General features: G+C 47.8%; 213 protein-coding genes, 14 tRNA genes, 1 other RNA gene, 2 pseudogenes and 1 other annotated feature (2 of these 231 cut by a window edge). Of the genes and pseudogenes, 198 read left to right on the forward strand and 32 right to left on the reverse strand.

Translation table 11 applies throughout. From position 1 onward, the window contains the following. Positions 1–2,853, forward strand: the 3' portion of a protein-coding gene (locus DW931_RS06205) for a hypothetical protein (protein WP_118481815.1). It extends 108 nt beyond the left edge of the window; the window shows 2,853 of its 2,961 coding nt (coding positions 109–2,961); its start codon lies beyond the left edge, outside the window; its stop codon occupies positions 2,851–2,853. A gap of 159 nt (positions 2,854–3,012) precedes the next feature. On the opposite strand, the gene DW931_RS06210 is transcribed toward DW931_RS06205, so the two are convergent. Beyond that, entirely contained in the window at positions 3,013–3,837 is an 825-nt protein-coding gene (locus DW931_RS06210; RefSeq protein WP_118481814.1) for an EFR1 family ferrodoxin, read from the reverse strand. Between the two features lie 321 nt (positions 3,838–4,158). Here DW931_RS06210 and DW931_RS06215 point away from each other — a divergent pair, with 321 nt between their 5' ends. The 22 genes from DW931_RS06215 (at position 4,159) to hgdB (ending at position 22,390) form a co-directional block, all read left to right on the forward strand. After that, complete coding sequence (locus DW931_RS06215; RefSeq protein ID WP_118626924.1) at positions 4,159–5,373, forward strand: L-aspartate oxidase; 1,215 nt, start codon at positions 4,159–4,161, stop codon at positions 5,371–5,373. Next, entirely contained in the window at positions 5,339–6,190 is an 852-nt protein-coding gene (gene nadC, locus DW931_RS06220) for a carboxylating nicotinate-nucleotide diphosphorylase (RefSeq protein WP_118481813.1), read from the forward strand. The genes DW931_RS06215 and nadC overlap by 35 nt, the downstream gene beginning before the upstream one ends. A 47-nt stretch (positions 6,191–6,237) precedes the next feature. Next, positions 6,238–6,777, forward strand: coding sequence for a transcription repressor NadR (locus tag DW931_RS06225; RefSeq protein WP_333489813.1), 540 nt, complete (start codon positions 6,238–6,240; stop codon positions 6,775–6,777). A gap of 45 nt (positions 6,778–6,822) precedes the next feature. Next, the gene (locus tag DW931_RS16070; protein WP_207664441.1) at positions 6,823–6,960 is read left to right on the forward strand and encodes a hypothetical protein; all 138 of its coding nucleotides are present in this window, start codon (positions 6,823–6,825) and stop codon (positions 6,958–6,960) included. 4 nt (positions 6,961–6,964) lie between these two features. Next, positions 6,965–7,038 (forward strand) — tRNA-Arg (locus tag DW931_RS06230). Between the two features lie 27 nt (positions 7,039–7,065). Then, positions 7,066–7,139 (forward strand) — tRNA-His (locus tag DW931_RS06235). 26 nt (positions 7,140–7,165) lie between these two features. Next, a tRNA-Gln gene (locus tag DW931_RS06240) sits at positions 7,166–7,237 on the forward strand. A gap of 8 nt (positions 7,238–7,245) precedes the next feature. Then, positions 7,246–7,318 (forward strand) — tRNA-Lys (locus tag DW931_RS06245). Positions 7,319–7,456: 138 nt separating this feature from the next. Next, positions 7,457–8,305: a YitT family protein gene (locus DW931_RS06250; protein ID WP_117796384.1), complete on the forward strand. Its 849-nt coding sequence runs from the start codon at positions 7,457–7,459 to the stop codon at positions 8,303–8,305. Positions 8,306–8,527: 222 nt separating this feature from the next. Continuing rightward, positions 8,528–9,097, forward strand: a complete 570-nt coding sequence (locus DW931_RS06255) for a DUF3793 family protein (RefSeq protein ID WP_118481812.1) — start codon at positions 8,528–8,530, stop codon at positions 9,095–9,097. A gap of 41 nt (positions 9,098–9,138) precedes the next feature. Continuing rightward, positions 9,139–9,567 (forward strand): flavodoxin, encoded by a 429-nt coding sequence (locus DW931_RS06260; protein WP_118481811.1) that lies wholly within the window; start codon positions 9,139–9,141, stop codon positions 9,565–9,567. 259 nt (positions 9,568–9,826) lie between these two features. Continuing rightward, the gene (locus DW931_RS06265; RefSeq protein ID WP_118481810.1) at positions 9,827–11,527 is read left to right on the forward strand and encodes a glutamine--tRNA ligase/YqeY domain fusion protein; all 1,701 of its coding nucleotides are present in this window, start codon (positions 9,827–9,829) and stop codon (positions 11,525–11,527) included. A 466-nt stretch (positions 11,528–11,993) separates the two neighbouring features. Continuing rightward, positions 11,994–12,290: an OadG family protein gene (locus DW931_RS06270; protein ID WP_118481809.1), complete on the forward strand. Its 297-nt coding sequence runs from the start codon at positions 11,994–11,996 to the stop codon at positions 12,288–12,290. Between the two features lie 46 nt (positions 12,291–12,336). Next, on the forward strand, positions 12,337–12,765 hold the full coding sequence (locus DW931_RS06275) for an acetyl-CoA carboxylase biotin carboxyl carrier protein subunit (protein WP_117796386.1): 429 nt from the start codon (positions 12,337–12,339) through the stop codon (positions 12,763–12,765). 183 nt (positions 12,766–12,948) lie between these two features. After that, positions 12,949–13,395, forward strand: a complete 447-nt coding sequence (locus tag DW931_RS06280; protein WP_117796387.1) for a biotin/lipoyl-containing protein — start codon at positions 12,949–12,951, stop codon at positions 13,393–13,395. A gap of 11 nt (positions 13,396–13,406) precedes the next feature. After that, the gene (locus DW931_RS06285; RefSeq protein WP_117796388.1) at positions 13,407–14,546 is read left to right on the forward strand and encodes a sodium ion-translocating decarboxylase subunit beta; all 1,140 of its coding nucleotides are present in this window, start codon (positions 13,407–13,409) and stop codon (positions 14,544–14,546) included. A 141-nt stretch (positions 14,547–14,687) separates the two neighbouring features. Next, the gene (locus DW931_RS06290) at positions 14,688–15,788 is read left to right on the forward strand and encodes a CoA-transferase (RefSeq protein ID WP_022359951.1); all 1,101 of its coding nucleotides are present in this window, start codon (positions 14,688–14,690) and stop codon (positions 15,786–15,788) included. Positions 15,789–15,809: 21 nt separating this feature from the next. Beyond that, positions 15,810–16,619, forward strand: coding sequence for a glutaconate CoA-transferase subunit B (gene gctB / locus DW931_RS06295; protein ID WP_107000305.1), 810 nt, complete (start codon positions 15,810–15,812; stop codon positions 16,617–16,619). Between the two features lie 145 nt (positions 16,620–16,764). Beyond that, positions 16,765–18,531 carry a carboxyl transferase domain-containing protein gene (locus DW931_RS06300; protein ID WP_107000304.1) on the forward strand — a complete coding sequence of 589 codons (1,767 nt, stop codon included), beginning with the start codon at positions 16,765–16,767 and terminating at the stop codon, positions 18,529–18,531. A 436-nt stretch (positions 18,532–18,967) separates the two neighbouring features. After that, positions 18,968–19,762: a (R)-2-hydroxyglutaryl-CoA dehydratase activase HgdC gene (gene hgdC, locus DW931_RS06305; RefSeq protein WP_107000303.1), complete on the forward strand. Its 795-nt coding sequence runs from the start codon at positions 18,968–18,970 to the stop codon at positions 19,760–19,762. A 34-nt stretch (positions 19,763–19,796) separates the two neighbouring features. After that, positions 19,797–21,236, forward strand: coding sequence for a (R)-2-hydroxyglutaryl-CoA dehydratase subunit alpha (gene hgdA / locus DW931_RS06310; RefSeq protein WP_107000302.1), 1,440 nt, complete (start codon positions 19,797–19,799; stop codon positions 21,234–21,236). 2 nt (positions 21,237–21,238) lie between these two features. Next, positions 21,239–22,390: a (R)-2-hydroxyglutaryl-CoA dehydratase subunit beta gene (gene hgdB / locus DW931_RS06315; protein ID WP_107000301.1), complete on the forward strand. Its 1,152-nt coding sequence runs from the start codon at positions 21,239–21,241 to the stop codon at positions 22,388–22,390. A gap of 102 nt (positions 22,391–22,492) precedes the next feature. Here hgdB and DW931_RS06320 read toward each other — a convergent pair whose 3' ends face one another. From DW931_RS06320 to DW931_RS06330, 3 genes are read right to left on the reverse strand one after another with little or no spacing between them, the layout of a single operon-like run. Continuing rightward, the gene (locus DW931_RS06320; protein ID WP_118481807.1) at positions 22,493–23,170 is read right to left on the reverse strand and encodes a choline-binding protein; all 678 of its coding nucleotides are present in this window, start codon (positions 23,168–23,170) and stop codon (positions 22,493–22,495) included. A 15-nt stretch (positions 23,171–23,185) separates the two neighbouring features. Beyond that, positions 23,186–23,950 carry an IclR family transcriptional regulator gene (locus DW931_RS06325; RefSeq protein ID WP_117796391.1) on the reverse strand — a complete coding sequence of 255 codons (765 nt, stop codon included), beginning with the start codon at positions 23,948–23,950 and terminating at the stop codon, positions 23,186–23,188. Positions 23,951–23,968: 18 nt separating this feature from the next. Next, a complete protein-coding gene (locus tag DW931_RS06330; RefSeq protein WP_107000298.1) occupies positions 23,969–24,427 on the reverse strand; it encodes a hypothetical protein in 459 nt (152 codons plus the stop codon). 240 nt (positions 24,428–24,667) lie between these two features. Here DW931_RS06330 and DW931_RS06335 point away from each other — a divergent pair, with 240 nt between their 5' ends. The 30 genes from DW931_RS06335 to DW931_RS06480 all read left to right on the forward strand — a co-directional run bounded on the left by DW931_RS06335 (position 24,668) and on the right by DW931_RS06480 (position 59,870). Continuing rightward, a complete protein-coding gene (locus DW931_RS06335) occupies positions 24,668–26,782 on the forward strand; it encodes a diguanylate cyclase (protein ID WP_333490942.1) in 2,115 nt (704 codons plus the stop codon). Positions 26,783–26,794: 12 nt separating this feature from the next. After that, a complete protein-coding gene (locus DW931_RS06340) occupies positions 26,795–27,151 on the forward strand; it encodes an Hpt domain-containing protein (protein ID WP_107000297.1) in 357 nt (118 codons plus the stop codon). Positions 27,152–27,335: 184 nt separating this feature from the next. After that, a complete protein-coding gene (locus tag DW931_RS06345) occupies positions 27,336–27,620 on the forward strand; it encodes a co-chaperone GroES (protein ID WP_022359940.1) in 285 nt (94 codons plus the stop codon). A gap of 74 nt (positions 27,621–27,694) precedes the next feature. Further along, entirely contained in the window at positions 27,695–29,320 is a 1,626-nt protein-coding gene (groL, locus tag DW931_RS06350; protein ID WP_022359939.1) for a chaperonin GroEL, read from the forward strand. Between the two features lie 381 nt (positions 29,321–29,701). Beyond that, the gene (guaB, locus tag DW931_RS06355; protein ID WP_022359938.1) at positions 29,702–31,156 is read left to right on the forward strand and encodes an IMP dehydrogenase; all 1,455 of its coding nucleotides are present in this window, start codon (positions 29,702–29,704) and stop codon (positions 31,154–31,156) included. Positions 31,157–31,585: 429 nt separating this feature from the next. Next, complete coding sequence (gene nusB, locus DW931_RS06360) at positions 31,586–32,029, forward strand: transcription antitermination factor NusB (RefSeq protein ID WP_107000295.1); 444 nt, start codon at positions 31,586–31,588, stop codon at positions 32,027–32,029. Positions 32,030–32,032: 3 nt separating this feature from the next. Continuing rightward, on the forward strand, positions 32,033–33,244 hold the full coding sequence (gene xseA / locus DW931_RS06365) for an exodeoxyribonuclease VII large subunit (RefSeq protein WP_022359936.1): 1,212 nt from the start codon (positions 32,033–32,035) through the stop codon (positions 33,242–33,244). A gap of 109 nt (positions 33,245–33,353) precedes the next feature. Beyond that, entirely contained in the window at positions 33,354–33,563 is a 210-nt protein-coding gene (gene xseB, locus DW931_RS06370; protein ID WP_107000293.1) for an exodeoxyribonuclease VII small subunit, read from the forward strand. 5 nt (positions 33,564–33,568) lie between these two features. After that, entirely contained in the window at positions 33,569–34,459 is an 891-nt protein-coding gene (locus DW931_RS06375) for a polyprenyl synthetase family protein (RefSeq protein ID WP_117796477.1), read from the forward strand. Positions 34,460–34,520: 61 nt separating this feature from the next. Then, positions 34,521–36,401, forward strand: coding sequence for a 1-deoxy-D-xylulose-5-phosphate synthase (dxs, locus tag DW931_RS06380; RefSeq protein ID WP_118481806.1), 1,881 nt, complete (start codon positions 34,521–34,523; stop codon positions 36,399–36,401). A gap of 42 nt (positions 36,402–36,443) precedes the next feature. After that, complete coding sequence (locus DW931_RS06385; RefSeq protein WP_107000291.1) at positions 36,444–37,292, forward strand: TlyA family RNA methyltransferase; 849 nt, start codon at positions 36,444–36,446, stop codon at positions 37,290–37,292. Further along, the gene (locus tag DW931_RS06390) at positions 37,289–38,158 is read left to right on the forward strand and encodes an NAD(+)/NADH kinase (protein ID WP_118481805.1); all 870 of its coding nucleotides are present in this window, start codon (positions 37,289–37,291) and stop codon (positions 38,156–38,158) included. Before DW931_RS06385 ends, DW931_RS06390 begins: the two co-directional genes overlap by 4 nt. A 14-nt stretch (positions 38,159–38,172) precedes the next feature. Beyond that, positions 38,173–38,622, forward strand: coding sequence for an arginine repressor (gene argR, locus DW931_RS06395; RefSeq protein WP_022359930.1), 450 nt, complete (start codon positions 38,173–38,175; stop codon positions 38,620–38,622). 59 nt (positions 38,623–38,681) lie between these two features. Then, positions 38,682–40,349, forward strand: a complete 1,668-nt coding sequence (gene recN, locus DW931_RS06400) for a DNA repair protein RecN (protein WP_118626925.1) — start codon at positions 38,682–38,684, stop codon at positions 40,347–40,349. Positions 40,350–40,554: 205 nt separating this feature from the next. Continuing rightward, positions 40,555–41,451: a Fic family protein gene (locus tag DW931_RS06405; RefSeq protein WP_243015192.1), complete on the forward strand. Its 897-nt coding sequence runs from the start codon at positions 40,555–40,557 to the stop codon at positions 41,449–41,451. Positions 41,452–41,538: 87 nt separating this feature from the next. Beyond that, on the forward strand, positions 41,539–41,847 hold the full coding sequence (locus DW931_RS06410) for a hypothetical protein (protein ID WP_243015191.1): 309 nt from the start codon (positions 41,539–41,541) through the stop codon (positions 41,845–41,847). 130 nt (positions 41,848–41,977) lie between these two features. Beyond that, positions 41,978–43,315 carry an MATE family efflux transporter gene (locus DW931_RS06415; RefSeq protein WP_347559433.1) on the forward strand — a complete coding sequence of 446 codons (1,338 nt, stop codon included), beginning with the start codon at positions 41,978–41,980 and terminating at the stop codon, positions 43,313–43,315. 8 nt (positions 43,316–43,323) lie between these two features. Beyond that, on the forward strand, positions 43,324–44,340 hold the full coding sequence (locus DW931_RS06420; protein ID WP_118481803.1) for an alpha-hydroxy-acid oxidizing protein: 1,017 nt from the start codon (positions 43,324–43,326) through the stop codon (positions 44,338–44,340). A gap of 49 nt (positions 44,341–44,389) precedes the next feature. Next, a complete protein-coding gene (locus tag DW931_RS06425; protein WP_118626927.1) occupies positions 44,390–45,577 on the forward strand; it encodes a phosphopentomutase in 1,188 nt (395 codons plus the stop codon). 43 nt (positions 45,578–45,620) lie between these two features. Next, complete coding sequence (gene udp, locus DW931_RS06430; RefSeq protein ID WP_118481801.1) at positions 45,621–46,403, forward strand: uridine phosphorylase; 783 nt, start codon at positions 45,621–45,623, stop codon at positions 46,401–46,403. Continuing rightward, positions 46,396–46,818 carry a cytidine deaminase gene (gene cdd, locus DW931_RS06435; RefSeq protein WP_022359924.1) on the forward strand — a complete coding sequence of 141 codons (423 nt, stop codon included), beginning with the start codon at positions 46,396–46,398 and terminating at the stop codon, positions 46,816–46,818. Before udp ends, cdd begins: the two co-directional genes overlap by 8 nt. A 231-nt stretch (positions 46,819–47,049) precedes the next feature. Continuing rightward, positions 47,050–49,026: an RsiV family protein gene (locus tag DW931_RS06440; protein WP_118626928.1), complete on the forward strand. Its 1,977-nt coding sequence runs from the start codon at positions 47,050–47,052 to the stop codon at positions 49,024–49,026. 139 nt (positions 49,027–49,165) lie between these two features. Continuing rightward, positions 49,166–49,492, forward strand: a complete 327-nt coding sequence (locus DW931_RS06445; RefSeq protein WP_107000176.1) for a cupin domain-containing protein — start codon at positions 49,166–49,168, stop codon at positions 49,490–49,492. Positions 49,493–49,678: 186 nt separating this feature from the next. Further along, positions 49,679–50,863, forward strand: a complete 1,185-nt coding sequence (locus DW931_RS06450; protein ID WP_118481798.1) for an exonuclease SbcCD subunit D — start codon at positions 49,679–49,681, stop codon at positions 50,861–50,863. Next, a complete protein-coding gene (locus DW931_RS06455; RefSeq protein WP_118481797.1) occupies positions 50,860–53,661 on the forward strand; it encodes an SMC family ATPase in 2,802 nt (933 codons plus the stop codon). Before DW931_RS06450 ends, DW931_RS06455 begins: the two co-directional genes overlap by 4 nt. Positions 53,662–53,711: 50 nt before the next feature. Next, the gene (locus tag DW931_RS06460; RefSeq protein WP_118467990.1) at positions 53,712–54,569 is read left to right on the forward strand and encodes a glycerophosphodiester phosphodiesterase family protein; all 858 of its coding nucleotides are present in this window, start codon (positions 53,712–53,714) and stop codon (positions 54,567–54,569) included. 110 nt (positions 54,570–54,679) lie between these two features. After that, positions 54,680–56,254, forward strand: a complete 1,575-nt coding sequence (locus tag DW931_RS06465; protein WP_117796409.1) for an ABC transporter substrate-binding protein — start codon at positions 54,680–54,682, stop codon at positions 56,252–56,254. A gap of 137 nt (positions 56,255–56,391) precedes the next feature. Further along, the gene (locus tag DW931_RS06470; RefSeq protein ID WP_022359791.1) at positions 56,392–57,342 is read left to right on the forward strand and encodes an ABC transporter permease; all 951 of its coding nucleotides are present in this window, start codon (positions 56,392–56,394) and stop codon (positions 57,340–57,342) included. A gap of 11 nt (positions 57,343–57,353) precedes the next feature. Further along, entirely contained in the window at positions 57,354–58,151 is a 798-nt protein-coding gene (locus DW931_RS06475) for an ABC transporter permease (protein ID WP_107000170.1), read from the forward strand. A gap of 12 nt (positions 58,152–58,163) precedes the next feature. Continuing rightward, complete coding sequence (locus DW931_RS06480; RefSeq protein ID WP_118481796.1) at positions 58,164–59,870, forward strand: ABC transporter ATP-binding protein; 1,707 nt, start codon at positions 58,164–58,166, stop codon at positions 59,868–59,870. A gap of 96 nt (positions 59,871–59,966) precedes the next feature. On the opposite strand, the gene DW931_RS06485 is transcribed toward DW931_RS06480, so the two are convergent. Then, on the reverse strand, positions 59,967–60,671 hold the full coding sequence (locus DW931_RS06485; RefSeq protein ID WP_107000168.1) for a hypothetical protein: 705 nt from the start codon (positions 60,669–60,671) through the stop codon (positions 59,967–59,969). Positions 60,672–60,957: 286 nt separating this feature from the next. Between DW931_RS06485 and DW931_RS06490 the strand changes: the two genes are divergently transcribed. Together DW931_RS06490 and hslO are read left to right on the forward strand one after the other, a co-directional pair. Then, entirely contained in the window at positions 60,958–61,713 is a 756-nt protein-coding gene (locus tag DW931_RS06490) for a class I SAM-dependent methyltransferase (protein WP_118481793.1), read from the forward strand. A 3-nt stretch (positions 61,714–61,716) separates the two neighbouring features. After that, positions 61,717–62,634 carry an Hsp33 family molecular chaperone HslO gene (hslO, locus tag DW931_RS06495; protein ID WP_022359796.1) on the forward strand — a complete coding sequence of 306 codons (918 nt, stop codon included), beginning with the start codon at positions 61,717–61,719 and terminating at the stop codon, positions 62,632–62,634. Between the two features lie 234 nt (positions 62,635–62,868). Here the strand turns inward: hslO and DW931_RS06500 are convergent, their stop codons facing one another. After that, the gene (locus DW931_RS06500) at positions 62,869–63,069 is read right to left on the reverse strand and encodes a cold shock domain-containing protein (RefSeq protein WP_022359797.1); all 201 of its coding nucleotides are present in this window, start codon (positions 63,067–63,069) and stop codon (positions 62,869–62,871) included. A gap of 289 nt (positions 63,070–63,358) precedes the next feature. Between DW931_RS06500 and DW931_RS06505 the strand changes: the two genes are divergently transcribed. Further along, a complete protein-coding gene (locus DW931_RS06505) occupies positions 63,359–63,979 on the forward strand; it encodes a DUF5662 family protein (RefSeq protein WP_242995775.1) in 621 nt (206 codons plus the stop codon). 1 nt (position 63,980) lies between these two features. Here DW931_RS06505 and DW931_RS06510 read toward each other — a convergent pair whose 3' ends face one another. Next, complete coding sequence (locus DW931_RS06510; protein ID WP_118481792.1) at positions 63,981–65,090, reverse strand: ribonuclease H-like domain-containing protein; 1,110 nt, start codon at positions 65,088–65,090, stop codon at positions 63,981–63,983. A 327-nt stretch (positions 65,091–65,417) separates the two neighbouring features. On the opposite strand from DW931_RS06510, the pseudogene tnpA reads away from it, so the two are divergent. From tnpA to DW931_RS06615, 20 genes and pseudogenes are all read left to right on the forward strand, one after another. Continuing rightward, positions 65,418–65,846 (forward strand): annotated as a pseudogene (gene tnpA, locus DW931_RS06515) (IS200/IS605 family transposase). Continuing rightward, positions 65,809–66,927 (forward strand): RNA-guided endonuclease TnpB family protein, encoded by a 1,119-nt coding sequence (locus DW931_RS06520; protein ID WP_118481791.1) that lies wholly within the window; start codon positions 65,809–65,811, stop codon positions 66,925–66,927. Before tnpA ends, DW931_RS06520 begins: the two are co-directional and overlap by 38 nt. Before the next feature lie 339 nt (positions 66,928–67,266). Continuing rightward, positions 67,267–67,386: a hypothetical protein gene (locus tag DW931_RS06525; RefSeq protein ID WP_117796415.1), complete on the forward strand. Its 120-nt coding sequence runs from the start codon at positions 67,267–67,269 to the stop codon at positions 67,384–67,386. 280 nt (positions 67,387–67,666) lie between these two features. Next, positions 67,667–69,634 (forward strand): NAD(+) synthase, encoded by a 1,968-nt coding sequence (locus DW931_RS06530; protein ID WP_182429117.1) that lies wholly within the window; start codon positions 67,667–67,669, stop codon positions 69,632–69,634. Further along, complete coding sequence (locus tag DW931_RS06535) at positions 69,631–70,425, forward strand: RNA methyltransferase (RefSeq protein WP_118626929.1); 795 nt, start codon at positions 69,631–69,633, stop codon at positions 70,423–70,425. Before DW931_RS06530 ends, DW931_RS06535 begins: the two co-directional genes overlap by 4 nt. A 219-nt stretch (positions 70,426–70,644) precedes the next feature. Further along, on the forward strand, positions 70,645–71,082 hold the full coding sequence (locus tag DW931_RS06540) for an NfeD family protein (RefSeq protein ID WP_118481789.1): 438 nt from the start codon (positions 70,645–70,647) through the stop codon (positions 71,080–71,082). A gap of 5 nt (positions 71,083–71,087) precedes the next feature. Next, positions 71,088–72,026, forward strand: a complete 939-nt coding sequence (locus DW931_RS06545; RefSeq protein ID WP_022359803.1) for an SPFH domain-containing protein — start codon at positions 71,088–71,090, stop codon at positions 72,024–72,026. 237 nt (positions 72,027–72,263) lie between these two features. Continuing rightward, a complete protein-coding gene (locus DW931_RS06550; RefSeq protein ID WP_118481788.1) occupies positions 72,264–72,572 on the forward strand; it encodes a DUF6637 family protein in 309 nt (102 codons plus the stop codon). A 5-nt stretch (positions 72,573–72,577) separates the two neighbouring features. Beyond that, complete coding sequence (locus DW931_RS06555; protein ID WP_118293273.1) at positions 72,578–73,558, forward strand: biotin--[acetyl-CoA-carboxylase] ligase; 981 nt, start codon at positions 72,578–72,580, stop codon at positions 73,556–73,558. Further along, positions 73,551–74,729, forward strand: a complete 1,179-nt coding sequence (locus DW931_RS06560) for an A/G-specific adenine glycosylase (protein WP_118481787.1) — start codon at positions 73,551–73,553, stop codon at positions 74,727–74,729. Before DW931_RS06555 ends, DW931_RS06560 begins: the two co-directional genes overlap by 8 nt. 38 nt (positions 74,730–74,767) lie before the next feature. Next, a complete protein-coding gene (locus DW931_RS06565) occupies positions 74,768–75,688 on the forward strand; it encodes a YegS/Rv2252/BmrU family lipid kinase (protein WP_107000161.1) in 921 nt (306 codons plus the stop codon). A 304-nt stretch (positions 75,689–75,992) separates the two neighbouring features. Beyond that, complete coding sequence (rpoD, locus tag DW931_RS06570; RefSeq protein WP_022359808.1) at positions 75,993–77,120, forward strand: RNA polymerase sigma factor RpoD; 1,128 nt, start codon at positions 75,993–75,995, stop codon at positions 77,118–77,120. Positions 77,121–77,382: 262 nt separating this feature from the next. After that, positions 77,383–78,075: an epoxyqueuosine reductase QueH gene (locus DW931_RS06575; protein WP_118481786.1), complete on the forward strand. Its 693-nt coding sequence runs from the start codon at positions 77,383–77,385 to the stop codon at positions 78,073–78,075. 268 nt (positions 78,076–78,343) lie between these two features. Then, a complete protein-coding gene (locus tag DW931_RS06580; protein WP_107000160.1) occupies positions 78,344–79,027 on the forward strand; it encodes an HAD family hydrolase in 684 nt (227 codons plus the stop codon). A gap of 130 nt (positions 79,028–79,157) precedes the next feature. Then, entirely contained in the window at positions 79,158–80,414 is a 1,257-nt protein-coding gene (locus DW931_RS06585; RefSeq protein WP_118481785.1) for a metal ABC transporter substrate-binding protein, read from the forward strand. Positions 80,415–80,503: 89 nt separating this feature from the next. Further along, positions 80,504–81,205, forward strand: a pseudogene (locus DW931_RS06590) (ABC transporter ATP-binding protein); the annotation flags it as partial. A gap of 147 nt (positions 81,206–81,352) precedes the next feature. Next, entirely contained in the window at positions 81,353–82,180 is an 828-nt protein-coding gene (locus DW931_RS06595) for a metal ABC transporter permease (protein ID WP_107000157.1), read from the forward strand. Between the two features lie 404 nt (positions 82,181–82,584). Then, entirely contained in the window at positions 82,585–83,934 is a 1,350-nt protein-coding gene (locus tag DW931_RS06605; protein ID WP_347559434.1) for an MATE family efflux transporter, read from the forward strand. Between the two features lie 244 nt (positions 83,935–84,178). Beyond that, positions 84,179–85,375 carry a CobW family GTP-binding protein gene (locus DW931_RS06610; protein WP_118626930.1) on the forward strand — a complete coding sequence of 399 codons (1,197 nt, stop codon included), beginning with the start codon at positions 84,179–84,181 and terminating at the stop codon, positions 85,373–85,375. A gap of 18 nt (positions 85,376–85,393) precedes the next feature. Next, complete coding sequence (locus DW931_RS06615) at positions 85,394–86,329, forward strand: GTP-binding protein (RefSeq protein WP_022359817.1); 936 nt, start codon at positions 85,394–85,396, stop codon at positions 86,327–86,329. A 201-nt stretch (positions 86,330–86,530) separates the two neighbouring features. Here DW931_RS06615 and DW931_RS06620 read toward each other — a convergent pair whose 3' ends face one another. Continuing rightward, positions 86,531–88,015, reverse strand: coding sequence for a polysaccharide deacetylase family protein (locus DW931_RS06620; protein ID WP_347559435.1), 1,485 nt, complete (start codon positions 88,013–88,015; stop codon positions 86,531–86,533). Positions 88,016–88,214: 199 nt separating this feature from the next. Here DW931_RS06620 and DW931_RS06625 point away from each other — a divergent pair, with 199 nt between their 5' ends. Continuing rightward, positions 88,215–89,681 (forward strand): D-alanyl-D-alanine carboxypeptidase family protein, encoded by a 1,467-nt coding sequence (locus tag DW931_RS06625; protein ID WP_243015188.1) that lies wholly within the window; start codon positions 88,215–88,217, stop codon positions 89,679–89,681. 192 nt (positions 89,682–89,873) lie between these two features. On the opposite strand, the gene DW931_RS06630 is transcribed toward DW931_RS06625, so the two are convergent. Together DW931_RS06630 and brnQ are read right to left on the reverse strand one after the other, a co-directional pair. Next, positions 89,874–90,890: an ABC transporter substrate-binding protein gene (locus DW931_RS06630; RefSeq protein WP_118481783.1), complete on the reverse strand. Its 1,017-nt coding sequence runs from the start codon at positions 90,888–90,890 to the stop codon at positions 89,874–89,876. A 28-nt stretch (positions 90,891–90,918) separates the two neighbouring features. After that, positions 90,919–92,304: a branched-chain amino acid transport system II carrier protein gene (gene brnQ / locus DW931_RS06635; RefSeq protein WP_118468018.1), complete on the reverse strand. Its 1,386-nt coding sequence runs from the start codon at positions 92,302–92,304 to the stop codon at positions 90,919–90,921. Positions 92,305–92,579: 275 nt separating this feature from the next. Here brnQ and DW931_RS06640 point away from each other — a divergent pair, with 275 nt between their 5' ends. From DW931_RS06640 to DW931_RS06680, 9 genes are all read left to right on the forward strand, one after another. After that, entirely contained in the window at positions 92,580–93,482 is a 903-nt protein-coding gene (locus DW931_RS06640; RefSeq protein ID WP_118293263.1) for a LysR family transcriptional regulator, read from the forward strand. A 192-nt stretch (positions 93,483–93,674) separates the two neighbouring features. Beyond that, on the forward strand, positions 93,675–95,090 hold the full coding sequence (locus DW931_RS06645; protein WP_118468020.1) for a Wadjet anti-phage system protein JetA family protein: 1,416 nt from the start codon (positions 93,675–93,677) through the stop codon (positions 95,088–95,090). 3 nt (positions 95,091–95,093) lie between these two features. Continuing rightward, positions 95,094–95,780, forward strand: coding sequence for a DUF4194 domain-containing protein (locus DW931_RS06650; protein WP_117796428.1), 687 nt, complete (start codon positions 95,094–95,096; stop codon positions 95,778–95,780). Beyond that, positions 95,755–99,015, forward strand: coding sequence for an SbcC/MukB-like Walker B domain-containing protein (locus DW931_RS06655; RefSeq protein ID WP_118468022.1), 3,261 nt, complete (start codon positions 95,755–95,757; stop codon positions 99,013–99,015). Before DW931_RS06650 ends, DW931_RS06655 begins: the two co-directional genes overlap by 26 nt. 16 nt (positions 99,016–99,031) lie before the next feature. Next, positions 99,032–100,309: a Wadjet anti-phage system protein JetD domain-containing protein gene (locus tag DW931_RS06660; RefSeq protein WP_118468024.1), complete on the forward strand. Its 1,278-nt coding sequence runs from the start codon at positions 99,032–99,034 to the stop codon at positions 100,307–100,309. A gap of 246 nt (positions 100,310–100,555) precedes the next feature. Next, complete coding sequence (locus tag DW931_RS06665) at positions 100,556–101,260, forward strand: FCD domain-containing protein (protein ID WP_118468026.1); 705 nt, start codon at positions 100,556–100,558, stop codon at positions 101,258–101,260. A gap of 203 nt (positions 101,261–101,463) precedes the next feature. Then, on the forward strand, positions 101,464–102,252 hold the full coding sequence (locus tag DW931_RS06670; protein WP_118468028.1) for an electron transfer flavoprotein subunit beta/FixA family protein: 789 nt from the start codon (positions 101,464–101,466) through the stop codon (positions 102,250–102,252). 11 nt (positions 102,253–102,263) lie between these two features. After that, positions 102,264–103,451, forward strand: a complete 1,188-nt coding sequence (locus DW931_RS06675) for an electron transfer flavoprotein subunit alpha/FixB family protein (protein ID WP_118468030.1) — start codon at positions 102,264–102,266, stop codon at positions 103,449–103,451. Positions 103,452–103,479: 28 nt separating this feature from the next. Next, positions 103,480–104,886 (forward strand): FAD-linked oxidase C-terminal domain-containing protein, encoded by a 1,407-nt coding sequence (locus tag DW931_RS06680; RefSeq protein WP_118293256.1) that lies wholly within the window; start codon positions 103,480–103,482, stop codon positions 104,884–104,886. A gap of 212 nt (positions 104,887–105,098) precedes the next feature. On the opposite strand, the gene DW931_RS06685 is transcribed toward DW931_RS06680, so the two are convergent. Continuing rightward, complete coding sequence (locus tag DW931_RS06685) at positions 105,099–105,701, reverse strand: YcxB family protein (protein WP_182426634.1); 603 nt, start codon at positions 105,699–105,701, stop codon at positions 105,099–105,101. 454 nt (positions 105,702–106,155) lie between these two features. Between DW931_RS06685 and dctP the strand changes: the two genes are divergently transcribed. The 15 genes from dctP to nadA all read left to right on the forward strand — a co-directional run bounded on the left by dctP (position 106,156) and on the right by nadA (position 122,176). Then, positions 106,156–107,232 (forward strand): TRAP transporter substrate-binding protein DctP, encoded by a 1,077-nt coding sequence (dctP, locus tag DW931_RS06690; protein ID WP_107000141.1) that lies wholly within the window; start codon positions 106,156–106,158, stop codon positions 107,230–107,232. Positions 107,233–107,629: 397 nt separating this feature from the next. After that, complete coding sequence (locus tag DW931_RS06695) at positions 107,630–108,130, forward strand: TRAP transporter small permease (RefSeq protein ID WP_107000140.1); 501 nt, start codon at positions 107,630–107,632, stop codon at positions 108,128–108,130. Then, positions 108,130–109,440 (forward strand): TRAP transporter large permease, encoded by a 1,311-nt coding sequence (locus DW931_RS06700; RefSeq protein WP_181357154.1) that lies wholly within the window; start codon positions 108,130–108,132, stop codon positions 109,438–109,440. The genes DW931_RS06695 and DW931_RS06700 overlap by 1 nt, the downstream gene beginning before the upstream one ends. A 198-nt stretch (positions 109,441–109,638) precedes the next feature. Continuing rightward, positions 109,639–110,340, forward strand: coding sequence for an MgtC/SapB family protein (locus DW931_RS06705; protein ID WP_107000139.1), 702 nt, complete (start codon positions 109,639–109,641; stop codon positions 110,338–110,340). 125 nt (positions 110,341–110,465) lie between these two features. Then, positions 110,466–111,905 carry an NAD(P)/FAD-dependent oxidoreductase gene (locus DW931_RS06710; RefSeq protein ID WP_118482028.1) on the forward strand — a complete coding sequence of 480 codons (1,440 nt, stop codon included), beginning with the start codon at positions 110,466–110,468 and terminating at the stop codon, positions 111,903–111,905. Positions 111,906–111,907: 2 nt separating this feature from the next. Next, positions 111,908–113,173: an FAD-dependent oxidoreductase gene (locus DW931_RS06715; protein ID WP_022359839.1), complete on the forward strand. Its 1,266-nt coding sequence runs from the start codon at positions 111,908–111,910 to the stop codon at positions 113,171–113,173. Then, on the forward strand, positions 113,173–113,535 hold the full coding sequence (locus tag DW931_RS06720; RefSeq protein ID WP_117796435.1) for a DUF1667 domain-containing protein: 363 nt from the start codon (positions 113,173–113,175) through the stop codon (positions 113,533–113,535). Before DW931_RS06715 ends, DW931_RS06720 begins: the two co-directional genes overlap by 1 nt. Positions 113,536–113,755: 220 nt before the next feature. Next, a complete protein-coding gene (locus DW931_RS06725; protein WP_118468035.1) occupies positions 113,756–114,568 on the forward strand; it encodes an HAD-IIA family hydrolase in 813 nt (270 codons plus the stop codon). Position 114,569: 1 nt separating this feature from the next. Then, positions 114,570–115,130, forward strand: coding sequence for a glycerol-3-phosphate responsive antiterminator (locus tag DW931_RS06730; RefSeq protein ID WP_107000135.1), 561 nt, complete (start codon positions 114,570–114,572; stop codon positions 115,128–115,130). Between the two features lie 388 nt (positions 115,131–115,518). Beyond that, positions 115,519–117,123: a phosphoenolpyruvate carboxykinase (ATP) gene (gene pckA, locus DW931_RS06735; RefSeq protein ID WP_118468037.1), complete on the forward strand. Its 1,605-nt coding sequence runs from the start codon at positions 115,519–115,521 to the stop codon at positions 117,121–117,123. 429 nt (positions 117,124–117,552) lie between these two features. Further along, positions 117,553–119,097, forward strand: coding sequence for a DNA methylase (locus DW931_RS06740; protein ID WP_118468039.1), 1,545 nt, complete (start codon positions 117,553–117,555; stop codon positions 119,095–119,097). Further along, entirely contained in the window at positions 119,098–119,646 is a 549-nt protein-coding gene (locus DW931_RS06745) for a hypothetical protein (protein ID WP_118468041.1), read from the forward strand. An 8-nt stretch (positions 119,647–119,654) separates the two neighbouring features. Continuing rightward, positions 119,655–119,894 carry a hypothetical protein gene (locus DW931_RS06750; protein ID WP_147353101.1) on the forward strand — a complete coding sequence of 80 codons (240 nt, stop codon included), beginning with the start codon at positions 119,655–119,657 and terminating at the stop codon, positions 119,892–119,894. 171 nt (positions 119,895–120,065) lie between these two features. Then, positions 120,066–120,797: a hypothetical protein gene (locus tag DW931_RS06755; RefSeq protein ID WP_117796440.1), complete on the forward strand. Its 732-nt coding sequence runs from the start codon at positions 120,066–120,068 to the stop codon at positions 120,795–120,797. Positions 120,798–121,264: 467 nt separating this feature from the next. Beyond that, positions 121,265–122,176: a quinolinate synthase NadA gene (gene nadA, locus DW931_RS06760; protein WP_117796479.1), complete on the forward strand. Its 912-nt coding sequence runs from the start codon at positions 121,265–121,267 to the stop codon at positions 122,174–122,176. Between the two features lie 123 nt (positions 122,177–122,299). Here the strand turns inward: nadA and DW931_RS06765 are convergent, their stop codons facing one another. Continuing rightward, positions 122,300–122,806 carry a flavin reductase gene (locus DW931_RS06765; RefSeq protein WP_107000129.1) on the reverse strand — a complete coding sequence of 169 codons (507 nt, stop codon included), beginning with the start codon at positions 122,804–122,806 and terminating at the stop codon, positions 122,300–122,302. Positions 122,807–123,237: 431 nt separating this feature from the next. Here DW931_RS06765 and DW931_RS06770 point away from each other — a divergent pair, with 431 nt between their 5' ends. The 18 genes from DW931_RS06770 to DW931_RS06855 all read left to right on the forward strand — a co-directional run bounded on the left by DW931_RS06770 (position 123,238) and on the right by DW931_RS06855 (position 143,957). Then, positions 123,238–123,513 (forward strand): transcriptional repressor, encoded by a 276-nt coding sequence (locus tag DW931_RS06770; protein ID WP_107000128.1) that lies wholly within the window; start codon positions 123,238–123,240, stop codon positions 123,511–123,513. Positions 123,514–123,690: 177 nt separating this feature from the next. Continuing rightward, complete coding sequence (locus DW931_RS06775) at positions 123,691–124,005, forward strand: DUF6110 family protein (RefSeq protein ID WP_022359851.1); 315 nt, start codon at positions 123,691–123,693, stop codon at positions 124,003–124,005. A gap of 105 nt (positions 124,006–124,110) precedes the next feature. Continuing rightward, entirely contained in the window at positions 124,111–126,210 is a 2,100-nt protein-coding gene (locus DW931_RS06780) for a heavy metal translocating P-type ATPase (RefSeq protein ID WP_118468044.1), read from the forward strand. Positions 126,211–126,537: 327 nt separating this feature from the next. Then, a complete protein-coding gene (locus DW931_RS06785) occupies positions 126,538–127,479 on the forward strand; it encodes an aminotransferase class IV (protein ID WP_118468046.1) in 942 nt (313 codons plus the stop codon). A 127-nt stretch (positions 127,480–127,606) separates the two neighbouring features. Next, positions 127,607–129,016, forward strand: coding sequence for a Na+/H+ antiporter NhaC (nhaC, locus tag DW931_RS06790; protein ID WP_118468048.1), 1,410 nt, complete (start codon positions 127,607–127,609; stop codon positions 129,014–129,016). 121 nt (positions 129,017–129,137) lie between these two features. After that, positions 129,138–130,475: a Na+/H+ antiporter NhaC family protein gene (locus tag DW931_RS06795; protein ID WP_243022806.1), complete on the forward strand. Its 1,338-nt coding sequence runs from the start codon at positions 129,138–129,140 to the stop codon at positions 130,473–130,475. 53 nt (positions 130,476–130,528) lie between these two features. Then, positions 130,529–131,227, forward strand: a complete 699-nt coding sequence (locus DW931_RS06800) for a FadR/GntR family transcriptional regulator (RefSeq protein ID WP_118482029.1) — start codon at positions 130,529–130,531, stop codon at positions 131,225–131,227. A 39-nt stretch (positions 131,228–131,266) separates the two neighbouring features. Beyond that, positions 131,267–132,034 (forward strand): prolipoprotein diacylglyceryl transferase, encoded by a 768-nt coding sequence (locus tag DW931_RS06805; RefSeq protein ID WP_117796442.1) that lies wholly within the window; start codon positions 131,267–131,269, stop codon positions 132,032–132,034. Positions 132,035–132,693: 659 nt separating this feature from the next. Continuing rightward, positions 132,694–133,461, forward strand: a complete 768-nt coding sequence (gene speD / locus DW931_RS06810) for an adenosylmethionine decarboxylase (protein WP_118482030.1) — start codon at positions 132,694–132,696, stop codon at positions 133,459–133,461. An 81-nt stretch (positions 133,462–133,542) separates the two neighbouring features. Continuing rightward, positions 133,543–135,120, forward strand: a complete 1,578-nt coding sequence (locus tag DW931_RS06815; RefSeq protein ID WP_270224102.1) for an aminotransferase class I/II-fold pyridoxal phosphate-dependent enzyme — start codon at positions 133,543–133,545, stop codon at positions 135,118–135,120. Positions 135,121–135,148: 28 nt separating this feature from the next. Next, positions 135,149–136,009, forward strand: coding sequence for a polyamine aminopropyltransferase (speE, locus tag DW931_RS06820; RefSeq protein ID WP_118482031.1), 861 nt, complete (start codon positions 135,149–135,151; stop codon positions 136,007–136,009). Continuing rightward, entirely contained in the window at positions 135,990–136,865 is an 876-nt protein-coding gene (gene speB, locus DW931_RS06825) for an agmatinase (RefSeq protein WP_118626931.1), read from the forward strand. The genes speE and speB overlap by 20 nt, the downstream gene beginning before the upstream one ends. A 206-nt stretch (positions 136,866–137,071) precedes the next feature. Further along, positions 137,072–138,274, forward strand: a complete 1,203-nt coding sequence (locus tag DW931_RS06830) for a saccharopine dehydrogenase family protein (protein WP_022360539.1) — start codon at positions 137,072–137,074, stop codon at positions 138,272–138,274. Positions 138,275–138,380: 106 nt separating this feature from the next. After that, entirely contained in the window at positions 138,381–139,553 is a 1,173-nt protein-coding gene (nspC, locus tag DW931_RS06835) for a carboxynorspermidine decarboxylase (protein ID WP_118482032.1), read from the forward strand. A 169-nt stretch (positions 139,554–139,722) separates the two neighbouring features. Next, positions 139,723–140,721, forward strand: coding sequence for an NAD(+) diphosphatase (gene nudC / locus DW931_RS06840; protein ID WP_118472026.1), 999 nt, complete (start codon positions 139,723–139,725; stop codon positions 140,719–140,721). A gap of 260 nt (positions 140,722–140,981) precedes the next feature. Next, entirely contained in the window at positions 140,982–141,482 is a 501-nt protein-coding gene (gene ilvN / locus DW931_RS06845) for an acetolactate synthase small subunit (RefSeq protein WP_022360536.1), read from the forward strand. A gap of 136 nt (positions 141,483–141,618) precedes the next feature. Further along, positions 141,619–142,641: a ketol-acid reductoisomerase gene (gene ilvC, locus DW931_RS06850; protein ID WP_118482033.1), complete on the forward strand. Its 1,023-nt coding sequence runs from the start codon at positions 141,619–141,621 to the stop codon at positions 142,639–142,641. 125 nt (positions 142,642–142,766) lie between these two features. Then, a complete protein-coding gene (locus DW931_RS06855; protein ID WP_118626932.1) occupies positions 142,767–143,957 on the forward strand; it encodes an acyltransferase family protein in 1,191 nt (396 codons plus the stop codon). Between the two features lie 245 nt (positions 143,958–144,202). Here DW931_RS06855 and DW931_RS06860 read toward each other — a convergent pair whose 3' ends face one another. Next, complete coding sequence (locus DW931_RS06860; protein WP_118472024.1) at positions 144,203–145,087, reverse strand: LysR family transcriptional regulator; 885 nt, start codon at positions 145,085–145,087, stop codon at positions 144,203–144,205. Between the two features lie 338 nt (positions 145,088–145,425). Between DW931_RS06860 and leuC the strand changes: the two genes are divergently transcribed. The 8 genes from leuC (at position 145,426) to DW931_RS06900 (ending at position 154,280) form a co-directional block, all read left to right on the forward strand. Beyond that, complete coding sequence (gene leuC, locus DW931_RS06865; RefSeq protein ID WP_118482036.1) at positions 145,426–146,691, forward strand: 3-isopropylmalate dehydratase large subunit; 1,266 nt, start codon at positions 145,426–145,428, stop codon at positions 146,689–146,691. Positions 146,692–146,874: 183 nt separating this feature from the next. Further along, positions 146,875–147,360, forward strand: a complete 486-nt coding sequence (leuD, locus tag DW931_RS06870; protein ID WP_022359393.1) for a 3-isopropylmalate dehydratase small subunit — start codon at positions 146,875–146,877, stop codon at positions 147,358–147,360. Positions 147,361–147,400: 40 nt separating this feature from the next. After that, on the forward strand, positions 147,401–147,868 hold the full coding sequence (gene ybaK / locus DW931_RS06875; protein ID WP_022359394.1) for a Cys-tRNA(Pro) deacylase: 468 nt from the start codon (positions 147,401–147,403) through the stop codon (positions 147,866–147,868). Positions 147,869–148,447: 579 nt separating this feature from the next. Next, positions 148,448–149,269 carry a cell wall hydrolase gene (locus DW931_RS06880; RefSeq protein WP_118293250.1) on the forward strand — a complete coding sequence of 274 codons (822 nt, stop codon included), beginning with the start codon at positions 148,448–148,450 and terminating at the stop codon, positions 149,267–149,269. A gap of 299 nt (positions 149,270–149,568) precedes the next feature. Beyond that, the gene (locus tag DW931_RS06885) at positions 149,569–150,231 is read left to right on the forward strand and encodes an HAD family hydrolase (protein WP_118482037.1); all 663 of its coding nucleotides are present in this window, start codon (positions 149,569–149,571) and stop codon (positions 150,229–150,231) included. 137 nt (positions 150,232–150,368) lie between these two features. Next, a non-coding RNA gene (ssrS, locus tag DW931_RS06890) (6S RNA) lies at positions 150,369–150,549 on the forward strand. 120 nt (positions 150,550–150,669) lie between these two features. Continuing rightward, a complete protein-coding gene (locus tag DW931_RS06895) occupies positions 150,670–151,926 on the forward strand; it encodes an AI-2E family transporter (RefSeq protein ID WP_107000114.1) in 1,257 nt (418 codons plus the stop codon). A gap of 47 nt (positions 151,927–151,973) precedes the next feature. Next, a complete protein-coding gene (locus tag DW931_RS06900; protein ID WP_242995777.1) occupies positions 151,974–154,280 on the forward strand; it encodes a SpoIID/LytB domain-containing protein in 2,307 nt (768 codons plus the stop codon). A 203-nt stretch (positions 154,281–154,483) separates the two neighbouring features. Here DW931_RS06900 and DW931_RS06905 read toward each other — a convergent pair whose 3' ends face one another. Both DW931_RS06905 and DW931_RS06910 read right to left on the reverse strand, forming a co-directional pair. Further along, entirely contained in the window at positions 154,484–155,800 is a 1,317-nt protein-coding gene (locus DW931_RS06905; RefSeq protein WP_118626933.1) for a 6-phosphofructokinase, read from the reverse strand. Positions 155,801–156,324: 524 nt separating this feature from the next. Then, the gene (locus DW931_RS06910; RefSeq protein ID WP_022358438.1) at positions 156,325–156,777 is read right to left on the reverse strand and encodes an NUDIX hydrolase; all 453 of its coding nucleotides are present in this window, start codon (positions 156,775–156,777) and stop codon (positions 156,325–156,327) included. Positions 156,778–157,135: 358 nt separating this feature from the next. Here DW931_RS06910 and DW931_RS06915 point away from each other — a divergent pair, with 358 nt between their 5' ends. Next, positions 157,136–158,677: a carboxypeptidase M32 gene (locus DW931_RS06915; protein WP_118482038.1), complete on the forward strand. Its 1,542-nt coding sequence runs from the start codon at positions 157,136–157,138 to the stop codon at positions 158,675–158,677. Here DW931_RS06915 and DW931_RS06920 read toward each other — a convergent pair. After that, positions 158,613–159,602: a site-specific integrase gene (locus DW931_RS06920; RefSeq protein ID WP_118626934.1), complete on the reverse strand. Its 990-nt coding sequence runs from the start codon at positions 159,600–159,602 to the stop codon at positions 158,613–158,615. The two genes, DW931_RS06915 and DW931_RS06920, sit on opposite strands and share 65 nt — an antisense overlap. A 388-nt stretch (positions 159,603–159,990) precedes the next feature. On the opposite strand from DW931_RS06920, the gene glmS reads away from it, so the two are divergent. Next, complete coding sequence (gene glmS / locus DW931_RS06925) at positions 159,991–161,832, forward strand: glutamine--fructose-6-phosphate transaminase (isomerizing) (protein WP_118482040.1); 1,842 nt, start codon at positions 159,991–159,993, stop codon at positions 161,830–161,832. A gap of 119 nt (positions 161,833–161,951) precedes the next feature. Here glmS and DW931_RS06930 read toward each other — a convergent pair whose 3' ends face one another. Together DW931_RS06930 and DW931_RS06935 are read right to left on the reverse strand one after the other, a co-directional pair. Beyond that, positions 161,952–162,491 carry a DUF4364 family protein gene (locus DW931_RS06930; protein WP_107000108.1) on the reverse strand — a complete coding sequence of 180 codons (540 nt, stop codon included), beginning with the start codon at positions 162,489–162,491 and terminating at the stop codon, positions 161,952–161,954. An 87-nt stretch (positions 162,492–162,578) separates the two neighbouring features. Beyond that, the gene (locus tag DW931_RS06935; protein ID WP_118482041.1) at positions 162,579–163,733 is read right to left on the reverse strand and encodes an NADP-dependent malic enzyme; all 1,155 of its coding nucleotides are present in this window, start codon (positions 163,731–163,733) and stop codon (positions 162,579–162,581) included. A 400-nt stretch (positions 163,734–164,133) separates the two neighbouring features. Between DW931_RS06935 and DW931_RS06940 the strand changes: the two genes are divergently transcribed. The 11 genes from DW931_RS06940 to DW931_RS06990 all read left to right on the forward strand — a co-directional run bounded on the left by DW931_RS06940 (position 164,134) and on the right by DW931_RS06990 (position 176,586). After that, complete coding sequence (locus DW931_RS06940) at positions 164,134–165,384, forward strand: argininosuccinate synthase (protein WP_022358444.1); 1,251 nt, start codon at positions 164,134–164,136, stop codon at positions 165,382–165,384. Positions 165,385–165,513: 129 nt separating this feature from the next. After that, complete coding sequence (gene argH / locus DW931_RS06945) at positions 165,514–166,905, forward strand: argininosuccinate lyase (RefSeq protein ID WP_022358445.1); 1,392 nt, start codon at positions 165,514–165,516, stop codon at positions 166,903–166,905. Positions 166,906–166,927: 22 nt separating this feature from the next. Continuing rightward, entirely contained in the window at positions 166,928–167,866 is a 939-nt protein-coding gene (gene argC, locus DW931_RS06950) for an N-acetyl-gamma-glutamyl-phosphate reductase (RefSeq protein ID WP_118482042.1), read from the forward strand. Positions 167,867–167,994: 128 nt separating this feature from the next. Beyond that, on the forward strand, positions 167,995–169,203 hold the full coding sequence (gene argJ / locus DW931_RS06955; RefSeq protein WP_118482043.1) for a bifunctional ornithine acetyltransferase/N-acetylglutamate synthase: 1,209 nt from the start codon (positions 167,995–167,997) through the stop codon (positions 169,201–169,203). A 17-nt stretch (positions 169,204–169,220) separates the two neighbouring features. After that, the gene (gene argB, locus DW931_RS06960; protein WP_233430166.1) at positions 169,221–170,069 is read left to right on the forward strand and encodes an acetylglutamate kinase; all 849 of its coding nucleotides are present in this window, start codon (positions 169,221–169,223) and stop codon (positions 170,067–170,069) included. 31 nt (positions 170,070–170,100) lie between these two features. After that, positions 170,101–171,279 (forward strand): aspartate aminotransferase family protein, encoded by a 1,179-nt coding sequence (locus DW931_RS06965; protein ID WP_118482044.1) that lies wholly within the window; start codon positions 170,101–170,103, stop codon positions 171,277–171,279. Between the two features lie 2 nt (positions 171,280–171,281). Next, complete coding sequence (gene argF, locus DW931_RS06970; RefSeq protein ID WP_022358782.1) at positions 171,282–172,184, forward strand: ornithine carbamoyltransferase; 903 nt, start codon at positions 171,282–171,284, stop codon at positions 172,182–172,184. A 347-nt stretch (positions 172,185–172,531) separates the two neighbouring features. Next, on the forward strand, positions 172,532–172,951 hold the full coding sequence (locus DW931_RS06975) for a C-GCAxxG-C-C family protein (protein WP_118482045.1): 420 nt from the start codon (positions 172,532–172,534) through the stop codon (positions 172,949–172,951). Positions 172,952–173,243: 292 nt separating this feature from the next. After that, positions 173,244–173,581: a binding site (T-box leader), on the forward strand. 85 nt (positions 173,582–173,666) lie between these two features. Next, entirely contained in the window at positions 173,667–174,746 is a 1,080-nt protein-coding gene (locus tag DW931_RS06980) for an ABC transporter substrate-binding protein (protein WP_243015265.1), read from the forward strand. A gap of 92 nt (positions 174,747–174,838) precedes the next feature. Next, complete coding sequence (locus DW931_RS06985; protein ID WP_118482046.1) at positions 174,839–175,744, forward strand: ABC transporter permease; 906 nt, start codon at positions 174,839–174,841, stop codon at positions 175,742–175,744. Positions 175,745–175,791: 47 nt separating this feature from the next. Next, positions 175,792–176,586, forward strand: coding sequence for an ATP-binding cassette domain-containing protein (locus tag DW931_RS06990; RefSeq protein WP_117796464.1), 795 nt, complete (start codon positions 175,792–175,794; stop codon positions 176,584–176,586). Positions 176,587–176,680: 94 nt separating this feature from the next. Here DW931_RS06990 and DW931_RS06995 read toward each other — a convergent pair whose 3' ends face one another. After that, positions 176,681–177,559 carry an MBL fold metallo-hydrolase gene (locus DW931_RS06995; RefSeq protein ID WP_022358555.1) on the reverse strand — a complete coding sequence of 293 codons (879 nt, stop codon included), beginning with the start codon at positions 177,557–177,559 and terminating at the stop codon, positions 176,681–176,683. Positions 177,560–177,714: 155 nt separating this feature from the next. Then, a complete protein-coding gene (gene nhaC, locus DW931_RS07000) occupies positions 177,715–179,103 on the reverse strand; it encodes a Na+/H+ antiporter NhaC (RefSeq protein ID WP_107000099.1) in 1,389 nt (462 codons plus the stop codon). Between the two features lie 475 nt (positions 179,104–179,578). Between nhaC (DW931_RS07000) and DW931_RS07005 the strand changes: the two genes are divergently transcribed. After that, positions 179,579–180,916, forward strand: a complete 1,338-nt coding sequence (locus DW931_RS07005; protein ID WP_118482047.1) for an MATE family efflux transporter — start codon at positions 179,579–179,581, stop codon at positions 180,914–180,916. 133 nt (positions 180,917–181,049) lie between these two features. Further along, positions 181,050–181,679, forward strand: a complete 630-nt coding sequence (gene sigK / locus DW931_RS07010) for an RNA polymerase sporulation sigma factor SigK (RefSeq protein WP_022358454.1) — start codon at positions 181,050–181,052, stop codon at positions 181,677–181,679. A gap of 118 nt (positions 181,680–181,797) precedes the next feature. On the opposite strand, the gene galE is transcribed toward sigK, so the two are convergent. Further along, positions 181,798–182,823, reverse strand: coding sequence for a UDP-glucose 4-epimerase GalE (galE, locus tag DW931_RS07015; protein WP_118482048.1), 1,026 nt, complete (start codon positions 182,821–182,823; stop codon positions 181,798–181,800). Between the two features lie 361 nt (positions 182,824–183,184). Here galE and DW931_RS07025 point away from each other — a divergent pair, with 361 nt between their 5' ends. From DW931_RS07025 to DW931_RS07085, 13 genes are all read left to right on the forward strand, one after another. Next, a complete protein-coding gene (locus DW931_RS07025) occupies positions 183,185–184,807 on the forward strand; it encodes a putative DNA modification/repair radical SAM protein (protein ID WP_118482050.1) in 1,623 nt (540 codons plus the stop codon). A 20-nt stretch (positions 184,808–184,827) separates the two neighbouring features. Next, positions 184,828–185,625 (forward strand): TIGR03915 family putative DNA repair protein, encoded by a 798-nt coding sequence (locus DW931_RS07030; RefSeq protein ID WP_118626935.1) that lies wholly within the window; start codon positions 184,828–184,830, stop codon positions 185,623–185,625. Positions 185,626–185,954: 329 nt separating this feature from the next. Then, positions 185,955–186,248 carry a hypothetical protein gene (locus DW931_RS07035; protein WP_118482051.1) on the forward strand — a complete coding sequence of 98 codons (294 nt, stop codon included), beginning with the start codon at positions 185,955–185,957 and terminating at the stop codon, positions 186,246–186,248. 183 nt (positions 186,249–186,431) lie between these two features. Next, positions 186,432–186,824, forward strand: coding sequence for a GntR family transcriptional regulator (locus DW931_RS07040; protein ID WP_107000076.1), 393 nt, complete (start codon positions 186,432–186,434; stop codon positions 186,822–186,824). Then, a complete protein-coding gene (locus tag DW931_RS07045; protein ID WP_022358565.1) occupies positions 186,811–187,710 on the forward strand; it encodes an ABC transporter ATP-binding protein in 900 nt (299 codons plus the stop codon). Before DW931_RS07040 ends, DW931_RS07045 begins: the two co-directional genes overlap by 14 nt. A 4-nt stretch (positions 187,711–187,714) precedes the next feature. Beyond that, positions 187,715–190,102, forward strand: coding sequence for a DUF6449 domain-containing protein (locus tag DW931_RS07050; RefSeq protein WP_207664442.1), 2,388 nt, complete (start codon positions 187,715–187,717; stop codon positions 190,100–190,102). Between the two features lie 249 nt (positions 190,103–190,351). Beyond that, on the forward strand, positions 190,352–190,927 hold the full coding sequence (locus tag DW931_RS07055) for a zinc ribbon domain-containing protein (RefSeq protein ID WP_118482053.1): 576 nt from the start codon (positions 190,352–190,354) through the stop codon (positions 190,925–190,927). 3 nt (positions 190,928–190,930) lie between these two features. Continuing rightward, positions 190,931–191,437, forward strand: a complete 507-nt coding sequence (locus DW931_RS07060; RefSeq protein ID WP_022358562.1) for a small multi-drug export protein — start codon at positions 190,931–190,933, stop codon at positions 191,435–191,437. A gap of 213 nt (positions 191,438–191,650) precedes the next feature. Continuing rightward, positions 191,651–194,323 (forward strand): heavy metal translocating P-type ATPase, encoded by a 2,673-nt coding sequence (locus tag DW931_RS07065; RefSeq protein WP_118626936.1) that lies wholly within the window; start codon positions 191,651–191,653, stop codon positions 194,321–194,323. Between the two features lie 73 nt (positions 194,324–194,396). After that, on the forward strand, positions 194,397–194,732 hold the full coding sequence (locus tag DW931_RS07070) for a metal-sensing transcriptional repressor (RefSeq protein WP_022358560.1): 336 nt from the start codon (positions 194,397–194,399) through the stop codon (positions 194,730–194,732). 130 nt (positions 194,733–194,862) lie between these two features. Beyond that, a tRNA-Pro gene (locus tag DW931_RS07075) sits at positions 194,863–194,936 on the forward strand. A gap of 18 nt (positions 194,937–194,954) precedes the next feature. After that, positions 194,955–195,026: transfer RNA gene (locus DW931_RS07080), tRNA-Glu, on the forward strand. Between the two features lie 45 nt (positions 195,027–195,071). Further along, a tRNA-Thr gene (locus DW931_RS07085) sits at positions 195,072–195,144 on the forward strand. Between the two features lie 117 nt (positions 195,145–195,261). On the opposite strand, the gene DW931_RS07090 is transcribed toward DW931_RS07085, so the two are convergent. From DW931_RS07090 to DW931_RS07120, 6 genes are all read right to left on the reverse strand, one after another. Next, positions 195,262–196,575 (reverse strand): site-specific integrase, encoded by a 1,314-nt coding sequence (locus DW931_RS07090; protein WP_118482056.1) that lies wholly within the window; start codon positions 196,573–196,575, stop codon positions 195,262–195,264. Between the two features lie 174 nt (positions 196,576–196,749). After that, positions 196,750–197,181 carry a dUTP diphosphatase gene (locus tag DW931_RS07095; protein ID WP_118482057.1) on the reverse strand — a complete coding sequence of 144 codons (432 nt, stop codon included), beginning with the start codon at positions 197,179–197,181 and terminating at the stop codon, positions 196,750–196,752. A 38-nt stretch (positions 197,182–197,219) separates the two neighbouring features. Further along, on the reverse strand, positions 197,220–197,843 hold the full coding sequence (locus DW931_RS07100) for an ORF6N domain-containing protein (RefSeq protein WP_182429138.1): 624 nt from the start codon (positions 197,841–197,843) through the stop codon (positions 197,220–197,222). Continuing rightward, entirely contained in the window at positions 197,836–199,023 is a 1,188-nt protein-coding gene (locus tag DW931_RS07105; RefSeq protein WP_118482059.1) for a hypothetical protein, read from the reverse strand. Before DW931_RS07105 ends, DW931_RS07100 begins: the two co-directional genes overlap by 8 nt. Positions 199,024–199,385: 362 nt before the next feature. Next, on the reverse strand, positions 199,386–200,174 hold the full coding sequence (locus tag DW931_RS07115) for a BRO family protein (RefSeq protein WP_118482061.1): 789 nt from the start codon (positions 200,172–200,174) through the stop codon (positions 199,386–199,388). A 60-nt stretch (positions 200,175–200,234) separates the two neighbouring features. Further along, positions 200,235–200,516: a hypothetical protein gene (locus DW931_RS07120; RefSeq protein ID WP_118482062.1), complete on the reverse strand. Its 282-nt coding sequence runs from the start codon at positions 200,514–200,516 to the stop codon at positions 200,235–200,237. Between the two features lie 234 nt (positions 200,517–200,750). Between DW931_RS07120 and DW931_RS07125 the strand changes: the two genes are divergently transcribed. The 9 genes from DW931_RS07125 (at position 200,751) to DW931_RS16075 (ending at position 205,468) form a co-directional block, all read left to right on the forward strand. Next, positions 200,751–200,957 carry a hypothetical protein gene (locus DW931_RS07125; RefSeq protein WP_118482063.1) on the forward strand — a complete coding sequence of 69 codons (207 nt, stop codon included), beginning with the start codon at positions 200,751–200,753 and terminating at the stop codon, positions 200,955–200,957. Further along, complete coding sequence (locus DW931_RS07130; protein WP_118482064.1) at positions 200,947–201,216, forward strand: hypothetical protein; 270 nt, start codon at positions 200,947–200,949, stop codon at positions 201,214–201,216. Before DW931_RS07125 ends, DW931_RS07130 begins: the two co-directional genes overlap by 11 nt. A 90-nt stretch (positions 201,217–201,306) precedes the next feature. Beyond that, on the forward strand, positions 201,307–201,843 hold the full coding sequence (locus tag DW931_RS07135; RefSeq protein ID WP_207664444.1) for a hypothetical protein: 537 nt from the start codon (positions 201,307–201,309) through the stop codon (positions 201,841–201,843). A 219-nt stretch (positions 201,844–202,062) separates the two neighbouring features. After that, positions 202,063–202,524, forward strand: a complete 462-nt coding sequence (locus tag DW931_RS07140; RefSeq protein WP_118482066.1) for a hypothetical protein — start codon at positions 202,063–202,065, stop codon at positions 202,522–202,524. Between the two features lie 121 nt (positions 202,525–202,645). Then, positions 202,646–202,891: a hypothetical protein gene (locus DW931_RS07145; RefSeq protein WP_118482067.1), complete on the forward strand. Its 246-nt coding sequence runs from the start codon at positions 202,646–202,648 to the stop codon at positions 202,889–202,891. Further along, positions 202,884–203,669 (forward strand): antA/AntB antirepressor family protein, encoded by a 786-nt coding sequence (locus DW931_RS07150; RefSeq protein ID WP_118482068.1) that lies wholly within the window; start codon positions 202,884–202,886, stop codon positions 203,667–203,669. Before DW931_RS07145 ends, DW931_RS07150 begins: the two co-directional genes overlap by 8 nt. 189 nt (positions 203,670–203,858) lie before the next feature. Next, the gene (locus DW931_RS07155) at positions 203,859–204,290 is read left to right on the forward strand and encodes a type II toxin-antitoxin system antitoxin SocA domain-containing protein (protein WP_118482069.1); all 432 of its coding nucleotides are present in this window, start codon (positions 203,859–203,861) and stop codon (positions 204,288–204,290) included. Next, positions 204,277–204,744, forward strand: coding sequence for a hypothetical protein (locus DW931_RS07160; protein ID WP_118482070.1), 468 nt, complete (start codon positions 204,277–204,279; stop codon positions 204,742–204,744). The genes DW931_RS07155 and DW931_RS07160 overlap by 14 nt, the downstream gene beginning before the upstream one ends. Positions 204,745–205,210: 466 nt before the next feature. Further along, positions 205,211–205,468 carry a hypothetical protein gene (locus DW931_RS16075; protein WP_147353618.1) on the forward strand — a complete coding sequence of 86 codons (258 nt, stop codon included), beginning with the start codon at positions 205,211–205,213 and terminating at the stop codon, positions 205,466–205,468. Positions 205,469–205,744: 276 nt separating this feature from the next. Here the strand turns inward: DW931_RS16075 and DW931_RS15885 are convergent, their stop codons facing one another. The 5 genes from DW931_RS15885 to DW931_RS15890 form a co-directional block, all read right to left on the reverse strand. After that, positions 205,745–205,909 carry a hypothetical protein gene (locus tag DW931_RS15885; RefSeq protein WP_182429139.1) on the reverse strand — a complete coding sequence of 55 codons (165 nt, stop codon included), beginning with the start codon at positions 205,907–205,909 and terminating at the stop codon, positions 205,745–205,747. A gap of 98 nt (positions 205,910–206,007) precedes the next feature. After that, complete coding sequence (locus DW931_RS07165; RefSeq protein ID WP_118482071.1) at positions 206,008–206,367, reverse strand: hypothetical protein; 360 nt, start codon at positions 206,365–206,367, stop codon at positions 206,008–206,010. A 185-nt stretch (positions 206,368–206,552) separates the two neighbouring features. Beyond that, positions 206,553–206,831, reverse strand: coding sequence for a hypothetical protein (locus DW931_RS07170; RefSeq protein ID WP_118482072.1), 279 nt, complete (start codon positions 206,829–206,831; stop codon positions 206,553–206,555). Between the two features lie 63 nt (positions 206,832–206,894). Beyond that, positions 206,895–207,167 (reverse strand): hypothetical protein, encoded by a 273-nt coding sequence (locus DW931_RS07175; RefSeq protein ID WP_118482073.1) that lies wholly within the window; start codon positions 207,165–207,167, stop codon positions 206,895–206,897. A gap of 994 nt (positions 207,168–208,161) precedes the next feature. After that, on the reverse strand, positions 208,162–208,335 hold the full coding sequence (locus tag DW931_RS15890) for a hypothetical protein (protein ID WP_182429140.1): 174 nt from the start codon (positions 208,333–208,335) through the stop codon (positions 208,162–208,164). A 171-nt stretch (positions 208,336–208,506) separates the two neighbouring features. Between DW931_RS15890 and DW931_RS07190 the strand changes: the two genes are divergently transcribed. The 34 genes from DW931_RS07190 to DW931_RS15765 all read left to right on the forward strand — a co-directional run. After that, a complete protein-coding gene (locus DW931_RS07190) occupies positions 208,507–208,752 on the forward strand; it encodes a helix-turn-helix transcriptional regulator (protein WP_118482076.1) in 246 nt (81 codons plus the stop codon). A 99-nt stretch (positions 208,753–208,851) separates the two neighbouring features. Next, positions 208,852–208,998 (forward strand): hypothetical protein, encoded by a 147-nt coding sequence (locus DW931_RS15895; RefSeq protein ID WP_207664445.1) that lies wholly within the window; start codon positions 208,852–208,854, stop codon positions 208,996–208,998. A 74-nt stretch (positions 208,999–209,072) separates the two neighbouring features. Next, positions 209,073–209,267, forward strand: coding sequence for a hypothetical protein (locus DW931_RS07195; protein ID WP_118482077.1), 195 nt, complete (start codon positions 209,073–209,075; stop codon positions 209,265–209,267). Positions 209,268–211,159: 1,892 nt separating this feature from the next. Continuing rightward, positions 211,160–211,828 (forward strand): hypothetical protein, encoded by a 669-nt coding sequence (locus DW931_RS07200; RefSeq protein WP_118626937.1) that lies wholly within the window; start codon positions 211,160–211,162, stop codon positions 211,826–211,828. Positions 211,829–212,918: 1,090 nt separating this feature from the next. Continuing rightward, on the forward strand, positions 212,919–213,515 hold the full coding sequence (locus tag DW931_RS07210) for a recombinase family protein (protein ID WP_118482418.1): 597 nt from the start codon (positions 212,919–212,921) through the stop codon (positions 213,513–213,515). Continuing rightward, entirely contained in the window at positions 213,508–213,972 is a 465-nt protein-coding gene (locus DW931_RS07215; RefSeq protein WP_118482419.1) for a hypothetical protein, read from the forward strand. The genes DW931_RS07210 and DW931_RS07215 overlap by 8 nt, the downstream gene beginning before the upstream one ends. Positions 213,973–214,011: 39 nt before the next feature. Beyond that, positions 214,012–214,127, forward strand: a tRNA-Pro gene (locus DW931_RS15900). 5 nt (positions 214,128–214,132) lie between these two features. Then, positions 214,133–214,250: transfer RNA gene (locus DW931_RS15905), tRNA-OTHER, on the forward strand. Positions 214,251–214,718: 468 nt separating this feature from the next. After that, positions 214,719–216,206, forward strand: coding sequence for a DUF2828 family protein (locus DW931_RS07220; RefSeq protein ID WP_243015354.1), 1,488 nt, complete (start codon positions 214,719–214,721; stop codon positions 216,204–216,206). 2 nt (positions 216,207–216,208) lie between these two features. Next, on the forward strand, positions 216,209–216,844 hold the full coding sequence (locus DW931_RS07225; RefSeq protein WP_118626938.1) for a hypothetical protein: 636 nt from the start codon (positions 216,209–216,211) through the stop codon (positions 216,842–216,844). Between the two features lie 60 nt (positions 216,845–216,904). Continuing rightward, positions 216,905–217,084, forward strand: a complete 180-nt coding sequence (locus DW931_RS07230; protein WP_118482421.1) for a hypothetical protein — start codon at positions 216,905–216,907, stop codon at positions 217,082–217,084. A gap of 173 nt (positions 217,085–217,257) precedes the next feature. Next, positions 217,258–217,329 (forward strand) — tRNA-Gln (locus tag DW931_RS07235). Between the two features lie 234 nt (positions 217,330–217,563). Beyond that, positions 217,564–217,637: transfer RNA gene (locus DW931_RS07240), tRNA-Lys, on the forward strand. Between the two features lie 16 nt (positions 217,638–217,653). Beyond that, positions 217,654–217,734 (forward strand) — tRNA-Leu (locus DW931_RS07245). Positions 217,735–217,766: 32 nt separating this feature from the next. Continuing rightward, positions 217,767–218,042 carry an HU family DNA-binding protein gene (locus DW931_RS07250; protein WP_118482422.1) on the forward strand — a complete coding sequence of 92 codons (276 nt, stop codon included), beginning with the start codon at positions 217,767–217,769 and terminating at the stop codon, positions 218,040–218,042. Between the two features lie 14 nt (positions 218,043–218,056). Continuing rightward, positions 218,057–218,129, forward strand: a tRNA-Thr gene (locus DW931_RS07255). A gap of 138 nt (positions 218,130–218,267) precedes the next feature. Continuing rightward, a tRNA-Ile gene (locus DW931_RS07260) sits at positions 218,268–218,341 on the forward strand. Between the two features lie 326 nt (positions 218,342–218,667). Beyond that, the gene (locus DW931_RS07265; protein ID WP_147353620.1) at positions 218,668–218,904 is read left to right on the forward strand and encodes a hypothetical protein; all 237 of its coding nucleotides are present in this window, start codon (positions 218,668–218,670) and stop codon (positions 218,902–218,904) included. 34 nt (positions 218,905–218,938) lie between these two features. Continuing rightward, positions 218,939–219,130 (forward strand): cysteine-rich KTR domain-containing protein, encoded by a 192-nt coding sequence (locus DW931_RS16465; protein WP_347559248.1) that lies wholly within the window; start codon positions 218,939–218,941, stop codon positions 219,128–219,130. Between the two features lie 587 nt (positions 219,131–219,717). Beyond that, positions 219,718–222,459, forward strand: coding sequence for an LAGLIDADG family homing endonuclease (locus tag DW931_RS16205; RefSeq protein ID WP_243034119.1), 2,742 nt, complete (start codon positions 219,718–219,720; stop codon positions 222,457–222,459). A gap of 8 nt (positions 222,460–222,467) precedes the next feature. Next, positions 222,468–222,881, forward strand: coding sequence for a hypothetical protein (locus DW931_RS07295; RefSeq protein ID WP_118482427.1), 414 nt, complete (start codon positions 222,468–222,470; stop codon positions 222,879–222,881). A gap of 110 nt (positions 222,882–222,991) precedes the next feature. Further along, entirely contained in the window at positions 222,992–224,548 is a 1,557-nt protein-coding gene (locus tag DW931_RS07300; RefSeq protein ID WP_118482428.1) for a phage portal protein, read from the forward strand. Between the two features lie 14 nt (positions 224,549–224,562). Further along, entirely contained in the window at positions 224,563–225,198 is a 636-nt protein-coding gene (locus tag DW931_RS07305) for a hypothetical protein (protein ID WP_118482429.1), read from the forward strand. Positions 225,199–225,343: 145 nt separating this feature from the next. Continuing rightward, on the forward strand, positions 225,344–226,024 hold the full coding sequence (locus DW931_RS07310) for a hypothetical protein (protein ID WP_118482430.1): 681 nt from the start codon (positions 225,344–225,346) through the stop codon (positions 226,022–226,024). A 21-nt stretch (positions 226,025–226,045) separates the two neighbouring features. Next, entirely contained in the window at positions 226,046–226,462 is a 417-nt protein-coding gene (locus DW931_RS07315) for a hypothetical protein (RefSeq protein ID WP_118482431.1), read from the forward strand. Positions 226,463–226,523: 61 nt separating this feature from the next. Continuing rightward, positions 226,524–227,594 carry a major capsid protein gene (locus DW931_RS07320; protein WP_118482432.1) on the forward strand — a complete coding sequence of 357 codons (1,071 nt, stop codon included), beginning with the start codon at positions 226,524–226,526 and terminating at the stop codon, positions 227,592–227,594. An 11-nt stretch (positions 227,595–227,605) separates the two neighbouring features. Beyond that, positions 227,606–227,776: a hypothetical protein gene (locus DW931_RS15915; RefSeq protein WP_182429171.1), complete on the forward strand. Its 171-nt coding sequence runs from the start codon at positions 227,606–227,608 to the stop codon at positions 227,774–227,776. A 17-nt stretch (positions 227,777–227,793) separates the two neighbouring features. Further along, positions 227,794–228,138 (forward strand): phage head-tail connector protein, encoded by a 345-nt coding sequence (locus DW931_RS07325; RefSeq protein WP_118482433.1) that lies wholly within the window; start codon positions 227,794–227,796, stop codon positions 228,136–228,138. Positions 228,139–228,247: 109 nt separating this feature from the next. Further along, positions 228,248–228,562, forward strand: a complete 315-nt coding sequence (locus tag DW931_RS07330; RefSeq protein WP_118482434.1) for a hypothetical protein — start codon at positions 228,248–228,250, stop codon at positions 228,560–228,562. A gap of 26 nt (positions 228,563–228,588) precedes the next feature. Then, the gene (locus DW931_RS07335; protein WP_118482435.1) at positions 228,589–228,819 is read left to right on the forward strand and encodes a hypothetical protein; all 231 of its coding nucleotides are present in this window, start codon (positions 228,589–228,591) and stop codon (positions 228,817–228,819) included. Positions 228,820–228,921: 102 nt separating this feature from the next. After that, a complete protein-coding gene (locus DW931_RS07340; RefSeq protein ID WP_147353621.1) occupies positions 228,922–229,404 on the forward strand; it encodes a hypothetical protein in 483 nt (160 codons plus the stop codon). Beyond that, complete coding sequence (locus DW931_RS07345; RefSeq protein WP_118482437.1) at positions 229,401–229,640, forward strand: hypothetical protein; 240 nt, start codon at positions 229,401–229,403, stop codon at positions 229,638–229,640. Before DW931_RS07340 ends, DW931_RS07345 begins: the two co-directional genes overlap by 4 nt. A gap of 73 nt (positions 229,641–229,713) precedes the next feature. Further along, a complete protein-coding gene (locus DW931_RS07350) occupies positions 229,714–230,520 on the forward strand; it encodes a hypothetical protein (RefSeq protein ID WP_118482438.1) in 807 nt (268 codons plus the stop codon). A gap of 70 nt (positions 230,521–230,590) precedes the next feature. Further along, positions 230,591–230,686, forward strand: the beginning of a protein-coding gene (locus tag DW931_RS15765) for a hypothetical protein (protein ID WP_147353578.1). The gene runs 324 nt beyond the window's last position; 96 of the gene's 420 nt are visible here — the first part of the coding sequence; the start codon lies at positions 230,591–230,593; its stop codon lies beyond the right edge, outside the window.

Here is a 230,686-nt window from a genome sequence, read left to right on the forward strand (position 1 = left end):
GGTACGGCGACTGCTTATGCGGATGATGCGGCAGTTGTCAAAGAAAGTGTGGACACAGCGGGAACGCAGGAGAAAGTCGATCTGGATAAGTGGATGGAGAAAGAAGTATTTGGTACTGGAAAACAGGCAGAGAATATTGCTGGGAAAGATACTGTTGGAGTGCAGGATGGTTCTACGGTAGCGGATGTTTCTGGAGATGAGGGCTCAGATGGAGCTGGTGAAGGAAATGAAGCCGGAACTGTGGGTTCTGTGAATGAAAATGGAAACAGCCAGACAGGGAAAGAAAACGGTCAGAATCCGTCGGGTGAACAGACGGATAATCCATACGATTCGATCGAACGCCCATCTCAGTCTGACACGGTAGAAATTATTCCGGGTGCGCCGTCCGACTCGAATAAGAACGAATCGGATGCCAATTCCGGTACAGGCTCTGCAGGTTCGGCGTCGGGAGCAGCCGGAGATTCTAATTCTCAGAATGGACAGGAAAATGTGGATAATTCCGGAAACCAGACGGGCGGCAGCCAGGAGACAGAGGTAAAACCTGTTTTACCGGAAGAGAAGGATTATGAATATTTTTATGATAAAGAAACTGGAAAATTTAAGGTAACCTTTAATATCAAAGAAGATGCCAAGGGTGACCAGACGATTGAGCTGAGCAAGGTGATGGAAGAGATCAATGCGGCTGGAAAGAAGCAGTTTGAACAGTGGTTCCAGACTAAAGAAGGTGCGGACGAGCTGGAAAATGCACAGTATTACGGACAAAATACGATCCGTCAGGTTTTCAATGGAGTTGAATATAGCTATAATATAAAAAATGGAACAGTCTGTCCGTATGAGGAACCGGGATGTACAATGGTATTTGATGTTTATATTACCAACGGTTCCAAACATACATATGTGTATAAAAATAACAGCTTTATCGTATCGACACCGGACATGAGCAATCAGGATCAGACAGGAGTCGTTGGATTTGAAGGACAGGAACTGCCGGATGATTATACGAAGGGATTTCTTTCTCCCAAGTATGATATAAAGAATTCCAGCACAACAGGAGTTATTGAAAATCTGATTGATGAGGCATTGAAAGACACGCAGTCTCAGCGCCAGTACGGAATTGATAAGGACGGAAATTTAACGACATCCTATATCAAATTAACGAAAGACGATATTAATGTTGGAGATCCGGTTTATAAGATTGGAAAAAAATATTATCTGTATTCAGAAAAATATGATTGCTATTATTGCGATTTTAATAGTGCACAGGTGGAAGAAAAACCAAAAGGTTCTGGAAAGTATTTTGTAAGCTCAATTCCGTCCAGTGGAAAAAACAATTATGCGATCAAGGCGGATGGAAGTAAATATTATGCTCCGTGGGTGCGTGGCGGTGAGATTGATGCAATCCGGGCATCAAAATATAAAATTCAGGATGCCTTGAATCAATATCTTTCTAAAAATAACACAACACTAGAAAAAGAAGTTCTTAAATACTACAACGAGAAAGGAGGAACTTCCTACACGACGATCGAGGAACTGCTTTCTAAGAATGAAGCAGCGGCAAATGAACTAACGCGAGCGGGAGAGAGCGGAAATTCTTCCTTGGCTTCTCTGGATCCGATGCTGATTCACTCCAGCAGCCAGTATGATAATTTTTATCAGAATATTTTCAGCTTCAATGTCGGCAGCCAGGAGGATATGAAAAAATTCCTGGAAAATGAAAATCTGGGTCACGGTCATGGTCATGGAAATTGGGCGACGGATGGGTGTGAGATGACGATCGGCGATTATATGGCGGATAAGTTAAATGAAACGGATGGTGCATGGGATAAGGCAAATGCCTATTTTAACGCATTGCTAAAGTCCGGTTTGATGGCGGAAGAAGCTACCTGGGTTGCATTTACCATGGCAACCAATATCGATGGCGAACGTTCAGATAACAATTATCAGAATACCGCCTGGAACTGGTACAGTTCCATGGTTCTCAAACAGCAGGATGGCACTTTCAACCTGACCAAGGTAGATACGGATGGCAGCCAGCTCGGAGATGACGAGGGCGAGGGGCAGACTTCGTTCTATCTCTGGTATATAGACAGCAAGACGGAGACAGATGAACAGGGAAATCAGAAGACAACGGATGTGACAAAATACTGTGTTTATGTGGATCCGGCCTACGAAACGGTAGAAAATGAAGATGGGACGAAGAGCCAGAAACTGGTAAAAGATGGATATTATGGATGGGTTGAGTACGATCCGGACAACAAAGAGTTAAATTATACCGTCTCGACGACCAACGGAACCCTGAATATTGATTATGCACTTTTAGAGGGAGTGGTCTATTACCTTCAGGAAAAGGCGGCGCCAGATGGATATAAGGTGGATTCCAATATTTATGTGATCTGCGATGAAGAATCGTATCAGCAGATGACAGCCGAAAAAGGGGTAAGCAGTGTGATTAACCCGGCCACCGGCGTGGAGAGCGCTGTGGTTTATATGGGCGCAATCAAAGGCGGCGAAACCCTGAAAGTAAACTTTGTCAACGGAAAGACAGCTCCGAAGCCAGATCCAACCCCGGATCATGGGGGTGGCGGAAGCCACGGCGGTCATGGAGGCGGCGGTTCCAGTTCTGGCGGAAAGAAGACAACCTCTGCGGGACCGGGGACAGTCACCGAAGAACCGGTGCTTCCGGAACAGCCGGCGGAAGTGCCGATTGAAAACATTCCTGCACAGGGACTTCCGAAGACAGGAGAGGACGGAGTAAACACATCGGCTCTGATGCTGACACTCGGACTGATCGCATCTGCTTATGTATGGATGAGCGGCAGACGGGAGGAAGAAGAAAAGAACCGTAAAAACTAAAAGAAAACGGTGATGATAAAGACGCAGAAACGTTGTAAATAGGTATAAATCAAACAGATATAAATCAAACAGATATAAATCAAACGGCAGCTGCTAAACAGGTGGATACAGTAAGTATCTCTTCCTGTTTGGCAGCTGCCGTTTGTCAAAATATATTTTTTAAATAAAATACTCCGCCTCACTCCTGCGCGTATAGTTCTGCTCCAGCATCGCGACGTGGGACAGAAAGGCCTCATTGTCGAAGTATTTGGCGCCAGCCGGGCAGATCTTGATGCACGCCTGACATTTAATGCAGATACCGGTGCAGGTGTCTGGTGCATCTGCCGGGATAGAGCCCATCGGACAGACCGTTGCACAGATGCCGCAGCCAGTACATTTTTCCGGATCGGTGACTGGTTTGGCTTTCAGGAAGACAGCCGGTTTTCCGTCGGTGCCGAGCGGGGTGTAATATGGTCCGACCGGATCATCGCCGCGCACGGCAATCGGAGCCGGGATTTCGGTCAGGGAAGCGATCTTTTCGGCTGCTTTGATGCCGAATGCATGGATCTGTGCGAGATCATCTGCATCTGGACGTCCGGTTGCCAGCTTGTCGCTGAATACGTGCTCGGTCGGGATACCGGCACCTGCGATGGTGTGGAAGCCGTGCGCCTCTAATTCATTGCGAAGCTCGATGAGCCCATTGTCGAAGTTGCGGTTTCCGAAGACAGCCACCGGAATGGCGAGCGCGCCATTTCCCTCAAAATGGGTCTGTACAAATGGGAGCATCTTGTTCGGGATGCGTCCCGCGTAGACCGGGGTGCCGATGACGAGCAGATCGTCTGCCCCGTATGTATGAACTTTTTCGCGGCTTTCCGGCAGCGTGAAATCATAGGAATCCATCGGGACGCCGAGTGTGTCAGCGATCGCCTGCGCCAGCGTGGTAACAACTTTTTTCGCGTTGCCGGTCGGGCTGAAATAGACTGCGTGTACGTGAGTGATTTTCATGAAAATACCTTCTCTTCGTATGCTTAAATTTAATTCGGTAAAATACCTTATTATAGTAGGTATTTTAATGGATTTATGGTAGGCTGTCAATGAAACATGAGTTTTTGTAGAATTACCAAAATATCATTACATATGTCTTGTCACATGAAATAATATGTGCTATACTGATGCGGATGCACAAATAAAGTTTTGGATTGAAAGAGAACTTTGTTTGCGATAGGGGCATAGAGTGGCAGATAGTATTCTGCGATTTGAAGGCTGAACTATCTGCAGGATAAAAAGATAAGTGCAAACTTATGGTATAGAAAGGAAGGCAACAAAATGGTCCGGGAGGAAAATTATGATGTGGTCATCGTCGGGTGTGGCGTAGGCGGTCTGTACACCGCTTTAAATCTGCCGTCGGAAGACCGGATCTTAATGATTTGCAAGGAAGATATAGAGAGCTGTGATTCCATGCTGGCGCAGGGAGGTATCTGCGTGCTGCGGGATGAGACGGATTATGATGCGTATTTTGAGGACACGATGCGCGCGGGACACTACGAGAACCGCAAGGAGAGTGTGGATATCATGATCCGCTCCAGCCGGGATGTGATAAATAATCTGCTGAAATTAGGCGTAGGGTTTGACAAAAATCCAGATGGCAGTTTAAAATATACAAAGGAGGGCGCGCATTCGCAGCCGCGTATCTGTTTCCATGAGGACATCACGGGAAAAGAGATCACGACGACTCTGCAGACGCGTGTAAAAGAACTTCCGAATGTAGAAATCCGGGAATATACTGTTATGACGGATATTTTGGTAGAAAAGGGCATCTGCATCGGTATTCTGGCAAAGAATGCAGACGGCGATATTTTAAAGATTCATGCGAAAGACACGGTTCTGGCGACCGGCGGTATCGGCGGGCTTTACAAGCATTCGACGAACTTCCCGAGCCTGACAGGTGATGGGCTGGATGTAGCAAAGAAACACGGCGTGCGTCTGGAACATCTCGATTATGTCCAGATTCATCCGACCAGCCTGTACAGCAAGAAGCCGGGACGCAGCTTCCTGATTTCAGAATCGACCCGCGGCGAGGGGGCAGTTCTGTTAAATGGAAAGGGCGAGCGCTTTGTCGATGAGCTTCTGCCGCGTGATGTGGTGACGCAGGCGATCGAGAAGGAGATGGAAAAAGAGGGCAGCGATCATGTATGGCTGTCGTTTAAGGCAGTTCCGGAGGAGACGATCCGGAACCATTTTCCGCACATTTATGAGGAGTGCTTAAAAGAGGGCTACGATATCACGAAGGAACCGGCTCCGGTCGTACCGGCGCAGCATTATTTTATGGGCGGTATCTATGTCGATCATTTCTCCGAGACGACGATGGACCACCTGTATGCGGTTGGTGAGACGAGCTGCAACGGCGTACACGGAAAGAACCGGCTTGCCAGCAACAGTCTGCTGGAAAGCCTTGTATTTGCAGAGAGAGCGGCAGGCAAGATCGCCGGACGGGAGGACGAAGAGTATGAATCCAATTACGATGCAGCTTGTTGCGGATGAGTATATCCGCATGGCGTTAAAGGAAGATATCAACAGTGAGGACGTTTCGACGAACGCGGTCATGCCGGAATACCGCAAGGGCGAGGTACAGCTCTTAGCCAAGGCAGACGGTATTATTGCCGGTTTACAGGTGTTTGAGCGCGTGTTTAAACTTCTGGACGAGGCGACCGAGACAAAATTTGAGGTAAAAGACGGGGATACCGTCACAAAAGGGCAGTTTTTAGGCGTGATTACCGGCGATATCCGGGTGCTTCTTTCCGGCGAGCGGACGGCGCTCAACTATTTACAGCGGATGAGCGGCATTGCGACCTATACGAATCAGGTGGCGAAGCTCTTAGAAGGAACGAAGACGACGCTTTTAGATACGCGTAAGACGACCCCGTGTATGCGTATATTTGAAAAATATGCGGTCAAGGTTGGCGGCGGCAGCAACCACCGTTACAACTTATCGGACGGCGTGATGCTCAAGGATAACCATATCGACGCAGCCGGCGGAGTTAAGGCGGCGGTTGAGGCGGCGAAGAAATATGCCCCATTTGTCCGCAAGATCGAGGTGGAGACGGAAAATCTCGATATGGTGCGCGAGGCAGTGGAAGCGGGCGCTGATATTATCATGCTGGACAATATGACCCCGGACGAGATGGCGGAGGCGCTCCGCATCATCGACGGACGCGCCGAGACGGAGTGTTCCGGAAATATGACGAAGGAAAATATCGCAACGATCACGAAATTAGGCGTAGATTATGTGTCCAGCGGCGCGCTGACGCACTCGGCACCAATTCTGGATCTGAGCCTCAAACATCTGCGGGCATTATAAAAATTTAAAAACTAAGAAAGGACAGGGAAAACAGGATGGAAACAACGATGACAGGAGTACAGCGGAGAAAGAAAATACTGGAAATGCTGGGACAGTCATCCACACCGCTTTCCGGCGGGGCGCTGGGGCGGGCAGTCGGCGTGAGCCGTCAGGTGGTGGTGCAGGATATCGCGCTTCTGCGTACCGAGGGACACCCTGTCCTTGCGACTGCCCGCGGTTATGTGCTGGAGGTGCCGCACCAGACGGAACGCCTCTTTAAAATGTGCCATACGACCGAGCAGACGCGCGAAGAGCTGAATACGATTGTTGATCTGGGCGGCGAGGTGCTGGATGTCATGGTCAACCACCGCATCTATGGAAAGGTATCGGCGCCGTTAAATATCCGCAGCCGCCGCGATGTTGAGGCATTTGTGGAAAATATCCGGACTGGGCGATCCACGCCGCTTTTAAACGTGACATCGGGCTATCATTTCCATCACGTGGCTGCCGATCAGGAGGAGATTCTTGACGAGATCGAGGCAGCGCTGCGGGAAAAGGGATTTCTGGCGGACTTCCTGTCATACGAGCAGGAAGAGGTGGAAAAATAGGGGGAAAGTCAAAAGAAATGAATTTTTGAAATTATTTTAAAAAATATGAAATTTCCTGTTGACATTCTTTTTCAAATGTTATATACTATCTTTGCTGTCGATGAGACAGATAAGCAGTTGGCTGAGAGGTCAGGTGCGGGAATGGTTACAGTGCCGGATAAAACGGTCAGAATCGCAAAATGAATATGAGTCTGTAGCTCAGCTGGATAGAGCAACGGCCTTCTAAGCCGTGGGTCGGGGGTTCGAATCCCTTCAGGCTCGTCGAATCTGTTTCGACAGATTCCTATGGTGGATATAGCGCAGTTGGTTAGCGCGCCAGATTGTGGCTCTGGAGGCCTAGGGTTCGAATCCCTATATCCACCTTCCTTTTAAAAGGATCTTTTGCTGATGGGCTATCGCCAAGCGGTAAGGCACAGGACTTTGACTCCTGCATTCGTTGGTCCGAATCCAACTAGCCCAGTTAAATATGGGGTATTAGCTCAGTCGGTAGAGCACTTGACTTTTAATCAAGTTGTCCGGGGTTCGAATCCCCGATGCCTCATTACGAAGACACATTGCAGACGCGATGTGTCTTTTTGTGTAATGGGAAATTCCTTGGAAGTCTCTATCACACAAAAAGGCGCTAACGTGCCAATGATGCGCGCTCGCGCGAAATTGTAATATGAGGAGGTTTTAAGTTATGGCAAAAAAGTCCATGCGCGTAATCGGGGAGTACACAATGATCACAGCGGCGACCTTTGTCGTGGCGGCAGCCGTCTATTTCTTTCTGATTCCGAGCGGTGTATCGGTGGGAAGTATTTCCGGTCTGGCGATGCTTTTGGGAAATGTGATACCGCTGCCGATTTCAGTGCTGACCTTTATTTTAAATGCGGCGCTTTTGGTGGTGGGCTTTCTTTTTATCGGACGCGAGTTCGGCGTCAAGACGGTGTATACGTCACTGATTCTGCCGGTTTTTCTGTGGGTGTTTGAGCAGGTTTTCCCGGATTTTGTGTCGCTCAACCAGGATGCGATGATGGATACGGTCTGCTATATCTTTGTTGTCAGCGTTGGTCTGGCTCTTTTGTTCTGGATGAATGCCTCGTCGGGCGGTCTGGACATCGTGGCAAAGCTCTTAAACAAATATTTCCATATGGAGCTGGGAAAAGCGATGGCGCTTCCAGGCATGTGTGTGGCGCTCTCATCCGTGTTTTTCAGCGATAAAAAACTGGTGGTGCTGGGCATTCTGGGTACATACTTAAACGGAATTGTGCTGGATCATTTTATTTTCGGTCTGAATCTGAAAAAGAGAGTTTGCATTATCTCGGAAAAAGAAGAAGAGATACGCCAGTTTATCCTGCATACGCTTCACAGCGGCGCGACGATCTATCAGGGATTCGGCGCGTTTGACAATGAGCCGAAGACGGAAATTATCACGATCGTAGATAAAAACGAATATGCACAGCTCATGCCGTATATATTAAAAACAGATCCGAAGGCATTTGTGACGGTGTATACGGTGAATGAGATTATTTATCGTCCCAAAAGATAGAAAATGATGTTACTGATAAAAAAACTCAGTAAGCAAAAATGAACAAAATTTGCTTGACGTGGTAAGTGATTCATGATATAGTCTCATTGAAGTTAGATAAGACTAACCTGTGAAAAGGAAAATAGAAGGCAGAAAAAGCCTTTTATTTTTTAAAAGATAGTTAGCCATATCTAACTAAAGGTAGATATGGCTAACTAAGAGAAGCAGTCAGGAGGCAGGAAGATGGAACGATTGTTTGAAGAAGTATTCGTAGAGGTGTGTGCGCCGACTCTTCGTGGCATCAAACCGTCGAACTTGTTCCGCTATCAGCCGCAGAACCGTGATAAACTCCTGGAAGCGCTTGATTTCTGGAACCGGGAACTGGAACCGTCGGGGCTTCAGGTGCGGGTGCTTAAAGAGTGCAGCCGGACGGGCGCGTTTCTGATTCTGGTGTACCGCGAGGAATGGCTTCGCTTTATTCTGGGTAAAATATCTGTACAGCACTTTTTAAAAAAGTCTGGTTACCAGATGCAGAAGACGGTCGATGGCTTTTTGAAGCAGCTTTCCAACCGGCTTTGTCTGGAACATGATTTTCCACATGAGATTGGCATTTTCCTGGGGTATCCGCTTGAGGATGTTGTTGGATTCATTGAAAATCAGGGAAAAAATTATACCTGCAGCGGTTACTGGAAGACGTATGGCGACCCGCAGGAAGCAAAACGGCGGTTTGATTCATACCGGGAATGCACGGAAGTGTGCCGGGAGAAATACCGTCAGGGGACACCGATTATTCAGCTTGTAAAAGCCGCATAATAAATCTAAGTAAGTAAATTATTCACAAGGAGGAAATAAAAATGAGCAAGGTAGCAATTGTATACTGGAGCGGAACGGGAAACACAGAGGCTATGGCAAATTACGTAGCAGAGGGCGTTAAGAAAGCGGGTGGCGAGGCTGATTTATTTACTTCCGCAGAGTTTGGCGCTGACAAAGCTGGCGAGTATGACAGAATCGCATTTGGCTGCCCGTCTATGGGGGCTGAACAGTTAGAGGAGTCTGAGTTCCAGCCGATGTTCGACGAGGTTAGCCCGGTTCTCTCTGGCAAAAAGATTGCATTATTCGGTTCTTACGGATGGGGCGACGGCGAGTGGATGCGTACCTGGGAGAGCGACTGCATGACTCTGGGCGTAACCATGGCTTGCGAGCCGGTAATCTGCAACGCAACGCCGGACGAGACAGCAGGTGCTGAGTGCGAGGCACTGGGCGAGGCTCTTGCAAACGCATAAGTAGAATTGCATAAAAACACATATATAATAAGAAGAAGTAGAATTACCTGCGAATGCAGGACATCTTAAATTGCCATAATAAAGATGCTTAAAAATTGAAAATCAGAAAAGGAAGTGTCCTCCCGCGGCGCTTCCTTTTTTGTGGGCAAATATCCCCTTTTCGAAAACTCCAAAATGTGATATGATAAAAAATAAAACTGTTTGATTTGACTCAAACAACAGTATCAATTTACGAAAAGAAACAACGGAGGGAATGTATATGGAAGAAAATAAAAAACCATTGGCAGAGGGAGAGGAGAAGGAAGAGACTGTCTCCAAGAACTTTATCGAGCGCGAGATTGACAAAGATCTGGCAGAAGGCGTTTACGATCATGTCCAGACGAGATTTCCTCCGGAACCGAACGGATATCTTCATATTGGACACGCTAAATCGATTATTCTGAACTCTGGACTGGCAAAAGAATACAACGGAAAATTCAATCTCCGTTTTGATGACACCAACCCGACGAAGGAGAAGACGGAGTTTGTTGAGTCGATCATCGAGGATGTAAAATGGCTGGGCGCTGATTTTGAGGACCGCCTGTTTTTTGCATCCAACTATTTCCAGCAGATGTATGAGTGTGCAGTTCTTCTTATTAAAAAGGGAAAAGCATTCGTCTGCGATCTGACAGCTGATCAGATCCGCGAGTACCGCGGTGATTTTAACAATCCTGGTAAGGAAAGCCCATACCGCAACCGCAGCATCGAGGAGAACTTACAGCTCTTTGAGGAGATGAAAGAAGGCAAATATGCGGATGGCGAAAAGGTACTGCGTGCGAAAATTGATATGGCATCCCCAAACATCAATATGCGTGATCCGGTTATTTATCGTGTAGCCCATATGCATCATCACAACACCGGGGACAAATGGTGCATTTACCCGATGTACGATTTCGCTCATCCGATTGAGGATGCGATTGAGCACATCACGCATTCGATTTGTACGCTGGAATTTGAGGATCACAGACCGCTCTATGACTGGGTCGTAAGAGAGTGCGAGTTTGAGAACCCGCCGCGCCAGATTGAGTTTGCGAAGATGTATCTGACCAACGTCATTACCGGAAAACGTTATATCAAGAAACTGGTAGAAGATAAGATTGTAGATGGCTGGGATGACCCGCGTCTGGTAACCATCGCAGCGCTGCGCCGCAGAGGTTACACGCCGGAATCCATCCGCCGCTTTGTAGAGCTGGCAGGTGTTTCCAAAGCAGATAATTCCATCGACAGTGCAATGTTAGAGTACTGCCTGCGCGAGGATCTGAAATTAAAGAAGTCCCGTGTGATGGCAATTCTTGACCCGGTCAAGCTTGTTATCGACAACTATCCGGAAGGACAGATCGAGGAGCTGGATGCACCAAATAATATGGAGAACGAGGAACTTGGTTCCAGAAAGATTCCATTTGGCAGAGAACTTTACATCGAACGCGAGGACTTTATGGAAGAACCACCGAAGAAATACTTCCGTCTCTTCCCGGGCAATGAGGTCCGCCTGATGAACGCGTACTTTGTTACCTGCACCGGATTCGAGAAAGATGCAGACGGTAATGTAACGGTTGTTCACTGTACCTACGATCCAGAGACGAAGAGTGGTTCCGGCTTCAATGCAAGAAAGGTAAAAGGTACGATTCACTGGGTAGCAGCACAGACTGCACTGAAAGCAGAAGTACGTCTCTATGAGAACCTGGTAGACGAGGAAAAGGGCAAACTCAATGCAGATGGAACGCTGAACTTAAATCCGAATTCCCTGCGCGTTCTGAAAGAGTGTTACTTAGAGCCGGGTCTGAAAGAGGCAAAAGCATTTGAGAGCTTTCAGTTCGTCCGCAATGGATACTTCTGCGTGGACTGCCGCGACAGCGAGCCGGGCAAACCGGTTTTCAACCGGATTGTTTCGCTGAAGAGCTCTTTCAAGCTTCCGAAATAAATCGAGAACAACTCTTGAAAATGTATAAAAAAATACAGAAAAAAGCGGCTTTGTTCTGATGAAAAAAGGAGAGAACGGGACTTTCAGAATACATTTTAGAATATGAGCAAAATGCTTGAGAGGTCTTGGCGATTCTTCCGGGGGTTATTAAGAAAAATGTAGAAAAATGTAGTAATAACCTATAAAAAGCAGGTTGTTTTTGCTAATAAAACACCCTGCTTTTTGTGCATAATTTATGAAAGGCTTGGTTGACAATCAGGGGGGTTACTGTTATAATTTAAGTAAAGTGAGCTGATCATGTCAATCTGTGGCTTCACTTGTTACAGTTAAGGGGAAAAGCCCCTTATAAATTGCTTTCAAAAATGGAATGCATTCCACAATACGGAATCTTACTGGTGGAATTTTATAAGTATAATTTTTCACAAAGAAAGCAGAACCTAAAATAAATAAGGAGGTGCAATGCACAATGTGGACTGAACCAACTATGCCTTTCGGGCAGTCAGTTATCGTTTCTCTGCTGGGTCTTTCGGTAGTTTTCCTGGCTCTGATCTGTCTGGCTCTGGCAATTATGGTAATTTCCAAGATTCTCCGCTCCGTTGTTTCTGATGGTGCTAAGGCCCCGGCCGCAGCACAGAAAGCAGCATCGGCTGTGTCGGATGAAGCTGATAAGGAATTACTTGCCGTGCTGATGGCAACGATCGGGGATGACCTCGGATTGCCGACAGACAAGTTTAAGATCTTGAGCGTGACAGAAGTTAAGTAATGAGAAACAGGAATGAAAGGAAATCGAAAGGAAGGTTAGAGCAGTTATGAAGTATACGGCTACCCTCAATGGAAAACAGTACGAAGTAGAACTTGAAAGAATCGATGCATACGAGCCAATGCCGCGTTACGGCGAGGCTCCGGCAGCAGCACCGGCTCCAGCAGCAGCACCGGCAGCACCGGCAGCTCCAGCACCGGCGCCTGCACCAGCAGCACCGGCTCCTGCACCAGCAGCAGCTCCGGCGGCAGCACCGGCAGCAGGTGCAACTACCGTAGAGGCTCCGATGCCAGGTAAAATCCTGAACATCAAAGTATCTGCAGGACAGGCAGTTAAGTTTGGTGAGACCGTCATCGTGATGGAAGCTATGAAGATGGAAACTGAAATCGTTGCTCCGGCAGACGGTACAGTAGCACAGATTCTTGTCAAAGCAGGCGACGCCGTTGACACAGGTGCAGCACTGGTTACCCTGAACTAATAGACGATACTATGATAAATAGCAACTGTTTACAAAAAGGAATTTTCGGAACTGAAAATTCTGTATGATACAGTTCAGGCAACAGATTTTGCCGATTTGGAATACAAAGCATCGGCAAAATCCCATTACTGGGCACACATGTGTGAACAGTAATGATAAACATTCGAAAGGACGTAAAGAATTATGAAATATGTTGCTACGATCAATGGAAAGAAATACGAAGTTGAAGTAGAAAAATTAGAAGCTTACAAATCTCTGGATCGTAATGGTGTAGCAGCTCCGGCAGCTCCGGTTCTTCCGGCATCCGCACCGGTACAGAGACCGGCAGCACCGGCTCCGGCTCCAGTTGCAGCAGCACCGGCTCCAGCTCCGGCACCGGCAGCGGCTCCGGCTCCGAAGGCAGCAGCTCCGGCGGGCGCAACTACCGTAGAAGCTCCAATGCCAGGTAAAATCCTGAACATCAAGGTATCTGAAGGACAGGCAGTTAAATTTGGCGAAGTAGTAGTTATTATGGAAGCCATGAAAATGGAGACTGAGATCGTTGCTCCGGCAGACGGTACAGTCAGCAAGATCCTTGTTAAGGCTGGCGATTCTGTTGATACAGGAGCTGCTCTGGTTGCTCTGAACTAGGAGGTTAGGTAATGAACTTTTTTGAAATATTAAAAGAGCTTCTTGCACAGTCGGGTTTCGCAGCATTGACCTGGAGAAGCTGTGTAATGATTCTCATTGCTTTTGTATTATTATACCTGGCAATTAAAAAGCAGTTCGAGCCGCTTCTTCTGCTTCCGATTGCATTTGGTATGTTCCTGGCAAACCTGCCGTTGGCTGACCTGATGAAGGAAAGCGAGCCGTGGTATACCGCAGGTGTTCTGCGTATCATCTACGGCGGTGTTAAGTCCAGTTTGTTCCCGTGTCTGATCTTCATGGCAGTAGGTGCCATGACAGACTTTGGTCCGCTGATTGCAAACCCGGTGAGCCTTCTGCTTGGTGCAGCTGCTCAGTTCGGTATCTACATTGCATTCATGCTGGCTAACGCAACTGGTCTGTTTACAGTAGGTGAGGCAGCTGCTATCGGTATCATCGGTGGTGCAGACGGTCCGACCGCTATCTATGTAGCTAACAACCTGGCACCGGATCTGGTTGCTCCGATCGCCGTTGCCGCTTACTCCTACATGGCGCTGATTCCGCTGATTCAGCCGCCGATCATGAAGCTTCTTACCACTAAGAAAGAGCGTTCCATCGTTATGAAGCAGCTCCGTAAGGTAAGCAAGGTTGAGAAGATCGTATTCCCGGTATTCGTAGTACTGTTCTGCTCCCTGCTTCTTCCGTCCGTAGCTCCGCTGCTTGGTATGCTGATGCTTGGTAACCTGCTTCGTGAATCTGGTGTTACAGAGCGTCTTTCTGATACAGCTCAGAACGCACTGTGCAACATCGTAACTATCATGCTTGGTACTACCGTAGGTGCGACCGCAAACGGCGAGATCTTCCTGCGTGTTCAGACCATCGCTATCGTTTGCATGGGTCTTCTTGCATTCGCATTCGCTACCATCGGAGGTGTTCTCCTTGGTAAGGTGCTGTGCGCTGTAACCGGCGGCAAGATCAACCCGTTAATCGGTTCCGCTGGTGTATCTGCTGTACCGATGGCTGCCCGCGTTTCTCAGACAGTTGGTGCAAAAGAGAATCCGACCAACTTCCTTCTGATGCACGCTATGGGACCAAACGTAGCAGGTGTTATCGGTTCTGCCGTAGCAGCAGGTTTCTTCATGCTGATTTTCGGTTAATCGAATATTGATTTTTGGCTGTTGCAGCCGGGATCTGGCTGCATCTGGCCTGCGAAAGACCGCAGCGCCGGAAGTACCGGATCCCGTTTTTACTTATTTATATAGGTAGTTATAGAAAATTTTTTTAAAGGAGGCTTTATTGTGGCTAATAAAGTAATGTCTTTACACGATGCCGTAGAAAAGTATGTATGTGACAACGATGTACTTTGTCTCGGCGGATTTACAACAAACCGTAAACCGTATGCAGCAGTTTACGAGATCCTTCGTCAGGGTAAAACTGGTTTTGTAGGCTGGTCTGGCCCGGCAGGTGGTGACTGGGATGCGTTAATCGGTGAGGGCCGTGTGAGAGCCTACATCAACTGCTATACTGCAAACTCTGGTTACACCAACGTAGCTCGTCGTTTCCGTGCAGCTATCGAGAAGGGTGAGCTTACATATGAGGATTATTCTCAGGACGTTCTGATGCTTCAGCTTCATGCTGCATCTCTGGGTCTTCCGTACCTGCCGGTACGTATGATGCAGGGCTCCGGACTTGTTAAGTTCTGGGGTATCAGCGAAGAGAAGAGAAGAACCATGGAAGGTGTTGACAACCTGAAATGCGTAGAGATCGAGAACCCGCTTGAGCCAGGCGAGAAGCTGCTGGCTGTTCCGGTTCCGAAGCTTGACTGCGCTATCATCCATGTTCAGCAGGCATCTCCGGATGGAACCTGTATCATCGATGGTGATGAGTTCCATGACGTAGATATCGCTGTAGCTGCAAAACGTTGTATCGTTACCTGCGAGGAGATCGTAAGTGATGAGTATATCCGTCGTGACCCAACCAAGACAAGAATCTTTGGTGAGTGTGTAGACGCCGTTGTTCGTGCACCGTACGGTGCTTGGCCGGCACAGTGCTACGGCTATTATGATGATGATGATAAGGGCTTGAAAGAGTACGACAAGGCTTCCAAGTACCTTGACGCTGAGGATGCTAAGGCACAGCTTCAGAAGGCTGCAGACAAAGCTGCTAAGGCTGCTGCTGCTAAGCCGGAAGATGAGAAGCTTGCAAAAGCTGCAGAAGTTGCTGCACAGGCTGCAAAAGATGCTGCTGACGGCACCAAGATTCCGGAGACCTTCAAGGATTACCTTCAGAAGTATGTATATGGATGCAAGGATCAGGATGATCTGCTCAACGTACTGGGCGGCGCTCGCCTCATGAACCTTAAGAATGAGCCGCATCTTGGCTATTCTACCAGACATTAATTGAGGGAGGGAAAATCTAAAATGGCTGATTATACAAAGTATACAAAGCAGGAAATGCAGGCTTACGCCATCGCAAAAAATATTAAAGAAAATCAGATCGTTATCGTTGGTACCGGTCTTCCGTTAATCGGTGCATCCCTGGCAAAACGTGTTGTTTGCCCGAGCTGCCATCCGATCGTAGAGAGTGGTCTTATGGATTGTTCTCCGATCGAGGTTCCGCGTTCTGTAGGTGACAACCGTTTCATGGCTCACTGTGCAGTACAGTGGCCAAACGTTCGTTTCGTAGGTTTCGAGGCTAATGAGTGGTTACATGATGCTGATCGTATGATCGCATTCATCGGTGGCGCTCAGATCGACCCGTACGGAAACGTTAACTCTACCTGTATCTTTGGTAAGGGTGATTATGTTAAACCTACCACACGTTTCACCGGTTCTGGCGGTGCAAACGGAATCGCTACCTTCTGCAACACCATCATCATGATGCAGCATCAGAAGAGAAGATTCATGGAGCATGTTGACTACATCACAAGCTGTGGCTGGATGGACGGCCCTGGCGGACGTGAGAGAGCAGGTCTTCCGGGCAACCGTGGACCGCAGATGGTAGTTACCGATCTTGGTATCATGAAATTCGACGAAGAAACCAAGAGAATGTACCTGGCTTACTACTATCCATTCTCCTCTCCGGAAATGGTTCAGGAGAACACTGGTTTCGAGATCGATACCTCCAGAGCTCAGCTGATGGAAGGTCCGGATCCGGAGATCATCCGCGTTATTCGTGAAGAGATCGACCCAGGTCAGGCATTCATCAAAGTTCCGAAGGAGACTAAGTAATTAGCCTTCCATAGGGAATCAAGACAGATATCATTTCTGTCGATTAATTAGTTACTGATTGCAGGCGGGACAGGAGACGAACTGTCCCGCAAGCAATTCATTTATAACCATTTTTATTTTTTATTTTATAAGGAGAAAAGAAGACATGAATATGTATTCAATGCCAGGATATTTCCAGAATATGCCTACTGTTGGTAAAGCTCTGGTTAATCCGAATCCGGAAAACGAGCAGGAACTGAAGGCTGTTGAGAACGACATCCATGAGTCCATTAAGCAGGCTCTTGATGCTGGTATCACAACCGAAGAGAAGTTAAACGCACGTGGACAGCTTTCTGCTACACAGCGTATCAACGCCCTGATCGATCCAGGTACATGGTGCCCGTTAAACAGCCTTTACAATCCGGAAGACAACCGTTTCCAGACAACTAACGTTCTGAATGGTCTTGGCCGTGTAAATGGCAAATGGGTTTACATCATCGCTTCTGATAACAAGAAGATGGCTGGTGCTTGGGTTCCGGGACAGGCAGATAACCTGCTCCGTGCTGCAGATACCGCTAAGATGCTGCATCTGCCGTTAGTATACCTGTTAAACTGCTCAGGCGTTGAGTTCCCGAATCAGGACAAAGTATACCCGAACCGTCGTGGTGGTGGTACACCGTTCTTCCGCAACGCTGAGTTAAACCAGCTTGGTGTTCCGGTTATCGTAGGTATCTACGGAACCAACCCGGCAGGTGGTGGTTACCACAGCATTTCCCCGACTATCCTGATCGCTCATAAAGATGCGAACATGGCAGTTGGTGGCGCTGGTATCCTTTCCGGTATGAACCCGAAGGGTTACATCGATGAGGAAGCAGCAGAGCAGATCGTTAACGCTCAGATCGAGAACAGCAAACATCACGTTCCGGCTCCGGGTTCCGTGCCGATCCACTATGATGAGACCGGATTCTTCCGTGAAGTTTACGAGGATGATTTAGGCGTTATCGAGGGAATCAAGAAGTACATCAACTACCTTCCGTGCTTCAACCTGGAGTTCTTCCGTGTTGACAGCCCGAAGGCTCCGCAGCTTCCGGCTGAGGATCTGTACAGCATCATCCCGATGAACCAGAAACGTCCGTACGACATCTACGATGTAATCGGCCGTCTGTTCGATAACAGTGAGTTCTTCGAGTACAAGAAAGGCTACGGTCCGGAGATCGTTGCTGGTCTTGCAAAAGTTAACGGTCTTCTGGTTGGTGTTATCGCTAACGTACAGGGCTTACTCATGAACTATCCGGAGTACAAACAGGGTTCTGTAGGTATCGGTGGTAAGCTGTACCGTCAGGGTCTGATTAAGATGAACGAGTTCGTTACTCTGTGTGCTCGTGATAAGACACCGGTTATCTGGCTGCAGGATACCACAGGTATCGATGTAGGCGATGACGCTGAGAAGGCAGAGCTGCTTGGTTTAGGTCAGTCCCTGATCTACTCTATCGAGAATGCTAAGCTTCCGTCTCTGGAGGTTACTCTTCGTAAGGCAAGTGCTGCTGCTCACTACGTTCTGGGTGGTCCGCAGGGCAACAACACCAACGTATTCTCTATCGGTACAGGTGCTTGCGAGTACTACGTAATGCCGGGTGAGACCGCTGCAAACGCTATGTACTCCAGAAAGCTTGTTAAAGCTAAAAAAGCTGGCGAGCCGCTTCAGCCGATCATCGACAAGATGAACGCTATGATCCAGATGTACACAGACAAATCTCGTCCGAAATATTGTACAAAACAGGGTATGGTTGATGAGATCGTAGATCTGACCGATCTTCGTCCGTACATCCAGGCATTTACCGAGGCTTATTATCAGAATGCTCAGGCTATCTGCCCGATGCATCAGATGCTGGCTCCGAGATCTACTCGTGAGTTCATCAACTACGGTAAATAATTATCAAATTAAAACGGCATTGTGATAGGTGCCGCTAAGATAACATTTTAAAAAGAGAAGGCGCGTAAGTACGCGGCTGACAGTGATAGTGTAAATAGTGATAAGTAACAAATTGATAGTGTGAATAGTGTGAGGCTCTGGCGAAGCGGCTTGTCTGTATGACTGTAAATGAACCGTTTTGCCGGATGCTTGCAGATAAATCGGGCAAAGGAACTGGAACCTTTGCTCGATTTATTGGTATACTCAGGCAGATAAGTAATAAGTAATAGTTTTGTTAAGAATTATTTTATAACATTTTCAAGATTTTACAGCGACTTTTAGTTGATTTTGTGGTATTATGATGGGTGGAGACGATGTGATAGCACGGATCTGCCAAAACATCGTTGAAACAAAAATCAGGCATAGAAAGTCAGTATTGAAAGGAAAAAGATACATCATGAGCGAAATTTTCACTTTAGGTATCGACGTAGGCTCTACAGCTTCCAAATGTATCATCCTGAAGGATGGCAAGGAGATCGTAGGTAAGTCTCTGATTGACGTTGGAGCAGGTACCAGCGGTCCAAGCCGTGCCATCGAGGCAGTTCTGGAAGATGCAGGCCTCAAGAAAGAAGATATGGCATTCACACTGGCTACCGGTTATGGACGTACATCTCTGATGGACGGAATTGCCGATAAGCAGATGAGTGAGCTGTCATGTCATGCAAAGGGCGCTTATTTCCTTTTCCCGAAGGTTCATACCGTAATTGACATCGGCGGTCAGGACGTGAAGGTTCTTCGCGTTGAGGACGGTGTCATGACAAACTTCCAGATGAACGATAAGTGTGCAGCCGGAACCGGAAGATTCCTGGATGTTATGGCTCGCGTTCTCGAAGTTGAGGTAAGTGATCTAGGCCGTCTTGGCGCTATGTCCAAGAAGCAGGTAGGAATCAGTTCCACCTGTACGGTTTTTGCAGAGAGTGAGGTTATAAGCCAGTTGTCGATGGGAACGGATAAATGTGATATCATTGCCGGTATTCATCGTTCAGTGGCTCATCGTGTCACGGGTCTTGCCCACCGAATCGGTGTAGTGCCGGATGTCGTTATGACAGGCGGTGTGGCTCAGAACCAGGGCGTAGTAGATGCGCTTGAGGCTGAGCTTGGCGTAAAGATTTGTACATCCCCGCTGACACAGTATAACGGCGCGCTTGGCGCAGCCCTGATGGCATATCAGGTAGCCAGCCGTCAGAAGTAACTAAGTTAATTTTTAAGAATGGAGGATAATTATTATGGCAAAACAAGTTAGTCCTGGTGTTCTTGCGCTTCGTAAAGTCGTAGATGACGTACACAAAGAGGCGCGTGAGGCCAAAGCAAGAGGCGAGTTAGTTGGATGGTCTTCTTCCAAATTCCCGTGTGAGCTTGCAGCAGCATTTGATTTACACGTTATGTATCCGGAGAACCAGGCAGCTGGTATCGCAGCTAACCGTTACGGTGAGCTGATGTGCCAGGCAGCTGAGGATCTTGGATATGACAACGATATCTGCGGTTACGCTCGTATCAGCCTTGCATATGCAGCTGGTGTACGTGTATCCCGTAAGTATGATCCGGAGACTGGTGAATACATCATCGATCCGAGCACAGGTAAACCATTAAAAGATGCTGACGGCAACGTAGTGATGGGTGAAGACGGAAAACCGAAGAAGGATCCGAAGACTCAGACTCCGTATCTGCAGCTGGACAACCTGCTTGAGATTGAAAAACTCCCGGATGGTCCGGAAAAAGAGAAACGTCTTGAGGCTATTTCTCCGATTCGTCAGATGCGTATTCCGCAGCCGGATTTCGTTCTTTGCTGCAACAACATCTGTAACTGTATGACAAAATGGTATGAGAACATCGCTCGTATGTGTAACATTCCGCTGATCATGATCGATATCCCGTACAACAATACAGTAGAAGTTCATGATGAGAATGTTAAATACGTTCGCGCTCAGTTCGACAAAGCGATCAAACAGCTGGAAGAGCTGACAGGCAAGAAGTTCGACGAGAAGAAGTTCGAGCAGGCTTGTGCAAACGCTAACCGTACCGCTAAGGCTTGGCTGAAAGTCTGTGATTTCCTGCAGTACAAACCGGCTCCATACAGTGGATTTGACCTGTTCAACCACATGGCAGACGTTGTAACTGCACGTGCTACTGTAGCTGCTGGTGATGCTTTTGAATTACTTGCAAAAGACCTGGAAGAGACAGTTAAGAAGGGTGAGACCACAACTCCGTTCCCGGAGAAATACCGTGTTATGTTCGAGGGTATTCCGTGCTGGCCGAAACTGCCGGCTCTGTTCAAACCGCTGAAGACCCACGGTGTAAACGTTACTGCCGTTGTATATGCTCCGGCATTTGGTTTCGTTTACAACAACATCGATGAGATGGCTCGTGCTTACTACAAAGCTCCGAACTCTGTCTGCATCGAGCAGGGTGTTGACTGGCGTGAAGGCATCTGCCGTGATAACAAGGTAGATGGCGTTCTGGTTCACTACAACAGAAGCTGTAAACCGTGGAGTGGTTACATGGCTGAGATGCAGCGTCGCTTTACTGCTGACCTGGGTATCCCGTGTGCTGGTTTCGACGGCGATCAGGCTGACCCGCGTAACTTCAATGCTGCTCAGTACGAGACTCGTGTAGAGGGTCTGGTTGAGGCAATGGAAGCAAATAAGCAGGCAAAGGAGGCTAAATAACCATGAGTGTTAACGCATTATTAGAAGAATTTAAGGTAAAAGCTGCAACTCCGAAGCAGCAGCTTGCTGAATATAAAGCTCAGGGCAAAAAAGTAGTTGGTGTTCTTCCTTACTACGCTCCGGAAGAGCTTGTATATGCCGCTGGTATCGTTCCGATGGGTATGTGGGGTTCCAACACTAAGACCATCAGCCGTGCAAAAGAGTACTGCGCTACTTTCTACTGCACCATCGCTCAGTTAGCTCTGGAGATGCTGCTGGATGGAACTATGGATCAGTTAGACGGTATTATCACACCTACTATCTGTGATACTCTTCGTCCGATGAGCCAGAACTTCCGTGTAGCTATGGGCGACAAGATGAAAGTTATCTTCTTAGCTCATCCGCAGAACCGTTTCGAAGAGTTTGGTCTTCAGTTCTGTATCGATCAGTACAACCATGTAAAAGCTGATCTGGAAGAGATCGCTGGAAGAAAGATTACTGATTCTGACATCCAGGATGCTATCGTTGTATACAACAAGAGCCGTGCAGCTCGCCGTGAGTTCGTAAAACTGGCTAACGAGCACTGTGATGTTATCACACCAACCAAACGTTCCGCAGTTCTGAAGGCATTCTACTTCATGGAGAAGCCGGAATACACTGCAAAGCTGAACGAGCTGAACGCAGAGCTGGCTAAACTTCCTGTCTGTGACTGGAAGGGAACCAAGGTTGTTACCTCCGGTATTATCTGTGATAATCCGAAGCTGCTTTCTATCTTCGAAGAGAACAACATCGCTATCGCTGCAGATGATGTAGCACATGAGACACGTTCCTTCCGTGTAGACGCTCCGGAAGACGAGCTGGATCCGGTTAGAGCACTGGCTAAACAGTTCGCTAACATCGATTACGAAGTACTTCTGTACGATCCGGAATCTGACAAGAACCGTCGTGGTGAGTTCGTAGCTAACATGGTTAAAGAGAGCGGCGCTCAGGGTCTGGTACTGTTTATGCAGCAGTTCTGTGATCCGGAGGAGATGGAGTATCCATACCTGAAGAAAGCTCTGAACGATGCAGGCGTTCCGCACATCAAACTGGGTATCGACCAGCAGATGAGAGACTTCGGTCAGGCAAGCACTGCTATTCAGGCATTCGCTGACGTTCTTGCACTTCAGAAATAATAGAAGATTCGTTTGGGAAACTGAATGATGAGATAGAAACGCCCCCGCAGGAGATTTTCTTGCGGGGGCGTTTGTTTGGTGCGCCTTGCGGCATACATTTATTTATTCCTTAGTGGAGTCAGAAGAACTATTATTTGCAATTTGCTCATCCGTCACAGATCCCTGGCGGTAGCCGCTGCCTGGTTCCTGTTTGGAGTCTTTCTTTGGAGCATCCGGCTTTTTGTCTCCGGAAGTAGAAGAGGTTTCTTTGGACGGACCGGAGCTTCTGGAATTGCTGTGGCTGCCGGAGCTTCCGTTGGAACTGCTGCTATCATCGCTGGAAGAATCTTCGGATGAGCCGGTGCTGGAGTCAGAGCTTCCGGAATCTGGCGTCCTGCTGGAGCTGGTGGCTGTTTTTTTCGTCTTTTTGGAGGAGCTGTTCTGGAAATCGTCCCAGCTTTCGTTATCGAATTCATCGGAAGCCGCGGTCTGGCGGCTCTGAGCGATGCCGTTTACCGTCCAGGCGCCGTCTGCGTTTACAGTGTAGCCGTCCGGCGTCGTGGTGGAGGTTAGAAGCCAGCCTTCGGCGTCGAAATAGTAGCATTCGCTGACGCCGTCCTGGTTGCCGTCGATCCAGCGCCAGCCATTTGCCGCCCAGGTGTTGTCACCGTTGTCGTACCACCAGCGGGCAGCATTGTCACCAGCTCCATTTTTCCAGCTTCCTGCCATCGCCGGGAAAGCGGCGGAGAGGGAGAGAAGACCGGTTGTTAAGCCTGCTAAAAATAAGCGTTTATTAATCATAAAGTGAAATCTCCTTTATTTCTCCTGCTTAAATGTATGTCCCATATAATAGGACAATTCTGCCGCACTGTGGCGGACCTGATCCTGCAGGTGCAGAAGATGTGTGTCATCTTCAATACGGGAATACGGTGCGATGATTCCGACCGAAGCGGAAATGCGTCCGTCAATACCGTAAATGGGAGCACCGATCCCGACTGCATCCGGGACGTATTCGCCGTGGGAAACGGCAATGCCCTTCTCACGGATGGTGCGGAGTTCTTCGGCCAATTCTGCGGGATCCGCCTTTGGAAATGCCTCAGGACGGTTTAAGCGTGTGTCCAGATAGCGGCGGATGTATTCGTCGCTCTGGAAAGCCAGAAGCGCTTTGCGGATCGCACCGCAGTGCAGATCCATCTCATAGCCAAATTCTTCGACGACCTTGAGGTGGTTCGGACCGTCCGTTTTGTCAAGTACCAGTCCCTTGTCGCCAACCTGGATGATCAGATAGGAATCCTCACGGGTACAGTAGGAGAGGTTCTTGAGAATCGGAAGCGCCGCATCCTGAATCCGCACATTGTCAGCCGCCGCCCGACCGAGAGAGATGAGGGCGGGACCAAGCTGGTAGGTGTGCGCGTGTTCATCGCGGATCACGTATTTTTTTTCACAAAATGTCTGCAAAATCCGGTGGATTGTGCTGGGCGGAAGCCCGGTTGATTCGGAAAGTTCTGCGATGGAATATTTGTGGTTGGCTTCTTTTAAAAGTTCCAGAAGTTCCATCGCGCGGAGAAGACTTTGTATCATGCAAAGAATCCTCCTGTGTTATTCTGTGATTTCCTCAACCGTCACGGTTGTGCTGTCATCCGGGGCTGCGTCGGAATCTTCTTTCTCGGAAGAAGATTCGCCGTCCTCGGAAACCGGAGCATCTGCGCGGACGGTTTCTGTTTTGACTGGTTCTTCGGAAGAGACATCTGCATCAGCCGGAGCTTTTTCGCTTTCCTCAGAATGTTCAGAAGTTTCCTCTGGAGTCTCAGCCGGAGCTTCCTTTTTCTCCGGATTTAAGGAAACATAGCTGCGTTCGGAGGCAGCTGTATCAGAAGCCTTGGAAGCTTCTTTATCGCCGGCATCGTCAAAATCATCGAAATCATCTTCAAAGTCGTGGAAATCCTCATCCAGTTCCTTGTGGAATGATTTATACTGTAAGACGTAAGAAACACCAGCTGCTGCAGCGCCGACGATAGCTGCCAGTGTCAGTAATTTACCAAAATGTTTTTTTGCCATGGTTGATACTCCTCTCTATACGATTCAATATCCTTATTGTAATACGAAACGCCTAAAAAATAAAGGGAATCTTTTGTGAACAACGGGAAGTGTGTGAATCACGTGTTACGGGGTACGTATGCGTGAACAGTAACACAGGGGCGGTAATTATGTACAGGAAGCATGAGAAAAATGCTTGTTGTCATACCGGAAATCATGTAGAATAAAATTATATATTTGCTAGGTGGTGATAAAAATAAAATGATGAATTTGAATACAAAGATGACGGCGCAGGAATTGGAACAAATGATTGCACAGATGGAAAGGATATTTACGGTTGTACGTATTTTAGATAAAGATCTACTCCATAAGATGGACGTGAGGAACGGGGAACTCCGATCCGAGGACTGCAAATGCTATTCGTTCTGGGAAAAAGGAAAGAATTGTGAGAATTGTGCGGCACAGCGCGCGCTTGCGATGAAGGGACAGTGCATGAAGCTTGAATTTATCGGTCTGAAGATGTATCAGGTCATCGCGAAGTATCTGGAGGTGGATGGAGTTCCCTGTGTGGTGGAGATGATTTCCTGTCTGGATGATGAGACACTTCTTGACGCAGAGGGAAGAGAAGCACTCGTTAAGAAATTTGCACACTACAGGCGCGAGCTGTATGCGGATGCACTGACGAGGAGCTACAGCCGGAGATATTTTGAAGATCAGTTAAAAGAGCAGCGGATGGATGCCGGTATCGCGATGCTCGATCTGGATGATTTTAAGACCTACAATGATATATATGGGCATGTGGCGGGCGATAAAGTGCTGGTGACGGTGTCGGCGGCGATTATAAGCTGTATCCGTAAGACGGACCGCTTGGTGCGTTATGGCGGGGATGAATTCCTGCTTGTGATGCCGGGCATCAGTCTGGAGGCATTTGTTGAGAAGCTGCATCGGATACAGGATCTGATCTGCAACATGAGTGTTGAAGGATATCCGCAACTGAAATTGTCAGTCAGCATCGGCGGTACGCTGACGAACGGGGAGACAGTCGGGAAGGCGATGTGCCGGGCGGACGAATTTATGTATCAGGCGAAGACCTCCAAGAACATGATTGTGACTGAGAAAGATGGACAGTGGACACCGGAGGAGATCGTGGTAGCCGGGCGGCGCAATGCGAGTCGTTACCGCATTTTGATCGTGGACGATTCGGAGATGAACCGTATGATTCTCTCAGAAATGCTGAAAGGCGAATTCGAGATTCTGGAGGCAGAAAATGGTTCAGCATGTCTCGACATGCTGAACCGTTATGAGACGAAGATTTCCCTGATTCTTCTCGATATCGTCATGCCGGGGATGAACGGCTTCGGGGTTCTGGAATACATGAACCGCAACAACCTGATCGGGGATATCCCGGTTATCATGATTTCGGGCGAAGATTCGGGCGAGGTTATCAAGCAGGCGTATGAGTGGGGAGTTTCTGATTATATCAAGCGCCCGTTCGATATGGAGGTTGTACACCGGCGTGTCTTAAATACGATCAAATTGTATGCGAAACAGCGCCGCCTGGTGGCAATGGTGACGAACCAGGTTTTTGAGAAAGAGAAGAATAGCCGGATGCTGATCAGTGTTCTGAGCGAGATCGTGGAATTTCGAAATGGCGAGAGCGGTATGCACGTACTCAATATTAATATATTGACGACGATGATTCTGGAACAGCTCGTCAAGAAGACGGACAAATATCCCTTGTCCTGGTCGAACCGGATGCTGATCAGCACGGCATCATCCCTGCATGACATCGGAAAGATCGGAATTGACGAGAAGATTTTGAATAAACCGGGTCGTCTGACGCCGGAGGAGCGTAAGATCATGGAAAAACATACAGTGATCGGTGCGGACATGCTTGCGAATCTTCAGATGTATGAGGATGAGCCGCTGATGAAAGTGGCGTACCAGATCTGCCGTTGGCACCATGAGCGCTATGATGGAAAAGGATATCCAGATGGTCTAAAAGGGGAGGAGATCCCGATCTCAGCGCAGGTGGTGGCGCTGGCGGATGTGTATGATGCGCTGACAAGTGAGCGCGTCTATAAAAAGGCTTATTCTCATGAGGAGGCGGTGCAGATGATCTGCAACGGAGAGTGTGGTACATTTAACCCGCTCCTGCTTGAGTGCCTGTGTGAGATTCAGGATCCTATTAAAAAGGAGCTGCAGGAGGCAGCATACCGGAGTGAGATGAGTGATCCGGAGCGAAAAAATAAGAAATTTGAACATTATGACAATTCACAGAAGAAGTTTTTCGGCGCGGTGACGCAGGCGATTGAAAAAGAGTATGGAACTGCGGGCGAGGAGCTGAGCCGTATGAAAACTGAGGAAGAGAAATAACAGGAGGCTGTCATGACAATTCAGGAATGCTACAAAGAAATGGGCGGGGATTTTGAAGGAGTTCAGAAACGCTTTGGAGGTGTGGCGCTGGTGGAAAAATTTGCCATCAAGTTTCTGAGCGATTCCAGCTTTCAGGATCTGGAGGATGGATTAAAAGAAAAGGATGCGGAGAAAGCATTCCGCGCGGCACATACCCTGAAAGGAATCTGTCTGAACCTGGGCTTTGATGCCTTCTATGAGGTAAGCGCAGCGCTGACCGAAAAACTGAGAGGCAGAGAACTGACCGGATACGAGGCGGATTTTGCATCGGTAAAAGAGTGTTATGAGAAAACGGTTGCGGCGATTAAGGCATTTGAGGAGAGCAATTAATAGAACGGGGAGAAATGGAATATTTCAGTTCTCCCCGTAAAATTTACTAAAATTTTAGCACTCAACACTTGACGGTGCTAACAGAACGTGTTATAACATACTTCGTAAGAAGAAGATACATATCTGATTACGAAAGAAAAGCAATCAGATGGAATAAATTTGGATGGATAAGGAGGAGCCAATAATGAAGTTAACACCATTATTTGACAGAGTTGTATTAAAGCAGTTAGTTGCAGAGGAGACGACCAAATCAGGTATCGTTCTTCCGGGTCAGGCAAAAGAGAAACCGCAGCAGGCAGAGGTAATCGCGGTTGGTCCTGGCGGAGTGGTAGATGGAAAAGAAATCACGATGCAGGTAAAGGTTGGCGATAAAGTTATCTATTCGAAATACTCAGGCACAGAAGTTGAGCTGGACAATGAGAAATATGTCATTGTAAAACAGAATGATATTCTGGCTGTTATCGGTTAATCGATGGGCAGGATGTCTGGAAGACAGATGCTGATCGGAACGTTTATTCAAGAAAATTATGGAGGTTGATAACCATGGCAAAGGAAATTAAATATGGCGTAGAAGCCAGAAAAGCCCTGGAAGCGGGCGTAAATCAGTTAGCAGATACCGTAAGAGTTACATTAGGACCGAAAGGCAGAAACGTAGTTCTGGATAAATCCTTCGGCGCTCCGCTCATTACCAACGATGGTGTGACCATTGCGAAGGAGATCGAGCTGGCAGACCCGTTTGAGAACATGGGCGCACAGCTGGTGAAGGAAGTAGCAACCAAGACCAACGATGCAGCTGGTGATGGTACTACAACCGCAACCGTTCTGGCCCAGGCGATGATCAACGAAGGTATGAAGAACCTGGCAGCAGGTGCTAACCCGATCATTATGAGAAAGGGTATGAAGAAAGCCACAGATGCAGCCGTAGAGGCAATCAAAGGCATGAAGAAGGACGTTAAGAGCCAGGCAGATATCGCAAGAGTCGCTGCTATCTCTTCCGCTGATGAGGAAGTAGGCCAGATGGTAGCAGACGCGATGGAGAAGGTTTCCAAAGACGGCGTTATTACCATTGAAGAGTCCAAGACTATGAAGACTGAGCTTGATCTGGTAGAAGGCATGCAGTTTGACCGTGGCTATGTATCTGCATACATGGCAACTGATATGGAGAAGATGGAAGCCGTTCTGGACGATCCGTACATCTTAATTACCGATAAGAAGATCTCCAACATTCAGGAGATTCTGCCGCTGCTGGAACAGCTGGTACAGTCTGGTTCCAAGCTGCTCATCATCGCTGAGGACATTGAGGGTGAGGCGCTGACCACCCTGATTGTCAATAAGCTGAGAGGTACTTTCACCGTTGTTGGTGTGAAGGCTCCGGGTTACGGCGATAGAAGAAAAGAAATGTTAAAGGATATTGCAATCCTGACTGGCGGTACTGTTATTTCCGAGGAACTGGGACTTGAATTAAAGGATACCACCATGGATCAGCTTGGTCGTGCGAAATCCGTTAAAGTTCAGAAAGAGAACACCATCATCGTAGATGGCTGCGGCGATAAGAAAGCCATCGCAGACCGTGTGGCTCAGATTAAGGCTCAGATTGAGGAAACCACTTCTGATTTTGACCGTGAGAAACTGCAGGAGAGACTGGCTAAGATGGCTGGCGGCGTAGCCGTTATCCGTGTTGGTGCAGCGACCGAGGCTGAGATGAAGGAAGCTAAGATGCGTATGGAAGATGCCCTGTCCGCAGCAAAGGCAGCTGTTGAGGAAGGCATCATCGCAGGCGGCGGATCTGCATATGTTCACGCAGCAGCAGAAGTTCAGAAGGTAGTAGACGGACTGGAAGGCGACGAGAAGACCGGCGGCCGTATCGTCCTGAAAGCTCTGGAAGCTCCGCTGTTCCACATCGCAGCAAACGCAGGTCTGGAAGGCTCTGTTATCATCAACAAGGTAAAAGAGTCCCCGGTAGGCGTAGGTTACGATGCTTACAATGAGGAATACGTAGATATGGTAGAAGCAGGCATCCTGGATCCGGCAAAGGTAACCAGAAGTGCCCTGCAGAACGCAACCAGCGTTGCATCTACCCTGCTTACAACCGAGTCTGCAGTTGCCAACATCAAAGAAGATGCACCGGCAGGTCCGGCAGCAGGCGCTGGCATGGGCGGCATGATGTAAGTAAGAGAGCCGGAAAATGGCGGAAGATGTTACATCAGAGATGCAGTATCGAATGTAGAAAATAAAAATGGTAATTTATAGAAAGAATCTCTGACAGGCAGCTGCCAGGGGAGAGAAGGACTGCTATGCGAAGGTGTGGCAGTCCTTCTTTTTTGGTGAAAAAATTGGCAAGGAAATGAGGCTAAGGATGACTGCATTATTAATACTTATCTGATTGGTATTATTTATAAGATACACTAATTAAATGGCGTAAGTAAATTCTATCGTCAACCCCTTTATTCTCCGGTTGACATATTTCAAAAAACTTGCTAAAATCAATTATTAACATCAGACAGTTTTCAATGTCCAGTGTTTAAAATTTACGAAAGTGAGGGTAATATAATGGGTAAGATTATTGGCGATGGCATTACATTTGATGATGTCCTGCTTGTGCCGTCCTATTCTGAGGTTATTCCGAATCAGGTAAACTTGACGACACATCTGACCAAGAAGATTCAGCTGAACATCCCCCTGATGAGTGCCGGCATGGATACGGTTACAGAGCACCGCATGGCGATTGCAATGGCAAGACAGGGTGGAATTGGTATTATTCACAAGAACATGTCGATCGAGGCGCAGGCTGAGGAGGTCGATAAAGTAAAACGTTCTGAGAATGGTGTAATCACTGACCCGTTTTATTTATCCCCAGAGCATACATTAAAGGATGCGGATGAGCTGATGGGCAAGTTCCGGATTTCCGGTGTTCCGATCACAGAGGGAAGAAAACTGGTTGGTATTATCACAAACCGTGACCTCAAGTTCGAGGAAGATTTCTCCAAGAAGATTAAAGAGTGCATGACTTCTGAGCATCTGGTTACCGCTCCGGAGGGCATCACCCTGACGGAGGCAAAGAAGATTCTTGCCAAGGCACGTGTCGAGAAGCTTCCGATCGTGGACAAGGATTTTAACCTCAAGGGTCTTATTACTATCAAGGATATTGAGAAACAGATCAAGTATCCGTTCTCTGCAAAGGATGCACAGGGACGTCTGCTCTGCGGTGCGGCAGTAGGTATCACTGCAAACGTGCTGGATCGTGTGGAAGCCTTGGTGAAAGCAAAAGTAGACGTAGTTGTTCTCGACTCTGCACATGGACATTCTGAGAATGTTCTTCACTGTGTCAGAATGATCAAGGAAGCATATCCGGATCTGCAGGTAATAGCAGGTAACGTAGCGACCGGAGAGGCAACAAAAGCTCTCATCGAGGCAGGCGTTGACGCGGTCAAGGTTGGTATCGGACCGGGTTCCATCTGTACGACCCGTGTTGTAGCAGGTATCGGCGTTCCGCAGATCACCGCTGTTATGGACTGCTACGCAGTTGCCAAAGAGTACGGCATTCCGATCATCGCAGACGGCGGTATCAAGTATTCTGGCGATCTGACGAAGGCGATCGCAGCAGGCGGCAGCGTCTGCATGATGGGTTCCATGTTTGCAGGATGCGATGAGAGCCCGGGAACTTTTGAGCTGTACCAGGGAAGAAAATACAAAGTATACCGCGGCATGGGTTCCATCGCAGCGATGGAGAACGGCAGCAAGGATCGTTACTTCCAGAGCGATGCGAAGAAACTCGTTCCGGAGGGTGTAGAAGGACGTGTTGCATACAAGGGAATGGTAGAAGATACCGTATTCCAGATGCTCGGCGGTCTGCGTGCTGGTATGGGTTACTGCGGCGCATCGGATATTCCGACTCTTCAGGAGACCGGACGTTTCATCAAGATTTCCGCAGCATCCTTAAAAGAGAGCCATCCGCATGATATCCACATCACAAAAGAGGCTCCGAACTACAGCGTGGATGAATAAAAATTGGATAGCATAAGCAATCGATAAGATTGTAAACGATATAAAAGCGGCGTTTCTGCTTCAGCAGGGATGCCGCTTTTTTGGCGGGTTACTGTTCACGCATACGTGTCCAGTGACGGAATTTGCCGTGGCTTCGCATTTAAATACGGCAAATTCCTGTTGCCACCACGTTTTCTTACGGCACTTTCGGTTCCAAAAGTGCCTACCCGTGAACAGTAACTTTGGCGGATTCTTTTTCTCAAACTCTTGTGAAAAAACCGGGGATACGGTATAATGATACATTAGAATAGTAGAAATATAACAATTATGCAGGAAAGACTGTGGATATTCAGAAAACGATTGCAGCGGATTACGAAAGGGATATTTGCGATACCGAGGCAGCAAATCGGGCGTATCAGACGGATAGAAACAGGTAACAGGAGGATTAGTATGACCAGAAGAGAACTGAGAGAACATTGCTTTAAGCTGCTTTTCTGTGCGGATTTTTACCCGACGGATGAGATGCAGGAGCAGGTGGATGTATATTTTACAGAGCCGAAAGAGGAGGACGATGTTCCGAGCGGAATCGGCGATATCATCCATAATCCGATGTTAGACACCTTTGACGGCGGATACGTAAAGAGCAAGGTTGAGAAGATTCTGGATGTGCTTCCGGAGCTTGACAAGGCAATCGATGGGGTTGCACAGGGATGGACTACCCGCCGTATGGGCAAGGTGGAACTGACGATCCTGCGCCTGGCATTATACGAGATCAAGCACGATGACGATGTACCGGAGAAGGTAGCGATCAATGAGGCGGTCGAGCTGGCGAAGAAGTTCGGCGGCGATGATTCACCGGCATTTATCAACGGCATTTTAGCGAAGCTGGTATAAGCGATGGCTGGCGTATATTCGGTTTCGCAGGTTAATGCATACATTAAGAATATGTTCGCACAGGACTTTGCCCTGAACCGGATTTCGGTCAAGGGCGAGGTTTCTAACTGCAAATATCATACGTCCGGTCATATTTATTTTACCTTGAAAGACGGTCTGGGAGCGATGCAGGCAGTTATGTTTGCCAGTAGGCGGAAGGGACTTACGTTCCGTCTGGAAGAAGGACAGCAGGTGGTCGTCAAGGGCAGTATCGAAGTGTATGAGCGGGATGGAAGATACCAGCTCTATGCCAGCGAGATCACGCTGGACGGCACGGGCGATTTATTCCGGCGCTTTGAAAAACTGAGAAATGAATTAGAAGAAATGGGGATGTTTTCCCCGGAATATAAAACGCCGATCCCAAAGTATGCAAAAACGGTCGGTATCGTGACGGCTAGCACCGGCGCAGCAATCCGGGATATTATCAATATCTCGGGACGGCGGAACCCTTACGTGCAGCTTGTCCTCTGCCCGGCACTGGTGCAGGGAGCAGGGGCAGCGCCGAGTATCGTGCGGGCGATCCAGACCCTGGATGCGCTGCATCTGGATGTGCTGATCGTCGGGCGCGGAGGAGGTTCGATTGAGGATCTGTGGGCGTTCAATGAGGAGAGTGTGGCGCGGGCGATTTTTGCGTGCCGGACGCCGGTAATCTCGGCGGTCGGGCATGAGACAGACGTTACGATCGCGGACTATGTGGCGGATCTGCGTGCCCCGACTCCTTCGGCGGCGGCAGAACTGGCGGTTTTTGATTACCACCTGTTTGAGCAGCAGTGCATAGCGGCGGCACAGCAGATGACGAAGCGGATGGAGCAGAAGGCGGAGCAGTATGCCTATCGTCTGGAGCAGTTTCGTCTGCGCCTGCAGCTTCACAGTCCGCAGAGCCAGTTAAATGAGAGACGGCAGTATCTGGAAGATGCGAGAGTTAAGATGGCGCGCCAGATGGAGAAAAAGGTGTCCGATCTGCGCCATCGTCTGGAACTGGTGTGCAGCCGGATGGATGGTCTCTCCCCGTTAAAAAAGATAAGCGGCGGATATGGGTTCGTGACGGATGCAGATGGAAAACGTGTGGAGACAGTGACAGGATTGCAAGCTGGGGATACTCTGACCGTCCGTCTGCCAGATGGACGCGTGGAGGCAGAGATCCGGGAGGTTTATCAGGAAAACCTGCCTGGGTAAAAAAGTGGTTCATTGTGTTGCGTGTGAATCATAACAGAGAGATTTGAGAACACGTTTTCTTTCAGGAAAGATTCCGAGAGTATATTAGATAAAACAGGAGGCAGGATCGATGGAAGAAAATAAGGAAGAACTTTCGATCGAGGAAATGTTTGACCGTCTGGATGGCATTATGCGGACGCTGGAGGACAGCCGCAGCACGCTGGAAGAATCGTTTGCGTCGTATGAGGCGGGAATGCGTCTGGTCCGCGCCTGCAGTGAAAAGATAGATAAGGTTGAAAAACAGATTATGGTCGTAAACGGCGAGGAGACGGAGGCGTGACAGAGATGGAAAATGCAAAGGAACGGCTGGCACAGGCAGTCAAAGAAGCGGAAGAGATTGTATATTCTTATCTTCCGGCAGAGGAAGGGCATCAGAAAACGATCTTTGAAGCGATGAATTACAGTGTGAAGGCAGGCGGCAAACGCCTTCGTCCGATTCTAATGCGTGAGGTATACCGTCTGTTTGGCGGTCAGGGAAAAGAGATTGAGCCGCTGATGGCGGCGATCGAGATGATTCATACATCTTCCCTGATTCATGACGATCTTCCATGTATGGACAATGACGAGTACCGCCGTGGCAAAAAGACGACCTGGGTTGCATATGGGTATGATATGGCAGTTCTGGCGGGAGATGCCCTTCTGATCTACGCGATCGAGACGGCGGCAAAGGCATTTGCGATGACGCCGGATGCGGCAAAGGTGGGACGTTGTATCCAGATTTTATCCGAAAAAACGGGTATTTACGGCATGATCGGCGGTCAGACGGTGGATGTGGAACTGACGAATCAGCCGATTCCGAAGGATAAGCTGGATTTTATCTACCGTTTAAAGACGGGAGCACTTTTGGAGGCGTCGATGGTGATCGGAGCCGTGATGGCGGGCGCGAGCGAAGCTGAGTGCGGGACAGTAGAGCGTATGGCGGCGGCGATCGGTCTGGCGTTCCAGATCCAGGATGATATTCTCGACGTTACCAGCAGCCAGGAGGTGCTTGGAAAACCGGTTCTGAGCGATGAGAAAAACAATAAAACCACTTATGTGACATTGGAGGGAATCGAGAAATCGAAGCATGATGTCAAACAGCTTTCGGAGACGGCGGTTGATATCCTCTATTCCCTGCCTGGAAAGAATGAATTCCTCGAAGAGCTGATCGAGATGCTGGTCAGCCGTGAAAAATAAAAAATCCAATCGAAGACCGGGGACGACAGCGGATGTGGAAAACGGTTTGGGGGATGAAAGAATGGTATTAGATACGATAAAAGGACCGGAGGATGTAAAACGGTTGAGCGAGGAAGAACGCAAGGAGCTGGCGGCGGAAATCCGCGAGTTTCTGATCGAGACGACAAGCCGGACAGGCGGTCATTTGGCGTCCAATTTAGGCGTGGTGGAACTGACGATTGCAATGTTCTGCGCGCTGAATCTTCCGAAGGATAAGATTATCTGGGATGTAGGGCACCAGTCCTATACGCACAAGATTTTAAGCGGGCGGAAGGATAATTTTGATGGACTGCGCCAGTATGGGGGCTTGAGCGGTTTCCCGAAGCGGAAGGAAAGCCCGTTTGATGCGTTCGACACGGGACACAGCTCGACTTCGATTTCGGCGGGGCTTGGTATGGCACAGGGGCGCGATCTGCTGGGCGAGGATTATTCGATCGTTTCCGTCATCGGGGACGGCGCGCTGACCGGCGGCATGGCATATGAGGCGCTCAACAATGCGGGACGGCTCAAGACGAATTTTATTATTGTTTTAAATGATAATAATATGTCCATTTCGGAAAATGTCGGCGGTATGTCGCGGTATCTGAATAATCTTCGTGCAGATGAGGGCTACAATCTGTTGAAGAAGAATGTGGCGGGCACGTTATCGCGGATCCCGATGATCGGTTCGGATCTGGTCGGCACGCTGCTCCGGACAAAGAACAGCATCAAGCAGCTTCTGATTCCGGGCATGTGGTTTGAAAATATGGGAATCACGTATCTGGGACCGGTGGATGGACATGATATTAAGGGGTTGATCCGTATTTTCAGCGAGGCGAAAAAGATCAACCGCGCGGTGCTGATCCATGTGATTACGAAAAAGGGCAAGGGATACCGTCCGGCGGAGAAGAATCCGTCGGCATTTCACGGAGTTGAACCATTTGATATTGAAACGGGAAAACCGCTCCGGAAAAAGGAACATCCGGGCTATACAGATGTATTTTCCAGAGAAATCTGCCGTCTGGCAGCGGAAAATCCGAAGATCGTGGCGGTGACAGCGGCGATGCCGGATGGAACGGGGCTCAAACGGTTCTCGAAAGAATATCCGGACCGCTTTTTCGATGTGGGAATCGCGGAGGAACACGCGGTTACCTCGGCGGCGGGTATGGCGGCAGCCGGTCTGAAACCGGTGGTGGCGGTGTATTCGTCCTTTTTACAGAGGGCATATGATCAGGTCATTCACGATGTCTGTATCCAGAATCTTCCGGTTGTGTTCTGCGTGGATCGCGCGGGACTGGTCGGAAGCGATGGGGAGACGCATCAGGGTATTTTTGATTTGACATTTCTCTCCTCTGTGCCGAATATGAGCGTGATGGCGCCGAAGAACCGCTGGGAACTGGAAAAGATGCTGCAGTTTGCCATCTCCTACGATGGACCGATTGCGATCCGTTATCCGAGGGGCGAGGCGTACCGGGGCTTGAAGGAATTTCTGGCACCGGTTGAGTATGGCGTCAGCGAGATGTTGTATGAGGAGAGCGGGACGGCGCTTCTGGCAGTCGGAAGTATGGTCAGCACGGCAGAGCATATCCGGGAGAAATTAAAGAGTGCCGGGCAGCCGTGTACGCTGGTCAACGGGCGGTTTGTGAAACCGATGGATACCGACGTGATCGACCATCTGGCAGGAACGCACCATACGATCGTGACACTGGAGGAAAATGTCCTGCGCGGCGGTTACGGCGAGCGGGTGACGGATTATGTACAGAAGCATTATCCGCAGATCAAGGTAGTTAATATAGCGCTGCCGGATGCCTACGTCGAACACGGAAATGTGTCGGTGCTCCGGAATGAGCTGGGAATTGACAGTGATTCGATTCTGGCGCAGCTGAAACGTGAAGGTGTGCTGGAGACTGACGCGGAAGCATGATGGGAAACAAAAGAGTGGCAGCAGCGGAAGGAAGAACATAGAATGAAAGAACGGTTAGATGTACTTCTCGTCAAGAGAGGTCTGGCAGAATCCCGTGAGAAGGCGAAAGCGATCATCATGTCCGGGATTGTATATGTAGAAGATCAGAAAGAGGACAAGGCGGGTACGACCTTCGATGAAAATGCGAAGATCGAGGTACGTGGATCTACCTTAAAATATGTGAGCCGCGGAGGTCTGAAACTGGAGAAGGCGATGACGCATTTCGGAGTGACGCTGGATCAAAAGGTCTGTATGGACGTCGGCGCGTCCACAGGCGGATTTACCGACTGTATGCTGCAGAATGGCGCGGTCAAGGTGTTTTCGGTCGATGTAGGACATGGACAGCTGGCGTGGAAACTTCGCAATGATCCGCGTGTGGTCTGCATGGAGAAGACAAACATCCGTTATGTGACACCGGAGGATATCGGCGAGCCGGTAGATTTCTCTTCGATCGACGTTTCCTTTATTTCCCTGACGAAGGTTTTAGGTCCGGTCAAGGAGATTTTAAGCCCGGGCGGCGAGGTGGTTGCACTGATCAAGCCGCAGTTCGAGGCGGGACGTGAGAAAGTCGGAAAGAAGGGCGTTGTCCGCGAGAAGAGCACGCATCTGGAGGTCATTCAGATGGTGATGGCATATGCGGCAGAGATCGGTTTTGAAATCCGGAATCTGGAATTTTCCCCGATCAAGGGACCGGAGGGAAATATCGAGTACCTCCTGTACCTGCATAAACCGGAGCAGGCATCGGAGGAAACTGTGACTGGTGAGGAAGCACTTGCAAAAGCGGAAAAAGAGTGTCCGGTTTCACCGGAACAGGTTGTTGAGGAAGCTCACAGGGAGTTAGACAAAACATGAGAAATTTCTATCTGATTGTAAACCGCGAAAAGCCGCGCGTAGAGGAGGCAGCTGGTTTGATTTGCAGCTTTTTTGCGGAACAGGGCTGCCGCTGCATCCGTCTGGATCGCCATGATGGACTTCGCAGGGACGCAGAAGTGGCTGCGGCATACCGCTATACCGATCGCCGGACGGTGCCGGAGGATACAGATTGTGTGATCTGTCTGGGCGGTGATGGAACGCTGATTCAGGCGGCGCGTGATCTGGCGGGACGGAAGATTCCACTGTTTGGCATCAATATGGGGCATCTGGGGTATCTGACGCAGATCGGGCATGAGGAGGACATTCTGCCTGCCATGCGGGATCTGATGGAAGATCACTACCGTCTGGAAAGCCGGATGATGCTCAAGGGGTGCGTGATTTCCGGCGGGAAGGTCGTCATAGAGGATATCGCGCTGAATGATATCGTCCTGAACCGTATGGGAATCGATGCGTTCCGGTTTGAGCTGGCTGTCAATGGACAGCTGTTTAATGAGTATTCGGCGGACGGCATGGTGGTTGCGACCCCGACCGGTTCGACGGCATACAACCTGTCAGCGGGCGGTCCGATCGTGGCGCCGGAGGCGGATCTGATGGTATTGACACCGCTCTGCCCGCATTCACTCAATTCGCGCAGCATCGTTCTGCCGCCGGATAACCATTTGAGCCTGCGGATTCAGACGACCGGGCGGACGAAGGTTTCGCTGAGCTTTGACGGCGATACGGTGGTTGATATTGAGCCGGGTGATACAATTGAGATAGCAAAATCAGAGATCGAGACGACATTGATTCAGCTCAAACAGGTGCCATTTTTGGAAAATATACGGAACAAAATGAAACAGATATAAAAGGAGTCAGAGCCATGAAAATGGAACGTCACAGCAAGATTGTGGAATTGATTGGAAAATATGAGATTGAAACGCAGGAAGAGCTGGCGGAATATCTGAATAAAGAGGGATACAATGTCACGCAGGCAACGGTTTCCAGGGATATCCGGGAGTTAAAGCTGTCTAAGATCCAGACAGAAAACGGCGGACAGAAATATGCGGTTTTCCATCCTCAGACGGCGTTCAATGATAAATATACCCGTATTCTGCACGATAGCTTCGTTTCCATGGATATGGCGCAGAACATCCTTGTCATCAAGACGGTGTCAGGCATGGCGATGGCAGTCGCGGCAGCGCTTGATGCAATCCATTTTTCAGAGATTGTCGGCTGCATCGCCGGGGATGATACGGTCATGTGTGCAGTCCGTACGGTGGACGATACGATCGTGCTGATGGACAAGATCCGCAAGCTGATTGCGGGATGAGGGAAGGTGGGTTCACGCATTTTTTGCGGGAACCGCTGATAAGGAGGAACGGAAAGCGGATGCTTTATCATTTACGAGTGAAAAATCTGGCTCTGATCGATTCGGCGGAGGTGGAGTTCGGGGACGGACTCAACATTCTGACCGGTGAGACGGGAGCCGGAAAATCGATCATCATCGGTTCGGTCCAGATCGCGCTGGGCGGAAAAGCACCGAAAGAGATGATCCGCCGGGGCTGTGACAGCGCCTACATTGAACTGGTTTTCTCCATCGATGATGAGAGAAAGCGCGAGCAGCTGAAGGAACACGATGTTTACCCTGATGAAGAGGGAATTTTAATCATTTCTAAGAAAATCACACCGACCCGGAGCATCAGCCGCATCAACGACGAGACGGTAACGGCTGCAAGGCTGCGGGAGATCACGGGTCTTCTGATCGATCTGCACGGACAGCATGAACACCAGTCGCTGGTGAATGCGTCAAAACATCTGGAAATCCTCGATGCGTATGGCGGGGAGAAACTTCTCCCATTCAAACAGAATACGGAAGCTGCCTATCGCCTGTATATGCAGTTAAAACAGAAATGTGCCGCATTTGCATCCGATCAGGAGACGAGACTGCGGGAGATGGATTTCTGCCGGTTTGAGATCGAGGAGATTGAAAATGCCGCGTTAAAGGATGGCGAAGAGGAAAAGGTGGCAGCCGATTTTAAGCGGTTTTCCAATGCCAGACGGATCGCTGAGAGTCTTTCACAGGCATATGACGCGGTGTCCGGCGATGCGGTGTCGCGGGCGTTCCGTGAGATCGATGGTGCGATGGCATTTGACGAGGGATTGAAGGGGATCCGTGACGAGCTGTGCGATGTAGATTCCCTTCTTTCGGATCTTTCCAGGGAGATCGCCGGATATATGGACGATATGACCTTTGACGAAGCGGCATTTCAGGAGACACAGGAGCGGCTTGACCTGATCCGGAGCCTGGAAACCAAGTATGGGAAGACGATCCCGGAGGTACTTCAGGCGTTGGAAGAAAAGAAAGCGCGACTGCAGGAACTGGAGAATTACGATGAACTTCGGGAACAGGCGGAAAAAGAACTGGAACAGGCGGAAGCAGTATTGAAAGAACATTCCGAGGCATTGTCAGCAGCGCGTAAGCAGTTTGCCGGGGAGCTGGTGGAGAAGATCGCAGACGGGCTTCGGGAACTGAATTTCCTTGATGTGCAGTTTGAGATGGAGTTTAGGCGGCTGGATCATTTCACGGCGGGCGGTATCGACGAGCCGGAATTCCTGATTTCCACGAATCCGGGCGAACCGGTTCGGCCGCTCGGTATGGTGGCATCCGGCGGTGAGCTGTCGCGTATCATGCTGGCAATCAAGACGGTGCTGGCGGAGACCGATCAGGTTCCAACGTTGATTTTTGATGAGATTGACACCGGTATCAGCGGGCGGACTGCACAGATGGTATCGGAGAAGCTGCGGATCCTCTCCAAATGCCGTCAAGTCATCTGCATCACGCACCTGCCGCAGATCGCGGCGATGGCGGACCAGCACTTCGAGATCCGCAAATCCGCGTCCGATGGACGGACGGCAACCTCCATCCGCGCCTTAGACCGCGAGGCGATGGTGGACGAGCTTGCGAGACTTCTGGGCGGCGCGGAGATCACCGAGACCGTGCGGCAGAATGCGGAGGAGATGAAGAAGCTGGCAAAGAAGCGGAAGCTGGAGGTGTGATTATAAATTAAATATAAGATTCGGATTCAGAAAAATGTCGCGTAAGGCGGCATTTTTTTGATCCCCAGATACCAATTAGGTCGAAGTGGTTTTGGAATAGATGCATATATGATAAAGTTAAAATAGAAAGTTTTGGGGATAAAAATAGTAAATTTGAGTTTTTGTTTCATAGGACGCAATTTTTTATGAAACAAGACCAGTGCATTTGTCCGATGACGAGCGTACCGAAGAAGCAGATAAGGTTTCGTCCCGTATCGCAGAAATTCTTTCTGAAACAGCGTTTTCATTTTCGCCAAACGAGTATGTATCTATCCACCGTAAACTCTTTCAGGGTATTTATAAACACGCCGGAAAGATTAGAGATTACAACATTACAAAGAAAGAATGGGTGCTTGATGGGGCAACTGTTATGTATGGCAGTGCTTCAGAACTGAGAGCCACACTTGAATATGATTTTTCGCAGGAGAAGGATTTTAGCTATAAAGGGCTTTCAATGGACGAGATTATCCATCATCTTGCGGTATTTGTTTCAAGGTTATGGCAAATCCATATCTTCGGGGAAGGCAATACGAGAACAATAGCAGTGTTCTTCATCAAATATTTAAGGACGCTTGGGTTCTCTGTAACCAATGATATTTTTGCAGAAAATGCCTGGTATTTCAGAAATGCACTTGTGCGTGCAAACTATACGAACCTGCAAAAAGGCATTCACGAAACAACAGAGTATTTGGAAGCATTTCTCAGAAATTTGCTTTTGAACGAGAAAAATGAGCTTCATAATCGAAATCTTCATATAAGTGAACTTTTGAACGAAGAAAAAGTGGACATTGGGGACAAAAAAGTGGATGTTGAGAGTGAAAAAGTGGATATTGAAAGTTTACTTTTCGAAAAAAGTAGTGATTTCTCGGCAAAAACGACGATTCATATCCATAGACTTTTTGAAAAGTTTGGCTTTGATGAGGTGTTTGGAAGAAGTGCAGTTATGGAGCTTCTTGAGCTGAAAGGTTCAGGTGCTTCAAAACTTCTTTCCAATTTGGTAAAGGCAGACATTATTGAATCAGTATCCGGTCATGGAAAAGGAAAATATAAATTCAAGAAGTAGTTTAGGTATTGTAGAAATTCCACTCATCGAGTGGAAATTTTGCTTAATATGATAGAGATATTTTCCAGAAATCCGGATTTCATTATATTGGAAGATGATGCAGTTCTCACCCCGCTTCTGATAGATGATGAAATATCTAGTTTGTCGGCAATCCTTTTAAATGAAGCGTATTATGAATTGCTAAAAACCGGACAAAAGATGGTTGATGGCATTCCGGTATTAAGTCCGACTTGCCTGATACTATTTAAGGCGAAAGCGTGGCTGGATTTAAAAGAACGCAAGTTGAATGGAGATCAGGTTGACAGCAAAAATATAAAGAAACATAAAAACGATGTGTTCCGATTAGCACTGTTAATCACAGCCAATGGGCTGCACACTCAGCGCAAGAAGTATTGAGAATTTGCTGGCAGTCGGCTATAATGAGATCGAGAACATATGCGTGCAGAGGGGCGATGAATAGTCATCGACTGTGTGCATAAATAGGATTCATTTTGGGGGTTTTATGGGGGCTGAAAGCAAAACGAGGATGACAGAGGGAAGTATCTCTAAGAAGATTATTTTATTTGCCATACCATTGTTTCTGGGGAATCTGTTTCAGCAGCTGTATAATACAGCGGATTCCCTGATTGTAGGTAATTATCTTGGCAGCAATGCGCTGGCAGCAGTCAGTTCGTCGGGAAACCTGATTTTCCTGATGGTAGGTTTTATTAACGGTATTGCCATGGGAGCCGGTGTGGTAATTGCCAGGTATTATGGGGCGAAAAACAAGGATTATCTCCAGAGAGCGATTCATACAACCACAGCCTTCGGTCTGGTGGCCGGAATCACACTGACGGCTGCGGGAATGTATCTGGCACCGAAGATTCTGGTACTGATGGGAACACCGGCAGATGTACTTCCGGAATCGATTGTATATTTTCAAACCTATTTTGCAGGTTCTCTGGGTGTAGTCATGTACAATATTTTCGTTGGAATCCTGCAGTCGGTGGGGGACGGCCGCCATCCGCTGATCTATCTGATTATTTCCTCCTGTGTGAATGTGGTGCTGGATATCTTCTTTATTGCAGGACTTGGCATGGGAGTGGGATCGGCAGCCCTGGCAACGGCTATATCCCAGTTTGTCAGTGCGATTCTCTGTATGGTGCATCTGATGCGGGTGAAGGAAGATTACCGGCTGGAGCTTAGGAGGATTCGTTTTGACAGACATATGCTGAGGCAGATTATTCAGAATGGTGTACCTTCCGGTTTCCAGAACTCAGTCATTGCCATAGCCAACGTGTTTGTACAGTCCAACATCAATGCATTCGGTAAAATGGCCATGGCAGGCTGCGGAGCTTATTCTAAGGTAGAAGGTTTTGCCTTCCTGCCGGTGACCTGCTTTACTATGGCGATAACTACCTTTGTGGGACAGAATCTTGGGGCAAAGCAGTATGACAGAGCAAAGAAAGGTGCGAAGTTCGGTATCCTCTGCTCCATCTCCATCGCAGAACTGATCGGTATCACCATATATACGGCGGCACCGGTGCTGATTGCAGCATTCAACCGTGATCCGGATGTGATACAATATGGGGTGATGCAGGCCAGAACCATTGCGTTGTTTTATTGTTTATTGGCATTTACTCACTGTATCGCGGCTGTACTTCGGGGTTCCGGCAATGCTGCCGTGCCCATGATCGTTCTGCTCTGTGTATGGTGTCTGTTCCGTGTCAGCTACATTACACTGGCAGTGCGTCTGATTCCGGATATCCGGGTTATATTCTGGGCATACCCATTGACCTGGAGCATCAGCTCCGTGATTTTCCTGTTTTTGTTTTTAAGGGGAAATTGGGTGCATGGATTTGAGAAAAAAGTGACAGGGAGGTAACCAGATTAATGAATTATGCAGAATGTTTAGAACTGGCAAGAGGAAAAATGGGCAATTACTGTAAGGCCTGTCCGGAATGCAACGGAAGAGCCTGCAAGAATCAGATGCCGGGTCCGGGAGCCAAAGGAATCGGAGATACGGCGATTCGGAATTATGACAAATGGAAGGAAATCCGTGTCCAGATGGATACACTGGTGGAGAAACGTTCCATCGATACCTCTCTTTCGTTGTTTGGAAAGAATTTTCAGTATCCGTTTTTTGCAGGTCCGGTGGGAGCCGTGAATATGCATTACGGCGATTCACTGAATGATGTTTCTTACAATGATATATTAGTTTCTTCCTGCGCAGAGTTTGGAATTGCTGCTTTTACAGGAGACGGAATGGACAGCAATGTGATGGTGGCAGCCACGGAAGCCATCAAAAAGGCAGGGGGACTGGGAATTCCTACAGTGAAGCCATGGAATGTGGCGATGATTCGTGAAAAGATGGCGCTTGTCAAGGATGCAGGTGCTTTCGCGGCTGCCATGGATATTGATGCGGCAGGTCTTCCATTTTTGAAAAATTTCAATCCGCCGGCCGGAAGTAAATCAGTGGAGGAACTTCGTGAGATCGTGAAGGCAGCAGGAGTACCTTTTATTGTAAAAGGAATTATGACGGTAAAAGGAGCTTTGAAGGCTAAAGAGGCCGGTGCAGCAGCTATCGTGGTATCTAACCATGGAGGAAGAGTCCTGGACCAGTGTTCGGCAACGGCAGAGGTTCTGGAAGAAATAGCAAAGGCAGTGGACGGTTCCATGAAAATCTTCGTGGATGGCGGAATCCGTTCCGGTACCGATGTATTTAAGGCATTGGCACTGGGGGCAGATGCGGTTATCATAGCCAGACCTTTCGTCACAGCTGTCTATGGCGGAGGCCGAGAAGGGGTCGAAGCTTATATTCAGAAGATCGGAAGTGAGCTTGCAGATACCATGGCTATGTGCGGCGTATCTTCCCTTGCTGAAATTACCCGTGACTGTGTGAGAGTGTAAAAAAGTAAACTATCAAATATAGCAAAAATTAGTAGAAAGGGTGAGTGGTATGCGTTTTAAGCGAGTGTTTGTAATTGTACTTGATTCCCTTGGAATCGGGCCCATGGCGGATTCAGCCAGATTTGACGATGCCGGTGCGGATACGCTGGGGCACATCTCAGAAACAGTGGAACATCTGGATATTCCGAATCTGCAGAGATTGGGACTTGCCAATCTCAAGGCCCTTAAGCAGGTAAAGCCGGCAGAACATCCGGAAGGATATTTTATGGCGATGAATGAGGCAAGCAATGGTAAGGATACCATGACCGGTCATTGGGAGATGATGGGCATCCGGACGGATAAGCCATTTATCACATTTACAGAACATGGATTTCCCAAGGAACTGATTGACGAACTGGAAAAGCGCTGCGGCAGAAAGATAATCGGCAATAAGGCAGCCAGCGGAACAGAGATTCTGGAGGAGCTGGGTGAACAGGAAGTGAATGAAGGAAAGCTGATTGTCTATACATCAGCGGATTCTGTGCTTCAGATCTGTGGCAATGAGGAAACCATGGGACTTGAGACCTTGTATCATTACTGCGAGATTGCCAGAGAACTGACTATGCGGGATGAGTGGAGAGTTGGCCGTGTTATCGCAAGACCCTATGTGGGTAAAAAACGCGGTGAATTTAAGCGGACAAGCAACCGCCATGATTATGCTTTGAAACCCACAGGACCGACGGCGCTGAATGCACTGAAGGATGCCGGATATGATGTGATTTCCGTTGGAAAGATTAACGATATCTTTGTGGGAGAAGGGATAACAGAAAGCAATCATTCCGACAGCAGTGTACATGGCATGCAGCAGACCATCGATATCGCAAAGCGGGATTTCAAGGGACTTTGCTTTACCAATCTGGTGGATTTTGACGCGTTGTGGGGGCATCGCAGAAATCCGGTAGGATATGGGGAAGAGATCGAGAAATTTGATAAAAAGCTGGGCGAGCTTCTGCCGCTGCTCCGTGAGGACGATCTGCTGATTCTGACGGCGGATCATGGAAATGATCCAACCTACAAGGGAACGGATCATACGAGAGAGCAGGTCCCGTTTATTGCGTATTCACCATCGGATACGGAAAGCGGGAAGCTTGATACCAGTGACACCTTTGCTGTCATCGGTGCGACTATTGCGGACAATTTCGGTGTCAAGATGCCGGAGGGAACCATCGGAACTTCTATTCTGGATCAGATAAAATAAATGACATTGGACTTGAAGTTAAAAACAGAAAGGCGGCGATTATATGGTTGATTATACAGAAGGAACGGGAAAACAGTACCACACAGGAATCGGCCCGGAGGATATCGGCGGATATGTCATCATGCCGGGGGACCCCAAGCGATGCAAGAAGATAGCAGAACATTTTGAGAATCCTGTGTTAGTTGCGGATAATCGTGAATATACCACATATACGGGAACCATCGATGGGGTAAAAGTCAGTGTGACGTCAACCGGCATCGGTGGTCCGTCAGCGGCTATTGCTATCGAGGAGTTATCCAAGTGCGGAGCCCATACTTTTCTGCGTGTGGGCACCTGTGGCGGTATGCAGGAGGATGTACTGGGCGGAGATATCGTAGTTGCAAGCGGAGCTATCCGCATGGAAGGAACCAGCAGAGAGTACGCTCCCATTGAGTACCCGGCTGTTCCCCATGTGGATGTTATGAATGCCATGATCCGTGCAGCGAAGAAGCTGAAGCTTCGCTGTCATGCGGGCGTTGTACAGTCGAAGGATTCCTTCTTTGGACAGCATGAGCCGGAGGTGATGCCGGTCAGCTACGAGCTTGAAAATAAGTGGCAGGCATGGCTTCGGATGGGATGCCTGGCATCGGAGATGGAGTCAGCAGCATTGTTTATCGCAGGCAGCTTCCTTCGGGTGCGTGTAGGTGCCTGCTTCCTGGTTCTGGCTAATCAGGAGCGGGCGAAAAAAGGCCTGTCCAATGAACAGGCCCATGATACAGAGGCAGCGATCCGGACAGCGGTGGAAGCCATCCGTATCTTGATTCAGGAGGATGCGAAGAATGAATAATGAGAGGATAGAAACACTCATCGAGGAAGCATTCGCAGCACGGAAAATGGCCTATACACCCTATTCTCATTTTCAGGTGGGGGCGGCTCTGCTGACTGAAAAAGGCGGGATTTACCGTGGCTGCAATATTGAAAATGCGGCCTATACACCGACAAACTGCGCGGAACGCACTGCCTTTTTTAAGGCAGTCAGTGAGGGTGAACGCAGCTTCACAGCGATTGCAGTTGTGGGAGGCCCGGAAGGAGCTTCGGAATTTGACTGGTGTGCGCCCTGTGGCGTGTGTCGTCAGGTGATGAAGGAATTCTGCCAGGATGATAGATTTCAGATCATTCTGGCACGTTCGGTGAAGGAATATAAGGTCTATACACTGGCGGAGCTTCTACCGATGGGATTCGGACCGGATAATTTGCAGTAGGAATGCCGATTGCCTCATAAAGCTGGTATGCAGGTGTCAAAGACCCGCGCACTGTAATCTTACAGTTTCATTAATATAACTTAATATATTGGAACACCTTTTGACATTGCAAAAAAAACAGGGTACACTGTATGACAGGCGGGGATGGATTCACCATTTCCGCCTGTATTCAGAAGAAAAAGCGGACGCAGGTCCGATGAAAAATAGAAAAAGTGTGGGGAGTTTGGACGGATGGCTCAGAAAGAGTGGAAACGGGAAGAAATGAAACAGAATCAGGGAAGAACAGAGCAGAACCAGAGAAAAAAGGTTCAGAAAAAGACAGGGTATAGGGCAGTGCTGGCGGCTTCGATGTTTTTGATTGCTGCTTCGGCAGCCCTGTCAGCGTGCAAAAAATCACCGGCGGCTGAGACAACAGCGCAGACACAGGCGGCAGAGGAAACGGAGGGCGCGGTCAGCACGGCGCTCGGAGCGGCGGATCGGGTGCTGGAGGAGAATGGCATGCTGTACCTCAAATACCGCACGGAGATCCGTTCCCTTTCGAAGGAGACAGGCGAGATGAAGACGCTCTGCCAGTTTGACACGGGAGATGAAAACAGCACCTTCTGGGTCTACGGAGGCGGGCTGTATTTTGATCGGATACAGGCGGAGAGTGGCAGCACACAGGGCACGGAGCTTTATGGGCTGTACCGGCTGGATTTGGAGAGCGGTGTGGAAGAGCATTTAGCGGATCTGACGGATCAGCCGTCGGTGCTCTATGCGTCAAAGAACCGCCTGTATGTCAAGGGTTACAACATGAATGTCATTTATATGCTCGATGAGAATGGCAAAACAGCGGGAGAGTTGTCACCGTCAGACACGATCTACGGGGAGATTCCGGCAGGCTGCAGCGAGCTGTTTAATGGGATTCTTCCATATTATACGGAACAGTTTGGGTATATGCCGGTGCAGAATGAAACCTGCCTGGTGATTGCGGATGTGGACGGCAGCCATCCGAGGGAGATTTCGGATATTACGAATACATCGTCGGTGCTGTTTGCGAAGGACGCATTCTTTGCCCTGCTTCGGGATGGCAATGGAAATACGCAGTGTTACCGCTATGAGGTCTCTGACCCGGAGAAACGGACGCTTTTATATGAGACGGCGGAAAATATCAGCCTGGTGCAGTATCAGGACGGATATTTGTACCTGATGGAAAATCAGGCGTCCCAGATCAGCACGGGAAAATTTTCGTTTAAGCGGATTGCGGCGGATGCTAAGGCAGATGCAGCGGCAAATGCCGCCGAGGCGCAGAATGCGCTTTTTACGGTCGAGGAAGAGCCGGGCATGACGAATGATTTTTCTATGTATGGTAATTTTTATGTGACGGGAAATCAGGCATACTGCCAGCAGTTTAAGGATTACGGCGTTTATCTGGGCGAAAAAACGCTGGATGATGCGGCAGGCGGGGAAGCGACGCTGTTAGAGCCGGTTCTGTTCCAGTCTCCGATCCGGGAGCTGGGGCATGTCGAGGCGCAGTCGGAGACGTTAAAGAGTGCAGATGGAAGCCGGGAGCTGGGAAGTGTGTACGCAGAACGGCTGGTATTTGACGGAGAGGGCGATGCGGTCGAGGCGATGAACCAGACGATGCAGGAGCTGCAGGCGTCGGTTCTGTCGGCGGCGCGGACGGATTCCATGAATCTTGATACGGAGATGAGCATAGATACAGCGGAAACGGACGGATCGGAGGAAGAGGTACTTCCGCAGGAGGCGGATGCAGCGCAGCCGATCTATTCGATGGCGCTTACGATCGACGGAGATGACGCGATTACGTATCTGGATGATCATTATGTCTGCGTCCGTGCGGATGGATACGAATATACGGGCGGCGCACACGGAACGCCGTTCCGCCAGTATTTTGTCTTTGACCGGGAAACGGGGGCACGCCTGTCTTTGAGCGATGTGGTCGAGAATCCGGTAGAGGAGCTGCAGGCGAAGGTTGGTGCGGCATTCCGGGAGCTGGCGGAAAAGACAAATTTTGCCTTTGAATCACCGGAGGATCTGGAACATACGGTGGCAGACGGCATCAGCTACGAATCGCCGTTTTATCTGAGCGAGACGGGCGTGGTTTTCTATTATGCGCCGTATGAGATTGCATCGTATGCGGAAGGATTCCCGGAGGTAACAATTCCGTACAGCGAGTTAGAAATGCGGATTGAACTTAGCAAGTAGGAATTTTCTGAACTGCAACAAATGCGGATTGCCCTTAAGTAGAGAGCTTGAAGTTGAGAAAAAAATCGCTTATAATACTCCATAGAAAAACAGTGTCGAACGAATCTGAAAGAATGGCACAGGATGAGGAGGAAACAGCATGAAGACAGTTGTTAAGGAAAATGCGAACGGCGGTAAAGGACAGGTAGTTGTAAAATACATTCTGGATGACAATGAGTTAAATGCAAAATGTAAGATGTTTGCCGAGGTAACGATCGCACCGGGATGTTCCCTGGGCTATCATGAGCACCACGGCGAGAGCGAGACGTATTATATCATCAAGGGACAGGGCGAGTACGATGATAATGGAACGAAACGTCCGGTTACCGTCGGCGATAAGACCTTCACGCCGGATGGCTGTGGTCATGGCATTGCCAATACCGGAGATGAAGATCTGGTCTTTATGGCATTGATCCAGCTGGATTAAGAGTGAAGAACAAAACAGAAAAAGGTAACGGTTCACAGTAACCAAAAAAGGCGCTGGCACGGGAAGTGGTTCGATGTGTCGGCGCTTTTTGCCATATATGTCCGGAAAATGCCTATATGTTTAAGCGGAAAAAATTGGAAATCAAAAAAACAGTGGCTCAAAGAAAGAAAAAGGAGGTGTGCCTGCGTGAAACTATTTCATCTTTCTGATCTGCATATCGGGAAAATGTTAAATGGCTATAGCCTGCGCGAGAGCCAGAAGAAAGCGTTTTTGCAGATACTTAAATATGCGGAGGAAGAGAAGCCGGATGCGATTCTGATATGCGGGGATATTTATGATAAATCGGTCCCGGCGGGGGAAGCGTATACGCTTTTTGACTGGTTTCTGACCGAGCTATCCGGGCGCTGTCCGGGGACGGAGATCCTGATCATTGCGGGAAATCACGATTCACCGGAGCGGCTGGCGTATGGCGCATCGTTTCTGGCACGCCATCGGATCCATATCGCGGCGCTGCCGCCGGCAGATCGGACGGAGTATTTAAAGCAGGTCACACTTACAGATGAGTGGGGACCGGTTCATTTTTATCTGGTACCGTTTATCCGTCCGGGTCATGTGCGCCATTTGTTTGACACCAATGGTTATACCGATGCATTCCAGAAACTCCTGGCGCGGGAGACGATCCGGAAGCAGGAGCGCAATGTGGTTCTGGCGCACCAGTTTTTTGTCTGGAACGGTCAGAATCCGGAGACCTGCGATTCGGAGACGGCGGTGCTGACCTCCGGAGGATTGGATGCGATCGATGCGTCGGTGCTGGAACCGTTTGAATATGCGGCGTTAGGGCATATCCACGGGGCACAGAAGGTAGGGCAGGAGCGGTTTCGCTATTGTGGGACGCCGTACAAATATTCGATCAGTGAAGAGCACCATCAGAAGGCAATCACGGTGGTGGAACTGGGAGAAAAAGGAAGTGAGCCGCAGCTCCGCCGTCTGCCGATTCTCTGCCATCCCGATGTAAAGCGCGTGCGGGGGACACTGGAAGAACTCAAGCTGCTTTCAGATACGATGGAAAAGATGCCGGATGGAAGCGGACGCGCGGACGCATATGTGAGCGTGGTCCTGACGGACGAAAAAGAAATGTACGATTTCCGGGAACGCCTGGAGGAGTTATTTGCGCATATTTTGGAGATCCGGGTGGACAATGAGAGGACGCGGAAACGACTGGAGGAAGAACCGGAGGAAACAGGGGCGGTGACGCCGTTTCAGGCATTTGCCTCTTTTTATGAGGCGGTGCGCCACTGCCCGATGACGGAGGAACAGGAGACGATTCTGGCGCGCATGGTGGAAGAGGCAGAGGAGGAGGAACGCGTATGAAACCGAAGCTGCTTACAATGTCGGCGTTTGGCTCTTATGGGGGCGTGACGCAGATTGATTTCGAACGGGCGGGGACGGGATTGTTCCTGATCACGGGCGATACGGGGGCAGGCAAAACGACGATCTTTGACGCGATCTCGTTTGCGCTCTACGGGGCGGCGAGCGGCGCCGGGAGAGAAGGCGCGATGCTTCGCAGCCAGTATGCACCGGAGGACGCGGAGACCTGGGTGGAACTGACGTTTGAGGATAAGGGGCAGGATTATACGATCCGCCGCAGTCCGGCATACACGCGCCTCAGTAAGCGGAAAAATAAGGACGGCGCATACACGGCGACGAGTGTGGCGCCGAAAGCGTCTCTGCTTTTGCCGGATGGAAGTGAGATGTCCGGCCGGATCCGTGAGATCGATGAGAAGATCCGGGCGATCGTGGGCGTGGACCGCGATCAGTTTTCGCAGATCACGATGATCGCGCAGGGCGAATATATCCGTCTGCTCCATGCATCCTCCAAAGAAAGAAAAGAGATATTTTCGCGCATTTTCCATACCGGGATCTACGGTAGAATCCAGCAGAAGCTGCGGGAGGCAGATCGGACGCTGTATGGAAGGCTGGAGGATAACAAGACCCGGTGCGAGGAAGTCATCCGGCAGGTGACGGTTCCCAGGACGGAGGAGGCGGCAGCTTTGGAGTGGGAAGAAAGATGGCAGTCTTTGAAAGAGCGGTACCGGACAAATGGAGCGGAACTGCTTGTATTTCTGCATCAGTTGTCGGAGGGAAGCCGGAGGCTCGAGGAAGAGACGGGGAGACTGGAAGAGAATGCAATCCAGAAGCTTGCCGCCGGACAGAACCATCTGGAGCTTGTGAAAAAGGAAAAACGGGTACTGGAAGAAAAGAGCCGTTTGGAAGCATTTGGACGGGAGATGGAGGCTAGGCGCCGGGAAGCTGCCGCAGCCTATGAGAGCCGGAAACCGGAGCTGGAGGATCAGATCCGGCGGATGCAGGATGCGCTTCCGCTCTATGCGGAGCAGGAGAAAAAACGGCAGGCATATGAAACTTTGGAACATCAGCGGACGGCTCTGACCCAAAACCTGAAAAAAATGCAGAATCAGCTGGAAACGTGCCGTACACAGGAAGAAATACTTCGAAACCAGGAGCGGGAGGCGGTAGAGGCGCGCGCTGCCCTGGCAGAATGCCGGGGACGGCGGGAGCAGATGGAACGGCGCCAGGCGGTTTTGCAGGAGTTAGGGAAATGCTGTGAAGCGGAGCGGACATGGAGAAAGTCACTGGAAAAACGCCAGGAAAAATTTCAGGCAGCCGCGCGGGCGTACCAGCAGTCAGATCAGTTGTATCAGGACGCGTCCTGCCGCTTTCTGGCGATGCAGGCGGGACTTCTGGCGGCAGAGCTGCAGGAAGGAAAACCGTGCCCGGTCTGCGGCTCGCTGGAACACCCGACTCCCTGCCGTCTGGAGACAGAGCCGATCCGGGAGGAACAGGTGGAAGCGCTGCGTGCCGGGCGGGATGATGCCGATCAGAAGCAGAGGACAGCCGCTGAGGCGTGCCAGGAGGCGCAGATCTCGCTGGAACATGAGAGCAGACGACGGATAGAGATCCAGGGAAAACTGTACGGCCAAAATCAGGACAGCCCGGCAGCCCAGCCGGATGCGGATGCTCTGGAGAAGGAGCTCCGGCAGATGGCACAGGAAATCCGGCGATGCAGGCAGGCGGAAATCACTTATACTGACCGGATTGCCATGGAAGAAACGATCCGGCAGAAACGGGAGGCGAACGGAGTCGGACAGAAGAAGCTGGAAGCTGCGCTGGAGCTTAAAAGAAGTGAGGTGCAGCAGGCGGCGATCGAGAGCCAGATGAGACGTAATGAGCTGGAGGAACTCTCGAAGCGGCTGGAGTGGAAAGACAGCCGGACACTCCGGGTGGAGCTTGAGAAGCGCAGCCGGGAGCTGGAAACACTTGCAGAGGCGGTGACAGCGGCTGATAAGAAAGCACAGGAGTGCCGGGAAAAATGCCGGGAGCTGGAGGGAAGCTTATCTTCGCTCCGGGAACATATGGAAGCAGATTCGGAAACAGATCCGGAAGAAAAAATCCAGCAGGCGATCCGGCATTGGGAAGAGGAAAAAACGCGCTGGTCGCGGCTTCACCGGGAACATATGTCGGTGCGGACGCGCAACGAGGATGCATATGCGGCACTTCGGGTGTATCTGCAGGAACGGGATCAGCTTGACCGGGAAAAACAGCAGATCAGCGAGCTTTACCAGACGGCGGACGGAAAACTGAGCGGTGCGGCGCGGATCGATTTCCAGACGTATGTACAGCGCCAGTATTTCCGCCAGATGATACAGGCAGCTAACCGCCGCCTGCGCCGGATGACGAAAGGAACCTTTGAACTTCAATGCCGCGGTCTGGCTGATCTGGGAAAACAGGGAGAAGTGGGACTTGACCTGGATGTCTACAGCTTTGTGACTGACCGGGTCCGGGACGTCAAAACGCTGTCCGGTGGAGAATCCTTTCTGGCGGCGCTTGCGATGGCGCTCGGCATGGCGGATGTCATCCAGAATGCGGCAGGCAGCGTGAAGGTGGATGCGATGTTCATTGATGAGGGATTTGGTTCCCTGGATGAGGAATCACGAACGCGGGCGGTTCAGGTGCTGCAGGAGCTGTCCGGAGGAAGACGCCTGATCGGCATCATTTCCCACGTGACGGAGCTGAAAGAGGAGATGGGACACAAGCTGGTGGTAAAAAAGGGAAATGGTGGAAGCCAGGTGCATTGGGAGATAGAAGATTAGTAGGACGGCGCAGAGCCGTTGTGTGACGAAAGAAAAGAGGCTATTTACATATGACAATCGTAATTCCAGGGATGGTGACGATATCGCTCTTATCTCTGTTTTACTGCAGTATGCTGCCGGAGACGGGGCGGAAGGCGAGAATGCAGGCATTTGAGCGGCAATACATCGCCCACCGGGGATTTCATGACAACCGGGGTGAATGTCCGGAAAATTCGCTCCCGGCGTTTGAGCGCGCGATCCAGATGGGATATGGGATCGAGCTGGATGTACAGCTGACAAAAGACGGGGTTCCGGTCGTATTTCACGACTGGGATCTGAAGCGGGCGGCGGGCGTTGACCGGAAGATACGCGACTGTACCTTTGAAGAGCTGCAAAGTTATCGTTTGTTTGGTTCATCCCAGACGATACCAGCCTTTGAGACAGTGCTTGAGCTGGCGGATGGACGCACACCGCTTATCATCGAGCTGAAAGCGGAGATTGTCCACCGGGAGCTGTGCGAGAAATGCGCGGTGCTTTTAGACCGTTATCCGGGTGAGTACTGCATCGAATCGTTCAGTCCGCTGGCACTCGGCTGGTTTAAGCGCCATCGTCCAAATGTTTTGCGCGGACAGCTTGCGACCAATCACCGCGGCGAGGGATTGAAAACGCCGGTCATTGTGCGGGAGATGCTTACATACTGTATGCTGAACGGATTTTGCAGACCGGATTTCATTGCGTACAACTGCCAGTTCAGCAACACGCTTCCGGTGGAAATGCTGCGCTATTTCTACAAATGTAAGATGGCGGCGTGGACGATTAAAAACCAGGGCGAATTAAACCGGCACCGGAAACAGTTTGATGTTTTTATTTTTGACAGTTTCGAGCCGGATCAATTCGTAAATTTCAACAAAAAACATCCTAAAAGATAGTGAGAAAGTCCTAAATTATGCTGGAAAAGTTGATTTTCTATGAAAATCTGCTATAATGGCTAGGACAATTTAATAATGAGAGATTATTACGAATTCGAGAGGACAAAGATATGAAAAAGAAACAGCTTCTTTCAGGCGTAATGGCACTTTTGTTATCTGCTTCACTCTGTGCATGCGGAGGCAGCAAGACAGCAGAAGGTACCTCAGAAGCAGCTGGCGAGTCCAGCGAAGCAGAAACCAGTAATACTCTTTCAGAAGGAACACCAGTACCAGGTGGCAGCGTTGTGTATGGCATGACGCAGGATCTGGCTAGTCTTGACCCCCATGTAGATACGGACGCAGGAACTAGAGACGTGGTTTTCAATTTGTACGAAGGGCTTGTAAAGCCTACTTCCGATGGCGGATTTATTCCGGCTGTTGCCAGCGATTACACCATTTCCGATGATGCAAAGACTTATACTTTCACATTGAGAGATGGCATCACATTCCATGACGGCACACCGGTTACCATCGAAGATGTCAAATATTCCATCGATCGTTATGCGGAGATTCAGGGCGAATCCTCCGCTTTTTCTTCGCTTGTAGATAGTGTAGAGGTGCAGGATGATAAGACACTGGTTGTAAACCTGAAAGAAAGTTATTCAGAGTTTCTTCCGATGATGACGATTGCCATCATTCCGCAGTCCAACGAGGACCCGGCAGGCAATCCGATCGGTACCGGCCCATTCAAATATGTTTCCTACACACCGGGACAGAACCTGGAGCTGGAAAAATATGATGGCTACTGGCAGGAGGGCGTTCCGAGCCTGGACAGCGTGGAATTTAAATTTATTGCCGATGTGGACACCGCATTTGTAGAGCTGCAGGCAGGCACCATCGACATTCTGAAATATTTAACCGCCGCACAGGCGGAGACGCTGGGCGATGAAGATTACAACATCGTACAGGGAAGCATGAACCTCGTCCATGCGATGTACTTAAACAGCGCTTACGAGCCGCTTTCCAAGACAGAGGTGCGTCAGGCACTCTGCTATGCGGTAGACCGCGATGCGATCAACAACTTTATTTTCGGCGGAAAGAGCCATATCATCGGCTCCCATATGATTCCGGCAATGTCGAAATACTATGAGCCGGAAGCAGAGACCGTATACAGCTACGATCCGGAGAAGGCAAAAGAGCTTCTGGCAGATGCCGGATACGCAGATGGCTTTGATCTGGAAATCACCGTTCCGAGCTCATACAGCCAGCACGTAGACAGCGCGCAGATCATCGCGGATGAGCTGTCCCAGGTCGGCATCAACGTGACCTTAAATCAGGTTGAGTGGAGCACCTGGCTGCAGGATGTATACAAGGGAGGCAACTTCCAGGCGACCGTCATCGGTTTTGACGGAACGCTGGCACCGAGCGACTGGCTCAAGAAATATGTGACAGACGATGCGAAGAACTTCATGCATTACTCCAACACTGAGTACGACGATGTATTTAATACAGCATACACAACCGTTGATGACGATGTAAAAGTAGAAAACTACAAGAAGGCGCAGATGATCCTGGCAGAGGATGCGGCAGCCGTTTACATCGAAGATCCGGCGAATCTCGTAGCAGTCAGCAAGAAGTTTGGCGGCTACACCTTCTACCCGACGGCAGCAGAGGATATGTCCCTGTTATATCAGGTAGAGCAGTAAAATATACAGTTACAATCCAGCAAATTCCTGTTGCTACCACGTTTTCTTACGGCACTTTCGGTTCCAAAAGTGCCTGCCCGTGAACAGTAACCAGGAAATAACAACAGAATAAGAAGCGGTAAACGCAGGAGGGAATTATGAAATTCTTTATAAAAAAACTGATAACTCTCATTATCACATTGTTGGTCATATCCTTCCTGACGTTTACCGCTTTTTCTGTGATTCCGGGCGATGCGGCACTTTCCAGGCTGGGAAAGGACGCGACGGAAGAGCAGTTAGAGCGGGCGCGGGATGAGATGGGATTAAATGATCCACTTCTGGAGCGGTATGGAAGATGGGTGACCGATGCGATGCAGGGGGATTTCGGGGAGTCCTACCGGTATGAGGGAACCTCAGTCCGCTCCCTTCTGGCACAGCGGCTTCCGGTCACGGTGCTTCTGGCAGTCATTTCCCTGCTCATCATCACGGTGATTTCAGTTCCGCTCGGAATCCTGAGTGCCCGGTTTGCCGGGAAATGGGTCGATACGCTGACGAACTGCCTGACGCAGATTCTGATGGCGGTGCCGTCATTCTTTCTCGGCATGATCCTGACCTACGTGTTTGGACTGATTCTTCATATGTTCCAGCCGGGTAAATTTATCGAACCGTCGGAAAATTTCGGAAAGTCTGCACAGTACCTTTTATTTCCGGCGCTCGCGGTGGCGCTGCCGAAGATTGCGATGGTGGTGAAATTCCTGCGAAGCTCGATTCTGACCGAGATGAACCGGGAATACGTGCGGACTGCCTACAGCCGCGGCAATACGGAAACGGCGGTATTGTACGGGCATGTGCTGAAAAATGCGATGATTCCGGTTGTGACGTTCTTTGCGATGGTAATCGCGGAGATCCTTGCCGGCAGCATCGTGGCAGAGCAGGTGTTCAGCGTGCCGGGAATCGGAAGACTTCTGATCAGCTCGATCTCCAACCGCGATTATCCGGTTGTGCAGGCGATCGTGCTGTACATCACATCGGTGGTCGTACTTATCAATTTTGCGGTTGATATGATTTATCAGGTTCTGGATCCGAGAGTCCGGACGGCGGAAGAATAGAGGGAAGACGAATGAAACGAAAGAATTATAATCTGATGATAGGGGGCGCGATCACGCTGTTCTTTCTGGCAGTTGCCCTGATCGGACAGTTCTGGACGCCGTATGGGACGACGACGATGGACTCCATGGCAGTCAATCTGGCGCCGTGTGCAGCACACCCGCTGGGAACGGACAACTTCGGGCGCGATATTTTGAGCCGTGTGATGGCGGGAAGCGGCAGCACCTTTTTTGTGGCAGTCTGCACGGTTTTGATCGGGTGTGTGTTTGGCACGATCGTCGGTGCGCTGACCGGCTATTTCGGCGGCTTTTTCGATAACCTGATCATGCGTTTCAATGATATCCTTTTATCGTTTCCGAGCATTCTTCTGGCGCTTATCTTCATCAGCCTGACGAAGCCGGGAAGCTACAACATCATTCTGGCGCTGGGAATCCTTTTTATCCCGAGTTTTGCCCGGATCGTCCGCAGTGAGGTGATCCGGTGCCGGGAACTGGATTTTGTCAAGAGTGCGCGGATCCTTGGCGCAGGGCATATCCGGATTATTTTCGCCCATATTCTGCCGAATGCGGCGGTCAGCCTTTTGACGGCGGCGGCGATCGGATTTAACAATGCGGTGCTGGCGGAGGCGAGTATGAGTTATCTGGGACTGGGAATCCAGCCGCCGGAGCCGAGTCTCGGGAGAATGCTTTACGAAGCGCAGTCGTACCTGTTCAATGCGCCGTGGTACGCGATCGGACCGGGCGTGACGATCATCCTGATTATTCTGGGATTCAGCATGGTGAGCGAGGGGCTGCGCTCGATGCAGCAGTAAGGAGGCGAAAAGATGGAACCATTGGTTGAGATAAAAAATCTGTCGATCCGTTTTCCAGAAGGAAATTCGACCTTTGAGGCAGTCAAGGGCATCAGCTTTTCGATCGGAAAAGGCGAGATCGTCGGAGTAGTCGGCGAGTCAGGGTCAGGAAAATCCATGAGTGCGCTTGCACTGATGGGGCTGCTTCCGAAGGACGCCGAGATTGCCTCCGGATCGCTCTGTTTTCAGGGAGAAGATCTGGTGACCATGAAACCGGAAAAGCGGAGACAGCTATGCGGCAGCAAAATGGCGATGGTCTTTCAGGAGCCGATGACCTCCTTAAATCCGGTATTGAAAATCGAACGGCAGGTCGGGGAAAGCCTGCGGATCCATACGAAACTCGGAAATGCTGAGATCCATGAACGGGTCGTGCAGGCACTCTCAGAAGTCGGTCTGCCGGACCCGGAGGGGCTGTGCGGTAAATACCCGCATGAACTTTCCGGCGGCATGCGCCAGCGTGTGATGATCGCGCAGGCGATGATCAATTCTCCGAGTCTTCTGATTGCGGATGAGCCGACGACAGCGTTAGACTGTGTCGTTCAGGCACAGATCCTGGAGCTTCTGCGGAATATCCACCGGACCAAGGGAACGTCGATTCTCTTTATTTCCCATGATCTGAATGTTGTGCGTGCGCTCTGCAGCCGTGTGATCGTGGTTTATAAGGGCGAGATCGTGGAAGAAGGGCAGACGGAAGACGTCCTTCTGCATCCGAAGCATGAATATACGCGCCATCTGGTGGCGTCGATTCCGGAGGGAGAAAAAGGGGAAAGCTCCGGCGGGGAGATCCTGCGCCTGACGGATTTGAACGTATTTTACGATGTGCGTGGCGGTCTGTTCCGCAAAAAAGGAAAAAAACACGTAATTCACGATCTGAACCTGTCGGCAAGAGAGGGAGAGATTGTGGGGATCGTGGGCGAGAGCGGCTGCGGCAAATCGACGCTCAGCAAGACGATCCTGGGACTTCACGACAATTATACGGGTGAGGTGAAGGTGCGTGACGGCGTCCGTCCGCAGATGGTATTTCAGGATCCGGCGGGATCGCTCAACCCGGCGCGGACGATCGGATGGATTCTGGAAGAACCGCTGCGCCTGCGCGGCATCAGGGACCGCGCAGAGCGCAGGCAGCTAGTGAAAGAAATGCTTGAAAATGTCGGACTGGACGAGTCCTTTGCGGCGCGCCATCCGAGAGAGCTTTCTGGCGGTCAGAAACAGCGCATCAGCATCGGCGTGGCCCTCCTCATGGATCCGCGCCTGGTGATCGCGGATGAGCCTGTTTCGGCGCTTGATGTGACGGTCCAGTCCCAGATTTTGAACCTGCTTTTGAAGCTGCACGCCGAAAAGCAGATGACCATCCTCTTTATTTCCCACGATCTGAACGTCGTGCGCGGGCTCTGCAGCCGTGTCATGGTCATTTACAAGGGTGTGATTGTGGAAGAAGGTCTGGCAGAAGAGATCTATGAGCATCCGGCGCACCCGTACACGAAACTTCTGCTGGAAGCGGCGATCGGCGGGGATACAATGGAACTGGATGCGGAGGCAGGAAAGCAGAGTGCGGAGAAGTGTATCTTTTATGAGCGCTGTCCGAAGAGAAGAGAGGCGTGTGCCCATGTGCCGCTGTCACCGGAGGCAGTACAACTTTCAAGGACACACTGGGCGCGGTGTATTCAGATAGAAGCATAATCTGATAAGCTGAAATAGAGAAAAACGAAATAGCAGCCGAAAAAAGACAGACGGTTCGGCCTATGCCAGGGAAAGCGGCATGGCTCGAATCGTCTGTCAATGTTTTTTCCTGCGGTGGGAAATCAAAGTGCGCGGCTGCTCACTGGAAGAATCCTGCTGCCCCTGCTGTGCCTCACCGGAAAGCTGCAGCGGCTCTCGGCGGTGCCGGAGTGAATGGTAAAAAAGCCAGATCAGATCCACCAGGGCGATCAGAAACGCACATCCGGCTAATAGATGAAATACCTCATGCGTCAGAGCGGGATACGGCAGAGCGGATATGATATAAGGAGAAGTCATGTTCCGCAGGGAGCTCACCGTCCAGGAGAGACTGTCCGCCATCGTCTGGAGAAGCGATTCATAGGTATCCTCGTTCAGGCGGATCAAACGCCCGTTTAATGAAAGTGCTTTGCGTTCGGGCGGCTCTGGATAGCCGGAAGACGGATCGAGCAGATAGAAATGGCAGGTTCCATTTTCCAGAGAGTAATAATAATATCCGGTCTCTTTCTTTCCATCGTAGGCAGCGCACCCTGTATAATATAAGGAAGGAGCGTTCACCGAGACATAGGGCTGAGCCGGGTTATAAAAATCTTCAAACTTGCACTGGCTGTTTATCGGCCGCGGGGAGTGTGAATTTTCCCCGGCATTCTGCCACAGGAGCAGGATGGACGCGATCAGCACCAGCGCCGGAAGCCACATCTGCCGGCGGTAAAAACGGCGGCTTTTGATGGGGGAATGTTTTTGTTTTTCAGTCAAATTTTTCATACGCTCTAGTATAGTCAGTTCTGCGTGGAACGTCAAGAGTTAGTGTATACGACAAAACCCTGCTGCCACCACGTTTTCTTACGGCACTTTCGGTTCCAAAAGTGCCTACCTGTGAACAATTACTCCATTCCTGGTCATCTGCGCGTGCTTTTTCAATTATTCTTGCAAACAGGGCGAAAAATTGCTATGATGGGAGTGCTGGCATCGGAAGGAGATTGTGCAGTAGGGGAAAGCTTTCGGTGCATGGCAGTCATTTTTGCATCGGCAATATAGAAGGAGAGGCTAAATGGACGCTTACACGAGTTTTGCGGAAGTATATGATATGTTTATGGATAATATTCCCTATGAGGACTGGTGCGGGTACCTGACTTCTCTTTTAAAGGAATATGGGATCAATGATGGTCTGGTGCTGGATCTGGGATGCGGAACCGGCACGCTGACGGAGCTTCTGGCAAAGGAAGGCTATGATATGATCGGCGTGGATGTCTCGGAGGATATGCTGCAGGAAGCAATCGAAAAACGGGCAGAATCCGGGCTGCCAATTTTGTATTTATTGCAGGATATGCGCGAATTTGAATTGTACGGGACGGTCCGGGCGGTCGTGAGTATCTGCGATTCGCTGAATTATATTCTGGATTATGACGATCTGGCGCACGTATTTTCGCTGGTCAACAATTATCTGGATCCGAAGGGAATGTTCATTTTCGACCTGAACACGGAGGCAAAGTTTCAGGCAATGGGAAGTGAGACGATCGCGGAGGTGCGCGACGAGGGGAGCTTCATCTGGGAAAATGAGTATGATGAAGAGGAGAAAATTAACTCCTACGATCTGACGCTCTTTATCCGCGAGGAGGATGACTTATACCGCCGCTATCAGGAGACGCATTTTGAGCGCGCGTGGTCGTTGGATGAGATAAAAAAGGCGCTCGCAGAAGCGGGCATGGAATTTGTGGCGGCGTATGACGCATTTACGAAGAACGCGCCGCGAAAAGAGAGCGACCGAATCTATGTGGTTGCGAGAGAACATGGAAAAGAGGTATAAATGATGGAAAAGATAAAAGCAGGTGAAATAACGGGACAGACCGGAGATTATATGCTCCGTGCGACGGCGGCGAATGGTCAGATCCGCGCATTTGCGGCGACTTCCCGCGATCTGGTGGAGAAAGCCAGACAGGCGCACAATACCAGCCCGGTGGCGACCGCAGCGCTGGGACGCCTGATGACGGCAGGGGTCATGATGGGATCGATGATGAAAGCGGACAGTGATCTTTTAACCATCCGGGTCGAGGGCGATGGTCCGATCGGCGGTCTGACGGTGACAGCTGATAAGAACGGCAATGTCAAGGGCTACGCGTTCCACCCGGAGGTAATGCTGCCGCCGAATGCGAAGGGCAAGCTGGATGTGGGCGGTGCGCTGGGAGTCGGCGTCTTGAGCGTAATCCAGGATATCGGTTTGAAAGAGCCGTATGTGGGACAGACGATCCTGGTAACGGGTGAGATTGCGGAAGATCTGACTTATTACTATGCGACCTCCGAGCAGACTCCGTCCTCCGTGGCACTGGGCGTTCTGATGAATAAAGAAAATACGGTGCGCCAGGCAGGCGGATTTATCATCCAGCTTCTTCCGGGAGCAGAGGAGGCGACGATCGCGGCACTTGAAAAGACGATCGGTGAGCTGGAGCCGGTGACGACGATGTTAAATAAGGGAATGACCCCGGAGGACATTCTGGAGCTGATTTTAGGACAATTTGGTCTGGAGATTCTGGATAAGATGCCGATTCAGTTTACCTGCAACTGCACCAAGAGCCGTGTAGAAAAGGCGCTGATCAGCATCGGCGGCAAGGAGCTGCAGGAGATGATCGACGAGGGCAAGAGCATCGAAGTCAACTGCCAGTTCTGCAACAAGCACTATGAATTTAGTGTGGATGAGCTGAAAAAATTGTACGAGAAAGCTAAGAAGTAAAAAGAAATGAGATAATAGATATGGCTGCTGTGCGGAAAAAGGATATTTGGATATGTTCCGCATGGCAGGACAGAAAAAAAGGTCACTGTTCACACATGTGTGAGCAGTGACGAAAAAAGGGATACTGCCGAAGCGGTATCCCTTTTTATAATCACTTTACTTAGATCAATATAACGTATTCGCAAAATATATATCAAACATATTTGGAAAACAGGTACACTGGAAAGTTGATGATTAAAGCTTGGTTACGTTAGTAGCCTGCGGTCCCTTAGCACCGTTAACAACTTCGAACTCTACCTGAGCGCCTTCCTCAAGAGACTTGAAGCCTTCCATGTTCAGTCCGGAGTAGTGAACGAATACATCGTTGCCCTGCTCGTCGCAGATAAATCCGTAACCTTTCTGGTTGTTGAACCACTTTACAGTACCTCTGTTCATATGATACCTCCAAAAAAATATAAAAAATAGTGATGGCCGCATGGATTTACGACCTGTTCCAAGAATAGCATAGTTTCATATTGATGTCAAACGTTTTCGCATAAAATTTCTGGAAATTCAGACATTTAAAAATAGTTAAATTTTTGTGGAAAATAAGGGCATTTGTTACTGTACACACATGTGTCCCAGTAACGGGTATTTTCCAGAAAGCCGCGAAAGAAAGTGGGGTTGTCAAACCAGAATACGGGGGGTAAAATAGGAGGAAAGAAAAGGGGAAAGAGGTAGGAAAATGAATTATATTTACAATGCGTATCATCATTTTTTGACGATCACGAAACATAAATGCGAGGTCATGAAAAACTGCTTTGCGGTAGGGCTGTACCGCCAGGGACTTCTGCACGACCTCTCCAAGTATTCCTGGGAGGAATTTGCGACCGGCGTTAAATATTATCAGGGAAACCGCAGCCCAAATGCGGCGGAAAAAGAAGAAAAGGGCTATTCGGCGGCATGGCTGCACCACAAGGGACGCAACAAACATCATTTCGAATACTGGATCGATTTTGCACCGGACAAGTCCTGGGGGCTTGTCGGCAATAAAATGCCCCTTCGCTACCTGATCGAGATGGTAATGGACCGGATTGCCGCGTCGAAGGTTTATAAGGGAAAAGATTACACGGATGCGTGTGCGTGGGAATACTTTGAAAGAGGCAGAGATTTTGTCGTGATGCACCCGAGGACGAAGTACCAGCTGGAATATCTCCTCACGATGCTGAAAGACCAGGGCGAGGAGAGAACCTTTGCGTTCATCCGGGCGCTGCTTGCACGGGAGAGGGCGAAAGAACAGGCAGTCCGGAGAAAACGGATGGGACACGTGATCCGGGAGATAAGAGAGCGTGGACGGGTGCTGTAATTTATAAGGACAATTCTCTCAGATAATTATGTAAGTACAGCACTGCCGTCTCTGGATCTGTGAAAAGCTGTTCTGAATACGGCACAAACAGCTGCTTACTCTTATAGTTTGCTTTCAGGCATTCATGCCACATCGGAGTGCCATCTGCAAGAAGCGGCTGCGGCACAAACAGCCCGGCTGTGCGGGTGTAGCACGTTTTGGCGGTTGCCTTCTTGCGGGCGGAGCGATCCACATACTGACCGACACTTTTGTGGATGGCGCAGTCCTCGTAGATCATATAGTAATAATTCTCATAATCGCTGTAAAATCGTTTCAGTTCCCCGGAATATAATGGAAGGTCGAGCGTCAGGCGGTTTCCCTCCGCCGACAGCTCCAGCTCACCGATGGAAAACTGGAATCCGCTTGTCAGAGAGACGGGGCTTTCATAGTGAAGCAGCAGGTGCTTTTCTGAGTTTCCGTCTGCATATGGGATATCACGGCTTTCTGAACCTTTGAAAGAAAAATCGCCGGTCAGAAAGTCCGGGTAGGCGAGAATCGGCAGAATCTGCGGCATTCCCTTTAAGTCATCCTCGTTATGGAGAATCAGAAGGTGTTTCAGCAGCTCAGAGTGCGTCTGTAAATATTCACCGTAAACCTCGATGAGCTGACCGCCGTTGTACTTATCTTCGCGGGCAATGCCGAGGAACCGCTCGATGCTTTTTTGTTTCAGATTTTCAAGTCCCAGCAATTTCTTTAATGGGCGTATTTTCTTATAAATATCAAAACTTTCAACTGCTTCAAAATTCCAGTCCTTTTTATAAAAAACACAGCGTTTCGTCAGAAATGGAATGTCAAACCCGTCGCCGTTGAAATGGACGAGGATGCGCTTTGTCCGGAGAAGTGCAAAAAAAGCGTCGAGAACCTCTTCCTCCGCATCCCTCGTCTCGGCAAAATACTGGGTCAGAATCCAGGTGTTTCCGTCGTGCCAGACGCAGCCGATCAGATAGACCGAGGCGTAGTCGCCGGAAAAGCCGGTCGTCTCGATATCGAAAAAGAGCAGATCGGAGATAGCTCCTAACCGTTTGGGCGGATAAGAGGAAGTAAAGGTCAGCGGATTTTGAATGGTGATCATTTGGCAGTATCCTCCTGTGTCGGTTTATAATGTCCGCCCCAGATCCGCATTGCGTCGGGGATTGGTTTCAGACTGTAACCTATGGCGTTATTATAAATTCATCGGAAGTGAAAAGCAACCGTTTAACAACACTTTGCAAGAATTCTACCATCCTCTCTAGGTGGTGAGATGAATTGCCTTTTGGGAAAATCATGCAATATCTGGCATATTAAAACTGCACATAAATGAAAATAAACATGTGAGAACAAACGTTCTAAAAGACATAGACAAACAAGCGTTCTTGTGTTATGATATAATCAGTCGAAAGCAAAAGGAAAGGCTGATTTTATGAGAAAATTAGATAGTAATGCACACTCAGTATTTTTACTCTATTATCATTTGATTCTGGTTATAAAATACCGAAAAAAGGTACTGACGGATCCTGTTTCTGATTGGACCCGGGAGATTTTTGAATATATCGCTCCGAAGTATCATGTTACATTAGAGGAATGGAATCATGATCGGGATCATGTTCCGGGCCCATCCGAAATCGGAACTCAGCAAATTTATTAATGCGTATAAAAGCGCAAGCAGCCGATTGATAAAAAAGAGTATCCGGAGATTCGGCAGAAGCTTTGGAAAGAAATGTTCTGGAGCCAGAGTTTTTGCCTGTTAAGTGCTGGTGGTGCACCCATTGAGGTCATCCGCCAGTACATAGAAACGCAGGGAGAAAATAAGAGTGAACATCGTGTACCGTTTTCGGATTTACCCGAATAAATCTCAAAAAGAATTATTTGCAAGGACATTTGGCTGTGTGCGTTTCGTGTATAACCGGATGCTGGTAGAGAAGAAAGAATATTATGAGAAAACCGGAAAAGTATTAAAGGTTACGCCTGCAAAGTATAAGGCGGAGTTTCCGTGGCTGAAGGAGGTAGACAGCCTGGCATTGTGTAATGCACAGCTGCATCTGCAGGCTGCCTATAAGAACTTCTTTCGAGATTCTTCGGTTGGTTTTCCGAAGTTCAAGTCAAAAAAAAATCCGGTAAGAAGTTATACGACAAACTGCGTAAATGGAAATATTACTTTGCAGAATGGTAAACTGAAACTTCCGAAAGCAGGTTGGATCCGCATAAAACAGCATCGGAGTATCGATGATAGTTATATATTGAAGGGTGCCACCGTCAGCCAGGAAGCAGATGACAAGTATTATGTGTCATTACTATATGCGGCAGAAGAACCGGAATATGAAATCAGACCAGTAAAAATCGCAATCGGACTTGATTTTTCCATGAGTGAATTGTATGTAGATTCCAATGGAGCTCATGCAGACTATCCTCACTTTTTCCGAATGTCCCAGGAAAAACTTGCAAGGGAGCAGCGCAGGCTGAGTCATTGCGAAAAGGGGAGCAGCCGTTACATGAAACAGAAAAAGAAAATAGCCAGGCTCCATGCTCATATTGCACGTCAGCGGAAAGATTATCTGCACAAGGAATCCAGAAAGATAACCAATTTTTATGATCTTGTGTGCATAGAATCTTTGAACATGAAAGAAATGAGCCAGGATTCAAGGTTTGGAAAGAGTGTTCATGATAATGGATGGGGAATGTTTACGGATTTTCTTTCCTACAAATTAGAACGTGCCGGTAAGAAACTGGTTCGTATCGATAAGTGGTACCCCAGTTCAAAAATCTGCAGCTGCTGCGGAAAACTCAAAAAAGATCTAAAACTGGAAGACCGTATGTATAGCTGCACCTGCGGAAATCAGATGAACCGTGATGAGAATGCAGCTATCAATATTTGCAGGGAAGGCTTGAGGATATCGGGAGTTGAACTTGATACAGAAAGAAAAATCTCCTGATTTCCCCCAAAAACGTAGATTTTGTTCGGGACTGCGTAGATACGAAACAGTCCCGTTCATAATAACAGAACCGTGGGACGCACGGGGATAGCTCGCCTATGCTTTGCCCAATAGGGCAATCGAACGAGAAGCCCCCACTTCCAGCGTTGGCTAAGTGGAGGGAGTATGTCACAATGACAAAACAATAACACAGCCGGTATCGTGAAATATCCGTTCTGGCAGTTGAGTAAAAAGAAAAACAATTTGTAAACCTTCAGTGGTACAAGTTTGGCAATCTTTTGAAATTCCGATATACTAGAAAATGTCGGAAGTGACAGCGGGAAATGTGGTTGTACCAATATGGCAATTCGGGAATTTTTGGCGGAAAGACTGGCAGATTATGAGATCCCGCGCGAATTTGCCTTGCTAAAGGAGTTTCCAAAGACTGAAAGCGGAAAGATTCGTAAAAAAGAACTGTGAAAATTGCTTTTTCTTGTCGAAAAAAGAAAAAGATTTATTGTGCAAAATGACAAAGGTGACGTTGACAAAATTGGAAAAGAGTGGTATATTTACATACAGCAATCAAACTATTTAATGTAACGGTTGTGAACGTGACCGGAGAGCTGCTTTCTGTGGGGGAAAAGCGGCTCTCTTTTTATGTCATAGGAAACTTCGTCCTATGTGTTTGACTTTTTGTATAGTGACCGCTACAATAAATATGTGTTTCTAAAAATCATTTATAAGGGAGACAAACCATATGATAAGAGATGGCTTTATCCGGGTTGCCGCGTCAACGCCGGAAGTGAAGGTGGCAGATGTAGAGTACAACCGGGAACAGGTTTGTGAACGGATAGAGGAAGGGCGCAAAAAGGGCGCTTCGATTATGGTATTTCCAGAGCTGGTGCTGACGGGATATACGTGCGGTGAGCTGTTTATCCAGAAATCGCTGCTGGCGAAGGCAAAGGAAGAGCTTAGGAAGCTGATCGCCTTTACAGCTGGCGATTCAATGCTTGTATTTGTAGGACTTCCGTGGGAATACAACAATAAATTGTACAATGTGGCAGCGGCGATCCAGGATGGAAAGCTGCTCGGTCTGGTTCCGAAGAGATGGATTCCAAACTATTCTGAATTTTATGAGGGACGTTATTTCAACCCGGGCTGGGAAAAGACAATCGAGGTTTCCTGGGACGGTTATCAGGTGCCAATGGGAATGAAGCTTTTATTTTCCTGTGACAATGTGGAAAATCTCGTCGTGGGGGCGGAGATCTGCGAGGACGTCTGGGTTTTAAATCCACCGAGTATTGCACACGCGTCGGCGGGGGCAACGGTGATCGTCAACTGTTCTGCCAGCGATGAGGTGACAGGCAAGAGCGAGTACCGCAGAAGTCTGATCAGCGGTCAGTCGGCGCGGCTTCTCTGTGCGTATATTTACGCCAATGCGGGCGAGGGAGAGTCTTCCCAGGATCTCGTTTTTGGCGGCCAGAATATTATCGCTGAGAATGGCAATATCCTGTCGGAGTCAGCGCGATTTGAGAATCAGACGATCTACGCAGATATCGATTTGGAACGTCTGGAATGTGAGCGCCGCCGGATGACGACCTATCAGACAGAAGGCCGTGAGGATTACCGGTTTGTAAGCTTTACGCTGGATCGGAAACCGCTTGCGCTGGAGCGCGCGATCGATCCGACCCCGTTTGTCCCACACGATGCGGGCAGCCGGAACCGCCGCTGCGAGGAGATCCTTTCGATCCAGGCGATGGGATTGAAAAAACGTCTCAAACATACCGGATGCCGCCATGCTGTCGTTGGTATTTCAGGCGGTCTGGATTCAACGCTGGCCCTTTTAGTAACCGTGCGCGCCTTTGATCTGCTGGGGATTCCGCGTGAAAATATCCTGTCTGTGACGATGCCGTGCTTTGGTACGACTGACCGGACGTACCAGAATGCCTGCCAGCTCACGAAAAAGCTGGGTGCAACCTTGAAAGAAGTCGATATCCGAGAGGCAGTTACTATCCACTTCCGTGACATTGAGCAGGATCCGTCGGTTCATGATGTAACGTATGAAAATTCACAGGCACGCCAGAGGACGCTGGTTCTGATGAACCTTGCCAATAAGATCGGCGGTCTTGTCATCGGTACCGGCGATATGTCGGAGCTGGCGCTTGGCTGGGCGACCTACAACGGCGATCATATGTCGATGTACGGTGTCAACTGCTCGGTTCCGAAGATGCTGGTGCGCCATCTGGTGCGCTATTATGCAGATACCTGTGGCGAGAAAGAGCTTTCTGATATTCTGCTGGATGTACTGGATACGCCGGTCAGCCCGGAGCTTCTGCCGCCGGAGGAGGATGGAAAGATTGCACAGAAAACGGAGGATTTGGTTGGTCCTTATGAGCTGCATGATTTCTATCTCTACTACATATTAAGATTCGGCTACTGTCCGGGCAAGATTTACCGCCTGGCGCGTCAGGCATTTGACGGTGCTTATGATAAGGAAACGATCCTTAAATGGCTGAAGGTGTTCTACCGCCGTTTCTTCAACCAGCAGTTTAAGCGTTCCTGCCTGCCGGATGGTCCGAAGGTAGGTTCTGCTGCAGTATCACCGCGCGGCGACCTGCGTATGCCGAGCGATGCGTGCAGCCGCCTGTGGCTGGAGGAGCTGGAAACACTGGATGAGGATTGCGTTTACGGAGTGCCGGAGACGAACACGGCAGGAGGCAGCCTGTGATCGCGAGCACGGGCAACGCCCGTGTCAGAGCGGTGACGGCGCTTGCAAAGAAAGCAAAAGCAAGACGGGAACAGGGCGTCTTTTTGGTGGAAGGTCCGAAGATGTTCGGGGAACTGCCGGTGGAGAGACGCCGCGAAGTCTATGTGTCGGAAAATTTTCTGCGCCAGCAGGGGGAAAGAGCAGAAAAACTGCTGGCTGGCTGCCGGTATGAGACGGTGACGGATGAGGTCATGCGCCATATGTCGGACACCCAGACACCGCAGGGTATCCTGGCGGTAGCGGAACAGTTTTCCTATCAGCTCTCAGATGTGCTGAAAAATAGCCCGGACGGAAAGGCACCGGAGCTTGTGATTCTGGAGACGCTGCAGGATCCGGGTAATCTGGGAACAATCCTGCGTGCCGGAGAGGGGGCGGGTGTGACAGGCATCATTCTTGACCGTGGTTCAGCTGATATTTACAGCCCGAAGGTCATCCGTTCCACGATGGGCTCGATCTACCGGGTGCCGTTTATCTACACGGACGACCTGCATCAGACGATCGGGGAAGTAAAAAAGCAGGGAATCCGCCTCTATGCTGCGCATTTAAAGGGGAAACATAACTACGAAGAAGAAAATTATACAGGTCCGTCCGGCTTCCTGATCGGAAATGAGGCAAATGGTCTGACCGGGGAGACGGCGGCGCTTGCTGACGCGTGGGTGAGGATTCCGATGGCTGGAAAGGTTGAATCCCTCAATGCAGCGGTGGCGGCTTCGGTGCTGCTGTTTGAGACGGCACGGCAGAGACGGCAGTAAATTGCATTTTTTGAAACAATGTTTTAAGCCGGATAGTTTGTGCAAATAGAGAGCTGTGAAGAAATAAATTGAACTGCAGATCGATATGTTCCATTAAGAAGTTTGTAATAAAACCGTAAGTTCAAAAACAGAGCTGATTGGTTGATAAATGTCAGAAAATATCGTATACTAGTTTTAAGATATCAGGGTCAAAAGACCTATATGGAAGGAGGGGATGACATGGCAGTATGGTGTGTCTGGCTGGCGGTGTTTGTAGTGTGTATCGGGCTGGAAGCAGCGTCGATGGCGCTGACTTCGATCTGGTTTGCTGGAGGCGCTCTGATTGCGTGTGTCCTGTCGATCGCGGGAGTGAATCTTTACATTCAGCTGGCAGTGTTTGTCGTTGTTTCATTCCTTCTTTTGTATTCAACAAGACCATTGGCACTCCGGTATATCAATCAGAAGACGGTGCGGACCAATGTGGACGCGCTGGTGGGTAAAAAAGCGCGGGTAACCGCAGAGATTGATAACGACGAGGCGAGAGGAACGGCGATGGTGTCCGGCCAGGAATGGACGGCACGCTCGGCGGATGGAAGCCGGATTCCGAGGGATACGATGGTACAGATTCAGGCGGTCAGCGGCGTCAAGCTGATTGTCAGCAAATGTAAGGAGGAGTAGGAAATATGGGAGCAGTTATCAGTTTTCTTGTCATTGCGATTGTGGTACTTCTGATTTTGTCATCCTGTATCCGGATCGTGCCGCAGGCACAGGCATTAGTCGTAGAGCGTCTGGGTGCTTATCTGGAGACATGGTCGGTTGGCGTGCATTTCAAGGTGCCGTTCATTGACCGCGTGGCAAAAAGAGTCATTTTAAAAGAGCAGGTTGTAGATTTTGCACCGCAGCCGGTTATCACGAAGGATAACGTTACGATGAAGATTGATACGGTTGTATTTTTCCAGATCACGGATCCGAAGCTGTTTGCTTATGGTGTTGAGAACCCGATTATGGCGATCGAGAACCTGACGGCGACCACCCTTCGAAATATCATCGGTGATCTCGAACTTGACCAGACCTTAACCTCCCGTGAGACGATCAACACGAAGATGCGCGCTGCACTCGATGTGGCGACAGATCCGTGGGGAATCAAGGTAAACCGTGTCGAGTTGAAAAATATCATTCCTCCGGCAGCCATTCAGGATGCGATGGAGAAACAGATGAAGGCAGAGCGTGAGCGCCGTGAGTCCATTCTCCGTGCCGAAGGCGAGAAGAAATCGACGATCCTGGTAGCCGAAGGTAAGAAAGAGTCCGCGATTCTGGAAGCAGAAGCAGAGAAGGAAGCGGCGATCCTGCGTGCAGAGGCACAGAAGGAAAAGATGATCCGCGAGGCAGAAGGTGAGGCGGAAGCGATCCTCAAAGTCCAGAAGGCGGAAGCAGACGGACTTCGTTTCATCAAGGAAGCAGGCGCGGACAATGCAGTGCTGCAGCTCAAGAGCCTGGAGGCATTTGCCAAAGCAGCGGACGGCAAGGCGACGAAGATCATCATCCCGTCCGAGATCCAGGGCATTGCCGGTCTGGTAAAGGGTCTGACGGAAGTTGGCACGGATGTTCAAAAGGCAGAGTAGCCGGGAGTGAGCAGCTCTAAGTTATAAAAAGAAGGTATAAGAAAAGGCTGATGGTTATGTAAAGCAGGAACCGCAGCCTTTTTCGATTTCTTTTTTGACAAGCCTGCGGACATTCGGTATAATATCCCATAGTGATATGTATACCCATATATGTTGATGAAAGGGTATATGCAAGAAGCTATGTGCTATATGAAGAATGAGGCTGTTGTTTGCGAATATAAGTAAGGAGTGGATGCGTTGAACTTGCAGGAAAAAAGAAAGAAAAGCGCGAATATCGCGTTTGCCCTGGATATGCTTCATATCGTAGTGGGTATATTGATCGTGATATTTGCGGTTCTTGCGTTTCTGAACCCGGATGAAAACCGGATTTTGTTTCCGGTAATCTTTCTTCTGGCGGCGGTACTGAATTTTGCCAATGGCTATGACCGCTATCGCCGGGGAAGGGGAAGAAAGCATCTGCGAACCGGCGGAATGGTCCTGATGGCAGTGGGAGCAGGATTGTTCCTTTTATGTATTGTCAGTACACTTACAATATGGTGGGGGTAATAAAAGTGAAAACAGAAGTTTTGCGAATGTTAAAAGAAACGGATGATTACCTGTCCGGACAGGAGATCTGTGAGCGTTTAAATGTATCACGGACGGCAGTCTGGAAAGTTATCAAACAGTTGGAGGCAGAAGGATATGAGATAGAGGCGGTCCGGAACCGCGGTTACCGGCTGCGTTTCCTGGGCGATGTTCTCAGCCAGGCAGAGCTGGAGAGCAGCATCGACAGCGAGTGGGCTGGAAAAAATATTTTATATTTTGACGAGACGGATTCAACCAATACCGAGATCAAGAAAGCGGCGGAGAAAGATGCCCCGCACGGTACGCTGGCAGTCGCGGATTATCAGTCGATGGGGAAGGGACGCCGCGGAAGAAGCTGGGCGGCGCCGCATGGCGTCGGCATCTGGATGAGCCTGCTTCTGCGCCCGGAGCTTCCTCCGACCTGCGCGTCGATGCTGACGCTGGTGGCGGCTCTGGCAGTTGCCGACGGGATTCGGGAGGTTTGTGATCTGGAGGCAAAGATCAAGTGGCCGAACGATATCGTCGTCAATGGAAAGAAGGTCTGTGGTATCCTGACCGAGATGAGCACGGAATTAGAGTGTATTAATTATATCGTGACTGGTATTGGTATCAACGTTGCAAATCACGAGTTCCCGGAGGAGATTCGGGATGTGGCAACGTCTCTGTATCTGGAGACAGGAAAAGAAGTGCGCCGCAGCCAGCTTATCGCCGCGATCATGCGTGCGTATGAGGGATATTATGATAAATTCATGGAAAACCAGAACATGAAATCCCTGATGGACGTTTATAACAGCCGTCTGGCAAACTGCGGTACACAGGTGCGCGTCCTGTCTCCGGGCAATGAGTATACGGGCATGGCGCTTGGAATTGATGAGATGGGCGAACTGCTGGTCCGCACAGAAGACGGAAAGGTATGCAAGGTGATCTCAGGAGAGGTATCTGTCCGGGGCATTTACGGATATGTATAAAGATTTTTATGCGTCGTTGAAGCCTTTAGAGGGGGAAATACCTTATGCGGAAGAAGAGAGGCTGGCGGCATCCGGCGCTCCATTGCTCTCCTGGTACCGGAAAAACCGGCGGCTCCTTCCGTGGCGGGAGAATCCGGAACCGTATTCGGTCTGGATTTCGGAGATCATGCTGCAGCAGACGCGGGTAGAGGCGGTCAAACCGTACTTTGCCCGTTTTATGGAAGCACTCCCGGACATCACCTCGCTCGCACAGGTGGACGAAGAGCGGCTTTTGAAGCTGTGGGAGGGACTTGGGTATTATTCCAGAGCCCGGAACCTAAAAAAGGCAGCGGTCTGCCTGATGGAAGACTACGGCGGTCAGATGCCTGCGTCGCGGGATGAGATATTGAAACTTCCGGGCATCGGAAGTTATACAGCCGGGGCAGTTGCGTCGATCGCGTATGATCTGCCGGCTCCGGCGCTGGATGGAAATGTGGTGCGTGTTCTGACACGCCTGTTTGCTGACCCACAGGACAGCACGAAGCCGGCGCTTCGAAAGAAATATGAGCGGCGCCTGGAGGCGGAACTTGTGCGCCGGACGGAGGAAAGAGATTCCTATTTGTTAGCCGGTGAGGTTTCCACGGCATTACGGTCAGAAGAGCTATTTCATCCAGGTGAATATAATCAGGCATGGATTGAGCTGGGCGCGCTTGTCTGCATCCCGGGCGGACGTCCGCTCTGTGAGAAGTGCCCGCTGGAATCCCTTTGTCTGGCGCACCGGCGGGGAGAGGAGGAGCAATATCCGGTCAAGCCGCCGAAAAAGCCGCGCCGGATCGAGGAAAAAACGGTCTGCCTGATTGAGTGGGAGGATACGGTGGCGATCCGCAAGCGCAGCAGCAAGGGATTGTTGGCGTCCCTCTACGAATATGTCAATCTGGACGGAAAAAAGAGTGCGGCGGAGGCAGCGAAAGAACTGGGGATCGCGGAGGCGGATATCAGGGAAACCGAGGATCTGCCGGATGCAGTCCACATTTTTTCCCATGTTGAATGGCATATGTGTGGACGCAGAATCCGCTTGAAACGGGCATCCGGCTATCAGGATAAAGCAGTTTTGATGGTGTGCCGGGCACAGCTGCAGGATCGCTATCCGATCCCCAATGCATTTCGCGTGTATACAAATATATTAATATGAAATACTGTTAGTGTGGGGAAACAGGAGAAATGGCGATTATGAAAAAAATGCTTTTTATCATCAATCCGAGATCTGGCAAAGAACAGATTCGAAGTCGTCTTCTTGAAATTTTAGATAGTTTTGTAAAGGCGGGCTATGGACCGTCTGTTTATATTACGCAGGGCCCGAAGGACGCGGAGTATCAGGCGGCACGTGCGAAAACGAAGGAACTGGTCGTGTGCAGCGGCGGGGACGGTACGCTCAACGAGGTGGTATCGGGGCTGATGACGATCACTCCGGAAAAGCGCCCGGAGTTAGGATATATCCCGTCGGGTTCCACGAATGATTTCGCATCCAGTCTGGGACTTCCGAAAAATATGCGGAAAGCGGCGCAGACAGCTGCGCTGGGAAAACCATTTCTGGTGGATGTCGGTGTATTCGGTAAAAACCGATATTTCGTCTATGTGGCGGCGTTCGGAGCATTTACGGAGGTATCCTATTCGACCCCGCAGGAGACGAAAAATATTTTGGGGCATCAGGCATATATGCTGGAAGCCATCAAACGCCTGACAGGGCTTAAATCCTACCGGATGCGCCTTACGTGGGAACATCTGGGGGAGCAGAGAGAATTGGAAGAGGAATTTATTCTGGGAATGGTGACCAATACGACCTCGATCGGAGGTTTTAAAGGACTGGTTGGTATGGACGTGGCGCTGGATGACGGGGAGTTTGAGGTGCTTCTGGTCCGGAAACCGCGCACGCCGCTTGACATTGCAAGTATTGCTGCTTATCTGATTCAGAGAGAGGGCGAAAATGAATGCGTATTCAAGTTCCGCACCTCGAAACTGACGGTACAGTCGGAGGAGCTGGTGGACTGGTCGCTGGACGGTGAGTTTGGCGGAAGTCAGACAGAGGTCGTGATTGAAAATAAACCAAGAGAGATTGCGATCAGGGTGCCTGAAGTTACTGTTCGCGGGTAGGCACTTTTGGAACCGAAAGTGCCGTGAGAAAACGTGGTGGCAGCAGGAATTTGCCGTATTTAAATGCGAAGCCACGGAAAATTGCGTTACTGGACACGTATGCGTGAACAGTAACTGCCTAAATAGAAATAGATCGAAAAATTTCGAAAATTGTTGAAAAATAAAATTTAATCGTATATAATGTACTTTCGGGATATTGCAGGGAAAGGTGCAGGGAAATAAAAGCACACAAACAATCGAGGGACAATATCACGTTAGATATAAAGAAACTTCTAAGCGAAATAAATCGAAAGGACGTTAATTCGTGGAGAAAGAAAATTTTTTAGGTAAGTTAAGGAAACTGGTAGAGTTAGCAAAGTCCAAGCAGAACGCGCTGGACGTGACAGAGATCAATAACTTTTTTATGGGCGATAATCTGCAGACAGAGCAGATGGAGCAGATTTACAATTATCTGGAGCAGAATAATATTGATGTCATTCCGGAGGTGATCGATGATTCGATCCTCAAGGAAAATGATTCGATGCTCGATGATGATGTGGATGATGAATTCCTCAAGAACGAGGAAGAGGATATCGATCTGGATGCGATCGATCTGTTAGAGGGAATCGGCACGGAAGATCCGGTCCGCATGTACCTGAAAGAGATTGGTACCGTTCCGCTTCTGAGCGCGGAGGAGGAGATCCGCCTTGCAAAGCGCAAAGCAGAGGGGGATGTGAATGCAAAAGAGCGCCTGATTGAGGCAAACCTGCGCCTGGTTGTCAGCATTGCAAAGCGCTATACAGGACGCGGCATGAGCTTCCTGGATCTGGTTCAGGAAGGCAATCTGGGTCTTATTAAGGGCGTTGAGAAGTTTGATTATACAAAGGGTTATAAGTTAAGTACATATGCGACCTGGTGGATTCGTCAGTCTGTTACAAGGGCTCTGGCGGATCAGGCGAGAACTATCCGTGTCCCGGTGCATATGGTAGAGACGATCAACAAGATGTCCAAGATGCAGCGTAAGCTGACGCTGGAACTGGGCTATGAGCCGTCGGTGGCAGAGCTTTCCGAGGCGCTTGGTATGTCCGAGGATAAGGTCATGGAGATCATGCAGATCGCACGTGAGCCAGCTTCCCTGGAAACCCCGATCGGTGAGGAAGACGATTCCAATCTGGGTGATTTCGTAGCGGACGGCAACGTGGTAACGCCGGAAGGGAATGTAGAATCTGTTATGCTGCGTGAGCATATCGATGCATTGCTTGGAGACCTGAAGGAGAGAGAGCGTCAGGTTATTATTCTCCGGTTTGGTCTGGAGGACGGACATCCGAGAACCCTGGAAGAGGTCGGAAAAGCATTCAATGTAACGAGAGAGCGTATCCGCCAGATCGAGGCAAAAGCACTTCGTAAATTAAGAAATCCGGTCCGGAGCAAGCGGATTCGCGATTTCCTGTAAGAGTTGTATCACTTTGATAAAAAGGGAAATTTGTTTGGAATTTCCTGAAAGGTTTAATAAAAAGATAAAGCAGTTTGTACCCGTCCGTGGGTACAGGCTGCTTTTTCAAGTTTTGAAGAATATGAATTATTGTGCATATCTTCATATAACGTCTAAGGATGGAAATGATGTTTGTCAGGAAAGAAGCGTTTCGGATAGAAGTATCGTGTGCTGGAAGGAAAATGCACGGACAGATGGGAACTTATAGAAAGAGGAGAGAAAAATGTCGGAACCAATGAAAAATCCGCCAGCCAGAAAGACACAGACGGCGAAATGGAATTATCAGAAAGAAATGGAAAAAGTGCTGGATGCAGCAGTCCGGGACGGCAGAGTTCCGACTTTATTTCTCCACAGCTGTTGTGCGCCGTGCAGCAGCTACGTGCTGGAATATCTGTCGCAGTATTTTTCGATTACGGTGTTCTACTACAATCCGAATATTTCACCGAAAGAGGAATATGAGGCGCGCACGGAGGAGGTACAGCGGCTGATCCGGGAGCTTCCAGCGGTGCATCCGATCCGGTTTGTAGAAGGAAAATACGACCCGGAATGCTACTATGAGGCAGTCCGGGGGCATGAGAAGGATCCGGAGGGCGGCGAGCGCTGCGGTATTTGTTTTGAGATGCGCCTACGGGAAGCGGCGAAGCTGGCAGCCGAGGGCGGCTATGACTGGTTCACGACGACCCTCACGATCAGTCCGCTCAAAAATGCCGGGCGCCTCAATACGATCGGGCAGGCGATGGGAGAAGAGTATCATGTGGCATTTCTGCCGTCGGATTTCAAGAAAAAAGAGGGATATAAGCGCTCGATCGAGCTGTCGGCGCAGTATCATCTATACCGGCAGAATTACTGCGGATGCGTGTTCTCGAAGCGGGAGCGTGAAGAGCAGATGCAGAAGGAGAGGCAGGAAACATCGTGATTTGCGGGGCGATATGTTTGGTTGAAGATGAGTTTGTATGGATGATTGCCTGTAGCTGTGAAAGTATGAATCGGCTGTGAGGGGAAAAAGTGGTACTGTTCACAGGTAGGCACTTTTGGAACCGAAAGTGCCGTAAGAAAACGTGGTGGCAGCAGGAATTTGCCGTATTTAAATGCGAAGCCACGGCAAATTCCGTTACTGAGCACGTATGCGTGAACAGTAACAAAAAAGTTATAAGAAAAGATGGAAACAGAAAGGAAGAAACGCAATGTACCGCTTATGTATATTTGATTTGGATGGAACTCTTTTAAATACGGTTTATGCGCTGACTTATGTGACAAATTTAACATTGGATGCATTCGGACTGCGCCATGTTACACCGGAGGAAACGAAACGGATCGTGGGAAATGGATACCGGATGCAGATGAAGCGCGCGCTGGTGCTGGCGGGGGATGAGAAGCTGGTTCATTATGAAGCGTCGCTTCCGATTTATATGGAGAATTTCTCCAAATACTGCCTGAAAGACGTAGAGCCATATGACGGTATCCGGGAACTGCTGGCGTCGTTAAAAGAGATGGGTGTACATGTGGCTGTCCTTTCGAACAAGCCGCATGAGCAGGCAATTGTGAATATTGAGACATTCTTTGGGAAAGGATATTTTGATGTGGTGCGCGGCGAGCAGGCGGGAACGCCGAAAAAACCGGCTCCAGACGGGGCGTTCGCCATTTGCCGGGAACTGGGTATAAAACAGGAAGAGTGTCTGTATCTGGGCGATACGAATACAGATATGGAAACTGGGCTGAATGCCGGAATGGACACGGTCGGCGTGCTCTGGGGCTTCCGTGACCGGGAAGAGCTGGAAGGCTGCCATCCGCAGTATATTGTGGCACATCCGTCGGAAGTAGCGGAGATTGTGAAGAAAAAGAATGAGTCACATGGAAGAATGGAGTAGTGTCTGTGTTTGTTCATAGCTGTGAAAAGAGAAACAGTTGTGAAAGAAAATGATATTTGAAAGAGTAATTCGAAATGTTTATTGAAAAACATTTACTGAATATAGAAGAAGTTAAGGGTAAAAAAGAAATATGGTAAAACACAAGAATGGATTTAAATGTAAATGGATATCATGGATGCTTGCTTTTTTGATTGCCTTTTCCTGTGTTCTTACAGCGTGTACGCCACGGCGGGAAACTGCATCGTCTGATTCATCGTCGAATCCGTTAAAAGGGGCAGATGCGTCTGGTGATACGCGCTTAAACGTTGTGACGACGCTATTTCCGTATTACGATTTCCTCCGGCAGATTGCCGGGGATTCGATCCGGCTGACGATGGTCGTTCCGGCGGGCATGGACAGCCATTCGTTCGAGCCGACGCCGGCGGACATGATCACGATCCAGAATGCAGATCTGTTAGTCTGCAACGGCGGTACGATGGAACAGTGGCTTTCGCAGGTGCTTGATTCCTTCGGGGAAGGCACCGGACCGAAGCGTGTCGTGACGATGATGGACTGCGTGGATGTAGTGCAGGAGGAGATCGTCGAGGGCATGGAAGATGGAGAGGCGCACGGTCATGGACATACGCATGTTCATGCGGATGGAACAGTTCATGCGGGTGATCACGATCATGAGTCGGAAGATCATGCTCACAGTGAAGAAGAACATGAGCCAGAGGACCATGTTTACAGTGAAGAAGAACACGACACAGAAGAGCATATTCACAGCGAGGATGAACATGATATGGAAGATGTGGCGGTTCATGATGAAGATCACGCTCAAGAGTATCTGGATGAGGACGATGGTCACGGCGTCGAGATTGAATATGACGAGCACATCTGGACATCCCCGGTCAATGCGAAAAAGCTGGCCGGCGTGCTGGCGGAGGTGCTGGAACAGGAAGATCCGGCGCACGCGGCTTCCTATGCAGAAAACTGCACGTCCTATCAGGATAAATTGACGGAATTGGATGCAGAATTCAGAGAAGTTGTCTCCCATGCCAAGCGGCGTCTCGTCGTTTTCGGTGATAAATTTCCACTCCGGTACTTTTTCGATGAGTATGGGCTGGAATACAGGGCGGCATTTTCAGGATGCAGTACGGATACGGAGCCGAGTGCCAAGACCATCGCCTACCTGATCGATAAGGTGCGGGAGGAACAGATACCAGCCGTCTATTACCTGGAGCTTTCCAGCCCGCGCGTGGCGGAGATCATTGGGGAAGAGACGGGCGCGGAACCACTGTTGTTCCACTCCTGCCACAATGTGACGAGACACCAGTTTGATTCGGGCGTTACCTATCTGGAATTGATGGAGCAGAACGTAAAGAACTTGAAAAAGGGATTGTCATAAAAAGAATAGATGATTATGGGAAAAAGTCTTTAGCCATGGTGAATGTTTATGACAATAGAAGAGTAGAGCAGTAGTGAAAGGAATTATAGATGGGATTACTCTTAAAATGTGAGCATGTAGGTTTTGGTTATGAAAACCAGGATGCGGTGCTGGATGTGAACCTGGAGGTAAATGAGGGCGATTACATCTGCATTGTCGGGGAAAATGGTTCGGGAAAAAGTACCCTGATGAAGGGCATTCTGGGACTTTTAAAACCGACTTCGGGCAGGATTGAATATTCAGAAGAATTAAAAAAAGCCGGTATTGGTTACCTGCCGCAGCAGACCGACGCGCAGAAGGACTTTCCAGCGACTGTGTTTGAGGTGGTTATCTCCGGGTGCCTGGGAAAACGCGGTAGCCGCCCGTTTTATTCGATGAAAGAAAAGAAAGAGGCGCGGGCAAATCTGGATCGTCTGGGAATCCGAGATCTGGAAAAAAGCTGTTTCAGAGAGCTTTCCGGCGGTCAGAAACAGCGTGTTCTGATCGCGCGGGCGCTCTGTGCGACGGATAAGCTGTTGATTCTCGATGAGCCAATCACGGGACTCGATCCGTCGGCGATTCTGGACTTTTATCAGCTGATCCGGAAACTGAATCAGGAAGAAAAGGTTGCAATCCTGATGGTTTCCCATGATATGGCAAATATTGTGCATCAGGGAGGAAAAATTTTGCAGATGCGGCAGAAGCCGCTGTTCTGGGGTACGATGAAAGAATATGTGAAGAGTGAGATTGCTCATTCTTTCCTGGGACGGGAAGAGCTGGCAACTTTGGGGCACAGATGCGGAGTGCCGATGCAGAAGGATGGAATCAGGAAGATGCAGAAGCCGGAAATGGGTTCGGAAACTGATTCTGAAACGAAACAGCATTTGAAAGACAGAAATGCGGAGAAGGAGGTGTAGAAGATGGGAATTATATCTGAAATGTTATCATACCCGTTTATGGTGCGGGCGCTGATCGGCGGTCTTTTAGTCTCTCTCTGCGCCTCTCTGCTGGGTGTCAGCCTGGTGCTCAAACGCTACTCAATGATTGGAGACGGTTTATCCCATGTTTCGTTCGGATCCCTTTCGATTGCACTGGCGGCAGGCTGGTCACCTTTAAAGGTTTCGATTCCGGTGGTCGTGCTGGCGGCATTTTTCCTGCTGCGGATCACGGAACATGGAAAAGTAAAGAGTGACGCTGCGATTGCGATGATCTCGGCCAGTGCGCTTGCAATCGGTATTATCGTAACTTCCCTGACAACCGGTATGACGACCGATGTCAGCAGCTATATGTTTGGAAGTATTCTCGCGATGAGCCGGGAAGATGTCCAGTTTGCGGCGGTGCTTTCCATGGTGGTGCTTGGATTATATCTTTTTTGCTATAACAAAGTATTTGCGGTTACCTTTGATGAGAGCTTTGCCAAGGCGACCGGCGTCAATGTGTCGCTCTATAACGTGCTGATAGCGGTTCTGACCGCGATCACGATCGTGATTGGAATGCGGATGATGGGCGCGATGCTGATCTCCAGTCTGATTATTTTCCCGGCTCTGACCTCCATGCGGGTGTTCAAGAGCTTCCGGGGCGTGGTCGTCGCATCGGGGATTCTGTCGCTGATCTGTTTCTTTGGAGGAATGGTGATGTCCTACACGTACTCAACACCGGCGGGCGCGAGCGTTGTTGTGGTGGATCTGGCGGCGTTTCTGCTCTTTTCGCTGATACAGAGAGGGATAGCTGCTACTGCCCGCAAATAGGATGTTTTTTGTAGAACATACACATTCTGTATGCTCATGTTTCTGTTCACGGGTAGGCACTTTTGGAACCGAAAGTGCCGTAAGAAAACGTGGTGGCAGCAGGAATTTGCCGGGGAGTGGTTGACAAATAAAATGGCTTGCGGTTATAATAATATCCGGTTGCCGGAATGGGCAGATCGCCAGCAAAAGCTTGCAGAGTTGCTGGTCGGCGATAGAAAACGAAAATCGAATAGCTTGTCTAAGCGTTAAAGAGACTATAGGGTTTGTACTGTTTCTGAGATAAACAGTAAAGTCCGTAGTCTCTTTTTTATTTGATAAGAAATGCTTTGCGGAAGAAACCCAGGTGTTTTTTCTGCGAAGAATGTGTCAGAAACGCTCATGAAAAGTGGAAAATAAAAAAGGGAATGGAGATGGGAAAAATGGATCAGACCTACATGAAAGAAAAACCAGTTGTCCCGCTGCTGCTTTCGATGGGAATCCCGGTCATCATATCGATGATCGCCGGGGCACTCTACAATATCGTGGACAGCATTTTCGTGGCAATGATCAGTGAGGACGCGATGACGGCGGTTTCGCTTGTCTATCCGATCCAGAACCTTGCGCACGCAGCCGGGGTTGGGTTTGGTGTTGGTATCAATGCGATGGTGGCGAGACGCCTTGGCGAAGGAAAAACACGGATGGCGAACCAGACAGCATCGCAGGGAGTATTTTTAAGTGCCTTACATGGAATGATTTTAACGATTTTAGGAATGGCGGTGATTCCGTATTTCCTGCGGATGTTTACGAGCGATGAGGTAACGATTTCCTACGGACTGACGTATTTTTGCAATGTGTTTCTGTTTTCAACGATCGACACGATGGGAATGGCATATGAAAAGGTCTACCAGTCGGTTGGAAAGATGAAAATATCGATGGCAGCCGTCTTGATTGGATGCGGCGTCAATATCGTGCTGGACCCGATCTTTATCTTTGGATTAGGCCCCATGCCGGAACTGGGAATCTGCGGTGCGGCGTGGGCGACAGGAATCGGGCAGACGGCGTCGCTGCTGTTTTATTTGATTTTAAACCATGTGAAACCGTTAAATGTGGAGATTTCGCTGCGGGAAATGCGTCCGTCGAAGGAGATCTGCGGCGGTATGTATTCAGTCGGAATCGCGGCAACACTCAATATGGCGCTGACATCCCTGCTTCTGACGGCGCTCAATGCGATTCTGGCACCATTTTCGCAGGTATATATTCTGGTGCTGGGTGTTTACTACAAGCTGCAGGCACTGCTTTATCAGGGAGCCAGCGGCGTGGTGCAGGGAATGCGCCCGCTGATCGGTTACAATTACGGTGCAGGCGAGCAGGAGAGGGTGAAAAAGATCTTCCGCGCGGCCCTTATGATTGTTGGCATTATCATGACAGCGGGAACCCTGCTTGGCGAGCTGGTGCCGGATTTCCTGATGGGGCTTTTTACGCAGACGCCTTCGACGGTGGAGATCGGCAGAACGGCGCTCCGGATCATCAGCCCGGGCTTTGTCATGTCAACGGTTTCCGTCATTGCTTCCGGCGCGTTTGAGGGACTTGGAATGGGACTTAAATCTCTGAAAATTTCCCTGATGCGCTATGCCGTGATTATCATTCCGATCGCATTTGTGCTCAGCCGGATCATCGGTCCTACCGGTGTCTGGCACGCGTTCTGGCTGGCAGAGCTTATCACGGCAGTGTATGCTGGGGCGAGCTGGAAGCGGACGATTACTGTGTCTTTATAGGGCGTTTTTGGTCTCAAAAAGGCTGCATATATGTGAGGCTAAAAACGTTACTGTTCACACTCGCCCAGTAACGGGATTTTGCCGATGCTTGACTTTACTAGGTATTTGTGTAAAATAATAAGTGGCTGATCGGAACTTCGGCAGATTCGGGCGATGTAAAGCTATGCATTGCCGGGATGCCAGGTACCGGGCGGACAATGATTTACAGTCAGTACACATTTGTACAGAAAAGAAGGTAAGTAAAATGACAAAGATTGATATTATTTCCGGTTTCCTGGGTGCAGGAAAGACTACGTTTATTAAACAGCTTTTAAAAGAAGCAGTTTCAGGCGAGAAAGTCGTTCTGATTGAAAATGAATTTGGACAGATCGGCATTGACGGCGGTTTTTTAAAAGACGCTGGCATCGAGATCCGTGAGATGAACTCCGGCTGTATCTGCTGCTCTCTGGTCGGCGATTTTGGACGTTCCCTCGAGGAAGTTCTGACCAAATATCAGCCGGATCGTGTTATCATCGAGCCGTCAGGCGTCGGCAAGCTGTCTGATGTTATGAATGCAGTAAAAAATGTAGCTTCTGAGATTGAGGTTATGTTAAACAGTGCGGTTACCGTGGTAGATGTCAACAAATGCCGTATGTATATGAAGAACTTCGGTGAGTTTTTCAACAACCAGATCGAAAATGCAGGCACGATCGTGTTAAGCCGTACCGATGTAGCGGATCCGAAGAAGGTACAGGGCGCGGTTGAGATGCTTCGCCAGCACAATGCAAAGGCAACCATCGTGACCACTCCATGCAGCGAGCTGACCGGCGCACAGCTTCTTGAGATGATCGAGCAGGAAGATGATATGGCAGAGGAGCTGATGAAAGAGGCAAGAGAGCATATGCATGAGCATCATCACCATCATGATCATGACGATGACTGCGATTGTGGCTGCCATGACCACGATCATGAGCATCACCACCATGACGATGACTGCGACTGTGGCTGCCATGATCATGATCACGAGCATCATCACCATGACGATGACTGCGATTGTGGCTGTCATGATCACGATCATGAGCACCATCATCATGACCATGAGCATCATCATCACGACCATGATGACGAGTGTGGCTGTGGCTGCCATGACCACCACCACGATCACGAAGGACACCATCATGCAGATGATGTATTTACAAGCTGGGGCTTGGAGAATGTCGGCGTGATGAAGAAAGAAGATCTGCAGAAGATTCTGGATGATCTGGCTTATGGTGATAAATACGGCGAGGTTCTGCGTGCGAAAGGCATGGTTCCGAGTGAAGAAAAGGGCGTATGGCTGCATTTTGATATGGTTCCGGAGCAGGCTGAGATCCGTGAGGGAGCACCGGATTTTACCGGAAAGGTGTGCGTGATCGGTGCCGAGCTGGACGAAGAGGGTCTGAAGGCAGCGTTCAACGCGTAAATACAAGGAGAATGAACTATGAATGAAGATAAGATGCCGTTGTTTCTCATCAATGGTTTTCTGGAAGCTGGAAAAACCCAGTTTATTAAATTTACAATGCAGCAGGATTATTTCCAGACCGAAGGAAAGACACTTCTGATTGTCTGCGAAGAGGGCGAGGAAGAGTATGATGAGGAGCTTTTAAAGCAGACTCATACAGCGGTTGTCTATATAGAGGAAGCGGAAAAGCTGACGCCGGAATACCTACAGGATCTGGAGCTCCTTTACAATCCGGAGCGAGTTCTGATGGAGTGGAACGGTATGTGGAATCTGGATGCCCTGAAACTTCCGAACGATTGGGATCTGTATCAGCAGATCACGATCATCGATGGTTCCACATTTGATTTATACCTGCAGAACATGAAACCATTGATTGGTGCCATGGTCCGCAACACGGAAATGATTATCATGAACCGTTGCGACGAGATCGAGGATCTGGATGTATACCGCCGTACTTTAAAGGGCATGAACCCGCAGGTTCAGATCGTATTTGAGGACGCAGAGGGCGAAATTGAGGAAGTGACCGAAGCGGATCTTCCATTTGATGTCAATGCCGAAGTGATCGAGATTCCGCCGGAGGCATATGGTATCTGGTATATTGATGCGATGGATAAACCGGACCGTTACCGTGGAAAGACCGTTGAATTTACCGGCATGGTACTGAAAACCCCGGATTTCCCGAAGAACAACTTTGTTCCTGGACGTATGGCGATGACCTGTTGCGAGGCAGATATGACGTTCTTAGGTTTCATGTGCAAGGCAAAAAATGCCCGTCTGCTTGAGACGAAAGACTGGGTCAAAGTACGTGCCCGCGTAGAATATGAGTATATGCCGGAGTATGAGGGTGAAGGTCCGATGCTTTATGCAGATTACGTGGAAAAGGCAGAGCCGATTGAGGAGATTGTGCAGTTCTAAGATTTGCAACGGAAAGCTGTGTTAAAAAGAAACGGCGTTTTGTGTTATAATGTCTGTAGGTAAAAAATGATGTAAGAGTTCCAAGTGGAACAGTGAAAACCCCGGAGTGTGGAAGACTCCGGGGTTTTTAAAAAAGAAAGAGAAATCGAACAAATGCTCGATTTCTCTTTCTTTTATTTAAAATTGGATTACAGCTTTATCTTACTCCGTCATCTTCGGCACCGGAGTAGGTCTTGACCGGTCAAATACCTCGTTGACATCAAACAGGTCACTCAAATGGTCGCCGCCGACTCCACTTTCCGGAAGGTCATAATACATCCGGTAGCCGTCGAGGTTCCGGCGCCCCTGTCGCATATAATCGTCGCCAATCTGGACGAAATACTGGGAGGAATCTACGTTACAGAAGTAACGGAATCCCTTGTTGTACAGGTACTGGAAGCGCTCGCTGCTTGTATCATACGGATGCCAGTCCCCAATATCACTTCCAAACGGGAAGAGGATGATATCACACGGACCGGTCAGCGTTTCGACTTCATTTGCCCATTTATCGGTATCTTCACGGAATTTATCCATGGAGATCGTGCCCATGTTGCGGTGTCCCCAGCTGTGGGAGGCAATTTCAAAACCGTCGTCGCGCAGGCACTGGACGACTTTTGCTGCGTTGGCGCGTTCTTCCTCAAAGTTGAAATCCGGGTGTTCCGCTTTGTACTCGTCAGTATTGTAGGCGGAATCGGTGCGGTAACCCAGGATGCCATTGTAACCGGTAAAAGCAATGCACGCTTTTGCGCCGCGGTAGGAGAAATCCGGGTGCTCTTTGATGAAATCATCCAGTAACGGCACCAGATCATAGGAACCGACGGAAACAGAACCGTCGTCCATCTTCATCTCGTTCGTTGGCTTGCCATCCTCGCCGATAATCATACGGGAGGCAAAGCCATCTCCATCCATGTATTCGTAGTAGCAGACATCATCCTGTGACATGACGAACGGCTTCTTACCTTCCGGAAGCATGATATCGCCCTCCTGGAAATGCCTGGAACCGTCCTCTGCGGTCACCTCATACGCTACATCGTGCAGACGTACCAGAACGAAACCGCGCTCATACATCGACTGGAGAATCTTCATAAATTCATCCTTGGTCGTCATGACCTGATTATAACCCTTTTCGCGGCTGTCGCCGTCAAATGCTTTCGAGGTATCCATAATCAGTGTATGGAAGAATACATGCGTTACCTTGCGCGGATCAGCGCGCACCAGTGTTTCTTTGGTGGCGTTGTATTCGTCGATCGCTGCCGTCACGGACTCGTCAGATGCGTATGTACTGCTGGACAGGAGATTGATTGCCCCGTCATAGTCATAACCGTCTGCCAGAAGCTTTGCCTGAGCGATGACACCCTCGAGGCTGTCATCAGCAGGTGCAGATGCATTATCAAGGGAAATTACTCCATTTTCAGAATCCGTTTCGGTTGCCGCTGGAACCGAAGATACATGTTCTGCCGGAGAGCGGCGCACCCAGAGGAACGCGGCAATTCCAAGCAGTACAATCAGAATGCCGATTAAAATTAAATACGGAAGTTTGGAGGAACCGCCGTGCCGTCGCCTGGAACGTCCGCCACGTGCAGAAAATCCAACGCTTCCAAGGGAGGAATTTCTTCTCATCATAGTTTTCACCTTTTGTTTATTCATATTTATCTGTCGTTTTTTGCGTCAGATAGTAATAACAGGCCGAGAAAGTTTGCCACCGACTCGACACAGCAAGAAAGAGAGCGGAAAACGTTTTTATAAGCCTGTCTGTGTTCTTATAGTATACCATAAAAAGGAAAGGTGGTCTATGACAGTTTCTTACAATTCTCTTTGGCATAGGGACGGGCGGATATGCCATATCTTGAGAAGAGAGTATGTGCAGGCGGAGGAAGATATGAATGAAAAATGTATCATGCAGGGAGAGGCGTGGTATTTGAAATGGAAGCGTGTGGAAAAATGGTGTTGGTTTGTGAAAAAGGAGCTGTTTCGGGAAAAAGAATGTATGTGTTGGGACGAAGATGGCAGAGACAGGAGAAGAGAGTATTTAAACAAAAATGCTTGGAGAGGGCTGGCAGCGATTGGTGTAGCGGTTGTGCTTACGATGGGAGAATGTGTGTCAGGCATACAGCTTGGAATTGGTAAATTGGGGGGAAATGGTATGCTCACATCTTACGCGGAGGAACTGTGGATTCCCGTTTCAGTAACCGCAGAGACAGCGCAGGCAGCAGAAAATGCCGCTGAGCTTCCCGTCCAGGCACCGGAGGCGATCCTTATGGAGGCCTCCACCGGAACTATTTTGTACGAAAAAAATGCGGACGAGGCGCGAAATCCAGCCAGCGTGACGAAGATTATGACGCTGCTTCTGATTTTTGATGCGTTACATTCGGAAAAAATTCATTTGCAAGATGAGGTCACGACCAGCGCGCATGCGAAATCTATGGGGGGATCCCAGGTGTTTTTGGAAGAAGGGGAGGTACAGACGGTCGAAACGCTGATCAAGTGCATCGTCATTGCATCGGGAAATGATGCCAGTGTGGCAATGGCAGAGTATATCGGCGGCAGTGAGGAGGCATTTGTTGCGATGATGAACGAGCGGGCGAAAGGGCTTGGAATGGAGACAGCAAAGTTTGAGGATTGCTGCGGTCTGACGGCGTCTACGACGCACGCGATGTCGGCGCGCGACATTGCCCTCATGTCGCGGGAATTGATCACGAAGTATCCGGAAATTTTTCAGTATTCAACGATCTGGATGGAAAATATAACGCACCGGACCAAGCAGGGAGAGAAAGAATTTGGACTTTCCAATACGAATAAGCTGCTGAAAATGGTGACAAATTTTGAGGTGACGGGACTGAAAACAGGTTCTACATCGCTGGCAAAATATTGCCTGTCCGCAACCGGGCGGAAAGATGGCGTTAATCTGATTGCCGTCATTCTGGCAGCACCGGATTATAAGGCGCGGTTTGCGGATGCGGTCACATTATTAAATTATGGGTTTGCAAATTGTCATCTTTACAAAGATGAAAATCCGGGAGCTGTGCCGGAAACGACGGTGGCAGGCGGCATCCAGGAACAGGTTGCAGGGCGTCTGCGGGGAACCTTTTCTTATCTTTCGATGGGAGGAGAGAATCTGGATGGAATCGAAAAAGAGTGGATGATGGAAGAATCCCGCAAAGCGCCGATTCAGGAGGGCGATGTGATCGGACATCTGGTTTACCGGCTGGATGGACGGGAATTGGGAAGTGTGGAGATAGAAGCGGCAGAAACGGTGGAGAAAGCGGGACTATGGGACTATTTTAAGAAGGTAATGGGAGTGTTTGCGGCATAGAAATAAAGAGCTGTCATGTTTGAATAGTGATACATGACAGCTCTTTTTTGTGTAATAGGAAATTCCTTGGAATTTCCTATTACACAAAAAGGCACTAACGTGCCAATGATGCGCACTCGCGCGAAGATGTAGGTTGTCGCAAGCGACCGCGCTCGGCGCGAGAATGTGCCAAGGCACATTCTTTTTTGCTGGTTATTCATTCTGCAATCCAGCCGCTTTTTCAGAATACGTGGTCGTTACCAGTTTTTCATAAGGAATCCGTTCCTTGAGTTCACCTGATTCTTCCAGAATATTTTCCAGAAGCTCAAAGCTGTCCCTGTGGAAAATGGTATCATTTTTCCAGGTGTCCTGCGCTTTGTAGCGTTCAACGATGCGGGCGATTGCCGCGCGGTCTGTTTCCGGAAACTGAGGTTGGATTGTCTCGGCGATTTCATCCGCACTGTGGGAGTTGACGTAAGCTAAGCCCTTCTGGATGGCATTCGTGAACGACTGGATAATTTCCGGATGCCTATTTAGATAGCTCTGCTTTGCACAGTAGGCGGTGTAGGGGACATAACCGGAATCGACGCCGAGCGAGGCGACAACGGTGCCATTTCCTTCGGTTTCAAGGGTGGTAGCGAAGGGCTCGAACTCGACCGTGTAATCCGCATCATTACTCGTAAACGCCGCCGCTGTCAGCCCGAAATTGATACTCTGATCGATTGTCAGGTCATTTTTTGGATCGATGCCATTTTTCTTTAAAATATACTCAAAGACCATTTCCGGCATTCCACCCGCGCGCCCGCCAAGCACTTTTTTGCCTTTCAGATCCTGCCAGGAAAAGTCTGGTTCGGCACTTCGTCCAACGAGAAAGTTTCCGGCACGCTGGGTCAGCTGGGCAAAATTGACAGCATAATCGGCGGAACCTTCCTGGTAGACATAGATACTTGCCTCTGAGCCCATGAATCCGATATCGGCATCCCCGGAGATGAGCGAGGTCATAACCTTGTCGGCACCGGCACCGTTTACGAGTGTCAGAGCGATGCCTTCATCCTTAAAATAGCCCAGCTCGATCGCGGCGTACTGTGGCGCATAAAAAATCGAGTGGGCTACCTCATTGAGTGTGACCGGTTCAAGCGCCCCGTCCGCCTCCTTCGCCTGTCCACACCCGGTCAGGGTGGTAAGCAGAGTGAGCACAGCCAGGGCAGCTGCAAATTTAGTTCGTTTCATGGTTGCCTCCTGCGGTTCGTTCATACTATTAAGATATGGGGAATACAGGAAGGTGTGAGCGGTCTGCTGATTTTTCTTTCTGTCTCCAGAGAAGTCCAATACAAAGCCCGACAAGCGACGGCAGAATCCATCCGAGGTTCAAATTAAACAGCGGAAGCGTCTGTCTGGCAAATGCGATGACGGGTTCCAGATGTAGGGCAGACTGCATTTCGTCCGGCAGAGCTGCTAAAAAGTCAAAGATGGAAGCTGCCCAGGAACAAATGGTAACGCAGACATAGACTTTTTTGTTATGCTGGAATGCATTTCCAACCAGCGCGAGGAGAATCAGCGTGATGGCTGGCGGGTAAATCAGCATCAAAACAGGAACCGAGTAAGTGATGATAGCGGACAGCCCCACATTTGACACAATGAGTGAAAAAAGGGTAAAAACGACCGCCCATGCACGGTAGGAAAGGGTATGGGGAAACAGTTTCACAAAGGTTTCCGCACAGCTCGTTACAAGCCCGATGGAGGTCTTGAGGCAGGCGAACGTGATCGCGATGGCGAGGATCCAGGTGCCCATCCGTCCAAGGTAGTAGTCTGCAATCTGGGAGAGGGCGATGCCGCCGTTTTCTGAAAGTTCGAATTGTCCCAGTGACTGTACTCCAATCAGGATGGTAAGCAGATAGATAAATGCCATCAGAAGCCCAGCCAGCATACCGGAATGCAGAACCTCTTTTGCAATGGTTGAATCTTCCCGCACGCCCATCTGGCGGATAACCGAAATGACCACGATCCCGAATGCGAGTCCGGCAATCGCATCCATGGTTTCATAGCCCTGGGAGAGCGCGGAAAAGAAAGCTCCATTCTGATAAGAGGCATCGGGAACTGCCGCTGAAACCTCGATGCTCGGATGAAGCAGGGCAGTCACAATCAGAACGCCTAGAAACAGAAGAAACAGCGGATTGATGATTTTTCCGATCCAGAGCGTGATGCTGCCTGGACGAATGGAAAATACAAACACCAGCGCAAAGAAGATCAGCGAAAACAAAAGCAGCATAGTCTGTTCGGAAAGCTGTGTTCCTAAAAGGGGTCTGACTCCGGCGGTAAAGGAGGTCGTAGCGCACCGCGGAATAGCGAAAAACGGTCCGATTGTCAGGTAGAGCAGACAGGTAAAGAAATAGCTATATCTGTGTCCGACGCGGCGGGACAGATCCTGAAGTCCCTCCGAATGCGTGCTTCCGATCGCGGCAACACCCAGGATCGGAATGCCGACGGCAGTCAGAATAAATCCAATCGCTGCCGGTAGAAACTGGCGTCCGGCAAGCTGACCGAGGTGCACCGGAAAAATCAGATTTCCGGCGCCGAAGAACATGCCGAATAAAGTTCCGGCAACTAAAAGCCGCTGCTTATGGGAAAGACAGGTCTGCGTCATAGATGCTCACTCCTTTTACATGAAAATTGAAAGTTACTGTTCACGCATACGTGTCCAGTAACGGAATTTGCCGTGGCTTCGCATTTAAATACGGCAAATTCCTGCTGCCACCACGTTTTCTTACGGCACTTTCGGTTCCAAAAGTGCCTACCCGTGAACAGTAACAATTGAAAACTCTTTTCTAATCATCATTATAAAGCCTTCCTTGTGGTTTGTGAAAATCTAGTTTATAATAGAAATATGACAAAATGTAATATTCTAAAAGGAGGTGCGGCATGGATGCCAAAAAACTGGAAATATTGATGACGGCGGTAGATCTTGGAAGTTTTTCGAAAGCATCCGAGGTAGTTGGCTACACGCAGTCGGGGCTGACCCATCTGGTGGACAGCCTGGAGCGGGAGATTGGATTTCCGTTGATCCGCCGCAGTTACAGCGGCATCGCGCTGACGGAGGCGGGAGAAAACCTGTTGCCGGATATCCGCCAGTTTTTGCAGGCAAATGCCACCCTGGAAAATAAGATTCAGGCGGTGCGGGAACAGCAGGAGGAGTCGATCCGTGTGGCGGCATATGCGAGCATCGCGATGTACTGGATGCCGGAGATTTTATACCGGTTCCGCCGCCTCTGCCCGAAGGTGGACGTTGATCTCCGCATGGTCGATCATGCGCTGGAACCATTTGAATTATTACAGAGCGGAAAGACGGATGTCATTTTTGCGAGCAGACAGAAAGAACCGAAATGCGAGTGGATTCCGCTGTATCATGAACTTTTGTATGCGATTCTGCCAAAGCAGTATCCCTTAAATGGGCGCAAAGAATTTCCGCTGCGTGAATTTGAAGGAAAAGATTTCCTGATGCCGTACGGGCGGTTTGACATCGATGTACACGCCGCATTTGCAAAAGAGGGAGTCAGGGCAAAGGAGCAGTCCGTCTATGTGGATGACGAGACGGTGATCCGCATGGTGGGAAAAGGACTGGGCATTTCAATGATGTCTGAACTGATGATCCGCGGAAATACCGAAGATGTCTACTGCGTTCCGGTTTCCCCGACCTGCATCCGGGAAATAGGAATGGGTATGAAGCCGGGGGCGGAGGAAAGTGAAAGCATTGCGAAGCTGACGAAATGTGTGATGCAGTTTGTGAGTACGTTAAATAAAGGGGGAAACGTCTCTTTGAAATAACCGGAATCAAAGTCCAAACAGTCCCAGCCTTGCCATTTTCCCGGTATAGAGTATATAATTATTAAGAAGAAACGACTGAGACTGCCGGCTTTTCGTTTTTTGGAAGAGCTGGTAGTTAGGTGTTTTCAGATATTGAAATATTCAGGAAAATCAGAAACATAAATACAGATAAATATATGGAAGGAATACACCGTGAGCATAAATAAAAACCTTTTTGACGCTCTTCCAATCGGCTTTTTCAACTGCCTGGCAAGCGGTAGCAGCAACCGCATTTATTCGGACTGCCTTCTGCTCATTTATCATGAGTATGACCGGGAGATCACCTACCGCATTGCCCGCAGCCGCATCCGGGATGCGCTTGCCATTTATCTTCTGGAAAATCACATTGATTATTTGGACGATGAGATGACAACCGACCGGAATTACAACCAGCTTGCCAATTCCGTGATCCGCAAATTCTGCTCGAAAGAGGTCGGATGGCTGGAGGAGGACACGGACGATGCGACGTATGAGAAGCATATCATGATGACGGAGCAGGGCGTCTTTCTGGCAGAATTTCTCCAGAAGATGATGAAGCCGGAGTGGGAAGAATTTTCAAGTTATATTTTCAATATTTATAATATTTTGCAGAATCCCGACCAGTGGGAACCGGATATCTATGTCAATGCGCTGCGCTCGGTCTACCGCAACGCGAAACAGCTCTCCGGTGCGCTCAAGCGCCTGGCGACCTTTATCAAAAAAATCATCGAGCGGATGGTGCGCGAGGAAAGCCTGGAAAGTCTGACCGAGAACGTCCTCGAATACTGTGAGGGCGATTTTATCCGCGAGTACGCGCGTCTGACAAAACAGCAGAATATTCATATGTACCGTTCCTTTATACGGTCAAAGCTGGAAGCGATGCAGAACCGGCAGGAGCTGTTTGAGGGTCTGGTGGCGGGATGCGCGAAGGAAGAAGAACTGGAACACATTGAGGCGGAGAATAAGGTGCTGGATATGATCCAGACGATTCTGCAGTTTTTCTCAGTCGATTACGACCAGATCATGCGGGATATCAAGCATAAAATTAATATCTATTTACAGATTGCGATTGGACGCGCGAGATTTCTTCAAAACCGGGACAGCGATGTGCGCGGGCATGTCGAGCAGACGATCCGCGTGATTGCGGCGGAGATGAACACACTCGGTTGGAAGGAAGAACTGCCGGAGTCGATGAACGGGTTGTTTTTGCTGGAAAATAATGAGTTTATCGATACCGACTCGATCCGCTATCCGCGACGGGAGCAGATGATCCGCGAGGCAACCTATGCAAAGCTGGAAGAAATGACACAGGAGGACATCGATCGTGCGAGGGAGGCACAGGAGAGGGAGGCAGAGAACCCGTATTCGAAGGATAAGATGAAGAATTATCTGGAGGCGCTTTTAGGAGATCGGACGGAGATATCCAGCGAGGAGGTTCCGATGAAGAGCAAGCGGGATCTTTTAAGCGTGCTCTCGGCGGTTGCCTATGGTTCGGAAAATGGGTATGAGATACAGGCGGAGGATGGTTATCTGGAAACGCAGCAGATGCTTCTGCGGCGCTTTAAAATCGAACGCCGGAAGGAGAAATAAAACATGGGATTTGAAGAAATATGGAATGAATATACATCCTCTGAGAAGGACATGTTCCAGAAAAGTGTCAGGCGTCTTCTGAAGCAGACCTTTATCGTGCGCGACCGTGACGAGGACAGCAAAAAAGCGTACTATTTTGTCTCCAAGCGTTCGGAACCATTTTCAGCGTACCTGGGATATATCGGATACGATATTGTAATTGACCGGGAAAATGGTGTGATTATGCTGCAGAACTGCCGGGATCTCGGCGAGAATGGAAAACTGCAGATCAACCATGTGACACTCAAAAAGATGGAGAGTGTGGTTTTATGCTGCCTCTGGACTCTCTATGCGGACCGGGTGCGTTCTGGAAGTCTTTCGAAAAATATTGAGATTTCGGTGACCGATCTGCGCTATGAGATGGAAAAATACGGCATTCGGGATCAGATTGACAAGAGCAGTTTTGCATCGATTCTGACGCTGTTTACCAAATATCAGCTTCTGCAGGTGATTGGAAAGCTCGGCGAGGAGGACTGCCGGATCTGTCTTTATCCGTCGATGCAGTTTGTGCTGGAACCACAGGAGTTTGGCAAATTTGTGGAAAATGTCAACCGGCGGATGCAGGAAAAGTGGAGCCGTGAGGACGAATGGGAAACGGAGCTGACAAAAGAGGAGGAAGACGGCGATGAAGAATCAGACGATCATGAATAGGAAATCGGCGAAAAAACTTTTGATGGTCCAGTGGTCGCGTTTCCAGAATGTCTGTATCGAGCTGGAAGGTTCGACCCTGGTGACCGGTGTCAACGGAAGCGGAAAATCGACGGTGCTTGATGCGATGACCTATCTCCTGACGGGCAACACGCAGTTTAACAAGGCGGCGAAGGACCGAGACCGGACGGTGCTTGGCTATGTGCGCGGCGACACGCGCAGTAATGGCGAGGCGCGTTATTTGAGAAATGGCAGCGTTGTCAGCTATATTGCGATGGAATTTTCCGATCCGACGCTGGGAGTGCCGCTCACGGTCGGAGTATGCATTGAGTCTCCAAGTGAGTCTGGCAAGCCGGTCAGCAGCTGGTTTATCTGTCCTGGGGCGGCGATTGACGATATCGATTTTACACGGATTGAGGGAAATGCACTCCGCATCACGCCGAAAAATGAGCTGACAGTGAATGGCGAGGCGATGAAGCTTTCCTCTTTTATGGGACGGGACCGCGGCACGGAGGCGGTACTCCGGGCACTGGGACTCCGCGTGGACGCAGTCAAATACCGGACAAAGCTTCTGAAAATGATGGCATTTAACCCGGAAAATAATATCGACCAGTTTATTCAGGACTGTGTCCTGGAACCGGGAAAAGTCCAGTCGCTGGAGGAACTGCGCGAGCAGAAGCGCCAGTTTGAGCGCCTGCGGGAACTCTATGAGAGTCTCAGACAGGGCAAAATCCAGCTCGAAGAGGTGCTTCGCCAGAGTGACGAATACGAGAAGAAAAAGCGGGTACTCCGCATCCGGGAGCTGATGCTTTCGTACCAGGCACTCCGGGAGAAGGAAGAGGAAGAAAAGCAGACGAAAAACCGTTATCAGGCTTTAAAAGACCAGTACGGGCGCCTGACCGAGCGGGCGGGAGAGCTCGCAAGACAGCAGGAAGCCGCACAGGAACGCCTGCGAATTGCAGAAAATAACGATATGGTCAAGGGAATGCAGGAAAGCCTGGATTCCCTGAAACGCCAGATCGAGGAAGCGGATCGTGAGAAAAAGAACTGGGAGGACAAGCTGGCGCAGATTTTGAAATTGAAGAAGAAGATAAGCGCGCTTATCAAGCTTCTGGAAGCAGATCTTCCGTCCTTATCCTCGGAAAACACCTATCTGGAGACACTGGAACAGGCGGATGGGGAGACGGCGAAGAAGCGGGAGGCGTTTGACGCATTCCGCGAGAAGGTTCACCGTCAGGACGGCATCTATGAGGAAAATAAGATCCACCTGCAGGATCAGTGTAAAGAGCGTGAAAAAGAGATAGGGGCGCTGCAGGAGAAGATCCGCCGTCTGGAATCGAATATCCTTGTGTTCCCGGCGGAGGTGGAAAATGCCCGGAATAAGATTCAGAGAGGGTTAGAAAAACAGGGTATCCAGACCGAGGTCCACATTTTTGCCGAATTGGTCCAGGAGGTGACCGCTCCGGAGTGGAGAAAGGCGGTTGAGACATTTCTGGGAAGAAAGCGTTTCTATATCATCGTGGACGGCGCGCACTGCCATAAGGCGATGCAGATTTTACAGAAAGAGCGGATCTATGATGGAAATGTCGTGATCACGGATAAGCTTCCGGAAACAGAGGCGGTGGAAGGTTCCGCGGCGGAGATTCTGCGGATCCCGAACGTCTATGCGAGACGTTACGCCAATTATCTGTTAAACGGCATTCATCTCTGTGAAAATCTGGAAGAGCTGCATGAATACCCGAAGGGCGGACTCATGCGGGATGGCATGCTGGCGAAGAGCTATGCGGTTGCGATGATGGATATGAGACGGACCGAGCTGTGTCTCGGCGCAGACGCGATCCGCTGCCAGCTGGAACAGTCCAGAAAAGAACTGGAAGAATTACAGGTGGTTCAGCGGGCCGATAAAGAGGCACTTTCACAGGTTATCAAATACCGTGATGCGATCAAGGAGATCGACTGGGACGGCGGACACTACGATTTCGGCGCGGCATATGGGCTGAAGGACTGCAAAAAGCGCAGGGACAGCCTGGTAAAGGACCGCGAGGAGATCGAGGCAAATCCGGACTTTACCGCAGTCCTGAAAGAACTGGAGACGGCGGGACGGCTGGCACGCGAGGCAAATGAGAGTGTGAACCAGAACCAGAGTGAGCTTGGCGGCTGTAAGAATGATTTAAAGGGCTGCGAAGGAACACTGAGCCGTATCAGCACGGAGATCTATTTATGCCAGAAGGCATATGAGGAAAAATGCCTTGTCAACATGGAACTCAAAGAGGCGATGCTGGAGGAATATAACCGCGAAAGCGAGAAGCGCGGCACGATCCGCGTGACGACACAGCTTTCCATCGACAAGAGCAAAAATATGCTGGCAGAGCGGGAGCGCCAGCTGGAGGACGCACAGCTGGCGTATTGCCGCCTGGCGGGAATCGACGTCGGAAAGCGCGGCATTGGTTACATCCCGTGGTACCGGGAAGAATACCGGAACCTGGCGCACGTCAAGGTGGAGGAAGCCCAGCAGAAGCTGCAGGAGCAGGCAGGACGGCTGGAGAGCGCGTTTATGAACGATTTCGTGGCGGAGATTGACGAGAATGTCCGCGAGGCAAAACGTGAGATGGACGCGATCAACCGTGAACTGCGCCATATGCCGTTTGGCAACGATACCTACAAGTTTGTGATGAAAGAAAAGCCAGACCGCGCTCTCTTCTTCCGCATCTGCAGGCGTCTGGAAAAATATATGAGTTCCCCGCAGGTCTATATGAATTCGGCGCGCGACGACGAGGAGATGGAGAATGATATTCAGGAGTTTATGAGTATCATTCTGGCGGAAGAAGATGAGTGGGAATACACGGATTACAGGAGATATTTCTCTTACGATATGGAGATCAGCAGCCGTCAGGGACAGACTGAGATCACGGCAGAGTTATCAAAAAAACAGGGTTCCGCCAGCAACGGCGAGAAGCAGACCCCGTATTTCATCATTCTGGCGGCGAGTCTTTTGCAGTGCTACCCGGCAAACACCTGCTGCGCCCGTCTGGCATTCATTGACGAGGCGTTCTCGGCATTGTCGAGAGAGCGGATCGAGCAGATGGTCCATTATTTCGAAGAAAATCACTTCCAGGTATTCTATGCAGCCCCGCCGGAGAAGATCAACAGTATCGGTCAGTTCATCGATTCAACTGTCAGCCTGATCGTGACAGGACGGTATACGAATGCGGTAGAAGGATTGGTGAAGCAGGCATAGGAAACGAGGAGAAAAAATGGCGGATCGGAAAGAGTGGAAAGAACAGCTTTTAAGTAAATTGCTGGATCAATACGAAAAAAGCGTCACCTACGCCGGTGAAAACAAGGTAAAACAAGTGTTTTCGGTCAAACCATCCGATATTTTCAAGGGCTACAACAAAGATTTTCTCCCGCCGGAACAGCTTTTCCAAGAAAAAGAATTTGAACGACTGATCCGTCAGATGGAATCGGAGGGACTTATTCATGTAGTTCCTCCGAATACTGGTATTCTCCGTCAGATCTGTGCTGTCCCGGAACGTTGGGAAGATTACTATGCCTGCCTGAACCGGACAGAAAAGAATATTCTAAAAAAACGGCTGGAAGAGGTTTATCATCGCTTCTGCCAATGCGATTTATTGGAGGCATATGGAAAAGAAAAGCTTCAGACACTGAAAAACAGCCGTGCGAGAAAGCTGGATGAAAAGAGGGTAGAAAAAGAGATAACCGAGGCAGAAGCTATCTGGAATCTGGTGCAATTTTTAAAAGAAAATCAGGAAAAGCAGAGAACTACGCTGGAGCGGGAAATGTCAGAGGCAGTTCTGCATGACAGTAAACAGTGGGAAAAGATATACCGGAAAAAAGTGTGTGGAATTTTGGAGCACACGGGGCGGTATGATGAACCGCTTGCGGAGCTGGAAGAAGAACGGGAGCGGCAGACGGCGCTTCTGGAGGAATTTTACATTTATTCCAATCCGGCGTATATCTATCTGAAAGGGGATGCGCGGATCTGCCTTGAAGACGGACGCGAACTTCGGATTTATCACGATCTGCCGATGTCGATCCCTTTTGAGACATTCCAGAAGGCAAAAAGCATCCAGATCCGGGATGCGGCGTTGATGACGGTGGAAAATCTGACCTCGTTTCACCGGCTGGAGCGGGAACATATATTTTATCTGTTTCTGAGCGGCTACCATACCCGCACGAAACAGGCGCTATTGCAGCGGATCGCCAGAGAAAATCCGGGACTTTCCTGGCATCATTTTGGCGATCTCGATCCAGATGGTCTGGCGATCGCGGGGCATCTGATCCGAAAGACGGGACTGCCGTTTCAGCTGTGCGCGATGGGTGTGCAGGAATTGCAGCGGTTTCAGACATATGCGAAGCCATTGGAAGCACCCGATCGGGCGAAGGCGGAAGCAATGATAAAACAGGGCAGCAGCTATGCGGGAATATTGCGGTATATGCTGGAGCACAACTGTAAATTGGAGCAGGAGATTATAAGCTGGCAGGAGACGAGATTGGAGAGTTTTCTGTAAAAAGAATCTTTTCGGTTCAATCCGGATTTTTATCTCAGTCGAGAAGACTCCCACCTCTTCAGGTGGTGAGTAATAGCAAATTTGTCTCAGTGGGAGTTGGGTCTCCGACTGAGATAAACGCTCCGCGAGGATGCGCAGTGATTCTGATAGGAATATGTCAGCTTCGCTGACCAGAATCACGCGCCAAGTCTCACGGACGTTCGACTTGAAATATGATAAAGACAAAGTGAAAGGAATGCAGTGTCTATGGAAAAACAGGAAAAAGCCTACAAAGGCGTCATCGAATATTTCAAGAATCGCATCATGGCGGGCGAGCTGCGTCCGGGGGAGAAGCTTCCTCCGGAGCGGGAGATTGCGCAGATGCTGGAAGTCAGCCGCAATTCCGTCCGGGAAGCGCTGCGGATCATGGATATGACGGGAGTGATTTCCTCCCAGCAGGGCTCGGGGAATTACATCACTTGTGAATTTCAGAAAAGCATTGCGGAGACGATGGGGATGATGTTTGCGATGTCCCAGATTAATTATCAGCAGATCAGCCAGATCCGCTATGCGCTGGAACAGCAGGCGTTTTCCCTGGCGGTTGAACATGCGTCGGAGAGCCAGATGGACGCGCTGGAAGAACTGGTAAAACGTCTTGACCGGAGCATGGACGAGCAGGAAAACGCCCGGATTGATAAACAGATCCATTTTACACTGGCACAGGCGTCGGGAAATGTGCTGCTGCTCAATATTTTAGAGGCGTGTTCCGGCGTGATCGATACCTTCATCCGGAATATGCGCGCGGAAATTCTGCGGACAAAAGAGGCGAAAGAAGCACTGAATCTCTGTCACCGGCAGATTGCGGAAGCGCTGCGGAACAAAGATAATGCAGCGGGGAAGGATGCACTGGACCGGCATTTCCGGATGATAGATGAAATTTTGGAAAAAAATGAAAAAACACATTCTATGTGAAAAGATAAACAATCGTTGACAACCAGAACGCAGCCCACTATACTAACGAATAAAGAAAATTGGTTCTACCAAAATTCTTTTTCTTTTCAATAAATTGGTAGAACCAATATGCGGATTAAAAATTCTTTAAAATTTGTGAGGACCTGAAGAGCATCCATCATTTAAAGATTTTTACAAAGCATCCATATGAAGGAGGAAACAGAATGAAGATTCTTGTCTGTATCAAACAGGTACCGGAAAGCAATAAAGTAGAAGTCGATCCGGTTACCGGCGTGCTGAAACGAGACGGCGCGGCTTCGAAGATGAACCCATACGATCTGTACGCGCTGGAGACGGCGTTCCGGATCCGGGAAGAAGTGGGCGGAAGTGTTCACGTCATTTCCATGGGACCGCCGCAGGCGCAGCAGGTGATCCGCGAGGCATTTGCGATGGGCGCGGACGGCGGAACGCTTTTATCGGATCGCAAATTTGGCGGTGCGGATGTACTGGCGACCAGCTATACACTTGCGCAGGGCATCAAGAGCTGCGGCGATTTTGACCTGATCCTCTGCGGCAAACAGACAACGGACGGCGACACCGCGCAGGTTGGTCCGGAGATCTCCGAGTGGCTGAATATCCCGAGTGTGGCAGATGTTGTCAAGATCAATCAGATTGCTGAGGACGGCATCACCGTCAGCATGGATCTGCCGGAAGAGGTCGAGGTGGCGAAAGTGCAGTTTCCGTGTCTCTTAGCCGTTGACAAGGACATTTTTCAGCCAAGACTTCCTTCGTATGTCCGGAAAATGAACACGAAAGACCGTGAAATCCGGATTCTTTCCCTGGCGGATATGGACGATAAAGACGCGATGCACTATGGACTCAATGGTTCCCCGACGCAGGTTCAGCGCATTTTTCCACCAGCTGTCAATGACAAAAAGGAAATGTGGGACGGAAGCGGCGAAGAGCTGGCAGACCGGCTGTATCAGAAGATCGTGGATATGAAATTCGTGTAGGAGGTGGAAGCATGGCTGAGTTAATCATACATCAGGACAAAATCCCGGATAATCAGGAACTTATCAAGCTCTGTCCGTTCGGGGCGATGGAAGAAAAAGACGGAAAGGTGACGATCAGCGCCGCCTGTAAAATGTGCCGTCTCTGCGTGAGAAAAGGTCCGAAGGGCGCGGTTGAATATGTAGAAGACGCGGTAAAACCGAGCGTCGATAAGAGTGCATGGAAGGGCATTGCCGTTTACGTAGATCACGTGGATGGAAAGGTGCATCCGGTTACATTGGAGCTTCTTGGAAAAGCGAGAGAACTTTCCAAGGTAACGGGACATCCGGTTTACGCCCTGTTTATGGGAAATGGAATCAATGCGGCTGCACACGAACTGCTTCATTATAATGTAGATAAAGTATTCGTCTATGATGCACCGGAACTGGCACGTTTCCAGATCGAGCCGTACACGGCTGTTTTTGAAAACTTCATCCAGACAGTAAAACCATCGTCTATTCTCGTCGGTGCGACCACGGTCGGCAGACAGCTGGCGCCGCGTGTGGCTGCCCGTATGAAGACAGGCCTGACCGCGGATTGTACGATCCTGGAAATGGATGAAAATACTGATTTATCCCAGATCCGACCGGCTTTTGGCGGCAATATCATGGCGCACATCAAGACTCCGAACCACCGTCCGCAGATGGCGACCGTGCGCTATAAGATCATGAACGCACCGGAGCGTGCCGAGAAAGAGAGCGGTGAGATTGTGGTCTGTACAATTGAGAAGGAAAAACTGCTTTCCCACGTGAGGGTTCTGGATATCGTAGAAAAGCCGAAGGAAACCTTTATCGAAAATGCTGACGTCCTGGTGGTAGCCGGACGAGGCGTGAAGAAGCCGGAAGATTTGAAAATGCTGGAAAAACTGGCAGATCTGCTGGGAGGTCAGCTTGCCTGCACCCGTCCGATGGTGGAAGCCGGATGGCTGGATGCCAAGTGCCAGATCGGTCTGAGTGGCCGTACGGTCCGCCCAAAACTCATCATCACCTGCGGCGTGTCCGGTGCGGTCCAGTTTACTGCCGGCATGAATCACGCGGAGACGATCGTCGCGATCAATAAAGATCCGAAAGCGCCGATTTTCAAGACGGCACATTACTGCCTGACTGGTGATCTCTATGAGATTCTCCCGAGACTGATTGAGAAGATTGAGATGGGAAGATAAAGATTCACAGGAAGGAGAGCAGGATATCATGGGAAATTACAAGAAAATAGATAAAGATGATATTTTATATATAAAAAACACAATTCAGGATGACGAGCGTGTTCTCGTAGGTGAAAATATCAACGAAGAGTACAGCCACGATGAGCTGAGCGGCACCAGCAGTTATCCGGATGTGGTGGTAAAGGCAAAATCAGCCGAAGAGATCGCGGCGATCATGAAATATGCATACGAAAATACGATTCCGGTGACACCGAGGGGCGCCGGAACGGGGCTGGTTGGTTCTTCGGTTCCGATGGAACATGGCATCATGATCGATACCACCCTGATGAACCAGATTCTCGAATTGGATGAGGAAAACCTGACGGTCACGGTGGAACCGGGCGTCCTTTTGATGGAATTGTCCGCCTATGTAGAAGATCACGATTTCTTCTACCCGCCGGATCCGGGTGAGAAATCAGCGACCATCGGCGGCAACATCAGCACGAATGCGGGCGGTATGCGTGCGGTCAAATACGGTGTGACGAGAGACTATGTCATGGGGCTGGAAGTGGTTCTGCCGGATGGCACGATCACTCAGTTTGGAGGCAAAGTCGTAAAGAATAGTTCAGGCTATGACTTGAAAGATCTGATTATTGGTTCCGAGGGAACGCTTGGCTTTATTACCAAGGCGATCTTAAAGCTTCTGCCGCTTCCGAAGCGTGTCATCAGCCTTCTGATCCCGTTCCCGACCCTGAAACAGGCGATCGACACCGTCCCGGTTATCATCAAATCTAAGACGATCCCGACCGCGATCGAGTTCATGCAGCGGGAAGTGATTGAAGACGCCGAGGAGTATTTAGGAAAAGCGTTCCCGGATAAACAGTCGGATGCGTATCTGCTTTTGAAATTTGATGGGAATTCCACCGAGGAGATCGAAGAAGCGTATGACAAGGTGGCCAAACTCTGCCTGGAACAGGGCGCACTGGACGTGCTGATTTCCGATACCCAGGAGCGGGAGGAATCCATCTGGAAAGCCAGAGGCGCTTTCCTGGAGGCAATCAAGGGATCCACGACTTACATGGATGAGGTCGATATGGTTGTTCCGAGAAGCCGTGTCAATGAGATGGTGACGTATCTGCACGATCTCCACAATGAAATTGATATCCGCATCAAGAGCTTCGGTCATGCGGGCGACGGAAATCTGCACGCCTACATCCTGAAAGACGATTTGAGTGATGAAGAGTGGGAAAAACGGATGTCTGCTGCAATGGAGAAGATCTATCAGAAAGCCCATGAACTCGAAGGTCAGGTGTCCGGCGAGCACGGCATCGGATATGCGAAAAAGCCGTATTTAAGAGAATCCCTGCCGGAGAAGAACCTGGATCTGATGAACGGAATCAAGAAAGTGTTTGATCCGAAGAATATTCTGAATCCGCATAAGGTGGCGCAGAGATAGAAGAAAATAACTGCATTGATATTTTTTAGCCACAAGTGTTGCAAAAACGTTTGAGCACCACGCGGTAAGGCTGATTCTAGGAACTGCAGAAGATTTTTGGCAGAAAAACAGAATAGAACAGCAGGTTTTTGAGAAAGCCACGATCTGAATCAAAGAGTTCAAATCGTGGCTTTTTATAGTTGTTGAACTATTTTATAGTTTATATCTATCGACTATCTTTTCTTCTTCAACGCCTGCATCACCCGAACCAGCGGAATCGTCTTCCTGTAAATCCGTTTCCCACTCTTATTTTCCAAAAATTCCCGAAACGCGCCAATTGATTTCAAATTCTGGCTCTCATCCGAATTTGAACGGGACCCCGCGCTTGCGTCAATCCCCTTTTTCGGCACCATATACCCGCCGTAGGAATCGCGGAACAGATAGAAATAATCGCGGTCCTCACCCAGCTTTTCAAATTCATTGTAAGCCAGTGTGCTTTCGCGGGTGTTTTTCGGAAGAGAATAGACTTCCAGATGATTTTCACGGAATTCATAGCGGGACGCCGGGAACGGCATGCCGCTTTTTTTGATCTGTTCGGCGAGCTTGTGGGCGGTGTGGTTGGCGGAGCTGTAGGTGCTGGTCGTCAGATAGCAGCCGTAGGCGGCTAAGAGGATGCCCCACCACTCGCTTAGATTGATGATACCTCCGGCGATGAACAGGATGCTTAAGATCGTCCGCGTGATCCGGTTGGAAGCGCAGAAGAGATCGTACTGCATCCGGGACAGGGATTCGAAGGTTTTTTCGTTGTGGTGCATTTCTATCTTATAGTAAATCATGGTAAGCCCTTTCATATAAAAAATCAATCATCACCTATATAAAAACAGTATATAGAAGCATAGAAAATATCTTAAGAAGTAGTATACTGTTTCTTCCCTGTTTCCGCAACTGGATCTGTTAAATCTGTAATGTTGATAAAAAATAAACAAGATTGTTACAAAAATATCACATAAAAATCGACTAAAATCGAGAAAAATTATATAATTTCGACAAAATAGCTTGCCTAATCGTAAAATAAGTGTTAAAATTAGGTAAAAGATGAATAAAGGACCAAAAGCAGAGACGAAGAGATGCGCCATGGTTAGAAACAGCTGGAAAAGACTGTTTTTTAAAAATGGTGCTATTTTTTTGCCTAAATGCTGAAATGGTAATTTATTTAGAAAGTAGTAGAAACTGTTGATGAACCGGTCAGAAAGATGACTGGGGGAGGTTAAGAAAAAGGAGAGAAAACGTATGAGAAAAGTATTATCAGTAGTACTGGCAGCAACGATGGCGATGAGCCTGGCGGCCTGCGGCGGCAGCGGCGCAAAGACTGACACAAAGGCAGCAGACGCAGGAACGGCAGCAGGTGACGAGGCATCTGCGGATGATTACTACATCACCATCAAGTTTTCCAACGTATTTCAGCCGGCAGAGTGGAACTACAAAGCCAGCGAATATCTGGCAGACCTGGTAAAAGAGAAGACCGATGGTCATATCACTCTGGAGTATTACGGACAGAACCAGCTTGACTGCTACGCGGAGTCTGTAGCACAGGCACACAACGGCGCTGTCTGGATGGGTCTGGAGGAGCCGTCCTACTTTGCTGATTACATCGGCGATTACAACGTATTAGTTGGACCGATGCTTTACAAGAACAATGCAGAGTATAATGCAGTGATGGATTCTGATATTGTAAAAGATCTGAATGCAAAACTGGCAAGCGAGCACAACATCCACGTTCTGGATACACATTATTCGTTCGGATTCAGAAGCGTATGTACGAACAAGGTAGTTGAGAAACCGGCTGACTTAAATGGTCTGATCATGCGTTCGACCGAGTCTCCGCTGTTTGTTAAGACGATCACCTGTCTGGGTGCTACCCCGTCTGCAATGAGCTTTACGGAGTGCTTATCTGCTATGTCCAGTGGTGTTGTTGATGGTTTCGAAGGTTCCATCTCCACCCTGAAGGATACAGGTGCTTATGAGTACACCAAGAAAGTTGCAAACACGAACCACTTCATCGCAACCCGTTGGTTATTCATGGCTGAGGACGTATATCAGTCCATCCCGGAAAAATGGAGAAACATTCTGGATGAGTGCTGTGTAGAAGCTGGTAAGTGGGAGCAGGAAAATGCTGAGAACGACGAAGCTTCCATGATCGAGTTCCTGAAAGACAAAGGCGTTGAGTGGAACGATGTAGATATTGACGCATTCACAGAGGCTTGTGCTCCGGTTTATGACTGGATCGTAGACGAGTACGGCGCAGATCCGGAACTTCATCAGAAACTGGTTGATTTCCTGAATGACTACCGTGCAAAGAACGAATAATGTAGATTGTTCCGAGCAAATACAGTATTATAAAGCAATTATGAAATGGTAAAACGTAACGGTTATCAGAACCGCTGCAAAGAAGAAAGTATATCTGCCCGGGCTGTCAGAACAAAGAAGATTGTCTGAGGTCCGGGCAGACTTCCGACAAACGTATAGTGCCGGAAATATGAAACTGCTGGTAACTGTTCAGTAGGTCTGCGCATTTACTGCGCTGACCGTACGAAAACATGGGCCAGCAGGGAAAAATCCCATTGCCGTAGGCAATTTTTAATGGATTTTTGCGCGTGACTGTGAAGGTACTGAACAGTTACAACTGCTGGAAAGATGGCTGTATGACAGAACAGTCGTCGGTTATGCAAAACTGACTGCCATTATGAATGCATGAGGATAGACTATGGAAAAGAAAAAAATCACACTGGGGTCGGTGCTGGTAAACCTGGATGCAATTATTACCTGCGTGACACTGACACTCTGTACAATCGTTGTAAACGCAAACGTCCTTATGCGCTATTTCCTGAAAAGACCGTTGTATTGGTCGGAAGAGGTCGCTACGGGGCTCTTCGTCTGGACCGTCTTTATTGGAAGCGCATATGCGTACCGTAAGCACGCACATCTGGGCGTAGACATCCTGATCAACATTCTTCCGGAGAAGATAAGAAAAGTTGTTAAGGTTATTATGGATCTTCTGGAGCTTGTTACTCTGATTATGCTGACCAGAACAAGCGTCCAGTATGTGATGAACACGATGGATAAGCTGACGAATACGCTGCGTGTTCCGAGTTGGTATATTTCCGGCGCGGTTCCGATCGGATTTGGGCTTTCACTGATTTTCTGTATTTACTTTTTGGTTAAGGATATTATCAAGGTATTTAAAGGGAAAGGGGGAAATAACTGATGGGACTCGAATTAATTGAACTCGTTCCGATTTTTATGGTATTTATTCTCTATTTCCTGGGAATGCCGATTGTATATGCACTGTTTGGTTCAACCTTCTTTTATTTTACATTTATTGATACAACCAGTAAAAACTGGCTGATCTTACAGAAGGTTATGACCTCTACACAGTCGTTCTCGATGTTAGCGATTCCATTTTTCGTTATGGCTGGTTCCGTCATGAACTACGGCGGCATCAGTGACAAGATGATGGATTTCGCGGAAGTGCTGACCGGTCATATGAAAGGCGGTCTGGCACAGGTAAACGTAGTACTTAGTATGCTGATGGGCGGATGCTCCGGTTCGGCCAACGCAGATTGTGCGATGCAGTCCAAGATGCTGGTTCCGGAGATGGAGAAGAGAGGTTACTCCAAGGCGTTCTCCGCAGCGATCACAGCGGCTTCCTCGGCTGCTACACCGGTTATTCCGCCGGGAGTAAACCTGATCGTTTTTACACTGATTGCACAGATTTCCCTGGGTCGTACGTTTGCGGCTGGTTATATTCCGGGTATTCTGATGGCAATCTCGATGATGATCGTTGTTTCGATTATTGCACATAAGAGAAACTACCCGACCACCCGTGAAAAATTCCCGTCTCTGAAAGAGATCGTGAAACAGGGTATTACCTCTTTCTGGGGTCTGTTCTTCCCATTTGGTATCATCCTGGGAATGCGTTTTGGCATGTTTACCCCGTCTGAGGGCGGTGCGGTAGCCGTTCTTTACTGTATTATTATCGGACGTTTCGTTTACAAGAAACTATCCCTGAAAGAGCATCTGGTTCCGATCCTGCTTGACAGTATCGCCGGTACTTCCAGCGTTGTCCTGATCATGGTTGCAGCGAATGTATTCGGTTACTACATGACCTGGATTAACCTGCCGAGAGTCGTGGCAACTGGTATGTTAAGCCTGACAACCAACAAGTGGCTGTTCCTTATGGCATGCAACGTAATTCTTCTGATTATGGGTATGTTCCTGGAAGGCGGCGCGGCGCTGATGATTATTACACCTCTGCTGCTTCCGGTTGCAAGACAGCTTGGAATCAATGATTACCACTTTGGACTGGTAGCGATCGTTAACATCATGATCGGTGGTATTACACCTCCGTTCGGTTCGATGATGTTCACGACCTGTGGTATCACGGGATGTCCGATCAGTGAGTTCCTGAAGGAAGTATGGCCATTTATCGTGTCCCTTCTGGTTGTTCTTCTGCTTCTGACCTTCTGCCCGTTCTTAATTACATGTGTACCGGATCTTCTGTACGGCGCAGCATAGAAACAGATTGACAAAACGTTAATAAATTGGATATAATAAAGCCTGTGAGATTAAGAGCAGAAAGGCAAACGTAGAAATACGGATGCTTTCTGCTCTTTTTTGTTCCATAAAAGATACCGGTATCGGTCATGGAAGAGTCTTGTGGAGCGAAAAAGAGCTGTGTTCTAGAAGCTTTACGGGCTTGCAGAGGGAGAAAAAATGGCAGTTTGGAAATGGATTGTGGAGACGGCGGCGACCTGGACAGCGGTCGGCATCTGGATTCGCCTGCTGTTTTCGCTGGCGGTGGGAATGTTCATTGGAATTGACCGTGGCCTGAAACGGCGCGGTGCGGGCATCAAGACGCATGTGCTGGTCTGCCTGGGTTCAGCGCTTGTCATGTTGACGAGTGAATATATGTTCCGGACATTTCCATCTGCAAAAGCGGACATGGCGCGGATGGGCGCGCAGGTTATCAGCGGTGTCGGATTTTTAGGGGTTGGCACGATCATGGTAACCGGGCGTAATCAGGTGCGTGGATTGACTACAGCGGCGTGTCTCTGGGTCTGCGCCTGTGAAGGACTGGCAGCCGGTATCGGATTTGTGGACGGTGCGGTTTACGGTCTGATTCTGATTGCGGTTACCTTGAAACTCCTGACACGTGTGGATACAATGATTCATGAGCATGCAAAGGTGTTCGATTTCTATCTGGAATTTACCAGCAGCCGGTGTGTTGGGGCGTTCATGGATACCATGCGTTCTAAGAATGTGAAAATCGTGTCTTTTGATATTGCCAAGAATAAGTTAAAGGGCGAGGGTCCCTCCGCGACGATGTCGGTGGAAGTGCAGGACAAGTCGCTTCGAAAAACACTTCTGAGCGATATTCAGGCGATGGAGGAGATCCGGTTTGCAGAGGAGCTGTAGCAGCTAAAGGGTTCAGATGGGCTTACGCACGAAATGCAGCAGAAATAGGATGAATTGTCTAAACAAACAGGATAGTTGAAACGAGAACAAGAAAACATTTAGTATAAATAATGGAGGATCACAGTATGAACGGAAATACATACGACGTAGTGATTATCGGAGGTGGCGTCATCGGCAGCAGCATCGCCAGAGCGCTTTCGAAATATGAGTGCCGCACCGTGCTTCTGGAAAAAGAAGAGGATGTCTGCTCCGGCACATCGAAGGCAAACAGTGCTATCGTCCATGCGGGCTATGACGCAAAGACAGGTTCTTTAAAAGCAAAGCTCAATGTAAAAGGCAACGCCATGATGGGAGATTTATCCAAAGAACTCGATTTTGATTTCAAGCGGAATTCCTCCCTGGTACTCTGCTTCGCGCAGGAGGACCTCCCGGCGCTGCAGGCACTCTATGAGAGAGGCGTGGCAAACGGTGTGCCGGATATTTCCATTCTGACCGGCGATGAGGTCCGCAAGATGGAGCCGAACGTCAGCGGGGAGGTTGTGGCAGCGCTCTATGCACCGACTGGCGGCATCGTATGTCCATTTGGTCTGACGATCGCGCTGGCAGAGAATGCCTGTGATAACGGCGTTGAATTTGTATTCAACACAAAAGCAGAAAAAGTTGAAAAAACGACAGAAGGATACCGTGTGATAACCAACAACGGTGTCTTCGAGACAAAATATGTCGTGAACGCAGCCGGCGTGTATTCTGACGAGATCCACAACATGGTTTCGGAAAAGAAGCTTCACATTGTGCCGCGCCGCGGCGAGTACTGCCTGCTCGATAAAGAGGCAGGCAACCACGTATCAGCGACTGTCTTCCAGCTTCCGGGCAAGTATGGCAAGGGAATCCTCGTCAGCCCGACGATTCACGGAAATCTCTTAGTCGGACCGACCGCGGTGGATCAGGAAGATAGGGACGGAACCTACACGACCGCCGAGGGACTGGCAGAGGCATGTGAGAAGGCAGCCAAGAGTGTCAACAACATTCCGTTCCGTCAGGTCATCACTTCCTTCTCCGGCCTGCGTGCCCATGAGGACGGCGATGATTTCATCATCGGTGAGGCGGAGGACGCACCGGGCTTCTTTGATGCAGCCGGAATCGAGTCTCCGGGACTTTCCTGCGCACCGGCGATCGGTGAATATCTGGCTGGGATGATCGAGGAAAAAGCTGGATTTGGCAAGAATCCGAATTTCAATCCGATCCGCAAGGGCATCGTGAAAGCAGCACGTTTAAATACGGAAGAACGCGCAGAACTGATCCGCAAGAACCCGGCATACGGCGCAATCGTCTGCCGTTGCGAGACAATCAGCGAGGGGGAGATCGTGGATGCGATCACCCGTACACTCGGCGCACGCTCGATGGATGGCATCAAACGACGCGTCCGTCAGGGTATGGGACGGTGTCAGGCAGGCTTCTGCACTCCGAGAGCGATGGAAATTCTCTCCCGTGAGACGGGAATCCCGATCACAGAGATCTGCAAAAACCGCAAAGGTTCCGAAATGATAAAAGGTGAGGAGGCATAACCATGATTCAGCATGACATTGTAATTATCGGCGGAGGTCCGGCTGGACTGGCAGCGGCAGCAGCGGCAAAGAAAAGCGGCGCAGAGGATATTCTGATTCTGGAGCGCGACAGCGTGCTGGGCGGTATCTTAAATCAGTGTATCCACAATGGTTTTGGTCTTCATACCTTTAAAGAAGAACTGACCGGACCGGAGTATGCGGCACGTTATGAGGAAGAAGTGAAAAAGCTGGAAATTCCGTACCGCTTAAACAGCATGGTACTGGATATCAATAAAGACAAAGAGATCACAGTCGTAAGCCGCAGCGAGGGACTGGAGCTCATCAAGGCAAAAGCGATTATCCTGGCGATGGGATGCCGCGAACGTCCGAGAGGCGCCCTGAACATTCCGGGGTATCGTCCGGCAGGTATCTACACTGCTGGTACGGCACAGCGTCTCATGAACATCGAGGGACATATGGTCGGTAAAGAGGTTGTCATCCTCGGTTCCGGCGATATCGGACTGATCATGGCGAGACGTATGACACTGGAGGGCGCAAAGGTTAAGGTTGTAGCGGAGCTGATGCCGTATTCGGGCGGTCTGAAGAGAAATATCGTACAGTGCTTAAATGACTTTGATATTCCGTTGAAGTTAAGCCATACGGTTGTGAATATCGAGGGAAAAGAGCGCGTGAAAGGCATTACGCTGGCACAGGTCGGACCGGACCGCAAACCGATTCCGGGTACCGAAGAGCACTATGACTGTGATACGCTTCTGTTATCCTGTGGCCTGATTCCGGAGAATGAGCTGACGAGAAATATGGGCGTGGCGATGAACCCGGTTACCTCCGGCCCAATGGTCAATGACCGTCTGGAAACAGGCATCGAGGGTGTATTTGCCTGCGGCAACGTGCTTCATGTACATGATCTGGTTGACTATGTATCCGAGGAGGCGGCGCTGGCAGGACAGAACGCAGCGAAATATGTGAAATCCGGCGAGACGAAGAAAGGTCACAGCGTGACACTCAAGGCAGAAAATGGCGTCCGCTACACGGTACCGCAGTCGATCGATACCGAGGCGATGGCAGACAAGCTGACGGTTCGTTTCCGTGTGGCAGATGTTTATAAAAACCGCAGCATTTCCGTTTATTTTGACGGAGAGCGTGTGAGCAGCCGCAAAAAACGCGTGCTGGCACCGGGTGAGATGGAGCAGGTAATCCTGACGAAGGAAAGTCTGGAGAAATATCCGGATCTGAAAGAAATAACCATTTGCACGGAGGTGGATGAGTGATGGAAGTAAGAGAACTGACCTGTATCGGATGTCCGCTGGGCTGTCAGCTCACTGTGACGATGGGAAATGACGAGATCAAGGTAGAAGGAAATACATGCCCGCGCGGCGAGGCGTATGCAAAGAAAGAGGTAACCAATCCGACGAGAATCGTTACCTCAACGGTACGCGTCGAGGGCGGCACGATCGAGAGAACAGCGGTCAAGACGGCTTCGGATATCCCGAAGGGCAAAATCTTTGATTGCATGAAGGAGATCCGCGCCGTGAAGGTGGCTGCTCCGGTGCATATCGGGGATGTGATCATTGATGACTGCGCTGGAACTGGGATTGCAGTTGTGGCGAGCAAGAATGTAGAGCGGGCGTAAGGAATCGTGAAGGTGACACCGACAGCCCCGACACAGAATATAGGATGAGAGATGGGAGGTTGTACAGACTCATAGAAAAAGTTTGTGCAGCTTCCCATTTTTGAAATTGAAATATATGAAAAACCTGCTTGCATATTTGGGCAGGATTGGATAAAGTTGTTTTGAAGAAAATCTTTTTTACAGGTACATATTTACAGAGATAAATTACAAGGAGAGAGGCATGGAAAAACGTGAAATTTTAAAGGAGACAGAGCTGTTTGTCCTCGATATGGACGGGACGTTTTATCTGGATACGGATGTGCTCGACGGGGCGTTGGATTTCCTGGAGGAAGTGAAGAAAGCAGGGAAGAGATATGTGTTTTTTACGAATAATTCGTCGAAATCTCCGAAAACATATATTGACAAACTGGCAAAAATGGGGTGTTATATTAAAAGAAATCAGATCATTACATCCGGGGATGTGATGATTCAGTATCTGAAAGAGTATTATCCTGAAAAGAAAGTCTATCTGGTGGGAACGCCGGACCTGGAGGAGAATTTCCGTGAAAATGGCATTCTTCTGACAAGGGAGATGCCGGATGTGGTCGTGATTGGCTTTGATATGACATTGACCTATGAGAAGCTGGAGCGCGCCTGCACGTATATCCGCAACGGCGCTGTGTTCCTGGCAACGCATCTGGATATCAACTGCCCGACGAAGGATGGTTTTATCCCGGACTGCGGCGCAATGTGCGCGGCAATCTCCTTATCGACTGGAAAGAAGCCGAAGTATGTCGGAAAACCATTCAAGGAGACCGTGGATATGGTTCTGGAGATGACCGGGGCAAAGCGCGAGGCAATGTCGTTTGTCGGCGACCGGATCTACACGGATGTGAAAACCGGCGTGGTAAATGGGGCACACGGAATCCTGGTGCTGACCGGCGAGACGAAGCTGGAGGATGTACCGAAGGCGGATGTCGTGCCGGATGCGATTTTCACAGGGCTGAAAGAGATGGGAGAAATACTCAAGACTATGAGAGAAGAGGAAGCATAGAATGACAATGCTTGAATTACTGGAGGAATCTCCGATAATCGCAGCGATTAAGAGCTGGGAAGGGCTGGAAAAAAGTCTTAAATCTGAATGTAAGGTAGTATTTGTGCTGTTTGGCACGATCTGTGATATTGATCAGATTGTAGCGCGCATCAAGGACGCCGGGAAGGTGGCGATCGTCCACGTGGATATGATCCAGGGACTGAGCACCAAGAGGGTGGCGGTCGATTTTATCGCCCACAATACGCGGGCGGACGGTATTATCAGCACAAAAAATACACTGGTGGAGCGCGCGAAGGAGATGGGACTTTATGCGATCCAGAGAACCTTTGTTGTGGATTCGATCGCACTCGATACATTGAAAAAACAGATCGAAATGTTCCGACCGGATGCAGTCGAGATCATGCCGGGGGTGATGCCGAAGATTCTTAAGATCATGCGCGAGTACACCGATATTCCGCTGATCGCCGGGGGACTGCTGTCTGACAAAAAAGATGTGATGGCGGCCTTTGAGGCGGGTACGGATGCCATTTCAGCGACGAATGAAGCGGTGTGGTACGTGTGATTTTAAAACTTAAACGATTTAGACGCTGTGAGTGACAGATATATTTGAAATAATGAAATTGATAAAAAAATATCAATCATTTCGCGATTTCGCTTGATTTTTTACCATGAATGCATTAGAATGATGAAGTAATCTCTTTTGGTAAAAATAGATAAAGAGAAGAAAAGGCGAGTTTTCGCATTGTACAAAATATAAGAACCGTGAAAAGGTAAAGCGGTTGCAAACTATACACATGTACAGTGGGGGACACTGAAATCCCCGGTTCGGTGAGAAATGTCAGACAAAATTTAAGTCGAACGTCCGTGAGACTTGGCGCATGATTCTGGTCAGCGAAGCTGACAATTTCACACAGACGGGAGCCGCCGGATAACAGGAAAGGGGTATTAAGATGGCTAAGATCGATTTAAGCAAGTACGGAATCACAGGAACAACGGAGATTGTTTACAACCCTTCTTATGAGATGCTGTTTGAAGAAGAAACCAAACCGGAGCTGGAGGGCTATGAAAAAGGTCAGGTCAGCGAGCTTGGTGCAGTAAACGTTATGACAGGTATTTATACCGGACGTTCCCCGAAAGACAAATTCATCGTTATGGATGAGAACTCTAAGGACACAGTATGGTGGACTTCAGACGAGTACAAGAACGACAACCATGTAGCATCCAAAGAGACCTGGAACGCAGTAAAGGATATCGCTTTAAATGAGCTCTCCAACAAGAGACTGTTTGTAGTAGATGCTTTCTGTGGCGCAAATAAAGACACCCGTATGGCGATCCGTTTTATTGTGGAGGTTGCTTGGCAGGCTCATTTCGTAAAGAATATGTTCATCGTTCCGACCGACGAAGAACTGGCTAATTTCGAACCGGACTTCGTAGTATACAACGCTTCCAAGGCTAAAGTTGAGAACTACAAAGAGCTTGGATTAAACTCTGAGACAGCTGTTGTCTTCAATATCACAAGCCGCGAGCAGGTTATCATCAACACCTGGTACGGTGGAGAGATGAAGAAAGGTATGTTCTCCATGATGAACTACTACCTTCCGTTAAAGGGCATCGCTGCTATGCACTGCTCTGCTAACACCGACTTAAATGGCGAGAACACCGCTATCTTCTTCGGACTTTCCGGAACCGGCAAGACTACCCTTTCTACCGACCCGAAACGTCTTCTCATCGGTGATGACGAGCACGGCTGGGATGACAACGGTGTATTCAACTTCGAGGGCGGCTGCTACGCGAAGGTTATCAACCTGGATAAAGAGTCTGAGCCAGATATCTACAACGCTATCAGACGTGATGCACTGCTTGAGAACGTTACCCTGGATGAGAACGGCAAGATCGATTTCGCTGATAAGAGCGTAACCGAGAACACCCGTGTATCCTACCCGATCGATCATATTCAGAATATTGTACGTCCGGTATCCTCTGCACCGGCAGCTAATAACGTTATCTTCCTGTCTGCAGACGCATTCGGAGTACTTCCGCCGGTATCTATCCTGACACCGGAGCAGACACAGTACTACTTCTTATCCGGATTTACAGCAAAACTGGCTGGTACCGAGCGCGGCATTACCGAGCCGACCCCGACCTTCTCCGCTTGCTTCGGACAGGCTTTCCTGGAGCTGCATCCGACCAAATACGCAGAAGAGCTGGTTAAGAGAATGGAGAAGAGCGGAGCAAAAGCTTACCTCGTAAATACAGGCTGGAACGGAACCGGCAAACGTATCTCCATCAAAGATACCCGTGGTATCATCGATGCTATCTTAAACGGCGATATCCAGAAAGCTCCGACCAAGAAAATCCCGTACTTCAACTTCGAAGTACCGACCGAGCTTCCGGGCGTAGATCCGGCTATCCTGGATACCCGCGATACCTATGCAAACGAGGCTGAGTGGGAAGAGAAAGCAAAAGATCTGGCAAGCCGTTTCATCAAGAACTTCGCTAAATACGAAGGAAACGAAGCTGGCAAGGCTCTGGTAAAGGCTGGTCCGCAGTTATAATGCCAGAAATAAATGGTAAATAAATCCAAGAGGTAAACTTGGTGAGATAGAAAACCTCCAGTTTGTTTGGATGAGAAATGTGATTCTCATTCGAATGGACTGGAGGTTTTTTGTTTCATAGGAAATACGTCCTATGAAACCCAAAATGCTCCGCGAGGATGCACACTCGCGCGAAGCAGAAACATGTCGCAAGCGACCGCGCGAGACGCCCGGATGTGCCAAGGCACATTTTTTATTGCTGCTGCAAAACACATGTTTGGATTTGAGTATTTCGTGAAGCTGATGGTTATGCTATAATAGAAGCACTTAGTGAGTTTTTAACTGGATTTTCATGTGTACGCTCGGAATCTTTCTGTGCTTGATTTTGTGAGATGATTTTTTACCAGTGGCGCTCAAATTTTAAATTCATAGAGAAGGGAGGAGCCTGCCATGCAGAAAACAGTTTCCAGGCGCGCGTACATTGCCATTGATTTAAAATCGTTCTACGCATCGGTCGAGTGCGTCGAGCGAGGTCTGGATCCGTTGACGACGAATCTGGTCGTGGCGAATCCATCGCGGACGGAGAAAACGATCTGTCTGGCGGTATCGCCGCCGCTGAAATCCTATGGTGTGCCGGGGCGTCCCAGGTTATTTGAGGTGATTCAGCGGATTAGGGAAGTCAATGAGGAACGCCGCAGACGAGCGCTGGGACGCCAGTTCCGGGATAAATCGTGGAGAAATGATGAATTAAAGGCGGATCCGTCGCTGGCGGTCAGCTATCTGGTTGCGCCGCCGAGAATGGCGCACTATATGAAATGGAGCACGCAGATCTACCAGATTTATCTCCGGTATGTGGCACCGGAGGACATCCATGTGTATTCGATCGACGAGGTATTCATGGATGTTACGGAATATCTGGGAATTTACAAGGTTTCGCCGCGCGAGCTGGCAAAGCGCATCATCCGCACGGTGTTAAAGGAAACAGGCATCACGGCGACGGCGGGGATCGGGACGAATCTGTATCTGTGCAAGGTGGCGATGGATATTGTGGCGAAGCGCGTGGAAGCGGACAAGGACGGCGTGCGGATTGCCGAGCTGGATGAGCAGAGTTATCGGGAGCTTTTGTGGACGCATGAGCCGCTGACTGATTTCTGGCGGGTTGGACCGGGCTATCAGAAGAAACTCTGGCAGGCGGGACTTCGGACAATGGGCGATATTGCGCGTTGTTCACTGGGAAAACCGGGCGAGTTTTACAGCGAGGAACTGCTGTACCAGATGTTCGGCATCAACGCCGAGCTTCTGATTGACCATGCGTGGGGCTATGAGTCGTGCACGATCGCACAGATACGGGCGTACAAGCCGCAGAGCAGCAGCCTGGGCTGCGGACAGGTGCTTCACTGTCCGTACACGGCGGACAAGGCGCGGATCGTGGTTCAGGAGATGATTGACGGGATCTCGCTGGAGCTGGTGGAAAAACGGCTGGTGACCGATCAGCTCGTTCTAACGGTCGGATATGACATCGAAAACCTGACCCGCCCGGAGATACGGAAAGTATACAAGGGACCGGTAACAACCGATCGCTACGGGCGGCGTGTGCCGAAGCATGCACATGGAACGTGGAATCTGCCGCGTGCGACTTCGTCCTCAAGCGAGCTTCTGGAGGCGATGGCGGCTCTGTATGATAAGATTGTCAACCCGGCGCTTCTCATCCGCCGGATGTCGCTCTCGGCATGCCATGTGGTAAATGAGAAAATGGCGAAAGAGCGTGAACAGAAGGAAACATTTGAACAGCTTGATTTGTTTACCGATTACGCAAAAAAGGAAGCAAAAGAGAAGGAAGAACAGAAAAAACGCGAGCGGGAGCGCCGGATGCAGGAAGCGCTTCTGACGATCAAGAAAAAATATGGAAAAAATGCGGTGCTGCGCGGGATGAACTTTGAGGAAGGCGCGACCGCCAAGGAGCGGAACGGGCAGATCGGGGGGCATCAGGCATAGATGGAAGATCAATATAGAGTGAATGAATTTGAAAACTTAAAAGGTGGACGAAGCCAAACCCAAAAAGGGCAGGAAAGTGACGCCCAGCGCCGCTACGGCGATATCCTCGGTCATTCTTACCCATTTCCCTTGCGCCATGCACGGATGCCGGTGGAGGACCGGGCGGCGCAGTTCGCCTCGTTTGCCGCACTGAATGGCTATGAGGAGGCGGTAGAGGAGGAGGCGCGTCTGACCGAGCGGGAGATCGATCTGGATGACAGCGTGCGTGAGATGATCAATCAGACGCTTGTGGAAGCGGAGGAGCAGCTGATGCGTGGCGAGACGGTTCGGCTTTCTGTGACCTGGTTCCAACCGGACGTGCACAAGGATGGCGGCGCTTACCGAACGGCAGTAGGACGATTGAAGAAAATCGACTATTACCAGCAGGTTTTGTGGTTGGCGGAAATAAGGAGTGGAAATCAGCCTGGACTTGAAAATATAGGCGGGGAGATCGCGGTAAATTTTCCACAGATCTGCCGTGTGGAGCTGATAGAAGAGGAAGTGGAGTGAAATGTTACATGGCAGCACAGTTGCTGAAGCTTTGTATGGACCTCCTGACCGGCAAAGGAAAATATCGTTACTGTAGGCACTTTTGGAACCGAAAGTGCCGTAAGAAAACGTGGTGGCAGCAGGAATTTGCCGTATTTAAATGCGAAGCCACGGCAAATTCCGTTACTGGGCATGTATGCGTGAACAGTAATAAAATATCAGAAATCCGTAAGAAAAAAGCACTTTTACTTTTGAATGAAATAGGGTAGACTGTTAGAACAGAGAAAACCAGATAGAAGAGCTGAATACAGAGTATAAAGAAAAATATTTCACTGGTTTTAGAAACTAAAAAGTGCCTGGGAAGTTTTGAAAAATTTCAGAGAAGTCCCTGGGAACAGATAGGGAGCAGGCATAAGAACAGTCGGAAGGAGATTCAAATTATGAAAAAAAAATCGTTATATATTGCGGGGATTTGTGCAGCACTGTCGGTAGGTGCGCTTGGGTGCGCTTCCAGTGCAAAAGCGGGCGATGAGGAGAATAAGACGGCTGTCGAAGATACGAAGGCAGCTGGGGAGACTACTGCAGCGGAAACCAGCGAGAGTAATACGGTTATCGAGAAAAACGCCCCGTCCGGTCCGGCATCCGGTACAGGAAAGAAGGTTTCATCCGAATTTATTTGTGTTTATGGTCCGGTTTCGGAGGTTACCAGTGATTCCGTCACGATTGACAATCAGTCGGGAATCAGCAGTGCCGGCGAGATGGTGATCACATTTTCACCGGAAACGCCGATTTTTGACGCAGAGACAGGCAATCCGGTCGATATGACCGAGGCGGAGACGGGAACCGTTGTATATGCCTACATCGGGGAGGCGATGACGATGAGCGAGCCGCCTATCACGAACGGACAGCTCTTCTTCGTCCATGTAACCGATGTGAGCGCCGTGCCGGTTTACACAGAGATCGAGTCGGTGAAAAAGAGTGCCGAGAATGATGATACCGTCTATGTGAAAGCAGAGGATGGCGTGACTTATACTATCAGCGCTGAGACACATATTCTGCCGTATTTAACCCGGAACATCGTGACCGCAGACGATCTGGAATCGGGAAAGAAATGCGCGATCTGGGCGGATGCGGAAGGAAAGGTATCGAGATTGGTGCTGTTTCAGCAATAAGGGCGGATGTGCATAAAGCGATAAAATTATAAATATGTCATGTAGATCGGACGGTTTGAACAGTGAAAAACACAGCGAAAAACCGTCCGATTTTTGGTTTGACTTTTTGTTGCACAGTAAAATACATTTGTGAAACAAAAAAATTGCATAAATGCATATTGGCTGCTCTGGTTGAAGCGCCGGAAAAGCAGACGTTCAGTCTGTATGTAGATGAATTGCTATATGACAAGACAGATGTAATAAAAAGTGTCAAAATTTCATTGACACAGCTTTTCTCTTAGAGGTATAATCACAGAAGTTTACCGTGTGGAAGCTATATGGACAGAGAAATATGGCGTGGCAAAGATGTCGGATACATAGTAAAGAAGAAAATGAACCGCAGCTGTCGGAAAAATGGTATGGTTTCTGTCAATCGATGGGGATTCGGAAGCGTGAACAGAGCGGTGAAAAAAGGAGAGGGAAAAGAGATGGATCAGGAGATAAAGCAGCGGATCGAGACATTAAAAAAAGAGAAGGATGCCGTGATTCTGGCACATTATTACGTAGATGGAGAAGTGCAGGAGATTGCCGATTATGTGGGCGATTCGTATTATCTGGCGGAGCTGGCGACGACGGTGCCGCAGAAGACGATCATTTTCTGTGGCGTGTCATTTATGGGCGAGAGTGCGAAGATTTTAAGCCCGGAGAAGACGGTTATCATGGCAGACCGGAGCGCGGACTGTCCGATGGCTCACATGGTTGAGGTGGAGAAGATCCGCGAAGTACGCAAAGAGTATCCGGATGTAGCCGTTGTCTGTTATGTGAACTCGATGGCGGAGATCAAGGCAGAATCGGATGTCTGTGTTACCTCATCGAATGCACTCAAAATCGTGAAAAAACTGCCGAACAAGGATATTTTCTTTATTCCGGATGAGAATCTGGGACGTTTTATCGCAAAAAAAGTGCCGGAGAAACATTTTATTTTCAATGACGGTTTCTGCCATGTACATAAGAGTATTCATGCGGAAGATGTAAAGAAAGCAAAAGAGCTGCATCCGGAGGCAGTTGTGCTGGCGCATCCGGAGTGTACCGGCGATGTGCTGGAGCTGGCAGATTTTGTCGGAAGTACCTCCCAGATTATTGATTATGCGACGAATTCGGATGAGAAAGTCTTCCTGATCTGCACCGAGATGGGCGTGTTCTATGAACTGCTGCAGAAGAACCCGGAGAAGAAGTTTTTCTCCGTAGGTCACCGTCAGTTTTGCCCGAATATGAAGAAGATTCATCTGGACAGCGTACTGCGGGCGCTGGAAAATCCGGAAGAGGAAGTGGAGATGGATGAGGCGATGCGGCAGAGGGCGGTTGGTCCGCTGGCGCGGATGCTGGAATTGGCAAAATAAAGGAATAAATAAAGACACAATATAAACAAATAGACCCAAAAGGATCATTCAAAGGATTCCCACAGAAAATGCTGCAAATCAGCGTTTCCTGTGGGATTTAAATTTTAAATGGAGCGGCTCTGCTTATTCAGCCACAACCGCTTTCACAATCTCCGCAATATACATATCATGATAGTCCTTCTCCGGATAGAACTTGCTGTCAGCGTCCTTATCGATAAAATCTGCCGGATTCATGGATGTGCGGTACATTTTGCGGCAGATGAGGATGGTGTCAGCTTCTTCAAATGCCGGTACGCCGTCGATGAAGACCGGGGTCAGGCCGGCTTCCTTGATTTTGTCGTGGTCACGGCCGGATACGGAGCCGCAGAGTTTGAGGGCATCGCGGTGTCCGTCTTTTAAAAAGCTGACGGAGAAGAGTTCTTCTTTGTCTATAAATTCTTTGGTGTAGCGCTGGGGACGGATATAGCAGGTAACAGCCGGTTTGCCCCAGAATACGCCTGCGCCGCCCCAGCTGGCAGTCATGGTGTTGAATTTATCCTCGGTGCCGGCGGTTAAAAGCATCCAGTCGGAACCGATGCGGGTAAACGGGTTAAAATTTAATTCTTCTGGCTTTATTTCTTTGAAGCTCATCGAAAAATCCTTCCTTTCCTGTCTGAATTGATTATTCTGTGAGTACCTTACCATTATCAGAGAAGAAAATCAAATATATTTTCGAAAATTCATTGACAGATGAGAAAAAAAGAGGTAGTCTTTAAATTAAGGTTAGAGACATCTAACTTGAGTTGCGGCATTCTAACCTGAGTTTGTTCATGCTAATTATGTTTTGTTTTTGATGAAACACAATATAATATGAGCACTTAGTGCGAGTCGTATCTAAGGACTTAATGAGGCTGAGCCAGAGGCAAAAGCGGAATTTAGTACTTGCAAAAAGAGTGGCAAGCAGAGTATGCTATATATTTTAAACGAACAGTTAGTCTGCGCTAATAAAAAGCCGGGTTGTGGACGGAAACGGCAGATGTGCGGAAAAATAATTTAGAAGATATGGAAAGAGAGATGATACGATGCAGCAGAGAGAGCAGATTATCAGCGAACTGAAGAGACGGGGGAAACGGATGACCGATCAAAGAAAGATCATGTTGGATGTGATCCTGGAGGGAAGATGGAGCAGTTGTAAGGAGATCTACTACGAGGCATCCAAGCGCGACCCGGGGATCGGCAAGGCAACGGTGTACCGGATGATTGCAGTGCTGGAAGAAATCGGCGTTTTAAACCGTTGCCGCCAGTATTCTCTGCGGAATGAGGATGAGCTGTCAAGTATAACTTCGGATGCCAGTTGATAAAAAATCTCAATAAGGAAAGTTAGGTTTGACTATCATGGGGGTAAGCTGTTACCATCTACTTGTACCTCAGAAATGAGTCATTAAACGCAGCTATATTCGCATTTGAAATGGAATAAATAGTTTTCAAAAATCATATGTGAATATAATTTAGATAATATCAGAGGAGGAGTAATCATGATGGACATTTTCAAATTAAAAAAATTAGGTTTATTTGCAGGCGGCGTTTTGTTCGGAACAGCAGGTGTTAAGATTCTTGGCAGCGAGGATGCAAAGAAATTTTACGTAAACTGCGTAGCAGCCGGACTTCGTGCACGTGATTGTGTGATGACCACCGCTACCAATATTCAGGAGAACGCTGAGGACATCCTGGCTGAGGCAAAGCAGATCAACGAGGCTCGCGGCTATGAGAGCTTTGGTGAGGATGAGGATTTCAACGAGACTGCTGAGGCAACCGAGGCCGCACCGGAGGCTGAGAAGGCAGAGCAGTAATAGCAACTCCAAGAATACATGAATCTAAATAACAGGGGGGCTGCCGCAAGATAGCATGGGATGCTGTCTCGCGGCAGCTCTTCTATAACCGGAGGAAGATGAATCATGAAATTCATTATAAAGCATGAAATCAAAGGAAGAATCCGTATCAGCCTTGCCCGGAAATTCCATACCGTGCGCGAAGCGGATGTTCTGGAACAGTATCTGCTTGGTCTGGACGGCGTGACGGCGGCTAAGGTGTATGAGCGGACAGCAGATGCGGTTATCTATTATAAGGAGGATCGGGAGGCGGTACTCGTACAGGTAGCGGCGTTTGATGGTCAGATTACCGAAAAACAGGAGATGGCAGTTAAAAGCAGCGGACGCGCCCTGAATCAGGAGTACAAAGAAAAGCTGATTCAGAAGGTACTGACCCGCTTTGCGACGAAGACATTTCTCCCGGCGCCGGTCCGTGCGGTATACACGTCCGTGCAGGCGATCCGTTATATCGTGAAAGGTATCCACTGCCTCGTATTTAAGCGCAAGCTGCATGTGGAGGTGCTGGATGCGACGGCGATCAGTGTTTCCCTTCTGCGCCGCGATTTCAATACGGCTGGCTCCGTTATGTTCCTGCTCGGCGTCGGTGAGCTTCTGGAGGAGTGGACACATAAGAAATCCGTTGGGGATCTGGCGCGGAGCATGTCCTTGAACGTGGAGAAGGTCTGGAAAAAAGTGGACGGGACCGAAGTCCTTGTACCGCTTTCGGATGTTACCGCGGGCGACGAGCTGACCGTCCATATGGGTACAGTGATTCCACTGGATGGTGTCGTAGTAAGCGGCGAGGCGATGGTAAACCAGGCTTCGATGACCGGCGAATCCCAGCCGGTCAGAAAAGAGCCGGGCAGCTATGTTTACGCAGGAACCGCGCTGGAAGAGGGAGAGATTACCTTCAAGGTAGAAAAATCCGCCGGTTCCACCCGTTATGAGCGTATCGTACAGATGATCGAGGATTCGGAGAAGCTCAAATCATCCGTTGAAGGCAAGGCGTCGAACCTGGCAGATGCACTCGTTCCGTGGAGTCTGGGCGGTACCGCGCTTACCTATCTGCTGACCCGCAATGCGACGAAAGCACTGTCGATCCTGATGGTTGATTTCTCCTGTGCACTGAAACTGGCAATGCCGCTTGCAGTCCTGTCTGCGATGCGTGAGGCAAGCCAGCATCACATTACGGTCAAGGGCGGCAAGTTTCTGGAGGCTGTTGCCGAGGCGGAGACGATCGTATTTGACAAGACCGGAACCCTGACCAAGGCAAAACCGGTTGTATCCGATGTAGTATCTTTCAACGGCATGGAGAAGGAAGAACTGCTTCGTATCGCAGCCTGCCTGGAAGAACATTTCCCGCATTCGATGGCAAACGCGGTCGTACAGGAAGCGAAAAAACGTCATCTGGTACATGAGGAGATGCACTCGAGAGTGGATTACATCGTAGCGCACGGTATCGCTACCTATGTGGGCGAAGAACGCGTCGTGATTGGAAGCCACCATTTCGTATTTGAGGATGAGAAGTGCACACTGCCGGAGGATGGAAAAGAGAAGTTTGAGAACCTTCCGGAAAATTGTTCCCATCTTTACATGGCAATCGGCGGACAGCTTGCAGCCGTTATCTGCATCGAGGATCCGCTGCGTGAGGAAGCACCGTCTGTCATCCGCCAGTTAAAAGAGGCTGGATTTAAGCGCATTGTCATGATGACCGGCGACAGCGAGCGGACCGCAGCGGCGATCGCGAAGAGGGTCGGCGTGGATGATTATTTCTCCGAGGTACTTCCGGAGGATAAGGCGCGCTTTGTTGAGGAGGAGAAGGCGAAAGGCCACAAAGTTATCATGATCGGTGACGGCATCAACGATTCACCGGCCCTGTCAGCGGCAGACGCGGGCATCGCAGTCAGCGAGGGCGCGGAGATTGCCAGAGAGATCGCGGATATCACGATCAAGAAAGATTCCCTGGATGAAGTCGTGCTTCTGCGTCATCTGAGCATGGATCTGATGAAACGTGTCCATGGAAACTACCGTTTCGTCATCAGCTTCAACCTAGGTCTGATTCTCTTGGGGGTGGCTGGTATCATCACACCGTCTATGTCGGCGCTGCTGCACAACAGCTCGACACTGGCGATCAGCTTAAAGAGCATGACGAACCTGCTGCCGGAGGAAGAGCGGGAAGAGGCATAAAAATGCGCCCTGCTTAGTTGGCTTTTAATAAAATATAATAAAAATAGACGGGCAGAAAGAATGGAGAGGAAATTTTATTCTTTCTGTCTGTTTTTTTTCGTTGAATTGCGAAAAAGTAAAACTAAATACTAGACTATATTCTGTAAAAATCCAACAATGAATCAAATAACATTAGACACATAAATATGTGTTTATAACAGTTATAAATTTTAATATTGACATACAGGAGAAATGTGATATGATCATAGTGTAAATGGACTTACCAATTTACCATTATACCAAAATGACAATCAGAGAAATAAAAAGATAATTGAAGGAGGAACGGATATGTATAAGTTATCACAGTTGACAGAAGATGGTTCTATTATGTTACACGGACAGAAAATTGCAGATACAATCCTTTATGTAAATGGAGATTTTGTTAAAAAATCAGAAGCCGTTATCTCCGTATATGACAGTGGTTTTCAGCATGGAGATGGCGTATATGAAGGAATCCGTGCATATGGACGAAAAGTATACCGTCTGGATGAGCATATCAAACGTCTGTATGAGTCCTGCTACACGCTGGGAATCGATATAGGAAAGACCAAAGATGAGATGAAGGAAATTGTAAAAGAGCTGATTCGTCGAAATCTGGATGCAGGATTTACTGATTTACATATGCGTTTACAGGTGACGCGCGGATTTAAAGCACAGACAGGTATGCATCCGACTTTAAATGTGACGAATGCGTCGATCGTTATCTGTGTGGATCAGAAACCCCCTATTTTCAATAAAGAGGGAATTACGCTGGTAACAACCTGGCTGAAACGCTATTCCCCGTCTTACATGGATCCGAAGATTCATTGCTGTAACCAGCTGAACCAGATTATGGCGGCGTGTGAGGCAATCCGTCAGGGAGCGGATGAAGCAATTATGCTTGACCAGAATGGTTATGTGGCGGAGACAAACTCTACGAACTTACAGATGATTAAAGATGGAGTATTAATACTTCCGACTTTAGATTCACAGCTTCCGGGAATTACGAGAAAAACAATGATTCAGATAGCAAAAGAGATGGGAATGGAAGTACAGGTAAGAAACGTATCTGTTTCAGAGTATTATAATGCGGATGAGGTATTTATCTGTGGTACAGTCGGAGAAGTGGTTCCGGTTAAAATGATCGATGGAAAGAAGATTGGTACACAGATTCCTGGTCCGATAACAGAAAAGTTTTCACAGGAATATAAGAAGATGACAGAAACGCTGGGAGTGTCGATTGATGATTGAACATCATAAAAGAAAGTGCACTCTGTGAGGGAACGGGTAAAACCGTAAGCGTGAGATTCATATAGGGGTTTATAAAGAGGGATGGTAGAAGAGAAACATATGATTCGAGCGAAAGGACGGAATGAATATGAAAGAGAAAAGAAAACCGGGTTTTGGGGCTGCGATGCTTCCAATATTGGTGATGGCGTTCGTGTTGGGAATTGGTTTTGGAAAGTTCAGACTAAGTGTGGAAGTACTCTTACTTGTTTGTTCCTTCTTTACGGTGCTTTTAGGATTGTTTTATGGAACAACCTGGAATGAGATTGCAGATGCGGTTTCGGAAAAGATAGGAAAGTCATTTATGGCGATTTTTATCTTTGTATTTGTTGGAATGATTATCGGAACCTGGATGTTATCAGGAACAATTCCTATGTTGATTTATTATGGCCTGAAGCTCTTAAATCCACAGCTGTTTCTGATATCGGCTTTTGTGATTACAGTAATTGTTTCTGTGTGTACGGGAACCAGTTTTGGCTCAGTTGGAACCGTCGGGCTGGCACTTATCGGAGTAGCTCAGGGATTGGGCGTTAATCTTCCGGCAGCAGCGGGCGCAATTATTTCAGGTGCTTATTTTGGAGATAAAATGTCACCGCTTTCAGATACGACAAATCTGGCTCCGGTAGCAGCCGGAACCACATTGTTTGAACACATCCGGCATATGTTTTATACGACGGTCCCGGCGGCGCTTGTCTGTTTAGTGGTATATTTTATAGCTGGACGTACTGGAATGGTGGTTTCATCGGTCGATGCATCTGCGGCAAATGAGATGACGGAGGGACTCGCTTCTATTTATCATTTTAATGTGTTTTTATTGCTTCCTCTGGTGGTTGTGCTGGTTGGTTCAGCGATGGGAAAACCAACGATTCCGGTTATGTTTACAGCATCGGTTCTGGCAGGAGTGTTAGCGATTGTATTTCAGGGAGCGACGGTTGCAAAGGTAATTTCGGCAGCATATAGCGGATTTTCTTTATCGATGCTGGGGATTGATCCGGAAACAGTGACAGGAAGCATTAAAATGCTGGTAGAGCGGGGCGGAATGACAAGCATGATGGCAACGGTGCTGAAAGTGCTCTGCGCATTTCTATTTGCAGGTGCTATGAGTGCGGCTGGTTTTATGAATGCAATCTTGGAAAAATTGAAAACATTCGTACACAGTGACGGAACTTTGATTCTGGTAACGGTTATTTCAGTCTTGATTATTGCGCTGATTGTTGGAAATGCATATATTCCGATTTTGATGGGCGGAGAATTGTTCAGTGAGTCCTTTAAGGAAAGAAATCTGGCACCGCAGAATCTTTCCAGAACACTGGAAGATGCAGGAACCTGTTCCATTCCTCTGGTTCCGTGGTCAGCGGGCGGCGCGTATATGTCGGGAACGCTGGGAGTCTCTACGTTCGCATATGCTCCGTGGGCAATCTTTTGTTACGCAGGTTTTTGTTTTGCGGTTCTCTGGGGCTTTACCGGGTTTGGAATCAAGAAATTAAACAAGGATAAATAAGACATTTCATTAAGTAAGTCAAACAGATGTAGGATGGGGAGAGAAAAACTGTTCTACATCTGTTTTTCTAATTAAAAGGGTTATTTGAACATTGCAGTGGAAAAAAGAAACAGGAGGAATGATGGGGGCGGAAAAATTAGATAAAAAACGATCGGGAGCTTTGGTGGGAGGAATTTTCCTGATTCTGGCAGTTCCAGTATGCGGAATCCAAGTACCGGTGCAGGCATTCTTTTTTCTTGCATGGATCTACGTGATTCTGTTTTTAGAAGCAAATTCTTATTCTTGGAATGAGCTTCAGGAAGCAATGGTTCATTCTTGCACAAGGGCAGTTTCACCTATCTTTTTTCTTTTATGTGCAGGAGCGATGACAGGAATATGGAATCTGTCAGGTACGATTCCAGGACTGACGTATACAGGAATTTTGTGGATTCGTCCGGAATGGTATCCGGTCACCGCGTATGCAGGATGCTTTCTGTTTAGTTTTCTGACTGGCAGTGTGTTTAGTTCCTGTGGAACCATGGGAATCCTATTTTTAAATATTGGAACAAGTATGGGATATGAAGAGAAAATAGCAGCAGCTGTTATAATAGCCGGAGCATTTTGCGGCTATGGGATTTCTCCGATGTCGGATTTTGTGAATTTACTTTCATCCAGTGTTGAAATAGAACTGGCGAAAACCTTGAAAGCAGAACGAAATAGTATCATTCCAACTATATGCGTTTGTCTGGCAGGCTGTTTTTATGCGGGATGGAAGAATGCAGAACTGGCAGGAATATCGATACAGGAAAGCAGTAAAATGATTCAAATATTCGGGGAAATGTGCCTGGGAATGCCCGTGTATATACCGGCTGCAGTGGTTCTTATATTTATGTTAATGAGAAAAAACGCCATCCATGCGTTGATGGCAGGCTGCGTGTCCGGGATGGCAGTGGCATTTTTTTACCAGAAATATCGATGGCAGACAATTTTGAATGTTTTATGGAATGGACCGGACCAAGGATCCTATTTTCACAGCGGAGGTATCAGCAGCATGGCTGGGACGGTTCTTTTGTTCCTTTTAGCGTTTAGTTTGTTTGGAATGCTTGAAAAAAGCGGGGCGATCCGATGCATGATGCAGCCGTTGTTTAAGTGGGCAGATACAGAGAAAAAAGGAAATATAGCAGCAATTTTATTTGCTTTTGTAGTAAATGTTTTTTCAGCATCGGCGATGTGTTCCCTGGTGATATCCGTCTCCTGCCTGATGCCGGTGTATGATGAAAAAGGCTGTAAACGGGAGAAAATGATTCATTCGCTCTTTCTGGGCGCTTTATACATGAGTCTTCTGGTCCCGTGGCATTCCAATGTTGTAACGCCGATGGGACTGTTGGGAGTAGCACAGGGAGGCGCTTGTATTTTTTGGATTGTGCCGGTGCTGGAGGTTGTCTGCTATCTATTAACATTTGTTTTTTCACATAAATAATGATATAATCGATAGGCGTTAGGGAACGTAAATCAGCAGGAGGGAGACTGAGAATGTTTCAGCCAATCGAAGAAAATGTTTCAGTATATAAGAAGGTAGTCGCACAGATCCAGGAAATGATCATGCACGGCGAATTAAAAAAAGGTGACCGGCTTCCGCCGGAGCGCCAGTTAGCCGAGATGCTCGGAGTTGGGCGACCGGCGCTCAAGCAGGCGATCAGTGCGCTGGAAGTGCTGGGGATTATCCGCAGCCGTCAGGGAGACGGCAATTATATTACGGCGGACACGGTCGAGGTGATCAATCCGCTGGCAATGCAGTTTTACTTAAAAAACGGCAAGATGGATGATATTCTGGAATTCCGCTATATCATGGAGGTGCAGATGGCGTCGCTTGCGGCCGCCAAGATCACGGAAGAGGAGAGCGGGGAGTTTCAGGCGCTGATGGATTCGATGAAAGAGGCGATTGCGGGCGGAGCCGATCTGAAGACGCGCCAGTATTACAATAACCTGTTCCATTTCCGGGTGGTGAACCTTTCTGGAAACCAGCTGATCCGCCTGATTTATTCGAGCATCATGGATCTGGTGTCGGATCAGATCCGCCAGACGGACGGCATGTATTTCTATGAGAGCCATCTGAAGATTTTCGAGGCAATCAAGAACCGGAACCCGAAAGAAGCGGCGTACTATATGGCAGAACACTTCCAGAATAAGTTCCCAAATTATCAGTATTATATGGATGTTCATGCGTTGTAGGAAATTGTAGGAAAGAAGAGAACGGAGGACAAGTATTTCATGAAAAATGACTTATTCACAATCGGCAGCATCACGATCCACGGCTACGGTCTGATGATTGGCATCGGCATTATCGCTGCGTATTACCTGGCAGAGTACCGGGCAAACAAGCGGGGGATGGATGTCGATATGATCCTCTCGATCGCGATCTGCGGTGTTGTATGTGGAATTTTAGGTGCAAAACTTCTGTACTATGTCACAATCTTTGACGAAATTCTGGCAAACCCGAAGAAATTGTTAGATATCAGCGATGGATTTGTTGTGTATGGCGGCATCATCGGCGGCGTGCTGGGCGGCTATGTGCTGAGCCGGATCAAGCATATTTCCTTTTTCCAGTACGCAGATCTGGTCATGCCGTCGGTTGCGCTCGCGCAGGGCTTTGGACGGATCGGCTGTTTTCTGGCTGGCTGCTGCTACGGTATGCCGACCCACAGCCATTTTGCGATCGTGTTCCACGATTCGGACTTTGCTCCGAACAACATTCCCCTGGTTCCGACCCAGCTCATCTCAAGCGGTCTGGATTTTCTGCACTGCCTGCTGCTTCTTTATGCGGCGAAAAAGTGCAAAAAACAGGGGCAGGTGGTATCCCTGTATCTGATCTGCTACAGTCTGGGACGCTTCGTGCTGGAATTCTTCCGGGGGGATTTGAACCGGGGATCGGTCGGATCCCTATCAACTTCACAGTTTATCTCACTGTTTATCTTTGCGGCGGGCGTGGCGATGTTTGTGGTTTGTGGGAAGAGGACAGAAGTACCGTTAGAAAAGTAAAAATTTTTAAATGTCAACCCAAATAAAAATCATTCTTGACATTTTGCCAAAATTGCTGTATGATACCTCTGATATGGAAAATCTTAACATTTTAAGAGTCATCCATGCAAATATATCTGACCACCTGTGAAACAGGGAATGGCCATACGGACAGCCGGGTCAAATGCCGATTGGCAGTGCGAACTGCCCTATTGATTGAGTTAAAAGCTCAATTTTATAAGTTGGTTACTTTACAACCAGTGCTCATGCACATCAACTTGTAAAACGGTCAATAAGAGTGGTAAAAGTAGATATTTGCTATATAGACTCTGAATGTGAGATTTCTGTGGATAAAAAGGTTTTGCAGTATATGCGGTAAATAGAGACAAGGGAAGATTTCGTAGCTATACGGCAGATTTGTAAAAATAGAGTGAAGCAGAAAAAGAACGTTTTGCGGATGATGTGGAGACACGTCATCCGCTTTTTTTCATAGGAAATTACGTCCTATGAAAAAAACGCTCCGCGAGGATGCGCACTCGCGCGAAGCAGAAACATGTCGCAAGCGACCGCGCTCGGCGCGAGAATGTGCCAAGGCACATTCTTTTTTATGTGTAATAGGAAATTCCTTGGAATTTCCTATTACATGATCAACACCATTTATATTTCAGGAGAAGGAAGATATGGATCACAGCGAAAAATTAAAATTATACGGCTTTAATAACCTTACAAAGGCGCTTAGCTTTAATATCTATGATGTCTGTTATGCCAAGACACCGAGGGAGCAGAAGGATTATATTGCCTACATTGATCAGCAGTACAATTCGGAACGTCTGACCCGGATCCTAACGTCGCTGACAGATATGATCGGGGCGCGGGTATTGAGTATTTCCCAGCAGGACTACGATCCGCAGGGGGCTTCGGTCACGCTTCTGATTGCGGAAGGCTCTATGGTGCCGGTGCAGGGGGAGACGCAGGTGGCGCATCTGGACAAGAGCCATGTGACCGTCCATACCTATCCGGAATACCATCCGGAGACCTGTCTGGCGACCTTCCGGGTGGATATCGATGTGGCGACCTGCGGGGAGATCACGCCGCTTTCGACTCTCGATTATCTGATCGGTTCGTTTGATTCGGACATCATCACGATGGACTACCGGGTGCGCGGGTTCACTCGGGATGTGGACGGAAAAAAGCTGTTTATGGATCGTGAGATCCGCTCAATTCAGGATTATATCTCCAAGGAAACGCTGCGGCGCTACGATGTGGTCGATATCAATGTGTACGAGGCGAATCTGTTCCATACCAAGATGATGCTGAAAGAGATCGATCTGCAGAATTATCTGTTTAAGACAGATGTCTATGAACTTCCGCCGACCACCAGGCTCAGTATTATGGACAGCCTGCGGCGGGAGATGATTGAAATTTTCAGCGGAAGAAATGTGTTTTAAAAGAAATGCTTTTTGAGAGGAAAGAGAATGGTTTGACTGGAAAATACCGCGAAAACCAGGGAAATTCGATAGAAGAAACGAATGAGTGATTTTCAGGAGGGACGGCAGATGGAAGAAGAGAGAAGGAATCTGGAGCCGGGCGTCGGACGGAGTGCACGGCGCAGAAAGGAAGCTTCAGGACCGAAAGAAACGGGGGGAGGCAGTCGAAGAGATGACGCGCTGACCCAGGAGCGCGCGCCGATCTATGAGGCGCTGGAAGCATTTCAGAAGATGCGCGTGGTGCCGTTTGATGTGCCGGGGCACAAGAGGGGGCGCGGCAACCCGGAGCTGACGAAACTTTTAGGAGAGACCTGCATGCGGCTGGACGTCAATTCCATGAAGCCGCTCGATAACCTCTGCCATCCGGTGTCCGTCATCGCGGATGCGGAGCAGCTGGCGGCTGAGGCATTCGGGGCGGCACACGCATTCCTGATGGTCGGCGGTACGACATCGGCGGTTCAGAGCATGGTGCTGACGGCAGTCAAGCGGGGCGAGAAGATTATATTGCCGCGAAATGTCCACCGCAGCGTCATGGGCGCCATGGTGCTTGGAGGCGCGGTTCCGGTCTATGTGAATCCGGCGGGTGATAAGAGACTGGGGATTCCTCTTGGAATGCGTGTGGAAGATGTGCGCCGGGCGATCAAGGAAAATCCAGATGCTAAGGCGGTGTTTGTGAATAATCCGACGTATTACGGCATTTGTTCGGATCTGCGCTCGATCGTAAAGCTGGCACATGAGCATGGGATGTTGTGTTTAGCTGATGAGGCACATGGAACCCATTTTTATTTCGGGGAAAATATGCCGGTTTCCGCGATGGCAGCTGGGGCGGATATGGCGGCGGTTTCGATGCACAAATCGGGTGGAAGCCTGACGCAGAGCTCGATTCTTCTGACGGGGCCGGGTATGTCCGCCGGGTATGTCCGCCAGATTATCAATCTGACGCAGACGACGAGCGGTTCCTACCTGCTCCTTTCCAGCCTCGATATCTCCAGACGGAACCTGGCGCTTCGCGGGCGTGAGGCATTTAAGCAGGTGGTGGAGCTGGCGGAGTATGCGAGAACAGAAATCAACCGGATTGGCGGTTATTATGCCTATTCGAAGGAGCTGGTAAACGGCGACAGCATTTATGATTTCGATGTGACCAAACTTTCAATTCACACGCGCGATATCGGGCTGGCGGGGATCGAGGTTTATGATCTTCTCCGGGACGAGTACGATATCCAGGCGGAATTTGGTGATCTGGGAAATATTCTGGCATATCTGTCCATCGGTGACCGGCAGCGGGAGGTAGAGCGCCTGGTCAGCGCACTGGCGGAGATCAAGCGCCGGTTCAGCCGGGATAAATCGACGCTGATGGATTTTGACTATATTGACCCGATCGTGGCGATGTCGCCGCAGGAGGCATTTTATGGAGAAAAAGAATCCCTTCCGATTCGCGAGACAGCCGGGCGTGTGTGCAGTGAGTTTGTCATGTGCTATCCGCCGGGCATCCCGATTCTGACGCCGGGCGAACAGATCACGGAAGAGATCATTGACTACATTGCGTATGCGCTGGAAAAAGGATGTTCAATGACTGGACCGGAGGATCCGGGGATTGAGCGCCTGAATGTGCTGAAATAGATAAGCAGTAGATAGAAAGGGGAAAATTATGAATTTCTGGTTTTCAGAGAATCATACGCCAAATGTAAAACTTTCCATCCGGGTGGATCGCCAGCTTTACAGCGGAAAGAGCGAGTTTCAGCGGATCGATGTCTTTGACTCGCCGGAATTTGGGCGGTTTCTGACTTTGGATGGATATATGATGCTGACGGAAAAGGATGAATTTATCTATCATGAAATGATCACGCATGTGCCGATGGCAGTGCATCCGTTGGTCAAAAAGGTACTGGTAATTGGAGCCGGGGATGGAGGCGTGATCCGGGAGCTGACCCGCTATCCGGAGATCGAGCACATCGACATGGTGGAGATCGACCCGCTGGTGCTGGAGGTCTGCCGGAAATATCTGCCAAAGACAGCGTGCCGTCTCGATGATCCGAGACTCTCGATCCACTATGAGGATGGGCTGAAATATGTCCGCTTTAAGGAAAATGAATACGATCTGATCATCGTGGATTCGACCGACCCGTTTGGACCGGGCGAGGGGCTTTTTACCCGGGAATTTTACGGGAACTGCTATAAGGCATTAAAAGAGGACGGCATCATGGTCAATCAGCATGAAAGCCCGTTTTATGCCGAAGACGCGGAGGCGTGCAAGCGGGCTCATAAGCGGATCGTGGAGTCATTTCCGATTAGCCGCGTCTATCAGGCACATATCCCGACTTACCCGTCCGGGCACTGGCTGTTTGGATTTGCGTCGAAGAAATACCATCCGTTAAAGAATTTGGATGAGACAAGATGGAACCTGCGGGGACTGGACTGCCGGTATTATACGACGACCCTGCATAAAGGGGCATTTTACCTGCCGGCATATGTGGAGGAGATGTTAGAAGATGTTGAAGGCAAATATTGAGACGTTTCTGGCGTGTGACGCCAGCTATGAGAAGGCAGGGATCGTGCTCTACGGCGCGCCGTTTGACTCGACCACTTCGTACCGCCCGGGCACCCGGTTCGGCTCACGGGCGATCCGCTCGGAATCCTATGGGCTGGAATCGTATTCGCCGTACCAGGACCGTGATCTGACCGATTACGCCGTGTTTGACGCGGGCGATCAGGAGCTCTGCTTTGGTGACGCATCGTTGGCGTTAAAGGATCTGCGGGAACGGGCGGCGGAGGTTGCCGGGGATGGCAAGATACCATTTATGCTGGGCGGCGAGCACCTGGTGACGCTGGCACCGGTGCAGGCACTGGCAGAGAAATATCCGGATCTGCATATCATCCATTTTGATGCACACGCCGATCTGCGGGACGATTATCTGGGCGCGAAACTTTCCCACGCCTGTGTGCTGCGCCGCTGCTGGGAAGTCCTGGGAGACGGCAGGATCACGCAGTTTGGTATCCGCTCCGGCGACCGGGAGGAATGGCGCTGGGGAAAAGAACACGTGACGACGCATCCATTTATCGTGGATATGGAAGTCCTTCAGGAAACGCTTCGGAAACTGGAAGGAAAACCGGTGTATTTTACCCTGGATCTGGATGTGCTGGATCCGAGTGTATTTCCGGGAACAGGAACGCCGGAACCGGGCGGAATCAGTTTTGAGGAACTTCGACGGGCAGTCACGCAGATCTGCAGCACGGCACGGATTGTTGGATGTGATGTGAATGAATTATCCCCGGCGCTGGATGCGTCCGGTGCATCGACGGCGGTGGCGTGCAAGATTGTAAGGGAGATGCTGCTGGCGCTGCTGGGAAATCCAAAGATTAGGTAAGAAATGTTTTTGGCGGGTTCCAAGGTCAAAAATTCTCCTGCAAGCAAGCTTGCGTCGAACTTCTGACCTTTTGACCCTGGTATCATCAAATAAAAGTGTGTGTTTGAGACATGAACTGAAAAGTGTTTGAACAAAAGCAAATGTGAAATTTGGATTATAAAATGGAACAAAAACAGAGTACATTTCAGAATACAGGAGGAAAAAAGATGGGAAAAGCGTTAATTATCGGATGTGGAGGCGTAGCTTCCGTAGCAATTCACAAGTGCTGCCAGAACAGCGAGGCATTTGAGGAGATCTGCATTGCAAGCCGGACGAAGTCCAAATGCGATGCGCTGAAAGAAAAATTAGAGGGAACCACCAAGACAAAGATCCAGACCGCACAGGTGGATGCAAACAACGTGGACGAGCTGATTGCCCTGATTGAGAAATTTAACCCGGATGTGGTGCTGAACCTGGCGCTTCCGTACCAGGATCTGACGATCATGGATGCCTGCCTGGCGACGAAGACCCATTATATCGATACTGCGAACTATGAGCCGGAGGACACGGCAAAATTTGAGTATAAATGGCAGTGGGCATACCGTGAGAAATTTAAAGAGGCGGGCATTACCGCACTGCTGGGAAGCGGCTTTGATCCGGGTGTAACCGGCGTATTTTCGGCGTATGCGCTGAAACATGAATTTGACGAAATCAACTACATCGACATTCTGGACTGTAACGGCGGCGATCACGGCTATCCGTTTGCAACCAATTTTAACCCGGAGATCAATATCCGGGAGGTGTCGGCAAACGGTTCTTACTGGGAAGATGGACACTGGGTAGAGACGAAACCGATGGAGATCAAGAGAGAGTATGATTTTGACGGCGTCGGCATGAAGGATATGTACCTGCTTCACCATGAGGAGATCGAATCGTTGGCGCTCAATATGCCGGGAATCAAGCGGATCCGCTTCTTCATGACCTTCGGTCAGAGTTACCTGACCCATTTAAAGTGTCTGGAGAACGTCGGCATGACTTCGATCGAGCCGATTATGTACGAAGGAAAAGAGATCGTACCGCTGCAGTTCTTAAAGGCAGTGCTTCCGGATCCGGCATCCCTTGGTCCTCGTACTGTTGGAAAAACGAATATCGGATGCATTTTCCAGGGTAAGAAGGATGGAAAAGAGAAGAAGTATTACTTATATAATATCTGTGATCATCAGGAGTGCTACAAAGAGGTTGGTTCCCAGGCGATCTCCTATACAACCGGTGTACCGGCGATGATCGGTGCGATGCTGGTGATGAATGGAACCTGGCAGAAACCGGGCGTTTATAATATTGAAGAATTTGATCCGGATCCATTTATGGATGCGTTAAATAAATGGGGACTTCCGTGGAAGGAATCCTGGGATCCGGCACTGGTGGATTAAGATAAAAATGCCTCCATGTAAGAAACTGGTTTTATTTTGCGTTTTTTAGGCGCAGGAAGAGAATGGACAGGGAAGATGGAAGCGAGAAGGAAAGGAAGGAAAACAGATGCAGGAACGGGAGGCGGCTGGGGTTCTCCGGGACACGGAGGCGATCCGCACGCCATTTTATGTGGTGGATGAGACGCTTTTAAAGAAAAATCTGGAAATTTTGAAAGATACGGCAGAGCGGGCTGGATGCCGGATTCTGCTGGCACAGAAAGCATTTTCCATGTATTCGGTCTACCCGCTGATTCGTCAGTATCTGTCGGGAACCGCGGCGAGCGGGCTTTATGAGGCGCGACTTGGAAAAACGGAGTTTGGCGGGGAGACCCATGTGTTTTCTGCCGCCTACCGCCCGGATGAGTTTGATGAGATTTTAAATTATGCCGACCACATCGTTTTTAATACGCCGGGGCAGGTGCTGAAATATGGTGAAAAAGTAAAAAAAGCCGGAAAACAGGCGGGACTCCGGCTGAACCCGGAGTGTTCCACGCAGGAGGGTCACGCGATCTATGATCCGTGTGCGCCGGGATCCCGCATGGGGACGACTCTTTCGATGCTTTCGGAGGCGGGAAACTTTGAAGAAACTATCCTTCCGTATCTGAATGGATTTCATATGCATACGCTCTGCGAGCAGAATTCAGATGACCTGGAGACGACGCTGCGGGCAGCGGAGGAGAAGTTTGGAGCCTGGTTTTCAAAGGTAAAATGGCTGAACCTGGGCGGCGGACACCACATTACGAGAGAAGATTATGATCGGGAACGCCTGATCCGTCTGGTGTGCGGGCTGCGCGAAAAATATGGGGTAGAAGTATACCTGGAACCGGGCGAGGCAGTTGTCTTAAACGCGGGATTTCTTGTGACTTCCGTGCTGGAGACGATGGAAAACGGCATGCAGATTGCAATTCTGGATACCTCGGCGGCCTGTCATATGCCGGATGTGTTGGAAATGCCGTACCGTCCGCCGCTTATCGGAGCGGGAGAAGCGGGCGAAAAGCCGTATACGTTCCGCCTGGGCGGACCAACCTGTCTTTCGGGAGACTGCATCGGGGATTATTCGTTTGATGCACCGCTAAAAGAGGGCGGGCGGCTGGTGTTTGGCGATATGGCACTCTATACGATGGTCAAAAATAATACCTTTAATGGAATGCCGCTTCCGTCGATCGTATACCGGCATGAAGATGGGACAGCGGAAGTGGTGCGGGCGTTTGGATATGAGAATTTTGTGGGACGGTTGTAAGCTTGGGGCGAATCGGGGATTGTATTTTTTTATTAAAAAGAGTAAAATGAAATGACTTGCAGAAAGATTACAAAGAATGTCTGCGAGTACAGCCGTTATACATTGTTACACAGTATGGGAATAACGGTTACACAAGTTTTAGAGAATAAAAGGATAGAGAGATAAAGTTATGATACAGGATATCGCACCACATCGCTATGACAATACATACCACATTCAGAAACCTGGAGCACAGGACTACGTCTTCTGCATCCAGAAAAGCCGGATTCTTCTGCGTGAGACCGTGGAGGAACATGTGCTTACTATCCCGCGCCGGGAGGAGATTGAGGCGGCAGTTCCGGAACTGATGGATCGGGCGGTTTATCTCTTTTCGGTTGATGAGAAGCCGTATTTTCTGGTCAGTGTGCCGGAGAAAGAAGCGGAAGAGATTCTGGCAAAGCTAAAAGAAGGTGCTGGTCAGATGCCTGTTTCAGACAAAAATCATATGGAAGCTGGGAAGATGGCTTCTGGTGCACTGGAAGGGGCAGAAAAAGAGCCGGAGCAGCTTTGCTATGCATGGAAAACGTCAACCGACATCCGTGCGATGGAGCCGATGCACCAGGCATTTGCAGCGATCACGGCGGTGCAGCTGTGGCGCTGGAGACAGAGCCGTCAGTTTTGCGGACGCTGTGGGGCAAAGACGCAGGACAGCCGGACCGAGCGGGCACTCGTCTGCCCGGTCTGCGGTCAGACGGAATATCCAAAGATCTCCCCGGCAGTCATCGTGGCGATCACGAACGGGAACAAACTTCTTATGTCGCGCTACCGCGTCAACCACAGTACCTACCGTGGGTATGCGCTGATCGCTGGATTTGTCGAGATCGGAGAGACATTTGAAGAGACCGTCCGCCGCGAAGTGATGGAGGAAGTCGGGCTGAAAGTTAAAAATATCCGCTATTTCAAGAGTCAGCCGTGGGCATTTACTGATACGGAGATGATCGGATTTTTTGCAGAACTGGATGGGGACGATAAGATCCGGCTGCAGGAGGACGAGCTTTCTGAGGCAGGCTGGTATACGCGTGAGGAGATCCCGGACGATGCACGCCTCATCAGTGTCGGAACCGAGATGAAGATGTATTTTAAATACGGTCCGGACTGGGAGAAAAAGTGGCAGGAACACCAGAAATGATGTGTTGATATATCGTTAATGTACACAGGTAGGCACTTTTGGAACCGAAAGTGCCGTAAGAAAACATGGTGGCAGCAGGAATTTGCCGTATTTAAATGCGGAGCCACGGCAAATTCCGTTACTGGGCACGTATGCGTGAACAGTAATGATATATCTCTGAGGAATACAAAGCATTCCTTTTAATTAGTTGACAAACTGAGAATTGGTTGCTATCATTAAGGCTATACGAACAAGACAGAAGATCAAGGTGGGAAGATTGCATGAGCAGAATTGTGTTATCATTGCTGGTAGATAATACTGCCGGCGTTTTAAGCCGTGTGGCTGGACTTTTCAGCCGCCGCGGATATAATATCGAAAGTCTTACAGTTGGCGTGACCGCGGATCCGAGATACTCCCGTATGACGGTTGTATCGCTGGGCGATCATCAGGTTCTGGAGCAGATTCAGAAGCAGCTTGGAAAACTGGAAGATGTACACGACATCAAGGAACTGCGGGAAGGTCATTCCGTATATCGTGAGCTGATGCTCGTCAAGGTGAGGGCAAATGCGAACCAGCGGATGGCGATCAATGCGATTTCCGAGATTTTCCGTGCGTCGATTGTCGATGTGGGAAAAGATTCTGTCACTGTTATGCTGACAGGCGACCAGTCCAAACAGGACGCGCTGATTAATCTTCTGGAAGATTATGAGATTCTGGAATTAGCCAGAACAGGTCTTACCGGTCTTTCCAGAGGTGCGGATGATATCCGCTATCTGCCATAGTACATCAGTCGATAGACTGGATACAAGGCATTCAACAGGTTTACAAAGTCTGGTCCAAAGACGCACAGAGAGGCGCCGGTCTATGCTTTATAATAAATTTATTTTATTTTTGTTAGATCCAAGGAGGAAATGAAAAATGGCAGCAAAGATTTACTATCAGGAAGATTGTAATTTATCCTTATTAGAAGGACAGAAGATTGCTATTATCGGTTACGGCAGCCAGGGTCATGCACATGCCCTGAACTTAAAAGAGTCCGGATGCGATGTTATCATCGGTCTTTACAAGGGCAGCAAGTCTTGGGCAAAAGCAGAGGCACAGGGATTTAAAGTATACACCGCAGCAGAGGCTGCAAAACAGGCTGATATCATCATGATCCTGATCAACGATGAGCTTCAGGCAGATATGTACAAGAAAGACATCGAGCCAAACCTGGAAGAGGGCAACATGCTTATGTTCGCTCATGGCTTTAACATCCACTTCGGATGCATCAAACCGCCGAAGAATGTCGATGTAACCATGATCGCTCCGAAGGCACCGGGTCACACTGTAAGAAGTGAGTATCAGGCTGGTAAGGGTACACCGTGTCTGGTAGCAGTAGAGCAGGATTACACAGGCAAAGCACTTGACCGTGCACTGGCTTATGGTCTTGGCATCGGCGGCGCTAGAGCAGGTCTTCTGGAGACTACATTCCGTACCGAGACTGAGACAGACCTCTTCGGTGAGCAGGCAGTTCTTTGTGGCGGTGTTTGTGCTCTGATGCAGGCTGGTTTCGAGACTCTGTGTGAGGCTGGTTATGACCCGAGAAATGCTTACTTCGAGTGTATCCACGAGATGAAGCTGATCGTAGACCTGATTTATCAGTCTGGTTTCGCTGGTATGAGATACTCCATCTCCAACACAGCTGAGTACGGCGATTATGTAACCGGACCGAAGATCGTTACCGCTGAGACAAAGAAAGCTATGAAGAAAATTCTGTCCGATATCCAGGACGGTACCTTTGCAAAAGAGTTCTTACTGGATATGTCCCCGGCAGGTCGTCAGGTACACTTCCAGGCTATGAGAAAGCTTGCTTCCGAGCATCCGTCTGAGAAAGTCGGCGCAGAGATCCGTAAGCTTTACAGCTGGAACAACGAGAACGATAAGCTGATCAACAACTAATCGTTTTTCGAATATAGGAAATCTTATACAGGGCTGCTGCAGGTTTGCAGCGGTCCTGTTTTTTGTGTAATAGGAAATTCTTTGGAATGTTCTATTACACAAAAAAGGCACATTTTTTTACATGAATGAGAAAGGAAACGCGGATGAAACGCTATGATGACGTAAATATAATCAAGGCATACGCCTGTCTGGCGGTTTTTGGAAGTCACTGGTTCGGTACATTCGGGAGCTGGGGCAGCAATAAGGTAAATGCGCTGATGGAAATAGGACCGCTTCCCCTGTTCCGCTATGGAACCTTCGGGGTTAGTCTTTTTTTGATGATCAGCGGAATGCTGATAGCCGATAAGGTATATTCCGGGCGGTTTACTTCGTGGAGCTCGGAGATCCTGCGCCGCTATCTGAAACTGACCTGCCCGCTGACGGTCACCTTTCTGCTGGCATATCTATTTTACCGGGGCGGTCTCTTCTACACGGTGCGGGTTGCGCCGCGCCTGGAAAATGAGTGGCTGAGCAACTTTTACAGCTATCTGCCAGGCGGTCTGAAGGCGATCCGCTATGCCTGGTTTGATACAATCTTCAAGGCGGATTCAACGTACTATGGTCCATCCTGGATGCTGACCTACACTTTCATGGGAAGTATTCTGACTCTTGTACTTTCATCCGCCCTCCGGGAAGTAGGAACCCGCCAGAAAATCCTGATTCTGGCAGGTGTCGCGGCAGTGCTGATCGGAATGAACAGCTTTTATATATGCCTGCTTCTGGGAAATGGGATCTGTCTGCTGATGCGGGCAGTTGAGAAGTCCATGAAAGAAAGAGAGCGAAAAGAGAATCTGCTTAAAGATGGAGAAGGAAAATATGGCATCTTTGGTGCTGCCCTCTGGATTTTCAGCATCTGGTTCGTCCGAAAATCTTTCTGGATCGGAACCACATTGGGAGCGCATGGATTTCCAGGTGGACTCGGAACCATGGAATTCTATGGTCATGTTGCTGCATTCCTGATGATTTTAGGCTTCCGTCTCTTCTGGCTCGGCGGTCTGGAGACTTGGCTCCCGGAGACCCTCAAAAAAATTATTCTGTGGATTGGCGAGTATAGCATGGGAATCTTCCTGACACACTGGCTTGTGATTGCCAGCTTTTCCTGTTGGTTTTATAGCATTTATTCTGAGGCGGGAGAGAAGCTGGCGATCGGGGTGAATCTGGTTCTGAGCTGTATTTTAATAGGAATTTGTTCGAAAGTGTATGTCTGGCTGGTAGATGGGAAAATATTTCCATGTGTGTGGAAATGTGCGAAGAATATTTTAAAAGAAAATCGGTAACTGCTCAGTAGGTCTGCGCATTTACTGCGCTGACCGTACGAAAACATGGGCCAGCAGGCAAAAATTCCATTGCCGCAGGCAATTTTTAATGAATTTTTGCGCGTGACTGTGAAGGTACTGAACAGTTACGAAAATTGATAAAAACAGGAACTAAACAGAAAAAGTCCGGCATATGGCAGCTTGACCGCCATGCGCCGGACTTTTTCGTTTCATAGGAAATGGCGTCCGTGTTGCCAATTATTTCATCATTCCGAACAAAATTGCACAAAATCATTCATCGTCCGCGTCATCGCCGTCGGATGATAAGCAAATCCAATCGTTCGGTTTCGGATTGGCACTTCCAGCGGGAGTTCGATCAGCGAACCATCCTTTAATTCTTCCCGCACGAACTCGCGGATCACACATCCGATTCCGAGTCCCGTTTTGGCAAATTCAATCAGAAGATCCATCGTCGTCGCCTCTAAAATCTGCTTCGGTTCAATTCCGTGCTCTGCAAAGTACGCGTCAATGTGCGTGCGCGTCATATTGCTGCGGTCGAGCAGCAGGATTGTCCCGGATTCGAATGGATCGACATCGGCACCTTCGCGGATCCGCAGATTTTCCAGATACGACCGGGTACAGACAAAGGTGTCCTCGATTCGCATGACTGGGAGAAATGAAAGGCTGCGGCGGTTTTTCGGCTCGGCGATCAGACCGATGTCGAGTTTCTGCTGTTCCAGCATCGAGATTGTGCGTGCAGTGTCCTGACTTTCAATCAAAATGCGGACATGCGGGTACTGCGCGATAAATCCCTTTAAATAAGGAAGAAGAATATATTTGCACAGCGTGTTGCTGACGCCGATCTTGAGCTGTCCGATGTGGAGGTTCTGGATCTGTTTCAGCTCATTTTCACCGCGCTCCAGTGCTTCAAAGGCGGCTTCCACATGCTGAAATAAGACCTGTCCCTCTGCGGTCAGGGAGACACCGCGGGAATTGCGGATAAAAAGTGCCATGCCGAGGCTTTCTTCCAGCTTGCTGATTGATTTGCTGATCGCGGGCTGACTGATAAAAAGTTCCTTGGCGGCACGGGAAATATTACCGGCGCGTGCAACGGCGTAGAAAATACGGTACTGGGTTAAATGTTGTTCCATAATACTCCTTTATATCTATAAAGTTACTGTTCACGCATACGTGCCCAGTAACGGAATTTGCCGCGGCTTCGCATTTAAATACGGCAAATTCCTGCTGCCACCACGTTTTTTTACGGCACTTTCGGTTCCAAAAGTGCCTACTCATGAACAGTGACACTATAACTTCGACTCATAGTATCTATTAATAATATATATTTGTATTATAACAGAACCGGTGCTATAATACAAACATAAAAAAGTAAAAGATGGCATCGGCACCGTTGGAACAGAGTTTTTTCCTATAACAGTAAGGGCATCGGAGCCGTTACCAAGTATGTATATGCAGGAGGAAATAAATCATGGGAATGACAATGACACAGAAGATCCTGGCAGCGCACGCGGGTCTTGCAGAGGTAAAAGCAGGACAGTTGATCGAAGCAGATCTGGATCTGGTTCTTGGAAATGATATCACAACGCCGGTAGCGGTCAATGAGATGAAGAAGATGGACAACCAGACGGTATTCAATCATGACAAAATTGCGCTGGTTATGGATCATTTTATCCCGAATAAGGATATCAAGTCGGCGGAAAACTGCAAATGCTGTCGTGAATTTGCCTGTCGTCATGATATCACCAACTATTTTGACGTAGGAGAGATGGGAATCGAGCATGCACTCCTTCCGGAAAAAGGTCTGGTTGTAGCAGGTGACGCAGTCATCGGTGCGGATTCCCATACCTGTACATACGGCGCACTTGGCGTATTCTCTACAGGTGTCGGCAGTACCGATATGGCAGCTGGCATGGTAACCGGTAAGGCTTGGTTCAAGGTACCGTCCGCGATCAAGTTCAACCTGATCGGCAAACCGGCAAAATGGGTCAGTGGTAAAGATGTCATTCTTCACATTATCGGTATGATCGGCGTAGATGGCGCGCTGTACCGTTCTATGGAGTTTGTCGGCGAGGGCATCAAGAACCTTTCCATGGATGACCGTTTCACGATCTGCAACATGGCGATCGAGGCAGGCGGCAAGAACGGTATCTTTCCGGTTGATGAGAAGACCATCGAGTACTTAAAAGAGCATTCTAAACGTGATTTCAAGGTATATGAGGCAGATCCGGATGCAGAGTATGACGAAGAGTACACCATAGACTTATCCGAGTTAAAGCCGACTGTATCCTTCCCGCACCTTCCGGAGAATACGAGAACGATCGATGAGGTGGGTGACATTGCGATCGATCAGGTCGTCATTGGCTCCTGTACGAACGGACGTATCGAGGATATGCGTATCGCAGCTGAGATCTTAAAGGGCAGAAAAGTGAAAAAAGGTCTGCGCTGCATCGTGATTCCGGCGACACAGGCGATCTATTTACAGTCCATGAAAGAGGGACTTTTAGAGACCTTCATCGAGGCTGGTGCCGTTGTCAGCACTCCGACCTGCGGTCCGTGCCTGGGCGGTTATATGGGTATCCTGGCAGAAGGCGAGAGATGTGTATCCACGACCAACCGTAACTTCGTTGGACGTATGGGACACGTGGATTCTGAGATTTATCTGGCAAGCCCGGCAGTGGCAGCAGCCAGCGCCATTACCGGAAAAGTGAGCGGACCGGCGGAACTGGGACTGTAATAGGCATAAAAGTTTAGGAATAAGTAAAACGGATGTAACGGTTCAGTAGGTCTGCGCGTGACTGTGAAGGTACTGAACAGTTACAAACGGATATTACGGTTCGGGGAAAGGTTTCCTGCAATCGCAGGTGCCGTCTCGTGAATTGGGATAAAATAACAGGATAAATCGCAGGAGGATATAGAAATGAAAGCAAATGGACATGTATTTAAATATGGAGACAATGTAGATACAGACGTTATCATCCCGGCAAGATACTTAAACTCTCCGGATGGCAACGAGCTGGCAAAACATTGTATGGAAGATATTGATAAAGAGTTTGTAAATAAAGTACAGAAGGGTGATATCATCGTAGCAAATAAGAACTTTGGCTGCGGTTCTTCCCGTGAGCATGCGCCGCTGGCAATCAAGTGTGCAGGTGTAAGCTGTGTTATTGCTGAGACGTTTGCACGTATTTTCTACCGCAACTCTATTAATATCGGTCTGCCGATCATCGAGTGCCCGGAGGCTGCAAAAGCAATCGCGGCTGGTGATGAGGTGGAGGTTGATTTTGACAGCGGTGTGATTACCGATAAAACCACCGGCCAGAGCTTCCAGGGGCAGGCGTTCCCGGAGTTCATGCAGAAGATCATCACAGCCGGTGGACTGGTAAACTATATCAACCAGAAATAAGAGGAGTGCACTAAATCTGTCTCCAGAAAGGGTTTAGCTTATGACAAAAACAAACGTAATGCGTCTTTTAGACGCGGCTGGAATCAATTATGAAGCAGGTGAGTATGAAGTAGATGAGGACGACTTATCCGGCAGCCATGCGGCGGATATGATGGGGATGGACCATGACACGATGTTCAAAACGCTCGTTTTAAAGGGCGATAAGAACGGCTATCTGGTCTGCTGTATCCCGGTCGATGAGGAGCTGGACCTGAAAAAGGTGGCAAAGGCTTCCAAGGACAAAAAAGTGGAGATGATCCATATGAAGGAACTTCTTCCGCTGACCGGCTATATGCGAGGTGGTTGTTCCCCGATCGGCATGAAAAAGAAGTTCCCTACTTATATAGAAGAAACAGCGCAGATTTTCGACAAAATCAGCATCAGCGCGGGTCAGAGAGGTGTTCAGGTCATTCTGAATCCGGAGGAACTTGCAAAATATGTGGATGCACAGTTTGTAGCGCTGATCTAGAGTGGTAAGGAGTCTGTCTGACACCTTTACAGATACCATAATTGTTCTATTACAGTTGACATAAAAAACAGGCGACTTGATTCGCCTGTTTTTTTGACGGGAAGAATTTAACAGAATTGTAAAAAATTGAAAATTTTATACCAGCCAAAGTTTATAAAAATTGGGAAGAAAAAGCAAAAAAGTTTATAAAATGCTCACATAAATATTAAGGAAAAGTTAAATGAGAATGTGATTTGTCACAAAAATGTAAAAAAGACGTTGACTTTGAAGCCGGAAACCACATATAATGTCTCCCGTCACTTGAAGGAAGCGGCACAGGCAGAGAGGATCTGTCGTAACTGTTCACAGGTAGGAATTTTCTGAACTGAAAATTCCGTACGATACAGTTCTGGCAGCAGATTTTGCCGATTTGGAATGCGCAGCATCGGCAAAATCCCGTTGCTGGGCACACGTGTGTGAACAGTAACGATCTGTCCTTAGCTGTCAGAAAAAATCAGACAGCCAAAGAAGATGCCGCAGATGTTAAATGGCAGTCAGACCGGTTTTGGGAGGACTGCACTGATAGAAAGAGGAGAGTGTATGCCAAGCATTGACACATTTCTTCAGACTGCTTATCAGTTTATAAAGGCATTATTTGTCCGTGTGACAAAAAGGATGTACCGGACCGCAGCCGTATTGATGACGGGAGCAGCGGTTGTGACGGTGATAGCATTTAATTCGGTCAGTTTTGGCGGCGTTGGCAAAAATGCAGCCTCGGCACACCGGGAATATCCGGATGATGTGGAACTGACAGAAATGCTGCAGTCAGAAGAAACGACAGAGACAGAGAGCTTATCAGAATTTACGATTCTCGCCTCCAACGAGGAAAGTCAGCATCTACTCGGACAGAGGATGGAGCAGGGGATTCAGGATGAACTTGCGAAGGAAGCTCTGGAAGTAGAGGTAATCGAACGAGAAGTACGAATGCAGACCCAGCAGGCGGCGCAGGAAGCAGAAGAACGGGAGCGCCGGGAACGCGCAGTCATCTCTTACAGCGATGAAGATTACAGTGTTCTGCAGAAAATTGTGCAGGCGGAGGCGGGTGTGTGTGACGACAGGGGAAAGATACTGGTTGCAAATGTAATCATCAACCGGGTGAAAAACAAGAAATTCCCGAACAGCGTTAAAGCCGTTGTGTACGAACCATCCCAGTTCTCACCGGTACTGGATGGAACGATCAACAGCTGTAAGGTAACGCAGCAGACAATTGACTGCGTCAACCGTGCACTGGAAGGCGAGGATTACTCGGGCGGCGCCCTGTACTTCATGAACCGCGGAATCTCTGCTTCCTCCAATGTACGCTGGTTCGATGGCAAGCTGACCTATGTCATGCAGCATGGTGGACATGAATTTTACAAATAAAGAGTGAAACACGTTACTGTTCACGGGTAGGCACTTTTGGAACCGAAAGTGCCGTAAGAAAACGTGGTGGCAGCAGCAAGTTGCCGTATTTAAATGCGAAGTCACGGCAAATTCCGTTACTGGGCACGTATGCGTGAACAGTAACGGAAACACAGAAAAGAAAGATGACTGGATAAAAGTTGTCTTTCTTTTTTGCGTAAAATGTATTAGAATGGTCGTAAGCAATGAAAACGTAGTTTTTTCAAGCTGGTGTGCTGCGGAGTAATGCACTGCGGACTACAATAAGGAGAACGAACCATATGAACCATATCATACTATTTGACCTCGACGGAACCCTTACAGATCCGAAGGAAGGCATCACAAAGTCTGTCCAGCATGCGCTGCAGGCATACGGGATCGATGAGCCGGATCTGGATAAACTGTGTCCGTTCATCGGACCGCCGCTGTCGGACAGTTTTAAAGAATATTACGGATTCAGCGAAGCGCAGGCGCGCGAAGCGATCGGCCATTTCCACGAATATTTTACGAAACAGGGAATGTTTGAAAATAAAGTCTATCCGGGAATCCGGGAGATGCTGACACGTTTAAAGGATGCCGGTCTTACGCTGGCGGTGGCAACTTCAAAGCCGGAACCGTTTGCTATTCAGATTCTGGAGCATTTTGATCTGCTTTCCTACTTTACCCTGGTTGGCGGGGCGGATATGGAGGAGATCCGGGTCCGCAAAGGCGATGTGATTGCCTACACGCTGGACCGTTTGGGAACAACACCGGAGGAATCGAAGGTTATCATGGTGGGCGACCGGAAGCACGATATTATCGGGGCGCATGAAAATCAGCTCCCATGTGCGGCAGTGCTGTATGGATATGGTTCCCGGGAAGAGTTTACGGAAAACGGGGCAGACTACCAGATTGAGACGGTGGAAGAGCTGGGAGATTTCCTGATGAAGTGGGGAGAAGTATAAAAGACAAAAAGAAGCTTCTTAATCCGTTACTGGGCACGTATGCGCGAACAGTAACAACCTGACCGCATTATCAGAAAATGGAACTTGAAAAAACATCCGACTTGCGGTATAATAGCCGTATCAAAAGAGAATATTTGTAATTCCTGGGATGCTCGACAACTCTTGCTTTTTTTGAACCTACATTTTGACTAACGGGATTCCGATATTTTTAGATGGATGTCAGGCCTCCTCTCGAGTGGAAGACAGAAATCTAAGTGAGGTTGCCCACCTAGCAGCGCTAGGCGTCAATATGGTAAGAGCCGGCATTTTGGGGTTACAAAGGATAAAAGCAGCGAGCAATCGCTGCTTTCTCTGTAAAAGAAAGTGTGTAAAGAAAATGTAACATTTTCCAGAAGCACATTGTAAAATCAGAAAAGAGGAACGGATAAGAACATAAGTATGGAAAAAAGAGATTTCAAAGAATACATTTATATGGGTATGACGGCAGTTTCGGTGATTGCGGTCTGCATACTGCTCTGGTTCAGCATCCAACACTGGGATGTGGTGTCGGCGGGCACCCGCAAGGTTGTGAAAATCCTTGCGCCGATTCTCTGCGGTGCGGTGCTGACGTATCTGACCGCCCCGGCATATAACTGGGTAGCAGGGATCGTGGAAAAGACCCTTGGCTCTGTCACTAAGAATTCCAAATACGTCCGTGGTGCAGCCCGGATGCTTGCGACGGCAGCATGTCTGGGGCTGGTTATTGTGCTTGTGGTAGGGATGTTCCAGCTTATGATCCCGCAGCTGATCGAGAGTTTGATCGGCATTCAGGATTCATTTCCGCTGTATGTGCAGAATGTGTATGAATGGATTCAGCGTATTTTGAAAAATAATCCGGAGATCGAAAATATGGTTCTGAGCAGTTTTGAAAATAACCTGGCAGTTTTTCAGAACTGGGCGGAGAAATCGTTTACCAACATTGATATGCACCGGATTGGACAGATCGTGACAGGCCTTTCCAGCAGCGTGCTGGGTGTCCTGGAATTTATCAAAAATTGGCTGATCGGTCTGATCGTCATGGTGTATCTGCTAAATATCAAAGATACACTGGCAGCACAGGGAAAGAAGATTGTTTATGGCTGCCTGAATCTAAGACAGGCGAATCTGGTAATCGAGGAGCTCCGGTTTATCAATCAGATGTTCGGCGGCTTCATCATCGGCAAGCTGGTGGATTCCCTCATTATCGGTATTATCTGTTTCATCGGTGTGACGATCTTAAATATGCCGTTCCCGATGCTTTTGAGCGTCATTATCGGTGTGACGAATGTGATACCTTTTTTTGGACCGTTCATCGGTGCGATACCTGCAGCGTTCCTGGTATTCTTGGTCAGTCCGCTCCAGTGTGTGTATTTCCTCATCTGGATTCTGCTTCTGCAGCAGTTTGACGGCAATATTCTGGGACCGAAGATCCTGGGCAATTCGACAGGACTTTCGAGTTTCTGGGTACTGTTTTCGATTCTCTTCTTTGGCGGACTCTTTGGTTTCGTCGGCATGATTATCGCAGTACCGGCATTTGCGGTTATTTATGACTTGATCTCCCGCGCGGTGCACCGGTCGCTGCGGCTTCGGAAATTGCCGATGGAGACAGACGAATACCGGAAGTTAGACCACATTGATGAGAAAACAGGAACGTTTATGGAGTTAAATAAAAAGTGACTGTGAATGAGAAAGGACAGTTAAAAAATAAAGGCGGCTGGAGAAATATGGAAAAGAAAACAGGCAGATCGCGAAAGGCAGTACAGTCTCTGAAACCTAAAAAGCTGGTTTACTGGGCAGTGGCGATTCCGGCTTTTCTGGCACTCCTGCTCTTTGCAATTGTATTTTTGGATCACTCGGATAATGATATTTCACGCGCCATGGCATCGAAAGCTATGGCGTTATCATTTGCAGACCGGGACGACATCGTTGCGTCGCAGGGAGAACACGGAAGCCATTTTGGAACGCCGGATCAGGATGAATGGTATGCCAAATATATTGACTATATGATTGAGGAAGGCTATCTGGAGCCGGGAGACGAGAAGATAAGTAAAAGCTACGCGATGGGCGCACTGACCTATGGCGAAGCGGCATATGCGGCAGATCGCGTTTCAAAAGGGCTTTCGAGCGCCCTGAATGTATCTAAAAATAAATATAAAAAGGCAATGCCGAAGGAAGAATGGTGGCGGTTTTATGAGTCATTCTTAAAAAAGGCAGATTCGGAAAACGCGGTCAAAAAACAGAAGCTGGTGCTTTATGGAACACCGAAAAATGTGAAGGAAGCAGCGGCATGGACGGCATATACGGATCAGGGAACGATGAATTTTGAGGGCGTGTCGCTGGATGCCTGCATCGATCGGAAGATCGAGGTCTATGAGCGTGATGGTTCGATCATCACGCTGTGCGGCGTACAGTCTGAAAAAGTTACATATAAGAATGTCTGGATCGTTCCGGGAGAATCGGGTGGGATGGATGTGTATATTGGCACGATCGTCCGGACATTTCCAGAGGAAGAAAAGCTCAAGGATCGTACCGATGGCGTGCTGGCGGATGTCGAGCTGGATAAGGGCAAGATCCGCAAGCTGTCGCTCAAGGAAGATATGATCGAAGGAAAGGTACTTTCGGTCAAGGATGATACGATCGAGATTGACGGGTACGGAACGCTGAAACTGGACGATGATTTTAAAGTATATAAAACATATGGAGTCGTCAAGGAGCAGAAAAAGCGGGATGTGCTGGTCGGCTATGATCTGGGAAAATTTGTCGTGGCTGGCAAAAAGGTTTGCGCAGCACTCTTAAATCATGATTTTTCAGCGACGAACATCCGCGTGCTGATCATGAATGATGATTATTCCTCCTTGTTTCACACGAAGGTGGTACTCCAGTCGGACAGCACGATGCATGTGACCTGGGGCGAATCAGAGGAGACTTTGAGCCCGGGAACGAAATTGTCCGTGAGTCCTGGCGATGACCGTCTGAAAGAAGGGCGCATGACGATCACGCTGGAAGACCCGCAGAAGGAGATCCGCATCCTGAGTACCAAGCGGGCGCAGGGAACGCCGTCGTATTTCGGCAGCTTCGAGTTGAGCGAGGAGTCGGATGGGCTGCTTCTGATCAATGAGCTGGACGTCGAAGATTACCTGACACGCGTAGTGCCGAGCGAGATGCCATCTAATTATGAGCTGGAGGCGCTCAAGGCGCAGGCAGTTTGCGCACGGACGTATGCCTACCGGCAGATCAAGGCGAATGCATACAGCCGTTACGGCGCACACGTTGATGACAGCACGAACTATCAGGTGTACAATAATACAGAGAGCAGTGAGCGGACGAATCTGGCAGTCAAGGAGACGGACGGGAAGATTGTATATTACAACGATACTCCGGCGGAAACGTATTATTTTTCAACTTCCTGCGGATATTCGACCGATGGAACGATCTGGGGCGCCAGCAAAGACGAGGTTCCGTATCTGAAAGGGATCGGTTTGACGGAAAAGAAGAAGATTCCGGATTTGACGGACAACGACACATTTCTCAAGTTTATCCAGGGACAGGGTGAGCAGAATTATGATTCCTCGTTCCCGATGTACCGCTGGAAAACAACGATCACGAATAAGAAGCTGCAGCAGAAGGTAGATACCATCGGCGAGATTCAGGGTATTTTTGTGACTTCCCGCGGTACGGGTGGCATCGCCCAGACGGTGCAGATCGTCGGAAGCGAGGGAACCAAGACACTGAAAGGTCAGAGTCAGATCCGGAGTGTCCTCGGCTCGGAATCACTCGTTTATAAGAAAAATGACGGAACCGAACTGACAGGATGGAGTACGCTACCGAGTGCCTTTTTCTCGGTGGATGAAACTGCCAGGGATGAGGAAAAAGACATCCGCACATTTACCATCTGGGGCGGCGGCTACGGTCACGGAGTCGGCATGAGCCAGAACGGCGCACAGGAGATGGCGCGCGAAGGCAAGAATTATGAAGAGATTCTGATGTTCTTTTATGATGGGGTTGAAATTCGGGATTGTGAGGAAGATTAGATTTAGAAGATGGCTGCGCTGAAAGGGCACGGTCAGGATTCCTCCCCAAATGATAAGAGTGTGTGATTGGGGTAAATTAGAAAAAATTCAGGTATTATGTATTATTAAGTAGAAAAGAGACGCATTCGTAAAATGAAAGAAGCGTCTCTTTTTCTGTTGCTTGTATGGATTTCAAGGATGAAGCAGTTATACTGTGTGACGGACTATTTGCGGTACAAATATTTTGGAAGTCCGTTTTCCATAATATGGGAAACGTCCCCTTGGATCAGCGGCTGCGAGTAAGCCAGGAAATCATCGCTGACATCGGTACCGTTTTTCGTGATCCACTCAGCAGGTACTTTCTTTTCCTGATTGCAGATCAGATTGACATCCTTGAGAACTGGATGAATTTTATATACAGTGTTACGATGTTTTACGCATGAAGCGGATGCTGCGCCTAAGTCCGCAGCGTTTGAAACGGCAGCAGCTGCATGAACAGGTTCAGAAGCAGCTGTATCAGTCTCACGCTCAAATGCGACCATCTGTCCAGTGTGACCGTCCAGGGCTGCCTGGACGCCGAAACGACCTGCCATTTCAGCCTCGTTTAAATCAGTACCGGAAACGGTGAGACCGGAGCAGCGCTGGTTGACGTTGAGCTCAACCGAGCGCACCTTGACGCCGAACTGGTTGCGGACATAATTTTCCAGAATTTTGCCGCATCCGGCTAACATTTTGTGACCGAAGGTGTCGACCTGGGCTTCGGTTGAATATTCGCAGATAAAACGACCACCGTGGTCGCGGATGCCCTCGGAGACGCAGACGATGACATTCGCTGTCTTTTCAAACGCTTTCTTTAAGTCGTCATTAAATTGTGCCAGCTCAAATGGAGCTTCCGGCAGATAGATTAAGAGCGGATTGTCACCGGCTTCCTTGCGTGCTAAGGCAGAGGCAGCCGTCAGCCATCCGGCATGGCGTCCCATGATCTCAACGATGGTGACCGATTTCTGCTGATAGACAGAGGCGTCCAGCGCAATTTCACGGACGGATGCAGCGACATAGCGGGCAGCGCTGCCGTATCCCGGCGTGTGATCGGTCAGGACGAGATCGTTGTCGATCGTCTTGGGAATGCCGATAAAGCGGATCGGGCTTTTGATCTGCGCCGCATAGTGGGAAAGCTTGCTGACGGTGTCCATCGAGTCGTTGCCGCCGATGTAAAAGAAATAGCCGATGTCCAGCCGCTCCAGTTTTTCAAAGAGGACGCGGTAGAAGCTGTCGGAGAGGTTCTCAGGGAGTTTAAAACGGCAGGAACCCAGATACGCCGCCGGAGTCAGGCGAAGAAGTTCCAGATCGTCATCGGAGAGTGTTTCTGAAAGGTTCATATAAGAATCCGCGAGAAAGCCCTCGATTCCATTGATCATACCGTAGACGCAGCCAACCGCATCGCTGTGGCGCGCACCTTCGCAGATAACGCCGTAAAGGCTCCCGTTGATAACCGCGGTCGGTCCGCCGGACTGTCCGACTAAGATGTTTTTCTTGTTCATAAGGTAAATCTCCTTTTTGTGAGGTAAGTACAAGGTTTATGATATAAAAAGTTTCAAATCAATATAAAAATGTACATAAAATGATTTGCTGGAGTTGTATTTTTCATAGAGGTAAAAATAAATTAAAAAGTACAACTCAAAACGTATCTATTGTAACGGAAAGAGAGGAAGAAAGCAAGGGAAAAAGGTATGTATGATAAATAATATGAAAACCGGATACTCGGAAGCAGATAAAAGGCGTATAAAAATTTGGAGATTGATGTATAGAATAACAGAAACGGGTCATACTGTTAGTATCACAAAAGAGAAATTTTTGAATACTTATCCTCCCCTTTTTAATACCCTGTTCGTTGGCTTTGTGCAGCGGACGGGGTGTTTTTTTGTTTCATAGGAAATTACCGAAAAGCCTTTTTTAACAGGAAAACCGCGAATTTTAACCCAGATTAGCTTGCAGAGAAATGGAAGCTGCCGCTCAATCATCTATTTTTGATAATGATTTTGCAACAGCCTCTTTGTTCTTGTGATTAAAAGTATTTCCGATTCCCCCACAAATTTGCCTTTTTCAGATCCAGATACTCATTGTAGGCTTTTTCCAGGATCTGTTTTTCGTTGGAAAATTTCAGAAGGTGGTAGGCTTCGTAAAATTTGTAGTAGCCGGAATCGACGAAGTATTCTTCGCGCTGCGGCTTGCTGTAGTAGCTGTCCGCCATCATCAGATACCAGTGCACGGTCTTTTCGATGGTATCCTGAGGGGTGTTGAAGGTGTACTGGCTTTTGCCAATGTACTTGATGATGGAGGCGGCGACGCCAGTCTCCTCATGAACCTCCCGGAGGGCGGTCTGCTTGAAGTCTTCGCCCGGTTCTACGGTTCCCTTGGGAAGAACCCAGCCTTCGTATTTGTTCCGGTAGTTTTTGTAAAGAACGAGTAATTTTCCCCGAAATATAACCACACCGCCGCAGCTCGTTGCTTCGATCATCTGCAATCCCTCCTGTCCTGGTGTGTGCATGGAAGTTGATTCGTGGCGTATATCCGTGTGCCGGGAACCAGCTTTATGCATATGATTTATACTGGTTTTAGTATACCGCGTTTTGCATGATTATGCAAGATTGGAAAGTCACATAAGGCATCATGAGAAAATCCTGTTACAGTTTGTACAATGTGTGAACTGTAAAAAATCATAAGAAAGATATAAGAAACAGAAGAAAGAAAATCTGGTATGATGAAGATGGAAATGGCTCATATTACAAAAGAATGCAGGCATATGTGCAGCGGAACCTAAAAAATACACAGAATTTGGATGATAGAATTACGAAAAAAAGACAGGAGGCAGGAAAATGGCACAGACAGAACAGAAGAATCAGAATGTAAAAAAACAGTTTGAGGAGCTGCAGTCTCTTTTGGAGCGGGCGATGGCGCTTCAGACGTCGATGGTTTTGTTTGAGTGGGATGATGAGACGCTGGCGCCGAAGGGTGCAGCGGAGCATACCGCGCGGGTGATAGGTTCACTTTCGGAGCAGTATCAGGAGATTCTGGCGTCAATGCGTTTTAAGGAGCTGCTGGATGTCTGCCAGAAGGCAGGAAAAGAGAATGCGGGCGTATTTGATGAGGTGAAGTCGGCAATTCTCCGGGAAGCAGCCGAGGAGCAGGAGCGGCTTTCCTGCATTCCGCCGGAGGAATACCGTGCGTATGCAGAACTTACGGCGCGTGCGACGGGAATCTGGACGCGTGCGCGAGAGAAAAATGATTTTGCTTCATTTGCCCCTGTTTTGAAGGAGATTATTTCCTATCAGAAGAAATTTGCGGCGTACCGGGCAAAGCCGGGACAGAAGCTTTACGATGTGATGCTGGATACCTACGAAAAAGGTTTTAATATGGAGATGTTAGATCCATTTTTTGAGCTGATGAAAGGGAAAATTGTGCCGCTTTTGAAAGAATCGGCAGAGCGCTCGAAGATGGTTCCGGACGCCTTTTTATCCGCAGATTATCCGGAGGCGGCGCAGGCAGAGGTGGCGCGTTTCCTAGCAGAATATGAGGGCTTTGATTTTGACCGGGGAGTACTGGCACTCAGCGCCCATCCGTTTACGACGAATCTGCACAATCATGATGTACGGATTACGACGCATTATCAGAAACGGATTGATTCTTCGATTTTTTCCGTGCTGCATGAGACGGGACATGCTATCTATGAATTTGGCATCCGGGATGACTTGACACAGACGCTGGTGGGGCAGGGAACTTCGATGGGAATGCATGAATGCCAGTCCCGTTTCTTTGAAAATATCGTGGGACGCAGCCGTGCATTCTGGAAACCGATTTATGGAAAAGTGGCGCAGATGTTTGGAAGCCCGCTGACGGAGACGAGTCTGGAGGATTTTCTGGCGGCGGTTAATAGAACCGTTCCGGGGCTGATCCGGACGGAAGCGGATGAGCTTTCTTATCCGCTGCATGTGCTGGTGCGCTATGAAATTGAGAAAATGCTGATTGAGGAGGATCTGGAGGTCGAGAAACTGCCGCAGATCTGGAATGATAAGTATGAAGAATACCTGGGAGTACGCCCATCCACGGATCGGGAGGGCGTACTGCAGGATATTCACTGGTCACAGGGATCGATCGGCTATTTTCCGTCCTATGCATTAGGAAATGCCTTTGGCGCGCAGATTTATCACCAGATGAAGAAGGAATTGCCGCTAGAAAAACTACTGGAGGCTGGAAACCTGGGGGAAATCCGCGAATATCTGCGGAAAAATATTCACCAGTATGGCAAATTGAAGGACAGCCGTCAGATCCTGCGCGATATGACGGGGGAAGATTTTAATCCGTCATATTATGTGGCATATCTGGAAGAGAAGTATGGACGGCCGGAGAAAGAGCAGTAAGGCGGTCGATCTGTTCTTTCTTGAATTCCAGAGAGGAATGAAAATAGTATTCAAGCGTGACTTTCAAATCGGAGTGTCCCAGAATTTCGCTGAGCGTTTTGGGATCCATGCCATTTGTGATACAGCGGGTGGCAAACGTGTGTCGGATTGCATGAAAATTCAGATAGCGCAGTCCGGCTTGTGATAGAATGCGCTGGTAGTGATTCTGGAAGGTTCGCGGATCCATCGGGGAGCTGGCAGATTGTGACAGCAGAAAATAATCCGGGTGTTCCGGATGAGAATAGGGCTGTAGGATCGACAGAAGGAAAGCGGGCAGGGGAACCAAACGGTTGGAGGAGATGCTTTTGGGACCGGATAAAATGAGTTCTGATTTATGGGTTGTGTCAAGGCGCGTCAGGCGCTGCACCGTGTGTCGGACATGGAGATAGCGATCGGAAAAATGAATATTTTCCCAACGCAGGGCGCAGAGTTCTCCAACCCGCAGCCCTGTATAGAGTCCCAGATAGATGACGGCTTCGGAGATTCCTGTATGGGCAGTTAGATAGTGTTCGAGCTGTTTCTGTTCCTGAAGGGTAAAAACAGGTACTTCAGGGCGTTTTTTTGGAAGACGGGGCGGGAGATAGAGAATGCCGTTTGTTTGCCCGGTTTCATAGGAAAGACGCAGAATGGAGTTGACGAGCAGAAGAATACAGCGGATAGTTCCGTTCCCAAGCGGATGCAGGGAATCCGGGGATAAAAGGGAATTGCGGAAGGTCTGAAGCATAGGCAGATCGATCTTTGAAAGCTGGATGGATCTAAAATAAGGGGAGATATAACGGTCTGCCAGATGCCGGTATTTCACATAGGTAGACAGGGCTCGCGCCTGTTTCTGCTTTTCCAGCCAGATGGAAAGAAGATCGTTAAAGTACATTGTTTCGTTTTTCATGATGAAACCTCCTGTATAAAAAATAGTTGTCGTGGACAATCGTTATTTTACAGGTAGATATGCAGAAGAAATATGTGACTGCTTATGGCGGATGGTTTTGAAATGAGATGTGTCTATATGATGACTGACGAAAATATTACAGCAAATGCTGACAAGAAGATTCTTTTTTGGTATAATGAGACAGAATATGTACATGACTGAGAAGAAAGTCAATATCGAAGGTGCCGGTCAGGCGCTATTTAGGGATAAACGACATATTTTATAGAAGATTCTATTTTGAAGAATCAATAGATTTATCATATTCTTGAGATAGAGATACGAAGGCGGGAGTGTCTGAGGCGGTATGATGGCAGCGGCTCGCCTGGTTGGAAAAAGGAGGAATAATTGTATGTGTGGTATCGTAGGATATACAGGAGACCAGCAGGCGGCTCCGATCTTATTAGCGGGTCTGGAGAAGCTTGAATATCGTGGATACGATTCAGCAGGTCTGGCAGTCAGAGACGGAGAACGTGTACCGGAGGTTGTAAAGGCGAAGGGACGTCTGCGCGCGCTGGCAGAGAAGACAGACAATGGACGCGCAATGCGGGGCAACTGCGGTATCGGTCATACCCGCTGGGCGACACACGGGGAGCCGTCTGAGAACAATGCACATCCGCACTGCACGGATGACCGCAGCGTGGTAGCGGTTCACAATGGTATTATCGAAAACTATCAGGAAATTCGCGAAAAACTGATTAAAAGTGGATATACGTTTTATTCAGATACTGATACAGAGGTGGCTGTAAAGCTGATCGATCATTATTATAAGAAATACAACGATGGACCGCTCGATGCGATGGCGCGTGCGATGATGCGTATCCGTGGCACGTATGCATTGGCGGTTATGTTTAAGGATTATCCGGAGGAGATCTTTGTAGCCCGTCAGGATAACCCGATGATCATCGGAGTAGGCGAGGGTGAATCCTTTATCGCGTCGGATGTTCCGCCCCTGCTTCCATATACCCGCAAGGTATACTATATCGGCAACCAGGAATTGGGACGCTTACATAAGGGAGAGGTTACTTTCTATAATATTGATCAGGAAGAGATTCAGAAAGAACTTGTGACGATTGAGTGGGATGCAGAAGCTGCTGAAAAGGGAGGTTATGAGCATTTCATGATTAAGGAGATCCATGAACAGCCGCGTGCGGTTCGGGATACATTAAATTCAGTCATCCGCGATGGTCATATTGACCTGACCGAGGCGGGACTTTCCGATGATGTCATTCGTTCGTTAAAGCGTATTTATATCGTAGCGTGTGGTTCTGCTTACCATGCAGGCGTGGCAGCGCAGTATGTGATCGAAGATCTGGCGCGTATTCCGGTCCGCGTCGAGCTGGCTTCCGAGTTCCGTTACCGGAACCCTATTCTGGAAGAGAACAGTCTGGTTATCATCATCAGCCAGTCGGGCGAGACAGCCGACAGCCTGGCAGCCCTGCGTCTGGCAAAGAGCCAGGGCGTTCCTACGATGGCGATTGTCAATGTAGTAGGTTCCACGATTGCGCGTGAGGCAGATCATATTTTCTACACACTGGCAGGTCCGGAGATCGCGGTGGCGACCACCAAGGCATATAGCACACAGCTGGTTGCCGGATATCTTCTGGGCGTACAGTTTGCCCATGTGCGCGGTACGATCACAGAAGAAAAATATGAAGAACTCCTTGCAGCCCTGCAGGAACTGCCGGATCAGATCGCGAAGCTGCTCGAAGATGACAAAGAACGCATCCAGTGGTTCGCAGCGAAATATGCCAATGCAAAAGACGTGTTCTTCATCGGCCGCGGCATCGACTACGCAGTCAGCCTGGAAGGCAGCCTGAAATTAAAAGAGATCAGCTACATCCATTCCGAAGCATATGCGGCTGGAGAATTAAAACACGGAACCATCAGCCTGATTGAGGATGGTATCCTCGTAGTCAGCATCCTGACCCAGGAAGCCCTGTATGAGAAGATGATCAGCAACATGGTAGAAGTAAAATGCCGCGGCGCCTACCTCATGGGACTCACAACTGCAGGCAACTACAATATTGAAGACACCGTCGATTTCGCAGTCTATATACCGAAGACTGACGAGCACTTCACACCGAGCTTAGCGGTTGTGCCGCTGCAGCTGCTGGGATATTATGTAAGTGTATCGAAGGGACTGGATGTAGATAAGCCTAGAAACCTGGCGAAGAGTGTTACGGTAGAGTAATAGAGCTTTTTATGGTGTTGTTATAGATCTAGAAAAAGTAATATAAATGGAAAGAAAAGACAAGGTTTGCAAAAAGGCATAAAATGTCAGACGCAGACCTTGTTTTTTGCTTGTCATCCTTATTTTTTCTCCACCCCATGCTCACTCATCAAAGATTTCATCACATAAGCATAAATCTCCTGGCTTCGATCCTTCCAGTGATTGCACATGATTTCCGCCTGCTCCTTATCCGGAACGGAGATATCGAGATTGACAAGAACGGCTTTTCCTTCCCGCACCTCGCAGTGAACGATGTAGTCCTGATTGGTCGATTTATAGAAATCGGAGATCAGTCCTACCTCGTTTCGCATGCGGAAGCGGTTCTGTTTCAGGTATTCATCCATGTCGCTGACGATGGCAGGAGAGATGTTTTTGCCGAAAAATTCCAGCGTTTCCTCGCCCTCCTTAGTGATCTCATAGCGGGAGCTGTTCCGCATCGTCTCCTTTTTTACCAGACCTGCATCCAGAAGCTCGTTCAAGGCCTGCTGGAGTGTGAAATACGTGGTGTACTCACGATCCAGGAAAAAATTGGAGAGCTGCGCGTTGGTCAGCGGAAAATTGACCTGGTGCAGCATATAGAGATTCATCAGTTTGTAAAGTGTCATCGGTTCAGCCAGCATGGAAAAACTCCTTTATTATTATTTCGTAACTGTGTAAATTTTGTGCGGTTCTTACGGTAAATGCGAGAATCGCTTGAATTGTTACGTTTATTTCTTAATGTGCTCCTTCACAGCCTTGGAAACAGCGTCAGCTACACGCGGATCAAATGCTGCCGGAAGAATGTTCTCGTCGCTCAATTCGCTGTCATCAACCAGAGCAGCAATTGCGTTGGCAGCAGCCAGTTTCATTTCTTCGGTGATAGCGGTTGCGCGTCCTTCCAGGGCGCCGCGGAAGATGCCTGGGAAGATGAGAACGTTGTTGACCTGGTTCGGGAAATCGGAACGTCCGGTTCCTACGACTCTTGCACCAGCAGCTTTTGCCAGATCCGGCATGATCTCCGGAACCGGGTTTGCCATTGCAAAGAGAATGGAATCTTTATTCATGGAAGCAACCATCTCCTGGGAAACGATGCCCGGAGCAGACACGCCTACGAAGATGTCAGCGCTTTTTAATGCATCGGCAAGTGTGCCCGTCTTGTGCTCTAAGTTGGTAACTTCGACCATCTTTTCCTGCATCCAGTTAAGCCCTTCCATGCCCTTGCAGAGCATACCGGTCTTATCACACATGGTGATATGCGGGAATCCGTAGTTTAAGAGCAGTTTGGTGATGGCAACGCCTGCACTTCCGGCGCCGTTGACAACGACGCGGCAGTCTTCCTTCTTCTTGCCGGTTACTTTCAGGGCGTTGATGATGCCTGCCAGTACGACGATGGCGGTTCCGTGCTGATCATCGTGGAAAACCGGAATGTTTAACAGTTTCTTTAAACGTTCCTCGATCTCAAAGCAGCGCGGTGCGGAGATGTCCTCCAGGTTGATACCGCCGAATGCCGGGGCAATGCGGACAACTGTCTCAATGATCTCCTCGGTGTTCTGTGTGTCGAGGCAGATCGGGAATGCATTGATGCCGCCGAACTCTTTAAACAGAACGGCTTTTCCTTCCATAACCGGCATAGCTGCTAACGGTCCGATATTGCCAAGTCCCAGAACGGCGCTTCCGTCGGAGACAACGGCTACAGTGTTGGACTTGATGGTGTAGCGGTATGCAGCTTCCGGATCTTCTGCAATTACCTTACATGGTTCTGCAACGCCCGGTGTGTATGCCAGAGCCAGATCCTCTCTGGTTTTTACATGTACTTTGGAGACGGTATCGAGCTTGCCGTTCCATTTTTCATGAAGTTCGAGTGCTTTTTCATTGATTGTCATGGTTTTTATCCTTTCGAATGCTTTCATTTTATTCTTACATTATAATAGCAATTTTGACATTTTAAATCAAGATGCATATTTTAGAATGCAGGAAGAGCAGTACCATGTTACTGTACACACACAGTACCACTTATTTATAATACTTATACCTATCATATAGTATAGCATATAAATGAAGTCCGTAAATGTTACTTTTATGCATAAAACACATAAAAAATGCATAAAACACGTTTTTATACAAAAATTATTCATAAAAATGCAAAAAAAGTATTGCATAATTAGGATCAAGGAGGTATAATCTGGGTAATTTCACGTGAGGCATATAAATCTGCCGGTCTTAGTTGACTGGACGGACAAAGAAAAAAGCATCACGCAGGCAAATGATTGGAGGAAATGAAAAATGGCTAAGAAATATAATAAAATTGTTCTTGCATATTCAGGTGGTCTGGACACATCGGTTTTAATCCCGTGGCTGAAAGAAAACTATGGCTGTGAGGTTATCGCAGTTTCCGCTGACGTAGGTCAGGGTGCGGAGCTGGATGGTCTGGAAGAGAAAGCATTAAAGACAGGTGCTTCCAAGCTGTACATCGAGGATCTGAAGAAAGAGTTCGTAGATGAGTACATCATCCCGACCATGAAGGCTGGCGCTACTTATGAGCATTACCTGTTAGGTACTTCCTTCGCTCGTCCGATTATCGCTAAGAGAATCGTTGAAATTGCGAAGAAAGAGGGCGCAGACGCTATCTGCCACGGCTGTACCGGTAAAGGAAACGATCAGGTTCGTTTCGAACTGGCTATCAAGGCATTTGCTCCGCAGATGGATGTTATCGCTCCGTGGCGTTTCTGGGAACTGAATTCCCGTGAAAAAGAGATCGAGTACGCAGAGGCTCACAACATTCCGTTAAAGATTACGAAAGAGACCAACTACTCCAAGGATAAGAACCTGTGGCATCTGTCCCATGAGGGTCTGGATCTGGAGGATCCGGCAAACGAGGCTCCGATCAACAAACCTGGATTCCTTGAGTTAGGCGTATCTCCGGAGAATGCACCGGATAAAGCTACTTATGTAACCATCCACTTCGAGAAAGGTGTTCCGACCAGTGTAAACGGCGAAGAGATGGATGCAGAGAAGGTAATCGAGGTTCTGAACAAGGTAGGCGGTGAGAACGGCTGCGGACTTCTGGATATTGTAGAGAACCGTCTGGTTGGCATGAAGAGCCGTGGTGTATATGAGACTCCTGGTGGAGCTATCCTTTACAAGGCTCATGAGAAACTGGAAGAAATCACTCTGGACAAAGAGACACAGCACTACAAACAGCAGCTGGCTCTCAAGTTCGCTGAGTTAGTATACAATGGTCAGTGGTACACACCGCTGCGCAAAGCAATGAGCGCGTTTGTTGATTCCACACAGGAGACCGTAACCGGTGATGTAAAACTGAAACTTTACAAGGGCAACATCATTCCGGCATCTGTTACATCTCCATACACCCTGTATTCCGCAGGCATGGCTACATTTGATGAGGATGACTGCTACAACCAGGCAGATTCCGCTGGATTCATCAACCTGTTCGGACTTCCGATCAAGGTTCGCGCCCTGAACGACGAAGTTCTGGCAGCAAAGACCGGCGAGCATTTTCCGAGCGTAGAATAATTTAGGAAAATAATAAATAATCTGCAGGCGACAAGCCCGCAGCCGATGGTGACCATTGGTTTTCCGGTATCTGCCGGTTCCAATGGTCGCATTGGTTCTAAATCAGAGAATAAAAAGGAGTTTACACTTATGGCAAAGTTATGGGCAGGACGATTCGGAAAAGAGACAGATCTGGAGGTAAATGATTTCAACTCATCGATTTCCTTTGACTGTCGTCTTTATAAGGAAGATATCACAGGCTCCATGGCCCATGCGGCTATGCTGGGCAAGCAGGGCATCATTGCGAAGGAAGAATCTGACAAGATTATCGAAGGACTGAAAGGTATCTTAGCGGATATTGAGGCAGGTAAGATTCATTTCTCACAGGATTATGAGGATATTCATATGAATGTAGAGCAGATTCTGACCGAGCGCATCGGCGATGCCGGAAAACGTCTTCACACAGCGAGATCCAGAAATGATCAGGTTGCACTGGATATGCGTCTTTACGTGAAGAAAGAGATCGTGGCGATCAAAAAGGAAATTCTCGATTTCATGGAAGCACTCTGCGAGAGCGCAAAGAACAATCTGGAAACTGTTATGCCGGGTTATACACATCTGCAGCGTGCACAGCCGGTTACATTTGGACATTATATGATGGCATATGCCAATATGATGCGCCGTGATGTGATCCGTCTGGAAAACTGCTTAGAGGGCATGGATGATATGCCGCTCGGATCCGGCGCGCTGGCTTCCACGACTTATCCGATCGACCGTGATTTTGTACGCCAGCAGCTTGGATTTGCCAGAGTGACCAACAACTCCTTAGACGGTGTTTCCGACCGTGATTACTGCGTAGAGCTGACGGCAGCGTTATCCATTCTGATGATGCATCTGTCCCGTTTCTCTGAGGAGATTATTTCCTGGTGTTCCTGGGAGTTCAAGTTTGTAGAGCTGGATGATGCATTTTCAACCGGTTCCTCCATCATGCCGCAGAAGAAGAATCCGGATGTCTGCGAGCTGGTCCGCGGCAAGACCGGTCGCGTGTACGGCGATCTGTTTACCCTTCTTACCATGTTAAAGGGTATTCCGCTGGCATACAACAAGGATATGCAGGAAGACAAAGAGGCAGTCTTTGATGCGATTGACACCGTAAAACAGTGCCTGCGCGTGCTGACTCCAATGTTCTCCACGATGCAGATCCTGAAAGACAATATGAAGAAAGCGGCTCTGAAAGGCTTCATCAACGCAACGGACTGTGCAGATTACCTGACCAAGAAGGGAATGCCGTTCCGTGACGCATACAAGACCGTCGGACAGCTGGTAGCCCAGTGTGTACGTGAGGACAAGTCCTTAGCCGATCTGACACTGGAAGAGTACAAGACACATTCCGATGTCTTTGAAAATGACGTATATGAAGCGATTGATTTGAAGACCTGTGTACGTGGACGTAAGGTAATCGGCGGACCGGCTCCGGAAGAAGTAACCCGCCAGATTTCTGTGATTGAGAAATTTGTAAGCGAACACAAGGTTCAGGAGTAGGACAGGAAACGGGGGACGAACAATGGCGAAACCGAAGATTTATATAGACGGAAAAGAAGGAACAACCGGGCTGCAGATTTACGATCGTCTGGCGAAAAGAGAGGACATCGAGCTGCTTCTGATCGATGAGGCAAAGCGCAAGGACACGGAAGAGCGAAGAAAGCTGATTCATGCGGCGGATATCGTATTCCTGTGCCTGCCGGATGCGGCAGCGGTTGAGGCAGTTGCACTGGCGGAAGGTTCTGGGGCGCGCATCATTGATGCATCTACCGCGCACCGGACAGCCAAAGGATGGGCGTACGGCATGGCGGAACTTTCAAAGGAGCACCGCGAGGCGATCAAAACATCCAGCCGGGTGGCGAATCCAGGCTGCCATGCAACTGGATTTATCACTTCCGTTTATCCGCTGGTGGCGCAGGGGATCATCCCGAAGGATTATCCGATGACAGTCTTTTCCCTGACCGGCTATTCCGGCGGCGGTAAAAAGATGATTGCCGAGTATGAATCGCCGGAGAAGCCGCAGAGCTATTTCGCACCCCGTATTTATGGTCTGACGCTGAAACATAAGCATCTACCGGAGATGCAGAAGGTCTGCGGACTTGATTATCCGCCGGTCTTTAGTCCGATCGTGGATGACTACTATAAAGGAATGGCGGTCACGATCCAGCTTCAGAACCGCCTCTTAAACGGCGGGCCGACCGCGGAAGATATTTATGAGAAGCTGGCTGGCTGGTATGACGGACAGAAGCTCATTAAGGTACATCCGTTTGGATATGACGGTATGATCGCGGCGGCAGATATGGCAGGTCGAGACAGTCTGGAGCTGATTGTCAATGGTCACGGGGAACAGACCATGGTGACGGCGCTCTTTGATAATCTTGGAAAGGGTGCTTCAGGCGCAGCCGTTCAGAACATGAACCTGATGCTCGGATTTGAGGAGACAGCTGGACTGGCACTATAGAAAAGTGCTATAATAAAAGAACGGCAGATGGTTTTTTTAGATATTTTGGGGTTGAGAGATAAAACCATAAAATAGCTGCGGGGGACTATAGACGCGAAGTTATATAAAAATGACAGGAGGAATGTCATATGAAGATAATCGAAGGCGGTGTTTGTGCTGCAAAAGGATTTAAAGCGGGCGCGATGCGCTGTGGAATCCGCAAATCTCATACAAAAAAGGATCTGGCGATGATCCTTTCGGACTGTGTCTGCAACGCATCGGCGGTTTATACGACCAACCGCGTCAAGGCATCACCGATTTTACTGACAAAGGAACATCTGGCCGACGGAAAGGCACAGGCGGTTATTGTCAATTCCGGTAATGCGAATGCGTGCGCTCCGTTTGGCATGGAGAATGCAAGAAGACAGGCAAAGGCAGGCGCGCGAGCGCTGGGCGTTTCGGAGGAAAATGTAATCGTAGCATCGACCGGCGTCATCGGTCAGACGCTTCCGGTTGAGGCGATCGAGGCTCATGCAGGCGAGATGGAGATGAAATATGACAACTCCCTGGTAGCTGCAGAAGCGATCATGACGACCGATACAAAAGTGAAGACGATCGCTGTTGAATTTGATGTAGATGGAACAACCTGCCACATCGGCGGTATCTGTAAGGGTTCCGGCATGATTCACCCGAATATGGGAACGATGCTGTGCTTCATCACAACCGATTGTGCAGTCAGCAGCGAGATGATCCGCAAGGCGCTGTTATTCAATGTAAAACGTACCTTCAACCGTGTGACTGTTGACGGCGATACTTCCACCAACGATATGTGTACCGTTCTGGCAAATGGTATGGCTGGCAATGCGGAGATTACTGCAGAAGATCCGGCATATGAGGCATTCCGCGAGGCATTGCAGACGGTTATGCAGGATCTGGCTCGTAAGATTGCGGCAGACGGCGAGGGCGCAAGCAAGCTGATGACCTGTACCGTGAAGGGAGCGAAGGACGAGGAGACAGCCGAGGTACTGGCAAAATCCATCGCCGGTTCTTCCCTGACCAAAGCAGCAATGTTCGGTTCCGATGCGAACTGGGGACGCGTTCTCTGCGCGATGGGCTATTCCGGAGCTGAGTTTAACACGGAGAAAGTGTTAGTCGAGTTTGCTTCCAAAGAGGGCAGCATTGCGGTCTGTGAGGACGGCAGAGGACTTGATTTTGATGAAGATCTGGCAAAGAAAATCTTAAGCCAGGATGAAGTGGAGATCAATGTAACACTTCAGGAAGGCAGCGGAAGAGCTACCTGCTGGGGATGCGATTTGACCTATGATTATGTGAAGATTAATGGAGATTATCGGACGTGATGAAAACAGGATCAAAAATGAGCGCAGAAGTCCTGGTAGAGGCACTGCCTTATATTCAGGAATATGCAGGTAAAATTATCGTTGTAAAATACGGCGGAAACGCCATGATTAATGAAGATTTAAAGCAGGCGGTGATCGAGGATATCGTCCTTTTAAATCTGGTAGGAATCAAGGTCGTGCTGGTACACGGCGGCGGTCCGGAGATTTCGGAGATGCTCAAAAAAACCGGAAAAGAGTCTAAATTTGTCAAAGGTCTGCGCTACACAGACCGCGAGACGATGGATATTGTCCAGATGATTCTCTGCGGCAAGGTTAACAAAAACCTTGTTTCCCTGTTTGAGAAAGCAGGCGGACATGCCGTTGGTCTGGGCGGCATGGACGGCGGACTCTTCAAGGCGATCCAGTTAGTCGATCCGGATGGAACGGAATACGGCTATGTGGGAGATATTAAAGAAGTCAATGAGAAAGTCGTTCTCGATGTTTTAAATGAGGGCTTTATCCCGGTTGTTTCCTCCGTGGCAGCAGGCATGGACGAGGAGACAAACTATAACATCAATGCAGATACGGCAGCGGAGAAGCTGGCGGTGGCACTGAAAGCGAAAAAACTGATTCTTCTGACGGATGTATGCGGTCTGATGCGCGATCCGAAAGACGATTCGACACTGATTCCGAGACTGAAAGTTTCTGAGGTTCCGGCGCTTATCAAAGAGGGTGTGATCTCTGGCGGCATGATTCCGAAGGTGGACTGCTGTGTTGAGGCAGTACGCCAGGGTGTAGAACGTGCCAATATCCAGGATGGTCGTGTGCCGCACTCGATTCTGGTCGAGCTTTTGAGCGATGACGGTGTAGGAACCATGTTCTCGTAAACAAAGTTTGAAAGATGCATGGAGGATTTTTATGACATTTGAAGAAATCAAACAGGGCGAAGAAACTTATATTATGCACACATACGGACGTTTCCCGATTGCGCTGGATCACGGAAAAGGCGCGACGCTGTGGGATACGGACGGAAAGAAATACATTGATCTGACCTCTGGCATCGGTGTCAACAGTCTTGGCCATGACAACGAGGCGCTGACGACTGCGGTATCGGAGCAGGCACATAAGCTGATGCACGCCTGCAACCTGTATTACACCGAGCCGATGGTGCAGGTAGCAAAGAAGTTGGTCGATGCAGCCGGAATGGGAAAAATCTTTTTTGCAAACTCCGGTGCGGAAGCCAACGAGGGCATGATCAAGCTGGCAAGAAAGTATTCCTTTGACAAATACGGCGAGGGAAGAAATAAGATTATCACGCTGAAACAGTCCTTCCACGGACGTACCGTGACGACATTAAAGGCAACCGGACAGGACAAGTTCCATCAGTATTTCTTCCCATTCACGGAAGGATTTGATTATGCGGCAGCCAATGATATCGAAGACATGAAGCGCAAGATTGATGATACGACCTGCGCTGTCATGATGGAGATGATTCAGGGCGAGGGCGGCGTCCTTCCGCTTGATAAGAAATTTGTACAGGCAACTGCCGAGATCTGCAAGGAGAAGGACATCCTGCTTCTGATTGACGAGGTTCAGACGGGCATCGGACGTACCGGAAGCCTGTTCTGCTATGAGCAGTACGGCGTTCAGCCGAACATCATCAGCATGGCAAAAGGACTCGGCGGCGGCGTTCCGATCGGTGCTGTCATGGCGGATAAGAAATGCCAGGATGTACTGGGCGCCGGTACGCACGGTACAACCTTCGGCGGCAATCCGCTCTGCTGTGCGGCTGCCAATACCGTATTAGATATCGTAAATAAGCTGGAATTCCTGAAATCGGTTCAGGAAAAGGGCGAGTACCTGAAAAAGGAGATTTTAGCGATCGGTTCTCCGAAGGTAAAAACCGTTCGTGGCATGGGACTGATGTTAGGCATCGTAGTGGACAAAGACGAGAGAGCTGCGATGGTCAGTCAGCTGATGGAGAAAGGCGTCCTGGTTCTGACAGCCGGTACAGAGGCGATCCGTCTGCTTCCGCCGCTTGTTATCACGAAAGAGGAGATGGACGAGGCAATCGCTGCTATGAGGGAGGTATTTTAGACATGAAGCATTTATTAAAGCTGTTGGACTGCACACCGGAGGAGATTACCTCGATTCTGGATCTGGCAGATCAGTTAAAATATGAGCGGAAACATCACATTTCACATCGTCTTCTGGAGGGCAAATCCATCGGTCTGATTTTCCAGAAGTCATCCACCCGTACCAGAGTTTCGTTTGAGACCGGTATGTTCCAGCTCGGCGGACAGGCACTGTTCCTTTCCTCCCGCGACTTACAGATCGGACGCGGTGAGCCGGTACAGGATACCGCACGCGTACTCTCCCGTTATCTGGACGGCATCATGATCCGTACCTACGAGCAGAAAGAAGTGGAGGATCTGGCAAAATACGGTTCTATCCCGATCATCAACGGTCTGACTGATTTCTGCCATCCGTGCCAGGTACTGGCTGATCTGATGACGATCCGTGAGAAATACGGCGTACTGAAAGGGCTCAAGATGTGTTACATCGGCGACGGCAACAACATGGCGAACTCCCTGATCGTAGGCGGTCTGAAATCGGATATGCAGGTATCTATCGCAACTCCGGATAATTACCGTCCGGCGAAAGAAGTGCTGGATTTCGCAGCTGGCAATGACGCATTTACACTGGTAAATGATCCGATCAAGGCAGTGGAAAATGCAGACGTTGTCATCACAGATACATGGACTTCCATGGGTCAGGAAGAAGAGAAGAAGATCCGCCAGCAGGCATTCCAGGGATATCAGATCAATGATGAACTGATGGCTGCGGCAAAACCGGGGGCGATGGTAATGCACTGTCTGCCGGCTTACCGTGGACAGGAGATTACCGAGAAGATCTTTGAAGAACATGCGTCTGAGATCTTTGAAGAGGCGGAAAACCGGTTGCATGCCCAGAAGGCGGTTATGGTTACGCTGATGAAATAGAAATATATAGAAATGCATAAAAATGGCAAGGTGACGCGCCAGAAGCCAAATGCCCTCCGTTGCGGTTTCGGAGCCGGTAACACTAGGCTTGCATAGATTTGTTAAAAGCAGAGTCCAAAATACAAACTCGCTTCGCTCAGACAGGTGTATTTTGAACTCTAACACAAATCTCTGCGAGCCAAGAGTTACCAAGACTCCTGCAAATGCAACGGAGGGCATTTGGCTTCTGGCGCTGTATGTTGTATGCTTTTTGGGGTGTTTAAAAAGTGGGAATGTATGTTATAATTGGCATAAATAGTACAATATAAAAAATTTAGCAGATTAAGAAAATTTTAGGAGGTATCAGTATGACAAAAGAGGAGATTTCAGCGCGTCAGCAGCAGGCGGCTCAGTTTCATGCAATGGGGTATAATTGTGCCCAGTCGGTGGCGTGTGCGTTTGCGGATAAGGTGGATTTGGACAAGGTGGCGCTGTTTAAGGTGACGGAGGGGCTTGGTCTTGGCATGGGCGGCATGAATGGTACCTGCGGGGCCATTTCGGCGGCGACTGTGCTGGCGGGGCTGAAGGATAGTACCGGGGATCTGGAGCTGGCGAATTCGAAGGCGGTTTCTTATAAGGATGCCAGAGAGTGCATCGCGCGTTTCCTTGAGAAGAACCAGAGCGTGGTCTGTAGGGATTTGAAGGGTGTGGAAACGGGAAAGGTGCTGCGTGCCTGTCCGGACTGCATCAGCGATGCGGTGGAGATTATCGGAGAAGTATTGTTCTAATATATCCTCACAAATTGGCACGTTTGAAACTGCAAGTGCCGTACAGCAACGCGCGGGCAGCCGATTTTGTTACTGTTCACGCATACGTGCCCAGTAACGGAATTTGCCGTGGCTTCGCATTTAAATACGGCAAATTCCTGCTGCCACCACGTTTTCTTACGGCACTTTCGGTTCCAAAAGTGCCTACCTGTGAACAGTAACCCGATTTTGCCGATGATAAAGAAAAATTCGAAAATAGGGTTGACAACTTAAAAACATAGTGGTAAACTATGAAAAAATTAAATACGACACTACAAAGTCAATGAACAAAACGAGTACATACAGAGGTACATCACAGAGAGCCGGGCTTGGTGGAAACCGGTATGAAGGGCTGTATGGAATGGATTTGGGAGATGCGAGGTGAAAGAGTGATTCGAGTAGCTGCAGCCGTAGCTCTGCGTTAAAGGGTAGGGTATCGAGAGCATATCTGATTTCGCATTATCAATCACGTCTATGTTTTCCGTACCGTAGAATGAGTCAGACTGGATGGCAGATATTTTCCATTGTGTGAGAATATCTGCTTTTTATATATAAAGTTTGAAGGTCTGAGAACAGGGGTGGCACCACGATGTTTGTTTATTCGTCCCCGGCGCAGGAGTTTGTCTGCGCCGGGGATTTTATATTTCGTTGGGAATCAAAATCAGCAAGAGCCAGGATGGCGGAAAGGGAGAGTATTATGAGAAAAATGAATGGATTTGGAATGATGGCAAAAAGAGGCACAGCAGCAGCGATGGCAGCGGCAATGGCATTGACGATGGCAGGCTGTGGCGGCTCGAATGCGGCAGAGACGACAGCAGCGGCTGATTCTGAGGCGGCTTCTGAAAATGGAGATACATCGGAGGCAGCAGCCAGCGAGGCAAAGGGCGATATCAAGGTTGGCGTGATCCAGATGATTGATAACGGTGCATTTGCAGATATGCGCGATGGTTTCTCGGAGGAGCTGACTGAAAAATATACAGGTGGTAAAGTCGATATTGTTTACAAAAATGCACAGGGCGATGCGGCAGCGCTGAATACCATCTGCCAGGAGATGGCAGACAGCGGTGTTGACCTGATTGCAACGATTGCGACTCCGGCGACTCAGGCGATGGTAAACCTGGAGACGGATATTCCGGTATTCTTTATCGCTGTTTCCAATCCGGTCGGCGCGGGTGTCATTACCGATATGGAAAAGCCGGATAAGAATGCAACCGGTACTTCCAATGCGATTCCGGTTGAGGATATTTTCGCACTGAGCGATAAGCTGACACCAGATTGTAAGACCTACGGAATGTTGTATAATACAAGTGAGATCAATTCCGTCAGCACCGTGGAGAATGCAAAAAAATATTTAGACGATCAGGGACTTTCCTATAAAGAGGCGGTTGTTACGAACTCATCTGAAGTACAGCAGGCGGCACAGTCTTTAGCGGGCGAGGTTGACGCGATTTTCGTACCGAATGACAGTGTCATCCAGAGTGCAATGCCGATGGTAACGGAAGTGGCAAGAGATGCGAAGATTCCGGTATATGGAAGCTCCGCTGTTATGGTTGATTCCGGTGCATTTGCAACGATTGCGATCAGCGATACCGAGATCGGCGCACAGACCGCAGATATGGCACTGGAATACTTAAACGGAACTGCGATGGAGGATATTGCAACTGTTGTGGTACCGGCTTCCAATATGGTAATCAATCAGGATACAGCCGATGCACTGGAAATCACATTCTCGGATGAGGTGCAGAACGAGGCAACCTTTGTAAAGGATGCGGAGTAAGATATAGAGCAGTCTGGCTGGTACACACATTCATTGATTGTGGAAATTTGCGGAGTAATTACAAACGAACTTGAAAATAGGAGGAAGCACACATGACACTGGTGATCGGATCCCTGCAGTTGGGATTTTTATATGGAATACTGGCGCTTGGAATATACGTCACATTCCGCATTTTAAATATTCCGGATCTGACGGCGGAGGGGAGTTTTACGCTGGGACTGGCAGCCTCGGCAGTCTGCACGCTGGCGGGGCATCCGGTTGCCGGGGTCGTGGCAGCAGCTGTGGCCGGGGCGCTGGCTGGCTGTGTGACAGGCGTACTCCAGACGAAGATGGGGATTCATGCGGTATTAGCTGGCATCCTCACAATGTGCGGGCTTTACACCATCAACCTGATTGTGATGGGAAGCAGCCCGAATATTTCCCTCATCAATGTTCCGACCATATTTAAAGCGGCAGAAAGCCTGGGACTTTCAAAGGAGGCGGCAAGACTTGTGATTGCGATCGCGGCAGCAGCAGTCTGCCTGGTGCTGCTGATTCTTTTCTTCCGGACGCATCTGGGACTCTGCATCCGGGCGACGGGCGATAATGAGGCGATGGTGAGCGCGTCCTCCATCAATGTAGACGCGATGAAAATCACGGCGCTGGCATTCAGCAATGCACTGGTAGCGGTCAGCGGCGGTCTGATTGCCCAGTATCAGGGATTTGCGGATGTAAACTCCGGTTCCGGTATGCTGGTCGTAGGTCTGGCATCGGTCATCATTGGCGAGGTGATTGTTGGAAAAAGAGGTCTGGAAATCGGATTTTTTTCCTCGATTTTCGGTTCGATCATCTACCGTTATATCATCGCAGCGGCAACCAAGAGCCAGATTTTTCCGGCATATGCGTTAAAACTGGTATCAGCGTGCATCGTAGCGGCGGCGCTGGCGCTTCCGGCGATCCGTTATCAGATGGGGCTTTCAAAGATGAAGCGGACGAGAGAAAAAGATATGTGTAAATAATAACCTGGAAAGCAGTTACAAACAGGGATAAAAGATGGAGATGTACTATGTTAGATGTAAAACAGGCAACCAAAGTATTTTCCGCTGGTACGGCGAGCGAGCACCACGCTTTGAACGGACTGGACCTGCATCTGGATGATGGGGAGTTCGTGACGATCATCGGTTCCAACGGAGCGGGAAAATCGACGCTTTTTAATGCGATCTGCGGCAATTACTGGCTGGATCAGGGACAGATTTTCCTGGATGGTCAGGATATCACTTTTCTGTCGGAGCATCGTAGGGCGCGTCAGATCGGGCGCGTGTTCCAGGATCCGATGAAAGGAACGGCGCCACATCTGACGATCGAGGAAAATCTGGCGCTGGCATATACCCGGAAGGATCGGAAGCCATTTCGAAGTGCGGTCCGCAAACAGGAAAAGGATCTATTCCGGACAGAGCTTGAGAAGTACCATATGGATCTGGAAAACCGTATGAAGACGAAGGTAGGGCTTCTGTCAGGTGGTCAGAGACAGGTTGTGACGCTTCTCATGTGTACGCTTGTCATGCCAAAGCTCCTTCTTCTGGATGAGCACACAGCGGCGCTTGACCCGGCGACGGCGGATAAGGTCATGGAGATCACGCGGTCGATTGTGTCGGAAAACCATCTGACGACGCTGATGATCACCCACAATCTGTCGCAGGCGCTCACGACCGGAAATCGGACGATCATGCTCGATGAAGGCCGGATCATCCTGGATCTGGGCGGTGAGGAGAGAGCGAAAATGGGGGTGAATGACCTTTTAGACTGCTATGCGGAGAAAAAGAAGAAGGCATTTGATAATGACCGGATGATGTTGGCGTAGAAGATAAAACGAAATGGGGATGTAAAAAAATTCGATTGAGTTTTTACATTCCCATTTTGTTTAGGGACTTATTTCACAGCCCCTTAAATTTTTCTTAGAATACATCTAAATCCTGTCCATTTACAACGGCACCTTCATATCCGGCATCACGGATTTCCTGCAAAATGGCGGTGTTTCTGCGCGCCATCTCAGCCTCGACATCGCGGGTGTTGTCCTGGATTTCCATGTGATAGATACGGTGGTAGGTAACCAGAAGCCGCGGGTGCGCTTTGGCGGCAATCTTTGCCAGATCAACGCTGAGAGTGTGAACTTCCTGGTGGTATTTCTGCCATTTTGGCTCTCTGGCGGAGAGTCCGGCGGTGTACTCGACCTCATGGAGGAGAATATCGCAGCCTTCCGCTTTCTGCGCCACGATCTCAAGCGGAGCCGTGTCACCGCTGATCACGATCACCTTATCCGGTGTTGTAAACTTAAATCCGTAGCTTTCAAGCGTACCGTGGCTGACTGGAAATGCCTCAACCGTCACGCGGTCATCCTGATAAATGATACCAGGCTGGATATCGGTAGTTTCGACTTTGTAGCCATTTTCGTTGGCTTTTTCAAAGCCGTGGATACGGAAGTCGATGTCCGTCTCATATGCTTTTAAAATATGTTCGGTCATGTTCTGGATGCCTTTTGGACCGAATACTTTCAGCGGCTTCGGGCGTTCCAGCACCCACGGGGTAAAAATGAGATCCGGATAGCCGGCCGTGTGGTCGGTGTGCAGATGTGTGCAGAATGCGATCATCAGCCGGTCCGGGCGCAGGGCATCAATTCCCTGTTGGTATGCTTTCGCCGCCTGACGGACAACGCCAGGACCAAAATCTACAAGATAAGCGCGGTCGCCTACGACAACTGCAGAAGAAGGACCGCTGGCATTCGGGCAGGCATTCGGGGTACCGGTTCCGAGAAGTACAAGCTTTGTTTCCATCATAAATATTCATCTCCTAAATTCATATGTAATATATTTTGCGCGAAATCATGAAAAAAGTTCGGGCAAATTAGATGTGTTCAGCCTTTGCACAGGTAAACACTGTGTCAAAGGCTGAATATATGTTTCGATCCTTTTGTTTTCATCAAGTGAAAGGTTTAATTTTGAGCGTCGTCTGTATGCCGGATGGAGATTCCCGTAAATCCATAGAAAATACTGAACAAAGGAGTTAAGTACAGTAAGAACAGGTATGGGAAAAATACTGACCAGGCAACGCCGAGGGTTCCAGACATGTATACACAGTAACCGTGCCACGGAATCATCGGACCGGATAAAGTACCTGCGTCCTCAAGGGTACGGGAAAGGATTTCCGGTGCGATTTTTCTGGATTTGAACAGCGGTTTCATCATATTTCCAGTCAGGACGTGGGACATCGGCTGGGAACAGCTGATTAAGCTGGTTACATAGCCGACTAAAAGGCTTGCTGCAATCAGGCTGCCATCGCTGTTGATGTGATTTACGATGGCGTTTAAGAGATTGCCGAGAACGCCGAGGCGATCCAGCATACCGCCCATACCAACTGCAAAGCAGATGATTGCCACATACTGAAGCATGCTGCTCATACCGCCGCGGTTTAAGATGGTCTGTAAAATACCTTCCTCAATGCTGGTACTGTATCCGTTGTAAGCAACACGGATGATACTCTGCAAAGTTGCGCCCTGATAGAAGAAAGAGACAGCTCCGGCGCAGATGGCGGAAAGACCAAGGGAGACAACCGCGTTTACTTTGCATAAAAGCAGAATAATGATTGCGATGGCTGGCAGCAGAGTGATGAAGCCAAGTTTAAACTCACCTTGCAGGGCATCGATGTATGTCAGAAGATTTCCAGTTTCATAGTTTCCTGAAGTCTGGCTGATGCCAAGAATTACAAAGAGAACCAGGCTGATGACAAAGGTCGGAAGCGTGGTCCAGAGCATGGAACGCACGTGGTCGTTTAATTTAGAGCCAGCAACCGCTGGAGCCAGGTTGGTTGTGTCGGAAAGCGGGCTTAATTTGTCACCGAACATCGCGCCGCAGATGACAGCACCTGCCACCATGCCAGGATGGATGCCCATCGCGTTGCCGATTGCCATCATGGCAACACCGGCACTGCCGACGGAACCGTAGGAGGTTCCGGTCACAAGGCTTAATACGGCACAGAAAATCAGGGTCAGAGGCAGCAGCCAGGTCGGGTTGATCAGTTTTAAGCCGCCGACAATGATGGTTGCAATCGTGCCGCTTTGCAGCCAGGTACCGATCATAACGCCGATTGCCATGAGCAGGCACAGGGTAGGAACGACAACCCGGATCGCGTCGTAAGCGCCGTTTACAACATGCTCATAATTTATGCGTAATACCTTACAAAACAGATAGATGATGATCCAGCTCATAAATAGTCCAATCATCGGTCCGCCCGTTTTCAGCCGGATGCAGACTGCAACCGCTCCGATGATCAGGAGCAGAAGCAGAAGCGACTGAGGCATGTTTAATTTTTTGTCTTCGCTCATAACATAGTTCCTCCCTAATGTGAAAGTTGTGCTTTTTTGAATTTAATGCGTTGAGGTTTAACGCGTTAAATTGTAAATTTATTTTCATTATACAGAATAATTCCGAAAAAATCAACCGTAGGAATAATAATTATTTGGCTCAAGGGGAGAGTATTCACGGGTAGGCACTTTTGGAACCGAAAGTGCCGTAAGAAAACGTGGTGGCAGCAGGAATTTGCCGTATTTAAATGCGAAGCCACGGCAAATTCCGTTACTGGGCACGTATGCGTGAACAGTAACGGAGAAGAGGTGCAGGTGATGTCCCGTGATGTGAAGAATTATGATATAATGAGCGCAAGTGAGCCAGAAAGCTGCTTGCAGATTTATGGCGAACGGCGAATGGCGATCACGATAGCTGCGTCAGCAGCGGTAAGCATCGAAGATGCGAATCGTGATATAATGGCAGAATTACTTAAAAATTTGACAGGAGAATGTTATGGAACAGAGGATTCAGTTATCGGATCATTTCGGTTTTGGGAGATTGATCCGGTTTACAATTCCATCTATTTTAATGATGATTTTTACCTCCATTTACGGAGTGGTAGATGGATATTTTGTATCGAATTTTGTAGGAAAAACGCCGTTTGCGGCGGTCAATTTCATTATGCCGTTTCTGATGGTCGTAGGTGCCATGGGATTTATGTTCGGCACGGGTGGAAGTGCCCTGCTCGCCCGGATTATGGGCGAGGGCAGGCGTGAGAAGGCGCAGGAGATTTTTTTCCTTCTGATCGCTGCGACCGTTGTTTCTGGTCTGGTAATTGCGGTTATCAGTATTCTGTTTTTACCGCAGATCGCTGCCTTTCTTGGCGCGAAGGGAGAGATGCTGGCGGACTGCATCCGGTATGGACGGATCATTCTGGTGGCGCTTCCGTTTTTAATGCTGCAGTATGCGTTTGGCAGCCTTTCCGTGACGGCGGAGAAGCCGAAGCTGGGGCTGATTGTAACGATCATTTCGGGTGTGCTCAATATGACGGGAGATGTTCTGTTCATGGGAGTGTTCCATTGGGGAATTGCCGGAGCGGCGATGGCGACTGCGATGGGACAGATCATAGGCGGAACGATACCGCTGGTTTATTTCCTGCGGAAGAACAGCAGCAGCCTGCGCCTTCGCAGACCAAAGTGGGATGGAGGAGCGCTCAGACGTGCCTGCATCAACGGTGTATCGGAATTGATGAGCAGTATTTCTATGTCCATTGTCGGCATGCTGTATAACGCGCAGCTGATGCGCTACGCGGGAGAAAACGGAGTCGCAGCTTACGGAACCATCATGTATGTGGACTTTATTTTCCTTGCGATTTTCATCGGTTATGCGACCGGCGTAGCTCCGGTTATCAGCTATCACTACGGCGCAGGAAATAAAAAGGAGCTAAATAACCTGCTAAAGCGCAGTGTGGTTCTGATCGCGGCGGCGTCTCTGAGCATGCTGCTGCTGTCCGAGGTGATGGCGGCACCGTTGGCAGCTATTTTCGTAGGATATGATGCCGGGCTTCTGGACATGACGGTACATGCGTATTCCATTTATGCGGTTTCGTTCTTATTCTGCGGTTTTTCCATTTTCAGTTCCGCCTTTTTTACGGCGCTGGGAGATGGACTGACCTCGGCGCTGATAGCTTTTTTGCGTACTCTTGTGTTTGAAAGTGCATCGGTTATCATTCTGCCGCTGCTCCTGGGCCTGAACGGAATCTGGGGCGCAATTATCGTGGCGGAGTGTATGTCCGTGACGGTGTCAGTTATCTTTTTGGTGGCAAAGAGAAAGAGGTATCAATATTTTTAGACGCAACGGATTAATAACCGGCTGGATGGTATGATTTTTAGCTTCCTTTCTAAAATCGGAAAAGCAAGTGGTGCACTGGAAAAGCCGCCGAAGCATAAACTATCAGTAAGTAAGCTTCAGGGTGGCTTTTTCTTTGCATACATTTCCAAAGCCTTTGACACCTGGAGAGGAACGGTCCTGTCTGGAACGCATGAAAGAGGGAGACCATGAGGCACGCAATACTCTGATAGAGCGAAATTTACGGCTGGTGGCGCATGTGACCAGAAAATATCAGGGTACAGATTATGAAATGGAAGATCTCCTGTCGATTGGCACCATCGGGCTCATTAAAGCGGTCAATACGTTTCATCCGGAGCGGGGATCGCGGTTGGCGACATATGCGGCGAAATGTATCGAGAATGAGATTCTGATGACCTTCCGTGCTGGTAAAAAATATGCAAAGGATATCTCGTTATATGACCCGATCGGGGTAGATAAAGACGGAGAAACCGTCAGCCGGATGGATGTGCTGGAGGCAGAAGGAAAAGAAGTTCTGGAAACCATTATTTTAAAGCAGGAAATTGAACAGCTTTACCGCGCCTATGAGGCGTGTTTAAAAGAAACAGAGAAAATCGTCTTACGCAGCCGGTACGGGCTGTTTGGCGGAAAGGAACAGACGCAGCGGGAGATTGCCGCCAGACTTGGGATTTCGCGTTCTTATGTGAGCCGGATCGAGAAGCGGGCGCTGGAAAAAATGCGGCGGGGATTTGCGGAACACAAATAAAGAACAGAAAAAGCGGCTGGCAGATGTTAGGATGGACATCTGTCAGCCGCTTTTGTCATGTAATAGGAAATTTCCTGGAATTCCCTATTACACAAAGAAGCACATTCTTTATTTTCTTTTAGCCCTCAGAGTCCCGATATCCGTTCGGGTTCATCGACTGCCATTTCCAGGAGTCAGCGCACATCTCCTCAATGCCGTACTGAGCTTCCCAGCCGAGTTCATTTTTCGCTTTGGTAGCATCGGAGTAGCAGGTTGCGATATCGCCGGCGCGGCGTGGCTTGATTTTATAAGGAATTGTTTTGCCGCAGGCTTTTTCGTAAGCCTTGACAACATCGAGTACGCTGTAGCCTTTGCCGGTGCCGAGGTTGTAGATATATACGTCTGGCTTATCGTTAAATTTCTGGAGTGCTTTTACATGACCGACCGCAAGGTCAACTACGTGGATGTAATCGCGCACACCGGTTCCGTCTGGAGTCGGGTAATCATTGCCGAAGACACCGAGACATTTCAGCTTGCCGACAGCAACCTGTGCGATATAAGGAACCAGGTTGTTCGGGATTCCCTTCGGATCCTCGCCGATCAGACCGCTCTTGTGTGCACCGATTGGGTTGAAGTAGCGGAGCAGAACAACATTCCATTCCGGATCTGCCACGTGCAGGTCAGTTAAAATCTGTTCAAGCATTCCCTTTGTCTGGCCGTAAGGGTTTGTGATTTTGCCTTTCGGGCATTCTTCGGTGATCGGGACGAATGCCGGATCTCCGTATACGGTAGCGGAGGAGCTGAAAATGATTTTCTTGACGCCATGATTGCGCATTACGTCGCAGAGAATCAGGGTTCCGGTGATATTGTTGTGGTAATATTCCAGTGGCTTCGCAACGGATTCCCCGACTGCCTTTAAGCCTGCAAAATGAATGACCGAATCGATGGATTCTTTTTCAAAAATCTCATTGACTGCCTCGCGATCCAGCATATCTGCTTTGTAAAAGGTTACATGCTTGCCGGTGATTTTCTCCACGCGGCGTAGCGCTTCCTCACTGGCATTGTAAAGGTTGTCCATGACAACGACCTCATATCCGGCGTTTAAAAGTTCGATGCAGGTATGACTGCCGATGTAACCGGCGCCTCCAGTAACTAAAATAGCCATTGTAAACTCCTCCTTCATCCTACCTATAAGAATAATTTATTCTATACCTTCAATCTTTCTTTATTATAAACGCGGCTTGCGAGGAAAACAATCAGAAATATTGTCATGTGTTATCGAAATTATATTTTAAGAGAAAATTTAAAGGCGGAGATTGGCAAGGTTCGGATACAGTTCTGGCTGCAGATTTTGCTGATTTGGAATGCAAAGCATCGGCAAAATCCCGTTACTGGGCATGCGTGAACAGTAACACATATGGGAATAATGACAGAATGTATGTTCGAAAAAGCTTGCATTTAAAAAGGGAGTATGGTATGATAAATCCAGAACTAATGTTCGGTAGGACGGGAGGAGGCAGAACCTCATGCTGATACAGGAAAATCTTTCAATCGAAGAAAAGTTAAGAATTTTATCGGATGCGGCGAAGTATGACGCCGCCTGCACATCCAGCGGCGTGGGTAGAAAGGGAAAGGAAGGCTTTCTTGGAAACAGCCGGGTGGACGGCATCTGCCACAGTTTTGCCTCGGATGGGCGCTGTATCTCCCTGCTGAAAATTTTATTTACGAACCAGTGCATCTATGACTGTCATTACTGTGTCAACCGTCGGAGCAATGACACGGTCCGTACCTCCTTTACGCCGGAGGAGGTCTGCCGTCTGACGATGGAATTTTACCGGCGCAACTATATAGAAGGATTGTTTTTAAGTTCCGGTGTGCTGGAGACACCGGATCACACGATGGAACTGCTGTATCAGACCTTGTACCGCCTTCGGCGCGTCCATCGATTTAACGGTTACATCCATGTGAAAGCAATTCCGGGGGCAGATCCGGAGCTGATTGAGAGAGTGGGCTTTCTGGCGGACCGGATGAGTGTGAATCTGGAGCTTCCGACGGCTGATGGTCTGGCGCGCCTGGCACCGGGAAAGACGCGGGACAAGATACTGCGCCCGATGCGCCAGATCCAGACTGGGATCGCGAGACAGCTGGAGCAGGAAGGGCGTCTGGAGAGCAGAGGGGCCTGGCTTCCGCAGAAAGAGCGCGGAGAAATTCAGATTCCGGGAGACGGGAGATATGGAATTGGTGGTAAAGCGATAGGAAAAGGGGAAAAGGAATGTCTGCAGGCTGACAAGGGAATTCTGAGTCTGAATCAGACAGAGACAAAGATGGATTGGGGGCGGAATGGAGACAAGATAAAAGGATTTATGAGGTCGAAAGAGCCGGGGGGAACGGATGAAAGGGTTGGAAGGACACATACACCGGAGATCCCCCGTGTCATCCCGGGACGCTCGATCTATGGCAGTTTCGGACTGGGAAATATCTCAAACAGCAAGAATTATTTCGTCCCCGGCGGTCAGAGCACGCAGCTCATTGTCGGGGCGACTCCGGAGAGTGATTATCAGATGGTTGCAGTCGCGGAAGCGCTGTATCGGAATTTTGGATTAAAGAGGGTCTTTTATTCGGCGTTTATCAAGGTGAATGAGGACAGCCTGCTTCCGGATCTTCCGGACGGACCGCCGCTTCTGCGAGAACACCGTCTGTACCAGGCGGACTGGCTGATGCGCTACTATGGCTTCCGGGCGTCGGAACTTCTGAGTGAAAAACACCCTAATTTTAATGTGTTTCTGGATCCGAAGTGCGACTGGGCGCTGCAGAACCTGGGAGAGTTCCCGGTGGAGGTAAACCGGGCACCGTATGAGACGCTTCTGCGGGTTCCGGGCATCGGGGTAAAGTCTGCGATGCGGATTGTCGCTGCGAGAAAGCAGACGGCGCTTCGGTTTGAAGATTTGAAAAAGATGGGAGTTGTGTTGAAGCGGGCGGTATACTTCATTACCTGTTCAGGGCGGATGATGTATCCGGTGCAGATCCATGAGGATGCGATCGCGGCACAGCTAGTCAGTGAAGAAAAGCGGAAGCAGTGGCAGCTGTCACAGAGCGGGCTGTACCGCCAGATGTCGTTGTTTGATGATTTTCATATGGCGCAGGTATGAAACGAACGGAGGAGAGAAAAATGGTTGTATTTGTATGTGAAGACAGTCCGGAAGGCATATTCACAGGAGTATATGATGCCTGGAGCAGCCGCTTGGGGCATGAGAACGTGCGGCTGGAAGTACAGGGCGAATATAATTACAGCCTGTTTTCGGAGTACCGGGAGGTGGCGGTGGATCAGCTCAAGGCGCAGAAAGTCGTGCGCTCGGTGCGCAGATCCCTGTCAGAACTGGCGTACAGCTGGATTTACCGCACGGCACTGAGTGAACGGGATGATCGGGCAGAGGCGGTCTACCGGTTTCTGGTCTGTGGATTTGGCGCAGGGGCAGCAGGGAGACGTATCACGGACAATTTACAGATACCGGCGGTGCAGACAGTCTTTCAGATCAACCGCGCGGTTGCCAATGAAGCGCATTTGCAGATAGAATTTATGCGGTTTGCGGAATATTCCGATCAGGTACTGTTTTCTGAGATTGGTCCGAAAAACCGGGTGACGGCATTGCTGATGCCGTATTTTACGGATCGCCTGCCATCGGAACCATTTATTATCTATGATAAAAATCATCAGGAAGCGGGAGTCTGGACAGGAAAGGGGCGGTGGTATATGATGCGCGGGGCTGAGACAGAACCCCTGCAGGCGCTTTCCGGGAAAACCGATCAGAGCGAATATGCGGCGCTCTGGAGTGCATTTTTTCATCAGATAGGAATTAAGGAGCGGGAAAATCCAGCCTGCCAGCGAACGCGCCTGCCGCTTCGCTACCGGAAATATATGACGGAATTTCAGTCCGGTTCCAGCCGTTCAAATTTGGCTAAATTGTGAACAAATCATAAACACAAAATCGAGAAAATTGTTCATAAAGAAACAAAAAAAGAATAAAAATAAGCTGGAAACCGGGAAAAAGCAGCATTGAAACGAGAAAACTGCCGCATATATATTAAGATTTAAAGACTTGGAAAAATAATGTAAAACCAACAGAAACAAGGATTTTTCTTACGAAAGCTTTCGATTTTTGTAAGAAATATGGGATTTATTTAGTGAATGTTAATTATCTGTTCATATTTTGGACATAATTTGTTTTTATTATAAGTCATGTACCGATGAGGTACAAGAAAACATAAATCGTATGTTTTAAAGAGGAGAGAATAATTATGAGAAAGAATCTTACAAAAACAGCAGCAATCTTAGTTATGAGTGCAATGGTAGCAGCATCTGCTCTGACCGCTTGCGGCAGCAAAGCAGAGGAGACAACTGCAGCAGCAGAGGAGACTGTAGCAGCAGAAGAGACTGAAGCAGTTGAGGAGACTGAGGCTGAAACAGAAGAGACTGAGGAAGTTTCCGAGGAAGAGACCGAAGAGGCATCTGAGGAAGAGACTGAGGCAGTTGAGGAGACTGAGGCTGAAACAGAAGAGACTGAGGCAGCTGAGGAGACACAGGCTCAGTAATCAATCTTTGATTGCAGAAGTTTGTTTCTATTCGGATATAACCAAAAAGGTTGTTAAGAAAATCGTAAGAGGGCAGTCGGTTGACAATCGACTGCTCTTTTTGTATACTATAACTGTATTAAATGAACTAATACACTTATTATTTTTGATACAGGGCAGAATGGAGGAAAGGAGAATGTGAGCATGATTCTGATTGATTATAAAGATCGACGACCTCTCTATGAGCAGATTGTTGAGAAGCTGTCGGATCTGATGGTCCGGGGGATTTTGGAGCAGGACAGTCAGCTTCCATCCGTGCGGAGTCTGGCAACGGAGCTGTCGATGAATCCGAATACGATCCAGCGGGCGTACGCAGAGCTGGAACGCCAGGGATATATTTATTCGGTTAAGGGCAGGGGCAGTTTTGTGGCGGATAACCGGCAGATCCGGGAGAGGAAGCGGCAGGAGATCTGGGATCAGCTGGAACTTCTGATCCGGGATGCAAAAGGAACCGGCATCACGATGCTGGAGTTCCAGGAGCAGGTCATCCAGAGCTATGGAAGTGAGGAAGGAGGAAACAGGAATGATAAAGGCTGAGAATCTGACGAAGCGTTTTTATGATACAGTGGCAGTCGATCATATCCATGCGGAGATTCACAATGGAAGTGTCTTTGGTCTGATTGGAACCAACGGCGCCGGAAAAAGTACTTTTTTGCGGATGGCAGCCGGTATTTTAAAGCCGGACGAAGGAAGCGTTACGGTTGATGATGAGACGGTATTTGAGAATACAAAGGTAAAGGCACGGTGCTTTTATATCCCGGATGAGCCGTATTTCTTAAGCAATGGAACGGCGGAAGATATGAAGGTGTTTTATCAGGGAATTTATCCGAAGTTTGATGCAGCCCGGTTTGATAAACTGCTAAAGAATTTTGAACTGGAAAGCCGGCGGAAGGTGCAGACCTTTTCGAAGGGTATGAAAAAACAGCTCGCTGTGCTGCTGGGCATTTGCGCGGGAACCGATTATCTGTTCTGCGACGAGACGTTTGACGGGCTGGATCCGGTCATGCGGCAGACGGTCAAGAGTCTTTTTGCCAATGATATCGAGGAGCGGAACCTCACGCCGGTTATCGCCTCCCATAATCTGCGGGAGCTGGAAGATATCTGCGACCATGTAGGTCTGCTTCACAAGGGAGGAATGCTTCTCTCAAAGGATCTGGACGATATGAAGTTAAATATTCACAAGATTCAGTGTGTGCTTCCGGCGGGAGTGGGGAGCAGCGATTTGCAGGGAATCGATATTATAAAGACGGAACAGAGGGGAAGTCTCCTGACGCTTACCGTGCGCGGAAAACGGGAAGAAATTCAGACAATTTTACAGGCGTATCATCCGGTGTTTTTTGAAATGATACCGCTTTCCCTGGAAGAGATCTTTATCAGTGAAACGGAGGTGGCTGGTTATGACATCAAAAGGCTTGTTTTTTAAATATATGAGAGAAAATACGAAGCAGCGTCTCTGGAGCGTGGCGCTTACCGCACTTTTGTGCTTTTTTCTGTTTCCGGTCCTGACAGCGCTGGAAACCAGCATAATGCTGCGTCCGGATAACTTGTCTAAAGATCTGAGCGTCGAAGCGGCGTTAGCAGAAGCAAAATTAAAGCTGACCAATGAGATGCTGAATATGTATTCGATCCAGAATGCAATGCTGGTATTTATCCTGATTGTGGCGGCAGTGGTGCTGGCAGCGTCCGGTTTTTCGTATCTCCATTCGAAAAAGAAAACGGATTTTTTTCACAGCCTTCCGATCAGCCGTGAAATGCTTTATACTGTGACCTGCCTGGACGGTATCCTGTATCTGGCAGTCCCGTATCTGGTATTTCTGCTGGCGGCAGGAGTGATGCTGCAGGTAAAGGGCGCACCATTTTCATGGGGAACCCTGTTGATTGGGTATGTACAGCATATGTGCTTTTTTACACTGGTGTACATGACGGTTGTGCTGGCAGTGATTCTGACAGGCAATCTGATCGTGGGTTTACTGGGAACCGGCGTGCTTTTTAGCTGGGGACCGGGTGTGGCTGCAGTGGTATCGACGTATTTTTCCGAATACTTCATGACGTTTTATGACAATGGCAATTTCCTGCTGCGCTGGTGCGAGCGGACCTCACCGGTTTTCTGGTACGGCACGGCAACTGGTTCGGATCATCCTACCCGGATGGCAGTCATTGCATTGGCAGTGGCAGCCCTGCTCTTTGGCCTGGGAATGTTCCTGTACCGGAAACGCCCGTCTGAGGCGGCGGGAAGAGCGATGGCATTTAAGGTAAGTGAGCCGGTGATCCGTTTCCTTCTGGTTGTGCCGATCACGCTGTTTTCCGGAATGATTTTCCGGTCAATCCTGAATGATGATATCTGGACCGTGTTTGGCTTGATCTGCGGACTGCTCATCACCAGCTGCCTGATCGAAATTATCTATCATTTCGATTTTAAGAGCTTGTTTGCGCATAAGAGACAGCTTGTCATCAGTGCGGTGGCAGTGGCAGCCATTTTCTTAGGGTTCCGCCTGGATGTGGCAGGATATGACAGCTATCTGCCGGATGATGACAAGGTTGCATACGCGGGTATTTACTGTGATGCACTGGACAACAATGCGGTAGGGGCTTACCATGTGACTCCGAGAATGTATAGGGATGGCTACAGTGCTGGAATGGAATGGGCGTCCCAGGGAGATGTGGCAGATAAAATGCAGATCTCGGATGAGGATGGAATCCGTGTCCTGCGGGAAATTGGCGCGCAGGGCATCGAGACAGCTTCCAGACAGCGGAAGCATTTGAACGGCGGACAGGATTGGATGAGTGAGACGGATCTGGATTCACGCTATGATTCGATCGTGCTGTCCTGGCATCTGAACAATGGAAAAACCGTTTACCGTAATTACCGCACGATCAATGTATCGGAGCTGCGGGAACAGCTAGATTCCATTTATGAAAATCAGAGCTATAAACTGGGAATGTACCCGGTGCTGTCCCTACAGGCAGACGATGCCGCAGGCGTCAATTACAAAGAGGAAGAGGACTGCAGCCATGTGAAGCTTCCGGATGAGCAGACGAAGGCGGCACTTCTTGCTGCATACCAGAAAGAGCTGATGGCTCTGACGCCGGATATGCGCCGGGAGGAGATGCCGATCGCGGAGATTCAGTTTAAGACAAATGAGATGCAGGCGATGATTGATGTGATTCGTAAAAATGGCGGCTATTATGACACATTTAACCAGTTTGATTATTACCCGATTTATCCGTCCTTCCAGGAGACGATCGCGATTCTGAAACAGTGTGGTACCGAGGTCGGCAGCAAGGTGACGCCGGAAAATACAGAAAAAATCGTGCTTCAGTATCAGGGCGGCAAGATTCCAGAGGATCAGCTGGCACCGGCAGATACAGAGCTTGGAAAATGCCAGCGGGAGTATCTTCAGAATAACAGCAGACGCGAGGTAACGATTACAGATCCGGAACAGATTGCAGAAATTCTTGCAAACTCCGCTTCGGATGATATGGTGCAGATCAATCAAATGGCGGAGGCATATCAGGGGATCAATATTGCAGTATATGTGTCCGGTACAGAGGACACAGGGGCAGTTTCAGAGGATGATTTGAGGGATTCGGTAAATTCAATGGAGGAAAATGAGATAGGTCAGACATATACGGTGGATGCCGGTCAGAATGTCCTGTATGATGGGGAATATGCGGCGGACTATGAAATGGATGAATCGGGTCAGTATGGCATCTACCAGCGCTCGTTCCGCTATGGCAAGGTTCCGGAGTTTGTGAAATCGACCTTCGGCCTGACACCGGAATTGATGCGGCTGAACCGGGTGTTTGCGTATTAAAAAAGCTGCCTGGAGTTGATTCAGGGATGCAAAAGATTGACTTTCTCCCCCGTAGGGGCTAAAATAAAGGGAAACGTAGCGGTTCAGCCGGTTTATGTATTTGATGCAAAAACCGGCTGAATCGTTATGAGAAAATAACAGACGCTTTGGTTTTGCATGAACCTGCCTTTAGATTTAGAACAGCGATGCGCCGTCACATCAGGCAGAACAAAATTTGAGGCGTACATATCCCGCAGAGGAGGAAGAAATATGGCATTTTTCGATGAGCTTGGAAAGGTGATCAGCGATAAGAGCAAGGAAGCTGCGAACCGGGTAAAGGACATTACAGGCGTATTACAGCTGAAATCGAAGTTGTCCGCCGAGAAAGATAAGATTAATAAGGCATATATCACACTGGGAAAAGCATACTATGACAGACATGAGGGCGAGCTGGAAGGGAAATTCGCAGATGAGTTCCATACTATCCAGGCTGGGCTTGTGAAGATTGCGTCCCTGGAGGATGAGATTGCCGAGTTAGAGGGCACAAGAGTCTGCGCGGAGTGCGGCGCAAAGGTGGAGAAAAATGCGGCATTCTGCAGCCGGTGCGGTGCGCCGATGGATTCGACGACATCTGCAGATGTGCATGAGCCGGAAGAACCGGAGGAGATGCAGGAGGCTATCTTTGAAGAGAAGGATGAAGCTGCAGCAGATAAGGCGGTTGACAACGCAGAAACAGAAAGCGCGGCTGGTCCAGACGCGGATTCCGCGGATGCTTCGGACTCTGTTTCGGAGAACACCACCGATACTGCGGCACAGAATGAAAATAACAGCGGGGAGCAGGCATAATTTATGGATTCACTGGTACAATGGTTTACAGCTAATTTATCCGGAGTCATATCGAAGGAGGCAATTATCTTCATTATCTCGATGATTCCGATTCTGGAACTTCGAGGCGGGCTTCTGGCTGCGTCACCGGCACTCTTAAACGTGCCGATCCTGCGGGCGATCCCGATCTGTATCGTGGGAAATATCCTGCCGATCCCGTTTATCCTGCTTCTAATCCGCCATGTGCTGGAGTGGATGAAGAAGGTTCCGTGTTTCCGTGGTATTGCGCTCTGGCTGGAACGCAAAGCGATGAGCAAAAAAGGGCAGATCGAGAAATATGAGTTCTGGGGGCTGATGCTCTTTGTCGGCATCCCGCTTCCGGGAACCGGCGCATGGACAGGCGCGCTGGTGGCATCCCTGCTCCACATGAAATTTGGCAAGGCATTTGGCGCGATTTTAGTCGGTATCGCGCTGGCGACGGTGATTATGTCGATTCTGTCCTACGGCGTGCTGGGCGTGCTGTTTGGATGATGCACAGATAAAAATGGAATAATGTCTATGCCCGCCAAAGGGCGGCATGGATGCGAATGTATAAAAGACTCTGTACGGGGAAATTCTCCGGACAGGGTCTTTTTGCGCGTGACTGTGAAGGTACTGAACCGTTACAGATTATAAATGAAATTGGGGTTGACATATACCCTGTGGGGGTATATTATAAGGACAGTTAAGAGATAGGAGGAGACCATGAAGCAATATACAGTAACCGGCATGAGCTGCGCGGCATGCAGCAGCCGGGTTGAAAAGGCAGTATCGAAAGTGCCGGGTGTCACGGCATGCTCGGTCAGCCTGCTGACAAATTCGATGGGCGTCGAGGGCGATGTGCCCCCGGAGACCGTGATTCATGCGGTGGAAGATGCCGGATATGGCGCATCCCTGAAAGGACAGGGCACTGCAGCGCAGGCGCAGAGCGCGTCGGAGGCAGAGGACGCCTTAAAAGATCGGGAGACGCCGGTTTTAAAACACCGTCTGATCGCATCGCTGGGATTCTTAGCAGTCCTTATGTATATGTCGATGGGACATATGATGTGGGGCTGGCCGCTGCCGCACTTTATGGATGGCAACCATGTGGCGATGGGACTTTTACAGCTCCTTTTAGCCGGAATTATCATGGTGATTAACCAGAAATTCTTTATCAGTGGTTTCAAGGGACTTTTACACCGCGCCCCGAACATGGACACGTTGGTAGCACTTGGTTCTGGCGCGTCGTTTATTTACAGCACATATGCGTTGTTTGCGATGACGGACGCACAGTTAAAGGGCAATGACACGGCAGTCATGTCCTACATGCATGAATTTTACTTTGAGTCGGCGGCAATGATTCTGGCGCTGATCACAGTCGGAAAAATGCTGGAGGCGCGTTCCAAGGGAAAAACGACGGATGCCTTAAAGGGACTGATGAAACTGGCACCGAAGACAGCTGTTATCATCCGGGATGGAGTGGAAAAAAAGGTTCCGATTGAAGAGGTAAAGAAAGGTGATGTATTTGTTGTACGCCCAGGTGAAAATATCCCGGTGGACGGCGTGGTCCTGGAAGGAGCAAGCGCGGTCAACGAGGCAGCACTGACCGGCGAGAGTATTCCGGTGGATAAGGCACAGGGTGACCCGGTTTCGGCGGCAACGGTCAACCAGTCTGGTTATCTGCGCTGTGAGGCGACCAGAGTCGGTGAAGATACCTCCCTGTCGCAGATTATCCGCATGGTCAGCGACGCGGCGGCGACGAAAGCGCCGATCGCCAAGATTGCAGACCGGGTTTCCGGCGTGTTTGTCCCGGCGGTTATCACGATCGCAGTGGTGACAACGATTATCTGGCTGCTGGCAGGACAGACGTTTGGATTCGCACTGGCGCGAGGTATTTCCGTATTGGTTATCAGCTGCCCGTGTGCACTGGGACTGGCTACGCCGGTTGCGATTATGGTCGGCAACGGCATGGGCGCGAAAAATGGAATCTTGTTCAAGACAGCTGTTTCGCTGGAAGAAACCGGAAAAATGGACATTGTAGCGCTTGATAAGACGGGTACGATCACCAGCGGCGAGCCGCGTGTGACCGACGTCATCCCGTCCGGAGGTGTGACTGAGAAGGAGCTGGTAAGCCTGGCGCTTTCCCTGGAAAAGAAGAGTGAGCACCCATTGGCGAAAGCTGTTCTTCTCTATGCAAAAGAACAGCAGGTGGATGCGCCGGAGGCGGCTGATTTCCAGGCGCTGCCGGGTAATGGACTTTCCGGTACGTTAAACGGCGCTTCATTGGCAGGCGGAAGCTTTTCCTATATCAGCGGACATACGACGGTGTCCGCACAGGAACAGGCATCCTTTGAGCGCCTGGCATCGGAAGGCAAGACACCGCTGTGCTTTATGAAAAATGGTCGTCTGGCTGGTATGATTGCCGTGGCAGATGTCATCAAGGAAGACAGCCCGCAGGCGGTCAAGGAACTGCAGAACATGGGAATCCGTGTGGTCATGCTGACCGGAGATAATGAGCGGACCGCCCGTGCGATTGGGGCACAGGCTGGTGTGGATGAAGTCATTGCCGGAGTACTTCCGGATGGGAAAGAGAGTGTCATCCGCAGCCTGAAAGAACAGGGCAAGGTGGCAATGGTCGGTGATGGTATCAATGATGCCCCGGCGCTCACGCGTGCCGATATAGGTATCGCGATCGGAGCCGGTACAGATATCGCGATTGATGCCGCGGATGTGGTGCTGATGAAGAGCCGTTTGAGTGATGTTCCGGCGGCAATCCGTCTAAGCCGTGCGACGCTTCGAAATATTCACGAAAACCTGTTCTGGGCATTCTTTTACAATGTTGTGGGTATTCCACTTGCAGCTGGTTTGTGGTATCCTATCTTTGGATGGAAATTAAATCCGATGTTCGGCGCTGCAGCGATGAGCTTATCCAGCTTCTGCGTAGTGACGAACGCGCTGCGGCTAAATCTGTTTAAGATGCACGATGCATCGAAGGATCATCCGATGCGGAAGAGGGCTGAGAAGGCTGCTAGTAAAGGTGGAGAAAAGGCAGAAAACGCAGGTGCAGTTAGGATGGGGGCAGAAGACACCCGGTCAATTGGACAAACAGCAAATGGAAATGAGACTGTTTCAAAAGAAATGCAAAAAAGTGAGAATCAAAAAAATAATATAAATATGGAGGAAATAACGATGACAAAGACAATGAATATCGAAGGAATGATGTGTGGACACTGTGAGGCACGCGTAAAGAAGGCGTTGGAGGCACTGGCAGGCGTGGAGAGCGCAGAGGTCAGCCATGAGAAAGGAACCGCGGTCGTAAACATGAGTGCGGATGTGGCGGACGATACGTTGAAAGAGGCGGTTGAGGCACAGGATTATAAGGTGGACTCGATTCAGTAGGATGAAAAAAGCTGCGAAATGGTGGAATTAATATGCCATTTCGCAGCATTTTGATAAAAGATAGGAGAAAAGCATGGGCTGTTGTAAATGTGAATCACAAGCGCAGGTCTGTCAGGGAGGAGAGACGGAACGCCACAAACACAGAAACCTGACCGAAGAAAAAGATCTGCTGAAACGTTTAAACCGGATCGAGGGACAGGTGCGCGGTGTGAAGGCGATGGTGGAAGACGAGCGATACTGCGTCGATATATTAAACCAGGTATCAGCGGTTCAGGCGGCGCTGAACAGTTTTTCCAAAGTCCTGCTGTCCAACCATATCAAAACCTGTGTGGTCGATGATATAGAGGCGGGAAATGGGGAAGAAGCGGTTGAGGAGCTGTGCAAGACGATTCAGAAGCTGATGAAGTAAATATAAATTTATTGAATTGAGCAAACACAAGCAACTATAGCGAAATATTAAACATAATAAATATTTTTAAAAATTCTTCAAAAAAAGTGTTGACATTCTCCTGGATTTATATTATACTACGTCATGTAATCGAGGCGTGGCTCAGTTTGGTAGAGCGCTGCGTTCGGGACGCAGAGGTCGCGTGTTCGAATCACGTCGCCTCGATTCTATTATAAAACATACGGCCTGTTGGTCAAGCGGTCAAGACGACGCCCTCTCACGGCGTAAACCCGGGTTCGATTCCCGGACAGGTCATCGAAAGTTGCTTTGGGTTTTCCAGAGTATTTTTCAAATTAAAATGCTTCCTTGGCTCAGTTGGTAGAGCGACGCATTCGTAATGCGTAGGTCGCCGGTTCAAGTCCGGCAGGGAGCTGATGAGTGGAAACCCTTGTAAATCAAGGGTTTTTCTTATGCTCGGATATAAAAAATTCTGTCCGCAAAGAGCGGATTTTTGTAATCTTATCGACCACTTATCGACCATCCAGAAAAGTTAGGCTTTGTTCGTTAGAACATTTTCCAGAGTATCAGCAGCTTTTCGGTCGAGTTCTTTTAGAGCATGGCTGTAAATATTTAGTGTTGTAGTTACGTCGGCATGTCCTAATCGGCTTGAAACCGTGCGAATATCAACATTTGAACCGATCAGCAGGGTGGCGGCGGTATGCCTGAGCCCGTGGAGAGGAATAAGCGGTAGTCTGGCGCTTTCATCTGTCTGGGCGGCGTTGTAATTGTTGATAACGCGGTGTAAAATCTGGTAAGGCGTTTCAAGTCCCATCATTTCCCCATTCCAGCGGGTAAAGATATAACCGCCGTCTTTCCATTGGGAGCCAATCGAAAGCCTGTAATATGCCTGTTCTTTCTTCCATTCCCGCGCCAGTGAGAGAACGATCGCCGGAAGCGAGATAAGGCGGGCGGACTTTTTCGTCTTAGTGCTCTTCACGATGAGTTTTTTCTTTACGCGGCAAACGCTTTTCATTATGCTGACAGTTGCCTTTTCGAAGTTCAGATCATCCCATGTGAGGGCGATGAGTTCTCCTCGCCTGCATCCGGTAAAAATTGCCAGGTAAAAGAAAAACTTATATTGTGTCATGCTGCGTCGGTTTGCCCTGAGATCATCGAGGCGCTGCGCCGTGGTGTTGAGCGGGTGTGCCAGCCTTCCGGATGCAGTGTAATAGGCTGGATTATCCAGAGCTTCAAGAAAGTGTTCAGCTTCGGGTTGCGAGAAGAACACGATCTTCTCATCTTCCGGCGTGTCCGGTGCTTTTATCTGTACGCGCTCCATCGGGTTCGCGGTTAGAAGATTCCAGCGGACAGCCTGCGAGAGCATAGCAGACAGAACTGCGGCTTTACGCTTGACCGTACCACATGAGAGCGTTTCCCCGGAGCCGTCCGACTTTTTACGCTTCAGCAGAGCATTTACATATTCCTGCAAATAGAGCGGCGTGAGGTTTTCCAGCGTCATATATCCGAACGCGCTTATAAATTCATTGATAGCTGATTGAGTAGATTGTAGCGTCCGCGGTGCCTGGTTCTCTTCGGCGTATTCTGCCAGATACTTGGCGGCGTACTTCTCAAATGTCATAGTTTGCCCGTCTGTGTACTGCCCCGTTAATATCTTGCGTTCAAAGTCGGCTGCAAATGCATTGACTTCTCGTTCTATGACAGTTCTGGCTTTTTGCTTGCCTGTTTTCGTCAACAATTCAGGCGTGAATGTCACAGATCTGGTTATTTTCTTACCGACTGAATTACGCCCACAGCTGACAGTTATCAGGTAGGCAGATTCACTTTTCTTTTTAATGTATGCCATAATAAATCCTCCTTTTTGATTTAGAACAGTTAAAAACGGCGCCTTAGAACAGTCTAAGACGCCATATTACGGTTAAAGAAAAGGCAACTCAAACCATAGCATAACCGTTCTCTTATAAAAATTGTACCACACCACGGACGGCATTAATAGATGTATAAAAAAAATTAGAATAATTTAATTTTTCCCTGTCGAACCAATTCCGCCCCTGTCGAGGTTGCCTAAAGCTTCTACTTTCTGAAATTCAATTTCCGGTTGATGCTTTACAATTCTGAACTGACAAATGCGGTCATTGACATGAATTACCGTGTCTCGCATCGCGTATGCTGGGAAATGCCATTGATCGTTATCTCCACGATATGATTCATCAATAACGCCCATGCTGTTAGTCTGGATAATGCCAAAATGTTTAAATGTACTACTACGTGGAACCACCAGAGCCTCATATCCTTTTGGAAGCTGCATTGCCACGCCCAGAGGAATCAGGGCAAATTCTCCGGCTTTAAGAATAGTTTCTTTGGCGCATCTGAGGTCGATCCAATCGCCTACAGAAATTTTGTTCAGTTTCTCAATATCATCACTCAGATATTTAATTTTGATAGTATTCATTGTTCATTTGTTCCTTTCGTGTAACTGTTTCCATTTTTTTACAATTCATAATCTGGATATACTGCCGCCCATACGTTTTTATGATAAGTATTGACTTCACCATAATTGGCATCAAATACCTTTTTGACTTCATATCCAAGTCGTTCTCCGGCAGCTTTTAGTTTCCTCCATTTGAAGGTTTTCCAGTTTACACCATTTAATGCCGCTACGCGCTTGATGGAATACCAGTCTTTGCCAACATCTAGCTGACGTTTCAGTTCTTCTTCGCGGTCAAGACTTTCAAGGAGTTGAGCAATAGCATCCCGATATGTAACCGGCGTCCCATCAATGTTTTTCTTCTGGAAATAACTGTCCACCAGACGATCATAGACTTCCCACGCTTTATCTGTATTTAAGGATTTTGCATGAAGGAATGCCCCTTTTTCTGTCCAAAGATAGATTGTTTGAGCGTTTTTCAAACCGTCATCAATTTGGTGACGGTTCAAAAAGTTCTTTTTGTCCACTCCTGTTAAGCAAATAAAATGCTTCCCTTCAACATATCTATCTTTGTTTCTATTGAAGTTATTAGAAACGATTCTACTATCTGTTTCATAAGCCTCTGCAAGCTGCCGAGTTGTTAAAACTCTTATACTTCTATATTCAACTACCCGTAAGTTATTCAATATTTTTCTCCTTCCATTTATTGTTCATAATATCCACAAGCAGCTCCACAGTACTTTCAAAGTCTCCAGTATTTCCAATAATGTAGTCCCAAGGCTCGTTTTTCTCATATTGTTCAAACTGCGAATTTTCGCTTATTCTGCGTTCTTCAAAGTTCTTGTCGCCACGTTTTATCGCGCGTTTTAAGGCGATTTTATATGGAGTAGATATATAAATCTGGACAAATCTATATGATTCTCCGACATTGCGAATCAAACTGTCAATTCCATTTGGGTCAATTACATATACATCAGATTGACTTAAAATATCAGATGTTACAAAATACTCATAGCCGTTAATGCGAGTATACGCCACGATATCTTGACGAAACTGTTCAACTTCTTCTGGTGTAATGAAAATATGATCCGATGTTTCTGAATCTTCATTGGGGCGCATCGGTCTGGTAGTATATGATTTTACCATTTTCAGCCCCAGGCGTTTACACGCTTCTCTGGCAAGGCTACTTTTTCCGATAGCGCTGCGACCGATGATTAAAAAGATGGTCTTCTTTTTCCTTCTGGCTTCCATGAGTGCCAGACTTTCCAAAAACTGTTCCATCCAAATATTCTTGTCCGCAGCATTTTTCATGGCTTCGCCCCATTGCTTATAAATTCGTTCCACTTTTATTTCGACCCATTGTTTTTGTTTGTCTATATATGCTTTTACCGCTTCATCTCCGGTATCAAGTACTGCATCAATACTAGCCTGTAAATTATCAATAGATTTTTGAGAATGCATAGTATAATTTAACTGACTTAAAGCAAACTTTTTCAAATTTTCATGCTGCGGAGTAGGAGCGATCCAGAATTCAACTTCGTGCAAAATTTTCTGGAATTTTTGATTTTCTAATTGCCAATCTATAAGACTTTTCTTTTTTGACTCTAAATCCTTTTCATGCTGTAGTACCATGATCTTTCTTGCTTCATCGAGAGAAATTCTCTGCCATTTAGCCCATTCTCTGGCAGCCTTGTCATATTCTTTTTTATAGAACTCATCAGCTTCAAAATGTTTTGGAATAGGGGATGTGAGAGAAGCGTCTTTCATATTGGCACAAACTCCAAATTCACGGCAGCAAACCTTTAGGAATCCCGCACCAGATGTAATTGTTCCATTTTTGATAAGTTCTGTATAAGCACTTGCCATATTTGATCTGCCTTTCTTATTTTATTTCTTATGTGGGTATGGATTTGCACCATACATAGTTCCGCTCACACTACTTACTTTCCCATACCAGATTCACGCCTTTAGCGCTACTACGGAACCCCTCCCCGCGTGTCTACCTATTCCACCACCACATGAAATGCATTATTTTGTGTAATGTATGATGAGGTTGCAAAGGTTCATAAGGACACACAAAAGCAACAGGCCCTCAGCATATAAGGAACCACTCCCATGAATTTTCCTGTGACGTAGTTTTCGATAAATCGGATATCCAATAAGCCACAATGCCCACAATGTGGTCATAATCCAAAATCCACCTGTGGATGCATGATAGATTAGTGTTCTCATGCGATCTCCTCCTTTCTGTTCAACTTCTGTTCGATAATCCCACTGATATCAATGCATTCGTTCCGGCAGAGAGCAACAGCAGTAGTGACAGCATTCTGCAATTCAGAATCATCCAGCATATCTAACGTTTTAGGCTTCTGCTTACTATTGGAATTATTCAGATGATTTGTAATTCTAGCATTAATGTTGATTCCATATCGATACAGCAACTCTTTCTTAAAGTCCCGCCATCCCTGCGAAAAATCATCGATTCCATAACCGTAAGCACGAACCAGTGCGTTAATCAGCGGACGATCCGCCCATTCTAATGCTTCCTGAGTCAGCAAATCATTTTCATTCTGGAGAATCGTTACTTCCTGTTCGGCTTTAGCTCTGGCAGCACGTTCCTCTTTCAGCTTTGTAAACATTTCAATTCCCAAGTCTGGATTTTCCAGAATCTGATTGATGATGTTCTCGGTTGCATAGATACCATTCTTTCTGATGGACGGAAGAACTTCTGATGTAACCCAGTCGGTAAATCGTTCGGCAGAAGGTTTTCTGCTTTGAAAGATTGTCTTGTACAGATTTGGTTCATTGATAAATGTGGCACACTGTTTTCTGCCTATGCTATCGATGACCTCGGCAGTAGCGACCCCATCTTCTTTTAAACGTTTCTTTACATCTGTAACGTGTGAAATATCTAATGCTTTACACACATCTGCCAAACAAAACATGGGTTCAGAGTTCAAAACAAGTGTTCTGATTTCCCCAAAATCCGCTGATTTAAAAAGCTGTACTGTTTGCATAAAAAAATCCTCCTTATTAAAATGTGTATGTTAGCTTGAACTTTTAGATGCTATTGACTATCAGTTGGAAATCTGATTCAAATACCCCTCCAGCCTCTGATTACATTCCTCTAGTAGCTGATTCATTGCTTCAATGTGACGATTCTCATTCCTCAGATGATCGCTCAAACGATCCCCAAGCTGAATCACATCTTGGCTCTGGTGAACCAAAGCCTTCCAAATCTTCTGGTTCATCTGCCACATCTGGCTCACTGTCAGGATCTGAATAATTGCTAATAGAAGGATCCATTTTTTCCAAGGCTGCGGAACTTTCTTTTGGTTGGTGTCCTGTTCGATCCTCATCGCACTCCTCCTTTCATTGTTGGAATATGTATAATGTGTCAATTTGTTCCACGCAAGTAGAAATATTGTACTTTTTCGTGTACAATCCGATATCCATTTCCAACTTTTGTCAGGTGTGTTGATGCCTTTGAATTGTGTATATACAAAAATAGTTCAGATATCTTGAATTATGTATATACATAATTTATAATATATACGTACACAAGCATATTAATATTGGGAGGTGGTAGAAAAGTGAGTGCAAAGCGTGGCAGGCCGACTAGCAATCCGAAGAAAGAATATATAATAGTCAGAGCCACCCAACAGGATAAAGAATTGCTCAAAGAATGTTGCCAGCAGCTGGCTCAAACTCAATACGAGGTTGTCATGGACGGAATCAGAATGGTGCATTCAAATATTCAAAAACCAGAAAAACAAACGGAGGCGGAAGATGGAACATAACATTATATTTGATTTAATAAAATCCGATCAAAAATATGTAAAACAGTATCAAGATGATTGCGTGTTTAATGCTTCAATTAAGTTATTAATGGAGGGAAGTTTTTCCATTCCGACTGTTATTGAGGTGGTTTCAAAATTATGTCAGCTCAATGAAGAACGAGAAAAACAGCTTGTAGACCTTCAAGAAACTACTATGCCGATGGATTTGCTGATTAAACTTATGGAATCAGCTCGAAACCAAAGTAAAGATACCATTTAAAATATATTTTGATTTTTTTGAAATTAGGGGTTGACAGAATGTGCTGAGAAGCAGTTTGATAACGGGATTGAAAATGTTGATACCGCAGAGATGGGACAGGTAACAGATATATTAAAGGATCTGGCCGAGGCGATGTATTATCGAACACTCACGAAAGCTATGGATGATTTGGACCCGGAAGAAATCATGGAAATGTTTGAGAGATATGGAGATGGTGGCCGCCGGTACTATGACCATTACCGCTATGCGGATGGAAGATTTGCTCCGAAAGGACGCGGAACATACCGCCGTGGCTATGATGAGCCACCTTATTGGCATATGACTCCGGAAATGTATCATGATATGGAACAGTACAGGGATTATGACCGAAAAGACGGCAGAATGTATTACACGGAACCAAACCAGATGATGATGGAAAGCAACTATGATCGGGCGAGACGTGCTTATACTGAAAGCAGAGACCTTCATCGCGGCAACACCGCGCAGGATAAAGAAGCTAAAATGAGAGACCTGGAAGGATATTTTCGGGAAATATCTACTGACATAACGGATCTTCTGGCAGACATGACGCCGAAAGAACGGTCTATGCTTAAGGCGAAAGTTTCTGCGCTAGCAACGAAACTGTAAGATAAAAGGGGTCGATTATGACCCCTTTAAGCATTTCAAATGAGGAAAGTTCTGGAGAGCGGCTAATGGAAACATTTTTGCTAAATGCATACTTAACAGCATGATAAACAGTAGGGCGGAGAAATCCGCCCTTTTTTCAAAAAAAGTGCTTGACTTTTTCTTGCAAACGCAATAATATTTAATTGCAATCAAAAATAATTGCATAGAAAGGAGAAAGATATGTTTGTAAGAGCAAAAAGACAAGTACAAAAATCTTTTCGTATTGACGAGAATGTGGAAAGGGATTTAGGTGTGCTCGCAAAAATTACAGAAAGGAGTCAGAACGAGCTTGCTAATGTTGCACTAGAAGAACTTTTACAGGACAATAAGGATTACTTTTTAAAGGTTGCGATTTTAGAGCATTTTTCTAACGAAATTGAAATCGCAGAAGACAACCTTGCACCTTTTGAAATGGGTGGATTAAGGGTTGAAGTAAGTTACACAGACGATAACAAAGTAAAAGTCAGAGCGGTTGATCAAGCAGAAGATAATTCGCGAGAGTTTGAAAGTGATGTTTGTAATGAATTTGAAAACTATCTTTTGGAATTATCTATCTATATTGACAGAAATGCAGAAGATACAAAAAAATATCTTAATGGAAGAACAGATTATCGTGATTACGTCAAAGTAAGAAACAAATAAGAGTTGCCCCGCTACCAACGTTTGCAACTCTTATCCAGCCGAAATCCCGAAGGAATTTGGTAAATCTATTATATCAATTCCTTTCGGGAAAATCAAATAATTTTGAAAGGAACGAAAGAAAGTGGATAAAGAATACGATTTATATGATGTGAGCATAAAACTGGACGTAGCCAATACCTTGATAAGTATGCTGAGTGATTACATCAACGACAGCCCCGTCGAAACAAGAAGCGACGCAATGCTCTTTGCTTACAATCAGAAAAGAATGAACGCATTGATTAGCGCACTTAGTGATTATGTGTACGATTCAAGCGAAATAGTGAATCAGCTTGATAAACAGTCAGCAGGGGGGAATGAGCATGAATAAAATGACGAATTACATTGACATGAGGACACCAATTGAAATTGCACTGGATATCGACAGCGAGGGCATGACTACCGCAAGAAAACTGTATGACTTTTTAGGACTTGCTCAGGGACAGTTTTCAAGATGGGCAAAAGCAAATATCACAGATAACGGATTTGCGACAGAAAATGAGGATTGGTGGGGGTTCGACATTGATGTCGAGGGTAACGTGGTTAAAGATTACCGACTTACCGCACACTTCGCAAAGAAGCTGTCAGTCAAGGGCAATGGTGAGAAAGCAGAACAGGCACGGGAGTATTTCACAACAGTTGAGGAAAGAGTGAAACAGAAAGCTATCGACATGTCTCAGCTATCACCGGAACTTCAAATGTTCAATAAGATTTTCCAGTCAGTTGCACAGCAGCAAATTGAGCAGAAGCGGCAGGCAGATAAGATTGACAAGGTTGAAACCACAGTTCAAAATATGAAAGAAATTTTCACGGAGCCGATTGCTGACTGGAAAGCAGAGATCAATGCGCGGGTCCGGGAGATCTCCATCAAGAGCGGGATCGAGTACCGGGAACTCTGGTCGAAACTGTACGGGGAACTGGAGGTTACGGCTCACACCAATCTGAGCCGGTTGCAGCAGAACAAGATTAAGCGTATGGAGAGAGCTGGAAACACAAAGGCGGCTATCCAGAGCGAGACAACGAAGCTGGCGATCATCTTTGCGAAGCCTAAGCACAAGGCAATTTTCGAGCACATCGTGAAAATGTACGCCATGAGATATTGCGCATAGTATTTACATGGGGAGTTTTGGCATCAGTGCCAGGGCTCCCTTTTAAGTTTCGCTAAGTTTCGCATCAGAATAGATGCCAGTGTCGAATTTTCGACAGTGGTAATTTCTGCACATTAGTTCAGTGGCTTTTTGATTGCGGGCGAGTTGACAACCATGTTATAATATAAATAAAAGAGAGGAGGAGAAATCATGGCAAATGTATTTGATACAGCTAAATACATCTTAGAGAAGTCTGGTTCTATGTCAACAATGAAGCTTCAGAAGCTATGTTATTATTCTCAGGCATGGGCACTTGTTTGGGATGATGCTCCTTTATTTAATGAGGATTTTCAGGCATGGGCCAATGGTCCGGTTTGTCCTGAGTTGTTTTATAAAACACAGGGAAACTATTCTGCAAGTGCGAGCGATGAAACCGGAGGCATAGGCGACTTGTCCGAGGACCAGAAAGATACAATTGATAAGGTACTTGAACATTATGGTAGTCATGATGCACAGTGGTTAAGTCAGCTTACCCACATGGAGGATCCTTGGATTAACGCAAGAAAAGGCGTACCATCTGGAGCAGGCTGTAATCATGTGATTACTAAAGAAAGCATGGCGTTGTATTATGGCGGGCTCTAAGAAAAATAAGCAAGTAAAGCAAAAAGAAATTCCGAAAGGTAAAAGCATTGCTCAAGGTGGAGATCCTGCACAATATTATTCGCAGACGCCGGCATGGTCATTTGCGAATTCAGATACTGAAATGTGGGCTTTTTCGCAAGGACACATGGGTGAATTGATCTGGACAGAAATATTACCAAGGCTGAAAGCATTTGAAACACAAACTTGGAGTGAAATACTTGTTAAGGACAAAAAACAAAATCATTCTTTGGATTTGGATGATTTAAACAAGATTGCACAAGATAGATTGGCTGAAAAGTATATAGAGGCTGAAGCACTGATTTCTTTGCGGATAACGGGTAATCATAGATTGTACGGATACATGACAGGCAGTGTTTTCAATGTGTTGTGGTATGATGACGACCATGGAGATAATAGTAAATGTGTTTGTCGTTCGTACCTTAAGCATACTTAGAATTAACACATCATTGACATTCCCATAGTTATTCCATATAATAAAATCGCAGCTAGAGATAGACTGTATACGCTTGGTAGCTGATACTATGTATTAAGCGTATTTATAAGTACGCCAGTCAAGTGGGGAGAGCAATCATTAATTTGGTTGCTCTTTTTTTGATTTTCCCAGAAAAATTTCAAAAAAAATTTTTTCCGCCACCATGATCGGGCTACTTTTGATACCCCCCTACCCCCTAAATATGTCTAGAAATTTCGTTTTGAAGTGCGATTTTTTTCGATTTTTGACACCGACTCCAGAAATCGACCCAATTCATTCTGGAAGCATGCTAGATTTCCGTTGAGTCGTTGATGGATGAGACGATCGGCGACCGCATTCAGAGCACCGCCGGAAATACTGGAAGCGATGCCAGAAGAACCGGAATGGCTCAAAGGCTTATAGCCTGTGAAAACCTGCACCGGAATAGATGATCGGCGTAGCATCCGCAAAATGGCGGAAGATTACAGCACAACCGCCCACAGCGGCAGGAACAAGCCACATTATACAACATATAAACCGGATTCGTGGCAGCAACCAAAACGGCGATGAAATACTATATAAACATATGCATACAAAGCACCAGAACGCCCAGAATTATTTTAAATGGTATTATGCTTATAAGTGTACACCAGAAGCAAAAAACGGCTTTAATTGGCTTTTAAACGCGTTAAACATAGCACAATAAAACCCGCAGCAGGGCGCGGAATCTATCCATACAACTGCCGCCAGTATATCAGCAGTATAATCCACGGATCGCACGAAGTCAACCCCGGTAATCTGCGGATCGCCCAAATCACGGGGACGAAAGCAGACCACAGAGCACCAGGAACACCCCAGAACAGTGGAAACGCTGCCAATAAGCAGCGGAAGCGGACCCGTTGCCAAGATATCACAAAACCGCCCAGAATCAGCCTAGAGCCGTCAGAGCGATCAGAAAAAGAGGGATCGAATAGATCCCCCGTTAGTTATCCAGAATAAGCGGCTGGATGCCTAAAGCTGTAAAGAATGCTGAAAAGCTGGAATCATCCATAAACTGAGATGAAGCGATCGAACCATCCGGGCGCACCTGCTGCACCATGTAACCAGATACACCCTCAAAGGTTGCGCGCGATGCTGTAAACTGCATAGATTGCCTTTCTGCCCTTGACCCTGGGCGCTAGGATATTTTGAAAAATCCGGGCGGAATCGAACCGCCCAAAGACAGCACCAGCCGCCGGATCTAAATCATGCCATCCGCGCCGCCTGCATCCGTTTAGCGTGTTCAACCATCCAAAACGCATCTACAGCAGCGGAAACCTCCCGATCGTATTTATCCAGCCTAGCTGCATCAAATACCGACAGCACCCGGAACGAATAGATCCCATAGCTGCGGATCGGTTTGACATCATAAGCGCGGCACCGGCTCATATGCTGCAAAAACGCCGCTTTTTTACTGGATGCATCCGGATCAAGCCATCCATCAAACGACACCAGGAGACCAGACACCCGGCAATTCTTCCGATCGTCCTCAAAATACGATCCGCCCCATTCAGCTGCCCGGAATTCGATCCCGGAATCCTCCAAGAACTGTTTTATTTTTTTCATGGTTTTATACCTCCATTTTCTGATTTTTTGGAAAAGGCAACCGGGGAAACGATCCCCGGCAAAAGTCCAACTTGCCTAAATTTTAAAGATCACCGGTCCGGAAGAAGTCCACCAGAAGCCGGAAACCATAACCGCCAGCGAATACCGCCAACACATAAATTAAATCACTCATACATCTAACCCCCTTAATCAACTACAAGCGCCAAGGCTCGATCATCATCGGCTACCCCCGGAAGGAATGTGACGAGAGAATCAACCGGAATAAATAAGTTGTATCCGTCAAAGCTCTGGAAGTATGCCAGGCAATCATCATTTTCCAAGTAAACATATTCCCGGTCATCGTAAGCATATTTGTAAATCGCTCCGATCTGGTAGTATTCCGCTGCATCCGCTGCCGTCTCTTTTTTGATATTCTCCAGGCTCTCAACTAATTGCCCGCTTTCGTCTCTATATCTTTTTTTCATGGTTTTGTTCCTCCTTAAATTTTTTAAAAATGCGCGTGGCGGAATCGAACCGCCCTGAACCATTCACGCAATATGACAGGATGTCATTCCCTTTTGTTGCATTTCGTCAAGCTTAAGCGTTACAAGCTTTTTAGCGCTGTGAAAATCAACCTTTCCGGCGGTAATCTCCACAATATAGTTCACGGCTTCCATGTAAGCATTCCAAAATGCCTTGTAGGACTCATCAAAAGCCTTTTCAGCTTCTGCATTTTCTGGATCCGCATCATAGAGCCTTTCCGCTATGTCGTTTTTGTCAAGAAGCTTTTTTGCTTCGTCGATCATTTCCCATAACTTCATAATGTTTTCCCCTCTTTCTATGCGTTTGCTTCTGTTCTTAAAATCTCAATACATTCTTTTTTGGTGTGCTCTCCGTAAAATTTCATAGGCTTATGAAATGCTTTTGCAAGGGCGAAATCTTCATGGTTTTTCAAAAAGAAATCACGGATTTCTAAAAATGTCTTTTTGTGGCTCTCATACTGTTCTTTTTTTTCATGTTCTTGCTCTGCTCTTGTTATTTCAAAATTTCAATTTGTTATTTTATAGTTATATTATATAGTTATATTTTGACCTTGTCAAGAACTATTTTGTTATTTTAAAATAATATTTTGTTTGACTTTTGTTCTTGGGGCTGTCATAATAGATAAAAAAGAAGGTGATATATATGCAGGCTCCAATAATAAAAATGATTTGCGGATTCCGGGATCTTCCCGTTTCGGAAGTAGCAAAAAAAATGAACAAAACAACGTCTAATTTTTATCAGATGTTAAAACGCGATAATTTCCGAGAGCAGGAATTAAATGAGATCGCGGACATTTTAAACTGCGATCTAAAAATCACATTCACAGATCGCGAAACCGGGAAGGAGTTCTAAACCCTCCCGGCTTTTTGCTTGCGTTTTATTTATATGAATGCTATGCTGTTAATATTGGGAAAATTCGAAAATACTTCCAGAAAATAGAATATAGTGTACTTAACCGGGAAGCCGGGGGACGAGCGGCACCGCTCCGAGCATATACGGAGGTGGTGCAAATGAGCACATACGAGAAAATAATGCTTGCTATTGCTATTGCCGGATTAATTCTTGATATACTCAAATAGACATAAAAAATAGCCGTCCTGTACTTTGGCGAGTCACGTGACAGCTATTTTTTAATAGTTTCTTATTCGCCGGGGCGGAAAAAATGCTTTTCTTTCCGGCTTTCCTGTTAAGTATATTATAGCTGTTGGCTTCTCTGTTTTCAAGTGGTATTTTCGAATTTTCGGGCATCCCGGGGAAAAATCCCCGTTTTTTTTATCTCTCCCAATAATAACCGTCGCCGGAATCAATAACGATCATCGCGCCCTCGTCGCTTGTCTGGATGTCCACGACGCGATTCATGTCGACCATGTTATAATGAGCATACGCGCCCAGAACCGCCGCCGTCATTGCTACACCTAGTAAAAATCCAATAATCATTTTTTTCATAATTTCTAACCTTTCCGCCCTTGGGGCTGTGTGAATGTTTTTCTTTTAACTATCATTATTATATAACTAAAATAAGTTATAGTCAAGAGAAAACACAACTTTTTTTAGTTATTTTTTGTTTGACATTTTGCGGGGGCTGCTGTATCCTTTATATATAAGGAGGTAACGCAAATGATACGTTTTAAATTTGACGTGGCGGGGGCGCTTAAAACTGCCGGAATGACAGCATACAAGGCACAAAAAAGCGGCATTTTGTCACAGGACACATGGCGCAAAATAAAAGAAAACAATGCTAATATAAGCATGAAATCGTTAAATAGCATATGTGCTATTTTGAATATGCAGCCGGAACATCTTTTATATTACGAAAAAGACCCAGAAGAAGAGAAAGAAATAAAAGAAAAACTCAATGGATGATATTGACAATATAACTGAAATAAGTTATAATAATACTTGTCAGAGGGAAACCGAGACAATAACCGCAGAGCCGGAGAAAGGAGAAACATGAACGAAGATATGAGCGTATTTAAAAGTTATTTAAGAAGACTTTTGCAGGACTTGAAAGACCTGCGGGAAGCACTCAAACACAAAGAATATGATAAGGCTGAAAAGATGGTTGACCGCCTTATCGATGACACTCAGAGCGGCATCGAAGACAATTAAAAAAGAGCTGATTGAATAGCTCAGAAACCACCGGGGCGGGCAACCGCCCCACCAATACACAGGAGGAGATTAAAATGACCGCAACAATGAGAGCAGAAATCGAGGAATTAGCAAGACAAATTAAAAAATCCGATACATGGGATATGGACCAGCTAGCGGAGCTGTGCGAAGCTGCCGGAATGGCCGAGGAATGGAAAAATGCGGATGGCGATACATTCGAGCAGGTCGCATTAACAGCAGCTGAAAAATTAGGAGTCGAAATCATATAGCAACAGAATCAAATACTATATTGAATATATTGTCTAAACAATTCGAAAAAAATTGGATCGCTATTGCAGACGGTCCGATTTTTTTGTTCTGGTATCGGATACATCCGGGCGCCGCAAGTATATTTTTGTGTGAAATATTTAACGATACTCTAATTTTAATTATTAAATTTAAATAAAACTTTTCTTAAAATTTTATGTTTGATGATTCCAATAAAAGCCTGGTAGGTTCTGCCGGAATGGCGATCTGATTCCAAGCCGATGCAGATAGGCGGATCGGCTTTATTTGATTATATTAGTTTAAAATTCTAATTTTGGTTTTTTGTTGCCTAGTCGGTAAAATATTCATAAAGTGTTTTAAAACAGCAAATTGATGTAAAAATCATTTAGTGTATACATGATTCCAAGCAAGGCAAGGGCGATCTGTTTTCTGGAATTTTAGATTCTGCCCTAGAGGTTGCGATTTGCCTAGACTGCTGCCAGAGATTCCAAGGCAAGCGATCAATCTGGTTTATTGAGTGACGTTATTTTAAAATCTTAATTTGCCTTTAAAAATCAGTAAGTCGATAAAATACCCACTTGATAGATTAAAATGCAAAATCACGTAAAATTTTATTTGATAGCTATATAAATCTAGGCAAGCCAAAAGCCGCCGCAACCCTGCGGATGATTCCAACAAGAGAAAAGCAGGGGATAGCGATCGAGTTTTGGACTGGATGTACACCCGGGAGAGCATCAGACCCTCGAAGATAACGATCGGGATTCCAACAAGAGCAGATAGGGCAGTAACAGCGCAAAAAGCAAAAAATAACTTTCCCGAACGGTGGCAGGTCGAAGAAAAAAGGGTTTTCCCCTTAGTTTTCCTTTTCTTCCTTCTTCCTCTTCTTCTCCCCCGTACCCCCTTAATAACTCTATTATCTATTATATCTTTTAATCACCCTTTTACTAAAAAAGAATTTTAATCTCTGTATATAATTTATATATAATAATATACTGTGTCGCTAGCCAAGTACAAAGGAGGGCGTCCCTCGCCCCCCTCTGGACTCCCCCTCGGCTTTCGTGCAGAGCCCGAAAGATGGCGTTTTTTTATTTTTTTTGCGGTAATGATTCGCTAAAGCCCTATGTTTTCGCTGTCGGTAGCGATCGGATCTCACGCCAGAGGCTAAACCAGATTTTTTAGATCACCTATAGCCAGAGATCAGATCGCCTCATACCGTCGATCCGGTAAGCGTTCGACCGCTGGACGTTAAGATCCTTGCGGTCGTGTAGCGACGATCCCGGTAGTAACCTACATACAACCACGATCCAGATCTAAACCTCAAAACTACCAACCAAGTAGATCGGCGGTGCCGCCGATAAATTAAATGTAATCACAGTAAATTAAATACTGCCAACAAATAACGCTTTAAACCGATAAAGTAAATATAACAATAATACGCTACATACTACCACGATCCCCGATCGGCTTTGCCGCCAGTAAATTATATATAACCGCCATAAACTAAAACTATATAATACACTAAATCGTAAGCCAATAAATTATATCTAGCGATCCAATAATAAACAGACTGGAATATATTTATAAATCTTAAATTCCCAGATAATCATAAAAATATTTTTAAAATTTATATCTTGACTTTTTGTGTTATTATTCCGTATAATCCGATCAGCTTAATATTTTAGATTTTAAAATATCAGCGTTTTTATTATTGGATTAAGTTCCTGGAGTTAAATATATTTCTTTTAATTCTACAGATGTTTTACTTTAAGACTTTCTTTATATTTCCGAATAACATAATTGATTAAACAATAAATACAATTATTTCATATTCCTTTAATTATTTGCATTATTGGAATATTTGTTGTAGTATGTAAAAGGATGTGAATTTTATAATATGGCTAATGGTAAACATGATATTAAAACAGTAAATAATCATAGTGTCAATATTCAAAATAATTTGAATAATATTGAAATATACAAGAATAAGATTGAATACTATGCAGATGATTATATTACAAATGTGCTTGGAATATCTCATGAAGAGATGATCGGGAATCCTTCCGCTTTTGCTGGAATGATGAAGCATATTTATATGCATCTGTTTAAAGCTAATCCGGCAGAACGCAAAACAATCTGGGTTACTGGTACAAATTTAGATTTGGATAATATAGAGCTGTTGGATCAGTTGTGGGATGTATACACGGGTTTATGCTATCGTTATCAAAAAAAGCCTACGATTTTAAACTTTGCGATCATGGTGGGAGTGGCTAACGATACCATCACTACATGGATAAATGGGACAATTAGAGGAGGAACAAGTTCTGCACATTCTCGAGCGGCTAAAAGGTGGAAAATGGAAAGTGAGTCCGCATTGTTTGATGGAGCGACCGAGAAAAACAGCATCGGCTGCATCTTTGCACTGAAAGCCTGCCACGGATACGCGGAGGCAGCGCAGGAAATCAGGGTAACAACCGGAACCACAGCGCAGGAGAGCCGGGAAGAAATCGCTCAGAAATACGCCGACAGTCTGGAATTACCAGAACCGGAAGCGCCGGAACTGTGATAAATGCAGGTGTAAGGGATGCCCAGGAGCGCAACAAATGCCATAAATAGCCAATTAAAGCGCTTTTTGTGCAATGAGTGTATATTTAGACCGTGCTTTATTTAGACACACCAACAGGCATACGTTTTTTGTGCAAAATAACAATAAAAAAGGCGTCTGTTTTGCCTTGATTCCAACGATTGGAATCAGCACCGGGAAAACACCAGCGGCGCAGCATGGGGGTAGGGGTCTAAACGTAGGGGGCTGTCTGGGCGGGGTGAGCCCCCAAAATTTCCAAAAAACAAAAAGGGGGTCGAATTGGCATGAATGAAACTGGTAGGTATCGATTCAAGATAACGTGTAAATCAAAAATGTTTGGCACAAGGACCTGCGAAATGAGATTGGAGACAGGAGAGCTTTTGACATATATGCCAGTGCCATATGGGGTAAGATTTGATTTCAGTTCTATTAAACGATTCTATGAGAGTGAAGATGGGCAAATGCTTATTCGAAGTAGGGTATCCAATTCATAGGATGTGTTATACAACAGAATACGCGGCAGCGATGACTGGTGCATAAAAGAGCACCGATTCGGTGAAGTTGTTTCATGCGAGCATCTGAGAGATTATGATTCATGTTTAATGGATATCTTCGACTGGGGATGTAAGAATATTTTGCCGGAACAAGAATATCGTTTGATTGAACCGTTTATAAGCAAATAAAAAGAAAGAGGGGTTTATTCCTCTTTCTCGACATCATCCATAGTTAGCCTTATCGAAACATCAGGTTCAGTTTCGATTACCAAACGGCAGTCAAGGTAGTTAAGAATTTTAATTAGTTCATCTGCCGACACGCTGTTTCTGGAAAATTTGTTCGCCAATGATTGAGGCAATATACCGAGATATTCAGCTAATTGGATATTGGAAATGTGTTTTATTTTCATAATTCGTTTTATTTTTTGAGAAACGATGTCAATCACCTCCTCCTACATATATAATAATCAAAATCGTTTCATCAGTCAATTGAAATACTAAAAATTGATTATATGTTCATTGACTATATAATCAAAATGGTGTATAATTGAACCATAAAGAAACGAGAGGTGTTATAAATGAAGATAGGGTATGTGCGGGTTTCTACAATTGATCAGAACGAGGGCCGTCAAATTGAAGCGATGAAAGATGATGGAGTAGAGAAGATTTACATGGATAAAAAATCTGGAAAGAATTTCGATCGTCCGGAATATCAGAAAATGATTTCTGAAATCAAAGAGGGCGATGTGGTAGTAATTCATTCAATTGATCGTCTTGGCAGAAACTATGACGAAATCATTGAGCAGTGGAAGCATATCACGAAAGAGATTAAGGCAGATATTATCGTTCAAGATATGCCGTTGCTTGATACCACTAAAGGTAAAGATTTAACAGGTACATTGATTTCTGACATTGTGTTGCAGCTATTTTCTTATGTAGCGCAGCGAGAGAGAGAAATGAATAGGCAGCGCCAGGCAGAAGGGATTGCACTGGCTAAGCTTCAAGGAAAATATAAGGGTAGAGCAAAGAAGAAAATAGACGAAGCACTTTTTGATAAGCTGTTAGCGCAATATAAAGCAAATAAACTTACAGCAGTGGATTTTGCAAAACAAATTAATGTATCAAGGGCAACGTTGTATAATATTTTCAAAGAAAGAGGGATACAGAATGATTGATTTTAGTGGGAAAATCATTTGGGTTAAGGATAGCGAGGAAGCCGACTGCCTGTTAAAAATGGCGATTTCACAAGGATATAAGCCGTGTATCGGAGAAAAAGCTATGACGGTATCGAAATTGTTTTCATTTACAGGAGATCATGTAATTAGACCGTGTACGGAGGTTTGCTTGGATAAAATGGAATCCTTTAGAGAGCTGTTACGGGAAAATGATTTTGGTATCGTCTTGAAAGACATGATTCGGTATGCTCAGAATCATTCTCTCCAGCACGTTTCTTTACGTATCAATGAAAGTGAATGGGAATTTTCAGGATTTGCAAAAACGATTGGGAGAAACGGAGAAAAAGAACAATTTACCTGTTCGATTAAGAAACCACTAAAAGTCACTATGGAGGATATTGAAAAGAAATTCGGATGTTCCGTAGAAATCGTTCCTAGTGTAAAAAAGTCAGCTTAAAAATTTTTCAAAAACAAAAAAGGGTCTTCGGACCCATAACGCAGGATGGCGGAATTGGTAGACGCACCGTAAAAGTTGTCATGTGGGTGGCACGCACAGCATATTATATTGCTTAGGGAGCCGGTACATTGAAAGTTCGAATCTTTCTCCTGCGATTTATGGCGAGGTAGCTCAGATGGTAGAGCAATGATATGAATACGCAGATCATGTTAGTGATCTCAACAGCAATCTCATTCCAATCCAGGCATGTGTCGGCGGTTCGATTCCGCCCCTCGTCTCTGCCCCGATTGCCGGTTATGGTAAACCGGAGGGAACATGACTGCGATAACGCTTGTGTTCCGCACAGCAATCGAGTATACGGGTTCAAGTTCTGTCGGGGCAATTAAGTGACGCTTACAGCAATCTTTCAAAACAGAAAATTCCATTGACAATATTTTCCCGTTTGAAACAGCGTCATGTAAAGAAATGAGGTTGCCTATGAACCGAAAGAATGAGTATAGGGATATGGAAAAGTACCATAAAGCTTGCCAGAGACAGCACAGACGGTATGAACTTAAAAAGTTAGCCAGATAGGCATAAAACTTTATATGGGACGCTCACAGCAAATTATGGGATATGACTGTTAATCATAAAAACCAATAGCGTCCTGAATGAACTTGCAAACAATTTTATTATGGGACTCCTACAGCAATCACAATGGTTAAAACAATGTCTGCAAAACAATGTGAAGTGGTTCGATTCCACAAATGAGAGTCCTGGAAAGAGAGGAAACAATGAGCTTCGCAGATGCAATGAGAAAAAACGGTTCATTTACCAGAACTGAGAACGGCGCTGTGGCCTTGAATACCACAGGAGACGCAAGACTGGATTTGTTCGGCACAATCGGATCTCTGAGAGAAGCTGATGAGGGCAGAATTGAAACACTGTTCGCAGAGGCATGCAATCAGGATGCTCTTTTTGCCACAAAGATTGCGTTCTACGCAAGAGATATTCGTGGAGGACTGGGAGAAAGAAAGACTTTCAGAACAATCGTCCGCTACATGGCAGGGAAACATCCAGAAGCACTCAGACCGAACATTGATTTGATTGGAGTGTTCGGAAGATATGATGATATGTATTCTCTGATCGAAACTCCGTTAGAGGATGATATGTGGGCTGCCATGAAGAAACAGTTTGAGGAAGATTTGAAGAACCTCAATGATGGCAAGGCAATATCCTTATTGGCAAAGTGGATTAAGACTGCGGATGCAAGCAGTAAGGAGACACGCAGGCTTGGCGTTATGACCGCACAGAAACTTGGTTATCCGGTCTACAATTTCAAGAGAATTGTCCGTAGTATGAGAAAACAGATCGGTGTTGTAGAAAGCCTTATGTCTGCCGGAAAATGGGATGAGATTAAATACCCGGAAGTTCCCAGCCGTGCAATGATGATTTACCGCAAGGCTTTTATGAAACATGACGAGGCACGATTCAATGAATTTATCGGCAAGGTAGAAAAGGGAGATGCGAAGATCAATGCGTCCACATTATTCCCTTACGATATTGTTGAGAAATTCTTATACGGCAGAGAGAACAGCAAAGTCCTTGAAGCACAGTGGAAAGCACTGCCGGATTATGTAGAAGAGGGTTCCAATGTTCTTGTAATGGCGGATGTATCTGGATCCATGTGTGGCAGACCGCTGGCTACTTCAATAGGACTTGCGATTTACTTTGCGGAAAGAAATGTTGGAGCATATCACAATCTGTTTATGACGTTTTCGGGCATTCCAGAAACAGTTATTCTGAGAGGAGAAACACTTGAACAGAAAATTTGCAATGTAAACAGCGCAAATTGGGGTAATAATACAGACCTTGAAATTGCCTTTGAAAGAGTCCTTGAAATTGCAGAAAAACACAAAATTTCGCAGGAAGAGATGCCCAAAGCAATTGTCGTTATTTCTGATATGGAAATAGATTTTTGCACAGAAGACTATAGCTGGACATTTTATGACAATATGGCTCGTGCATTTAGAGAAAAAGGTTATGTAATCCCAAACATTATTTTCTGGAATGTAAATAGTCGTCACGATGTATTTCATGCAGATAGTAGACGTAAAGGCGTGCAGCTTGCAAGCGGACAGTCTGTGACAGTATTCAAACAGATTCTTCAAAATCTTGGTTACAATCCAGTTGAAGCAATGGAGAACACTATCAATTCAGAAAGATACGATTGCATCACAGTAGAGGGGAAATAGGTATGATTTTACTTGAGAATACAGTAACAGCATCACCAGAGCAGTGGCGTGCAGCGATTATGGGAGCCCGTAACCCGATGAATAGTTGGGATAAAAGTGACAGTGCGTTCTGGCCGGGTCACATGAACATCGGAGAAAATGATTTAGGGCTGATGAAACGGCTGGTGGCGGCAGGAACGGATCATTCGAAATTCATGCGATTCTTGCCAGTAACCGTTGATGTCACTGCGCCGCTGTATTGGTGGAAGGAGTTTGATACATACAAGGTCGGAACCGTCGCTAACAGTTGCAGTACCATGCATAAAATCCATGCTAAACGGTTTGAACGCGAAGACTTTAGCGTTGAACATATTCTAAATTGTGATGAGCATCATTGGATGGTTTGTATGGATGATATTATTTCTGCAATGAATGTTGCAAGGGAAAAATATCTTGAAACCAAGGATAAAAAATACTGGTGGCAGATGATCCAGCTTCTGCCGTCCAGCTACAACCAGAAACGAACCATGATGTTAAATTATGCGGTTCTGCGGAACATTTATTTTGCCAGAAGGGCTCACAAGCTGGATGAATGGCATGATTTCTGCAAATGGATTGAAAAACTCCTATTTTCGGAACTTATAACCTTGAAAAAATAGAAAAAGTGCTTGACGGGAACAAATTGACACGTTAAGGCTATAGATGTCGGAGGGATAAAGATGGTTTTAGCAATAAAGATAATTACTACAGTCATGATTGCGGTATTCTCTGCCTGCCTGGTGTTTTTTATGCGTGGGCTTAAGATGCCGGAGAACAAATTTTCAATTGTCGGTTTTTCGGCGATGTTGGTTACATATGTGCTGTCATTGGTTTGCATTTGGGGGAGTTGGACGTGGTAAGAGTCGAATATATTGACGGAACATCCGAAGACATCGAAGATATTCTGGAATAGAAGAGCGACGCATACCGATATGCACAAGACACTCAACTATTCTATATCGAAACCCAGAATGAGATAGTCACGATTCCTAGGGAATTTGTCAAATCCATCCGATATATGACAGTTTAAAAATGGGTTATCGCCAAGCGGTAAGGCACAGGACTTTGACTCCTGCATTCGTTGGTTCGAATCCAACTAGCCCAGTTTGGACTGATTATTTTTTGGTCCATGATTGTAGATCCTTCACCATCTAGCGGAAAGCTGATTAAAGAGCCGTCACAAGGCTCGGATGGTTTTTCCATAAGGTTACATCATAAGTGTTTCATTTCCCCGCATGAGTAATAAATACCTTATCGTATCGATTACTATCCTCAATCTTATGGAAGGAGTGCCATGCATAGCACTATAAACAATTTGCTAACCGGCGTTGCCGGTTGTTGGAGCATAGCTCAGTTGGTTAGAGCGCTTGACTTTTAATCAAGGTATTGTCAGTTCGAGTCTGACTGCTCCAGTTTTGTAACCACATATGCAGATATGGCGGAATGGCAGACGCATCAGACTCAAAATCTGACGATTTACATCATGTGGGTTCAAGTCCCACTATCTGTATTAACAGTATTAAGGAAAGGAAGTGAAAGAGTATGCACAGACTAGAAATGATTAGAATGGTTGCTAAAGAAACTGGCATTGAGGAAAATGAGACCAAGATCATCGTTGATAAGTTTCTGGAAGTCATGCGGCGTGAACTGAAAAAGGGAAAACGCATTCAGATTGATAAATTTGGTAGCTTTGAGAAGGTTGTCAGAAAGGCACGTTCGTGCAAAGTTCCGACCACCGGCATTGTGTATGATGTTCCAGCTCATCATGACATCAAATTCTGGACGCATCAGCCATTCAGAGAGTCATTAAACGAATAGTAGATATTCGTTTTGCCCGTGTAGCTCAACTGGTAGAGCAACTGACTTGTAATCAGTAGGTTGTCGGTTCGAGTCCGATCATTGGCTTTCGGGATTCTGTGCTTCCCGGCTAACAGGGTGCCCGATTATTCACATTGATACCCTCTGTGGATAACACCTTTGTTGCGGCTGGTGGTTTGTGAACTGCAACAGCAGAAGGATTTTACCCAATCTGCCTTCTGCTAAGGACCATTAGCTCAGACGGTTAGAGCGGCGGCCTTATAAGCCGTGTGTCCGGGGTTCAATTCCCTGATGGTCCATTTCCTTGTCCGGCAAAATAAAAGTTGGGTTATGATAATGCCTAAAATGAGGAACGTGTGCGATATACCGGGGAAACGTACATATAACACAACAGTTCGGAACGGAATACGAATGTTGTGGATTCCGGCAAACTCCAGACGGTGGAGAAGAATTTTCGTGTGGTTCGACTCCACTTGCTGGATTATGGAAAAACAACAAGAAAAACAATATTGTTGCACTTGTAAATGGTATGCTCACTATGAGGGCGTATGCTGTAATGGAGATTCAGAGTATCGTGCAGACTTTCGTTTTTGGGACGATGCTTGCGAACAATGGGAGGGGAACAGTGATAGCACAGAATCTTGACTTAGAGATTTTAAACTCTGATTTAAAGGAACAACTAGAAAAAGCTAATAAGGATCTGTTGGAGACTCAAAAGCAGTTGACCGATCTTAAGGACAGAGGTAAGTATTTGGAAAGTAGATATCAAGAAGACTGCGTTAGAATCAATCAGCTACGAGTAACTGTCAATACGCTGGCTTGTATGTATGCGAATTTACAGGAAACGGCCGGTCTACTTTAAGGGCTGGAAAGCTATGAGTGATTTTTCAAAAAACATGAATCCACCAGAAGAGGGATGGAATAGAATAGCTGATAAAAAAATACTTTCGGATGGACAGGTGTGGATCATCTGTCCATTTTGTCATAAAAAGGCTATTCGAATTTTTTATGAAACAAAGATACATATGATGCCCTATATTTGTCGGGGCAGTAAATGCAAAGGAAAGTTTATTATTAATGTCGAATGATGTTCAATCAAAATACAAGGTCATCTTAGGTATGGCAAGAATAGGAATAACCTACAATAGCGGAGTTGTGAATTTGTGGGGAAAACTCATTATTCGTTCTAATCGCACTGATCCTGGAAAGGTATTAATTTCATTTATTCCATATGGAGACAAGAAACGATCGTTCAATGGCTTTTCCAAATGCATCATGCGGCATAAACTATTGCAGCGGCCTATTACGGGTTATTACTATTGCACTGATGATGGAAAAATATGTAACACAGATTTAATAGATTTCAATGGTTTGTTGGAATGGGGGAATTTATCCAAATGACAAAACAGGAAGCAGCTATTGTGGAAGCCTATACGGGAATTTGTATGCTGACGGGAGAGGATAGGAAGTATGTCTATCAGTACGCATACAAGTTGATGGGGAGACCAGTATACACACACGAATTGGCAAGTAAGCAATTGAAAAATTTGAGTAGAAACGATTTTGTTTCACTATGCCAATCATTAACAGAATAATGGATAGTTAGTCAAGAGAGCCAATATTTAGAGAGCCATGACTTCACTTTTTGATAAAGGGGGAGCGTGGTTCTTTTTATATGTCAAAATTAATAGAGGGCAGTCTTGAATGGTATAAATACATTGCGGACCGGATTATGAAATGTGGTTTGAAAGATTATCAAAGCCAGGAAGATTTGTTTCAGCTTATTTTGAATATGCGTAGCGATTATGTATTCGCTGAACATAAGGATGTTAAAGACTGTGCGTTGAAAATCAGTCAATATTTGCATCAGATGGCGGCTTATAGGGCAGCACAAACAGGAAGTGGAAATTTTGATGATTTGTACTGGCAGTTGCTTTTATTTGAAGCTCCAGATCTGTTGGATTCTTATGCTTTGTATGTTGAAAAGGATAGAAAACCCCAGGAACGCTTTTATCAGCCTAGACGCAAGACATTGATAAAGGTTGTCAATCTGCTTCAACGACTGGAAGATGATCAGCTGGATGAGGGATTTATTCACATGCCGGCGCGTGTTGGTAAGCTATTAGCCGATGATACGCCAGTGTTTACAAAGAGTGGATGGAAAACTCACGGAGAATTAAAATTAGGAGATCAAGTCATTGGTAGCGATGGAAAGTTTACTACAGTGATTTGCGTTCATCCTAAATATCATACAACTCATACAGTGGAATTGTCCGATGGCACAAAGATTGAATGCCACTTTAGACACGAATGGACTGTCTATGACAAAAAAAGAGGTGTCTGGGAAACAGAAGAAACTCAAAACTTAATAGGAAAAGAACGATTTAATGATAGATATAGATTTTATCTTCCTCAAAAGCCGATAATGGCAGGAACGGAAATGCAACTAAAAGTACATCCGTATGTTTTAGGGGCCTGGTTGGGTGATGGAACCAATAAAAAGCCTGCCATTTCTGGGCCTCAATCGGATTCTGCTATTGTCGATAAAATTGTAAAGTATGGATATCCAATAAAACATCAATACGTTCATAAAACGACAGGGGTAATAACAACAGTATTTGGCAGGGAACTGGTAGACGATTTAAGAACTTATGATATGTGTTATTATACGAAAATTTGTAATAAACACATACCGAAAGAATATTTATGTGCTTCTGTAAAGCAGCGACTGGAACTTTTGGCGGGCTTGCTGGACACGGATGGATGTTTGATTAGAAAAGAAAGAAGATATCAGTTTTCAACCGCAAATGAAACGTTAAAAAACGACTTTGTTTCTTTAATATCCACGTTTGGATGGAGAGCATCTATAAAAAAGGAAGAACCGAAAATATCAAGCAGTGGTGTAATTGGTAGAAATGCAGTATATACCATTGGATTTAATCCAACAATTGAAATACCATGTACAATCGAACGAAAGAAACTAAAAGAATTTTCAAAGAAACATAGGATTTCTATCAAATCAATCACAAGAAGCATTCCAAAACAAGGCAACTGCATTACGGTTTCAAATAGTGATGGTTTGTATTTGGTTGGGAAAACAATGGTTCCAACACATAATACGCAGATAATCACACTTGGAATGGCATGGCATTGCTGCCGAAATACAGAGCTGAGTAATCTTTACTGTTCATATAAAGAGGATGCCGGAGGAGCATTCCTTGATGGTGTGAAGGAGATATGGACGGATCCGATTTATTTGCATACAGATGTTTTCCCGAATGCCAGAATCGTATCCACTGATGCTAAAGCTAATACCGTTGATTTGGAGCGCAAGAAGAAATACAAGTCATTGTCTGGAAAAGGTCTGACATCTGGTTTGAACGGTTTGTACGATGCGACCGGATGGCTGGTAGCAGATGATATTTTGGCAGGTATTGAGGATGTTTTGAGTCCGGATGTTTTAGCACGAAAGCAGATGTTGTTTGATAACAACCTTATGAAACGTAAAAAAGAGAAATGCAAGGTCCTTTATAACGGAACTATTTGGAGTCTGCATGATATCTATATGAATCGTATGGGATTTCTGGAGAACAATCCAGAGGCAAAAGGAATCAGATGGGAAGTTTTAAAGATACCGGCGCTAGACCCAGAAACAGATGAATCCAACTTTGATTATGATTATAATGTCGGGTTCAGTACGAAATATTATCGAATTGAACGTGCGAAATTTGAAGAAAATGACGATATGGCATCGTGGTTCGCACAATGTCAGCAGGAACCGATTGAACGTGATGGCGCGGTATTTAACCCAGAGCATATGAATTTTTACAATGGTGTGTTGCCTGATGTGGCACCGCTGAAAGTGGTCGCTGCGTGTGATGTGGCTTTGGGCGGAACAGACTATCTTTCCATGCCAATTGCTTATGTATATGAAGATGGTTCGGTTTACATTCATGACGTTGTGTTTGATAGCAGCGAAAAGATGATTACACAGCCGAAAGTCTTGGATGCGTTAATCAGGAATCATGTGTCGAATGCCTTTTTTGAGGCGAATAATGGTGGCGAAGGTTACAAGGATGATATAAATGGAATGCTGAAAGAACGTGGAGTTCAAATCAATTTGATTTCCAGATTTGCACAACAGATGATCGTCAATGCCGGAAAAGGAGGAAAAAAAACATCGCAACGAAAGGAACAAAGAATATGGGATAATGCACAAGCTATTCGGAGCTTTTATTTTCGAGATTCAGGTTGTCAATCAAAAGAATATCGAAAGTTTCTTAATCAAGTTTACAGTTTTACAATCACTGGTAAAAATAAGCATGATGATGCACCGGACTCATTGGCGGCATTAGCAGTATTTTTGAATAAGGGCAGTGGAGTTTCACGAACCAGAATTATGACAAGTCCATTTTAGGAGGTATCATGAATAAACGAAAATTCACTTATAAAGATTACAACATGACACCGGCACGTAGGAGAGAATTGGTTGCTTTTTGTGAACAGTATCAGGAATGGAAAGATGAATTACTGTATAATAAAGATACTGTTCATAGTACAGGATTCAACGGAATGCCGTTTTCAAAGACCAATAATAAAAGCGATCCAACGGCGGATCTTGCAATGAGACACGAGGCTTTACAGAAAAAGATTGATTTGATTGAAAATACGGCAAAAGAAGTAGATGCAGACTTATGGAAATTTATCATTAAGTTCGTTTGTGACCGTGATTGTTCGTATGCCTATTTGCGTGGAGTGATGGGAGTTCCTTGCTCACAGAGTGCGATGAATGATAGGAGAAGATATTTTCTTGCTTTATTAAATGTTCGAAAAAAGTGACTTTTTAGCATACATATAACTATTGTACAATAATATCGTAAAAATGTATTTAGAGCGTTTGGAGAATTCCAGGCGCTTTTCTTTTTGAATAGAAGGGAGGTGTGTTTTGCATGGAATCAGAAGAGAAAGTAATTGCCATCAATGGTAGGCCAAGACAGTTGATTGGGCGAAAAAGAATTTATAGCAGGTATAAGAATATAGATAGAAACAATCTTTTGGAAGTATTGGATAAAGCAATGAATATCCACAGAGAAAATGTCAAAGAGATGAAGTTCCTGATTGAGTATGAACGTGGAAAACAGCCTCTTGTTCGTCCAAAAACAATACGTCCAGATATCGACATCCGAGTACATGCAAATTTGGCGAATTATGTGAAAGAGTTCAAAATCGCGTATAACTGGGGAAACCCGGTTACGATGGTGCAGCGCGGTAATAAAGAGTTGCACGATACAGATTCCAGTACAGACGATTCTGGAATTTCTGCCTTGAATGAAACTCTAATCAACGGGGAAAACATTGGATGGCTAGATCAGTGCATGGCAGAATTTGTTGAAGTGTGTGGTATTGGTCATCGAATGGTTGATATCAAGACGGATGATTGGGACGATGGTTCTCTGGTGGATTTATATACATTGGATTCACAGTATGCTTTTGTGGTTTATTATGATGGCCCTGGTCAAAAAAAAGTATTAGGTGTGAGTTTTTCCTGCCGTGATGGTTCGGAATACTTTACCTGCTATACAGATAAGAGCAGATTTGAAGTAGAAAACGGAGAAATTGTTAGCGAAGAAAAAAATCCGCTTGAGAAAATACCGATTGTTGAGTATGAACGTGCTTTCGACCGCACTGGATGTTTTGAACGAGAAATAGCCAGAATGGATGCACTGAATGTTCTGCTTTCGGATTTCACCAATGATGTAGCACAACGCACACAGGAAATATGGTGGGCTGATAACGTATCGTTTATAGATAAAGACGGAAAAAGCAGAAGTCCTAAGAGTGGAGAATGGGTGTGCACCTTTTCTGACGATGGAAAAGTATCTAAGATACAACCGCTTTCCAGTACGTTTGATGGTTCTAGTACATTGAATGCTATTCAGACTACCAGAACAGAAATTCTGCAAGATTGTAAGATCCCTCTTCAATATGACAATTCTGGTGGTGGTTCAACAGGAAGCGCCACAGATATGTCAGCAGGCTGGAGTGCCACAGAACTGGATGCGGTTCGTGAGCAACAGATGATCGCACATGGTAAACGTGAAGAATTATCACTGATTTTGAAAGCGATTGCTAAAGTGCCAGAAAGAAAACTTCCGATGGATGCGCCAATTCGATTGATTCATACCAGTGATATCGATTTGCACTTCACGCGCAAGAAAAACACAGACATGAGTGTTAAGGCGAATACGTTTGCGACATATTTCAATGCCGGAATACATCCGCGACATATTCTTAAAATGGTGGATGCGTTCGAGGATACTGAGCAAGTATATCTGGATTCCAAGGATATGTTAGATGCTCTCCAAGAGAATATGAAGAGTAGAGGATCTGCTTCTGATGCATCTCAGGAACATAATTTTAATACTTCGGGCGATCCAATCAATCAGACTGGAAATTCTCCCATTATTGACGGAATGAATACTGATGATAGTAAAGTTCAGTCGTAAAGGAGGGATGCCTTGTGATTGGAATTAGAAATTTTGACGAAGTCAACGATTTTGTTGAAAATAAGCGAAGCATTGATTTTGAAAAATATTTCGGAGACATGGATTTATCCGAAGAAGATAAGAAAAAGAGAATAGAACTTGCAAAGAAGATGGAAGAGAGCTTTTTAATTGTAATTGCACTTCTGTTTTCAATGCAAGAATATGGGACTGTAGATTTTGAATTTGTGCGTTCTCAATTCATTTATCAATATCGTAGTGCTATAGCTGGTGCAGTAGCATTGGATGACTATATGGAAAATTACATTCAGTCATTATCGTATGATTTCATTGAAGCAACGCAGAACAATCCAGATGATCCGTATTATGTTTCTCCAGACCGAGCTAAATATATGGCAGAGAACGAATCAAATACATCTTTGAATCATCAAGATTTCATGGATGCGATAGCTGCTGGATTCACTTTAAAGAAATGGGTTGATATCCGGGACAAAAGAGAGCGGAAGGATCACCGTGAAGTCGGCGGTACCATTAAGCCAATTACAGAGCCGTTTTTGGTAGGAGATTCCGTCATGGATTATCCTAAAGACACTTCATATGGAGCAAGTGCAAGTCAGATTGTGAACTGCCGATGCTCAATCAAATACATGTAATAAAAATAACGTTCGGGGAACTGGACGTTTTATATAAATGGTTGGAGAAGAACCTTAAGGAGCGAACGCCTGCGACAAGGCGTTAAAGAGTCGGCACAAGAGAAATGTGCTTAAACAGAGCTAATTTAGAAAGGTGGTTTTTATTATGAAGCTGAATAGAATCAGTAGAACTTTTAATTCCGAGACACGTAACAAGTTTCCAATGCACTTACAGATTTTTGCTGATGGTGGCGGCACTGGTGCTGATGGTGGAAATTCTGGTGTAGGTGATGGCGATGATGGTAGTGGTGGTGGCGAAGGCGATGGCGACAAACAGCCGACTGTAGAAGAATTGATGGCACAGTTGGCAGAAGAAAGAGCCAGAAGTGCCAAATTGCAGAATGAAAAGAATACCGCATCTACAGAAGCGGCAAACTTCAAAAAGCAATTAAGAGCCAAAATGACAGCCGAGGAAGCAGAGCAGCAGGCCAAACAAGAGCATGAGCAAGAACGTGAGAATCGGATTAAAGAGCTGGAAAACAAGCTTCAGATTGGAGAGTACACGGAAAGATGTATGAGTCAGGAGATCGGGATGGCAAAAGATGAGGCAAGAGAGCTTGCACAAGCCATTACGGAACAGGATGCTGATAAGATTTTTTCAGCTATTGGAACTCATATTAAAGCATTAAAGGCTGCTTGGGAGCAGGAATTTGTAGCGTCCCGTAAAGATTTCTCTGCTGGTCATGGAGATGGAAGTGAATCTCTTGCAATGCAGAAAGCAAAGCAGTTATCCGCTGGTTCATCTAAAAAAACAGCCAATGCAGATATTATTAAACATTATATGTAAAACCAATAAGGAGGTTTAACGATGGCAAGAGGCGATATGAAAGTAAAAAACATTTCTGTCGGTTTGGAGAAAGAAGTGTTAAATCGTAAAGAATGCGAAGCTACGGCAATGACCGTTGATTTTACGTCAGTGGTAAAAACTGCGGACAATGGAGAAAAAATTGTTCCGGCAGGTACACCGGTAGACAAAGATGGCAGACCGGTATCTGCTACACCGTGGACGGGCGCAATTGGTCTTCTGCGTCATGATGTATATGAGAGTAGACCGCAGGCGGCAGTGCTTAAAAAAGCATATATCCATACAAAAAGAGCACAGGAAAACAGTGGATTAACCTATGATGCTGCGCTTGTAGCTGCACTGGTAAATGCCGGATGCCGCATTGTTTTTGAAGAGGCTGCTACACCGATTGTTGGAACTATCCCGGCAGCTCAATCATAATTAATTACACCGAATATAACATTCGCTAACCCCAAATAGTTAAGGGGAAGAAAGGAGTTTTATGAATTTAACAGATGTTTTCTCTACGGCTGCTGTTGCATTTCGTAGAACAGAAGAAGCAAGTAATGCGATTCCTTTCCTGGGTACTACATGGTTCCCGGTTAGAAAGAAAAATGGTATAGACCTGAAATGGATCAAAGCGCACAAGGGGTTGGGCGTTGCATTGAAACCGTCTGCATTGGACAGCATGGCAACCATTAGAACCCGTGGAGGTTTCCAAATCAGAACAGAGGAGATGCCGATCTTCCGTGAGTCCATGAAGATTGATGAACGTGATCTGATGGACATTCAGAGAGCGCAGGATTCCAATGATCCGTATATCGACGAGGTTTTAAACCACATTTATGATGATGTAAATAGCTTGGTAAACGGTGCTGAAATTTCTATGGAAAAGATGAGAATGAGCTTGTTGGCACCGCTTGATGGAGCAATGAAAATCACCATTGGCGCAGCTGACAATACCATTTATGCGTACAACTACGATGAGGATTCTTCTTGGAAGGGCGAGCACTATGCATCTCTGAGCGGAACGAGTACATGGGATAAAGCAGATAGCGCTGCTCCTCTGGATGACATTCAGAATGGTTATGATTACTTGACAAGTATCGGAGAAGCACCGAGATATGCTCTTATGACAAGTAAGACATTCAATTACTTAATCAAGAGCAAACAAATGAAGAATGCATTTATCACCACATCTGGTGTCAATGTAGACTTCATGTCTCAGGCAAAGGCAAAAGAAGTATTTCGGTTGCAGACAGGTCTTATTCCGGTTTTGTACGATAAGAAATACCAGGATTTTGACGGAACCAAGAAAGGATTCTTCCCAGATGATTACGTAACAATCATTGGTGATGGTACGCTTGGTAATACTTGGGCTGGCGTAACTCCGGAAGAGAGAACCCTGAGAGGAAATGCTGATGTAGATGTAACTGTACTGGACAGCGGAATCGCAGTTGCAACAAAAACCATCTACGGACCGCCGGTAGAGTATTTCACTACAGCGTCTATGATTGCACTGCCGTCCTTTGAGGGCATGGACAGCATCTATGTTCTGAAAGTAAAGGAATAAGGAGGCATTGCATGACATACGATCACGTTGTAAAACACGATGGTATTTACTATGCGGCCGGAGAGATGGTTCCAGATGATGAGGTTAAGGCGGAGAGCACAGTTTCTCCGTTTTCTTCTAACGATGGAGATATTGAGACACCTGCCCCGGCAGCAAAAAGAGGCAGACCGTCGAAAAAATAAATGATGGAGGTATAGGCTTGAAAGAACAAATTTTGAGAGAATTAATTGAATATATTGGACACGATTATATTCCAGAGCAGGATTCTTTTTTGCTTATGCTGATCGATGATGCAATTGATGATGTTGTCCAGGAAATGTTCCCATTTGGTTTCACAAATGAGGAAGATGAAGATATTGCAAAAAACGTAGCAATGAAAAGATACAAAAGTAAAATCAGAAAAATCGCCCAGTATCACTATGATAAGCAGGGCAAAGAAGGTGTTATGAGTTATTCTGAATCTGGAGTATCGGTTTCATATAACAGTGCTGGAACGCCAGCAAGTTATCTTCGAGGAATCATCCCGGTTGCAAAAATTTTATAACACAGACGGTGCGTGACACAATTCCTCCCGTTGTGTTGCAGGGATACTTCGCGCGGTGGTGGGGAGAAGTATAGTCTTACGGGAGAGAAAGGGCCCAAGAGGTATGGCGATGGGATGTGAATCAGAATGCGTAAATATACATCGAATCGAATCCCTTGAAAATGACTTTCGGGATTTAAAGAAAAAAATCAGTCAGGAGCATGAAAAGTTTTACTCCAGAATTGAAGAATTGGAACGTCGTATGGATGTCGTATCCAATGATTTACAGCATATTCGAGATGCTGTGGATGAAGTAAATAATAATGTAAAATCCTTAATGTCAGTGCCAAGCAAACGATACGAATCGGCCATTACTGGCATTATCGGAGCCGTTATAGGCGCAGTAGTCGCCTATTTTCTCAAAGGTGGAACGTTCCCCGGATAAGATCCATATAGGGAGGAATGGATTTTATGGGTAACAAGAGAATGAATATTAGTGACTTCACAAAATCAGAGATAGAAGTGCTAGAAAGTGAATGCAATTTTACACCCGATGAGAACGAACTTTTTCTATTAAGAGCTCAAAATTTTACCCTTGAACAGTCAGCAGAACGAATGAATATATCGTCTAAAACTGCTTATAGAATAAACATAAAAATCAAAAACAAAATTCGAAAAGTAATTTTCAAATCATGTCCATAAAGTGTCTATATTCTGTCCTGTTTTCTTCCTATCTGGTTAAGTATAATAGAGGTAGGAAGAAGGGAGGAAAGATAGGTGCAACCTTATCCAACATGGCCTAATATGGCATATCCTACATATCAGAATCCAATCAATCCATATCAGGAAAGATTGTCCCAATTACCAAACAATAATTACCAACCACAGATGCAGTACGTTCCCATACAACAGCAAGTGAATCAGCAGAATCAGTTCCTTTCTGGGCAGATTGTCGATGGAATCGATGCGGTAAAGGCAAAAGACGTTGATATGAGTGGGAATCCAGTCTGGTATCCAAAATCTGATGGGACTGAAATATACAGAAAGCAGTTGCAGGCAGATGGGAAAAGTCAGATTTGCGTATATCGATTGATGCAACCAGAGTCTCAAAATAAATCGGAACAACTCAATACTGGAATAAATGAAGAAACGCTAAATACGTTGTTTGAACAGTTAAGGCAAGATATATTCGAGGAGATATCTGGAATTAAAGATTTGGTAAATAAAAATAATCAACAGCACACGGAATCGTCCAAACCCATACAGAGGGGAGGGGGTCAAAAATGATTAATCCTATGCAGTTAATCCAATTAATGCGAAGTGGTGGAAATCCTCAAGAAGCATTAAATACCATCTTACAAAAGGAAGCCGGGAACAATCCTGTGCTCAACAATGCTATACAAATGATGAAAAATGGAGATAGTACCGGAATAGAGAGATTAGCTAGAAATCTATGTGAGGAGCGCCATATCGATCCGGAAAAAGCATTATCTCAGATCAAAAATCAATTTGGCATGAAATAACTTTGCTGTAAGATTGAGTGGAAAGCCTAGGATTCCTCTTGATTTACAAATATATTTAAGGGGGCTTGAAATTATGATGACTTCAAGCGGATACTCGTTAGCGGACATTGCTGCCGCAACAGGTAACTCTAAAGATAATGGCTGTAATGGCTGGGGAGATGGCGGCTGGTTTATTTGGCTGTTCCTGATTTTTGCTATTTTTGGCGGATGGGGAAACGGCTATGGCGGCTGGGGCGGAAATGGTGCCAATGGCACTAATGGAGCCGGTTTCCAGGGCTGGGCGACACGATCAGATATAAATGAGGGATTTGCCCTTAATGACATTCAAAACGGCATCCGCGGTATTCAGCAGGGGATTTGTGACAGTACTTATGCATTAAACAACACAATGCAGAGTGGATTTAACGGTTTGAATGTGGGAATGTTGCAAGGATTCAACGGAATTCAGCAATCCATCAATGCAGATACCGTAGCCGGAATGCAGAATACAAACGCTCTGCAGGCCCAATTATCTAATTGCTGCTGTGAAACACGCGAAGCAATTCAGGGCGTCAACTTCAATATGGCACAGAATACATGTGCTTTGCAAAACACCATGAACAACAACACAAGAGATATCATCGACAACCAGAATGCAGGAACGAGAGCAATTCTTGATTATCTGTGTCAGAAAGAAACTGCGGATCTTCGGGCAGAGAACCAGTCACTTAAACTAGCAGCATCGCAGTCTAACCAGAATGCAGAATTGCAGGCGGCAATGGCTGCGAATACGGCAGAGATTCTTCGCAGAACAGCACCGTTACCGGTTCCGGCATACCCAGCATCCAATCTGTATGGATACTATGGAAATTGCTGCACAGCTAATACCGGTTGTTGCTAATCGCCTTTTATGGTTGACAAATATCAGAGAGGCGGTATCTCCGCCTCTTTTTTAGATTGCGAGGTAAAATATGGCTTGTAGAAATGTTTGCCGCATGTGTGATAACTTGGTTGTTTCCACGGCGATTACTTTTACGGACGGGAACCTGGTTGTTACGCTTCCGGCA

The sequence above is a fragment of the Clostridium sp. AM43-3BH genome, from assembly GCF_003479985.1.
Classification (GTDB): Bacteria; Bacillota; Clostridia; order Lachnospirales; family Lachnospiraceae; genus Otoolea; species Otoolea fessa.

Coding starts and splice junctions, on each gene's coding strand:
- DW931_RS06210 (WP_118481814.1), bottom strand. CDS start 3,837: ATGAAAATCACTCACGTACACGCAGTCTATTTCAGCCCGACCGGCAAC.
- DW931_RS06215 (WP_118626924.1), top strand. CDS start 4,159: ATGGTCCGGGAGGAAAATTATGATGTGGTCATCGTCGGGTGTGGCGTA.
- nadC (WP_118481813.1), top strand. CDS start 5,339: ATGAATCCAATTACGATGCAGCTTGTTGCGGATGAGTATATCCGCATG.
- DW931_RS06225 (WP_333489813.1), top strand. CDS start 6,238: ATGACAGGAGTACAGCGGAGAAAGAAAATACTGGAAATGCTGGGACAG.
- DW931_RS16070 (WP_207664441.1), top strand. CDS start 6,823: ATGAAATTTCCTGTTGACATTCTTTTTCAAATGTTATATACTATCTTT.
- DW931_RS06250 (WP_117796384.1), top strand. CDS start 7,457: ATGGCAAAAAAGTCCATGCGCGTAATCGGGGAGTACACAATGATCACA.
- DW931_RS06255 (WP_118481812.1), top strand. CDS start 8,528: ATGGAACGATTGTTTGAAGAAGTATTCGTAGAGGTGTGTGCGCCGACT.
- DW931_RS06260 (WP_118481811.1), top strand. CDS start 9,139: ATGAGCAAGGTAGCAATTGTATACTGGAGCGGAACGGGAAACACAGAG.
- DW931_RS06265 (WP_118481810.1), top strand. CDS start 9,827: ATGGAAGAAAATAAAAAACCATTGGCAGAGGGAGAGGAGAAGGAAGAG.
- DW931_RS06270 (WP_118481809.1), top strand. CDS start 11,994: ATGTGGACTGAACCAACTATGCCTTTCGGGCAGTCAGTTATCGTTTCT.
- DW931_RS06275 (WP_117796386.1), top strand. CDS start 12,337: ATGAAGTATACGGCTACCCTCAATGGAAAACAGTACGAAGTAGAACTT.
- DW931_RS06280 (WP_117796387.1), top strand. CDS start 12,949: ATGAAATATGTTGCTACGATCAATGGAAAGAAATACGAAGTTGAAGTA.
- DW931_RS06285 (WP_117796388.1), top strand. CDS start 13,407: ATGAACTTTTTTGAAATATTAAAAGAGCTTCTTGCACAGTCGGGTTTC.
- gctB (WP_107000305.1), top strand. CDS start 15,810: ATGGCTGATTATACAAAGTATACAAAGCAGGAAATGCAGGCTTACGCC.
- DW931_RS06300 (WP_107000304.1), top strand. CDS start 16,765: ATGAATATGTATTCAATGCCAGGATATTTCCAGAATATGCCTACTGTT.
- hgdC (WP_107000303.1), top strand. CDS start 18,968: ATGAGCGAAATTTTCACTTTAGGTATCGACGTAGGCTCTACAGCTTCC.
- hgdA (WP_107000302.1), top strand. CDS start 19,797: ATGGCAAAACAAGTTAGTCCTGGTGTTCTTGCGCTTCGTAAAGTCGTA.
- hgdB (WP_107000301.1), top strand. CDS start 21,239: ATGAGTGTTAACGCATTATTAGAAGAATTTAAGGTAAAAGCTGCAACT.
- DW931_RS06320 (WP_118481807.1), bottom strand. CDS start 23,170: ATGATTAATAAACGCTTATTTTTAGCAGGCTTAACAACCGGTCTTCTC.
- DW931_RS06325 (WP_117796391.1), bottom strand. CDS start 23,950: ATGATACAAAGTCTTCTCCGCGCGATGGAACTTCTGGAACTTTTAAAA.
- DW931_RS06330 (WP_107000298.1), bottom strand. CDS start 24,427: ATGGCAAAAAAACATTTTGGTAAATTACTGACACTGGCAGCTATCGTC.
- DW931_RS06335 (WP_333490942.1), top strand. CDS start 24,668: ATGATGAATTTGAATACAAAGATGACGGCGCAGGAATTGGAACAAATG.
- DW931_RS06340 (WP_107000297.1), top strand. CDS start 26,795: ATGACAATTCAGGAATGCTACAAAGAAATGGGCGGGGATTTTGAAGGA.
- DW931_RS06345 (WP_022359940.1), top strand. CDS start 27,336: ATGAAGTTAACACCATTATTTGACAGAGTTGTATTAAAGCAGTTAGTT.
- groL (WP_022359939.1), top strand. CDS start 27,695: ATGGCAAAGGAAATTAAATATGGCGTAGAAGCCAGAAAAGCCCTGGAA.
- guaB (WP_022359938.1), top strand. CDS start 29,702: ATGGGTAAGATTATTGGCGATGGCATTACATTTGATGATGTCCTGCTT.
- nusB (WP_107000295.1), top strand. CDS start 31,586: ATGACCAGAAGAGAACTGAGAGAACATTGCTTTAAGCTGCTTTTCTGT.
- xseA (WP_022359936.1), top strand. CDS start 32,033: ATGGCTGGCGTATATTCGGTTTCGCAGGTTAATGCATACATTAAGAAT.
- xseB (WP_107000293.1), top strand. CDS start 33,354: ATGGAAGAAAATAAGGAAGAACTTTCGATCGAGGAAATGTTTGACCGT.
- DW931_RS06375 (WP_117796477.1), top strand. CDS start 33,569: ATGGAAAATGCAAAGGAACGGCTGGCACAGGCAGTCAAAGAAGCGGAA.
- dxs (WP_118481806.1), top strand. CDS start 34,521: ATGGTATTAGATACGATAAAAGGACCGGAGGATGTAAAACGGTTGAGC.
- DW931_RS06385 (WP_107000291.1), top strand. CDS start 36,444: ATGAAAGAACGGTTAGATGTACTTCTCGTCAAGAGAGGTCTGGCAGAA.
- DW931_RS06390 (WP_118481805.1), top strand. CDS start 37,289: ATGAGAAATTTCTATCTGATTGTAAACCGCGAAAAGCCGCGCGTAGAG.
- argR (WP_022359930.1), top strand. CDS start 38,173: ATGAAAATGGAACGTCACAGCAAGATTGTGGAATTGATTGGAAAATAT.
- recN (WP_118626925.1), top strand. CDS start 38,682: ATGCTTTATCATTTACGAGTGAAAAATCTGGCTCTGATCGATTCGGCG.
- DW931_RS06415 (WP_347559433.1), top strand. CDS start 41,978: ATGACAGAGGGAAGTATCTCTAAGAAGATTATTTTATTTGCCATACCA.
- DW931_RS06420 (WP_118481803.1), top strand. CDS start 43,324: ATGAATTATGCAGAATGTTTAGAACTGGCAAGAGGAAAAATGGGCAAT.
- DW931_RS06425 (WP_118626927.1), top strand. CDS start 44,390: ATGCGTTTTAAGCGAGTGTTTGTAATTGTACTTGATTCCCTTGGAATC.
- udp (WP_118481801.1), top strand. CDS start 45,621: ATGGTTGATTATACAGAAGGAACGGGAAAACAGTACCACACAGGAATC.
- cdd (WP_022359924.1), top strand. CDS start 46,396: ATGAATAATGAGAGGATAGAAACACTCATCGAGGAAGCATTCGCAGCA.
- DW931_RS06440 (WP_118626928.1), top strand. CDS start 47,050: ATGGCTCAGAAAGAGTGGAAACGGGAAGAAATGAAACAGAATCAGGGA.
- DW931_RS06445 (WP_107000176.1), top strand. CDS start 49,166: ATGAAGACAGTTGTTAAGGAAAATGCGAACGGCGGTAAAGGACAGGTA.
- DW931_RS06455 (WP_118481797.1), top strand. CDS start 50,860: ATGAAACCGAAGCTGCTTACAATGTCGGCGTTTGGCTCTTATGGGGGC.
- DW931_RS06460 (WP_118467990.1), top strand. CDS start 53,712: ATGACAATCGTAATTCCAGGGATGGTGACGATATCGCTCTTATCTCTG.
- DW931_RS06465 (WP_117796409.1), top strand. CDS start 54,680: ATGAAAAAGAAACAGCTTCTTTCAGGCGTAATGGCACTTTTGTTATCT.
- DW931_RS06470 (WP_022359791.1), top strand. CDS start 56,392: ATGAAATTCTTTATAAAAAAACTGATAACTCTCATTATCACATTGTTG.
- DW931_RS06475 (WP_107000170.1), top strand. CDS start 57,354: ATGAAACGAAAGAATTATAATCTGATGATAGGGGGCGCGATCACGCTG.
- DW931_RS06480 (WP_118481796.1), top strand. CDS start 58,164: ATGGAACCATTGGTTGAGATAAAAAATCTGTCGATCCGTTTTCCAGAA.
- DW931_RS06485 (WP_107000168.1), bottom strand. CDS start 60,671: ATGAAAAATTTGACTGAAAAACAAAAACATTCCCCCATCAAAAGCCGC.
- DW931_RS06490 (WP_118481793.1), top strand. CDS start 60,958: ATGGACGCTTACACGAGTTTTGCGGAAGTATATGATATGTTTATGGAT.
- hslO (WP_022359796.1), top strand. CDS start 61,717: ATGGAAAAGATAAAAGCAGGTGAAATAACGGGACAGACCGGAGATTAT.
- DW931_RS06500 (WP_022359797.1), bottom strand. CDS start 63,069: ATGAACAGAGGTACTGTAAAGTGGTTCAACAACCAGAAAGGTTACGGA.
- DW931_RS06505 (WP_242995775.1), top strand. CDS start 63,359: ATGAATTATATTTACAATGCGTATCATCATTTTTTGACGATCACGAAA.
- DW931_RS06510 (WP_118481792.1), bottom strand. CDS start 65,090: ATGATCACCATTCAAAATCCGCTGACCTTTACTTCCTCTTATCCGCCC.
- DW931_RS06525 (WP_117796415.1), top strand. CDS start 67,267: ATGGCAATTCGGGAATTTTTGGCGGAAAGACTGGCAGATTATGAGATC.
- DW931_RS06540 (WP_118481789.1), top strand. CDS start 70,645: ATGGCAGTATGGTGTGTCTGGCTGGCGGTGTTTGTAGTGTGTATCGGG.
- DW931_RS06545 (WP_022359803.1), top strand. CDS start 71,088: ATGGGAGCAGTTATCAGTTTTCTTGTCATTGCGATTGTGGTACTTCTG.
- DW931_RS06560 (WP_118481787.1), top strand. CDS start 73,551: ATGTATAAAGATTTTTATGCGTCGTTGAAGCCTTTAGAGGGGGAAATA.
- DW931_RS06565 (WP_107000161.1), top strand. CDS start 74,768: ATGAAAAAAATGCTTTTTATCATCAATCCGAGATCTGGCAAAGAACAG.
- DW931_RS06575 (WP_118481786.1), top strand. CDS start 77,383: ATGTCGGAACCAATGAAAAATCCGCCAGCCAGAAAGACACAGACGGCG.
- DW931_RS06580 (WP_107000160.1), top strand. CDS start 78,344: ATGTACCGCTTATGTATATTTGATTTGGATGGAACTCTTTTAAATACG.
- DW931_RS06585 (WP_118481785.1), top strand. CDS start 79,158: ATGGTAAAACACAAGAATGGATTTAAATGTAAATGGATATCATGGATG.
- DW931_RS06595 (WP_107000157.1), top strand. CDS start 81,353: ATGGGAATTATATCTGAAATGTTATCATACCCGTTTATGGTGCGGGCG.
- DW931_RS06605 (WP_347559434.1), top strand. CDS start 82,585: ATGGAGATGGGAAAAATGGATCAGACCTACATGAAAGAAAAACCAGTT.
- DW931_RS06610 (WP_118626930.1), top strand. CDS start 84,179: ATGACAAAGATTGATATTATTTCCGGTTTCCTGGGTGCAGGAAAGACT.
- DW931_RS06615 (WP_022359817.1), top strand. CDS start 85,394: ATGAATGAAGATAAGATGCCGTTGTTTCTCATCAATGGTTTTCTGGAA.
- DW931_RS06620 (WP_347559435.1), bottom strand. CDS start 88,015: ATGAATAAACAAAAGGTGAAAACTATGATGAGAAGAAATTCCTCCCTT.
- DW931_RS06630 (WP_118481783.1), bottom strand. CDS start 90,890: ATGAAACGAACTAAATTTGCAGCTGCCCTGGCTGTGCTCACTCTGCTT.
- brnQ (WP_118468018.1), bottom strand. CDS start 92,304: ATGACGCAGACCTGTCTTTCCCATAAGCAGCGGCTTTTAGTTGCCGGA.
- DW931_RS06640 (WP_118293263.1), top strand. CDS start 92,580: ATGGATGCCAAAAAACTGGAAATATTGATGACGGCGGTAGATCTTGGA.
- DW931_RS06650 (WP_117796428.1), top strand. CDS start 95,094: ATGGGATTTGAAGAAATATGGAATGAATATACATCCTCTGAGAAGGAC.
- DW931_RS06655 (WP_118468022.1), top strand. CDS start 95,755: ATGAAGAATCAGACGATCATGAATAGGAAATCGGCGAAAAAACTTTTG.
- DW931_RS06660 (WP_118468024.1), top strand. CDS start 99,032: ATGGCGGATCGGAAAGAGTGGAAAGAACAGCTTTTAAGTAAATTGCTG.
- DW931_RS06665 (WP_118468026.1), top strand. CDS start 100,556: ATGGAAAAACAGGAAAAAGCCTACAAAGGCGTCATCGAATATTTCAAG.
- DW931_RS06670 (WP_118468028.1), top strand. CDS start 101,464: ATGAAGATTCTTGTCTGTATCAAACAGGTACCGGAAAGCAATAAAGTA.
- DW931_RS06675 (WP_118468030.1), top strand. CDS start 102,264: ATGGCTGAGTTAATCATACATCAGGACAAAATCCCGGATAATCAGGAA.
- DW931_RS06680 (WP_118293256.1), top strand. CDS start 103,480: ATGGGAAATTACAAGAAAATAGATAAAGATGATATTTTATATATAAAA.
- DW931_RS06685 (WP_182426634.1), bottom strand. CDS start 105,701: ATGATTTACTATAAGATAGAAATGCACCACAACGAAAAAACCTTCGAA.
- dctP (WP_107000141.1), top strand. CDS start 106,156: ATGAGAAAAGTATTATCAGTAGTACTGGCAGCAACGATGGCGATGAGC.
- DW931_RS06695 (WP_107000140.1), top strand. CDS start 107,630: ATGGAAAAGAAAAAAATCACACTGGGGTCGGTGCTGGTAAACCTGGAT.
- DW931_RS06700 (WP_181357154.1), top strand. CDS start 108,130: ATGGGACTCGAATTAATTGAACTCGTTCCGATTTTTATGGTATTTATT.
- DW931_RS06705 (WP_107000139.1), top strand. CDS start 109,639: ATGGCAGTTTGGAAATGGATTGTGGAGACGGCGGCGACCTGGACAGCG.
- DW931_RS06710 (WP_118482028.1), top strand. CDS start 110,466: ATGAACGGAAATACATACGACGTAGTGATTATCGGAGGTGGCGTCATC.
- DW931_RS06715 (WP_022359839.1), top strand. CDS start 111,908: ATGATTCAGCATGACATTGTAATTATCGGCGGAGGTCCGGCTGGACTG.
- DW931_RS06720 (WP_117796435.1), top strand. CDS start 113,173: ATGGAAGTAAGAGAACTGACCTGTATCGGATGTCCGCTGGGCTGTCAG.
- DW931_RS06725 (WP_118468035.1), top strand. CDS start 113,756: ATGGAAAAACGTGAAATTTTAAAGGAGACAGAGCTGTTTGTCCTCGAT.
- DW931_RS06730 (WP_107000135.1), top strand. CDS start 114,570: ATGACAATGCTTGAATTACTGGAGGAATCTCCGATAATCGCAGCGATT.
- pckA (WP_118468037.1), top strand. CDS start 115,519: ATGGCTAAGATCGATTTAAGCAAGTACGGAATCACAGGAACAACGGAG.
- DW931_RS06740 (WP_118468039.1), top strand. CDS start 117,553: ATGCAGAAAACAGTTTCCAGGCGCGCGTACATTGCCATTGATTTAAAA.
- DW931_RS06745 (WP_118468041.1), top strand. CDS start 119,098: ATGGAAGATCAATATAGAGTGAATGAATTTGAAAACTTAAAAGGTGGA.
- DW931_RS06750 (WP_147353101.1), top strand. CDS start 119,655: ATGGCAGCACAGTTGCTGAAGCTTTGTATGGACCTCCTGACCGGCAAA.
- DW931_RS06755 (WP_117796440.1), top strand. CDS start 120,066: ATGAAAAAAAAATCGTTATATATTGCGGGGATTTGTGCAGCACTGTCG.
- nadA (WP_117796479.1), top strand. CDS start 121,265: ATGGATCAGGAGATAAAGCAGCGGATCGAGACATTAAAAAAAGAGAAG.
- DW931_RS06765 (WP_107000129.1), bottom strand. CDS start 122,806: ATGAGCTTCAAAGAAATAAAGCCAGAAGAATTAAATTTTAACCCGTTT.
- DW931_RS06770 (WP_107000128.1), top strand. CDS start 123,238: ATGCAGCAGAGAGAGCAGATTATCAGCGAACTGAAGAGACGGGGGAAA.
- DW931_RS06775 (WP_022359851.1), top strand. CDS start 123,691: ATGATGGACATTTTCAAATTAAAAAAATTAGGTTTATTTGCAGGCGGC.
- DW931_RS06780 (WP_118468044.1), top strand. CDS start 124,111: ATGAAATTCATTATAAAGCATGAAATCAAAGGAAGAATCCGTATCAGC.
- DW931_RS06785 (WP_118468046.1), top strand. CDS start 126,538: ATGTATAAGTTATCACAGTTGACAGAAGATGGTTCTATTATGTTACAC.
- nhaC (WP_118468048.1), top strand. CDS start 127,607: ATGAAAGAGAAAAGAAAACCGGGTTTTGGGGCTGCGATGCTTCCAATA.
- DW931_RS06795 (WP_243022806.1), top strand. CDS start 129,138: ATGGGGGCGGAAAAATTAGATAAAAAACGATCGGGAGCTTTGGTGGGA.
- DW931_RS06800 (WP_118482029.1), top strand. CDS start 130,529: ATGTTTCAGCCAATCGAAGAAAATGTTTCAGTATATAAGAAGGTAGTC.
- DW931_RS06805 (WP_117796442.1), top strand. CDS start 131,267: ATGAAAAATGACTTATTCACAATCGGCAGCATCACGATCCACGGCTAC.
- speD (WP_118482030.1), top strand. CDS start 132,694: ATGGATCACAGCGAAAAATTAAAATTATACGGCTTTAATAACCTTACA.
- DW931_RS06815 (WP_270224102.1), top strand. CDS start 133,543: ATGAGTGATTTTCAGGAGGGACGGCAGATGGAAGAAGAGAGAAGGAAT.
- speE (WP_118482031.1), top strand. CDS start 135,149: ATGAATTTCTGGTTTTCAGAGAATCATACGCCAAATGTAAAACTTTCC.
- speB (WP_118626931.1), top strand. CDS start 135,990: ATGTTGAAGGCAAATATTGAGACGTTTCTGGCGTGTGACGCCAGCTAT.
- DW931_RS06830 (WP_022360539.1), top strand. CDS start 137,072: ATGGGAAAAGCGTTAATTATCGGATGTGGAGGCGTAGCTTCCGTAGCA.
- nspC (WP_118482032.1), top strand. CDS start 138,381: ATGCAGGAACGGGAGGCGGCTGGGGTTCTCCGGGACACGGAGGCGATC.
- nudC (WP_118472026.1), top strand. CDS start 139,723: ATGATACAGGATATCGCACCACATCGCTATGACAATACATACCACATT.
- ilvN (WP_022360536.1), top strand. CDS start 140,982: ATGAGCAGAATTGTGTTATCATTGCTGGTAGATAATACTGCCGGCGTT.
- ilvC (WP_118482033.1), top strand. CDS start 141,619: ATGGCAGCAAAGATTTACTATCAGGAAGATTGTAATTTATCCTTATTA.
- DW931_RS06855 (WP_118626932.1), top strand. CDS start 142,767: ATGAGAAAGGAAACGCGGATGAAACGCTATGATGACGTAAATATAATC.
- DW931_RS06860 (WP_118472024.1), bottom strand. CDS start 145,087: ATGGAACAACATTTAACCCAGTACCGTATTTTCTACGCCGTTGCACGC.
- leuC (WP_118482036.1), top strand. CDS start 145,426: ATGGGAATGACAATGACACAGAAGATCCTGGCAGCGCACGCGGGTCTT.
- leuD (WP_022359393.1), top strand. CDS start 146,875: ATGAAAGCAAATGGACATGTATTTAAATATGGAGACAATGTAGATACA.
- ybaK (WP_022359394.1), top strand. CDS start 147,401: ATGACAAAAACAAACGTAATGCGTCTTTTAGACGCGGCTGGAATCAAT.
- DW931_RS06880 (WP_118293250.1), top strand. CDS start 148,448: ATGCCAAGCATTGACACATTTCTTCAGACTGCTTATCAGTTTATAAAG.
- DW931_RS06885 (WP_118482037.1), top strand. CDS start 149,569: ATGAACCATATCATACTATTTGACCTCGACGGAACCCTTACAGATCCG.
- DW931_RS06895 (WP_107000114.1), top strand. CDS start 150,670: ATGGAAAAAAGAGATTTCAAAGAATACATTTATATGGGTATGACGGCA.
- DW931_RS06900 (WP_242995777.1), top strand. CDS start 151,974: ATGGAAAAGAAAACAGGCAGATCGCGAAAGGCAGTACAGTCTCTGAAA.
- DW931_RS06905 (WP_118626933.1), bottom strand. CDS start 155,800: ATGAACAAGAAAAACATCTTAGTCGGACAGTCCGGCGGACCGACCGCG.
- DW931_RS06910 (WP_022358438.1), bottom strand. CDS start 156,777: ATGATCGAAGCAACGAGCTGCGGCGGTGTGGTTATATTTCGGGGAAAA.
- DW931_RS06915 (WP_118482038.1), top strand. CDS start 157,136: ATGGCACAGACAGAACAGAAGAATCAGAATGTAAAAAAACAGTTTGAG.
- DW931_RS06920 (WP_118626934.1), bottom strand. CDS start 159,602: ATGAAAAACGAAACAATGTACTTTAACGATCTTCTTTCCATCTGGCTG.
- glmS (WP_118482040.1), top strand. CDS start 159,991: ATGTGTGGTATCGTAGGATATACAGGAGACCAGCAGGCGGCTCCGATC.
- DW931_RS06930 (WP_107000108.1), bottom strand. CDS start 162,491: ATGCTGGCTGAACCGATGACACTTTACAAACTGATGAATCTCTATATG.
- DW931_RS06935 (WP_118482041.1), bottom strand. CDS start 163,733: ATGACAATCAATGAAAAAGCACTCGAACTTCATGAAAAATGGAACGGC.
- DW931_RS06940 (WP_022358444.1), top strand. CDS start 164,134: ATGGCTAAGAAATATAATAAAATTGTTCTTGCATATTCAGGTGGTCTG.
- argH (WP_022358445.1), top strand. CDS start 165,514: ATGGCAAAGTTATGGGCAGGACGATTCGGAAAAGAGACAGATCTGGAG.
- argC (WP_118482042.1), top strand. CDS start 166,928: ATGGCGAAACCGAAGATTTATATAGACGGAAAAGAAGGAACAACCGGG.
- argJ (WP_118482043.1), top strand. CDS start 167,995: ATGAAGATAATCGAAGGCGGTGTTTGTGCTGCAAAAGGATTTAAAGCG.
- argB (WP_233430166.1), top strand. CDS start 169,221: ATGAGCGCAGAAGTCCTGGTAGAGGCACTGCCTTATATTCAGGAATAT.
- DW931_RS06965 (WP_118482044.1), top strand. CDS start 170,101: ATGACATTTGAAGAAATCAAACAGGGCGAAGAAACTTATATTATGCAC.
- argF (WP_022358782.1), top strand. CDS start 171,282: ATGAAGCATTTATTAAAGCTGTTGGACTGCACACCGGAGGAGATTACC.
- DW931_RS06975 (WP_118482045.1), top strand. CDS start 172,532: ATGACAAAAGAGGAGATTTCAGCGCGTCAGCAGCAGGCGGCTCAGTTT.
- DW931_RS06980 (WP_243015265.1), top strand. CDS start 173,667: ATGAGAAAAATGAATGGATTTGGAATGATGGCAAAAAGAGGCACAGCA.
- DW931_RS06985 (WP_118482046.1), top strand. CDS start 174,839: ATGACACTGGTGATCGGATCCCTGCAGTTGGGATTTTTATATGGAATA.
- DW931_RS06990 (WP_117796464.1), top strand. CDS start 175,792: ATGTTAGATGTAAAACAGGCAACCAAAGTATTTTCCGCTGGTACGGCG.
- DW931_RS06995 (WP_022358555.1), bottom strand. CDS start 177,559: ATGATGGAAACAAAGCTTGTACTTCTCGGAACCGGTACCCCGAATGCC.
- nhaC (WP_107000099.1), bottom strand. CDS start 179,103: ATGAGCGAAGACAAAAAATTAAACATGCCTCAGTCGCTTCTGCTTCTG.
- DW931_RS07005 (WP_118482047.1), top strand. CDS start 179,579: ATGGAACAGAGGATTCAGTTATCGGATCATTTCGGTTTTGGGAGATTG.
- galE (WP_118482048.1), bottom strand. CDS start 182,823: ATGGCTATTTTAGTTACTGGAGGCGCCGGTTACATCGGCAGTCATACC.
- DW931_RS07025 (WP_118482050.1), top strand. CDS start 183,185: ATGCTGATACAGGAAAATCTTTCAATCGAAGAAAAGTTAAGAATTTTA.
- DW931_RS07030 (WP_118626935.1), top strand. CDS start 184,828: ATGGTTGTATTTGTATGTGAAGACAGTCCGGAAGGCATATTCACAGGA.
- DW931_RS07035 (WP_118482051.1), top strand. CDS start 185,955: ATGAGAAAGAATCTTACAAAAACAGCAGCAATCTTAGTTATGAGTGCA.
- DW931_RS07040 (WP_107000076.1), top strand. CDS start 186,432: ATGATTCTGATTGATTATAAAGATCGACGACCTCTCTATGAGCAGATT.
- DW931_RS07045 (WP_022358565.1), top strand. CDS start 186,811: ATGATAAAGGCTGAGAATCTGACGAAGCGTTTTTATGATACAGTGGCA.
- DW931_RS07050 (WP_207664442.1), top strand. CDS start 187,715: ATGAGAGAAAATACGAAGCAGCGTCTCTGGAGCGTGGCGCTTACCGCA.
- DW931_RS07055 (WP_118482053.1), top strand. CDS start 190,352: ATGGCATTTTTCGATGAGCTTGGAAAGGTGATCAGCGATAAGAGCAAG.
- DW931_RS07060 (WP_022358562.1), top strand. CDS start 190,931: ATGGATTCACTGGTACAATGGTTTACAGCTAATTTATCCGGAGTCATA.
- DW931_RS07065 (WP_118626936.1), top strand. CDS start 191,651: ATGAAGCAATATACAGTAACCGGCATGAGCTGCGCGGCATGCAGCAGC.
- DW931_RS07070 (WP_022358560.1), top strand. CDS start 194,397: ATGGGCTGTTGTAAATGTGAATCACAAGCGCAGGTCTGTCAGGGAGGA.
- DW931_RS07090 (WP_118482056.1), bottom strand. CDS start 196,575: ATGGCATACATTAAAAAGAAAAGTGAATCTGCCTACCTGATAACTGTC.
- DW931_RS07095 (WP_118482057.1), bottom strand. CDS start 197,181: ATGAATACTATCAAAATTAAATATCTGAGTGATGATATTGAGAAACTG.
- DW931_RS07105 (WP_118482059.1), bottom strand. CDS start 199,023: ATGGCAAGTGCTTATACAGAACTTATCAAAAATGGAACAATTACATCT.
- DW931_RS07115 (WP_118482061.1), bottom strand. CDS start 200,174: ATGCAAACAGTACAGCTTTTTAAATCAGCGGATTTTGGGGAAATCAGA.
- DW931_RS07120 (WP_118482062.1), bottom strand. CDS start 200,516: ATGAGGATCGAACAGGACACCAACCAAAAGAAAGTTCCGCAGCCTTGG.
- DW931_RS07130 (WP_118482064.1), top strand. CDS start 200,947: ATGGAACATAACATTATATTTGATTTAATAAAATCCGATCAAAAATAT.
- DW931_RS07135 (WP_207664444.1), top strand. CDS start 201,307: ATGGGACAGGTAACAGATATATTAAAGGATCTGGCCGAGGCGATGTAT.
- DW931_RS07140 (WP_118482066.1), top strand. CDS start 202,063: ATGTTTGTAAGAGCAAAAAGACAAGTACAAAAATCTTTTCGTATTGAC.
- DW931_RS07150 (WP_118482068.1), top strand. CDS start 202,884: ATGAATAAAATGACGAATTACATTGACATGAGGACACCAATTGAAATT.
- DW931_RS07155 (WP_118482069.1), top strand. CDS start 203,859: ATGGCAAATGTATTTGATACAGCTAAATACATCTTAGAGAAGTCTGGT.
- DW931_RS07160 (WP_118482070.1), top strand. CDS start 204,277: ATGGCGGGCTCTAAGAAAAATAAGCAAGTAAAGCAAAAAGAAATTCCG.
- DW931_RS16075 (WP_147353618.1), top strand. CDS start 205,211: ATGATCGGCGTAGCATCCGCAAAATGGCGGAAGATTACAGCACAACCG.
- DW931_RS15885 (WP_182429139.1), bottom strand. CDS start 205,909: ATGCAGTTTACAGCATCGCGCGCAACCTTTGAGGGTGTATCTGGTTAC.
- DW931_RS07165 (WP_118482071.1), bottom strand. CDS start 206,367: ATGAAAAAAATAAAACAGTTCTTGGAGGATTCCGGGATCGAATTCCGG.
- DW931_RS07170 (WP_118482072.1), bottom strand. CDS start 206,831: ATGAAAAAAAGATATAGAGACGAAAGCGGGCAATTAGTTGAGAGCCTG.
- DW931_RS07175 (WP_118482073.1), bottom strand. CDS start 207,167: ATGAAGTTATGGGAAATGATCGACGAAGCAAAAAAGCTTCTTGACAAA.
- DW931_RS15890 (WP_182429140.1), bottom strand. CDS start 208,335: ATGAAAAAAATGATTATTGGATTTTTACTAGGTGTAGCAATGACGGCG.
- DW931_RS07190 (WP_118482076.1), top strand. CDS start 208,507: ATGATACGTTTTAAATTTGACGTGGCGGGGGCGCTTAAAACTGCCGGA.
- DW931_RS15895 (WP_207664445.1), top strand. CDS start 208,852: ATGAGCGTATTTAAAAGTTATTTAAGAAGACTTTTGCAGGACTTGAAA.
- DW931_RS07195 (WP_118482077.1), top strand. CDS start 209,073: ATGACCGCAACAATGAGAGCAGAAATCGAGGAATTAGCAAGACAAATT.
- DW931_RS07200 (WP_118626937.1), top strand. CDS start 211,160: ATGGCTAATGGTAAACATGATATTAAAACAGTAAATAATCATAGTGTC.
- DW931_RS07210 (WP_118482418.1), top strand. CDS start 212,919: ATGAAGATAGGGTATGTGCGGGTTTCTACAATTGATCAGAACGAGGGC.
- DW931_RS07215 (WP_118482419.1), top strand. CDS start 213,508: ATGATTGATTTTAGTGGGAAAATCATTTGGGTTAAGGATAGCGAGGAA.
- DW931_RS07220 (WP_243015354.1), top strand. CDS start 214,719: ATGAGAGTCCTGGAAAGAGAGGAAACAATGAGCTTCGCAGATGCAATG.
- DW931_RS07225 (WP_118626938.1), top strand. CDS start 216,209: ATGATTTTACTTGAGAATACAGTAACAGCATCACCAGAGCAGTGGCGT.
- DW931_RS07230 (WP_118482421.1), top strand. CDS start 216,905: ATGGTTTTAGCAATAAAGATAATTACTACAGTCATGATTGCGGTATTC.
- DW931_RS07250 (WP_118482422.1), top strand. CDS start 217,767: ATGCACAGACTAGAAATGATTAGAATGGTTGCTAAAGAAACTGGCATT.
- DW931_RS16465 (WP_347559248.1), top strand. CDS start 218,939: ATGAATCCACCAGAAGAGGGATGGAATAGAATAGCTGATAAAAAAATA.
- DW931_RS16205 (WP_243034119.1), top strand. CDS start 219,718: ATGTCAAAATTAATAGAGGGCAGTCTTGAATGGTATAAATACATTGCG.
- DW931_RS07295 (WP_118482427.1), top strand. CDS start 222,468: ATGAATAAACGAAAATTCACTTATAAAGATTACAACATGACACCGGCA.
- DW931_RS07300 (WP_118482428.1), top strand. CDS start 222,992: ATGGAATCAGAAGAGAAAGTAATTGCCATCAATGGTAGGCCAAGACAG.
- DW931_RS07310 (WP_118482430.1), top strand. CDS start 225,344: ATGAAGCTGAATAGAATCAGTAGAACTTTTAATTCCGAGACACGTAAC.
- DW931_RS07315 (WP_118482431.1), top strand. CDS start 226,046: ATGGCAAGAGGCGATATGAAAGTAAAAAACATTTCTGTCGGTTTGGAG.
- DW931_RS07320 (WP_118482432.1), top strand. CDS start 226,524: ATGAATTTAACAGATGTTTTCTCTACGGCTGCTGTTGCATTTCGTAGA.
- DW931_RS15915 (WP_182429171.1), top strand. CDS start 227,606: ATGACATACGATCACGTTGTAAAACACGATGGTATTTACTATGCGGCC.
- DW931_RS07330 (WP_118482434.1), top strand. CDS start 228,248: ATGGGATGTGAATCAGAATGCGTAAATATACATCGAATCGAATCCCTT.
- DW931_RS07335 (WP_118482435.1), top strand. CDS start 228,589: ATGGGTAACAAGAGAATGAATATTAGTGACTTCACAAAATCAGAGATA.
- DW931_RS07340 (WP_147353621.1), top strand. CDS start 228,922: ATGGCATATCCTACATATCAGAATCCAATCAATCCATATCAGGAAAGA.
- DW931_RS07345 (WP_118482437.1), top strand. CDS start 229,401: ATGATTAATCCTATGCAGTTAATCCAATTAATGCGAAGTGGTGGAAAT.
- DW931_RS07350 (WP_118482438.1), top strand. CDS start 229,714: ATGATGACTTCAAGCGGATACTCGTTAGCGGACATTGCTGCCGCAACA.